Genomic DNA, 230686 nt, shown 5'->3' with positions numbered 1-230686 from the left:
CACCTCCGCGGTCCCGTGTGACGCCCACGGGCGCGACGGACCGGTGACGGCCGCCGCGCGACCGTAGCATGTGAGCTCGAGCGGAACCGGGTCCGTAGGTACCGACGTCCGAGCGCCCGATCGTCAGACCACGGCAGCCCCGGCGGTGGACCGGCACCGGGCGGGCGCCACCCAGTCTGCGATGTCGCGGCTGCTCGCCGGCGTGTCGTCCGCCGCCGTCGTCGCGCCCGCTCACGACGCGGCAGAGGGGCGCGCCGAGAGGACCGCGGCCACGGCGGCCGCCACCGTCGGCGAGCCGGGCTCCCGGCTCGGGCGGGCCCTGGGGGCCGCGCGTCTGCACACCGGGCCTCAGGCCGCGGCTGCGGCGGACCGGCTCCAGGCACGGGCCTTCACGGTGGGCAACGACATCGCGTTCGGGGCGGGACAGTACGCGCCGTCGACCCCGGCCGGCCGGCGGCTCCTGGCGCACGAGCTCGCGCACACCATCGAGCCGGCCGGCGACCAGGGACGACCGGTCGTCCGGCGCCAACCCTTGAGCAACCCCCCGTACGCGTTCGACCCGCTCGGGCTGATGGGGCCCCCGATCGCCCTGCCCGCATGGTTCGGCCAGCTCGACGCTCCGCCGCAAGCCGAGGTTCCGGTCGAGACCCGCACGGTGCTCGGGCCGTCGCTGGCACGCACGAAGATCTCCCGGGAACGCGATGCCGAGTTGCTGACCTTCACATTCCCGACCACCATCGTCGACGAGCTGCACTACTTCGCGATCCCCACGACGCATGTGTTCCCGACCCCGGAGGCCGCGGCCGCCAGCGGCCTGCCGGTTCCTCCGGCACCGACGGCTCAGACGCGCACGACGACGCCGACCGTCCCGCCGCCCGGGACCCCGCCGCCCGTGGCACCGCCGCCTGTGACGCCCCCGGTCACGCCCCTCGTGGCGCCGGCGGTGAAGCTCCCGGCGATCGGGTCGACCGTGTACACCCCCGACGGGGTCGGGCATGTGGTGCTCGGCGCCACACCGGAAGCCGTCGTGACCAGGACGTTCACCAAGTACGCGGTCGGGGCCGGCAGCACAGGCCTGCTCGAGGGAGGTGGCACGTTCATCCTCGTCGACGCCGGCACGTTCGGGCGCGTGCCCTCCGTCGTCCGCACCACCACGCTGCAGGCACTCGAGGCCCGCATCGGTCGCGGCGGCGTGATCGCACAGGTGCTCATCACGCACGCGCACGCCGACCACATGAACCTTCTGCCCGAGCTGGCCGAGCGGTTCCAGATCCGAGCGATCAGGGTCAACGATCTGCAGGCCGACCGGGCCGACTTCCAGACCCTGATGAACGAAGTCCGGGCTGCCAACAATCGCCGGATCGTCGCCGAGACGGAGCGCGTCCGCGCCGCGGTCGAGGCCGGCCGCGACGCGTGGATGAAGGCCGACAAGGGCGACCCCCTCGACCGCGCGGCGCGCTTCGACAAGGTGCGCGAGGACCGGGTCGCCGAGGCCCGCGCGCGGATGGCCGACATCCAGCTCGAGCGCCTCGTCCCGGGCGTCCGCGGGCGGCTGACGATCACGTCGCAGCCGGTCGGGTCGACCGGACCGGCCCGGCTGCAGACCGTCCCGGCCGAGACCCTCGCTCCCGGGGTGCGCGCGCCCGCCGTCCACGACCCGCAGTTCTCGTTCGTCGACGAACTGGGGAAGCGGACGGTGCTGACCGCTCAGAACATCGACAAGCTCTCGTCCGCTTGGGTCATAGACGTCAAGGGGCAGACGCGGTTCATCGTGATGCCGGACATCCGCGGGCAGGACTTCGCGGACATCCTTCACGGGTTCCGCCGGGCGACGGCCGCACTCGGCATGGAGGCGCGCTTCCAGGTGTGGGACGTCAGCCACCACATGCAGATCGGGTGGAGCGACCCCAAGGGGGTGGAGGCCCGGCCCGGTGTGTCGGTGCGCGCGACGCAGCTGGGCAACATCACCCGGTTCCTCAACACCTTCCGTGCCGGGTCGGTGAGCCGCCCGGGCACCGACGTCGTGGTCGTTTCGGCATACGAGGGCTTTCCCAAGGGACAGACCGGAACAACCGCCCGCAGTTACGTCGACCCGGCGAACGTGTTCATCCTGCGCAGCCTCGGGTTCGAGGTCTTCCTGGCGACCTCTGGGCAGGACGTTCAGGTGCTCGAGGTGCTCACCTCCAAGGGCCGCAAGGTCACCGGGGTGGTGGGTGCGGAGCGCGGCGGGGAACGGCCCGCGAAGCAGCTGCTCCGCACGACCGAAGCGGCGCTGGCCGAGCTGCGCGACCAGGCCCGGCTGGCCCGCAACGAGCTGCGACGGATGCGGACCGAATCGCCCGACTCGCCGCGCCGGGCCGAGGCGCAGAGCCGGATCGACCACGCCGACCGGCTGGTCAGAGAGCTCGAGCAGCTCAAGCACGACTACCTGCAGGGCATCCACGACGAACTCAGCCGCAGCCCGAAAAAGCCCGCAGGGAACGTCGCAGACCGCTCCCCGGTCGCGCCCGAGGCCAACCTGCCCGAGCCGGCGGCGGCGCAGGCCCGAGCGCTGGAGGCCAAGCTCCAGGCGGAGGGACTCAACCGGCTGGTGCCGACGACGGGCAGCCCACGCTTCACGGAGGCGGCTCTGGCCATCGTGCGTCCCGGCGCGCTCAACCCGAACGCCGCGGCCGGCACGCCGGCAGCCCGCGCTTATGAGCTGGTTCAGATCCGCGAGCGGATCAGGGGCCTCGAACAGGGCCGGGCGACCGTGGCCGACGCCGCGCGGGTGCGCGGCGAACTGCTGTCCGAGCTGCACCGGTACCGGATCGCGCTCGAGGCGCAGGTCCGCGCACCCGAATCGACGGGGTCGAGCCGAGCGGTCCTGGACGACATGCTGCGCAGCACGCGGGAACGGATCAAAGCGCTCACACCGGGGCCGGAGACAACGGGCACCAAGCAGCGCATTCCCGGCACGGGAGCGCTCGTCGACACGAAGGTGCTGTCCTCTCAGCGGCTCGCGCCGGGTGACAAGGTGCCGGTCGGCGGGGAGGCACCGCCCGCCCGGCCGAGCCTCGGTGAACGGTCCGGGAAGCTGATCGAGGGCGTGACCAGCCGTGGCTTCGGTGCGCTGATGATCTACCAGACGATCACCGCCGAGTCCGACGTCCTCGCGCGCGCCGGCGCCGGGCAGGCCTCGGCGGAAGAGGTCGCAGCAACCACGGCACGCAGCGCGCTCGGGGTCACGGTCGGCTACCGGATGCTGCGCGGGCTTCCCGTCTCGAACGGCGTGTTCGTGGTGCTCTCGCTCCTCGAGGTGGCGGAGGCGGCATCCAAGGACTACGCGTCCGGAGACCAGCGCCGCACCGAGATCGCATACGCCGCCCTGCGGGGCGGTGTGAACTTCGGCCTGATGTACATCGGCGGGGTACTGATGGCGGCCGTCCCGCCACCACTGGGCGTGCTCGCGGGGCTCGGCGTCATGCTGCTCGGCGACACGATCCTCGACGCGCTCGGCGCGCACGACTGGATCGAGCAGCTGATGTCCTTCCAGCCGCGGGCTGTCACCGCGGTCGAGCAGCAGATGCGGTCGCTCATCGCGGAGTACGAGGTGATCGTCGGCGCGATCGAGCTCGCCGAGCGCTCGGACACGTCGCTCCGCCAGGTCGGCGCGCCCGACCCCGCGGCCCTTCGCGCAGCGGGCGGCAAAGTCGCGGACCAGCACCGCCTGCGGGCGCTGCCGCTGGAGGAGAAGATCCTCGGCGCCTTCGCCGACGCCTACGAGCGGGCCCAGGGCGCCTACGCCGGGTTGGCCGAGCTCGACGAGATGCGCCGCAAGTTCTATCAGCTGATGCAGCGGGCGCACCCGAACGACGAGGAGATCACAGCCTTCAGGCGGGTGAAGCAGGCGATGCTCGACACCCTCGGCGGTGTGGTCAGCACGCCGTCGTTCGGCATCATCAAGGCCATGCTTCCGCTGGACCAGCGGCGATACCTCGAGGAGGACCCCGCGCCGGTCCGCACCCAGGCGCGCGACGCGTTCGAAGCGATCGAGAAGAAGCTGTCGCTCGCCGAGGTCAGCCAGGATGCCGTCATGAAGATGGAGCAGTGGCGGGACATCGACGACAAGCTCGACCAGATCAGCGCCTACATCCACCACGCCTACTTCGGGGTCGAGATCGACTTCGCCGGCTTCTCCGAAGCCGACGACCACGCCCGAAAGATGCTCAGCAACGCGCGCTACCGCATCGATCCGCCGCCCGGGTCTTATCGCACCACCCCGCTGCTGCCGAGCGCCGCGCCGGGCTACAACACCTACATCGGACAGCTGGAAACCAGGGAGCGGCGCTACTGGTGGCTCAACAACCGGCTCTCCGAGACGCTGGCGGGCCGCGCACCCAAGCCGATCAAGCAGATCTACATGGCCGGCGAGCCGTGGGAGAAGCGTGAGGAGGCCCCGACGTTCGCGCAGCGCCACGACGCCGGCCTCGCCCTCGACGTCGCGTCCCGCGCCCAACGCGCATATGACGAGCTCGTCGCGGGCACCACGGCACCACCGGCGAGCCTTGTGAACGCCATGTTCACGAACTCGGCGGACGCGCTGACCGGCTACAAGACCTACCTCCGCCAGCACGAGACGTACCGGAACCGGCTCGGCCCCCTGGAGCTCCAGCAGCGAGCGATGCTGCAGCTGCTCGGCCGGGCTCGCACGGTGGTCGATCCTGCGAGTACCGTGCAACTGGACACGCCTCAGACCGAACCCACCCGAGAGAGGCTGCGGATGGTGATGCTCGCCGTACGGGCCTCGATCAGCCACCGGTACGACGAGCTTGGCATGGTCTTCCCGTCGGAGACCGACGCGCTGGCCGCGAAAGTCCGGGAAAGCGAGGTCGGCATCCTCACCGCCGCCCTCGGCGGCACACCTGCCGGGTACGTGCCCTTGAGCCCGGCCGAGCGGAGAGCGGGGCGCGAGGAGGCGATCCGTGACGTCGCACCACGACTCGGATCGACGGTCGACCGCATCTCCCAGATCCCCGAGCTCCGGGGCCTCGGCACCGGCGGCCCCCTGACCGGCGTCTACCGGCTGGTCGGCATCCCGGACGGGTACGACCTGCCCGACGCCCTGACGTCTCAGGACGTGTCGGCCTCGAAGAACGCCCTGGTCGGCGACCTCGGCGAGGGCGAGAGCTTCGACCGCGGCTTCCGCCACCTGCGCCACACCGTGCACACGCGGCGGTGCCTGCCGCTCAACGACGCCGCGATCGAGGTCATGGGCGGGACCGGCACGCGGGACCTCACCAGGTACGTGCTGAAGACCGTCACCCTGGCCGAACTGAATCCCGGCGCCCCCATCCCGAACGTCCCGAAGGTCGCGCCGCCATGATCATGCCGAGCCCGCCGCCCACCCTCGTCGTCGTCGTCGACGGCACCCCCCACCGCGTAAGGCTGCGGATGCCGACCGCCGGGGATGCGCAGGTGCTGCTCGTCGACGCGTCCCTGCACCGCTCGGCGTCGGCGCTGGCCTCGGCGCGGCGCATCGAGCTGTACGACCTGCTCGCGACGGTCAACGACGAACCGGCCACGTGGGCATTCGCGGCTGAGATCGCCGACGAGTCCGACGCGGTGCAGGCCCTGCGCACGGCGCGCGATGGGTGGCTCGCCGCGGAAGTACGACGCGGCCAGGTCGTCGAGGGGCCGGACCCGACCCCGATCGACCCGGGTCCGTCGCTCGCCCCGCCGGCCCTCGCCCAGCTTCCCGACCCCGCGCACCGGTTGAGTCGCCCGGACACGGCGCAGCCCATGGAGGTCGTACTACCCTCCGGCGCCACGGGAACGCTGGACTGGCTGGACCCCCTGGTCGAGGCACAGGCATGGGACCGGTGGGCGCCGGTCGGCCTCGACCCGCTCCCCGAGCATGAGGACTGGACGTTCGAGTCCGCCGGCTTCCGCGCGATCCTGCGCCTCCGGTGCGCGCTCGTCCATCTCGGCGCCCGCGATCGCGACGATCTCGCCCCCGACGACATCGAAGCCCTCCCTCTCGCGGACTTCCTGTTCCTCGACAGGCTGTACGGCGCCGTCTTCAAGGATGATCACGCGTGATCGCCGCCGGCCACGTGCCCACTCGGTCACGTGCTGAGCAGCGACATCACCGGTCGAGCGTGCGGTCGAGCTCCGCGGGTCGCCCCCGCCCCGACCGCGTGTGCTCCCCCGTCGCCTCAAGTCTAGGGAGCATCAATTGGGCGAAAAGTGTCCGGCAGCAGCCGGATGCCCGCGACCGCCTCGTGCAGGTGTCGCAGTTCTCGGATGGTGAAGGGCTGATCCAGGAGACCGGCGGGGTCCGGCATCCGCTCGTAATCCGACCGCAGAGCTCCCACCGCGAACTCGACGATCGTCTCGAGTCCGTACGCCAAAGGAGGCAGCTCATCGATGGGTGCCACCTGGTGCGGTCGGATGCTGCGAGCCGCTCGACGCACACGACGTCGAGGTGTGCGACGCTGAGTACCCATCCGCGGTCGTCGCGCTTCGGGTCGTCGAAGGCGTGCAGCTGACGCGGGGCGAGCCCGACAACCCCGGCCTTATCGCGCAGAGATCGCAGCACGGCGTCGGACAGCGTCTCCCCCTCGTGCAGGAAGGTCCCGGGGAGTCGCCACTCCTCCCCGCCGCCGCGCACGGCGTCGTTCGTCAGCGGAGTTCCCGAACCGTTCCCCGTCGGCCACGTCCCGAGTTACGTCCTCGCGAAGATCGCCGCCGGAATCCGCCTGGTCACTGGAATCTGAACCAAGGCCGGGGAACGCGCACAGTCAGGCGAGCTGCTCGGCGCTACGCCGGGCGCCAACACGCGAGCCGTCGAGCTACTTGAGAGCGAGGTGCGCGATCGCCCGGACGGCGTCGGTCGGCGGGATGTCGCGGCGGCGGCCGTCGAGACGCCACAGCCCGAGCTGCTCGAGCACCTCGAGGACCGGTTCGGTCAGGGACCGGAACCAGCGCTGGTCGAGCTCTCGACCCTGCGCGTCGACGTATCCGAGCTCGTTGACGAGGTCGAGCACCTGTCGCTCAGCGTCTCGTCGCGACGAGATGCTCTCATCGGCCAGGCCGATCACCAACGCGGTGGAAGCGACCCGCTGGCTGTCCGTCATCCGCTGGCGCAGCAGCATCCGCCCGATCTGCTCGGCGAGCACCCCCGCCTTATCGATCGCCGCGCGTGTCCGGCTGACGAGTTCGAGCCGGCCATTCACCTTGCGGATCAGACGCAGGCGTTCGGCCGATGCGCGCAGCTCGCGCATGGGATACGTGAGGTCTTCCCGGTTCGCCTCGCCGATCCAGTCGTCACGCCAGCCGAGCGTCGTCATGCCCTCGAGCACGGCCGCGGGCGGCATCCATCCCGCTTTCGTGAGTGTCATGCCTTCCACTCCTACGCGGCCGATCAGCCAGGCGAAGGGCGTCACGGCGTCGGTGACCTCCGCGTCGCTGAGCTGCCGCGGAGCGAGTAGACCGACCCGCCGCGCGTGTCGGCGGAGGTTCGACCGCAGCGGCTCGGTGAGGCCCGCCGCGAACCTAACGATGGGTGAGTCCGGCGTGACGCCGGTGGCGGCATCCGCCAGTCCCGACGGATCGCTGTCTGCGGGCGCGAAGAGCAGGGCGAGCTCGCCGCGTGCGCCGTCGAGGTCAGGGTCTTCGAGGTCGTCCGAGCCCCACGGCCCTACCGCGGTAGCGACCCACGCTTTCGTGGAGCGGTGTTCGGGATGCGACGGGTCCGCGAGGATGTCTGCGATCTCTGCATAGCCGGTGCAGCCGCCGGAGTCCTCGAACGGGGCGCGCCGCTCCCCCACGATCAGGGTCGCGAGTGGTTCATCGACGCGCGCGGCGTCTCGGTCGATGAGCTCGATCCGGTGCAGCCAGTTGTCACCCAGGTCATAGACGTACCAGAGCGGGCCGTCCTGCTGCATCGCCTCGCCGACGGTCGTTCCGGCTTCGTCCTCCTCTCCCTCGATCTCGGCCTCGTCGAGCGACCATGCGTCCACCCACATGCGGGACTTCCGGCCGATACGCGGGATGCCGTTGCTCCGCGCCCACGGATCCTCGTCGGAGAAGCGGTGCAGGTGCGAGTCGAACCAGTTGAACGCGATCTGCAGCACCGTGTGCAGCTGGCCGAGTGTGAGGTTCTCGTCGACGTCGATTGTGCGCCAGATCTCGGGTTCGATCCCGACGATGGAAACACGCAGGCGGAGGATGCGTCGAGGGCGACGGGCAGGCACCCCTCAACGCTAGCGATCTAGGCGTAGGCGGGCGGCAACGCTCGGACGAGAAGCGCGTTCACCCATGGTCGGAGAAATGGACCGCACCGCGATCCCAGAGGTGTCAGCGACCGATCGAAGGCCCCGATGAACCCGGTGCGACGTAGGGTCCGGTGAACTGCTCGCGGAGCTGCTGCTTGCGAGCCTGGACAAGCATTTCGCGACCGGTGGCCTCGTCGACAAGGCCGGCAATGCGAGCCCGATTCATCATGCGCGTCGCAGTGCTGACACTGACGCCAAGCTGTTCCGAAACGAGCTTGAGCGGACCGTCGTTGATGACCGAGGCGAGCCGGTAGAGCCTGACTGCCTCGCGCAGGTTCTGTTCCTCGGAGCGCGACTTGTCCGCCTGCAGTCGCGCCAGGTACTGTCCGTACGTCTCGGGCTCGGACAGATCACCGTCGATGCGGACAACGTGGACGGCAGTCCACTTGACGATGGCCTGCACTCGGAGGTCGCGCAGCAGCGTGGTGGTCACCTCATCGCCCTCGCCTCGGCGATCCACTCGAACCGACTCGGCCGCTGCCCGCCGCAGCGTCGGGTCGTACACGACGTGCGCGCGTACGGCACCCGGAATGCCGGGAAGGCCCGTAGCGACAGCGACCCACGAGCGTGGGATGTGAATGCCATCGCCGACGTCGAGGATCTCATCGTCGATCAGTTCGATCGAAAGTTCAGGCATGCTGCGAGTTTCTCAGTTTCGATTACCGCGAGCAAGTGATGACATCGACCACTCACGGGTGTACAGTGCGTGAGCAAGTGATGACATTTGCCAACCAGCGAAGGAGAAGGTCATGAACTCATCGCCGAATTCGCTCGCCCTAACGATGAAGGATGCCGCGAAGCTCGTCGGCGTCGACTACCGCACCATCAAGCTCGGCATCGAGAGCGGGACCATCCCCACGGTCCAGCTGGGCCCGCGGCGGATGATTCCACGTGTTCCGCTGCTGCGCGCCTTCGGCGTCGACGTCTGACGACCACGGCGGTGGCTTCCGGGCGGGCCCGAGAAGAGCGTCGAGCGGCTACTTCGCACCGTTCTTCACGCGCAAGCCTCCTGCAGGGTTCGCCGCAACGGTGAAGAGTCCGATCTCCCGGACCAGATCGGACAGCTTGGCGTAACCCCAGTTGCGCGAGTCGAAATCGGGGTGCTTCATTCTCACGAGCGAACCGACCGCACTCAGATTCGCCCAGCCCTCCTCGTCCGACGCCGCCGCCACACTCGCACGGAGGTTGGAGAGCAGCTTCGTGTCGCCGCGCAGCTGGACGGATGGCACCCTCGCCTTCGTCGGGGCAGCCGATGCTGCGACATCCGTGTCAGTCGGCTCCAGCACGTCCAGGTAGGTGAACCGATCGCAGGCATTGCGGAACGCCTCGGGTGTCTTCCGCTCGCCGAACCCGTACACCGTCACGCCGTCTTCCCGGATGCGCGAGGCGAGCCGAGTGAAGTCGCTGTCGGAGGACACGATGCAGAAGCCCTGAAAGCGACGCGTGTAGAGCAGGTCCATCGCGTCGATGATGAGTGCGCTGTCCGTGGCGTTCTTGCCGATGGTGTTGTCGAACTGCTGCATCGGCTGAATGACGTGCTCGCTCGCGGCATCCTTCCACCCGCGCAGATTCGGCTTGGTCCAGTCACCGTAGACACGTTTGACGGATGCCGTGCCGTATTTCGTGATCTCGGCGAGCACCGCTCCGATCCGGGCGGAGGAGACGTTGTCAGCATCGATCAGGACGGCGAGGAGATCGTTCGAATGCGGCACGCGACCAGCATGGCAGGCGGCGACGAGGCCATGGATGCTCCTCTCCGTCGCGGACCTCAGCTGTTTGCGATCCACATTTCGTCTGCCGACCTCACGCACGACATCGCCAGGCCTGATTCGGCGTCCGCCACTGTCACGAACGCGCTGTCGAGCGGCGCGTCGGGGGTATAGCTCAGGCGCACGTATGCCGGCACGACGGCCGAGAAGGTGACATCGTCGGTCGTCAGTCTCCCGTCGTCCGCAACGGACAGAGACGTGGGCAGACCTCCGTACTTCGACCGGTACTCGTCGATCCCGATGCAGATCTCGTAGGCGAGAGCGACGAGGTTCGCCTGCAGCTGGTACTGCGGCTCCACTTGACGTGCGTTCGAGGCCGCGGGCACCGCTCGTCCGGCGCGCAACTCGTAGGAATGATCCTCCGCCTGTACCTGCTGCACAGCCGGACTCGGGGTGACCGGCTGAGGGACGGTGGGAATCTGGGCCGCAAACGCCTGGGTGATGACCACCTGCGGCGGTGCGACCAGATTGGTGTCGGCAGCCCACGCCATCCCCCACACCGAGAGAACCGTTGCGAAGGTGAGTATTCGACCCCTTGAGCACCGCTGATTATTGCGGTTGAGCACCGCCGGATATCGGGGTTTAGCACCAGGCGGTATTGCCGGTGAGCACCACCCCGGTGGGAGCGGCGCTCACCGGCGTCGACTCAGTTGGCTGCGGCTGTGTGTTCGCGCATGTTCACCTCACCGGTCTCGATCCAGATGGTGTTGTGGACGATGCGGTCCATGATCGCGTCGGCGTGGACTCCGCCGCCGAGGCGCTGGTGCCAGTCCTTCTTCGCGTACTGGGTGCAGAACACCGTCGACGTCGCGTCGTAGCGTCTCTCGAGCAGCTCGAGGAGCATGGTTCTCGTGTCGTCGGTCGGGGTGTCGAGCAGCCACTCATCGATCACGAGCAGGGTGAACGCGGCGTACTTGCGCAGCCACTTCTCTCTCCCTGCCGGCCGGTCCTTCGCGGCCGCCCAACTCTCTTCGAGGTCAGGCATGCGAATGTAGTGGGCTCGGTAGCGGTGCTGACAGGCCTGCTTGGCCAACGCTGATCCGAGGTAGGACTTCCCGGAGCCGGTGAACCCTTGGAGTACGACGTTCTGCTGCCTCGTGATGAACTGGCAGGTCCCGAGCTGTGCGATCACGCCGCGATCGAGGCCGCGCTGCTCGAGCATGTCGAGGCGGCGGAGGTCCGCGTTCGGGTAGCGGAGCCCAGCCCGCCGGATGAGGCCTTCGACCTTGGAGTGGGTGAACGCAGCGTGGGCGTCGTCGACAGCGATCTTGATCCGCTCCTCGAACACCACCCCGATCGAGAGGGCATCGTCCTGAGCCTCGAACGCGTCGACCAGCGACGTGACGCCCATCTCGCGCAGCTTCCGCTTCGTTTCCGAATCGAGCCGGCTCATCGGGCATCTCCTGCGTAGTAGTCCGCGCCGCGGACATACCCCGCCGGTTCTGGGACGGACGCGGGTGTCGACCAGGCGGCGTGGGTGCCGGGGTCGTCCTGTCTGGTCTCGAGGATGGGTCGCAGGTGCGCGTAGCGCGGCGACCTCACCTTCGACGCGAGAGCGACCCCGGCGGCGGCTTCGACGCGGGCTGCGGAGTAGCGGCGCGTCATGCGGAGCACCGCGAGGGCGGCGCCCAGGCCTTGCTCGTCGACGGGCACCGACTCGAAGATCCGGTTGATCACGGTCGTGGTGTTCTCCCCGATCCTCGCCGCCCATTCCCGGACCCTTGGGGCGTCCCATTGCCGATACTGCGGACCATCGGGCAGATCACTGTCATGGGTGCGGTACTCGTTCACCGTCCCGACCGGAGCGAGAAGATGACTGGTCAGCCGATCCTGCCCAGCGAACACCTCCAGCATCCTGTCGGTGACCCGCAGGTCGACGGCGCGGCCGATGTGGACGTAGGGGACGGAGTAGAAGTTCTTCTCAAACGCCACATGCCCGTTGCGCTGGACCCGACGCCCGTAGACCCATCGGCTGATCTCGAACGGGACGGCTGGCAGCGGCCGCAGCAGCGGCTTCTCCTCACCCTCGAACACGCCCAGGCGGGACCCGGCGCGTTTCTGAAACGGCTCCGCGTTGAACGCGGTCACCCGCTCACGGATCACCGCCCGCAACTCTGGCAGGCTCGCGAATGTCTGGTCGCGGAGCGCCGCGATCACCCAGGTCGCGATGTTGCCGACGGTGTTCTCGACGCTCGCTTTGTCCTTCGGCTTCTTCACCCGCCCCGGCAGCACCGCCGCCGAGTAATGCGCCGCGAGCTCCCGATACGCGTCGTTGAGAACCACCTCACCCTCCGCCGGGTGGGAGATCACCCCGGTCTTCAGGTTGTCTGGGACGATCCGGGGAACACTCCCGCCGAACCAGTCGAACATCGCGACGTGGGCGCGCAGCCAGGTGTCCTGCTTCATGTCCAGCGTCGGCTCGACGAACGCGAACCGCGAGAACGGCAACGCCGCGACGAACAAGTAGACCCGCGTCGTCTGCCCGGTGACCGGGTCCGTGAGCTGCATCGTCTTGCCTGACCAGTCGACCTCGACCGACTGGCCCGCCTTGTGACCGGACCCGCGACGCCGCCCCCGTGATCAGGACGTGGTGCCCGTAGGACTTACAGAACCGGTCGTAACCCATCGCCGGCTCACCCCCGGCCTGGCAGGTATCGACGTACTCGCCGTGGAGCAACTTGAGCGTGACCCCGACCTTCGCGAGCTCCTTGTGAACCTGGCCCCAGTCCGGCTGCGCGTGAACACTGTCATGCTCACCTCGCCCGGGGAACAACCGCGCATACACCTCCGCGTCATCGAGACCGGCAACAGCGTCATAATCGATGCCCTCCCTGTCGGCGGCCTCGAACACCGCGATCACCGAGTGCCGCGACATGCCCTGCGCCTCGATCTGCCGCTTCGAGAACCCCTCCGCGCGAAGCCTCAGCACCAGCTTCGCCTTGATCCTGCGTACCATCCGAACTACTCCTTCTGCCGCGTGATTGGCCACGCGGCAGAAGGAGCCTAAGAAGGTGGTGCTGAAGCCGAATATCCGGTGGTGCTCAACGACGAGAACACGTCGCTCAGCGAGCGGTGCTCAACCGCAATACCGATGGTGCTCAGAGGACCAAATACTCACGAAGGCACCGAAGACGATCCCGAGCATCGCGAGCACTCCACCCCGAGCGCAGCCGCGCCGGCGTCGGTCGAGGTGCGCAACACCGAATCCGATCGCGGTCAGACCGACCGTGGTCCAGACCAGGCCGACCCGCGACGTCGAGGAAAGAGGCAGCAGGACGAGCGCCAATGCGCCTATGCCGAACAGGAGTGAGAGAATCCCCATCCACCCTCGCGGAGCACGCCTCACGGTCAGCGTCCTTGAAGGAGGCGACGACCACCCGGCGTATGAAGCTTTCGGCCTCTCGTCCCAGTATCCAGGCGGACTCCAGTCGCGCGGGCCTTCACCCATCCGTACCCCAACCCCAGTGAGCGGCAATCCCCAGTGATGCCGTCGTCGCCGTGAGCTTATCGGCTCATCGGGTTGGCGCCCGGACCATTCGGTTGGCTCACCACTCGTGGCGGATCGCAAGCCGTCAGCTTCAGGGCCCGGGCAACTTGGGCGGCCCGCCGTCCGAAACGATCTCAATCAGAGCCATGTCAGGAATAGCTGCAGTGTGTGCGGGAACCCAGCGCCTGATCCCAGGGCGGCATTTTCCAAGCTGGTCACGGTCACCGCAACCCCCGCCCGATCCACGTGGCGGCATCAGTCTTGCGAGAGTCTGGGAAGAGTCATACAAGACTGATAGGCTCAGGTCCTAGTTAGCGAGTCAGGGAGCGAACGTGCCCGAGTTTGTAAACGTTCCGGTGCCAGCGGATCTAGTCACCGCAGTAATGCGCTTCATCGCAGACCAGACCACGCCCGGCGGGTCTGGCGCGGATGCATCGGCCCGAGTGGATGCACAGTCGCGTGACTGGTCTGAAGACCAGCTGCGCCAACTCCGCGATAGCGACGCGCCGTCAGTGAAAGTGTTCGCCCAGGTGCTCACGATCCTCGCGGACGCTTCTCCGGAGGCGATCCCGGTCGGCAAGCTGGCAGAACTGACCGGCGTAGAAGACGGCCTCACGCTCCAGAAGAAGTTCGGCGCGGTGACACGCTGGATGCGCAACCGTCTTGGCGGGGACACCCGGTGGCCGATTCATTTCCCAGCCGATGGGTGGGCCATGAACTCTCACAACGCGTCGCTCTGGAAGAGCATCACGCAATGAGCGGCGGGGACAGCGGCAAGATGCTGATTTTGCCTTCTGACATGCTCGTTGAAGTGGCATACCCAGACGACGAGGTCAGCCACGGCGCCGGCCGGGCGACCGCGAAGTGCACCTATTGCATCCGCAACGGCGATGAGACGGAGTACCCGGCCCACGACGTGATGATGATTCGACACTGGAAGGCGAATACCCCGAAAGAGCCAGACGCCGGATGGTGGGGCTGGTACTGCCCCGAGCACTACGCATGCACCGCCCCGTGGGCATCGAGCCTTCTGGCTCCGGAGCATCTGATCCCAGCCGATTTGGAAGCACGGATCGCCGCCGATCGTGAAGCCGCCGCCTGGGCAGAGGCTCACGAGTTTGGTAAGGCCGAGCAGGCCATCACGCTGGCTCGCCTGATTCCGGCCGGTCACTGGACGACGTTCGGCGACATCGGCAGGGTCGTCTACGGAAACACCCGATCGAGCGGCTCGGTGAGTGCCGCGCTGACCTCTCTCGCAACATCCGAGCGATGCCACAGTCGAGTGCGCGATGCCGATGGCAGATGCGCAACCAAGAGCCGTCGCCTTGCCCAGGCGGATGAGGTCGCCCTCTTTCAAGCGTGGAATGAGATGGCACGCGAAGACGGCTTGCCGGTGGTCACGCGGACCGGTGTCGCCTTCGCTGCATACCGCCTTTCCATCGCGGACCTCGAGGGCCTGCACCAACCGGCCGAGTACCCGTCGTTATAGCCGGGGCAGTCGCGGATCGCCCCGATCTTGCCGGACCGACGTCGATCCACATACGGGCGTCGCGCGTTCGGCGGTCCGATTCGTGCGAGCGGATCCCAGGAGTCACGCAACCTAGAGTTAGATCATGATCGACGGTGCGATCAAATCGCTATGCGTCCACGTCACGATCCCACTTGCCGTGCACGTCAGAGATACCGGTTCGTGTTCGCGAGTCGGTAACCGGTCACTACCGGGCAAGAACTTCTTGCGGCGCTACTGATGCGCGGCGCTGCGGTTTGCTGGAGTGCGGACTTGACTCGGGCCTTGGCGCGGCCGCGGACGAACATCACCGACCGGTCCTCGACATCAGCTTCCGGGCGCTGGCCAGTGCAGCGCGACGATCCACCGAACGCGCCGCGGGAGGGTCGGTGATTCGTGTTGTGCTTTGATGTCATCGGATCACTGCGAATTGGGACGTGGGTATGGCGGAAAGTTGGACGCGAATGGGGCGGCCGGTTGTGCGGCGTTTGACGTCGTGGGGGGTACGCAATTTCAAAGCGATCGAGTTCGCTGAGACGCCTCTTGGCGGCCTCGTCGTGCTTGCTGGCGCCAACAGTTCCGGGAAGTCCAGCCTCCTGCAGAGCCTCCTATTGGTGGCGCAGTCAGGCGGTCAGGAGGTGACGCTCAACGGAAATCTCGTGCGGCTCGGAATGCCCCGCGACGTCATTAGAAGCACTGCGAACACCGTGTCAATAACGTGCGCAGCGGTAGTCGAAACTGAGCGAGCCGAAGAGCATTGGGTCGTCGAACTGTCCCTTCGAACGACCCTTGACGGACTGCGTGTCTCTGAGTGCATCGTTTCGAAGGGAGACCACGTAGTCCTGGTCGCGAGCGATTCGCGCGTAACGGAACGGTCCCACGACGAAGTCGATCCCGACCGAAGCGCTGGAGACACTCTTCTCCGTGTCCGCGAAATCAACGGCGTCGCCGCGCCGTCGCGAACGTACGTCAGCTTCATCGGCCTTACGCCCGTCGCCCTCCATCCGCGGGTCGACAGGTCGTCTGTATTGAGCCAGCTACGGAGGACCTTCACTCCCGGAGCGCTTGCATCCGACGTCGAGATCGCCGAGCAATTCACGGATCTGGTGTTCTCGGGCTTCTATCGCCAACAGGGTGAGAAGGGGCGAGCACGCATAAACGACACCATCCGGGGGATCATGGGTGGTGGTCTGCTAGTGGAAGGGAACCGCCCGAACGTTTCCAAGGCCGAACTGAACTTCGTTCTGGGCGCAATCTCCGAGCAGGGTGCCGAAACAGGCTGGCAGGCGATCCCGCTCCGGGTCGGGTTCGCGGCGATCGGGAGGCGGTTGACGCCGAGGTTTCTCTCCCTTTCGATCCCATCGCTCGCATCCAGCTTTCAGTCGGTCCTTACCGCGAGCGAGATATTGGGAAAGGTCGGAGAAGCGATCCGGTATCTCGGGCCTCTACGTGAGGAACCGCAAGTCGTATCGAAAAGTGGTGCTCGGTCGCGCCTAAGCCCCGTTGGTCTCCGCGGAGAGTTGACCGCCGAGCTGCTGGCGACGAAAGCAACGAGTGTGCGGTATGCCGACTGGGATGGAAACGATCGCGAGACTTCACTGACGTCGGCAGTAGGCCTATGGTCTGCTTACCTCGGGATTGGAGACGATGTCACGGTCGAGGATCAGGGCAAGCTCGGGCGCGGAATCCGCGTGAGTGTTAATGGTGTGCGGCGGGACCTTACGACTATTGGAGTGGGTGCGAGCCAGCTCTTGCCGGTTGTCGCAATCGTCCTCGATGCCCCGCCGCAGTCAATCGTCCTGCTCGAGCAGCCAGAACTACACCTACACCCGTCGGTCCAGTCGCGACTTGCCGATTTTCTTTGTTTCGCGCGTCCCGATATTGGAATAATTGTTGAGACTCACAGCGAGTACATTGTCACTCGGCTTCGACGGCGCGTCGCTGAAGGACGGGCGAATCCGAGCCAAGTACACATCTTGTTCGCAGAGCCCCGAGAGGAAGGTACGGAGGTTCGCGAACTCCGGATGAGCGATCTCGGCAACTTGGATGACTGGCCGAGTGGGTTCTTCGATTCTCAGGACAAGGAGGCCCGCGCAATCGTGCGGGCGATCGCAGGCCGTCGGGGCAACAAGTGACGGTGCTCGTCGACCCACACCTGATCGTTAGGCGCGAGGGCATTTCGTCATTGCCAGAGGACGAATTCTGGCGCAGAGTTGTCGAAGTCGCCGCGAGAGACGATTTCGCCGTGGGCCACGAAACCTTCCACTGGATCATTCAAAGGCTGATGGTCCTGGGCTATCCCGACCAGAATGTCGAGATTGGCGAATCGTCCTTTCGTCGCGAGTCGCGGGTAGCCCTGGATAGGTTGCTCGCGCGAGTTTCCCGTGGCTCCTCGCCACCCGATGATGCGGCGCTCCGGCCGGAGTACCTGGGCGATTCTGACGCAGAGCTCAGCTTGATCATGGACGCGACCGAGCACGCGCCTGAACTAGATGCGGTGATGAGCTGTACCAGCCAATGGAACCCAGCGGAAGCTCATCTAGTCTTCGGCAACCTTCGCGTCGAGGCACTCTACGACGCCGATCGGGAACCTGCATCGAGCGCTCGCGAGCATGTGGCGTCCGTCTTTTCTGATCGACGGATCCACATCCTTGGGGGCGCGCCGACCCCATCCGCACTCCGCGACATCGAAACTGAACTGGGTGTAAGACCGGATCGAGTGCTTTGGATCGCGAGCGAGAAGTCCAAGCCTCCACGCAATCTTGATGAACGCTGGGGCAGCCTGAACCCTACCGTCGACATCGCGCTTTGTGTTACCGGCAGGGTGGCTCATTCGTCGTGGGAAGCCGGCGAGAGCGCCGCGCGCAGTTGCGGTGTCGAGATGCTCGAGTGCGCAAGCCAGGGGCGGATCGTTGCAACCCTGCACGAGTGGGCGCGTCGTCAAAGCCGAGCCTGATGGGGCTCGAGATCCCGCGTAAACGATGTTGCCGAGCTAGGCGTCGTGCTCGGCGAGTCGCGGACGCCTGCTCATTGGCAACACTTGGAGTCACTAAATCCGCAAGCTCGCGCACCTGAGGTGATTGGGTAGTCAGGCGGACGGCCCATCGCACCCCGGTGTCGTCCGCAATCTGCGGTCGGGGTCCTGGAGGCAACACATGGATCGAGTGGACGAAGAGGTCTACCCGGCGGAGCGCTTCTGGCTTCCAGCGGGCATGGCGCCACCACCAATGAAGGACGGGTGGCTGCCGGACGGACGGCGAAACTCCTGGTTGCAGTCGGACTTGTCTGTCCTTCCGACAAACTCTCTGCGGTCAGAGCAATGCCTGGTGTTACTTGGTAGTCCCGGGATGGGGAAGTCCGTTGCGCTCAACGACAAGTTGCTACTCGCCCCTGACGTCGCCGACAGCATCATTGCCAAGTTTGACCTCGGGATGTACACAACCGACGCGTTCTTGTACCAGCAGGTGTTTCGGGATCCACGGGTCCTTGAGTGGCAGCGCGGTGACACTACTCTCGTCCTCGCGTTGGATGGGTTCGACGAAGGCTCAGCTCGTGTCCCGACGTTGTGGCGAATGCTCGCGGACTGGCTCGGCGGGGTCGATCGCAGCCGACTTGTCTTGCGAGTAGCGTGTCGGACGGCCGATTGGCCCGCGTCACTAGGAAATGCACTCTCCCGACTGTTTTCGAGTCCTGCGATCGTGGAGCTTCTCCCCTTTCGTCGGAGCGATGTCGTCCAGATTGCGGAGGCGCTGAGTTTGGACGCCGAGAGGTTCGTCAGCGAGGTGGAACAGCACGGCGCTTCGGTCCTTGCCGCGCGACCACTTACGCTTCGCCTGCTACTCGCTACATTCGCATCTAAAGGGGAGATCTCCGGCGGGGGTGCGATTGTGTACGCCCGAGGGTGTGCTGCCCTAGTTGGAGAGGCGAACCAGATGCGGCGCGACTCCGGGTCGCAGTTGGAGAGCGAAGCTGCCCTTCTGGAAGCCGCAGAGCAGATCGCCGCCTGCACAATATTCTCTGGACGCGTCGCAGTCTCGACCGCCGCGAGCGCCGCCACGCAAGCCGGCGACATCACTCTTGACGATTGCTTCCGTGTAGGCGACGACATTGGCCGCCGTGCTGGCGGCGCCGTGTTGCAATCGGCACTCTTTGCGGGCGCCGGCGAAAGCCGACTGAGGTGGTCACACGCGACCTTCGCTGACTACTTGGCAGCCCGATGGGTGATTCGAATGGACCTCAGCGACGATGACGTACGCACCCTGTGCGTGACGCACGGTGGGCGAGTCTTCGGCCCAACCCAGCAACTGGCCGCCTGGCTCGTCGCCCTGGACTCGTCGAGATTCGAGTGGCTGATCGACGGCGATCCGACATCGTTCCTCACGAACATCGACCTCCCCAGCGAGTCACTCCGGGCACGACTAGTCGCCCACATGCTGAGAGACCTTAGAGCCGGGCGAACCTACGACGACTGGTCCTGGGCCCTCAACGGGCTGGTGCACGCACAACTGGCCGCGCAATTGCTCCCCACGCTGGAGTCAGCGGAATGGTCGCTCGTCGACTTCGCCATCGGGTTGGCCAGAGCCTGCAAGGTGGATCAGCTGGCCGACGCTTTGATCGCGATCATCCAGAACAGTGACGCACCGCGATCGATCCGGACCTCCGCGGCCGTCGCCGTGCGGGATATCGGCCCCCCAGCGGACGGGTCTCAAACGCTCTCACTACTCACGGACGGTTCGCTAGAGAGCCTTGAAGATGGCGCGGAACTCTGGGCCGCTATAGCCCGGATGCTCTGGCCAGAAGTCCTGGACACGAGCTCCATCCTCCGGCTCAGCGCCCCGCGCCCACGCGCGAACCTGCTAGGGATGTACTCGATCTTTATGCACGAACTCGCTGCAGGGCTGCAAGAGGAAGATCTCCCCGCAGCACTCGACTGGGTCCGCGCGCACACGTCGACCGTGCTCACGACCCACGAAAGAGTGCTCGACACTGCAATCGTCAAGCTCTGCATCGCGCATCTCGACAACCCGCAAGCCGAGAATGAGCTAAAACGCCGGTCAGCCGAGCGCGCTCGAATCTTCGAGCCAATACTCGGCGACGACATCGAAGCTGGCTCACTCGCCGCAGATATCAGGCACCGCCTGGCGCAGATCCTCTCCGAAGACGCCGATGAAGATCTCGCATACGCACTCGTATCCGAGCATCACTCAAGCCGAGGATCGCTGCTGAGACCGGACGACTTCGGCTGGCTGCTTGAAGAACTCGATCGCGGCCCAGAAACGCGCGCTGCGGCCTTGGGTCGCGCAGCTCGCTACCTCTTCAGGGAGTCGGACCCGATGCATATCGACAAGGTACTGTCGCTGGCTGAAGACAGTCATGCACGACCCTACTTCGCCGATCTATTGGGGGCCTGGCGACTCGACTCCCCGCAGGCTACTTCTGCACGTCAGTATTGGCTCGATGCAAAGTCCCGAATGGCCAAGATTGAGAAAAAGCGCGGCAAAGCGCGCGGGAAGTGGGTGGATGGGCACATTCGCGAGGCGCTCGACGAGTTCGAGGCGGGTGACCTGACTGCGTATTGGCAGGCGTCACGCCTACTGACGGTACGCCCGGGCACCGATCGATACTTCGACTACTTCGAACCAGATCTCGCGAAGCACGCCCGCTGGGAGTCGCTCCCACAAGCGACACATGAGCGGTTCTTGCAGCAGTCACTCGAGTTTCTCGTCCGTGGCGAGTGCGAACCGAGCAACTGGCTCGGTCAGCCGAAACGTCACTTTCCGTCTGAGGCCGCCTACCGGGCCCTGACGCTCGTGCTTCATCTCGCGCCGGAGCGGCTCGATACGCTCCCCTCCACTGCCTGGGCCGAGTGGGCGCCCATCATTGTCGCTTGGCCAGTGATGGCAAATGGCGCCGATGCCGCCGACAAGTCCGCATTGATATCACTCGCGGCACCCTACGCGCGAGAACAAATGGAGGATACCGTTCTCGTGATCATTGACAAGGCAATCGAGGACGAAGAATCGATCAATCTGCGCACTGAGTTAGCGGCACTCCAGAGCCGTCGGCTATCGGAGGCCCTTCACTCCCGTATCGACCAGCCCGGCGCTGCGAAGGCTGTCGATGTCCTACTGGACTACCTGATTCAGGCCGCGCCCGATCTCGCACAGCTCACGCTTGAAGCCTGGGTTGCTGACGCAGCGCTGCGCGACACGCCGACACGCGCGGCTGATGCAACCCTGCGATTGGTTCAGGACTTCGGCGAGGGTGCGTGGCCCAGGATCGGCGAGCTACTCGCCACCAACCCTCAGTTCATGCGTGACGTCTTCCTGCTCCCTCGCCTGGGATATGACCGCCGCATCCCGGCAATCAATGAGGTCGAACTCGCTCAGCTCTGGTTGTGGCTAGAAGAGACTTTCCCTGAGTCTGGCGACCCGGACTTCGACGACGTACACACCGTAGGCCCCCGCGAGACAGTGGGACGGTTCCGCGACGACGTGCTAGGGCGACTCCGCAACACGCCAACCGACGCCGCCGTCGATGCCGTCCGGGGCCTAGTTACCCGCTTCCCCGAACGAGCGAGCCTCAGACGCGCCCTGGTGGACGTCGAGCGCAGGGCGGGCGACGCAGTGTGGAGGCCAATCCCAAGCGAGGCGCTCCTAACCCTCGCTCTAGAGGGTCGGCGAACCTTCGTTCGGAACGAGCGTGATCTCTGGCAGCAGACGCAAGCAGCGATGGACGCTGTTGCCGTGAAACTTCAGACAGACTCACCAGTCGCGCACCTACTGTGGGACACCCACTCACGTCGCCCAAAAGCCGAGGACGAGTTGTCGGACTTCCTCCTCCACGAACTCCGCGAGCGGCTTTCGCGGTCCGGAGCGACGGTGAATCGTGAAGTTCCCAGTCGAAGGGGCTCGCCGAGTGGACTAGCGAACAGGCCGGACATCCGCGTCGAGGCAGTCCCGGTCTCGGCCACCCAGAACCCGCCGCCAATCACGTTGCCGATCGAAGTCAAGGGATCCTGGCACGCCGATGTATTGACGGCTGCTAGTGACCAACTCGCCAACGGCTACATGCCCGATCTCGGAGTCAGGCATGGTATCTACGTTGCGTTTTGGTTCGACGCCGACTCCTGGGATCCCGCGGACAGCCGTCGACGGCGAGGCAAACAGTTCCCGTCCGCGCAATTCCTGAATGATGCGATTGAGTCCGCCCTCGTATCCCGGGGCGGCGCCGAGGGAGTTGCCATCCGAGTCCTAGACGCTTCGATCCAATGGCAACGGTCCTAGGCCACATTCGCCGCGCGCAAGCGGGTCGTTCACTGAGACGGTCCGCCGACTTTCCCTTAGGTAGCGGACCGGGAGCATCTGAGCCATCTCCCCTGCCCGCGGGACCGGCTCGATCACATGCCCGCTGGGCGGTGCGCTCTAAGAAGTGCCCTACATACCCAAACCGCGCCCGACACTCGGCGACCCGACAACCGGCCCCGTCGCCACGGCCGCCTCCCGGCTCCGCGCCGCGCGCCGCACCTCGGCCTCCGCCGCCCTCACAGCCTCCTGTATCGTGAGCTCCGGCGTGCCGCGCTCCATGGACTCGGCAAGACGCTCCCTCGCCGCAGCATCCGTCCGCGCCACCACGATCGAAAGGTTGTGGAGCCGTCCCCGGGTGAGCCCCACATAGAGGCCAGCGGCATCCACATCCGGTCCGACGACCGACGCGTCGGCAGTGTCGCCCTGAACTCCGTGGTGACGTCCCGCTGAATGGTGGAGTTTCTCGACACCGTGCGGGTCAGTTGTTCTGATTATGCCGCGGTGAGTTCGGGGATGCTCACCTCCTCGGGTTCGGCGAGCAGGAGTGCCATGGAGTGCTCGCTGAAGTAGCGGCGGTCGGCGCCGTCCCATTCATCGTGCTGCTCGATGAGGACGTGCCCGGCCAGGCGCAGCAGCGCGGCGGGGTTCGGGAACGTGCCGACGACGTCGGTGCGGCGTTTGAAGCTCTCATGTCAAGAGCGGCGGCTGATTCGCATCACGGATCATGGTCCGGTGGATCGTGTTCGAGAGGTGTCGCTTCAGGATGCGCATGGCTTCGCGGCGCGTGTGTCCCCGGCTCAGCGCCGCCTCATAGAGTTCGCGAGCACGCGGTTCGCATCGGAGCTGAGTTGTTGCCGCTCGGTGGATCGCGGCATTGAGTCGGCGGTTTCCGCCGCGGCTGAGCCGATAGCGGCGTGGGCGTCCGCCGGCTTCTCCTGAGCTCACCGGGATCGGCGCGGTGCCATTGAATCGCGCGAAGCCGGCCTCGGTGAATCGCCGCGGGTCGCCCACCTCGAGCAGGATCTCAGCCGCAGACCGCGCGGCAATCCCGGGGATCGACGGCAGGGTGGATCCCGTTGCGCCGACCAGCTTGGCGAGCTCCGCGGCGGCAGCCTTGTCCTGATCGAGCACGTCTTTGAGCATTGCGACCCGATGCCGGATGAGGGTCAGGCGCAGCTGTTGAACAGGGTCCGTGATCCGCACTCGCCTGAGCTTGGCGATCGCCGTGATCCGAGCGCGCGCCGTGACCCGCTCCGGGAGCCTGGCCCGCACCAGCTCGGGGAGGTCGTGGATGAGGGCGTCGAGTTCCCCGATCAGTTGGACGCGGATCTTGCGCAGCGAGATGCGAGCGTTATGCCAGAGCGCGAGCTGGTCCCTGAGGGCGTCCGGGGCAGCGGTGGAGCTCTTGAAGGCGTGGGCGAGCCGGTCGTTGGTCTGCGTCTCCACCGCAACGCGGTGCGCGTCGAGCCGATCCGTCTTCCCTTCGTATCGTCCTCGTTGCTGTTGGGCGGTCTTGTGGGGCGGCACGTCTCTGACATCCAGTCCTTGCTCGATGAGGAATTCCGCCAGTGGGCGCCCGAGCCCGCTGGCGCCTTCGATTCCCACTCGGCGGATCGACCCGATCGTCAGCGCCCAGGCCAGCGCGTCCTCGTGTCCTCGCCGACTGTTCGCGAAGTGCTGGTGGTCGAGGTCGCGCCCGCTCTCGTCGAGAACGGCGGCGGTGAGCACCTTCCTGTGAGGATCGACGCCGATGATGATGCTGGCCATAGTGGGCTCCCTTGCGCTTGCCTAATCTGGAGGCGGGAGCCAGCGCGACAACATCCCAGTCGAGTAATCGACGCTCTCATCAAGTCAGCGCGGTTCCCTTGTGACCGCGGCGGGCCGACACTTCAAACGGAAGACAGGCCCAGCGCCGTTCGAGCGATGTGGGTCGTCGAGATCTCTTTCGAGTCAGACCCGCCACGGTCACAACCTAGGCGGCCGCCGAAACAGCCGGAAGGCGCCTCCAGCTCAACACTGGGATCTCCTTGTTCACCCGCTCCAGCGGATTCGTGGACCAGATCTGACGCCAGTGCTGGAACGGGAACTGGCAGAACGCGAGCAGGTCGTCCTTCGCGTCTTCGAGCATCTCGGCAACCTTCGGGTGCGACCGGGTCAGCATGCGGGTGACTTCGTGGAACTGGGTGAACACGTGCTCGGTGTCGGGTTGGGCGAAGATCGTGCGGATGATCGACGCGACCATCGGGCCGGCCGCTTTCGGGACGGCGGTGAGCACGTTCCTCATGAAATGGACCCTGCATCGTTGCCAGCTCGCGCCGGTGAACACGGTGTCGATCGCGGCGATCAGCCCGGTATGCGCGTCGGAGATGACGAGCCTCACCCCGCCCAGCCCGCGCGCTTTCAGGGAGCGCAGGAACGTGGTCCAGAACGGCTGCGACTCGGTCTCCCCGACCTCGAACCCGAGCACTTCCCGGCGCCCGTCCGCAGCGACTCCGATCGCGACGACCACCGCCTGGGACACGACCCGGCGGCCGACGCGGGCTTTGCAGTAGGTCGCGTCGAGGAACACGTACGGGTAGGTGGTGTCCGCGAGCGGCCGGTCCCGGAACGCGGCGACGTCCTCGTCGAGATTCGCGCAGATGCGTGACACTTCCGACTTGGAGATCCCGGTGTCCACGCCGAGTGCTTTCACGAGGTCGTCGACCTTGCGGGTAGAGACGCCGTGCACGTACGCCTCCATCACCACCGCGAACAGGGCCTGATCGACTCGACGGCGACGTTCCAGCAGCGACGGGAAGAACGACCCCTGCCGCAGCTTCGGGATCCGCAACTCCAGGTCCCCGGCCGTGGTCGACACGGTCTTCGGGCGGGTGCCGTTGCGGACCGCGATCCGGTCGGTGGTGCGTTCGTACGGGGCGGCGCCGATGAACGCGGCAGCCTCCGCGTCGATCAACTCCTGGAAGAGCGTTTCGGTCGCGACCCGGATCCGGTCGCTGACGTCGGTGAGTTTCAGTTCCCCGAGGAGCTCGAGGAGGGCAGACTGGTCAAGAGCCATCGTGCGTTGTGTCCTTCTGTGAGTAGCTTTAGCCGGTTCTCACTGACCATCGCACGATGGCTCACCAACGTCTACGACGCCGGCAACCCGGTCGGAATCTCCACCACCACAGGGGACGTCACCGAACTCCGTGCACCGTCGACGCGTAGGCGAGCTGTAGATGCTCGCGCGCATAGTCGTGGGGAATGTGCCGCAGCTCGCCGCTGTCGCTGACGGACGCGAGCATCACGAACTCGTCGTGGATGCCACGGACGATCCACTGCGCGCGGTTGTCGACGCCGGTGAGCCGGTCATTGCGGCGGGTTTGCACGGTGTCGCCGACGAGGATGCGCTGCTCCCCCATCCCCCAGGCGACGATGCTGGCATCGAGCTCGCCCTGGTCGACACGGCGCTGCTGGATGGCATCGTTGATGGCGTCCGCCTCGGCGTTGGTTCCAGACACGAGCGTGACCCGCTTGCCGCGCGCGTGCCAGTCGAAGTAGGCGTCGATCATTCGCTCACGCGCCGCGTCGTGGTGATCGACCCGTTCGAGGTGGCCGCGCTGCGCCAGCTCGCCGGCAACAGCCAGCGCGTGCTCACGGTCTCCCGCGTCGCGCAGCCGCAGTGTGAGCGCCGCATACTCGGGGTCCCGGAACCGGTGCACGGTGTCGAGCTCGACGGATGCGTTGGCGTGCCGGATCGCGGATGCCATCGCCCCCGCATGCCCGACCGGCAACGCCTGATACGGATCGCCGACGAACGCGAGACCGACCCGGTGCTCGAGCGCGAGTTCGATGAGGACGTTCGCGGTCTGCAAGTCGACCATGCCGGCCTCGTCGACGACGATCCGGTCGCGGCCACGCAACAACCAATGCGCTGGACCGCCATACTTGCCGCCCATCATCGGGTCGGCATCGCCGACGGCGAGACGCATCCACACCTTCGCGCCGGCCTCGTCGGTACTCCAGCGGTAGCCATGATCGGCAAGCAGGGCATGGATGCTGGCCGCCGCGGTCCGGATCTCTTGGGCCGCCACCGACGCCGCCTTCCGGGTCGGCGCGACCACCAGCATCCGCCGTCGCTGCGCCGTGAGGGCGTGGAACGCGGTTCGCAGCATCGTGGTCTTCCCTGTGCCCGCCGGACCCGTCACCGTCACGAGCCCATCCGTTCCGGCAATGGCGCACGCTGCAACGTTCTGCGAGGCATCCAGGATCGACACATCCTCGTTCGATGCAAGCCGTCGCAACTCCCCGGGCAAGAGGGAACGTCCGGGCGCAGCGAGTGCGTCCAGGCGACCCGCGAGACGCATCTTCGCGCGCACCGTCTCAGTCGCCATGAACGCCTTGACGTGCGGAGGAGCGCCCGCTGCAACCAGCCGTACGACGGACTTGGCAGCCCGCGCGCCGATCTCTGCAATGACGTCATCGAGCTGATCACGCGGCGCAACGATGCCCGTGCGCGAGAGCGCGCGCGTTGCACCGGCACGGATGTCGAAGCGACTGAACCGTCCGCCGGACGACGTCGAGCGCTCGTCCGCGTCGACGAGTGCCATGGCTGCGAGCAGGTCGAGATCGAGAGTGTCGATGTCTGCTGCGTCGATGACGATGGGTGCTCGCGCGGCGACCAGGCCCGGATCGATCGCGGCGATCTCGTCGCGGACTCGCGCCTCCCACGACACCTCGTCGAGATCGGCCGGCTTGTTCGGCCGCGACACCGCCCAGGCGCGCCGGTCGATCTGATGCAACACCTCGAGGCTCGGACCCGCTCCCCCGTGTGCCGTCGACCATTCCGCGATGAGGCGCGCGCGATTGGCCTCGATCTGAGCCGACCGCCGCGACAGCGGACGGATGGCCCCGGTAAGTTCGGCGATCCCCCCCCGCGGGGTCGAGCGTGTACCCGTGGCGCGCGAGTGCGGCGATCCAGGCCGGGTCGGTACGCGCGGCGAGTTCGCCCTCGGCGTTGACGACGGTGTGCAGCTTCATCGCGACGCGCGAGTCGAGGTTCGACCACTTGCCGTCCGCGCCGAGCACCTTGATGTTCAGCCACAGGTGCCGGTGGATGTGCGGGTCGAGCGCGCGCGAGCGGCGATGCTGCAGCTCGACGACCTCGATGCGGACGATGTCCTCGCGGATGAGGCCGCCGTGCCCGCGCCGTGCGTTGAGCTCGGTCTGCCAGGTGAGCAGGATGCGGGCGCGCAGCCGATCCTGGAGCGCTTCGAACTCGGCAGCGAGTTCGGGATGCAGCAGCGCGGCGATGCTGTACGTCTTCGGGTGATTGAGCGTCCCGTCGAGCAGCAGGTCGGCGTCCGGCGTCAGTCGCTGGTGGCCGCGCTCCTCCCCCGTGATCGGGTCGTGCCCCGTGAGCCAGACGCGAAGGCCGCCGAGCGTGAGCTCGTCGGAGGTGATGACGCCGTTCTCGACGATGAACCGCGAGACGGTTGAATCGGATGCCGCGCTGTACGCCTCCAGCGCTTCAACGCCGATCGGATGCTGGAGATGGGCGTCGCACGTGCCCTCGAGCGCGTAGGCGATCGCCTGTCGCACCCCGCGAGATTCGACACCCCGCTTCCAGCGTTCGAGACCTCCTCGCATGCCGCCAGGGTAGGGCCGGTTTAGCAGGTTATCCAGGGATTTTTCTGCGTTGCAGGCACTTGTAGCGAGGTGCTTCTAGATGGCGCCGCTCACCCAGGGTGCCTGCGTGCATCACATGGTGTGGCGCAGAGGGAGGATCTGGCCTTGGAGTCGCGCTTCGATTCCACCTGGCGGTGCGCGAGCCCGCCATCGCCTCGACGCGACACGCCGCTCGCACGAGAGTCTCCATGCCTGGACCCTGGGCTGAGACTTCATCTTGACGATGGCCGCGCTCAGCGTACGCAACGGTCCAGCCGTGGTCGGCCTTCCGAACAATCACCAAGAGGAGCGGCTCCGGCAACGTCACCGTACCCCACAGCTCCATCGAGTTACCGACGCCATACTGGTGGGGAGATTCGAGTCGAGAAATGCGAGGCGCAGGGTGGGCTTCCAAACGCCGCTATACGAACTGAGTGACTTCCTCAAGTGGACGACCACCGGGAAGATCCAGCTTCCGGACTTCCAGCGCGGGTACAAGTGGGAAGACGAACGTATTCGCGCGCTCTTGGTGACGATTCTTCGCGGGCATCCGCTAGGCGTAGTGATGCTCCTGAAGACAGGCAGCGACCAAATCCGGTTCAAGCCCCGCCCTGTGGAGGGCACGAATCCGCCGAGCTCTGCCCACGCGGAATGGCTTCTTCTCGACGGTCAGCAGCGACTGACATCACTCACCCAGGCCCTTACAGGGGATGGCATCGTTCATACGATGGATGCTCGTGGCAAGCTCATGGACCGGCGTTACTACGTCGACATGGAGCTCGCGCTCCAAGGCGAAGATCGCGTGGATGAGGCCGTCATCTCAGTGCCAGCGGACGGACTGATCCGAACCGACTTCGGGCGAGTCATTGAGAAGGATTACTCGACGCCGGACAAGGAGCGCGGAGCCCGGGTCTTTCCAGTCAACCTCCTCTTCGGCGACGCTATGTCGTGGCTGTTCGAGTTGGACGATCGCGATCTGGTCCGCAACTTCAATCGGGAGTTCATTCAGCCCTGCGGCACGTACAACATTCCGGCGATCGAGCTCGACAAGGAGACGAGCAAGGCTGCGGTGGCTACCGTGTTCGAAAAGGTCAACACCGGCGGCCTCGCACTCAACGTGTTCGAACTACTTACGGCAACCTTTGCCGGCGACCCGGCGTACTTCGAGAAGCACGGCACGGATTTTCGACTCAACGATGACTGGAAGGAGACGCAGGCGAGGTTCGCGCCTCACCCTGTGCTCGCCGGGCTGGAGAACACTGACCTTCTGCAAGCGGTAACTCTGCTTGCCACTCGCAAGCGAAACCTCGCCGACACGAGCCCCCGGCCACCAGCGGTGTCGGCGAAGCGCGAAGACGTATTGAAGCTAACGCTCGATGACTATCTCGAATGGATTGAGCCGTTGCGAGAAGCGTTTACTTGGGCATCTACTTTCTTGGCCGACCTTCACATCTTCGACACCAAGTTCCTCCCGTACCCCAAACAGCTTGTTCCGCTTGCTGTCATCCGAGTCGTTATGGGTAGAGACGCGGACTTGCTCGGGCCGCGCGAGAGGGTGGTTCGATGGTTCTGGTGCGGCATCCTTGGCGAGCTCTACGGTGCAGCAATCGAGACGCGTTTTGTGCGGGATCTGGAGCAGGTGCCGGCGTGGGCGTTGGGGCTACCAGGCGCCTCGACGCCGAACACCGTCAACGACGCCACCTTCGTTGAATCGAGACTCCATTCCCTGCGCACCCGGAACGCTGCCGCCTATAAGGGTATTTATGCTCTGCTGCTCGGAAACGGCGCGCGCGATTGGATGTTCGACCAGGCGCTCGACATGGTGCAATATGCAAACCTCGCCATGGACATCCATCACATCTTCCCGCAGAAGTGGTGCAATGACCACGGCATCGACGACGAGCGCCGCGAGAGCATTGTCAACAAGACAGCAATCTCCGCCAGCACCAACCGAACAATCCTCGGGGGTGCCCCCTCTCTCTACACGCAAACAATCGAGAAGAAGGCCCAGATCAGTCCGGAAACGCTCGATGGCCTGATCGAGGCGCATCTTGTGCCGTCGAACCTGCTTCGGGCCGACGCCTTCGACGCATTCTTCATGGAGCGTCGCGAACGGCTATGTGCTCTTGTCGAAAAGGCCATGGGCAAGGCGGTCCCGCGCGATATAGATCAGGGCATTGCCGGCGAGGACTCGGCTCGATTCGAGATCACAGAGATTGAAGAGCTCCCCGACGAGACTAAGTGATCTGCCTACCTCGCGTCGGCGTTGGCTGACACCGGCCTGTCCCGCGCGATCGGGGGCAGACGCGCCACGCCACTTTTGGTAAATGCCCCGGACGATCCACTCGCGAGTCTTACCCGCCGCGCGGAGCGGGCGGGGCGCGGGTCGATGCCGCGGAACCGCGGCTCCGAGTCTGGGCTTCGAGTCCCTTCGAATCGGATCCCAGCACGGCTCGAGACCGAGGCGCAATCGAATTGGCTCAGCGCCGACTCACCTCATGTCGGCGCGCGCCGATAGTCTGCAAAGCTTTGCTCAATCGGGGCTCAGCTCCGTGGAGATTTGGGGTAGTGGGGACATGGATGTCGAACAGTTCAGGGAGCAGGATCGAGAGTGGCGGAGGCGCCTTCAAGGTCTCTCGCTGGTGACCGAAGCGAACATCGACATCGCTGAAGCAACCTCAGCGCTCCGGGACCTGTCCGACCGCGCGCTGCGCAGTGCCGCTGGCGGGGGAAACCGAGCCGCGGTTCTGAAGCGATACGCGCCGACCCTGCTCGTCGGTCTCACGGCGGTTGCGTCATCGAAATACGACGAAGGTACCTTCTGGCCACGAGTCGGCGAGGTAGTCGGATCGCCGATGACGCAGCAAGTTCAGGGGCTTTTCTCCGACACCTTCCGCTATGGGCTCGATCTTCTCGGCCTCTCCCGGTTCGACACTCCCCTTCGCAATCTGGGCGAGATTCTCATGCATGCCGGCATCCCCGTTGCCAGCGTGGCCGACTTAGTCACAGTCCTCCAGAAGCGCGACGCGTCGAGCTTCGAGCTGACGGGCGCCGGTATGTGTTCGTGGGCCTCGAGCCTCACCCGTGGCGCGGCGGCAGCAAAGGGCCTCGATGCGCCGACGTGGCGGTTCCTCACCAGCGGCGGGGAAGTTGCTGCAGACCTCATCGACCGATTCCTGGACGCTCTGGATCTCGCCAAGTCAGCAGCGCCGGATGCCCTCTCGCTCGAGTCCCTCCCCACGCACCTCGGGGATGAGCTGCGTCGCCTCCTGACGAGCGGTCGCGTCCGAGCAACCGCTCGCCGGAGTCGACGTCGGGTTTCGCGCTCTGTTCCGCGGCTCGCCTTCGTCAGCGGCGAGATCCAACTCGACCTGCCCCCGCTCGAGCAGCACCTCAATCGTGACGTCGCCTGGCAGATCACGGTTGCGGGCGAGTCTCGCTTCCGTCGCGTTCGCGCTCCGTGGCCGGGCGACACCCCGGATCGGACGCGAGAAGCCATCAGCCGCCCGGCAGTCTCCGCGGTTGTCGCGCTCATGGGAGAAGAGATGGAGTGGACCGTCCCCATTGTGGATACCTCCTGTCCCGTGCTCGCGTTCGACGCGACCAGCCGATTGGCGATAACGCCCGGGACGCAGTTGCCGAAGGGTCGGGTGTGGGTCGCGTTTCCCAACGAGACCGATTCGTCGGTCGCCGATGCGCTCGAGTACGACGGCAGCATCGCGCTCATTGAGCAGTTGGATGCGCCGTTCGGCTGGGATGGCTGGTCGTTCGCGTTGGTGGATGTGAGTGGAATCACTCGCCTTCGACCGCGGGCGGGCGACGACTATCGGTGGAGGTACGTTTCGTCGATTACGCGACCCGCACTAGCGGACGTCGACGTGCTTCCCTACCTTCGCTCAGCGTCAGGCTCCTACATCCTCGCGGAGCGACCGATGATCACCCTGCCGGCCGCGCGGGTCGATGTCGAGTCGGGCGTCGGGACCACCGTGTGGACCATCACCGTGCTTTCGTCAGATGGTGAGGTTCTAAGCACACGTCAGTGCGCGTCCGACGTCACTCCAGTGATCGTCGACCCCTGGCCCGATGTAGAGACATTCATCGGGGAGTTCGAGGTCCGCGTTCAGGGCCCACTCGGCCGCGGCTCCGTTCACAGCATCGCGATCGCCGAACGCGTTACCGTGTCATCGTCGACCGACTTCCGCTGGTTCACTCCCCGAGACGGCCTCGAACCGTGTTCGCTCGAGATCACGACGCCGGGCGAATCGGTTCGAGTGGAGCTCGACAACGCGACAAGCGCCAACACGGCGGAAATCGCAGGCGCTGCGGGAACGCGTCCGCTCACGGTGGTGACCGATGTTGACTTCATGTGGGTTTCTGCGAGCAAAGTCGCAAAGCCGGGCACCGGTCCCGCGCCGCTCGAGCGTGAGAGCCTGCCTGAGACGGTACTGCGGCTGAACACGATCCCCAAACAGCGCGGCGCGGTCCACGTCGTCGCCGCAGGGTCTACGGTGCAGACGATTCCCCTTGACGCAAATGCGACCGGGATCGCCGTGCTCAACCTGGCGATGATCGCAGACACCGCGGAGCGCCACGGGGTCGTCTCCCTGCGCTACGAAGCGGGCGACAAGTCGACTGTGATCGGGCTCGTTCGCCCGCGGCAGCTGGTGTCGTCAATCGAGGTCCAGGAGGACACGCTTCGGCTCAGCATCAACGGCGATTCGGTATCGCTGGAATTGGGTGTCTACCTCGACTTTGCACCGTGGCGCCGTCCGGAAATCATCCGGGTCGGCGCAGGGGAGGTCGCCATTCCGCTGCCTGCATGCCTCAACGGCCGTGGGCCCGCCGTCATTGTCGCCCGCGTCGAAGACCCGTGGAGCGAGTCGGTCTGGCCTGACCGCCTGCCGCGTCGGGACGACAACACCCATCATCTCGACCTCCCCGCCGTTACAGCCGACGATCTCGACGATCAGTTCCTGTGCTGGGTGGGCGGCGACCTGCCGTTGCCCGCCACGCCCGCATCGCTCGCATTCGCAATCGACGTCTACGCCTCCCTGCGCGCGGCACGCTCGACACGACCGAAGCCATTACTCCTCGCGGAAGTAGCCGCTCTGTCGCGCGCTCAGGGCGACTCGTTTTTGGATGCCGCTCGCGCGGGATCATGGTCTCGCCTCTCGCACACGCGCCTCCTGGCTGAAGGCTGGGCCGCGACGGCGCCAGGGAGCAAAGAGCCAATACGCAACGCGACATGGATGCTGTCGCCGTTTCTGGGTGTTCTGGAATCGATCAACCTCGTTCATGAATCGCCGAGCGATCTGCTAGAAATCGCCGATGCCGTGCTGGGTGACTCCGCGCGTTCGATCCTCGACGACGGAGTCGATCCGCACGCCGCCGTGGGGGCCTTCCGGCACGAAGCAGAGATCCTCGCCACCTGGCCGGCCGAGAGAATTGAGGAGGTCTGGCGTGCTGCGGCGCCCATCCCCGGGGCGCTGCTGAACGCCGACCAGCGCATGTTGCACGCACGCGAGCTGTTCGACAGCCGAGTCTTGCCCCTCACTCGCGAAGCTGCAGCATCGTCGCGTGTGGTTCTCCGCGCGACGCACGAAGTTCTACAGGACGCGCTGGGCGACCGCGTCCGCGGTCCAATTCGCGCTCGGAGCGGCAGCGAGGGCTGGCCGTCATTGCCGTGCGTGTCTCTCTCTCTGAGCTTGCTCGCTCGGCTTGCCGCACGCGGTCATGATGCAGCGATGCAGACCTTCACCCGCTACCGCTCGCGATTCGCGGACCTCGCCGAGGCTGCACCGAGCTTCATCGAGCAGGATCTCGTGCTCGCCGAACTGTGGATGACTCGTTGGGAGGACGAATGACCACCGCCATCGATCCGATTGCCGTCAGCGAGTCGCTGACCGATGCATACCGCCGATACCTCGGGAGTCTGATCACTCCCAACGACCCTCGCATCGCCCGAGCGCTCACTACTGAGATCGACCGCATGGCGGACTCGAGACAGGGACTGGCCAAAGGTCCGTACCTCGAGCTGACGCCCGCCTATGAACAGGCCGAGTCGGCGCGGCAGCTCATTAGGGCGGGCAGGCTGAGTGAGGCTTTCGCCAAGCTGGAGTCTTCCGAGTTCTCGCTGGATCGACCTTGGTATTCACACCAGGTGCGATCGCTGACGCAGATCCGTGATGGCCGAAATGCAGTCGTCGCGACGGGAACGGGATCGGGCAAGACGGAGAGCTTCCTCCTGCCGATCCTCGATCGGATTCTCAGCGACCTCGAGGCTGGCCATACCCAAGCGGGGGTTCGGGCTCTCCTCTTGTACCCCATGAACGCCCTCGCTAATGACCAGCTGAAGCGTCTCCGCCAGGTGCTCGCAGCAACCCCAGAAGTCACCTTCGGTCGGTACACAGGCGAGACTCTCGAGAAACGCTCGGATGCCGAGGCGAAGTTCGAGCAGCAGCATCCGCTTGACGAAATCCTCCCAAACGAGCTGCTAAGTCGCGAAGAAATGCGTCGGCGACCTCCCCACTTGCTGCTCACCAACTACGCAATGCTCGAGTACCTCCTTCTTCGCCCTGAGGACTCCGAGTTGTTCGGCTCCGGCTCGAGCACCTGGCAATTCATCGTGGTCGATGAGGCTCACGTGTATGACGGTGCGAATGGTGCAGAGATCGGCTATCTTCTGCGGCGTCTGCGTGAACGCGTTGCACCCGAACGACGTCTTCAGAGCATCGCAACGAGTGCCACCGTCGGCACCGATCTGGCCAGAGCCGCTAAGTTCGCATCCGATCTCTTCGGTGCGGAATTCTCCGCAGACGCCGGCGACATCATCACCTCGACACACAAGCAGCTCTTCGTTCAGTCCTCCTGGGGCCAGTTTCCCGCCGAGGCGCTCACTCCGGGCCAGACTCTCGACGGCCTTCTCGAAGCAGCACGAGCCGCGGGCGCGGTCGGCGACAACCCGTTCGAGGTCTTCACCGGCGAGGAGACGATCCGAACACTCCACCAGATCGGACGCGGAACTCCTCGCACCGTGCCCGACGTGCTAGAGAGACTCGGCCGCCCAGACTTCACGCGCGACAACGTCACGACCCTGGTCGAACTGGCCGCGCAAGCACGAGACATCGACGGCACCCCAGCACTCTCGGGCAAGTACCATCTCTTCGCCCGCGCAACCGAAGGGGCCTTCACCTGTCTTTCTCCGGACGGTCCCCACCTCTCCCTCTCACGAAGGGAGTATTGCGACTGCGGGTGGCGTGTGTTCGAGATTGCTGCGTGCCGGCGGTGCGGCGGGGTGCACCTGGTCGGCTCCGAAGTGATCACCGAAGGACGCCATGTCTTCATCCCGAAGGAGTCGTTCGCAGGCAACACAGTCTGGCTCTGCCTCGCACGCGCCGACGACTCAGACATCGATGAGGACGACGCAGTCCTTGAGGATGCCGCAGCAACCGCAAATGCAAACGCTGTCGGGCTCTGCGCGCGGTGCGGCACGATCTCACCCAAGGCACAAGGTGCGTGCTCGAACACCTCCTGCGGTGCACCGCTCGTCGCGGTATCGCGAGCGGCGGGTGGAGGTGAATCCCTCAAGCGCTGCATGCAGTGCGGGGCATCCAGCCCCCGAATCATCCGCCGGTTTGAGAGCGGCAACGACGCTTCGGTGAGTGTCCTCACCACCGCGCTGTACCAGTCGCTCCCTCCGGCTATCGGTGAGCGCGGCGCACACCTTCCCGGTCAGGGACGAAAGCTTCTGGTATTCAGCGATAGTCGCCAGCAGGCGGCGTTCTTCGCACCATACCTCGAGCAGTCATACGAGCGACTGATGCAGCGGCGGATGCTGTTCCGAGCCGTGTCTGGCGCCCAGTTCGAGGACGAGGCCGCTGCTGTCACGGACATCGCCACGAAGGCGCGTCAGCTGGCGACGAAAGCCGAGTACCTCCCCGAATCCACGACCCCGCTCCAACGGCAGAGCGCGGCGGAGACGTGGACGCAGGCAGAGCTCGTCACGATCGATGACAGGCAATCGCTGGAGGGCGTGGGGTTGATCAAATGGCGCATGCGTGAGCCGCGCTCAGCAGCGCAATTGGCCCCACTCGTGCGAATGGGCATGTCGGAGCGAGAGTCGCTCGACCTCTTGCAGGCACTCGTTCGCACGGTTCGGCTGCAGGGAGCGGTCGCTCCGCTGGAGAACGTCGATGTCAAGGACTCGATCTTCGAGCCGCGGCTGGGTCCTATTTACGTTCGCAAGAATGGCTCGGATGCCCAGCGCAAGGTGATCAGCTGGACGCCGACATCGACCGGATCGACGATCCGAAAGAACACTCGATCGGACTACCTGCATCGCGTGCTCGAAGCGGTCGGCGCCGACACGTCAAGGGTCGCCGAGACCCTCGAGGGCCTGTGGAAGGTTCTCGCCAACCCTGCGGGCGACTTCGCACCTTGGCTGATCCATCCGAACGCGGGAAGTCTGGGGGCAGTCGCGCAGATCAACCCCGAAGCGATCGAGGCGATGGTCCTCACCGACGATGACAGCATTTGGCGTTGCGATAGATGCGGTGGGATGTCGACCCTCAACGTGCGTGACGTCTGCCCTCGTTTCCGTTGCACCGGATCCCTGCACCCGTTGGAGCGATCCGGCGATACCGGGCACTACGGGCACCTGTACCGCACCTTGAGCGCGGTACCCCTGTCTGCCAGCGAGCACACCGCCCAGTGGACGAGCGAAGAAGCCGCGCGGATCCAGCAGCAGTTCATCGACGGCAAGATCAACGTGCTCTCCTGCTCGACGACATTCGAGCTCGGCGTGGATGTTGGCGAGCTACAGACCGTCGTGCTGCGCAACGTGCCGCCAACGGTGTCGAACTACATTCAGCGTGCAGGTCGGGCAGGGCGGCGCAGCGACAGCGCGGCGCTCGTGCTGACGTACGCACAGCGTCGGTCGCACGACCTCACCGTATTCGCTGATCCCGCCAAACAGATTGCTGGGGCGGTACGAACACCTGTCGTGCCCACGACGAATCCGCGACTGGCGGAGCGCCACTTTTTCTCCGTGGCGTTCGCTGGATTCTGGCGGTCCGAGTACCAAACGTTCGGACGGCAGTTCCGGACCGCAGGGGATTTCTTCCGTGCTGATCAGCAGGGGGAATCAGCGGCCGACCGCGTCGGCCCATGGCTTCACGCTCATCGCGATGATCTGCAGGCCACGATCACCCGCCTCGTCCAGGGAACCGGTCTCTCGTCCATCGATTGGGCGTGGGATTCGTGGGCGGACCACCTGGTTGACCTCCTCAAGGAGGTCCAAACGGGATACCGAGATGAGGTCGAGGTCTACGAGAAGCTCATGGCTGACGCCTTCAGCGCTCAGAAGGGCTACAAGGGCGACTACTTCAAGAAGGTGCTCAACACCTTAGAGAAGCGGAACCTTCTTGGCTTCCTCGCGAATCGCAACCTCATCCCCAAGTATGGGTTCCCGGTCGACACGGTCGAGATGAAGATTCCGGGCGGGGTCGCGGATGCTGGCAGGCTCGATCTCGCGCGTGATCTGTCGCAGGCCATTTTCGAGTACGCGCCTGGTTCTCGACTCGTGGCGGGCGGAAAGATCTGGACATCGGCAGGCGTCGCCCGCCAGCGCGAGCGCGAGAACCCGCCCGTGTACTACCGCGTGTGCAAGACCTGTGACGCTTACTCGGAGTCTGCCGAACCAGACGATACCCCCTGCATGACCTGCGGGTCGGCGCCGACAGGAGTGCCGCAGAAATACATCGAACCACGCTTCGGCTTCCTCGCCTCGAAGGAGACAGAGCGCACCGGCGATGCGGCACCGCGCGCTAGCTGGCGCGGCCTCACCCGCGTCGCCAAGGACGGCACCGTGGTCGACTCCGGCATCATCCCCGCGCCCCATGGTGCCCTCTCATTCGAGGTCATGGAGCGGGCATCGATGGTACGAATCAACGCGGGGAGCACCGACCGCGGCTACAAGATCTGCAGTTTCTGCGGATTCAGCGTTGTCGGCTACCAGGATTGGCCGACAAGCCACGAGGACCCCCTACGGAGCAAGTACTGTCCGGGCGGCGCGTCCACATTCTCGCTCGCGCACAAGTACGAGACCGATGTGCTTCGCGTGACGTTCCCTAAGGCGTGGAGCGGCGAGGACACACAGAAGACAGCGCAGTCCGTTCTTCATGCCGTTCTCCAAGCGGCGGCGAGTGTGCTTCAGATCGCGGATACCAATATCGACGGCGCCGTTTCGAGCTATCACACCGCGGCGCCAACGATCGATATCGTCGACACCGTGCCGGGTGGCGCGGGATACGCAAGGATCATCGCGCAAGCGCTACCGGCTGTGCTGGACGGCGCACTCAGACTCGCGCGTAGCTGCGAGTGTGGGCCCGAAACCAGCTGCTATATGTGCCTTCGCACGTACCGCAATCAGCGCGTTCACGACCAGCTCTCCCGCGGCACCGCGGCCGAGTACCTGGCCGCAATCCTCCTCGATCGCGGCGTCGCGCCAGCGGTGATCGCTGACTCGACGGTGGATACGCCGGCGGTGGATGCTGCCGGGCTCGACGGCTGGGATGCCGCCGTTTTGATTGCGGACTCGCGACTTGGTGTGTTGTTCTCCGCCCTGCGCGAGCTCGGCGTCGCACCGCCGATCATCGGGCTGGAAGTTGGGCCGGAGAACTGGCCGGTCGAGTGCGCCTGGGATGACAAGCGCGTGGCGGTCGTAACCGACGAGGATCCTGAACGCGACACCTGGATGGCGGCCAACGGTTGGCATACGGTCGACGCTCGAGGTGACTTCTCCGTTGAGGCCGCGATCAACCAGATCGTCGGTCGTTAGGTTGCGCTGAGCGTGGCGAGCGACTCGTTGACGGTCTCCGCTCGCAGTATGCGCGTCGCGGTCGCAAGTGAACCGGCGTGTCGCGCTCGCCGTCGAGCCCCCTCCTCGAGGTAGAGGCGGCTGTCCTGGCTCGGCGCACCCGCAGACTTCAGCTCCGCAACAGTCCGGATGGGCTCCCCGCCCAGGTCACCACTAACTCGTCCCGCGCACGAGACGCAGCCACATACAGAAGCGACCGCTCGCGGAGCATCGCGTCCTCGAGGTCGGTACCCGTGAGCCCGTGCAGAGCCAACGGTAACGGCACCGATCCCTCCGATACGTCGAAGAGAACAACTCGAGAGAACTCGAGCCCCTTGGCGCTGTGCATCGTCACGAGCAGGGGCGTCCCCGGCTTGATGGCTTCGCCATACAACGCCGTCGCGATGCCGCGGTCGTCCAGCTGGCGCTGCAGTCGCTTGAGCGCCACCGTCGTGCGGCCGAGAATCGCGATTGAATCTCCCACGCCGGCCGCCTGCCAGTCAGCAATCGTGCGGGCGACGGCATCCGTCTGCTCCCAGACGTGATCGCTGCCGATCACCCGTGGCACGGGCCCGCGACGAGCGGAGCGGTACCCGTGGCTCGTCTCCGTCTCCTCGGCGGTGTCGATGTACTCCGCGTCTTCGAGCACGCCGAGCGCGTACAGCAGGTTCTCGTGCGTCGTCCGGTAGTTCAGCGTCAGTCGCCGCGACCGCCCCACGACCTTGATCCCGTATCTCGCCAGCACGATCCGGTGCCCGTAGATGCGCTGGTGCACGTCCTCGGCAATGAAGACGTCGTTCGTCGCGGCCGGAGCGAGCGCACGGACGAGCTGCCAGTGCAGCGGGCTGAGATCCTGCCCCTCGTCGATGAGCACGTGATCGGCTGGCGCCTCGCCCGCGCGAGATTCGAGGAACGCGGATGCCATCGCAGACAGCTCGGCCCACGTCAGTCGCCGCGCCTTCGCGGCATTCGTGCGGTACGCCTCGACGGCCGCCCAGACCGCCGCGCGTCGAGCGCGATCCAGCGCGACGCCGCGGCCCGGTCGCCGAGCGGCAAGGTACTCCGAAAGGGTCCGCACGCGCTGCGGCAGGATCACCTGCACGTACTCGGCTTCGAGGAAGGCGGGGTTCGTGATCTCTGCAGGAGCGTCGCCGAGAACGGATGCCGCGGCATCCCATCCCTGACTGTTCGACACCATCGACGTGCGCTCGGTGATCGCAGCTCCGAACACCGCCTCCCCACCGACCGACCAGAAGTCGTTGCCCGCGCGATCGCGAACGGCCGCTGCGAGCGCATCGATTCCTGTGACGTACACACCGGGTCCACCCAGAGACGAGGTTTGCGGGATGCCTTCGTCAAGCCGTGCGAGGTCGCGCCGAAGCATCCCGGCGAGCGCCTTCGTGAACGTGGTCAGCACGACACGCGCCCCGGACTCGGCCAGCGCGAGCCGCCGGGCGCGGTGCAGCAGCACTACTGTCTTGCCCGTTCCCGCACCGCCGGTGAGCCGGAACGGCCCGTTGAAGTCGCGTTCGACGTACCTGACCTGCTCGGGATGGAGGAAGACGCGCCACGCGCCGAAGTCGCCTTCCTCAAGGATGCGGCGCAGCTCTTCGTCGTCGCCGACGAGCGTGAATTGCATCTGGCTCGCGGGGCTCTTGAGCGCATCGAGGAGTTCGGCGTCACCGCGCTCCTCGTCGGCGGCGGTCTCCCCGCCCTCGTCGGCCATCTCGGAGTCGGGCACTTCGAGGCCGAGGTCGCCGCGGATCTTCGCGATGGTGTCGCCCACTGCCATGCCGAGGATGGCCAGTCGCTGCCACTCATTCTCGAATCCGTCCGCGAGCGCCGCCAGAGCATCCTCCGATTCGGCTTCGTAGAGGCGCGCGGCGTCGGCCTTCTCGAACCCTAGCCCGCTGATCAGGTCTGCGACCGGATAGCCGTGTTCGCCGAGGTACGAAGGCTTCTTCGCCGGTGCCGCAACGTGAGCAGGTTCCGTCGCCGCGTCGACCGCCGGTGCCGATGCGTCGATGATCTCCGCGATGTGGGTGACCGGATTCGTTCGCAGCACACGCGTGCGCGCACGCTCGATCGCCTCGTCGTGCTCGTATGTACCGGTGTACACATATGTGCGTTCACCGTCGTGGTCGAGTCGGAACAGCACAGCCCGCCACGACTTGTTGACGCGACCGGTTCGCGCACGAGGGTCCTTCTGGTCCTCCATCTTCTCGATGTGAAGACCGACGGAGGAGTCGTCCTCCCGCAGCTTCATGAGGAACGTGAGCACCTTCGACTGCACCGTGCTGTCGAGCTTGTGGTCGTCAGTCTTGGAGAGCGTTACTTCGGGCACTGGGCGATGGTCCTCGGAGGTGGCGGGCTAAGAGGTGTGCCCGTTCCAGAGCTGCTTCAGGCGGGCGTTCACGGGTGCGGGGACTCGATTTCCGCTGGTGAACTGATGCCGCCACTTGACCTCGGGGATGAGGTGCTCGAGCTGGTCACGAGGCAGGAGGTCGCTCTCGGGGAGAAGCACATCGAACTCGACGTTCACGTAGCGAGAGGTCTCACCGTCGTTTGCGAAATGGGCATCGACGAACGTGTTAGACGTCACGATGCCGTGCCCGATGAGGCCGAACGGCCCACCCTGTCGCAACAGCCAGGCCTCCGTCTTTGGAGGCACGTCGAGTCGCTTTCCCACTGACCACCGCGTCGTGTACCGGTCGCCTGCCATCAGCCGATTCACCATGCCCTCGTAGGTGTCGGGCCAATCGTCCCAGACGTCGCGATTCCAGCCGAGCAGGATGCCGTCGCTTTCCTGGGCCATGGACTTGACGACCACACCCCGCGATGCCCGCGAACCGGTTACTCCCGAACCGCTACTCGAGCCCGTCGCACCGAGGCGCCGCGCCACGTCGATGCCGCTGGAGGTCAATTCCCAGACACCGCGCTCGTGCCAAGTACCCTCGCCCGGCTTGAAGATCAGCCCCCGCTTGACGAGTCGGTTCCTGGCGAACCGCACGCGGTTCTCCCAATGGTTATCTCCCGATTGCACGCGGGCCCGGAGATCGGCATCGGTGATTTGGGGGAAGCGCTTTGCCAATGGTCCGTAGCACTGCCCAGGCGTCCCTCGATACCCGGGCCGCTCCGCTAGGAGCCGCAGGAGTTCGTCGGCGGTCTCGTCTTCGCTCGGAAGCATGTCTCATTTCCCTTCAATCGATCGCGGCGTGCGCCCGAGCGATCGCGCTGCGAATAGAGTCCAGCATCTCGCTCGGGGACAACGACAGGTCGAGCGGCCATTCGCGGATCGTCACCGGTGAGTTCAACACTCGCCGGTCGACGGGCTGACCGCCTTGTGCGTACACCAGCACCGCCCTGTCGAGGCCCGTTGTCGTGCAGTAGGCGAGCATCTGGTAGAAATCGGCGTTGGGGTAGCGGCCGTCGGGTGATGCGGCCTTGTACTTCGCGTCGTAGACCATCACCGGGAGTGCCCCGTCGTACTCGAGCAGGTCGATCGCCATCGGAACGCGGCTCACGCCGTCGGTGCGCGGCTCGTCGAAGTGCCACCGTTTCTGGGCGACTGCCCGGCGACCGCGCTCTGTGATCGCCTCGCGGAGCGCGACGGTGACGAAGTCCTCGAAGACCTTCCACATCGACACGACGAACGCGGCGATCTCGACACCGTCGTCGCCCGCCTGTGCCGACGTATTCCGAAGGACGAGCTCAGCCAAACGGAGCGCCGGCACGTACCGCGCGTTGAGACGCGTGGGCCGCCACGAAGGAAGCGGCTCGCCGTGCCGGAGGACGGCGACTCCGTCGAGCCGATTGTCGAGGTGCGACAGCTGAGAGGCGACGCCTGACCGCAGCCGCGGCACGGCTCGCATGCGGCGCAGCGCCGTGCGCAGGATACGGTTCTCCACGATGTCGGTCATGTACTCGTCATAGGCGATCTCGGTGCGGGAGATCTGTCCTGGCTGCCGCCGGAGCTGGTCTGCGACGCGGATGCGGCCGCGCACGACGATCGACGACTCCTCGACCGTGCGATAGCCCTGCAGCACTCCCGCGCGCAGCGCCCGATCGCACACTCGTGCGAGCGACTCGGCCAGCGCGGGCCACAGCTCGTCGTACCCTTCGGCGTTGACCTCCTCGGGCCGGAACCCGGGGTCGGCCGCGTACCCGAGCATGAAGATGAGGTGGGCGAGCTTCACCTTCTCCTTCGGCCACACCTCGACCTGCAGGTCACCGATCCGCACAGCGCCGACCCGCCCGCTCGGTTGCAGCACGGCGGTCCCCGCACCCGCCCGCACGACATTCACGAGGCGACTGCCGTGAAGAGCGCGTGCCTTAGCCTCCGAGAGCTCGGCCGCGAACGGCTCGAACGACTCGGCAAGCGCCAGCCGTCGCACCTCACTCATGCGTCAGGCGACTCCTCACCCACGCCGAGTTCATCCACCTCGATGACGTTCTCCTGGTCGAGAACGACGTCGACCGGGCCGACCGGCGCGGCCGACAGTCTCGCGAGCAGCGGGTCGAGCCCGAACTGCGCGCGGACCTGCTCGGGGGTCTGCATGCCGTAGAAGTGGTCGTCGAGCAGCGGCAGGATGTCGTACTTCCAGATGCGCTCAAGCCCAGAGTCGTGTCGCGCGGATTCCTTCATGAGGTACGACGGGCCGATCTGCAGGTCCCGCTCATCGATCCGCTCGTTGAGCGCCTCGAGCAGACGAGCGCGCCGGTCGTCCGATTTCTGCGCCGACAGATAGTTGCGGAGCACATTCGACACCGGCTCGACCGCGGGATGCAGCTCGACGAACGGGAAGCGGCGGCGGATGGCGGCATCCACCATCGAGATCGACCGGTCGAGCGTGTTCATGGTGCCGATGATGAACAGGTTCTTCGGCAGCCGGAAGTCGCCGTCTCTGCTGTACTGCAGGCTGATCGACTGGTCGCGGTACTCGAGCAGGTAGTACAGCTCACCGAAAACCTTGGCGAGGTTCGCGCGGTTCATCTCGTCGATGACGAGCACGTACGGCGTGGACTCGTTTCCAGGGCTCGTCGCCTCGGCGACGAGGGTGCGGAGCGGGCCGGGCACGACCTGGTAGGTGACGTTTCCGTCTTCGACGGTCGGGCGCAGGCCCTCGAAGAAGTCCTCGTAGGCGTACGAGGGATGGAACTGCACCGTGCGCAAGTGGTTGCTGTCGGCCCCCACGATGTGCCGCCCTAGCGCTTCTGCCACGAACGTCTTGCCTGTCCCGGGCGGACCGTAGAGCACGATCTGACGGCGGTCGGCGAGGACGTCGAGCCACTCCTGCAGCGTCTCGGCCGGCATGTGCAGGCTTGCGGCGAGGTCGGCGGTCACGAGCGGGATGCTGGCGAGAACCGGCCCGCGTGCGGTCGGTGCCGCCTCTTCCACGTCGTCTTCGTCCGCGACGTCGGTCAGTCTGTCAGCGAGCGCCGCGAGCGGCTCGAGCGCGGTCGTCAGCTCGACGACGTCGCCCTGCTTATCGAGCATGCCGGGCACTGGCTCGGGCAGCTTCGCCTTGTCGATCGGCTCCTGGAGCCAGTCGACCGGGCGTCGCAGGCGCGATCCGTCGAGCTCGGCCCACAGCGGATCGCCGGCGACGGAGCCGATCCACGCCTTGTCGCCCGAGACAGTGAGGATGATGTCGTCAGGCGCCATGCGGAGGATGAACGCCTGGTCGGCCTGCGTGAGCTGCAGCCGCTGCGCGTAGTCGAGATGCGTGTAGCCCGACTCGACGGCCTCGCGGATCGAGGTCTCGGTGGCGTGCTCGAGATCGACGCGGAGATTCGTCGCCGGGAGCGACACGAACGACTCGTCACGCCACCGCTCGGCGAGCGGAGCACCGCCCTGGCCCGACCGAACGAGCCACGCCCGCCTGCCTTCCGCTGCCTTGCGCGGCGGAAGAACGCCACCCCACGCGTCGACGTACGGGCTCGCGTACCAATCGACCCGGGGCTGGTCGGGCTCCTGCACGTCTTGCCGGATGCGCCACAGGTCGTAGTCGACGTCGGCATCCGCGTCGCCTTCGCCGAGGCTCAGGTGATGGGCGAAGGCATCGCGAATACGTCGGCGATGGTCCTGCTTCACGACGTTGTCGAAGTAGCCGGGCCACACGAGCTCCTGAAAGGAGAGGCGGAGCGCGGTCTCGTCGTTCCCGGGGGTCGCGAGGGCAACATCGCGGAAGGCCCACGGGTTGCGCAGCGCCTGCTCTCGGGTCGCGGCATCCAGCGTCGTCCAATGCTCCACGAAACGGCACAGCCACGGAACGTGCTGCCAGATGCGGATGTTGAACCCCGCCCCGCCGTGGAAAGTACCCTCGGCCTCGAGACCCGCGAGCAGGCCGACATCGAGGCGGGCGCCGCTCGCCGTCCACGCGAGCACCGTCCCAACGCGCTCGATCTTGGTCTTCGCGCCCACGTTCACAAGCGGCAGTACCTGCAGGTAGAGCAGTTCGGCGGCGAGGACGATGACACCGTCGGATGCCCCCTCGAGTTCGCCCCGAAGTTTTTCGAGGAAGCTCGCGGGACTCACGTTGTTCTGCGAGACCCGGTGGCGCAGGTCAACCGCGTTGGACGCGGTCCACGTCGGCTGCGACGGCAGCAGCGGAGACGGCTCACCCCGCAGACCCGGCCCGATGATCCTCCAGGCCGCCGCATCGATCGTGGGGTTCGCGCCGACTCCGCGCTCGTACGTCGTGTCGCGATCAGGCATCGATGGTCCTTTCCGGATGCCGCGGCCCGAAGCCCGGCGGGGGATTGAGCGTCGACACGAACTCGGTGCCGTTGTCCATGCACTCCTGCATGCGGTCGTAGTTCTCGAGGATCAGCCGCTTCGTGCGGTACTCGCCGTACTGGGCCTCGTCCTTGCGCTTGACGATCGGGAACGTGTCCATGATGTAGTCGACGTCTCCGCGCTCCACGCCGTAGACGTGAAAGAGGGCCGCGTCGATCTCCGCGAGTACAACCGCACGGCGCGATTCGCTCCAGACAAACGGATTCGGGGTATCTCCGCGAGTGGCCGGCAGGTCCCAGGAAGTGGCGACGAGCTCCTCGGCGCGCGACTCCAACCAATCGCGTAGCGCGTCCTGTGCATCCCAAGGTGTTGAGCGGTCGAAGACACGCGGGGGCGGGACTGGAAGCTGTCGCAGGTACATATAGCTGAAGTTCACGCCGGCGACCTTCTGCCGCGCGACGTAATCAAACACGAAGGAGTTAAGGATGGCGCACAACAGGAGCGTGTTCGAGGCGAATATCAGAGGAAGACTATGCCCAGCACCCACTCGCGGCAGCTGAGCAGCGATCATCGTGCGCTGGTTGGTGGGGCTAGTGACGTTCGAGAATCCTAGGAGGCGCGACGGGAGGCTGCCGGGAACTGAATGCTCGGCTACCCAGTAGCCGGGCACGGGATTGAGCCACGGATCTTGGTGGTCAGCTTCGGATAAGTAGCTCGGCTGATTTTGGCGCTTAGCGGCCGTTTGGCTCTTCACCACCCCTGCATCCCGGTGGTCGAACTTTGCGATCATCTTGGCTTCGTAGAGCGGAAGCATACGATCGACCGCGGCGCTCATGCCTTCTCACCCGTTGAGAGTGCTTTTGTTCGATAAGGGACTCCCGTTGAGACGGCTTCCCGAAGGTTTGCAAGTGTGCCAAGAACTTGCTCCTTCGTCAGAAAGGAGCCGTGTGCCGCCTCCTCTTGGCGGCGAACAATCGGAAAGGCATCGAGGATGTGTTCCGCATCTCCGTCCGAAACGCCAAACAGGAAGAGGAAAGCCGCGTCCAAGTCGTTCCTCGCCCGCTCCCTAGCGTCGTCGTGCCATCCTGTGATCGGTATGGATGCACACGAGGCGACGTCGCTGCCTGATGAGATGAGTCTCATGACTCGGTGCTCTATCCACTCCCCCAGGTGCAATCGGTGGTCCCAGGGTGCGGGCCGCGAAAGCAACTCGATCGGGAGTACCGGCAGCTGCTTAACGATGAAGTACGTCATGCTGGTTCCGCCGACCTTCTGGCGAGCGATGTAATCAAGCACGTAGCTACTCAAGATCGCCAAGGTAACAAGAGGCCGACTGGATCTAATGAGCGGCGCCTTATGTCCGACGGCGGTTCGCGGGATCGCGGACGGGATCATCGTCCGAACATCAGTCGCTCGTGCGATATCGCGGAAGCATAGGAGCCAGGGCTGGTTCCATTCACCCGTCAGCCGCTGATTTACCTGCTCGTCCGCAACCCAGTACCGAGGCAGCACAACGAAGTCGACGTCTTGCTTCTCCTGCGCAGTCACGTCGCGGGTGTCCAGGCCGTCGTAGGTCGCCCAGCGGTGGTCGTACTGGTGGAACATCTTCGCCTCGTAGAGCGGGAGCATTCGATCAGCTCCCGCCTGGGCTTTTGGGCGTTCGAAGATGTTGCCCTTCAGGGTCCAGCCGTCGGCCTCGAGCTGTTCGCGGGTGTGGAAGAGGTGCGAGTCATTGGACATGTGGAACATCGTCATGAATGACACGCCCCAGGGGTTGCCGTTGACGGGGTCGTTCTCGTTGATGAGAACGGGCACGCGTCGGTAAATACCGAGGGTGATCTCGGCGTCGCGGCGTGTGCGGAAGATCGGCACTGTGCCCGTGTTGGGGTTGAGGAGCGTGATCTCTTCAGGCGTCAGAGTGAAACGGGATGCCTCGATCTGCAGCGGATCGTTCAGGAAGAACGCGAACTGCGCCGCCGGAGTCGCGACCGCCCGTCCGCTTGTGCTGAGGATGCAGAACTTGGTGCGTGAGTCGACGTCGGCGAACAGCTTCTTCGTGTTGTCGAAGTCGTAGAGCGCGACGAGCGACTTGTTCTCGACGAGGTCCTTGAAGAAATACTGGGTCGTGGCATCGGTCGCGATGCCGGTCGGCACGATCACCCCAGATCGACCTTCTGGCGCCGTCATGCTGCGGAACAACTCCGCGAACACCGCGTACGTGTTCACATCGCCACGGCCGTTGAGCGGGTAGCGCCCGGACAGCCGGAGGAATGCACTCACGCCTTCGGCCCGACGCCGCTCGGCGAGGAACTCCTCGTACAAGAGCACATCGGCCTCGCCGCCCTGCTGGAGCTTGTCGATCAGCCGCTTGCGCGCCGCCGCGTTCGGCGCCTTCGCAATGTCTTCGTCGCGCGCCGCGAAGAACTCCTGCTCTTGCAGCTTCACGCGCTCCCACGGCGGGTTGCCCAGCATGCAGGTGAAGCCGCCAGCCCAGCCCTCTGGGCCGCGGCCCTCGCCGGTCGTCGCGCCGAACACCTCGGGGAACTCCAGATGCCAGTGGAAGAACCGGTACTCGTCTGCGAGGCGGGCGACGGCATCGACCGTCTCGGGGTATTGCACTTCAGCGTCATCGTCGAGCATGGCGCGCATCACACCCGAGGTGGGCTCCAAGGGGCCACCCTTCTGCAGCGGCCACACGAACGCTGCTCCCCAGGCATCCGCTTGCCGCTTGAGCGCCAGGCGGGCGCGCGAGGCAAGGTAGGACTCCCACGAGTCTCCCCGGGAGCGGATGTCGTCCACATCGTCGCTCGGCGCCAGAAGAAGCTCGCGCTCGCGTTGACTCTCGGCCGCGAGCGAATTCGGGTCAGCCCAGGAAAGCAGGCCTTGCCCCGTCGCCTCGTTCTTGTTGCGTTTACGTACGTCGGCAGCGTGCTTCTTGTCGTCGCCCTCGAGCTCCTTGAACGCGGCCTCGGGCACGCCCTCGGCGATGAGCGTCGGCGTGGCGCCGAACAGGCTATTGCCGACGCGGATGCGCGCGTCGAGGAAGCCGAGCGGCTTGCCCGGCTCGAGCGCTTCAAGCCACAGCGACACCTTCGCGAGCTCGGCGGCGAGGTCGTTCATGTCGACGCCGTAGACGCAGCGAGCGACCACGTCGTGCAGGGCGTGCTGCACCGCCTCGGGAGTAGGCTCGTCTTCGTCGGATCGCACCTGCGCGAGCCGGCGCGCGATGCGGCGAGCGGCCGCGACGAGGAAGCCGCCCGACCCGCTCGCGGGGTCGCACACTGTGACCGCAAGCAGATTGGCCTCGCGCTCCTGCGGGGTGCTGCCCAACGCGACGGCCTCGTCGAGCACTGGGTCGAGCGACGCGTCGAGTAGCGCCGATACGAGCGACGGCGGCGTGTAGTACGAGCCCGTCGTCTTGCGCTCGTTGCCAGAGAGGTGCTCGAGCGAGAACCGCTTGGTCGCGAGGTCGACGCGCGGCACCAGCTCGAGGAGCGACTCGTACACACCGCCGAGTTCCTCCGCCCCGAGGTGCCGGTAGTCGATGGGCTGCGCGCGCTGACCGGGCACAAGGATCCACGCAAGGCGCCGGATCGCGCTCAGCACGTTCTTGTTCGTGATCTCGGCGCCGAGCAGCAGGTCGCGGGCGGGCGCTCCTTCGACCTCGGGCGCGCGACGGTCGGGATCGAACAGGCCTCCCAGAGCGGGAATGCCGAGCTGCGGCATCCCTCGACCGCCGAGCGCTGCGAGCACCATGCGCTGGCTGCGCCACATGTCGGGGTGCGCGCCGCCCGAGCGCAGGCGGGACAGCCGGCGAAGGCGGGCCGTCGAGAAGTACTCGCCGTACCGCTCGCGCGCCTCGCGCGGCGCGGCGGGATCGAGCAGCGCGCCCCGATCCTCGGCCACGAACAGGAAGAGCAGCCGATAGATGAGCCGCAGGAGAGCCTTGTGGTACTCGCGGTCGGTGAGCGACCCGTTCTGAAGGGCATCGCGCAACCAGCCGTTGGCGGGATGGCCGAGGAATCCCGAGCCGAACGTCGTGATTGCCGACTCGACGCCCTCGCGCAGGCGATTGAGCGCGCGGGTGCCGGCTTCGGCAGCCTCTGCCCGCCACTCTTCGAGCCAGCAGTCGCCCGCGCCGGCATCCTGACCGCTGCGCTTCTCGACGCGCGACACGTGGCACAGCAGCCACATCAGCTGGAACTCGGAGTAAAGCTCGCCGTCGAAGATCGCCTCGAGGTCGAACTCGACGTACGCCGACCCCGCGAACGCGGTGGAGTCGCGCAGCAGCCGCAGCCGCAGGCCATTACTCAGGATGCCCCACAGGTCGGCGTCGGTGCGGTTGAGGTACTCCTGCAGCATCGCCTGCGGCGCGCGGGCCGCGCCGGGCACGCCGGGATTGCGCTTATCGAGGTCAACGCCCGGCCCGAGCAGGTGGATCGGCACGTGGTGCCAGCGATGAGAGATGGGGTATTCGACGCCGTCGATCACCTCATGGCGGGTGGCGGGAAGCCGCCCGTAGCCGAGCTCGTCGAGCAGCACGAGCAACCACTTCTCGCGGGCCGTGCCCGTGCCCGGCGTGCCGGGGTCCTTCGCGACCGCGTCGCGCCAAGCCGTCCACGCGCCGCGCAGGTACGACCAGGCGCGCGCAGCGGCATCCTTCGGCTTCTCGTTGCCGACGAGGTGGTACGAGGCACCCGAGATGCTCTGGGCGTTCGACAGCTCGTTGGCGTGGATGCGCCCGAGCAGCGCCGCCGGCAGCACCCCGCCAATGAGATGAATGCCTTGCAGGTCGCCGTTCATGCCGCGCCTCCCGCCGGGCGGTATACGTACACGCCGAGCACGTCGGGCGGTAGCTGCGCGCGCACCGCGAGCCCCCGCACAGAGAGCGCACCCGCACGCTCGCCGCGCGCCGCGACGCGCACCGACACGTGGTCGGCCTCGAGCTGCGCGGCGAGCTGCTCGGCGCGCTCGGAGAGCTGCTCCCGAATCACGGGGAGCGCGCGGATGACTGCCGCGAGCGTGTTCTCGGCGACGTCGGCGGGCGTGTTCGCACTGGGCTCCGCCGCCAACAGGTGCTCCACCTCGGCATCCGTCAGCCACTCGGGAGCCGAGGGCTTGCCGCGGAACGCCACGACGCGCGCCTCCTCGGCGAGCGTCGTGCGGGGGCCATCTTTCGACGGCAGCACAAGATGCGTGCGGAACCGCATGAGAAGCGCGACCGTGAGGTTGGAGACGGCGTTCGTCGTGAGGATGCCCGCGCGCTTGGCCGGACGATCCCTCGCGTCGAGCGTCGAGTCGAGTGCGCTGTTGAGCACATAGTTCGCGAGGGCCGCGACCGTCGGATCGGTGCGCTGCAGCACCGCCGACCCGCGCGGTGCTGGCAGGTCTCGATGGAAGGCGGTGACCCGGCGTCCGTCGGCCGACGTCAGCGCCTCGGAGACCTGCACCGGCACCTGCGAGAGGTCGGCGTCGAAGCCAAACTCCGCCGGCGAGACGAGCGCGCGCAGCTCGCTGAGTGCGTCGCGCACGAAGCGCTCGACATCGCCCGGAGCGCCGAGGCTGCGGCGCGCGGCATCCATCGCCTCTTTGACCTCGTCGGGCCGGATCGTGCGTTGCGCGAACATCGTCTGGCTCTGCTTCTCCTTCTCGGCGCTCGACTCCCATTCGGCGTCGAAGTCCTTGACCGCCCCGTCGTCGAGTTCGAAATCGAACGCGAGCTGCTCATAGCCGCTGCCGCGCATGACGGAGCCCTCGAGCAGGGCGCTGAGAACCTCGTCGCTCCGAGCGGGCACGGGCACGCTGATGCCGAGATCGCGACGGATCTTCTCGTGCTTGCGGATCAGGACGTCGAGCACGATGCCGTCGATGCCGTTGTCGGCGCCGTAGATCGTCTGCGCCCGCACGATGTCGCGCGGCTGGCCGAAGCGATCGACGCGCCCTTCCCGCTGCTCGTGGCGCGTGGGGTTCCACGCGAGGTCGTAGTGCACGACGGCCTGGAAGTCCGCCTGCAGGTTCACGCCCTCGGACAGGCAGTCCGTCGCGACCAACACACGGCTCGCGCCCTCCGACCGGCTCGCGAGTGCGGCGATTCGGGCGGCGCGCTCTTCGGAGGGGAGTTCACCCGTCACGACCTCGACCGCGACCCCGCGCAGAGCCCCGACCAGGTGCTCGTGCACGTACTTCGCCGTCTGGATGAACCGGCAGAACACGATCGGGCTGAATCCGTCTTTGAGCAGGGCCTTGACCTGCTTGATCAGGAGCGCGAGCTTCGCGTCGTCGGCGGGGCTCGCGACGAGCGCGTCCGCGCGATCGGCGTATGCGCGCAGCAGGGATGCCTCGGATGCCTCGTGCTCGGCGCCCGGCACGAGGTCGGCGGCATCCGCGCCCTCGTCTTCGAACTGGTCGAGCACCTCGGCGGCGCCGACCAGGTCGGCCTCGGCATCCGTCTCCGCCTCTTTTGTTGCGGCGCGTGTGCGCAGCGTCATCGCGGCGGCCGCGGGCGACGAGGCCATCGCGCGCAGGAGCGCGAGCGCCGACCACCACCGCACGCGCTGCTGGAGCTTCGTGCCGGACCTGTCCTGCACCTGTCCGCGGATGTACTGCAGGACGTCGTCGAAGAACTCCCGGTGTGCGGCCGACAGCTGGTACGCGACCTCGCTTGTCTGGCGGTCTTTCGGGAACTGCGTTTCGGCACCGAGATAGTCGCGGATGTCGCCGCGGCGGCGCTGCACCATGTGCTGCGCGAGCAGGCGCCGACCGCCCTCGCTCGAGAGGTCGACTGTCTTGAGGTCGTCGTCGAGCAGGCCGATCAGGTTGCGGAAGGCGCCGTCGTTTCCGCTGTGCGGAGTGGCGGTCGTGAGCACGAGGTGACGCGACCTGTCGTCCGCGAGAGACCGGATGAGGTGGTACCGCTGCGTGCGCCCAGCCGACCCCTTGCCGCTGTCGTCGGCCGCGACGGTGTGCGCTTCGTCGACGATGATCAGCTCTGGCGCGGTGCGCTGGAACTCGTAGCGATGACGCTCGGACTTGATGAAGTCGAGGGAAACGACAGTGACGGGGTAGCGGGTGAAGAGCTCCTCACCGACCGCGAGGGAGCGCTCGAGGCGCGTGATCGTCGAGGGAAGCACGAGCTGGGCGTCGAGTCCGAACTTCTCCGACAGCTCGGCGCGCCACTGCTCGGCGAGGCTCGGCGGGCAGAGCACCGCGAGGCGCTGCACAGTGCCCTGCGCCAGGAGCTCGCTCGCGACGAGGCCCGCCTCGACGGTCTTTCCGATGCCGACGTCGTCGGCGATCAGGAGCCGCACGGTATCTTGGCGGAGCCCGAGCAGAAGCGGCACGAGCTGGTAGGGGCGAGGATCGACGTTGAGGCTCGCGAGCGACCGGAAGGGACCGCCCGACGAGCGGAACCCGATGCGCAGCGCTTCGCGCAGCATCCGCCCGCTTCGGTCATCGCCACGGTCCGTCGCCGACGGCGGCGCGAAGCTCGCGGCGGTGACCTCTTCGACCGCCGGGATGAGGCCCGTGATCTCGGCGTCGGAGCCGCCGAGGGGCTTGGCCAGGAGGAAGTCCTCGACCGACTCAGGGAGCACGACCCAGTCGCGCCCGCGCGCCGTCACGAGGGAGCCGATGGCGAAATCAGTCGCGGTCACTGCGATGCCTCTCCGAACACACTCGTGTTCTCGTCGATCACGTCGTCGAAGTCTCGGTCGACGCCCACAGTCACCACCTGATAGCCGGCGAAGACAAGGTCGTTCGCATCGACCTGAGCCACCTCGTCGTGCACGACGACCACCGCCTTGGGGCTGTCGTACACGAAGTCGACGATAAGGCCGTCCACCTCATCCCCGCCGTGCGTCGGCAGCCTGAGGCCGCGGCGCTCAAGGTGGTGGAGGAAGGCGGCCGCGCGAGCGGACTCCGGAGCAGGCACTCGGAAGCGTTCGGCCTTCGGCGCCTCGTCGGCCTCCGGCGCCGGGGGCGGTGTCACCTGCACGACATCGTCGGGATTCACCTTCGCGCGGGACAGGTCGAGGAGCAGGGGCACGACGGTGCGCCGATCGATGCGCTCGTGATCCAGTTGATTCGAGTACGACAGCAGACATCGGTAACAGCCCGCACCGCAGGCGCCCTCGACGTCGCCTCCCGTCTCAGGGTCGACGTGGATGATGCGCAGCGCCTCACGAGCGGCATCCGCCAGTGCCGTCGCGTCGGACTGCAGACGGCGCAGCACCCCCGCCCCTCCCTCGGCCGCCTCCGTGAGCAGCAGGCGACCGCGGCCCTCGGCGTCCGGAAGCTGCTCGCTCATGAGCTCGGAGTCTTCGAGCTGGAACCGCGCCTCGATCCCGCGCTCGAGCGCGCAGCGAGCCGTAACGGCCTGCGCGTCGTCGACAGTGGTGACCCAGCGGAGCACCGCGATATTGCGGCGGTCTTCGACGTACGGCGTGACGAACGCCTTCGTGTGCACGTCCGCAGGGAGCGGTGCGTCGTCGTCGGTCTCCTCCGCGTCGCTGTCGCCCGTCCCCTCCTTCTCGCTTAGCCAGCGGCCCTTGACCGTGTCGAGCCAGAACCCGTGGAGATCGGCCTTCTTCCGCGTCCGTCGGCCGAGGTTCGTGACACGCACATCGGCGGAGTCGCCGTAGACCACGTCGAGCACGTTTGCGCCGGCATCCGTCACGGCCTTCGCCGTGGCCTTGCCCGGGTGACCCGCGCGCGGAACGAACCGGTACGTCGTGCGCAGCTCGTACCCGACGCGGTTGCGCTCTTCTTCGTCAGCGCTGATGCGCTCGCGGCGTCGCGTCAGCACCGTCTGCAGCTGCAGCAGGTTCTTCCACTCGCTCGGCAGGGGGGTCTGACAGCTGACGCACACGTCGACGTTCTGAGTGTCGAGGTGGTGCGTGCCGCACGACTCGCAGATCTTCGCGGTCGTGAGCGTGACGTCGCCGCCCGCCTCGCCGCCTTCTCGCGGCAGGCTGATGCGGACCACCTGGTACCGAGCTCCCTCGTGATAGATCAGTGACTGCGGCCCGAACTCCGAGATCGCGAGGAAGCGCGGACGCTGCAGCCAGCTGCTCGGACGGTTACCCCAACCAGGGATGAAGGCCGCCAGCGGGAGGCGGGGGAAGGAATACCCCGGAAGGAACCCTTCGGATGCGAGATACCGGTACGTGTAGAAGTCGGACTGGCTGAACCCCGAGTCGCCCGCGTCGTTGAGAAGCAGGTCGATCCGCTGCCGCGCCTCGCGCTGGCGACGCTCGGCATCATCGCGGTCGCGCTTGGTCGCCGAGATGTTCTTGGTCTGCTCGAACGCGGCCTGCTGCTCCGCGCGAGCCGAGGCGTACAGGTCGCGCCAGCGGTCGCACGCGCGGTCGAAAGAGGCCGCGGCGCCGCCGATCACGGTGTCGATCCAGGCATTCGACCACCAGCTCGCGGCCTGCAGCACATCACGCAGCGGTGCGAGCACGTTGGCGGCGGAACGAGCCGCACGGGATGCCGCGCCCCCGTCTTCGAGCTTGGAGCGCAGCGACGGTGCGATCGGATACCGGTGGTCGGGGTCGTCGAGCACGAGCACATCCTTCATCGAGCTGCCGAGCCCCCTCGAGCTCACCGCCAGCACCTCGGCGAGGAAGATCGCCTGCACGTGTGACCGGACGAGGTCTTCGTTCGCCAGATCGAGGCGAGGCGGCACGACCTGCCCGGCCACCATGAGCTCGGACCGGTCGAAGTAGTACGTGTCGTGCGCATTGCCGGTCGCGCAATACGTCATGACGATCGCGGGCTGCCCCGAGCGACCCGCGCGCCCGCTGCGCTGCGCGTAGTTGGCGGGCGTCGGCGGAACGTTGCGCATGCCCACCGCGTTCAGCTCGGCGATGTCGACGCCGAGCTCCATCGTGGGCGAGCAGAAGAGGAGCGGCAGCTCGGCATCCGTGAAAGCCTTCTCGCGCTCCATGCGGATATCCGCCGGCACCTGAGCGGTGTGCTCCGCCGCGCGAAGCCCCGCGAGATCGCGGCTGTGGTCGCGATACAGGTCGCGGAAGTACTCGACCACTCGCGGCTTCTGCTCGTTCTGGAAGCGCCGGCGCACCGGGTCGGGAGCACCGTGCTCGCCCTTGCCGGGCTTGAGCACGATCGCAGAGGATCGCAGCCGATAGCCCGAGCTCTTCTCGTCGACGACCTTCGTGATGATCCCGGCACGCTCGAGAACCGCGATGAGCGAGGCGATGACCTCGTCGCCCTCGGGGACGCTCAGGTTATGAGGCGTGTTGAACCGATCCTTGTCGCGCAGCCACCGACCGTACGCCCCGCGACCGGTCAGCGTGAGCACATTGCGGGCGCCCCCCTTGACGCCGGCCGCCGGGATCGCGAGCCCGACGCTCGCGGGCGGCTCGAGATCGCCGATCGCCCAGAGACCCGTCAAATATTCGCGGCTCTGGCGCTGGAGTCGTTCGAACGTCTCGATCGCGAGGGCTTCGGAGTCGATCGCGAGCACGCGCCGGAACTCATCGAGGAGCACCGTGGTGACCTCCTCGCGCTGTTTAGGCTCGGCGCCGGCCAGGCGGAAGTCGGCGCCTTCCCAAAGGTCCTGGCGCTCGGCCAGGTCTCGAGACATCGGGTAGTCGACGATCACGAGACCGGTCTGCTCGAGGTTGGGGAGCGTAACGCGCCAGCCGCGTTGAAGGTCGGTGACCGCCCGATACTCGAGCACCTTCTTCAGGGCGGATCGTCCTGCTCGGGTCGCAAGCCCTTCGGGGTCGGCAAGATAGTCGGCCGGGGCGAGCGCGAGGGCGTCGGCCAGCCGGTCGCCGACGTCGATCAGCTCGAGGCCCGCGTCGCCCGCGTCTGCGACGGCGTTGTGCAGCGCTCCGCGAAGCTGCGCGACCTGGACGAAGTCGTTGAGGTGCCCGGCCTGGAGCGAAGCATCCTGCCGATTGTCGACGAAAGTGAGGAGTTTGCGTGCCCGGGGCGGCAGCTCGTCGTCGGGAATCGACTTCAGCGACGTGAGGAGCGACGTCGCGAGCACCGTCATCGCGCTGCTACGCCCCTCGCGATCGAGGGTCGCGAGCTTGGTGTACTCGGAGGTGCGGGCGGCTTCGTACGAGACGCCGCAGGCGAGGCAGAAGCGGAACGTTCCGGGGATCCACGCGGCGAGCGTGTTCTGCGCCTGTTCATCGGCGCCGAGGGGCGTGAGCAGGCCGTCCGGCGTGACGTCGGCGCGCTCAGGAATGTCGGCCGCCCGAAGCTTCGTGACCCCCGTGCCCGAGGCGGTCGTCGAGAGCCACGACCCGGGAAGACGCCCCTCCTCCACGGGATCGACGGGCCAGGGCTGGTCGTCCGAAATGAACAAGTACCCGTCGGAGCGATCCGTCGTGCGGATCTGGTGTCGCGCGTGCGCGACGCCGGCGCCCTTGGGATCGCTCCGGCGCGCAACGAGATACTCCTGTCCGCATTCCCGGCAGAACGCGAGCGGATAAAGCCGGCGCTCGGGGGGACCGGGCATCGTGACCTGGAAGTTCGTCTCGATCGCGCGATCCGCCGGCGATTCCGGGGTTGCGTAGACGTTCCCGCCCTTCGAGAGGAACTGATGAAGCCGGAACGCGAAGAAGGAGCGGCCGATGGAGTTCTTCGCATTGGCACCCGCGAGGAGGGTGGCACGGATCGCATTCGCTGCGATGTCATGGGGGGTGTTTGTCAGGGTGGCGAGATCGGTCGCCGCCGCGGCGACGGTCGTCGGCTTCTGCCGGACGAGCAAACCGCTGTCGGCTTCGGTGTCGAGTCCGAACTCCTGCTCGATCCACCCCGCGAGCGGGTCGGTCGCCAGTTCATCCGCGGTGAGCTGGACCTTGGGCGACTCGGTCTGCCCCCGCTGTTCGATCAGAGGACGAAGCTGATCAGCGCCGACCTCGTCTCCCCTGCCGGCGCGTACGAGAGTCTCGGTGATCACGGCGTCGGCCTCGACAGCGGTGCCGAAGATCTGCGTCGCGACGCGTGCGACCTCGGCCCGCTGCTCGGCGAGCGTGCCGCCGCTCGACATCGTCGCCGACGTGCCGACGCACTGCAGTGTCTCGGCCGCGTCACACGCCTCGCGCACTCGTCGCACCAGCATCCCGACATCCGCGCCCTGGCGGCCCCGGTATGTGTGGAGCTCGTCGAGAACCAGGAACTGCAGCCCCTTGGCGGCAGCGATGAGCGACCGGCGTTCGTCGGGCCGCGTCATGACCAGATCGAGCATGACGTAGTTGGTCAGCAGAATGTCCGGCGGAGACGCGAGGATCTCCTCTCGCTCATCGTGCGACTCCTGGCCGGTGTACCGGCGGAATGTCACAGGCGGCTTCCCGTCGAATCCGAAATGCAGGAATTTCTTCAGCTCTTCGAGCTGGCTATTGGCGAGAGCGTTCATCGGGTAGACGATGATCGCCTTCGTGCCCTTGCCCGTTCCCTCGCGAAGGACGCGGTCGACAATCGGCACGATATAGGCAAGAGACTTACCCGAGCCGGTTCCCGTTGTGAGGACATAGCTTTCGCGAGTGGCCGCCGTCTCGATTGCGTCGCGCTGGTGCTTGTGGAAAACGATCGGTGACCCCTCGCCGGCGTCGGTGAGCGACTTCTTCACGCGGAACACGCGCCCGGCATCGGGATGGAGCGTGCCGCTGCTGACGAGCTCGTCGACAGACCCACCCGGCGCGAAGGAGGGGTTGAGCGACAACCACGGGTCCGGCCATTGGCGGCCCTCGACGCTTTGCTTCTCGAGATAGTGGCGGATCCGGGGGTCGGCCGCCCCCACAAAGCCTTCAGTGAATCGACGGTAATCGTCGATCAGGTCTCGATGAACCTTGAACGCATCCAACGCTGGACTCTCCCCATCAATGCTCTACCCGGCCGAAAGCGCATCCCCGCTCGCGAGCCTATCCAAGAGCATCGACGTGTGACGTCACCGCCGGACCGTTCGACCATCCATGGCGGCCTATAGACCGGCGCGAGTGACCGGAAGCCGTCACCGTCATCCACCATGCGAAGTTGGTCGGAATCGAGGATCACGCCAGCTTGTATCGCTGGTGACCGTTGAGGCCTCGCACGAGGAAGCGACCCTCGAGCCGGTACGGTTCTCACTCCAACGGTTACCAAGGGGAGACTCGAGCGGCTGCGTGTAGGAGGCGTCGCGCCGAGCAACTAGCTTTGGAGCGTGCCACGCTACTCCGCTCTAACCGACCGCTCCGCTGTCGAACAGGCGCTGGCCGAGTTCGACCGGATCGGCCGAGACGCCTTCCTTCACAAGTATGGTTTCGGGGCGGCTCGTGAATACATGTTGGTGACAGACGGCGGCTTCTACGACTCGAAGGCCATCTTCGGCGTGGCGTACGGATACCAGCACGGCCGTTGCCTGGGCGCCGACGAGTTCAGCGGCGGTCGAGCCGGCGCCGCGGGCCGGCTTGCCGAGCTGGGTTACTCGATTACGGGGATCAATTAGCCGAAGCGTGGTGACGGGACGCGGGGGTTGAGGTTGTCGACTGATTGCCGCGGTGACATCGATATGCTGCTCGCGTGGCGGGACGAGATGAGTTCAGAGCTTTTGTCGTGGAGGCCCTGCGGTCACTTGGCGGCTCAGGCACGGTCCTCGACGTGACAAAGCGGGTGTGGCAGGTGCACGAGCATGACCTCCGCGCGTCAGGCGACCTCTTCTACACCTGGCAGTACGACGTCCGGTGGGCAGCCCAGTATCTGCGAAACAACGGGTACATGAAGGCGGTCGACGGTGATCGCAGGGCACCCTGGCAGCTGACCGAGCTGGGACGCACGGCAGATCTCACAGAAATCGCAGTCAGCCCCAAGCTCAAGGCGAAGCACTAACACCCCGCCTCTGAGGCATTCGGGATTTGCTCACATTGCGCCTTGGCTCCGACAACCAGCGACCCCAGCGATCGGGCGCGGCGCAGTGCTCGACGGCGAGCGGTTGATAAGCGGAGCGCGGAGCGCGGAGTCTGCAAATAGCGAGCGGCGAGAACGGAGCCGCGCACGATCGCTACACTCTCGCCGTCGGAGGGAGGCGTCCCTCTTCCCGCCACCGACACTTTGTGACGTGCGCAAGCATCGCCCGGCATATCGCTTCGGCGACGTTGACGCGGTCGTTGCGATGTCCGACACTGGCCCGATACCGACCGTCGAGCCGGGCACGAGCGGAGGGCGCCATGGGCACGATCGCCCCATACGAGACGGCGAAGGGTCGCCGCTACCGCGTGCGCTATCGCAAACCTGATCGCACTCCGGCGGAGAAGCGTGGCTTCGAGACGATGCGCGAAGCGAAGCTGTACCTCTCCATGGTCACGGTGTCGAAGTCGAAGGGCGAGTACATCGACCCGGCGTCGTCGCGGGTTCCTGTGAGGATGTTCGCCGACAGCTGGTTGCGATCGAAGCAGCCGCCGATGTCGAAGCCGTCCTACTACATGACGCTCGAGCAGGCGTGGAAGAACCACGTCGCTCCGGTGTGGGCGGACCGGGAGGTCTGGTCTATCCGACGCTCCGAGGTTCAGGATTGGGTGTCCGATCTCGCGACGCGCAAGTCGCGCACCGTGGTCCTTCGCTCGCTGGGGATTCTCGCCGGCATCCTCGATGTCGCCATCGACGATCGCCGTCTCGCGAGCAATCCGGCCCGCCATGTGCGCAACCTTCCTCGGCACGGGCCGGGCAAGCGTCGCGTCTACCTCTCGCATGACCAGGTGGCGACGCTGGCGGCGTGCTCGGCGCATCCGACGCTCGTGCTGACGCTTGCGTATACGGGGCTGCGCTGGGGCGAGGCGACGGGGCTGCGCGTGCGAAGCGTGAACCGGCTGCGTCGGCGCTTCGTCATCGAAGAGAACGCGGTGATGATCGCCTACGAGATCCACGTCGGCACACCCAAGACGCACGAGCGGCGCTCCGTCCCCTACCCCGAGCGCCTCGCTCCGATGATCGAGCAGGCGTGCGCCGGCAAGGGACCGGAGGGGCTGCTGTTCGGTGACGGGATCAACCACATGCGCAACTCGGGCGCGCAGGGGTGGTTCGCGAACGCGGTCCGGCGCGCGCAGGCGGTCGATCCGTCGATCCCGCGGCTGACCCCGCACGACCTCCGTCACACCGCAGCATCGCTCGCGATCAGCTCGGGTGCGAACGTGAAGGCCGTGCAGCGGATGCTCGGGCACGCGTCGGCCGCGATGACGCTCGACACGTACGCCGACCTCTTCGACGACGATCTGGATGCCGTGGCGGCGAGACTGAACGACGCGATGCCGCTCGTTGCCCTGCCGTCGGGTCCGCAGACCCGGTACGCCCGTCCTCAGTGACCCCAAGAGCAGATTGCTCAGTTTTCCGACGAGGCGCGCGACGCCAGAAATGGTCGATTTCGACGTCCTGAGACGTCGGATGAAGCTCCGTGAAGGGCTTCGTTTCTGCCCCGAATCTGTCCTCAGAGTTTTCAGAATGTGGGCAAAAAGTGGGCAAAAACGCGATTTCCGTGATCTGACCTCAGAAGGAATCCCTGGTCAGAAGCAAAAAAAGACTGTGCCCCTGGAGGGACTCGAACCCCCAACCGTTTCCTTAGGACGGAACTGCTCTTCCATTGAGCTACAGAGGCTGGCGGCATCCAGTCTAGGGCTCGTCGCGATCTCGCTCCGCCGCTTCGCGCGCCTCCCGGGCCTCGCGCCTCGATTGCGGCGCCCCCGCGCCCACAACCGCCAGCTCCTCGGTCTTCGACGGGATCGGCTCGATGAGCGCGCCCATCTCGTTCGCCGCGCGCTGCGCCTCGAGCGCGGCCGCGTCGTCGACAGCCTCCTGCAGCGCGGACTTGTCGCGCAGCGGCGGGGTGCGGAAGAACAGCGACAGCACGAACGCGATGATGACGACCCACATCGCGACCCAGTACACGGTGACCGCCGAGGCGTTGAACGCAACGAGCATCGGCTTGGCCAGGCGCGGGTCGGCGCCGACGAGGAACGACGTGTCGTTGATCGCCGACTCGTCGTTCGCGTTGTCGCCGGATCCCTTCGCGAACTGGTCCTGGAGCGTCGGCACGACGGTCGCGACGAAGTCGGCGCGCTGGGTCGGATCGGAGAAGTCGAGAGACACCGTGCCGTCGTCGGCGACACGGGCGACCGGGATCTGCTCCTGGATCTTCTGCGTCGCCGCCGTCTGCGCGGCAGCGACCGCCTGCGCCGTCGCCGCGGCCTGGGCTTCGGGCGGGATGGTGCCGGCGGCGACCTGGGCTGCGACGGCCGCGGTCGCGGCATCCGTCGCCTTCTTCAGGCCTGCCTGGACCTGCGCCGTCGTCGCATCGGTGACGCCCGTGACGATGGGGCTGTAGATCTGGCTCATGATCTCGGTGTTGGCAGGATCAGAAGCGACATCGGGATCGAACGCGGCGTCGAGCGCACTCGTGAGCGTGTCTTCGTTCGCGAACGACGTCTGGATGTTCGCGGGCATGACGGCGAACATGAGCGACAGGAGCACGGCGGTGCCGAGCGTTCCGCCGATCTGCCGGAAGAACGTCGACGCGCTCGTCGCAACACCCATGTCGCGCAGGCCGACCGAGTTCTGGCTCGCGATCGTGAGCGTCTGCATGAGCTGACCGAGGCCGAGCCCGAGGAGCAGCATCGCCCCCGCCATGAACCAGTACGAGGTGTCGTACTGCAGGTGCGTGAGCCAGTAGAAGGCAAGCGACATGAACGCCGTGCCCAGGATCGGGAAGATGCGGTAGCGCCCCGTGCGGGCGATGATCTGGCCGCTTCCGATCGACGCGATCATGAGCCCGAGGATCATCGGGAGCATCTGGAAGCCGCTCTCGGTGGGCGTCGAGCCCATGACGAGCTGCAGGTAGAGCGGGATCGTCAGCATCGCGCCGAACATGCCGAAGCCGACGAACACGCCGATGACGGTCGCCATCGAGAAGGTCGGCGAGCGGAAGAGCTTGAGCGGGATGAGCGCGTCGTCCTTCATGATCACCTCGGTGATGACGAAGGCGACGATGCCGATGGCACCGATCACGTAGCAGAGGATCGAGATCGGCGAGCCCCAGCCCCACGTGCGCCCCTGCTCGGCCACGAGCAGCAGCGGCACGAGCGCCATGATCACGAAGGCGGCGCCGAACCAGTCGATGCGCACCGAATGGCGGGGATGCCGCGGGATGTGCAGGAAGCGCAGCACGATCGCGAGGGCGAAGATGCCGATCGGGACGTTGATGAGGAAGACCCAGCGCCACCCGGCGATGCCGAGGATCTCCTCGGTGCCCGCGAACAGGCCGCCGATGAGGGGCCCGAGCAGACTCGATATGCCGAAGACGGCGAGGAAGTAGCCCTGGTATTTGGCGCGTTCTCGTGGCGCGAGGATGTCGCCCATGATCGCGAGCGGCATCGACATGAGACCGCCGGCGCCGAGACCCTGCACGGCGCGGAACGCGGCGAGCTCGAGCATCGAGGTCGAGAACGAGGCCAGGATCGAGCCGATGATGAAGACGACGATCGCGAAGATGAACAGCGGCCGCCGGCCGAAGATGTCGGAGAGCTTGCCGTAGATCGGCGTCGAGATCGTCGAGGTGATCAGGTACGCCGTCGTCACCCACGCCTGCTGACTGAGGCCGTGCAGGTCGTCGCCGATCGTGCGGATCGCCGTGCCGACGATCGTCTGGTCGAGCGCCGACAGGAACATGCCGGCCATGAGACCGAAGATCACGAACAGGATCATCCGGTGCGTCATCACCGGGTCGGTGCCCGGTGCGGCACCCGTGCGCGAGGCTGCGACGTCCGACATGAAATCTCCCGAGGTCAGTTGCTCGATGATCGGCGACTCCGGCGTCGTCAGTCTCGGCTCATCGTAGCCCCGCGCGACAAGGATGGGATCGGGGTTGCGCCGTATGCTCCGGGGTCGCGGTGTCGGTGTCAGGACTCGCGGACGGCGACGACGACCTTGCCCAGCGCGCGGCCCTCGCCGTGGTGGACGAGTGCGGCGGGGACCTCCTCGAGCGGGAAGACGCTGTCGATGTGCGCGCGGACCTCGCCGGCCGCGACGAGCTCGGCGAGCGGTGCGAAGTGCGCCGGACCTTCGCGGACCACCATGACGCCGAGCCGCGTGCGCGAGACGGCGCCGACGAGGGTCCCGAGCGTGAGGAGCCGCAGCAGCGCCCGGAGGGTGCCGCCGACCATGAGGAACCGTCCGCCGGGAGCCAGGCTGCGCCGGTACGCGAACACCGACCTGCTCGCGACGAGGTCGACGACGAGGTCGTACGGCCCCGTGCGGGTGAAGTCCTGCGCGCGGTAGTCGATGACCTCATCGGCGCCGAGGGCGCGGAGGAAGTCGAGCTTCGCGGCGTTGTCGACGCCCGTGACGTGCAAACCGGCGCGCGTGGCCAGCTGCACCGCGAAGGCGCCGGCACCGCCGCCCGCGCCGTTGAGCAGCATCCGCTCCCCCGCCTTCCCGCGCGCGACGGCCTGCAGCGCGATCGCCCCCGATTGCGGGATCGTGGATGCCTCGGCGAAGGTCAGCGCGGAGGGCTTCAGCGCGAGAGCCGAGGCCGGTGCGACGGCGTACTCGGCGAAGCCGCCGAGCCGCTGGAGGTTGTCGCCGAACACCTCGTCGCCGACACTGAAGGCGGTGACTTCCGGCCCTGTGGCAGCGACTCGACCTGCTATGTCGGAGCCGAGGATGTGCCGACGCGGCGTGAAGAGTCCTCCGAAGCGCGCGTATCCCGGGCTCCCGTGGAGAGCCTCCCAGTCGCTCAGGTTGATCGAGGTCGCGACGACCTCGACGAGCACCTCGCCCCGGGCGGGAACGGGCGTCGGGACGTCTTCGAGCCGCAGCACGTCGGGCGACCCGTAACGGTCGTAGACGACTGCGCGCACGAGTCAAGTGTGGGTCACGGAGCCTCCTCCGTGGAACATGTGAATCCGCTCCGAAGCGGCCGGTCGGGTTGAATCCCGCTCGGATTCTCGGAAGCGTGGCTGATCCGATGCCCCAACCGAAGCAAACGGAAGGACGATCATGCTCACGATGACGAACACGGCAGCCGAGGCTGTCAAGACGATCGTGGCCCGGATTCCCGACGCCGCCGACGGCGGAGTGCGCATCAGCGACGACGGCGAGACCGCCGGCTTCGCTCTGACGGTCGCCCCCTCGCCGGAGGCCACCGATACCGTCGTCGACACCGACGGCGCTCGGGTGTTCCTCGACACCACGGCCGCGGCGGCGCTCGACGACCAGGTGCTCGACGCTCAGTTCACGCAGGACGGCAAGGTGAGCTTCGAGCTCGCCCCGCAGAGCTGACGAGCGATCCCCACGGGCTCCGGCGCAGCCGCGTCGGAGCCCGTGCTCGTTCTGTCGGGCCCTCTGGCGCGTCTCCTCGCGGTCGCGGCGGCGTGTCGGTGGGCGCGGTCGACGATCTGCACCGCCACGATGAAGCATCGCTTCGACCGACAGGGAGGCCCGTGCATCCGACTCTGCTCGAGACGCTTTCGGCGTGGCTGCTGATCATCGCATTCGCGATCTCGCTGATCTACGAGCTGTGGCGCGCGACCGCCAAGGCGGGAGCCTCGCGACACGACTCCATGCGGGCGTTCCTCGTCACCAATCTGTGGCTCTACGTCGTCGCCGTGATCGTGATCGTGCTCCTTCTGATGGGGGTGCCGGTCGCCGCATGGGTCGGTCTGATCTTCGCCGCGCTCATCGTCATCGTCTCGGTGTTCTACTACAACCCCGTGATCATGATCGAGCGCAAGCCGGGACTGGTCGATTGGATAGAAGATCTCGTCTACACGGGCCTCCTCTTCGTGGTGGTCGCCTTCCTGTGGCTGGAGGTCGCAGGCTTCGCGCTCAGCTCGCGGCCGTGATTATCGGAAGTCCCGCGAGCGGTGGTCGACCCCGACGCGGAGATCTTCGAACCTGTCGGCGAGGAGGTTGGTGACGCCCTCGACCGAGCGCTCCAGCATCCCGCGCACGATCAGTGCCGGCGAGTCGCGCACGACCCGGCGATAGCGGTTCCAGACCCCGACCGAGCACACGACGTTGACGAGGCCGTGCTCGTCTTCGAGATTGAGGAAGGTGACACCGGATGCCGTCGCCGGCCGCTGCCGGTGGGTGACGAGCCCCGCGACCTCGACACGCCTGCCGGACTCGTGCGATCGCAGCTCACTCGAGGTGAGGACGCCGCGGGCGTCGAGCCCCGAGCGGTAGTGGGTCATGGGGTGGTCGTCGGTCGAAACCCCCGTCGCCCACAGGTCGGCGGCGAGCCGTTCGTAGCTCGTCGGGTCGGGGAACAGCGGCGGCTGCACTGCGACGAGGGAGTCCGGCAGGTATTCGGCACGGTCCTCCGCGGCGGATCCGGCGAGCCAGATCGCCTCGCGCCGCGTGAGCCCGAGGCATTCGAACGCACCCGCGGTCGCGAGCGATTCGAGCTGCACGGCCGTCACCCCCGTGCGCCGCACGAGGTCGCGCAGGTCGCGGTAGGCGCCCGCGCTCTCGCGCTCGGCGACGATGCGCTCGGCGACGGCCGAGCCGATGCCCTTGACCCCCGCGAGGCCGAGGCGCACGGCGAAGGCGCCGTCGCGCCGATGCGCGGCGTACTCGTCAGGCGTGGACGGATCGAAGTCGCCGACGGGCGGCTGGCGGCGGTCGAGGCAGGAGTCGAGGCCGGTGGGCGACGCGATCCCGTGCGCTTCGGGAGGAGATGACCGTTGTGGAGGAGCCTCGAGGGCTCCAGCATCCTCCCGAGCCGTCATCTCCTCCCGAGCTGACCGCGGTTCGAGGGTGGCCTCGGCGCCCGAGCGCAGCAGATCGGGGCGCAGCACCTCTACCCCGTGCCGGCGCGCGTCGGCGGTGAGCGTCGCGGGCGAGTAGAAGCCCATCGGCTGCGCGCGCAGCAGCCCCGCGAGGAACGCGCCGGGATAGTGCAGCTTGATCCACGAGCTCGCGTAGACGAGCAGTGCGAACGACAGCGAGTGCGACTCCGCGAATCCGAAGTTCGCGAACGCCTGGATCTTCTGGTAGATCGCGTCGGCCTCGTCGCCGACGAGGCCGTTGCGCGCCATCCCCTCGTAGAGCTTCGTGCGCAACGAGTCGATGCGCTCGACGCCGCGCTTCGAGCCCATCGCGCGGCGCAGCAGATCGGCGTCCTCGCCGCTGACCTCGCCGACGGCGACCGCCATCTGCATGAGCTGTTCCTGGAACACCGGGATGCCGAGCGTGCGCTCGAGCACGGGCTCGAGCTTCGGGTGGGCGTACGTGATGGGCTCGCGCCCGAGCTTGCGCCGCACGAACGGGTGCACGGCGCCGCCCTGGATGGGACCGGGGCGGATGAGCGCGATCTGCACGACGAGGTCGTAGAACCGCCGCGGCTGCAGGCGCGGCAGCAGCCCCATCTGCGCCCGGGACTCGACCTGGAACACCCCGATCGAGTCGGCCCGGCACAGCATGTCGTAGACGGCCTTCTCCTCCTTGGGGATGGTCGCAAGCTCCCAGTCCTCCCCCGTCGAGGCGCGGACCATGTCGAAGCAGTACTGCAGGGCCGCGAGCATCCCGAGCCCCAGGAGGTCGAACTTCACCAGCCCCATCCAGGCCGCGTCGTCCTTGTCCCACTGGATGACCGTGCGGTTCTCCATGCGGGCGTGCTCGATCGGCACGACCTCGCCGACGGGCCGGTCGGTCAGCACCATGCCGCCGGAGTGGATGCCGAGGTGCCGCGGCGCCTTCAGCAGCTCGGACGCGTATTCGATGACCTGATCGGGGATGTCATGGTCGGCGCTCGACTCGAGCATCGCGCCCCAGCGCTCGACCTGCTTCGACCAGGCATCCTGCTGTCCCGGCGAATGCCCGAGGGCCTTCGCCATGTCGCGCACGGCGTTCTTGGGACGGTACTGGATGACGTTCGCGACCTGCGCCGCCCGCTCGCGCCCGTACTTGCGGTACACCCACTGGATGATCTCCTCGCGACGGTCCGAGTCGAAGTCGACGTCGATGTCGGGCTCCTCGTCGCGCAGCGACGACAGGAAACGCTCGAACGGCAGGCCGTACGCGATCGAGTCGACGGCCGTGATGTCGAGCAGATAGCAGACGGCGCTGTTGGCCGCCGAACCACGCCCTTGGCACAGGATGCCGCGCCGCCGCGCCTCCTGCACGATGCCGTAGACGATGAGGAAGTAGCCCGGGAAGTCCTTCATCTCGATGACGGCGAGCTCGTTCTCGATGCGTTTGCCTTCGGCCTCGGTGAGATCGGGATACTTGCGCGGCACCGCCTCCCACACGAGCTGCCGCAGGTACGACATCGGCGTGTGCCCCTCCGGGACCTCCTGCTTGGGCAGCGCGGGCTTGGCCCGCCTCAGGGGGAACGCCAGTTCGTCGGCGAGGGCGACCGTGCGCGCCACGGCACCGGGGTAGCGCGCGAAGCGCTCGGCCATCTCGGCCCCCGAGCGCAGATACGCTCCGGCGTGCGCGGGGAGCCAGCCGTCGAGTTCGTCGAGGCCGCGGTTCGCGCGCACGGCGGCGACGGCCGCCGCGAGGTGCTCGCGCTGCGGCACGGCGTAGTGCACGTTGTTCGACGTGAGGATCGGCAGCCCGCGGTCCGCCGCGAGCGCCGCGAGGAGGTCGTTGTCGCGCGAGTCGAGCGGATTGCCGTGGTCGATGAGCTCGACGTTGACGGCATCCTTCCCGAACAGGGCGATGAGCCGATCGAGCTCGCGCTCGGCACCCGCCGTCCCCTCGGCGGCGAGCGCGTGGCGCACGGTGCCCTTGCGGCATCCGGTCAGCACGGCCCAGTGCCCTTCTGCCTGCATCGCGAGCTCGTCGAGGTCGTACTGCGGCCGGCCCTTCTCGGCACCGCGCAGCTGCGCGTGGGTCAGGGCGGCGGCGAGGCGGTGGTAACCCTCCATGCCCCGTGCGAGCACGAGCAGATGCGCCCCGACGGGGTCGGGCTCCCCGCCCCTCGACGGGCTCGGGGACCGATCAAGATGCCCGAGGGAGAGCTCGGCGCCGAAGACGGTCTTGACCTGCAGCGTCTCGGCCGCCTCGGCGAAGCGGACGATGCCGTAGAACCCGTCGTGATCGGTCACGGCGAGAGCGTGCAGGCCGAGGCGTTCCGCCTCCTCGGCGAGCTCCTCGGGCGAGGACGCCCCGTCGAGGAACGAGTACGTCGAGTGCGCGTGCAGCTCGGCGTACGGCACGGCATCGGCGGGACGCTCGATCTCGGGCGCCACGTAGGGTCCGCGCTTGTGCGACCAGGCCGGACTGTCGCCGCCGTCGGCTCCTGCGGGGATGTTCTGCGGGCGCCGCCGATCGCTGAGCAGCCGCTCCATCTCGGACCACGGCACCGAGGGGTTGTTGAAGCCCATCAGCGATCACCCCGCGTTCCTCGGAGCGTCGGCGTCGGCCCCTCGACAAGCTCGGGAACCGGGGTGGGGGGCACGTGGACCGGGGTGGGAGGCACGTGGACCGGGGTGGGAGGCACGTGGACCGGGGTGGGGCGCTTGGAGATCGGAGCCGGGGACGGGCGGGGGTCAGTCATAGCGGGCCTCCGCGGTCCAGGAGCCCGACTCGCACACGAGCAGCCACGCGACTCCGTCGGCGTCGACGACCTGGAAGCGATGCGCACGACGGGCGCGCGCGGCATCCCACCCCCGCTCGCTGATCGGCCACGGCCCCGCCCACTGCTCGATCGCGCGGCGGCGTCCGCCCTCGATCAGCACGGCCGGATGCGCCGTCACACGGCCGCGCTCGTCGACCGAGACGGCTCCGCCCATCGACGACGACACCTCGACGGGAGGCGGCGCGGCGAACACCGACGCCGGCAGCGGATCGGGAAGGCTCCCCGGCCATGGCCGCGACCGCTCTTTGGCGAGCACGACGCGGTCGCCCCACGGCACGAGCACCTGGCGCTCGGCGAGCCAGCGACCTCCGCCGATGACGGGCGTTAGCACGGCGCGATGCCCGAGCATCGCCTGCACCCGCGACAGCGCGTGGTGCACGCGCTCCTCGGGCGCCGCCCCGAAGATCGCCGCGACGTGATGGGATGCCGCGTCGACGGCTTCAGGCGAGATGCGAACGAGCGCGACGCCGCTGCGGAGGTCGGCGGCGTCTTCGCCCAGCTGCCAGCGCACGCGGTCGACGACCCCCGCCGCGTCGAACGAGCCGGGATGCAGCCACACCCGCTCGCTGCGCTCACCGCGGTCTCCCGTGAGCTCGACGCGCAGCTCGGTGCAGACGAGGTCGACGGCGCCGAGCTTCGCGACGAACTCGTCGGCGGCGACGCGCACGCCGAACGCGACCTGGTCGGCGAGCTCGAGCGGGGGCTCGAACGCGACCTCGCGGTGCAGCTCGGGCGGGGGCGTGCGCGGATCGACGGCGCGCGGGTCGCGCCCCGAGGCGAGGGCATGGAGGCGGATGCCGCGCTCGGCGAACCGCTCGCGCACGCGGTCCTGCTCGAGCGCCGCGAACTCGCCGAGCGTCTGCACCCCGAGCCGCGCGAGGAGCCCGGTGAACTCGGGACCGCCACCGAGCGAGACGTCGTCGAGGAGCCCGATCGGCAGGGGCGCCAGGAATCCCGCCGATCCGCCCGTCGGCACGACGCACACCGGATCATCGGGGCCCGTGCCGACGCGTGCCGCCTGCTCGGCCGTGAACGGACCGTCGGCGACACCCGCCCGCGCGCTCTCGACGCCGAGCTCGCTCAGCGATTCGAGCAGCACGCACGCGGCCTCGACCTCGCCACCGTAGTAACGGGCCGGTCCGCGGGCCTTGAGCGCACACAGGCCCGCGCGCACGATCTGCACTCCGGGTGCGTGCTCCTCGATGCGCGCGACGAGCGGCGCGAAGACGCGGTGGTCGCGCATCGCGTCGGCGGGGATGACGGTCAGCCGCGGGCACCGCGCCTGGGCGTCGCGGCGACGCTGCCCGCGCCGCACGCCGTCGGCCCGAGCCGCCGGCGAGCACGCGACGACCTCGTTGTGCTCGAACACCGCGACCGGCGCCGTCGGATGGACGGCGCCCTCGCGCACGAGGGCCGTGACCGGCCAGTCGGGGAACCACAGCACGATGCTGCGCACGGGCACGCCTGGCCCCGCGGGTGCGCGTGAGAGACCGGACCGCATGTCAGCCCACCGCCTCCAGCACACGCATCGCCCTGCGCAGCCGCTCCTCGAACTCCTCACGCCCGTCCGACACGGGCGCCCAATCCAGCGCCGGCGCGACCGGCACCGTATCCAGCGCCGGCGCCACCTCCTGAACCGGCGCCACCTCCCGCACCGGCGCCACCGGTGCCAAATCCAGCGCAGGCGCGACCAGCGAGACCTCGCCGTTCGGACCGGGAAGCAGCATCCGCTCCCGCCGCTCGCGCGGCCACCGCCTGCTCGAGGCCGTCACCGTGACGGCGCGCCCCGAGAGGTACCCGTGGCCGCGCCCCACCCCCGACCACTCCGGATCGCTCACCTCGAGCGCCGCTTCGGCCTGCGGCCACGCCCCCTCCACGAGCAGCACCGTGCCACGATCGCGCAGCCGGGCAGCGAGACGCGACACCTCTGCGCCTGTGACGCGCCCCGGCGGACGCAGCGCGACGACGGGCGCGATCTCGGCGATCGTCGCCGTCACGGCGAGCCACCGCGGACCGGGGTCGGGCACGAACACGAGCCGCGCGAGGTCGACCCCGAGCGACTCGGCCGCCTCGGCGCCGAGCTCGGGCATGCCGATCGCAGCGCACCACGATCCGTCTTGCGACGGCCGCGCCATGAGGGCGAGCAGCAGCGACGCGGAGCGGGTGAGCGAGTACGCCGACCCTGCGCGCAGACCGCCGCCGGGCAGCAGCGACGAGAACGCGGGGAGCGTCGGCAGCACCGCGGCATCCATCTTGCGGCCCTGCACGCGCTCGAGCTGCGCCTTCAGCCGCAGCACCTCGCCGCCCTGCTCCTGCCGGAGCGCTTCGTTCTGCACGATCGCCCTCACCTCCACAGAATAGAACATCTGTTCTATCCGTTCAATGATGCGATCGAAGATACCTCCACCCTCCGACATTCACGATGCCGGCCGAGGGTGGAGGCGGATTCAGCCGACGACCTCCGCCGTCGTCGCGATGCGCGCGAATCCCCCGCCCTGCAGCACGAGCGCCGTCGTGGCCATGAGCTCTCCGGCGGTGCGCGTCACGGTGCCCAGGCCCGCGGCATCCCCCGTCAGATCGAACGTGCGGGTCGCGTCGAGCACGACCGTCACGTCGTATCCGAGGTTTCCGGCCATGCGGGCGGTGGTCTCGACGCACATGTTGGTCTGGATGCCGCATATCACGAGCTCGCCGATCCCCTGCGCGACGAGCCACGCGTGCAGATCCGGGTCGCCGTAGAACGCCGAGTTCACGTTCTTCGTGACGAACAGCGCCGGTGAGACCTCGGCGACGACGTCGACGAGCGCGTTGCCGGGCTTGCCGGGGTGCAGCGGCGACTCGGGCGACACGGAGTCGTGGCGCACGACGACGACAGGTTCAGCGGAGGCCGACCATGCCGCGACGAGGGCGGCGACGTTCGCCTCGCAGTCGGGGTTCGCGGTCGGACCCCAGAAGTCGAGGTCGTCGAAGCCGCGCTGCATGTCGATGACGATGAGAGCTCGGGTCATGCCCCCATGACATCACGCCCGGAACCAGGAACGGGATGCCGCGACCGCCGTCTGGCGTCGCTTTGCTGCCGTTCCCTCGGGGCTCAGTGGACGCATCCTGTCGCGTCGGCATCACATGGCGACGGAATTCGCCCCCTGAAACGCGACACCCTCGCGCCCGGATTCAGTGGGCGCATCCTGTCGCGTCCCCCGCCCGACACGACGGAATCGGCCCTCTGAAACCGCGACGTGCCCCGCACCCCGCAACTCGTGGGGCGCATCCTGTCGCGTCCCCCGCCGGACGCGACGGATTGCGCCCAGCGAACCCCGAGCCGAGCCCGCGGCGATCCCCGCGAGCACGAGCAGCACGCCGATCACCTGCGCGAGGCCGAACGCCTCCCCCGCGATCGCGACGCCCAGCACGACGCCCGTCACGGGGTTGAGCAGGCCCACGACGCCGACCGTCTCGGCGGGCAGCCGGCGCAGCCCCGTGAACCAGGCGACGTAGGCGAGCGCCGTGCCGATGACGGCCACGTACGCGAAGCCGGCGAGCGAGGACGGCGTGAGCGTGGGCGGTGCGCCTTCGACGAGCGCGGCGACCGGGAGCAACACGAGCGAGCCGGCGAGCAGCTGCCACGCCGTCATCGACAGCGCCGGCACATCCGACCCCCACCTGGCCGTCAGCACGAACCCGATCGACGACGAGATCATCGCGCCGAGGGATGCCGCGACCCCCCACGCGTCGACACCGGCCGGATCGAATCCCAGCAGGATCGCGACGCCCACCAGCCCGACGGCGGCGCCGGCGACCGCCGCGAGCCTGGGACGTCGGCGAAGGAGCAGCCAGGCGAACAGCATGATCGAGATCGCCGAGGTCGACATGACGGTCGCGGCGAGGCTCGAGGGAAGCCGCTGCCCCGCGATGTAGACGAGCACGAAGAACCCGCCGACATTGAGCACGCCCAGGATGACCGACCGCCACCACCACGATCCGCGCGGCAGCCGGCGGGCGAGGAGGAGCACGAGCAGCCCCGCGGGCAGCGCGCGCAGCACACCGCCCCAGAGCGGGTACTCCGCGGGCAGCAGGTGACGCGTCACGACGTAGGTGCTCCCCCACGCGATCGGCGCCATGGCCGTGATGAGCACCCATCGGGCGAGAGATTTGTCTTCCATGGAAGATACTTTATCTTACCGGGAAGATAATTGGCACTACGATCGGAGCATGACGGATGACGGAGACCGCATCGCCCAGCTACAGGCCGAGTGGCGTCGAGAGAGGCCCGACCTCGATCCGTCGCCGCAGGGCGTGATCGGCCGCCTCCACCGCGTCGCCCTCCTGCTGACGGACCGGCTCACCGACGTCTATGCCGACTTCGACCTGACCGAGGGCGACTTCGACGTGCTCGCGACCCTCCGCCGTGCCGGCGCACCCTACGAAAGGCTCGCCGGCGAGCTCGCCGACCACACCCTCGTGACGTCCGGCGGTCTCACGAAGCGGGTCGACCGGCTCGTGGCCCGCGGGCTCGTCGAGCGCCGGGCGGAGGCATCCGATGCCCGACGACGACTCGTGCGGCTCACGCCTCAGGGCAGGCGGCTCATCGACGAGGCCTTCACGGCCCATCTCGCCAATGAGCACCGCCTGCTCGACGCGCTCGGCCCCGAGGACACCGCGGCCATCGAGCCGATCCTCACGCGCTGGCTCGCGGTGCTCGAGCGGTAACGGGCCACCCGACACCGGCGCTCACCGGGCGCACATCGTCGCATCGGCGCCCTGACTCGACGGAATGGGCCCACTGACCCCACACGCTGGAGCGCTAAGCCGCGAGGGCGAGGTACGGCTCCCACCGCGGATCGGTGCGATCCGTGCCGCGCACCGTCCACTGCGCGCCGTGCGGCGGGCGCGGCAGGATGCGCAGCTCCCAGTGCATCTCCTGCGGCGTGCGGTCGCCCTTCAGGTTGTTGCAGCGCAGGCAGCACGCGACGAGGTTCTCCCACGAGTCCGCTCCCCCGCGCGAGCGCGGCAGGACGTGGTCGATCGTCGACGCCGCCTTGCCGCAGTATCCGCAGCGGTGCGCGTCGCGTCGCAGCACTCCGCGTCTCGTCACGGGAACCTGCCGTCCGCCCGGCACCCGCACGTAGCGGGTCAGAAGGATCACGGCTGGTCGGTCGTACGACTGCGTGGTCCCCCACACGGGCTCGTCGTCGATGTGCTCGACGACGGTGGCCTTCTCGTTCATCACGAGCACGAGCGCCCGCTTGAACGACACGACGGCGAGCGGTTCGTAGCCCGCGTTGAGCACGAGTGTGCGCATTCCTCATCCTCTCGAACGGCCGGGACGGCTTCTCGGATTGTTCGATTCGCGACGATGAGAGCGGCGGAGGGCATGAAAAAAGGCGCTGTCTACAGACAGCGCCTCGGCGCCACGGTCGTGCCGTGGCATCCACTCACGTGATGCCGAAGGACGAGCAGGCCAAGCGCATCCATGGTTCGGATGCGTGGCATGGCGTCCATCGAGTTCCCTCCGCCTCTTTCAGCGTCGGGATTCAGACTAAGGCACGCACGAGCGCCGAGGGCCGGCGGACATGCTGAACGCCCGGTGGCGTGTCGAGGAACTTCTCTGTCGACACGCCCACCGGGCGTTCATTTGCAGGGTTCGAAGGGCTCAGCCCGCGTTGGCCTTCAGCCAGGAGAACGGGTCGACGAGGCCACCGTTGATGCGCACCTCGAAGTGCAGGTGGTTCGCGGTCGAGCTGCCCGTGCTGCCCACGGCGCCGATCAGCTGGCCGGCCTGGACCGTCTGACCCGAGACGACCTGACGGCTGCCGTAGGTCATGTGGCCGTACAGGGTGTTGACCTGCTGACCTCCCACGACCGAGTCGATCGTGACGGCCACGCCGTAGCCGGCGTAGCTCTCCTGCGAGATGCGCACGACGCCCGCCGCGGCGGCGAAGATCGGCGTGCCCGCGGGAGCCACCATGTCGAACCCGTCGTGGTTCGGCCGGTTCGGCGGACGGAAGAGGTTGTAGCTGGCATAGGTGAAGTTCGTGACGGGCCACCGCACTTCGCCGGAACCGGGTGCCGTCATCGACAGGTTCATGCTGTAGTACGAGCCCGACTTCTTCGCCGACGCGGCCGCGGCGGCGATGGCACGCGCGCGCTCGGCGGCAGCCTCCTCCGCCTTCTTCTTGGCGATCTCGTCGGGAGTCGTCGCGGAGTAGCTGCCGCGGTCGAGCGTCTCGGAGGTGGCGTCGGAGGCGACGACGAGCGACTGCGCGTTGTCGAGGGCGACCTGCTGGACGGTGGAGGTCTCCTCCGTCTGACGCCAGGCGCCGTAGGCCGGGAGGGCCACGGTCGCGACGAGGCCGCCGACCATGGCGAAGATCACGAGGTTGCGCACGGGACGCGCCTTGCCGCGCGGCGGCCGGGGGGTCGCCGAAGAGCGGGCGGGTGCGCTCGCCTTCTTGCGTCGCACCGACACTCCACGGGCACGTCCACGACGGGTCAAGCTCGTCGCGTCGTGCTGTGGCAACTCCTCAGCAGACGAATCGTTCTGTTCAGCCAAACTGTCCTCCGGCGCCTCTGCGCCGGGGCGCTGGCTCGTCAGCACTGGGTGTTCGGGGCACTTGATGCAGGCTTCACCGTGCGGACGACGAGCCGGGGAGGCAATCCGAACGGGGTCCGTCGGCGGGCTTCTCGCCGGGTGGACTTTTCGAGGCTACCGGAAGGTAACGAATATGTCACGCTGACGAGGCTGTCAACCACCTGGACGAACTCCCGCTGACCGGGAAGCCTTCCGGCGAGCCGCCGGGGACCGCTCAGACCCGCTCGTCGACGAGGAAGATGTGCGCCGCGACCTCGACGGGCAGTTCGAGCGCCTCGTCGTTGCCGTCCATCTCGACGAGGACGTAGCCCTCGCTGTACCGGAAGCCGCCGGAGGCGCCGGGCAGGACGCCGGCGGCCTTGAGCTGCTGCAGCAGTTCGGGATCGACCTGCGCGGGCTCCGCAAGGCGGCGGATCGTGCCGGCGACGGGCTGCCCGGCCTCGTTGAGGCGGCGGACGAGACCCACCACCCCCTTGTCGAACTTCTGCGACGGGACGTCGCCGAGCTGATCGAGACCGGGGATCGGATTGCCGTAGGGCGATTCGGTGGGATGCCCCAGCAGCTCGACGAGGCGACGCTCGACCTGCTCGCTCATGACGTGCTCCCAACGGCACGCCTCTTCGTGGACGTACGCCCAGTCGAGGCCGATGACGTCGGAGAGCAGACGCTCGGCAAGACGGTGCTTGCGCATGACGTCGACGGCCTTCTGGCGGCCGGCGTCGGTCAGCTCGAGGGTGCGGTCGTCGGAGACCACGACGAGTCCGTCGCGCTCCATGCGGCCGACCGTCTGCGAGACGGTGGGGCCGGAGTGCCCGAGGCGCTCCGAGATGCGCGCGCGCAGGGGCGTGATGCCCTCTTCCTCGAGCTCGAGGATGGTGCGCAGGTACATCTCGGTCGTGTCGATCAAGTCGGCCATGTGGGGATCCTCGGGAGCGTGGACGAGCCCAGCAAGCCTACCAACGGGCAGGGACACCGGGCGTCACACCGACAGGGCCGCACCGGGGCCGACTCTAGAATCGAGCCATGCCCCACGTGTTGCTGCCTCGTGAGATCCTGCCCGCCGACGGACGCTTCGGATGCGGACCCTCCAAGGTCCGTGTCGAGCAGCTCGAGAAGCTGCGCTCGCACGTGGGACTCCTCGGCACCTCGCACCGGCAGGCGCCCGTGAAGGACCTCGTAGGCCGCACCCGCGGGCACCTGGCCGACCTGTTCCGTCTCCCGCACGGCTACGAGATCATCCTCGGCAACGGCGGGTCGACGGCGTTCTGGGATGCCGCGGCGTTCGGCCTGATCGAGAAGCGCAGCCAGAACCTCGTCTTCGGCGAGTTCGGCGGCAAGTTCGCGTCCGCCGCGAACTTGCCGTGGCTCGAGGCGCCCGACGTGCGCGACGTGCCCGCCGGCACGCGCACCGTCGCCGAGGCCGTCGAAGGCGTCGACGTCTACGCCTGGCCGCACAACGAGACCTCGACGGGCGTCGCCGCGCCGATCCGTCGCGTCTCCGGCGACGAGGGCGCACTGACCGTCATCGACGCGACGAGCGCCGCCGGCGGCATCGACTTCTCGATCACCGAGGCCGACGTCTACTACTTCGCCCCGCAGAAGAACCTCGGCTCCGACGGCGGCCTGTGGTTCGCCGCGGTCTCGCCGGCCGCGATCGAGCGCATCGAGCGCATCGCGGCGTCGGGCCGCTACATCCCGGAGTTCCTGAGCCTCAAGAACGCCGTCGACAACTCGCGGCTCAACCAGACCCTCAACACCCCCGCGATCGCGACGCTCGTGCTGCTCGAGTCGCAGCTCGAGTGGATCAACTCCAACGGTGGCCTGCAGTGGGCCGACGCCCGCACGCACGAGTCGTCGAACGCCCTCTACGAATGGGCCGAGGCGTCGTCGTTCGCGACGCCGTTCGTCGCCGACCCGGCCGACCGCTCCCCCGTCGTCGTCACGATCGACTTCGACGAGTCGGTGGATGCCGCGGCCGTCGCCAAGAGCCTGCGTTCGAACGGCATCGTCGACACCGAGCCGTACCGCAAGCTGGGCCGCAACCAGCTGCGCGTCGCGACGTTCGTCTCGATCGACCCCGACGACGTGCGCCAGCTCATCCGGGCGATCGACTACACGGTCGAACACCTCGGCTGACGCTCCCCGTCGGTTCGAGCTCGACCCCTCGACAAGCTCGGGGACCGTTCGGTCGCTGAGCTTGTCGAAGCGTGGTCCAGCGCCGGCGAGGAGCGCCGCGTCAGCGGGCGAGCTCGACCCCTCGACAACCTCGGGGACCGTTCGGTCGCTGAGCTCGTCGAAGCGTGGTCCAGCGCCGGCGAGGAGCGCCGCGTCAGCGGGCGAGCTCGCCGGGGACCGGCAGGGGCTCGAAGCCCGCGGCGCGCACGCGCGCGGGATCGTGGCGCAGGCACCGCACCGACCGCGAGGGAGCGTCGGCCTCCACGCGGGGCACGGTGAGCTCGGGCGCGACGGCGCGGCAGGCCTCCCATGCGAACGCACACCGCGCCGCGAAGGGGCAACCTGCCGGAAGACGCGAGAGGTCGGGCGGCGAGCCCGGGATCCCCATGAGCTCGCGGCGGGCGCCGCGCAGCGGCGGGAACGAGTGCAGCAGCGCATCGGAATAGGGATGCCGCGGCTGCCGGTACACCTCGCCGGCGGCGGCATCCTCCACGATCTCTCCCGCGTACATGATCGCGATGCGGTCGGCGATCTCGATGAGCAGCGACACGTCGTGCGTGATGAAGATGACCGAGAACCCGAGACGCTCGCGCAGGTCGGCGATCTGCTCGACGATCTGACGCTGCATGACGACGTCGAGCGCCGTCGTCGGTTCGTCCATGATGAGCACCTGCGGGTCGAGGGCGAGCGCCATCGCGATCATGACGCGCTGGCGCATGCCGCCCGACAGCTGGTGCGGGTACGACCTCATCCGGTCGGGCGAGATGCCGACGAGCTCGAACATCTCGGCCGCGCGCTCCTGCGCCCGCGCCGCCGACCACTCCCGGCGGTGCGCGAGGATGCCGTCGACGATCTGCTTCCCGACGCGCGCGACGGGGTTGAGCGAGTTCATGGCGCCCTGGAACACGATCGCGACGTCTTCCCAGCGCGTCTCGCGCAGGCCCTGGTCGTCGAGGGTCAGGATGTCGCGGCGCGACCCGTCGCGGTCGGTGAACCACACGCTCCCGCCCGTGATGAGCCCGGGAGGCGCGAGCAGCCGCGTCGCGGCGTACGCGAGCGTCGACTTGCCGCAGCCCGACTCTCCGGCCAAGCCCAGCACCTCGCCGCGGTGCAGCGTGAGCGACACCTCGCGCAGCACGTGGGTCGGATCGTCGTCGAAGCCGTACGAGACGGAGAGGTCCTCGATCTCGAGGATCGGCTCGCGGCCGCCCGAGCGGGAGGCCATGAGAGGCGAGCTGGTCGCGGTGCCGCTCACGGGCGGTCCTCCTTCTTGCGTGCCGGCGCCTCGCGCACGACGGGGGTGAAGCCGACGCGGGGGCGGATGCCGCGCCTGCGGAGCGCCTTCGCGTTGGCGCCCGTCGAGCGCAGGCGCGGGTTGACGAACTCGTCGATGCCGAAGTTGATGAACGTGAGCGCCATGCCGAGCAGGGCGATGCACAGGCCCGCCGGCACGAACCACCACCACGCGCCGCGCTGCAACGCGAGGTTGTTCTGCGCCCAGAAGAGGATCGTGCCCCAGTTCCACTCGCTCACGGGCAGGATGCCGATGAACGACAGCGTGATGAGCGAGAGCACCGCGAACGTCACCGTGCCGATGAAGCCCGCCGCGAGGATCGCCGTGAGGTTCGGCAGGATCTCGACGAACACGAGCCGCCACGTGCGCTCGCCGCTCGCCCGCGCGGCCTCCACGAAATCGCGCCGGCGGAGGGAGAGAGTCTGCGCGCGGAGCACGCGCGCTCCCCACGCCCAGCCCGTGATGCCGATCACGAGGGCGACGATGAGCCCGCCGGTCGTCGGCAGCTGGCCGGCCACGATGATGATGAGGGGCAGCTGCGGGATGACGAGGAACACGTTCGACAGCGCCGACAGGGTCTCGTCGCCCGCTCCCCCGAGATAGCCGGCGGTGATGCCGACGACGGCGCCGATGAGAGTCGCCGCGAACGCCGCGACGAAGCTGACGACGAGGACGTTGCGCGTGCCCACGATGATCTGCGACAGGATGTCGCGACCCAGGTGGTCGGTGCCCAGCCAGTGCTCCCACGACGGGGGCTGCAGCAGGTCGGGGCTCGAGGCGCTCGGGTCATAGGGCGCGATCCACGGCCCGATGATCGCGAGCACGACGAAGAAGCCCAGGATCACGAGGCCCGTGATGGCCTTGCCGTTGCGCAGGAAGAGGAGCCGCTTGCGCTTGCGCGGACGGCCGGGCGCGGCATCCGTCTCCTCCACCGCGATGAGCACGGTGTCCTCGTCGTCGAGGGTCCAGTCCACCATCGGCATGGGTCAGCCCTCCTGTCGGGTGCGGGGATCGAGGAACGCGTAGACGACGTCGGCGAGCAGGTTCGCCAGCAGCACGGCGAGCGTGATGACCAGGAAGCATCCCTGCATGAGCGGGTAGTCGTGCGTGTTGACGGCTTGATAGAGCGTGTAGCCGATGCCCTGGTAGGAGAAGACCATCTCCATGATGAGCGTGCCGCCGACGATGAAGCCGAGCGACAGCGCGAAGCTCGAGATCTGCGGCAGGATCGCGTTGCGCGCCGCGTAGCCGAACATGACGGCCCGGCCGGAGAGGCCCTTCGCGTGCGCGACGGTGACGTAGTCGTCGGACGACACCGTCACCATCATGTTGCGCATGCCGAGGATCCAGCCCGAGATCGACGCGATGATGATCGTCATCGCGGGCAGGGTGCCGTACCAGATGACCGACGAGATGAACTCCCAGCTGAAGCTCGGCACGAGCGACCGGTCGTACGACCCGTTCGAGGGGAACCAGCCGAGCGTGACGGAGAAGATCCAGATCGCGATGAGCGCGAGCCAGAAGTACGGCACCGACGAGAAGAACGTCGAGATGGGCACGAGCGAGTCCGCCCACGTGCCCCGGCGCCAGCCGATCGCGACGCCGACGAGCGTGCCCACGATGAAGGCGATGATCGTCGCGATGCCGACGAGGCCGATCGTCCACGGCAGCGTCTGCGCGACGATGTCGGCGACGGGGGTGAGGAACTTGAAGGAGACCCCGAGGTTGCCCTGCAGGAGCAGCTTCCAGTAGATGACGTACTGGTCCCACAGGCTCAAGTGCTCGTCGAGGCCCAGCAGCACGCGCAGCGACTGCTCCGCCTCGGCGGGAATCCGGCCCTGCATCTGGGCCATGATCGCCTTGACCGGGTCGCCGGGCATGAGGCGCGGGATGATGAAGTTGAGCGTGATCGCGGCCCACGCCGTGATGAGGTAGAAGACGCCGCGGCGCAGGACGAACCTCACGAGGCCACCTCCGTCGCGCTCGCATCGGCCGACTCGGCGATGAGCACGGCGTCGTCGGGACGCTCGCCGTACTGCTCGAGCACGCTCGTGACGACGGGCCGGTCGGGGCGGTCGGAGTAGCCCCAGCACGCCGCCTCGCGACCCTCGCCCACGGGCAGGAGCGGCGGGGTCTGCGCCTTGCAGAGCTCGGTCGCGAAGGGGCAGCGCGGGTGGAAGCGGCATCCCGATGGCGGATTGACGAGACTGGGCGCCTCACCCCGCGCGCCGTGCGCACGCGCCTCGAGGTCGTCCGGGTCGGGCGCCGACGCGATCAGCAGCTGCGTGTACGGATGCTTGGGGTCCTGCGTCACCGACTCGGAGTCGCCCGACTCGACGATGCGGCCCGCGTACATGACGCTCGTGCGATCGGCGAAGTAGCGCGCCGAGGCGATGTCGTGCGTGATGTAGAGGATGCCGATGTCCAGGCGATCCCGGAGGTCGCGGAGCAGATTCAGGATGCCGAGGCGGATCGACACGTCGAGCATCGAGATGGGCTCGTCGGCCAGGAGCACGTCGGGGTCGGCGGCGAGCGCGCGGGCGATCGCGACGCGCTGCCGCTGACCGCCGGACAGCTCGTGCGGGTACGAGTCGATGTACCGCTCGGGCGGCGTGAGCTGCACGCGGGTGAGGAGCTCCTGCAGTGCGGCTTCGAGTGCCTTGCCGCGGAGGTTGCCCTTGTGCAGGCGGATGCTGCGGCTGAGCACGTACCGCACGGTGTGCACGGGGTTCAGCGACCCGAACGGGTCCTGGAAGATCATCTGCACGCGGTGGACGTAGCGCCGGAAGGCTTTGCGGCCCTTGACGGTGGCATCCCTCCCCTCCAGGAGGATGCGCCCGCCCGTCGCCGGCATGAGCTGGGCCAGGAGCCGGGCGATCGTCGACTTGCCGGAGCCCGACTCGCCGACCAGGGCCAGGACGCGGCCGCGGTGCAGCTCGATCGTGACGCCGTCGACGGCGTGCACGACCTTGCCCCGGCCCGCGCCGCGGGCCTTGAAGTGCTTCGTGAGGTCGACCGCCTGAAGGACGGGAACGGATGCCGCGGAGGCTGCTCCGGTGGGAGCGTCGGCGTGGGGGTCGGTCTGCGTCATCGCATTCACCAGTCGTCGATTCCCTCGCGCGGCGATTCCACCGCGGGACGGGGTGTGGACAGGGGGCGAGGTGCGCGGCGACGGGAAGGGGCCGCCGCGCACCCCGGCGGGTCGTCAGCTGCTCGGCTTGAGCTTCATGACGATCTCGGCCGCGTTCTGGTGGGTCGGCTGAGGCGAGTTGTACGGGTCGTCCTCGGACGGCCAGCCGACGTAGTTCTTCGTCGAGTACTGGGCCGTCGACGGGCGCGCCCAGATCGCGATCGCCGGGACCTCGTCGACGAAGACGCGCTGGATCGTGTCCATCGCCGCCGTGCGCTCGGCGTCGTCGGAGGTCGACGCGTACGTCGCGAAGGCCGCCGTGGACTCCTCGTTCTGGAAGCGTCCGAAGTTCCAGTTCGCCGCGTCGCCGAGCGGGACGTACTGGGAGCCGTTGAAGATGTCCGAGTACATGTCGTACGGGGTCGATCCGCTGTCGGTCCAGTGCAGCGACGCCTGGAAGTCTCCCGGCGGGATGATGTCGGCGAACCAGCCGTCGACGTTCGCGGGCTGCACCTCGGCGACAGCCCCGATCGTGGCGGCGGCCGTCTTGATGATGTCGAGCGCCGTCAGGTAGTCGTTCCACCCGGCGGGATTCGTCAGCGTGAACGCCACGGGCGTGCCGTCGGGGTCGACGAGCTTGTCGCCGTCGTACGTGTAGCCCGCGTCGGTGAGGAGCTTCTTCGCCCCGGCGACGTCGACCTTGTAGTCCTTGCTCTTGTACTCAGACGAGAGGTACGCCTCGCCCGCCGGAAGCGGGAGCCCCGTCACGTTCGTCAGCGCGGGGTTGACGCCGCTCGTGGCGACGTCGACGAGCTGCTGGCGGTCGATCACCATGTTGAGCGCCTGCCGGAACGCGAGGTCGTCGAACGGCTTCGTCTCGTTGTTGAGGAACAGCGCGTCGATGCCGAGACCGGCGGCCGCGTACTGGTGGTGGTTCTCGGGATCCTTCGCGATGTAGACGTTCTCGTAGTCGGCGATGAACGTCCACCCCCACTGCGCCTCACCCGTCGTGAGCGCCGTCGTGAGCGCGTTGTTGTCGTTGTACGACGAGTAGCGGATCTCGGGGGCCGCGGGCTTGCCGCCCCAGTAGTCCGGGTTCGCCACGACCGTCGCGGCTTGCGGCGTCCACGACTCGAGCGTGTACGGACCCGTGCCGACGGGCTTCTTGTTGGGGTCGGTCGCCGGGTCCTTGATGTCCTTCCAGATGTGCTCGGGGACCATGAGCAGGTCGTCGAGCTTCGCCTGGTTGACGAACTGAGGAGCGGTGAAGGCCACGGTGACCGTCGAGCCGTCCGACGTGATGTCGCCGTACGGCAGCGCCTCGGTGTTGATCGCCTCGTTGTCCTTGCGCAGCTGGATCGAGAACGCGATGTCGTCGGCGGTGAAGTCCTCGCCGTCCGACCACTTCACACCCGATCGCGGCGTGATGACCGCCTGCGTGTAGTCCGAGTTCCACTCGACCTTCTCGGCGAGCCAGGGCTTGGGCGCCTCGGAGGGCATCGCCCGGTTCACCATCATGAGCGGCTCGTAGATGACGAACGCGTAGCCGAGCGACAGGGCCGAGGAGCCCGTCGCGAAGGGCGACTGGTTGTCGGTCTGCGTGCCGTTGGGCATGCCGACCGTCAGCACGGCGCCGTCGCCGGCCGCGTTGTCATCACCGCCGCCTGCCGCACAGCCGCTGACGAGCAGCGCTGCCACGGCGGCCCCCGCGACGAGCGGGGCGATCCGACGGAACTTCATGAGTTGCCTCCTTGCATTCTCTGGGTGAGGGGGTGGAAATGAGTCAGGGGATGCTGTGGGTCGCCGTCAGCGGCAGATCGCGGCTCGAGCGGCCGGCGTGCACCGTGTAGGCGCCCGCGGGCAGGCTCCAATCGCCGGTGGCCGTCGACCAGATCTCGAACCGGCGGCGCGCGAGCGGGATCTCGACGGTCGTGGATGCTCCGGCGGCGACGTCGACGACCGCGAAGCCCGCCAGCCATCGCACGGGACGCAGCGGATCGCGGCCGTCGGCCGACAGGTACACCTGCATGACCTCGCGCCCGTCACGCCCGCTCGTGTTCGTGAGCGTCACTCGTGCGACGACCTCGGCATCATCGGAGACCTCGAGCGCGTCGTAGCGCCACTGCGCGTAGCCGAGGCCGAAGCCGAATTCGCGCGCCGGGGTGCGGCCGAGACGATCCCAGCCGCGGTGCCCGACGTCGAGGCGCTCGGCATAGTCGACAGAGCCCTCCAGGGGCAGCCCGTCGGGCACGGGCACGTCGGCCTCGGACGCCGGGAGCGTCCACGGCAGCCGCCCCGAAGGCTCGGTCGCACCGACGAGGGCATCGGCGAGCGCGTCGCCCGCCTCCTGGCCGGGAAGCCACCACCACAGCACGGCGGCTACCTCGTCGAGCCACGGGAGGATGACGGGGGCGCCGGCGTTGACGACGACCACCGTGCGCGGGTTGACCGCGGCGACGCGGCGGACGAGCTCGTCCTGGCGGCCCGGGAGGGCGAGGCTCGGGCGATCCCACCCCTCGGACTCGGTCTCGGGGTTGGTGCCGACGACGACGATCGCGACATCGGCCGCGGCCGCGGCATCCACGGCCTCCGCGAGCTCCTCGTCGATCGTGGCTCCAGGCGCGCGATAACGCAGGTGCACCCGGACGAAGCGACCGTAGGCGTCGGCATCGATGACCTGGGCGTCGAGCGCGAACCGCACGCTGCCCTCGCCCGCGACATCGACGGGCTGCTCGGTCGTCGCGGGGTCGGAGTAGGAGGAGTCCAGCACGACCTCCGATCCGACGATGTGCGACGACGTCGAGACGACGACGTCGTCGAAGCGCAGCTCGTGCGCGCCGACGGGCCCGACCTCGACGACATGTGTGCCGTCTCCGTTCAGCGCGACATCGGCGGTGAACCGCACGCGATCGACCGCGGCGTCTTCGATGGGGAACCAGACCTCGGCCGGGTCGGCGATCACGCGCTCCTCGCGGACGTCGCCGTCGGCGTCGAGGAACTCGGCGAGGATCCCGCGGCTCCCGCGCGGCGTCGAGACGAGCGCGGCGGGAAGCACCGGAGCACGCCGCTCCGTGACGCCGCCGCGCACGAGCGCGATCTCGGCGTCGGGGAGCACACGGCGCAGCCCTTCGAGCGGCGGCACGACGTGCGGCGGACGCACGAACGCGCTCCCGCCGCCCTGCACGAACGGGTCGACCGCGTTGGCGCCGATGAGGGCCACGCTCGTGACGCCCTCGGGGGCGAGGGGCAGCAGTCCGTCGTTGCCGAGCACGACGATCGACCGCGCCGTCGCCTCGCGCACGAGTTCGCGCACATCGGCGTCGCCGGGCTCGGGCGTCGCGACGTCGACGGGGTCGGCGGCGAAAGCGCCGACGCGGTGCGCGAGCAGGAGGATGCGGGCGACCTTGTCGTCGATCACCGATTCGTCGACGTCGCCGCGCTCGACGGCTGCGACGAGTGCGGCGTCCCACGGTCCTCCCGGACCCGGCATGACCAGATCCAGGCCGCCGTTCGCCGATTCGACCGTGTCCTTCGTCGCGAGCCAGTCGCTCACGACGACGCCGTCGAAGCCCCACTCGTCTTTCAGCACGCCGTTCAGAAGCGGTCCATGCGCCGTCGCCGTCGCCTCGACGCCGTCGAGCGCGACGCCGTTGTAGGCGGCCATGATCGACCACGCGCCCGCTTCGACGAGGGCTTCGAACGGCGCGAGGTAGACCTCGCGCAGCGTGCGCTCGTCGATGCGCGAGACGTACGTCGTGCGCTCGGTCTCCTGCTCGTTGCCGACGAAGTGCTTGACGGATGCGCCGACCCCGGCCTGCTGCAGAGCGGAGACGAAGGACGCCGCGAGCTCGGCCGTCAGGTGCGGGTCCTCCGCGAGGCACTCGAAGTGCCGGCCTCCCGCCGGGGTGCGCTGCAGGTTCACGACGGGGGCGAGGACGACGTCGACGCCCTTGCGCCGCGCCTCCCCCGCGATGAGCCGGCCGAGCCGGGCGAGCAGGCCGACGTCCCACGTGGCGGCGGTCGCGGAGGGCGCGGGAAGCTGGACGGAAGGGCGCTCGTCGTCCGAGACGCCGCGCACGCCGATGGGTCCGTCGGACAGGGTGACGGGCTTCAGTCCGATGCGCTCGATCGCGTGGAGGCTCCAGGTCGAGGCCCCCGTGAGGAGCCTGACCTTCTCGACGAGGGTCAGCTCGCCGAGGGCCGTCTGGATCTGCGCCGCTGCTGCCGCGCGGCTGTCCGACGCGGTCGGGGTGGCCATCGTGGTCACGCCTATACTCCATTCACGCACCTCAACCCCGAGGCGCAGGAGCCATCGTTGCATACTTACTTACAAGTCAGTAAGTTCCTCATGTAACGAACACATAACGGCGCGAGGAGACCCGGATGACTTCCGACACGAGCACGCCCGCTCCCCCGGAGCACGGCGCCGCGCGCACTCCCAAGCCGCAGGCGCGCACCCTCGAACGGCGGGAAGCCGTGCTGCGAGCAGCCATGAGCGTGTTCGGCCAGCGCGGCTACAACAAGGGCGCGCTCGTCGAGGTCGCCGAGCAGGCCGGCATGACGCACGCGGGCGTGCTGCATCACTTCGGCAGCAAAGAGGGCCTTCTGGTCGCGATGCTCCAGTACCGCGACGGTGAGGAAGCCGCCGGCATCCCCGGTCGCGCCCAGACCGAGGGCCCGGCCTTCCTCGGGCACATGCTCGACACCGTGACCGAGAACACCGACCGGCCCGGCGTCGTGCAGACCTACGCCGTGCTGGCCGCCGAATCGGTCACCGAGGGGCATCCCGCCCAGGACTACTTCCGCAACCGATTCACGGGGCTGCGCGACAAGATCGCGGGGGTGCTCGCCGAGGTCTCGGGACGGGATGCCGCAGACCCCGAGGTGCGCGACGACGCGACGGCCCTCATCGCGCTCATGGACGGCCTGCAGGTGCAGTGGCTGCTCGACCCGGATGCCGTCGACATGCCGCGGATCGTGGAGAAGGTGCTCGACGAACTCGTCGACCGCCTCAGCACGAAGAACGCGGCGCCGCCGTTCCCCCGCCCGAAGGACTGAAATCGCGCTCAGGCGCGGGTGTCGTCGTCCTCGTCGCCCGCGTCTTCGTCTTCGTCGAAGTCGTCTGACTCGTCGTCGTCCTCGAACTCCGTGTCGTCGGCGTCGGAGTCGTCGTCTTCGTCGAAGCCCTCGTCGTCGTCAGCAGACTCGTCGTCGTCTTCGTCGAAGCCGTCGTCGTCATCATCAGCGGACTCGTCGTCTTCGTCTTCGTCTTCGTCTTCGTCTTCGTCGAAGCCGTCGTCGTCGTCAGTGTCTTGGTCGAAGTCGTCCTCGTCGGACTCGTCGTCGTCCTCGTCGGACTCGTCGTCGTCCTCGTCGGACTCGACGTCGTCCTCGTCGGACTCGTCGTCGTCCTCGTCGGACTCGTCGTCGTCCTCGTCGGACTCGTCGTCGTCCTCGTCGGACTCGTCGTCGTCCTCGTCGGACTCGTCGTCGTCCTCGTCGGACTCGTCGTCGTCCTCGTCGGACTCGTCGTCGTCCTCGTCGGACTCGTCGTCGTCCTCGTCGGACTCGTCGTCGTCCTCGTCGGACTCGTCGTCGTCCTCGTCGGACTCGTCGTCGTCCTCGTCGGACTCGTCGTCGTCCTCGTCGGACTCGTCGTCGTCCTCGTCGGACTCGTCGTCGTCCTCGTCGGACTCGTCGTCGTCCTCGTCGGACTCGTCGTCGTCCTCGTCGGACTCGTCGTCGTCCTCGTCGGACTCGTCGTCGTCCTCGTCGGACTCGTCGTCGTCCTCGTCGGACTCGTCGTCGTCCTCGTCGGACTCGTCGTCGTCCTCGTCGGACTCGTCGTCGTCCTCGTCGGACTCGTCGTCGTCCTCGTCGGACTCGTCGTCGTCCTCGTCGGACTCGTCGTCGTCCTCGTCGGACTCGTCGTCGTCCTCGTCGGACTCGTCGTCGTCCTCGTCGGACTCGTCGTCGTCCTCGTCGGACTCGTCGTCGTCCTCGTCGGACTCGTCGTCGTCCTCGTCGGACTCGTCGTCGTCCTCGTCGGACTCGTCGTCGTCCTCGTCGGACTCGTCGTCGTCCTCGTCGGACTCGTCGTCGTCCTCGTCGGACTCGTCGTCGTCCTCGTCGGACTCGTCATCCTCGTCGTCGAACACGCCGTCTGCGGCCAGGTCACCCGCATCGGCGAGCTCGTCGATGTCGACGCCGTCGACATCTCCGGCGTGGAGGATGCGCGAGCCGTCTTCGTCGAAGTCGGAGGCGTCGAGGTCTTCGACGTCGTCGAGCTCGGCATCCTCGAGGTCTTCGGACTCCTCGTCGTCGAGCTCCTCGACGGCCCCCTCGGCTTCGGCGAGCGCCGCCTGGGCGGCCTGGTACTCCGCGAGTCGCACCGCCCACGGCACCCACTCAGGCGCGAGCAGCGCGGTCTCGCCGGGCAGCAGCTCGACCTCGAGCACGGTCGGCTCGGCGTCCGGGACACTCGCGACGCTGACGGTCCAGAACCATCCGGGGTACCCCGGCATACGGTTCTCGAACCGGAGCGACACGACCCCGCCGTTCTCGATGCTGTAGCCGGCGGGCGGGCCGATCGTCGCTTCGGGCGTGATCTCGCGCAGCGCGGCGAGCGCGAGGTCGTGCGCCTCGAACAGTCGCTCGTCGACGATGGTCTCTTCGACCAGGATCTCGACCATTTCACCGTCGTCGACGACGACCTCGACGATCTCGATCACCTCTACGACCGGCTCGTCGTCGGAAGGGTCCTGCACGACCGAATCGTCGGCGACGGCCTCATCGACCGGCTCCGCATGGGCAGCATCGGCATCGGCAGGCGCTTGGTCGGCGGCCGCCTCGTCGGCAGGGACCTCGTCGGCAGGGACATCGTCGGCAGGGACCTCGTCGGCGGGGACCTCGTCGGCAGACGCCTCGTCGGCAGACGCCTCGTCGGCAGAAGCCTCGTCGGCAGGGACCTCGGCGACAGCCTCGTCGGCGGGCGCCTCGAAATCGACGTCGAAGAGCGCCTCAGCGGACGCACCCTCGACGGGCGACTCGTCGCCGGTCACGGCATCTCTCGTCGCATCCACGATCTCGGCGGCCGGCTCGGCGGCAGCCGTCTCGTCGGTCGGATCAGGCGTCGAGCTCATCCGCGACCTTGCGGAGCACAGCGGCGACCTTCTTGGCGTGCGCACCGCTCGGGTAGCGGCCGCGACGCAGGTCGCCGCCGATGCCGTCGAGCAGCTTCACGAGGTCTTCCACGATGATCGCCATGTCGTCGGCGGGCTTGCGGGCACGCTTGGCGAGGCTCACGGGAGCCTCGAGCACGCGCACCGAGAGCGCCTGCGGCCCGCGCTTGCCGTCGGCGATGCCGAACTCCAGTCGCGTGCCGGCCTTGGGCGCCGGAGTGCCGGCGGGAAGGGCAGTGGCGTGCAGGAAGACGTCCGTGCCGTCATCGCTCGCGATGAAGCCGAACCCCTTCTCCTCGTCGTAGAACCTGACCTTGCCGGTGGGCATGGGAAGACCTCGCTATGGAAAAGCCCGCGCTCGGCGGGCACGTGGAAACGGGACCGGTGGGCCCTCCGCCAAGCCTACGGCACCACCGCCACCCGGTAGGCTGGGCCGGATGAGCACGCGCAGCAGCGGCCCCGAACTTCCTGTTCGCCGCATCGACCGCATCCTCGCCTACATGGCGCTGGGACTCACGATCCTGTCGATCGTGTGCTTCTTCGCGGTCATCCTGGCGCGTCCGCTCGGGGTGACCGACTTCACCGTCGGCCTGTGGCCGCTCGTCGTCGTGATGCCGCTGATCGCCCTGCCGATCGCGTTCATCATGATCATCGTGCTCCTCGTCATGAGCTTCGTGCGTCGCTCGCGGGCCAACAAGGGGGCGTAGGCGGCGCCCATGACCACCGACGAGCGCTCGCTCGCGACGTGGCTGGCGACCCGCGACGACGCGGAGCTGGCCGAGACGTTCGCGGTGCGCGCCGTGTCGCCCGCCGCGCCCTGGCACGACTTCTTCGACGCCGCGGCCGCGCTGCTGGATGCGGCATCCATCGACCGCGCACTCGTGACGCTCCCCCGCCCCGCCCTCGCGGCGCTCGCCGCGGCCGGCCCGGACGCCCGTGACGTGCTCGCACAGGCCGCCCTCGTCGGCACGTCGGGCGCGCCGTACGCGGCGGTCGCCGACCGGGTCGCGGCGATCGTCACGTCCCGCCCCGAGGCCTTCACCCCCGTCGGACCCGTCCTCGACCCCGTCCCCGCGGACGACGCCGCCGCGGCCGCCGCCGCCGAACGCGCCTTCAGCACGACGGGCGCTCTCGCCGACCTCCTCGTCGCGACCGAGCACGCGCCCCTCTCCCGCACGGGCACCGGTGCCGTGAGCGCCGTCGACCGCCGCCGGCTGACCGACGCGGGCGCGGTCGAGTCGCCGGAAGAGCTCGACGACCTCGTGCGGGTCGCCGCCGCGGCGCGCCTGCTCGTCGCCGTCGACCGCGAGTGGATGGTGAGCGAGGCCGCCGACCGCTGGCTCGAGTCCTCGACCGCCGAGCGCTGGTCGATCCTCGCGGAGGGCCTCCGCGACAGCCTGCCGGCAGGTCTTCGCACCGCCGCGGGCGGCTACCTCTCGCCTGCCGCCTGGCCCGGCGCCTACCCCCTCGACCCCGAATGGCCTGCGACCGCGGAGCAGTTGGACCGCATCGCGCTGCGGTGGGGCCTCATCACCCCCGACGGCGCGGAGCCCGAGTGGGCGCGCAGTCTGCGCACGGGAGGGGCCGCGGATGCGGCATCCCTTGCGGCCCTCCTGCCCGCCGAGATCGACCGCATCTACCTTCAGGCGGACCTCACCGCGATCGCGCCGGGTCCCCTCGCGCCCGCGCTGGACCTCCGGCTGCGCGGCATCGCGCTGCGCGAGTCGCGCGCCCAGGCGTCGACCTACCGCTTCACGGCCGACTCGATCGTCGCAGGTATGAACGACGGCGAGACGGCCGATTCGATCCGCGACTTCCTCGCGCGCCTGTCGCTCACCGGCATCCCGCAGCCCCTCGACTATCTCGTCGCGACGACGGCTTCCCGGCATGGGCTCGTGCGCGTCGGCGTCGACGCGACCGGGCTGAACACGGCGGTCTCCAGCACCGACCCGAGCGTGCTCGACGCCGTCGCCGTCGACCAGGCGCTGCGACCCCTCGGGCTCGTGCACGACGGTGGCAGGCTCCTCACGCGGGTCGGCCGCGACATCGTCTACTGGTCGCTCGCCGACGCGCGGTATCCCGTCGTGGCGGTCGATGCGGAGGGCCGGGTCGAGCCCGTCGTGCGCCGCCGCACGCGCAACGGGTCGGCGCCCGAACCGGTCGAGCGGTCGTACGCGAGCCTCGTCGCGCGACTGCGGGAGAGCCACGAGACGGATTCGGATGCCGCGTGGCTCGGCCGCGAGCTCGAGCAGGCCGTGCGGGCGCGGTCGATCATCGCCGTCGCGGTGCGCCTGCCCGACGGATCCGAGCGGTCGTTCACGCTCGAGGCGACGGGGCTCGGCGGAGGGCGGCTGCGAGGCCGCGACCGCGGCGCCGACATCGAGCGCACGCTCCCCGTCTCGAGCATCGTCTCGGTCAAGCCGGTCTGAGCCCGGCCCCGACGCTGAGCCTCCACCTGACTGCCGAGAGCGCGGGGGCCGACCACGTTCTCGGCAGTCAGGTGGAGGCTCACGGTCAGCGGGACCCCGGGGGCCGCGGGTCGCGGGACCGCGAGGGCCGCGGGTCGCGGGACCCCGGCGGCCGCGAGCCCCGCGGGAGAACCGCCGGTAGACTTGTCCGTTATGGCTGACGGCCCCCTCATCGTGCAGAGCGACCGGACGGTGCTGCTCGAAGTGGCCCATCCCGACGCGGAGAGCGCGCGCCACGAGCTCGCGATCTTCGCCGAGCTGGAGCGGGCGCCCGAGCACATCCACACCTACCGCATCACCCGGCTCGGACTCTGGAACGCCCGCGCGGCGGGCCACGACGCCGAGGACATGCTCACGACCCTCGACCGCTGGTCGCGCTTCCCCGTGCCGCCGTCGGTATCGATCGACATCCGCGAGACGGTGGGCCGCTACGGCCGGCTCGTCATCGAGCGCGACGACGAGGGCGCGCTCATCCTGCGGTCGACGGATGCCGCGGTGCTCGCTGAGGTGTCGAAGAACAAGCGCATCTCGCCCCTCCTGATCGGCCGGCCCTCCGCCGATGCGTTCCTCGTCGACGCGTGGGCGCGAGGGCACATCAAGCAGGAGCTCCTCAAGATCGGCTGGCCTGCAGAGGACCTCGCGGGCTACACGCCGGGGACGCCGCATCCCATCGACCTCGCCGAGAACGGGTGGCATCTGCGGCCCTATCAGCGCCTGGCCGTCGACAAGTTCACCGACGGCGGCTCGGGCGTCGTCGTGCTGCCCTGTGGCGCGGGCAAGACGCTCGTCGGGGCCGCCGCGATGGCCGACACGAAGACGACGACGCTCATCCTCGTGACCAACACCGTGAGCGCCCGCCAGTGGCGCGACGAGCTGCTCAAGCGCACGTCGCTCACACCGGAGGAGATCGGCGAGTACTCGGGCCAGGTCAAGGAGATCAAGCCCGTCACGATCGCGACCTACCAGATCCTCACCGCCAAGCGCGCCGGCCAGTACGCGCACCTCGCGCTCCTCGACGCCCTCGACTGGGGTCTCATCGTCTACGACGAGGTGCACCTGCTGCCGGCGCCCGTGTTCAAGCTCACCGCCGACCTGCAGGCCCGCCGCCGCCTGGGCCTCACGGCGACCCTCGTGCGCGAGGACGGCCGCGAGGGCGACGTCTTCAGCCTCATCGGACCCAAGCGGTTCGACGCGCCGTGGAAGGAGATCGAGGCGCAGGGCTTCATCTCCCCCGCCGCCTGCTACGAGGTGCGCGTCGACCTGCCCGCGGGCGAGCGGCTCGAGTACGCGGCGGCCGCCGACGACGAGCGCTACCGGCTGGCCGCGACGGCTCCCGCCAAGATCGGCGTCGTCCGCGACCTCGTCGAGCGGCACCGCGGCGAGCGCATCCTCGTGATCGGCCAGTACCTCGATCAGATCGACGTGCTCTCCGAGGCGCTCAACGCGCCGAAGATCACGGGCGCGACGCCGGTCGACGAGCGGGAAGTGCTCTACCAGGAGTTCCGCGAGGGCACGATCGACGTGCTCGTCGTGTCGAAGGTCGCGAACTTCTCGATCGACCTGCCCGAGGCATCCGTCGCCATCCAGGTGTCTGGCTCGTTCGGCTCGCGCCAGGAGGAGGCCCAGCGCCTCGGACGCCTGCTGCGCCCCAAGCAGTCAGGCAACACGGCGAGCTTCTACACCCTCATCGCCCGCGACACGGTCGACCAGGACTTCGCGCAGAACCGCCAGCGCTTCCTCGCCGAGCAGGGCTACGCGTACACGATCTTGGACGCCGACCAGGTCGCGGCCTGATCTCGAGCCACACCTCCTGGACGCCGACCAGGTCGCGGCCTGATCTCGAGCCACACCGTCGGATTCGGGATGCCGCACCCCGGCCCCCAGCGCCGGGCGCGGCATCCCTCATCCCGCGGCGATCGTCGCGGTGATGCAGACGGCGACGCACGGCAGCAGCACGACCGGGGCCATGAGGGCGTGGACGATGACGCGCCACCCGAGCCTGCCCGACAGCGCAACGCGCACCGCCGGCCAGTAGTCGCCCATTCCTGACGTCGTGACACCGGTCACCGCGCGCGAGCGACGCACCATCGTCGCATCGCCGAAGCCGATGAACGACACGAGGATGAGGAACCCCAGCCAGGCCCACACCGGCGCGCCCGTGGCCAGGAACACCGACCACGGCACGAGGAATCCGACCATCATCAGGATGTGAGGGAGCACGAGGCCCGCGTCGCGCCCGCGTGCACGCCGAGCCCACGAGACGAGCAGCGAAACACCGAATGCCGCCTGAATCACCCAGGCCGCCACCACCAGATATCCCATGCCGCAGAGGTTACTACGATCATAGTAGATTGTCACTACGAACGTAGTATAGGGTCGAGGCATGGCCACCACACGAGACCGCGCGCTCGATGCCGCCGTGCGCCTCGTCGGCGAACAGGGCGTGCGCGCCCTGACGCACGCCCGAGTGGATGCCGCGGCCGGCCTGCCGAAGGGTTCGACGTCGAACTGGTTCCGCACGCGCGATGCGCTGGTTGCCGGAGTGCTGGTGCGCATCGCCGAGCAGGAGCGCGCCGATCTGCTCGCGGCGATGGCGCCCGCCCGCACCGCCGACGAGGTCGTCGACGTGCTGACAGACCTCCTCGAGGACGCGACGGGTCGCCACGCCGCCCGCACGCGCGCACGCTACGCGCTCTTCCTGGAGACGACCGCCGCCGCGGCGCCCTCGTCGGTCCGGGACCAGCGCTCCCAGTTCGAGGAGTGGACGACAGGCCTCCTCGCCGGGCTCGGGGCCGAGCATCCCGAAATCGCCGCGCGCACGCTCCTCGCCGTGAGCGCGGGGATCATCGTGAACCGGCTCACGGTCGCGCCCGACACCCCGATCCGTCCGATCGTCGCGGTCGCGGTGCGCGGCTGCCTGCCGGCCTGACCCGCCGAGCGCGCCGGGTGCGCACACCGTTCCTTGCAGGTACGGGCTCGACCCCTCGACAAGCTCGGGGACCGAAACAGGCCTCCTCGTCGGTGCGGACTCGACCCCTCGACAAGCTCGGGGACCGAAACAGGCTTCCTCGCCGGTGCGGGCTCGACCCCTCGACAAGCTCGGGGACCGAAACAGGCCTCCTCGTCGGTGCGGGCTCGACCCCGCGGGGCGAATCAGCGCACGTAGCGCAGGAACGCGAAGCCCTCGTCGTCGGTGAGCACTCCCCCGAGCCTGAACCGGCGGTCGGCTTCGGAGGCGCCGGCGACGATGCGCCCCGCGTCTCCGCCGACGAAGCGCGGCGCGATCGTGACGCAGACCTCGTCGACCAGTCCGGCATCCAGCAGGGCTCCGAACAGGTGCGGCCCGCCCTCGCACAGCACCTGGGCGAGGCCGCGCTCCGCGAACGCCTCGAGCATCGACGACAGATCGACGGCCGACGAGCCGCACGAGACGACCTCGGCCACCTCCTCGAGCGCATGGCGCTTGGCGGCGGGCGCCGCTTCGTGCGTCACGACGATCGTCCCGCCGCCCGCGAACACGTCGTCACCCGGCTCGAGACCGAGGTCGTTCGACACGACGGCGAGCCGCGGCTGGTCGGGCAGTCCGTGGGAACGGCGCCACGCGGCATCCTCATCCGACACGTCGATGCCGCCGTACCCCTCGATGCGCACCGTCCCGGCGCCGACCACGACGACGTCGCACAGCGTGCGCAGCACGGCCATGACGGCACGGTCGGTCTCGCCGCCCAGGGCGCCGCTCTGCCCGCCCAGCGTCACCGCTCCGTCGGCGCTCTCGATGAAGTTCATCCGCACCCGCGGGGTCGAGCGGTCGGGCAGCGCGTACGCCGCGAACAGCTCGTCGCGCGACGGCGTCACGAGTTGCCCTCGGGCCGCGTGTTGTGCAGGAGGTAGGCGGGCTCGCGCCATCCCTCGATCGCCTCGATCATGCGCATCGCGTCCACGGTCTCGCGCACGTTGTGCGCGCGGACGATGCGCGCGCCCTGCGTCACGCACCACACGGCGGCCGCGAGCGATCCGGGGAGCCGCTCGCCGCGCTCGCGGTCGAGGGTCTCGCCGATGAAGTCCTTGTTCGACAGCGCGACCAGGAGCACGCTGCCCAGCGCGGCGAGCTCGCCGAATCGGCGCGTGAGGTCGAGCGAGTGGCGGGTGTTCTTGTTGAGGTCGTGCCCGGGGTCGAGGATGATCCGCTCCGGCGGCACGCCGCGCGAGAGAGCCAGATCCCGACGTTCGCGCAGGAAGCCGGCGACCTCGCACACGACGTCGCCGTATTGCGGGAGGGGATGCTGCGTCCGCGGCGCCGCGAGGCTGTGCGCGACGACGATCGTGGCGTCGCTGTCGGCGACGACGTCGGCCATGCGCGGGTCGCGCAAACCCGTCGTGTCGTTGACGATGCTCGCCCCCGCGTCGATCGCGGCGCGGGCGACCTCGGGATGGAAGGTGTCGACGCTCACGGCGACGACCGGCGCGAGGGCCTGCACGACGGGCACGACGCGCGTGATCTCGTCCTCGATCGCCAACGCCGGCCCCGGCGCGAAGGGGACGCCGCCGACGTCGACGATCTCGGCGCCCGCCGCCGCGGCATCCCGGCCCTTCTCGATCGCCGCGTCGAGGGCGTAGGTAGCCCCGCGGTCGTAGAACGAGTCGGGCGTGCGGTTCACGATCGCCATGACGGCGACGCGGCGCGAGAAGTCGATCGGGCGCCCACCGAGGCAGCGGATCGGATGCTCCATCACGAGGCGAGATCGTCCAGCGAGGTCGACTCGTCGCGCAGCCTGTCGGCGGACACCGGGGTCGCCTGCCGGATGAGCTTCTTGAACTTGTCCTGCACGTCCCACACGTTGACGTTCATGGCGCCGACGACGCGGGTGCCGTCGTGCCAGAACGCGATGAACTCCCGCGACCCGACGTCGCCGCGCGTCACGACCTGGGCGTCCTTCATGAGCGGAGCGTAGCCCGACAGCTCCATGCCGAGATCGAACTGGTCGGTGTAGAAGTACGGGATCGAGTCGTGGGATGCCGCGATGCCGAGCATCGATCGGGCGGCGACCGAGCCGGCCTTCAGGGCGTTGTCCCAGTGCTCGCTGCGCAGGTGCCGTTCGATGACGGGGTGGTACGCGTTCGCGACGTCGCCGGCGGCGTAGACGTCGGCCGCGTCGGTGCGCAGCGTCTGGTCGACGACGATGCCGTTGCTCACATCGATGCCCGCCTCGTCGGCGAGCGATGTGTTGGGAACGGCGCCGACGCCGATCACGACGAGGTCGGCGGGCACCTCCTCGCCGTCGACCACGACGGCCGTGGCGCGCGCCGAGCCGGCGATGCGCTCGACGTTCACCGACGCGCGGAGGTCGACGCCGTGTTCCAGATGCAGATCGCGGAACACGGCGCCCATCTCGGAGCCCACGGCCGCGGCCAGCGGCACGGGATCGCGCTCGAGCACCGTGACCTCGTTGCCGAGCGTCCTGGCGGTGGCGGCGACCTCCATGCCGATCCACCCCGATCCGATGAGCACGAGCCTGCGTCCGCCGCCGGACAGCTCGGCCTTGAGCGCATCGGAGTCGTCGAGGGTGCGCAGCATCCTGACCCCCTCGAGGTCGGCGCCCTCGAGCGGCAGGCGGCGCGGCGACGACCCCGTCGCGAGCAGCACGGCGTCGTACGCGAGGCTCGATCCGTCGTCGAGCGAGAGCCGGTGGCCCGCGACGTCGAGCGCGGTGGCTTTCACGCCGGTGCGCAGCTCGACCCGCTGCTCGCCGTACCACTCCGCGGGATGCAGGATGACGGCATCCAGTCCCTCCTCGCCCTGCAGGTACCCCTTCGACAGCGGCGGCCGCTGATACGGGGGATGCTGCTCCCCCGCGACGACCGTCACGTCGCCGTCGAAGCCCTCCTTGCGCAGGCGCTCGACGGCCTTGCCGGCCGCGAGCCCTCCTCCGACGATCACGAAATGCGCCATGACTCCTCCTCGTGTGCTGAGTGGATGAAGCGTGCCCGCAGGCCGGGGTCGTGGGCGACCGCGCCCGTGAACGCGCTCGTCACGGTCGCCGCCCCCTGTGCGCGGATCCCGCGCGCCGACATGCACAGATGCTCGGCGGACAGCACGACTCCGACGCCGCGCGGTGAGAGCGCCGCCTCGAGGTGCTCGGCGATCTGCATCGTGAGCCGCTCCTGCACCTGCAGGTCTCGTGCGAACCAGTCGACGACCCGCGCGAGCTTCGACAGGCCCACGATGCGCTCCCCCGGCAGGTACCCGACGTGGGCGACGCCGCGGAACGGCAGCAGATGGTGGCGGCACAGCGACGTGAACGGGATGCCGCGCACCAGCACGAGCTCGTGATAGCCCTCGTCGTTCGGGAAGGTCGTCATCGTGAACGGCCGCGGCTCGAGGAGCTCGACCAGACTCTCGACGACACGGCGCGGCGTGTCGAGAAGATGCTCGTCGTCGACGTCGCGGCCGAAGGCCCGCAGCAGCTCCTCGACCGCCGAGGCGGCGCGCACGGTGTCGATCTCGGAGTCCACCGGAACGAGCCGGACTGGGCTGGACGGGGTCATCGACGGTCCTTTCGCCTGCGTATGCCGAGGCTAGATCGCGCAATTTCTTTTGTCAACCACTTTTGCTTTTAGAGAGCTATACTCGGCGCATGGTCAGCGAGAATCGTCTCGACGGGGTCGCCGCGCTCGGCGATCCGGTGCGCCGGCGGCTGTACCGGCTCACGCTCGAGCGGCCGGTCGGCCGCGACGAGGCCGCCGACGCCGTCGGCATCCCGCGCAGTACGGCGGCGTTCCACCTCGACCGGCTCGCCGACGCCGGACTCGTGGCGGTCTCGTACCGGCGGCTGTCGGGACGCACGGGGCCCGGGGCGGGTCGCCCGTCGAAGCTGTACGCCGCGACCTCCGCGGATGTCGTGGCCAGCGTGCCGGAACGTCACTACGACCTCGCGGGAGGGCTGCTCGCGTCGGCGATCGAGCGCGCCGAGGAGCACGGGATGCCTGTGCGCGAGGCGCTCGAGCACGAGGCGCGCGCGACGGGCGCCGACCTCGGGGCGCGGGACGCCGATCTCGAGGGAGCACTCGTGCGCTGCGGCTTCGAGCCCCGAGACGACGGCGAAGGCGGCATCCTGCTCGAGAACTGCCCCTTCCATGCGCTCGCGACGGCGCACACCGACCTCGTGTGCACCGCGAACGTCTCCTTCGTCCGCGGCCTCGCCGAGGGCACCGGCGATGAGCGCGAGGCCGTGCTCGCGCCACGCGCAGGGCACTGCTGCGTCCACGTGCGGGTCGCCCCGTGACGCGCGATTGTCGCGACTGGGGCCGATATCCAGCGGCGTCGTGTCTTCCCTCGACATAATGAGGGCATGACCGCACCGCGCATCCTGGTCGTCGACGACGAACCGAACATCCGCGACCTGCTCATCACGAGCCTCCGCTTCGCGGGGTATCAGGTGAGGGCCGTGTCGAACGGCGCCCAGACGATCTCGGCCGTGCTCGAGGAGGAACCCGACCTCATCATCCTCGACGTCATGCTCCCCGACATGAACGGATTCAGCGTCACGAAGCGCCTCCGCGGCGCCGGCTACACCGCGCCGATCCTCTTCCTCACGGCGAAGGACGAGACCGAGGACAAGATCACGGGCCTCAATGCGGGCGGCGACGACTACGTCACCAAGCCCTTCTCGCTCGACGAGATCGTGGCGCGCATCCAGGCCATCCTCCGCCGCACGATGCAGGCCGACGAGGAGTCCGTCATCCGCGCCGGCGAGCTCACGATGGATCAGGACACGCACGACGTGGTCGTCGGCGACGTCTCGATCGACCTGAGCCCCACCGAGTTCAAGCTCCTGCGCTACCTCATGCTCAACCCCAATCGGGTGCTGTCGAAGGCGCAGATCCTCGACCACGTCTGGGAGTACGACTTCAACGGCGACGCCGGCATCGTGGAGAGCTACATCTCGTACCTCCGCCGCAAGATCGATCCGCACTCGACCGAGCCCCTCATCCAGACCAAGCGCGGCTTCGGCTACATGCTGAAGGCCGGCAAGACCGCCTGAGGTCACGACGGGAGGCGGGGTCCGGGTGGCCCCGCCCGACGGCGACGAAGGGAGGCGGTCGCCCTGGCGACGAAATCCGATGCGGTCACCACGTGGTGGCGCGGCATCAGCCTGCGCGCGAAGGTCACGGGAGTCACCGTCGCGCTGCTCGTCGTGGGTCTGGCGGCCGCCGGGATCGGCACGATGGCGTTCCTGCGCAACGCCCTCATCATCAACCTCAACGATCAGCTCCAGCAGCTGACCTCGACCGACGTCGCAGTCAACAGCCTCATCGACACGACCGTCGAGGGCGGCCAGGCGACGTTCACGGCCAAGCCCGACGCCGCGACCGACTACTTCGTCGCGATCTACGGTCCCGACGGTGCGCTCCAGATCACGGCGGGCGGCGACGACAACGCGCCGAAGCCGCAGTTCCCGGCGACGCTGACCCTGCAGCACACGCAGGAGCGCGGGCTCTCCCCCACCGAGCTGTCCAGCGTCGACGGCAACCAGGTCTTCCACGCGAGCACCGACGTGTACCAGCCCGCTGGCGCGGCCGCTCTATACCCCCAGATGGTCGCGATGCCGCTCGCGCCGATCAATCGCGTCGTCACGACGTACCTCGGCATCTACGGCGTGCTCGCGCTCATCACGATCGTCGCGGGCGCCCTGCTGACCCGCTGGCTCGTCACGCTGACCTTCCGCAGCCTCGGCCAGGTCGAGTCGACGGCCATGACGATCGCGGCGGGCGACTTCAGCCTGCGCATGACCGACATCGAGCCGACGACGACCGAGGTCGGCCGTCTCAAGACCGCCATCAACGCGATGCTCGACAGAGTGGATGCCGCGCTCTCGCAGCGCGATTCGACGGTTCGCCAGATGCGCCGCTTCATCGGCGATGCGAGCCATGAGCTGCGCACCCCCCTCGTGACCGTGCGCGGCTATGCGGAGCTGTACCGCATGGGGGCGATCGACGGCGACGATGACGTCGCGCAGGCCATGGACCGCATCGAGAGCGAGGCCAAGCGCATGGGCCTGCTCGTGGAGGATCTGCTCGCCCTGGCTCGTCTGGACGAGCGCCGCGACGTCGTCATCGCGCCCGTGGATCTCCGACCCGTCGCGCGCGACGCGGCGATGGACGTGCGCGCGGCCTCACCGCTGCGCCACGTCACGGTCGTCGACACGACGGTCATCCAGCCCGAAGTGCCCGTCGCCCTGGAGCCCGAACCCGCCGAAGCGCCCGAGACGGCGGCGCCGAGGGGTCGACGCGGCACGAGCGGCCGCCCGGCGAACGCGCGGGCGGGCTCACCGCTCTCGCTGCTGCGGCGTCGACCGAAGCCCGTGCCGGCCACGCAGGCTCCCGGTGTCGGCGAAGCGCCGCCCGCCGTCGCCCCCGTCGATCTCGGCGAGTCCGATGCGCCGTCAGGCACGCCGCCGATCGTGTGGGGCGACGAGAACCGCATCCGCCAGGTCGTCGCGAACCTCCTCGGCAACGCCCGGCGGTTCACGACCGAGGACTCCCCCATCGAGCTGCACATCGGGGTGGATGCCGCGGCCGGTATGGGCTGGATCGAGGTCGCCGACCACGGCGAAGGCGTGCCCGACCAGATCAAGGACAAGATCTTCCAGCGGTTCTGGCGCGCCGACACCTCCCGCGCCCGGGAGACGGGCGGAACCGGCTTGGGCCTGTCGATCGTCGCGTCGATCGTCGACGCGCTGCACGGCACCGTCGACGTCGTGGACACGCCGGGCGGCGGGGCGACCTTCCGCGTCGCGCTCCCGCTCGTGCGCGAGCGCGGCGAGCACCTCGACATCCTGACGCAGCCCATCCAGCGCGTCCGCGACGAGCGCTGACGCCTCTCCTCCCCAGCCGGGGGGCGCGGTCGGCTGTGCACATCCTGCGCAGGCGGAGGGGGATGCCTCCCCCGCCGTCCGTAGCGTGAGCGGCACGACATCCCAACCCCGAGGAGCACACCATGGCCACCTTCGCCGTCGATTCCGACGCCGTCTTCGCCGCGACCGGCTCGGTCCGCGCCACGATCGACCGCATCCAGGGCGAGACCCAGTCGATGCTGTCGCAGCTCACGCATCTGCAGTCGACCTGGTCGGGCGGCGCCGCCGTCGCCTTCCAGGGCGTCGTCGACCAGTGGCGCGCGACGCAGCGCCAGGTGGAGGACGCCCTCGCGGGCATCAACTCGGCGCTCGGCGTCGCGGCTCGGCAGTACGCCGACGCCGAGCAGGCCTCGCTCGCGCTGTTCCGCTGAGGCGCGGCATCCCGAACCCGCGCACGAACACGAAGCAGGCCCCCTCCCGGAGGAGGGGGCCTGCTGGCGTTCAGCTATCGCTGGGCGGGACTCAGAAGTCCATGCCACCCGTCGGGTCGCCGGCGGGAGCCGAGACCTTCTCGGGCTTGTCGGCGACGACGGCCTCGGTCGTGAGGAAGAGACCGGCGATCGACGCGGCGTTCTGCAGCGCGGAGCGCGTCACCTTGGCGGGGTCGATGATGCCCTGCGCGAACAGGTCGCCGTACTCGCCGGTCGCGGCGTTGAGGCCGTGACCCACGGGCAGCTCCGAGACCTTGTTCGCGACGACGCCCGGCTCGAGGCCTGCGTTGAGGGCGATCTGCTTGAGCGGCGCCTCGATGGCGACCTTGACGATGTTCGCACCGGTGGCCTCGTCACCGACGAGGTCGAGGTTCTCGAACGCGACCTTGCCGGCCTGGATGAGCGCGACGCCACCACCGGGGACGATGCCCTCCTCGACGGCCGCCTTCGCGTTGCGGACGGCGTCCTCGATGCGGTGCTTGCGCTCCTTGAGCTCGACCTCGGTGGCCGCGCCCGCCTTGATGACGGCGACGCCGCCGGCGAGCTTGGCGAGGCGCTCCTGGAGCTTCTCGCGGTCGTAGTCGCTGTCGGTGTTCTCGATCTCGCGGCGGATCTGGGTCACGCGACCCTCGATCTGCGCAGCGTCACCGGCACCCTCGACGATGGTCGTCTCGTCCTTGGTGATGATGACCTTGCGCGCGCGGCCGAGCAGGTCGAGGGTGGCGTTCTCGAGCTTGAGACCGACCTCCTCGGTGATGACCTGGCCACCCGTGAGGATCGCGATGTCCTGCAGCTGGGCCTTGCGACGGTCGCCGAAGCCGGGAGCCTTGACGGCGGCCGACTTGAAGATGCCGCGGATCTTGTTGAGCACGAGAGTCGCAAGCGCCTCGCCCTCGACGTCCTCGGCGATGATGACGAGCTCCTTGCCGTCCTGGATCACCTTGTCGACGACGGGCAGAAGGTCCTTGATGTTCGAGATCTTCTGGTTCGCGATGAGGATGTACGGGTCTTCGAAGACCGCCTCCTGGCGCTCCGGGTCGGTGACGAAGTAGGGGTTGATGAAGCCCTTGTCGAAGCGCATGCCCTCGGTGAGCTCGAGCTCCGTGCCGAAGGTCTGCGACTCCTCGACGGTGACGACGCCCTCCTTGCCGACCTTGTCGATCGCCTCGGCGATCAGGTCGCCGATCGTGGTGTCGGCGGCGGAGATCGACGCGGTCGCGGCGATCTGCTCCTTCGACTCGACCTCCTTGGCCGAGGCGAGCAGCTCGTCGGTGACAGCCTTGACAGCCTTCTCGATGCCCTTCTTGAGCGAGATCGGGTCGGCACCGGCTGCGACGTTGCGCAGGCCCTCGCGGACGAGCGCCTGGGCGAGGACGGTGGCCGTCGTCGTGCCGTCACCGGCGACGTCGTCGGTCTTCTTGGCGACCTCCTTGACCAGCTCGGCGCCGATCTTCTCGTACGGGTCGTCGAGCTCGATCTCCTTGGCGATCGAGACACCGTCGTTCGTGATCGTGGGGGCGCCCCACTTCTTCTCGAGCACGACGTTGCGACCGCGCGGGCCCAGGGTCACCTTGACGGCGTCGGCCAGCGTGTTGAGGCCGCGCTCGAGGCCGCGGCGGGCCTCCTCATCGAAAGCGATGATCTTTGCCATGTGTGTGTCGTCCCTCCCGGACGTTGGGCGTTGGTCTTAGCACTCGCAGATACGGAGTGCTAACCCATTCTGGCACTCGCCCCTAGGGAGTGCAAGCCACTCGGCATCCCCCGACACATGACGACACCCCGGCGGCGAGAAGCCACCGGGGTGTCGGAAGACGCGTGTCGTCAGGCGACGATGCGCACCGATTCGGCCTGGGGGCCCTTCTGTCCCGTGCCGACGGTGAACTCGACCTTCTGGCCCTCTTCGAGCACGCGGAACCCGCTCATGTCGATGTTCGAGTAGTGCACGAAGACGTCCTGACCGTCCGAGACCGTGATGAAGCCGAAGCCCTTCTCGGCGTTGAACCACTTGACAGTGCCCTGGGTCATTCGAATCACTCCTGTTGCCGTGTAGATGGGCCCATCGTATGGTTCGCTCTTGCGGCGAAATCGCCCAGATGTCATCTGTTGACACCCGCGCCGCGAAGTGTTTACCGCGCCGAAACACCGGGCGCGCGCAGGCTAGGGAGTCGGCGTCGGGCTGGGCGGATTGCTCGTGCGATCGAGGCCGATCACGACGACGAGCTGCTTCGCCTGACTCTCGTCGACATCGGTCGTGTTGGGGTCGTCCTGCGGCTGGTACATCTGGCTGTACACGTCGCTCTGCGCGACCTTGGCACCGCCGAGCACCTGTTCTGCGAGTCCGCGCGCCGCCGCCTCGTCCTCCGGGAGGGAGTAGTAGACGGTCGTCTCGGGGAAGTCGGTCGCGCCGGACCCGCTCGCCGTGACGGAGTCGGCCGGCCAGCCCGCGGCGATGATCTGGTCGCGCATCTGGGTGGCGAGCCCGTCTTCCGGCGTCGCGTTGAGCACGATCACCTGATAGCCCGTGTCGACGACGGGCGCGATCGTGGCCACGGGGGTGGGCGTCGGCGACGGGGTCGGGAAGAGCACGACGCGTCCGGAGACGAGCAGCGTGCCGAAGATGCCGACGGCGACGAGCACGATCGTCGCGAGGACGGCCCACAGGAAGACGACCCATCCGCGCATGTGCGGGTTCTCGGCGCGGTGGGCGCCGACTCGACCGCTGTCCGCCGGAAGTTCGTCGAAGCGATCCCGGGCGAAGGTCGATTTCGGCACCACAGAATGCTACCGGTCGCCGTCTGAGCAGCCGCTCAGCGCGGCTCGGCGGCGGTCGCGCGTCGGCCCTGCGACTGGCGCGATGCCTCGCGCAGCCGGCGGAGCCGCTTCACGAGCATCGGGTCCTGCTGCTGTGCCTCGGCGGTGTCGATCAGCCGCCCGAGGAGCTGGTAGTACCGTGCGGGCGAGAGTCCGAGGTCGGCCCGGATCGCCTCCTCCTTGGCCCCCGCGTGGCGTCGCCACTCCGCCTCGAACTGGAGGATGGCGCGGTCGCGGTCGGTGAGGGGCACGAACCTCACGGTAGCCCGCCGCCGATCAGACGCCGGCGCGCCACTCCACGAAGGCCCCGAGCGGATCGACGGCGGCGAGCGGCACGGCGTCCTTGGCGAGGACGAAGCCTCCCCACGACTCCGGGTCGAGGGGTGGATGCCACACGTCGTGCAGTCCGGGCGGGTCGATCGTGATCCACACGGCGTCCATCGTGCGCAGCATCCCGAGAAGGCGCTCCCGCCCCGCGCGCGGAATGTGCGGAAGCACGCCCGGTGTCGTGACGACGAGCGTCGCGTCCGCCGGCGCCTCCGCGGCGAGCGCCGCGAGCACGCCGCGCGCGGTCGCATCACCCGCCACGATGCGGGGCGGATCGGCCGCGGCGACGTCGAGCGCCGCCTCGATGCGCTCCGCGCGACCCTCCTCGCCCGGCCAGACGAGGGTCGTGAGGAAGGTGCGGTCGGAGGCATCGCGCGGATCGAGCGGAGCGACGTCGATGCCCGCGCGCCAGACGACATCGGGCATTCGCAGCGGCGCCGCGCCGCGCAGGGCGGCGTGCAGCACGACCGGCGACAGGCCGTCCGCGGGGTCGAGCGCGACGGTTCGGTCGCCGTCGTAGCGGTAGGAGTAGCGATCGGGGTAGAGGCACAGCCCGGCGCTGGCGCCGATCTCGAGCAGCGCGACGGGTCCGTCGACGGTCGCGAGTGCCGGAAGGAGGGCCGCGCAGCGCAGCGGCTCGTTCGTCTGCAGTCCGCGCCGCGTGCTCTCCGCGACGACGTCGTCGATGTGCGCCGCCACCCAGTCCGCCCATTCGGGGTAGGGTCCGAGCGGCGCACCCAGCAGGCGAGTCAGCGCGAAGACGAGCGGCGGCTGACGGCGCGTCGCGGCGATGCGGGCGAGGAGCCCCGCGGTCGCGGCATCCCCCGCGATCCCCGACGCCCATTCCCCGTACAGCGCCGATCGGCCCGGAGCCTCGTCGCGGGCGAACCGCGCGAACCGCTCCTGCACCCCGTCGACGGCGGCCTGGGCATCCCGTTCGCTCGTCACGGGTCCATTGTGGGCGAACCGGGAGGAACAGTCGGAACACGCGCCCGCCGCCTCGGGTTGAATGGAGGGGCAGGAGGAGAACCCATGAGCTATGCAGTGAACAAGTCGGATGAGCAGTGGCGTGAGGAGCTCGGCACCGAGCAGTATGCGGTGCTGCGCGAGGCTGCGACGGAGCGGCCGTGGACGGGCGAGCTGCTCGACGAGCATCGCGCCGGCCTCTACACGTGTGCCGCGTGCGGCGCCGAGCTCTTCCAGAGCGGAACGAAGTTCGACTCGCACTGCGGATGGCCGAGCTTCTACGAGTCGATCCGCCCGGAGGCCGTCGAGCTCATCGAAGACCGCAGCTACGGCATGGACCGCACAGAGGTGCGCTGCGCGAACTGCGGCTCGCACCTCGGACATGTCTTCCCCGACGGGTTCGGCACCCCCACGGGCGACCGCTACTGCATGAACTCGATCGCCCTCGACTTCGCGCCCGAGTCATGAGCAGCGCCTACGACGCGGTGCGCGACCGGCGCTCGCTGTCGAAGGTGACCGACGCCGCGCCGACGCACGGCGAGCTGCTGCGGCTCGTCGCCGCGGCCGGCCGCGTCGCCGACCATTCGTCGCTGCGCCCCTGGCGGCTCATCGAGCTGCGGGGCCTCGACCGCGAGGTGCTCGGCCGCGCGATCAACAAGGCGGATGGGCACAAGGGGGCGTCGACCAAACCGCTGCGCGCGCCGCTGCTCATCGCCGTCGTGGCGAGCTACCGCAAGAGCTCGAAGGTGCCGCGGTGGGAGCAGGAGGCCGTCGCGTCGGGCGTCGCGCACATGCTGAGCCTGCTGCTCGACGACGAGGGCTGGGGCGTCTTCTGGCGCACGGGCCACTACACGCGCAGCAAGGCGGTCGCGAAGGCGCACGGCCTCGACAAGAACGAGGAGCTCCTCGGCTGGCTCTACGTGGGGGGCAAGCCGCCCCGCAGCCGCGGCGGACACCGCAAGCCCGTGGACGCGTCGCGCTTCCTCTCGCGCATGCCCCAGAAGAAGGCCGAGCACTAGAACCTCGCTCGGGGCCGGGTCTACTCTCGAGTCAACGTCCACGTCCCTCTGCGGGGAGGCGAAATCGTGGCCGACGAACTTGATCCGCGCCAGGTGCTCGAACTTCGCGAGCGCGCCCGGGATCGACTCATCCCGATCCCGGGTGTGCTCGCGGTGGGCTTCGGGCGCAAGCAGGTCGGCGAGCAGCTGACCGATCGCCGCGCGCTGCGCGTCTACGTCGAAGAGAAGAAACCGCTCGATCAGGTGGCCGCCGGCGAGGTCATCCCGGCCGAGATCGAGGGCGTGCCCACCGATGTGCTGCCGATCCCCCGCGGTAGGGCGTTCGGCACGCAGGACACGCAGCGGCACAGCCCCCTGCTCGGCGGCATCACGATCACCAACTTGAAGCTCGACGCGGCAGGCACCTTCGGGGCCGGCACCCTGGGGTGCTTCGCGACGATCGACGGTCAAGCACCGCGCGAGAACATCGTGCTGCTGACGAACAACCACGTTCTGGCGACGAACGGCGGACAGCTCGATGACACGGTGTACCAGCCGCCCCTCGTCGGCGGGCTGATCGACAAGGCGAACGCCGGCGCCATCGCCAAGGTCCACAGCCTGGGGGTCAACGGCACGCACGGCTACACCTATCCCGGTGAGAAGCCGGTGGACTACTACGTCGACTGCGCCACGGCGAAGCTCGCCATCGACATCTCCAGCTGGTGCGACTGCAACTGCGGAGTCTCGTACAAGAACGCGCTCCGCGACCTCACTGTCGGCGGGAGGATCTGGCTGGAAGGCGTCGCGCGCGCGGTCGACGGCGAGACGGTCTACAAGTCGGGATGCACGACCGGCGGGACCCGCGGCACGATCGCCGACCCCCTCGGATCGGCGATGATCGGCACGCCGGCCGTTCAGGTCGACAACATCATCCTGATCGACCGCACGAATCCCCCCGATCCCCTCTTCGCGGCGGAAGGCGACTCCGGCTCCGCCCTCGTGAACGACCAGAGCCGGCTCATCGGGCTCGTGTTCGGGGGGCAGGATGCCACCGAGCCGAACCCTCAGGCGTTCGCGTGCCACATCGCCCCCGCGCTGGACGCATTGAAGGTCACGCCGATCAGCACGCAGAACCCTCCCGTCGCCCCGGCCGGCAAGGCGAGCACCGCGACCTTCGCCCCGGCGGCCGCGACCCTCGCCGACGAGGAGGATCAGACCCTCCGGCTGCAGGAGCGGGCACGCGAGACTGCCGAGGGGCGCCGGCTCTACGGCGACTTCCTCCAGCACCGGTCCGAGATCGTGGCCCTCGTCAATCGCCGCCGCAGGGTCACGATCGCGTGGCACCGCGTCAGGGGGCCCGCCTACTTCGCGCACTTCGCGGAGAGCGCCCGCCACCCGGAGCACCGGATCCCGTCCGAGATCGACGGGGTGTCGCGCCGCGAACTGCTGGAGCGCATGGCCGACGCCCTCACGGCCGAGGGAAGCGAGCCGCTGCGCGCGGCGATCACGCGCCACCGCGATGAGCTGATGGCACTGGTCGACCGCTTCGACGACCTCCACTCGCTCGTCGACGGCTTCGGGGAGCATCCCGCGACGGCGTGAAGCGCGCGTTCCCGTCACGGGATGCCGCACCCGGTGGCCGCGCCCGTCGCTCCGGGCAATCGGAGACGAGCCGCGGCCTGCGCTCAGCCGCGCACGACCGCCCGTCGGCGCCGCCACGGCACGACCGCGACCACGACCCCGACCAGCGCGAGGAACACCGCTGCGAGCGCGATGCCGAGCGGCGGCCCCGACAGCGGCGGCCAGATCGCATCGAGCACGATCGACGTCGCGAGCAGTCCCACGACCGACCCCAGGCCGAGCAGCAGCACCCCCGTGTGACGGACGAGCGCGGCCGACAGGAAGATGTAGAAGACGCCGATCGCGCCGCCCACGTACAGCAGCGGATCGGTCGCGGATCCGGTCGGTCCGCCCGCGACCAGCGTGTGCACGAGGGCCGCGATCGACAGGGCGATCGTGCCGCCGACGAAGTTGACGAGGGTCGCGACGAGCGGGCTGCCGACTGCCTCGCGCAGTCGTCCGTTCGTCGCCTGCTGCCACGCGATTCCCGCGCCGGCGACGAACGGCAGGAGCAGCATCCACCACGGCGCGCTCGCCGTCCCCTCCCCCGCGAGGCACAGCACGACGGCGGCCAGCACGACGCCGCCGCCCGCGACACGACCGAGGGTCATCGCGACGACGCCCGCGGGCCCGTAGCCCGCACGGTCGAGGACGAGCCCGTTCACGGTCTGACCAGCGACGACCCCGACGGTGAACAGCGCGACGCCGATCGTCGCGACGGTCAGGCCTTGCGTCGCGACGGTGAGGGCTCCGGCGAGTCCGCCGATCAGCATCCACCAGGGGATGTTGCGGCCGACGCCCTTGACGAGCCGGGCCACTCCCGCACGGCCGCCGGGCAGGATCGCGCAGAGCACGACGAGGATCACGAGGCCCGACCCGAATGAGATGACGGCCGCAGTGAAGCCGTCGCCGAGGGCGAGGCCGAGCGCCCCGTTGAACCGGGCCTGCACGGCGGTGAGCACCCCTACGAGCACGGCCCCGCCGAGGGCGATCCAGGCGGGCAGGCGCGGGCGGGTCACCGATCCATCATGCCGGTATGCGCTGCGGCGACCGAGCCGACGGGTTGCGACGAGTTGCGCTACCCCCGCGCAACCGCAGGCTCCACGACGAGGCGACCGTCCACGAGAGTGGCGAGCACTTCGGCGCGTGCGAGGGTTTCGGCATCCACTGTCCGTGGATCGCGATCGAGCACCGTGACGTCGGCGACGGCGCCCACCTCGAGCACTCCCCCGTGCTTCCCGATCGTCGCATAGGGCTGCGTCGTGAAGCCGCGAAGGGCGTCCATCGCATCGAGCGCCTGCTCGGGGTTGATCGCAGCGGCGTCGGGGTCGTCGTGGGGACGTCGCAGCTGCGCGTCGGCGAGGATTCCGACGGCGTCGCTCGGGGCGACGGGCCAGTCGGAGCCGAGTGCGAGCGGTATTCCCGCACGGACGAGGTCGCGCGTGCGGAAGCCCCGCGCGGCCCGCGTGCGCCCGAGCCGCCTCGACCAGTTGTCGCTGCCGTCGGCCCTCGTGAAGAGCGTGCAGTGCGTCGGCTGCATGCTGGCGGTCGCGCCGGATGACGCGAACACCGCGAGCGAGGCATCGGTCATCGTCTCGATGTGCTCGACACGGTGGGTCGCGTTGCGGGTCGCGAGGCCATCGATCGCCCGGAGCACGAAGTCGATGCCGGCGTCGCCGATGGCGTGGGTGGTGGTCGGGATGCCACGCTCGTCCAGCGCGGTGAGTGCGGCGCGGTACTCCTCGGGCTCCAGCCACAGCGACGCGGTGGACTCGCCGAGGCAGTCGGGCTCGTGCAGCCACGCGGTCCCGTTGTCGATCGTGCCGTCGATCATGAGCTTGACGCCCTCGACCGTCCAGCGGCGTCCGTGCCGGCCCTGCAGGTCCGCCAGGCGTTCGACGTCGGCGAGGGAGGTGCCGGGCTCGAACCACGGCGACATCCGCAGGCGGATGGGCAGGTCGCGCGTGGATTCGATGCTCTCGAGCAGCTCGATGGTGCCCGGGGCGAGATCCTGCACCTGACCGGACGTGAATCCGGCGCGGGCCATCATCCGCAGGATCTCGTAGAGCGCGTCGATGCGCTCGTCGAAGGTCAGCTCGGGCACGAGCCGCTCGACGAGTGCCATCGCCTGCACCTCGAGCAGGTAACCCGTGGGGTGACCGGCGTCATCGGTCACGACCCGCGAGCCATCCGTGAACACCTCCGCGCCATCGACTGCCGCGAGTTCGAGCGCCCGCGACGAGGCCAGCGCCGCGTGGGCGTCGAACAGCCGCACGAACGCCGGACGTGCACCGGCCACGGCGTCGAGGACGGCGTTCGTCACCTCGTCGCCGTCGAACGTGTTGGGATCCAGGCCCCAGCCCAGGAGCCACTCCCCTTCGCCGAGGGTGTCCCGGTGCGCCCCGAGCTGCTGAGCGACCTCGGCGAGGGTCCGGCAGCGCGTGAGATCGGCGCCGCGGGTCAGAGCGAGACCGAACACGGGATGGATGTGGCTGTCGACGAACCCCGGCAGGATGACCGCGCCGTCGAGTTCCACCACGCGCGTGTCGTCACCGATGAGCGGAGTCAGGCCGGCGCGGTCGCCGAGCGCCAGGATGCGCCCGTCGGCGATCGCGATGCCCTTCGCAGTGGCGGTCTCGTCGTCGGCCATCGTGATCACGGACTCGCCCAGGATGACGAGGTCGGCCGTGCGCACCGCGGTCATGCCTGCTCGACCTCCTGCTCGACCTCCTGGCCGCCGATGCGGGCGAAGACCTCCGGCTTTCGAGAGCGCAGCACGACCGCGTAGACGGCTCCCGCGATGAGCACGAGGGGTACGACTGCGAGGATGACCGCATTGATGGCAGCCCCGGCCGACGTCAGGTAGTCGATGGTGATGACGAGCACCGCCAACAGCACCCCCATGGCGACGATCGAGAAGATCGACGCGGGAAGGATGTACCACTTCCGCGCCAGGTGCCGGTTCTTGACGATGAAGACGAGCACCGAGATCGAGGCGAGAAGCTGCAGCGTGATGATGCCGTAGACGCCGGGCGAGTTCACCAGGATGACGAGCTGCGTGAGCGGATCGAGCCCCGCGACGCCGAACGCGATCACGACCGCGATCGCCACGATGCTCTGAATGAGTCCGGCGAGCCACGGCGCCCCGGTGCGGTTCGTGCGGGTGAACAGCGCGGGCAGGATGCCGTCGCGCGAGAGCGCGAAGCTGTACCGGTTGATCGCGTTGTGGAACGCGAGCTGGCCGGCGAAGATGCTCGACACGATCAGGATGAACATCGCCGACACGCCCCACGGCCCGACGTACTGCCCCATCGCGGTGAAGAAGAAGGCGGCGGGATCCTCCGCGATGACGGCCTGCACCTGAGCGTCGCCGAAGGCCTGGATGACCAGCCACAGCGTCCCTGTGTAGAAGATCGCGAGGAACGCGACGGCGATGTAGGTCGCACGCGGGATGGAGCGATCCGGGTTCCGCGTCTCGTTGCGGTAGAGCACCGTCGACTCGAAGCCCATGAACGCCGCGAATCCGAAGCCCAGGATCGCGAACATGCTCGGGGTGAAGACGTTGCCCGGCGCGAACGTGCCGAATTCGAGCTCACCCGCGCGCTGGGTCAGGATGCTGACGGCCAGCACGACGAGCAGGGCGGTCTCGAGCACGAGCAGCACACCGAGCACCTTGGCGCCGACGTCGACCCCGGCGGCCGCGAGCCCGAAGACGAGGATCGCGCCGATCACGGCGAGCACCCACCACTGCACGTCGACGCCGAAGACGTTCGCGAGCATCCCCTGCGCCATGACACCGAACAGCCCCCAGAGGCCGATCTGCAGGAGGTTGTAGGAGACCCAGGCCAGGAAGCCCGCGGCGAGGCCGACGACCTTGCCCAGCCCCACCGAGATGTACGTGTAGAAGCCGCCCATCGGCTTGAGGTTTCGGGCCATGAAGAGGAATCCGACGGCGAAGATCGCGAGCACGACGCCCGCGATCGCGTAGACGAGCGGCGCCGAGACGCCGCCGATCAGCACCGCCAGCGGTCCGATGCCGGCGAGCACGCTCAGCGGTGCGGCGGCGGAGACGACGAGGAAGACGACGCCCCAGGTTCCGAGTGCGGCCTTCTTGAGATGTCCGGTCTTCGGCTCCTCGTCGAGGAGGGTCGAGTCGAGGGTCACAGGCAACTCCTTTGTTGGATCTGGGCGCTTCGGCGGTCGGGTGCCGCCGAAGCCACTCAGCGAGTCTGCACCAGAATCGCCAAATGCACAATCGATTGTGCAAAACTCGTTCCGATGGACCGATGACCTAGGATCGCTCGCGAGGAAGGGGACCCATGACGATGGCGCGTCCGGCGACGCTGCAGGACGTCGCCGATCTCAGCGGCGTCTCACGAGGCACGGCCTCGCGCGCGCTGACCGGCGGCGGACGCGTTTCGGCGGAGACCCGGGCTCGCGTGATGGCGGTCGCGGAGCGACTCAACTACACGACCAACAGCGGCGCGAGGAACCTCCGTCGCGCACGAGCGGGCTCCATCGGGCTGTGGCTCCCCCGGGGCCTGCACTTCATGGAGTACTACATGAACTTCGCGTTCGGGGTCGCCGAGAGCGTGCGGGACCGGGAGCTCACGGTGTCGCTGATCTCGGGCGACTTCCCCGCCGCCCGCGCGCACAGCCTGCACGTGGACGGATTCGTGATGGCCGATGTGGACGGGCAGGACCCACTCGCGCGGGCGATTCTCGAGACCGGCCGACCGATCGTCGCCTCGGAACTCGTGCCCCCGGGGATGCCGCAGCCCACCGCGACCGTCGCGGCGGACCACGCGACGGCGACGCGACTCGTGCTCGACCGCTTGCGCCGAGGCGGCGCCACCTCGATCGCGATCCTCACTCCCGAGATCGATCAGACCTGGGTGACCGGCGTCGACCGCACAGCCGTGGAGTGGTCGGCGGAGAGCGGGATCGACGTGACGTTCGTCAGACTCGAGGGCGTGCCGGAGGCGACCGCGCTGCACGACACCGTGTGCGACCTGTTCGAGACCGCACCCGGGATCGATGCGATCGTGTGCGTGCCGGAGGGCCTCGGGGTGGGTGTCCTGTCCGCACTGCGCGAGCTCGGACACACCGTGCCGGACGAGATCCAGGTCGTGTCGTACGTCGACAGCCCGACGCTGCCGATCGTCCAGCCGCCCATCTCCGCGCTCGACCTGCGGCCACGCGAGGCCGGCCTCCGCGCCGGCGAACTGCTCATCTCGATCATCGAAGAGGGGCGGACCGCCCCGGCGGTCGAGCTGTTCGATCTCATCTACCGGGAACGGGGCTCCACCCGCTGATCGCCTGAGCCGGTGACGGTCGGTCCGCCGCGGTGACGGGGTCGGGCAGGACTGCTCGTGCACCCGAGCGGGAGCGCACAAGCGCGGGTCGCTGTATCACCCGACGATCGCGCGCCTCCTCTCTTGTGGATCGGCCGCTCCCGCCGGAGCGGCGAGGGCCTGCCGTCGGTGGGCGCCGTCCTGGAGGAGGAACGATGGGTGCGGAGCATCTGGTGCTCGCCGCGTACGTCGCGTGCCTCGTCGCCATCCTCGTGTACTCGCTCTCGACAGCCCATCTCGCGTGGGCCGCGCTGACCGCGAGGCGTTCGGGCGCCGCGGGCGCGTCCTCCGGTCCGCCGACCTCCCGCGTGACCGTCCAGCTCCCGGTCTACAACGAGCTCCATGTCGCGCGGCGCGTGATCGAGGCCGCCGGGCGGCTCGAGCACCCGCACGGAGCGCTTCGCATTCAGGTGCTCGACGACTCGACCGATCAGACGCGTGAGATCGTCGACGACGCAGTCGCACGCCAGCGTCTGCGGGGTGTCGACATCGAGGTCGTCCGCAGGGCCGCGCGCGAGGGGTACAAGGCGGGTGCGCTTCGCGACGGCCTGGCCGGCGACGACTCCCCTTTCGTCCTCGTGCTGGATGCGGATTTCGTGCCCCCGCCCGACCTCGTCGTGCGTCTCCTCGAGGGATTCGACACCCCGCAGGTCGCGGTCGTGCAGGCTCGATGGGGGTACCTGAACAAGGACGAATCGCTCATGACGCGGGTGCAGGCGTTCCTCCTCGATCTGCATTTCCGCGTCGAGCAGCCCGGCCGGGCCGCGACGCGCGGGTTCCTCAACTTCAACGGCACCGCGGGGATGTGGCGGCGCACCGCGATCGAGGATGCCGGCGGATGGCTGGCGCGCACCGTGACGGAGGACATCGACCTGTCGTACCGCGCGCAGCTGCGCGGCTGGCGCATCGTCTACCTCGACGACGTCGTCGTTCCCAGTGAGCTTCCCGCCGACATGGGGGCCCTCCGCACTCAGCAGCATCGCTGGATCAAGGGCGGCGCCCAGAACGCGCGCCTCCACCTCGGCGCGGTGCTGCGGCATCCATCGCCCACACACGTGCGCTGGCACGCCGCGATGCACCTCCTGTCGGGCTCGGTGTACGGCGTGATCCTCGCGATGCTGGCTCTGAGCGTTCCCCTCGCGATGCTCAAGAACACCGCGATCAGCGTCGAGTACGTCGACTGGGGGATGCCGTTCATCGTCGCCACCCTCGCGCTCGGTGGCGCTCTGGCCGTTGCGAACGAACCGAAGGGCTGGCGCGGGTGGCTGCGGTTCGGCGCCCTGCTCCCCGCCTTCCTGGTCTTCACGATGGGACTCGCGGTTCACAACGGCCTCGCGGCGGTCGCGGGTTGGATCGGCGCACCGGGCGGGGAGTTCGTCCGCACGGCGAAGGCCGGTGGCGGCCGGTGGCAGACCACCGCGTACGCCGCCCGATCCGTGGATCATCGCGTCGTGCGTGAGCTGCTGTTCGCCGCGTGGCTCGCCGTCGGGCTCGCCGTCGCGGTGTGGCGCCGCGAAGGCGCCTTCGTCCCGCTCCAGCTCATGGCCCTCGGCGGTATCGCGTGGGTCGTCGTCTCGTCGATCCGCCACCCCTGGCAGGCGCGCCGCGCCTCGACCGCGACCGCATCGGCCGCGGCGAGCATGTCGACCGCGGCGAGCGCTCAGCCGTTCGGACATCCACAGGAGGTCACCACATGATCAGCGCACCCGGCCCGTCGATGCTCGACGAGAAGCTCTTCGTCGGCCGCTTCGACAACCCTTTCCCCGATCTCTACGAACGCTGGTGGGACGGCGTGGAGTGGATCTGGGTCGACCACGGTCGCCCGAGCGGGGAGAAGATCGTGCAGCCCCCGGGCGCCGCGATGTCGAACAGCAAGCTGTTCGTCGTCACGGAGACGGGCAAGGTGTGGGAGCGCCATTGGCGATCCGACCTCGGCCGGTGGGCGTGGGAAGACCACGGCCGCCCCGGCAACCAGAAGGTCATCGCCGCACCCGGCGCCGCCATGCTCAACGAGAAGTTCTTCGTCACCACCAAACCCGGCAACGTCTGGGAACGCCACTGGCGCTCCGACCTCGGCCGGTGGGCGTGGGAAGACCACGGCCGCCCCGGCAACCAGAAGGTCATCGCCGCACCCGGCGCCGCCATGCTCAACGAGAAGTTCTTCGTCACCACCGAGACCGGCAACGTCTGGGAACGCCACTGGCGATCCGACCTCGGCCGGTGGGCGTGGGAAGACCACGGCCGCCCCGGCAACCAGAAGGTCATCGCCGCACCCGGCGCCGCCATGCTCAACGAGAAGTTCTTCGTCACCACCAAACCCGGCAACGTCTGGGAACGCCACTGGCGCTCCGACCTCGGCCGGTGGGCGTGGGAAGACCACGGCCGCCCCGGCAACCAGAAGGTCATCGCCGCACCCGGCGCCGCCATGCTCAACGAGAAGTTCTTCGTCACCACCGACAACGGCAACGTCTGGGAACGCCACTTCCGATCCGACCTCGGCCGGTGGGCGTGGGAAGACCACGGCCGACCGACCGACACGCGCGCCGCGACGGAACCCGGCGCCGCCATGATGGACTCGAAGTTCTTCGTCGGCGCACAGAACTCGCACCTCTTCGAACGGGTCTGGACCGGCGAGGAGTGGAAGTGGGTGGATCACGGGACGGCGTTCCACGACACCAGCCAGCACGTCATCGGGTCGCCCGATACGGAACCGGCGATCGTGATCGCGATCATGGGCGACGGCTTCGATGAGAGCTCCATGGACGAGTACCGGCGGATCGTCGACGACCAGGTCGCCGCGGCGTTCCGCCTCGACCAGTTCGGCGATCACGCCGATCGGCTGCAGGTCATCCGGATCGATGTCGCGAGCCCCGTGACGGGAGTGTGGGAGCAGACCTGGGACGAAGCCGGCACCATCGCGACGACGGCCGACGACACCGTGCTGAGCGAGACCTTCCGCCCCTCCCGCCTCGGCATGATCAGCACCGAGGTCTGGGCGCGGTGCTGGATCGTGCCGAGCACGTTCACGACCCCGCGGATCGACAGCATCCGGAACCGCTTCGCGCCGGCCGCGACGAACACCGTCGTGGTCGTCAACAGCGGGAAGTTCGGAGGCTGCAACCGTGGGGCGATGGCGGCGTTCACGAAGACCTCGAGCAGGTTCGTCATCGCCCACGAGATGGGTCACAACCTGTTCGGCCTGGGCGACGAGTACCACAACGGAACGGCCGCATTCACCGGGACGACCGGGCAGCCGAACCTCAGCGAGATGCCTGCGACGTGGACGGCGCTCAAGTGGCACGACCTCGTCGAGGCGGCGACGCCGCTTCCGACGGACGCCGGCGCACCGCCGGCCGGATGGAACAACCGCACGAGCGTCGGAGCGTTCGAGGGCGGCGGTGGCAACTTCGCGACCGGCATCTTCCGGCCGGTCCTCGAATGCCGTATGAATCAGAATGATCCGCCCTGGTGCCCCGTGTGCGCCCGGGAGATCGACCGAGTGTTCGGAGCGCTGTGATGATCGACCCCGCTGACACGACACCGTCCCCCCGCAAGCCGATGCGCGAAGGTCCACGCCACCTCCGGGTGGGGCTCATCGTGCGCCCGCGCTCGCTCCTCGTCCAGTCGGTCGCCCTCGCGCCGGGGCGGCCCGCCCGCAATGTGGCAGCCGGACTCCCCTGGCTGGCGGCCGTCACGCGCGGCGACGACGTCTCGTACGTCACCCGGCTCCCCGACCCGTTCACGAGGCGGAGCGTCCGGCTCGACGTGACGGGGCCGCATCACGTCGACGAGTCCGACGAGGGCTATGCCGTCGTGGCGCTGCCCTTCGACACGCTCACCGACCTCCTGCGGTCGCAGATCTCGCTCGTGCAGCTCGGCGACGTCGGCGCTCTCGATCCCGAGGGCCTGGCGAAGGTGTACCGCGAGCGGTCTGCCCGCGGCGACTTCGCCCGATCCGTCGGCTACGCCGAGATCGCGGCGACCCGCCACTGGGCGCAGATCGGACCCATGCTGGGCATCGACGTGCCGCCCGGGCGATTCGAGATCTACCGGGACCGCGCCGAGCTCTGGCGCTGGCGACTCCGGGCCGCCGGCGGAGCGATCGTTGCCGCTTCGAGCGACAGCTTCGGTTCGCGAGCGGATGCCGAGGCCGAGGTCACGTGGCTGCGCCGCCATACCGCGGACTCGCCGTCAACGCTCGCCGACGAGTAGTTAGATGTTGCGACATACATGTCGTGACACGTATTATTCGGATATGACCAATCCTGTGAAGCACGTTTCGGTCGTCAGCACCGGGACCGTCCGCATCCGACCCGAGCACGTGGAGACGAACGGCACTCCGTTGTTCTGGTGGCTGAACACCTCCCGCCGCTGGACTGCTCCGCGGCCGATCAACGTGTATGTGATCGAGCATGACGAAGGGCTCGTGCTCTTCGACACCGGTCAAGACCGGCGTTCGATCACCGACCCGTCCTATTTCCCCCGCGGCGTCGTCGGCTACAGCTACCGCCGCCTGGCCCGGTTCGACATCCCGCGCGGCGCCACCCTCACCGACCAGCTCGAAGCCCGGGGGTACGACATCGGAGACGTGCGCGTCGCGATCCTCTCGCACCTGCACCAGGACCACATCGGCGGCCTGCGAGAACTCCCCGCCTCGACGAAGGTCCTGGTGAGCGGCGCCGACCTCGCCGCCGCGGACCGGCGGTTCGCCGTGCTCGACGGCCTCCTGCGGGAGCACATCCGGGTTCCCGGCATCGATTGGACCCCGATCTCGCCGCAGCCCGTGCGGGATGATTCGATCGCCCCGTTCACGCATGCCCATGACGTGATGGGCGACGGATCGCTTCTGCTCCTGCCGACGCCGGGCCACACCCCCGGTTCGATGTCGCTGCTGTTGCGATCGGAAGGCCTCCCGCCCATGCTCTTCGTCGGTGATCTCACCTACGACGCGGAACTGCTGGCCGCCGATCGCGTCCCAGGGGTCGGCAAGCGGACGGCTCTGCACGAGACGACACGGCGGGTGAACCAACTGGTCGCGCAGCATCCCGGCATGCTTGTTCTCGCAGCCCACGATCCAGCAGGCGCTCGCCTGCTGCAGGCAGCCCTGTCCTCATCCAAGGAGTGACCCGTTGAGAACTGCCGAGCATCTCCGCTACCTGATCCTCGCCGCGCAGCGCGAGGGAAACCGTCAGCTCACGGCGGCTCTGACCCGCATCGACCTCACCCCCGCGCAGTCGGAGGCGCTGCGCATCATCGCCGACCACGGTCCCCTCTCGTTGAAGGAACTCGGCGACATGCTCGTCTGCGACAGTGGCACCAACCCGAGTCGAATCGTCGACCGACTCGTCACCGCCGATCTCGTACGGCGCGACGCCGACGAACTCGACAGGAGACAGATCCGGCTCACCGTCACCGCGCGAGGCGCGGACAGATCCGACGAAGTGCGAGCAATCGAAGAACAGCTCTACGATGCCATCGACGACGCGCTTGACGCCGATGGATCAGAACTCCTCGTCCGGAGCCTTCAAGCCCTTGCGGCCGACTCTCCCGCCGGCATCGCTCTGAACAAGCGACTCGCCGCAGAGCCGCCGACCTGACCGGGTGCACGCACAGCTCGCTGTTTCCCGAGTTCGCGCAACGCTGCCCAGAAGAGATTTCTTGAGCCGACTACGGGACTTGAACCCGTAACCCCCGTATTACAAGTACGGTGCGCTACCAATTGCGCCAAGTCGGCAGAGCGCCCAGTCTAGTCGGGCGTCGCAGCCCGCCGAACGCGCGTCAGCCCGCGGGCGTCGCCGTCGGAGTGGGGCTCGCCGTCTTGTTGTAGCTGTCGCTCGCGAGCGTCAGCACGAACTGCGAGAACTCGGCCGGGTCGTCGAGGGCGCCGACGTAGGGGGTGCCGTTGACGAGCACCATCGGGGCCTTCGTGAGCGACACTCCGTCGGTGCCGGGGATGCCCTCCAGCGCGCGGTCGGTCGCCGACTTCGCCCATGCGGCGAAGTCCTCGTCTTCGATGCAGGAACGCACGATCTTGGCCGGGGCACCCTTGGCGATCGCGATGTCGGCCAGGGCCGAGTCGGAGAAGCCGTCGGAGTCGATCGCGGGCTGCTGCTCCAGGAGTGCGTGCGTGAAGGCGAAGAACTTGTCGGGCGCGTGCGTCGCGACGCAGGCCGCCGCGCTCGCGGCCCGGAGCGAGTACTTCGTGCCGTTCGACTTCGCCGTCAGCATCGCGACCGGGTAGTACGTGAGCGTGGCGGCGCCCTGCGACACCCAGGCCGACAGCTGCGGCGCGTTCGCGAGCTGGAAGTCGCGCGATCCGGAGGAGAGGTAGTCGACGTAGACGCGGATCTCGACGGCCGCCGCGCGGGTCGGCGTGGCGCTCGGCGTGGGGGTTTCGGTCGGCGCGGCGGTCTCGGTGGAGGCGCCCGCGCCCGGCGAACCCAGGGTGCCCGCCTGGTCGTCGACGGTGGCGCCCGAGACGCTCGACACCACGATTCCGTCGTCGGTCACGTTGGCGGGGTCGAGCAGGGGCTTGGATGCCGCCGACCCGACGGTCCAGGTCACGACGATGGCGACGACGGCGACGACGGCGGCGACGGCCACTGCGATCGACGTCGTGCGGATCACCCGGGCGCGCGACTGCTTCGCCTGCACCTGGAGCGCCTTCTCGCGCACCGCTTCACGGCGGTCGCTCGGGGCTGGCGCGTTCTGTGACTCGTCGCTCGACATGAAACCTTCTGGGAATTCGGATGGCTCAGGGCCCGATCGCACCGGGGAGGCGACCGCTGACGATGCTAGTCAGGCACCCTGGGAAAAACCCAGACGGGCGGTCGTGTCATACTGGGAGGTACGCCCAACGGTGGGCGCGCGGGAAAAGCCCCCGCACATTCCATTCACTACGGATCGTCCGGCACGTACCTGCCGGTGAAGGAGAACAAAATGGCGTCCGTCACGTTCGACAACGCAACCCGCCTGTACCCCGGGGGCACGCGCCCCGCTGTGGACAAGCTCAACCTCGAGGTCGGAGATGGCGAGTTCCTCGTCCTCGTCGGCCCCTCCGGCTGTGGCAAGTCCACGTCGTTGCGCATGCTGGCCGGCCTCGAAGAGGTCAACTCCGGCCGCATTCTCATCGGCGAGCGCGACGTCACCGACGTCCCGCCGAAGGACCGCGACATCGCGATGGTCTTCCAGAACTACGCGCTGTACCCGCACATGACCGTCGCCGAGAACATGGGCTTCGCCCTGAAGATCGCCGGTGTCGGCAAGGACGAGCGCGCCGCCCGCGTCCTGGAGGCCGCCAAGCTCCTCGACCTCGAGCAGTACCTCACGCGCAAGCCGAAGGCCCTCTCGGGTGGTCAGCGTCAGCGTGTCGCGATGGGCCGCGCGATCGTGCGTCAGCCCCAGGTGTTCCTCATGGACGAGCCGCTGTCGAACCTCGACGCCAAGCTCCGCGTGCAGACCCGCACCCAGATCGCCTCGCTGCAGCGCCGCCTCGGCGTCACGACGGTCTACGTCACCCACGACCAGACCGAGGCGCTCACGATGGGCGACCGCATCGCGGTGCTCAAGGACGGCCTGCTCCAGCAGGTCGGCTCGCCCCGCGACCTGTACGAGAAGCCGAACAACGTGTTCGTCGCCGGCTTCATCGGCTCGCCGGCCATGAACCTGTTCCCCGTGCACCTCGCCGAGGGCGGCGTGCAGTTCGGCGACAGCACCGTGGGCGTCGAGGCCGACACGCTCAACAAGGCGCACGGCACCGAGGTCACCATCGGCGTCCGCCCCGAGGACATCCAGGTCGCCCCGGCCGACGGCAAGGGCCTCTCGGTCGTCGTCGACCTCGTCGAGGAGCTCGGCGCAGACGGCTACCTCTACGGCCACGCCGACGTCAACGGCAAGCGCACCGACCTCGTCGCACGCGTCGACGGCCGTCGTCACCCGAACGCGGGCGAGACGGTCGTTCTCGCGCCGGTTCCCGGCCACGTGCACGTCTTCGACGTCGAGTCGGGCGAGCGCCTCACCGACAAGGCGATCGCTTCCGCGTAATCGATCAGGACACAGCGCGGGCGGCTCTTCACAGGCCGCCCGCGCTGTGCCGTTTCCAGGAGAAGAATGCCCGCAGCTCTCAGCATCACCGCCAGCTCCGTCGACCCCGGACTGCTCTCGCTGCCCTGGTCGACACCGCTCGCCGAGTGGCCGAGCAGCCACATCGTCTTCCTTCCCAAGGGCATCTCGCGCCACCTCGTGCGCTTCGCCAACCTCTCCGGCCGCGTCGTGGCGATCAAGGAGACGACGGAGGAGATGGCGCGCCGTGAGTACGACATGCTGGGCAACCTGACGCGACTCGACGCCCCGTGCGTCGAGCGGGTCGCCGTCATCGCGGGACGGACGGATGCCGCGGGCGAGCCGCTGCCCGCCGCGCTCGTGACGGCGCATCTGAAGTTCTCGCTCCCCTACCGCGCCCTGTTCACCCAGGTTCTGCGCCCCGACACGGCGAACCGCCTCGTCGACGCGCTCGCGGTGCTCCTGGTGCGCCTGCACAACGTGGGGTTCTTCTGGGGCGACGTGTCGCTGTCGAACACGCTGTTCCGTCGCGACGCGGGCGCCTTCGCCGCGTATCTGGTGGATGCCGAGACCGGCGAGCTCCACGAGAGCGGCCTCACGGCGGGGCAGCGCGCGCACGACCTCGACGTCGCGCGCACCAACATCGCCGGCGAGATCATGGACCTCGAAGCCGGCGGGCGCCTGGAGGGTGGAGTCGACGCCCTCGCGATCGCCGACGGCATCATGTCGTCGTACCACTCGCTGTGGGGTGCCCTCACCGACAAGGAGAGCTTCGGCTCCGACGAGGCATGGCGCATCACGGAGCGCGTGCAGCGGCTCAACGACCTCGGATTCGACATCGGCGAGATGTCGATCCAGGCGACGACCGACGGCACGCGCGTCTCGATCCAGCCGAAGGTCGTCGACGCGGGGCACCACCAGCGGCGACTCCTCCGCCTGACCGGTCTCGACGTCGAGGAGAACCAGGCTCGCCGCCTGCTCAACGACCTCGACGAGTTCCGCGCCCGCGTCTCGCGCCTCGGCGACGACGAGGAGATGGTGGCGCACGAGTGGCTCACGCGCGTCTTCGAGCCTGTCGTCAAAGCGATCCCGTTCGACCTGCGGGCCAAGCTCGAGCCGGCCGAGGTGTACCACCAGGTGCTCGAGCACCGCTGGTACATGGCGCAGGCGCGCGGCAAGGCGGTGCCGCTCGCCGAAGTGCTCACGAGCTACATGGACGGCGTGCTCCGCCACCGCCGCGACGAGGCGACGGTCATGGGCCCGCCGACCGAGACGATGGCGCTGCCGATCGTCGAGACGGGTGCCATCGACACGATCGACGACGAGGACGACGAGATCGACTGGCGCGACCTCGTCTGACTAGACGAGGATCCGCGCCGGATTCTCGACGAGCGACACGAACGCGGCGAGCCACTGCGCCGCGAGCGCGCCGTCCAGCACGCGGTGATCGGCGGACAGCGTCACGGTCATGACGCTTGCCACCACGATCGCGCCATCCGACACCACGGGACGCGACTGGGCTGCACCGACGGAGAGGATGCCGGCGTGCGGCGGATTGATGACGGCAGCGAACTCCCTGGTCCCGTACATGCCGAGGTTGCTCACGGCGAAGGATCCGCCCTCGAGGTCCTGCTGGCGCAGTCTGCCGTGGCGCGCGCGGTCCACGAGATCGCGAAGCGCATCGCTGAGCTCACCGAGCGGCATCCGATCCACGGCGCGCACGACCGGAGTCACCAGGCCGCCCTCGATCGCGACGGCGATCGCGAGGTCGACGTGCGAGAAGCGGCGGGTGGCGGCATCCGTCCAGATGGCGTTGGCGGCGGGAACCGCGACGAAGGCAGCCGAAACAGCCTTGACGACCAGATCGTTGACGCTGATGGGATGCGCACGTCCCTCGTTGATCGAGCGGCGGAGCGCGAGGAGCGCGTCGACGCGGCAATCGGCGCTCAGGTAGAAGTGCGGGATCGTGGCCTTGCTCTCGGCGAGCCGACGCGCGATGGCGCGGCGCATCGGCGTGTGGGGCACATCGGTGTACCCCTCGCTCTCGACCGCCGGCGCCCGCTCCCCCGTCGACGGGATCCCGTCCAGATCGCGCCGCACGATCCGACCTGCCGGCCCCGATCCGCGGATCGCCGCGAGGTCGATCCCGCGCTCCCGCGCGAGCCGCCGCACGAGCGGGCTCGCGAACAGCCGCTCGCCGACGGGCTCGGCCGGGTTCGACCCGAGCGACCGATTCGCGGATGCCGCCGCGTCGGCGGGCCGAGACGAGGTGGGCTCGCGGGAATCCGGGTTCACTCCCGCCGCGGCGAGCGCGGCATCCGTCGATTCGCCTTCTTCGGCAAGGACGGCGATCGGGGTTCCGATGGCGACCGACTGTCCAGGCTCGACGAACAGCGCCGCGACGGTTCCGGACGCCTCGGCCTCCTGTTCGAAGACCGCCTTCTCGGTCTCGATCTCGGCGATGGACTGCCCCGCCTGCACGGTGTCGCCGACCGCCACGAGCCAGCTCTGCAGCGCGGCCTCGGTCGCTCCTGCCATAACGGACGGCATCCGCACGATGCTCGCCATCACGCGCCTCCCCATGCGGATCGCATGCGTTCGAGCGCCGCGACGACCTCGTCGGTGCGCGCGATCGCGGCCCGCTCGAGCACCTTCGAGATCGAGGGCGCCGCCTCGCCGCCCGTGACGCGTTCGACGGGCTGGTCGAGCCAGTCGAAGAATCGCCGCTGCAGCTCGTCGGCGAGCCAGCCGCCGTACGATGTGCCGCGCGCACCCTGCTCCACGATCAGGACGGCGTTGGTCTTGCGGATGCTGGCACCCACCGTCTCCCAGTCGAGCGACGCCCGATCGAGCCAGCGCAGGTCGATGAGCTCGGCATCGATGCCCGTCTGCTCGATCGCCTCGGCGCATGGCGACACCATCGACAGGTAGCTCAGCACCGTGACGTCGGATCCTTCGCGTCGGATCGCCGCGGTGCCCGGTGGGATGACGTAGTCGAGCGCACCGTCGGGCACCTGCTGCGGGGTGCCGTAGAGATCGACGTGCTCGATGACGAGCACGGGGTCATCGAGTGCCAGCGCGGCGTTCATGAGGCCGATGTAGTCCGCCGCCGTTGACGGAGCGACGATCCGCCATCCCGGGCTCGTCGCGAAGATGCCGGCCGGGTCCATGAGGTGCTGCGAACCGTATCCGGAGCCCATCGCGACCTTCGTGCGCAGCACGATCGGAACGGGATGCGTGCCGCCGAACATGTGCCGCGCCTTGCCGACCTGGTTGAACACCTGGTCGGCGGCCACCCACATGAAGTCGGGGTACATGAACTCGACGACGGGACGGTAGCGACCGTCCAGCGCCATGCCGCCGCCCAGCCCGAAGAAGGCGCTCTCGCTGATCGGCGTGCCGATGACGCGGTCGGGCCCGTACTTCGCCGCGAGCCCCTTCGTCGCCCCATTGGTCCCTCCGGCCAGCCGGTGCACGTCTTCGCCGAGTACGACGATCCGCTCGTCCTGCGACATCCGCCGGTCCATGACCTCCGCGACGATCTCGACGAACTTCTTCTCGACGACGGGTCCGCCCTGCGGCGGGGAGGCGGCACCGGCGAGCTCGGTCAGATCGCCCCGGATGCCGACGTCGACGAATCCGGGATCGGGCCACAGGCCAGGACGGATACGACGCTTGCCCTCGTGCTCGGGGTCGTCTTCGAGGAGCGCGGTCGTCGCCTCGGACATCGCCTGCTGCGCCCGCTCGCGCAGGGCCCCGACTCCGTCCTCGTCGATGAGTCCGAGGGCGATCATCTCGGCAGCCGTACGGTCGAGCGGATCACGCGTACGCCACTGCGCCTCCTCGTCCTTCGTGCGGTAGCCGAATGCGCTGCCCGGGAACGGCCCGTTCTGGTGGAAGAACCGGTACACCTGGGCCTCGATGATGGCAGGCCCGTCCCCCGACCTCAGACGCTCCGAGGCCTGCTGCATCGCGAGATGCACCGCGAGCGGATCCATCCCGTCGACTCGCCAGGAGGGGATGCCGAAGCCCTGCCCGCGCACGGAGAAGCGCGTGTCGGCCGTCACCTCGTCGGCACGGGTCGAGACCGCGTACAGGTTGTTCTCGATGAAGAAGCAGACGGGGAGCTTCCATGCCGCCGCGAGGTTCATCGACTCCAGCACCGAGCCGATCTGACTCGCCCCGTCACCGAAGCAGTTGATCGTGAGATCCGTCGTGCCGGCATGCTTCTGCGCCCACGCGTTCCCGGCCGCCATCGGCGTGCCGCCGCCCACGATGGCGTTCGTGCCGAGCGCGCCGGCCTCGAGCCATTGCAGGTGCATCGAGCCGCCGCGACCGCCGCAGTAGCCCTGCGCGAGCCCGAGGATCTCGGCGAGGGTGCGCTGGAGCACGTCCTGCACGGCGGGCGGCGCAGGGGACGCGGCATCCGATCTCCCGCCCGTGACGTGGGTGAACGCCTTTGCGAGGAATTGGTGGTGGCCACGGTGCGAGCCGTTGACGCCGTCGGTCGAGCGGAGCCCTGCGATCGAGCCGACCGCGCCGCCCTCCTGGCCGATGCTCGAATGGGCGGGCCCGTGCACGAGACCCTCGGCCGCGAGCTCGAGGACGGTCTCCTCGAACGCGCGGATCAGATGCAGCTGCACGAGCATCGTGGTCAGCAGGGCCGGGTCGGCATCGCGCCAGTCTTCCGGCGTCGTCTCGAGCTCGATCCACTCGACGCCCGTCTCGAGCTTGCGTGTGCGCGGCATCCTTGCCTCCCGATCAGTTGGAGGCTAGTCCGGATTGCATCCAATCTCAAGAATCAGCCGGGTCGGATGCTGGACACGGCGGGCTCGTGGAGCCAGGATGGATCCAATAGTCGAAGGAGACACCATGGCCATCCCCGGCCTCCGCGGCATCGACCACGTCGGCTTCACGGTGCCCGATCTCGACGAGGCCGAGAGCTTCCTCGTCGATGTCCTCGGTGCGGTGCACGTCTACACGCTCGGCGCCAAGCGCTCGGACGACGACGACTGGATGACGGTGCAGCTCGGCGTCCATCCGCGCACGGTCATCCGCGAGATCCGCTTCTATCGGCTCGGGCACGGCAGCAACATCGAGCTCTTCCAGTACGACAGCGCCGACGGCCAGGCGCCGCAGCCGCGCAACAGCGACATCGGCGGACATCACCTCGCCCTGTACGTCGACGACATGGACGCCGCCGTCGGGCATCTGCGGGCACACGGCGTCGAGGTGATGGGCGAGCCGGTCGCGAGCGCAGGCGCCTCCGCAGGCCAGCGCTGGCTGTACTTCCGCAGCCCGTGGGGCATGCAGTTCGAGCTCGTGAGCTTTCCGGACGGCAAGGCCTACGAGCAGGAGGCATCGGTGCGGCTGTGGCATCCCGCGAGGCCCGCGGAGTGAACGAGCGGATGCCGGCACCGGCCCGCGCGGTGCGATCCACGCCCGACGGACACGGCGCGGCGGGGCTCCGCGTGGCGGATGCCCTGCGCGACGCGATCCTCGACGGGGCCTTCGCGCCCGGCGAGCGCATCCGTCAGGAAGTGCTCGCGCAGCGCTACGGCGCGAGCAGGGTGCCCGTGCGCGAAGCGCTGCGCACGCTCGAGGCGGAAGGGCTCGTGACCCTCGTCGCCAACACCGGTGCGTGGGTGTCGCGGATCAGTCTCGCCGAGTGCGAGGAGATGTATCAGATCCGCGAGCGCATCGAGCCGCTGCTCCTCCGCTTCAACCTGCCGCTGCTGACCGGCGAGGACGTCGCGGAGCTCGACCGCCTTGCGACGGCGATGGAGGCCGCCGATGTCGAGGAGTTCCTCGCGCTCGATCGCGCATTCCATCTCTCGTGCTACGACCTCGTGCCGACGTCGGTGCTCGGCGACATGGTGCGGCAGCTCTGGAACCGCACGCAGCATTACCGACGCGCCTTCACACGCGTGTTCCACGCCGATGGCGAGCGCAGCGTGCATCACGAACACCACCTGCTCGTCGCCGCGATCCGGCGCCAGGACGCCGACGAGGCCGAGCGCGTGCTCGCCGGTCACATCCGCCGCACGCGCCTCGAGCTCGCCCGTCATCCCGAGGTCTTCGCCGACGCGTGAGCCGATGCCGACGGGTGAGCACAGCTGCGGACATCCTCGGCGACACGCCGGGCCGCGGCATCCCTCCCCCGGCGTGTCGCCCGCGCGACCCGCGGTCGTGCACGGACCTCGAGACGAGGGATGCCGCAAGCGGGGGTCAGGTGAGGCGCCAGCCCCGATCGAGGTCGAGGTTCAGCGCCGAGACGCCGCGATTGCGCAGCAGGAACTGCACGGCGTCGACGGCGTCGGCCATCGTGGCGAGCTCGCCGCCCGGCGTCCGCGAGGCGTAACCCTCGATGGCGGCGGTCTTGCCCGCCCAGAACGGGCTGTCGCCGATGATCCCGGGATGGATCGCGTTCACCCGGATGGGCGCGAGCTCGAGGGCGAGCGCGTTCATGAGGCCCATCACTCCGCCGTTGATCGTCGCGACCGTCGTCGAGCCGGGGTAGGGGGCATCCTTCGCGCGCCCGCCGAACAGGACGATGCCGGTGGCGTTGCTGGGCTCCAGGCGGTCCAGCAGCGCATGGATGACCTCGGTGTAGCCGATGAGCTTGAGCGTCACGAGCCGGCGGGCCCGGGAGATGTCGTAGTCGCGCACGGTGTTCGCGTCGCGCTCGATCGCGGCGAGGACGAGCCCGTGCACGGCACCGATGCCGGCGAGCTGCCCCGCGATCGTCTCGGGCTCGGAGATGTCCAGCGAGACGCCGGTCGCGGCATCCCCGATCGACGCGGCGATCTGGTCGACGCGTTCCCGGCCGCGCCCCGTGATCACGACGGAGTCGCCGCGGGCGACGATGTCCTTGGCGAGCTCCAGCCCGATGCCGGATGTGCCTCCGATCACGACGATCGTGCGGTCGGTCATGGTGTCTCCTCCTGAGGCGTGGGGAACAGATCGCGGCGCGTGACCTCGGCGGCCCCGCCCCAGTCGAAGCGGCGGAGCTCGTCGTCGGCGAGCGCGATCTCGTAGACGCGGTGCAGCGCCGGGGCCGTGGGCAGTGCGAGTCCCGCCTCGGCGGCGACCTCTTCGGCGAGCCGCAGATCCTTGAAGCCGAGCGCCATGAGGAAGCCGGGCGGCACATAGGACCCGTCGACGATCTGTCTGCCGTAGCCGCGGTAGACGACGCCGTCGAAGAGCGTGCTGACGAGCAGCTCGTGGAACTCGGAGGGGTCGATGCCGTGCCGTTCGGTCATCGCGATCGACTCGCCGAGCGCCTGGATCGCGTGGATGATGTTGTAGTTGACCGCGACTTTGACCACGTTCGCCTGCCTCGGCCGCGCGCCGAGGCGCCAGACCCGGGCCCCGAGTTCCTCGAGGAAGGGCATCACCGCATCGATCGCGGCATCCTCCCCCGCCGTGAGGATGTTGAGCTTGCCCGCCGCTGCCACGGCCGGGCGGCCGAGCACGGGCGCCGCGAGGTACCCGACGCCGATCTCCGCGAAGCGCGACTCGAGGAGGTCGGCCTCTGCGGGGCTGATCGAGGCCATGCAGACGTGGATGCCGCGGGCCTGCGCGACCCCGTCCTTCGTGAGCACCGCCTCGACGGCATCGTCGTCGGCGAGCATCGAGAAGGAGAGACCTGTCGCGAGCGCTTCGCCCGGGGACCCGGCCGCGACGGCGCCCACCGCGACGAGCTCGGCCACGGCATCCGGCGAGCGGTTCCACACGTGCACATCGTGACCCGCATCGACGAGCCGCCGCGCCATGGCAGAGCCCATCGTGCCGAGCCCGATGAAGCCGATCCTCGCCATGTCAGGCTTCTCCGCGGCCCCACCGCGTGTTGAGGTGCGATTGGCTGTCGCGCTCGAGGTTGAGCGGGCCGCCGACGGCGATGTAGCGGGTTCCCGCGACGAGCAGCTCCTCCGCCGGGAACTTGGTGATGACCTCGCACCCGTCCGCCGTCACGACGACCTCCTCCTCGATGCGCGCCGCGCCCCAGCCGTCGGCCGACGGCCAATACGTCTCGAGGGCGAAGACCATGCCCTCTTGCAGCACCTCGGGATGATCGAGCGAGACGAGCCGCGAGAAGATCGGCTTCTCCCAGATCGACAGGCCCACCCCGTGGCCGTACTGGAGGGCGAAGGCCGCCTCCTCGTCAGGGAACCCGAACTCCTGCGCCGTGGGCCACACCTTCACGATGTCGGCCGTCGTGGCGCCGGGCTTCACGAGGGCGATCGCGCGGTCCATGTATTCACGGGCCCGGGCGTACGCATCGCGCTGGGCGATGGATGCCGAGCCGACCGCGAAGCAGCGGTAGTAGCACGTGCGATACCCGTTGAAGGAATGCAGGATGTCGAAGAAGGCCGGGTCGCCGGGCCGGATCAGCCGGTCGGAGAAGACGTGCGGATGCGGCGCGCACCGCTCCCCCGAGATCGCGTTCACGCCTTCGACGTACTCCGAGCCGAGGTCGTAGAGCGTCTTCGCGACGAGCCCGACGGTCTCGTTCTCGCGGACACCGGGACGCAGGAACCGGTACAGCTCCTCATATGCGGCATCCACCATCGAGGCCGCCTGCGTGAGCAGCCGGATCTCGTCGCCCGTCTTGATGCGCCGCGCCTCCATGAAGACCTGCTGGCCGTCGACGACGCGGATCCCCTCTGCCTGCAGTGCGAAGAGGATCGGCAGCTCGATGACGTCGACGCCGAGCGGCTCGTCCGCGAGGCCGAACTTCTCCAGCTCGCGCTTGATCTTGCGCGCCACCTCCTCCGCGATGCCCGCATCCGGCGTGAAGGCGCCGCGCAGCGTCGAGATGCCGGCCCGGGCACCGCGCTCGAGCCGCGGCCGCTTGGCACCCTCGTGCGGGGCGTGCGGGTCGGCATCCATCTCGGCCGTCGTGGAATCGAGCCACGGATTGTAGAGCGCGTGATGCTTGGCGGCCGAGCCGAAGTCCCACGAGATCGGGTCGCTGTTGCGCGTGAGCAGGCTGAAGCGGATGAGCTTGTCCATCGCCCACGTGCCGATGTGGGTCGCGGTCATGTACCGGATGTTGGAGAAGTCGAAGGCGAGCACCGCGCCGAGGTCGGAGCGCTCGAGCTCGGCTTTCAGACGGGCGAGGCGATCGTCGCGCAGACGGTCGAAGTCGACGCGCGCCTCCCAGTCGACGGCATTCATGCCCGTCGTTCCCGTGCTCTTCATCGAGACCTCCTGCTCGCCGGATGTGGAACAGACTAGAACAGCTGTAAAGGTACAGTGAACACTCGCGAGGTGTAATGTCGCGACCTGTATTCCGCTCACGACCATCCCGCACAAGGACGGAGGCGACATGGCGACCGAGCTCATCGGGGTGAGGCTGCGCGACGCGCGTCTCGCTCGCGGGCTGAGTGTGCGCGGGCTCGCCCAGTCGCTCGGAGTGTCGGCGAGCCTCATCTCACAGATCGAGACGGGCAAGACGCAGCCGTCGGTCTCGACGCTCTACTCGATCGTCTCGGCCCTCGGCATCTCCATCGACGAGCTCCTCGGCGTCGTGACCGCGCCCGAGCCGGCCGCCCCGCCCGCCGTCAGCGCCGTCGTGCAGAGGTCTCATGAGAATCCCGTGATCGAGATGCAGAACGGCGTCCGTTGGGAGCGACTGGCCGTGGGCGACGGCTCCGCCGACGCGCTGCTCGTGACCTACGAACCGGGCGCGTCGAGTTCGGTGGAGGGCCGGCTCATGCGCCACGCGGGTGTCGAGTACGCCTACCTGCTCGAGGGTGAGCTGACCCTCGAGCTCGACTTCGACACGCACGTCCTGCATCCCGGGGACTCGCTGCACTTCGACTCCGTGCGGCCGCACCTGTACACGAATCGCGGGGATGCCGTGGCTCGCGGCATCTGGTTCGTCATGGGCCGCCGCGAGCAGAATCAGGCGATGCCCGTCGCACGCGGGACCGGCGTGCCCGCCGAGGACGCCCCGATCTCGTCGGCCGTCGAGGTGCTTCAGGCGATGGACCGGCTGCGCGGAAGCTGACGCGCGCGACGAGCCCTCTCGTCAGCGCGTGTGCACGGCGGGTCGCGGTTCGACGATCCAGGGATCCACGAGCGTCTTGATCTGCGTCGCGCCGCCGTCGAGCAGCGGACGCAGGCCGCGCTCGAGCAGGAGGTCGAGCGGAAGCACCTCGCTCGCGACATCCGACCAGTCCGGCCGCGTGCCGAGCAGCCGCACCGCCTCGGGCAGATCGTCGGCCAGCACGTGGGCGACGCTGCCGACGACGGAGTACTCCCGCAGCGTCCAATCGCGCAGGGTCACGACCGTCGGCTCCTTCTGCACGCCGACGGGCACGATGACGGCTCCTCGCGGCGCGGCCGCGAGCACCTCTGCGAGTGCTTCGGGCGATGCGCTCACCTCGAACAGCACGTCGGCCTCGACGCCGCGCTCACGAAGCTCGTCGGCGAGCGGCATCCGTCCCGCGAGGATCCCGTCGGCCGCGCCGAGTCGCTCCGCGAGCGCGAGGCGGTGCGCGTCGCGGGCGACGACCGTGACGCGCGCTCCGGTCGCCGCCGCGGCGAGCACGATGAACGAGCCGATGCCGCCGACTCCGACGATCACCGCCTCATCGCCCGCGCGCAGGCCGCTGCGCCGCACGACGTGGACCGCGATCGACATCGGCTGCGCGAGTGCGAGCGTGTCGGCGGTGAGGCCCGAGTCCGTGACGTCGAGCAGCGTCGCGGCGGGCACGGCGACGTAGCCCGCGAGACCGCCGTCGACCTGGAGACCCGCCGTCCGGTACGTCCGGCACAGATTCGTGCGACCCCGCAGGCATTGCCTGCACGTGCCGCACGAGATGCCCGCACCGCAGACGACGACGGCGCCGACGGGAGGCTCCGTCACGCCGTCGCCGAGCCGCTCGACGACGCCGGCGAACTCGTGCCCGAGCACGACGGGCGGCGTCGACAGCAGCCCGCGGTCGTATTCGACGGCGTCCGTGCCGCACACTCCGCACACCGTCACCCGCACGAGCGCCTCGCCCGGGCCGGGCACCGGGATCGGCCGCTCCTCGATCCGCAGGTCGCCGAGGGCGTGCAGGACGGCGGCACGCATCGCGGTCAACCGGCCGCGCCGATGTCGAGCTGCGCGGCCTGGCGGATCGCGACCATGCGGCCGAGGATGCGGTCGTACACGGCCTTGTGCGCATCCGAGTCGAGGTACGCGGTGAGGCCGTCCGCATCGTCGACGATCGCCGCGACGGCGTAGTCGGCCTCGCTCGGCCGGAGGCGCAGATTCTCGCCGCAGTGGTACTGCCGAAGGGCCGGGATGCCCGCGGCCATCTCGGTGAGCTGGCGGGTGAGCTCCGCGACGTCGTCGGGCGTGACGTCGTCCTGCCACGTGAACCAGGCCAGATGAAGGATCATGTCGCTCCTCGTCTCGACGTGCGGACGCGCCGCAGTGTTCAGGATTACTTTACGCACGTGCAGTCCAGCGAATACACTGCGGGCGACGGCGGAACCCCTCCGCAGCGTCTGCTGATCGAAGGAGATGAGCGATGACGGACAAGCCGACCCCGCAGAAAGGCCAGCCGATCCTCTTCAAGGACGGGATCGTCCTCACGATGGACGACGCCCGCACCGTGCTGGACCGCGGCGACGTCCTCGTCAAGGACGGCAGGATCGCCGAAGTCGGCGTCGATGTCGCGGCCCCCGACGACGCCTTCGTGATCGATGCTGCGGGCGGCATCGTGATGCCGGGCATGGTCGACACGCACCGGCACATGTGGCAGACGGCGATGCGCGCGTACGGGGCCGACTGGACGCTCACGCAGTACTTCGTCTGGTACTACCTGCAGCACGGTGCGAAGTTCCGCCCCCAGGACTACGCCGCCGGCAACCTCATCTCGGCGCTCGACGCCGTCGAGTCCGGAGTCACGACGAGCGTCGACTGGTCGCACGGGCTGCGCACGATCGAGCACGGCGAGGCCGCGTTCGAGGCGCTCGTCTCGTCGCCCGGACGATTCGTCTTCGCCTACGGCAACATCCATCAGTCGCCCTGGGAGTGGACGGCGGACGCCGACATCCAGGCGCTCCTGACCCGCTCGCGCGACGACTCGCGCATGTTCGGCACGCAGATCGCCTTCGACGTGCCGAACCAGGACGAGAACTTCCCCGAGCTGGCCGCCTACCGGGTCGCCGAGGAGCTGGGCCTGCGGGTCACGACGCACGCCGGCGTGTGGGGCGCGACGAACGACTGGGGCATCAAGAACGCCTACGACGCGGGTGTCATGAAGGAGGGCTACACGTACGTGCACGCCGCGTCGCTCACCGCCGAGTCGTACCAGAAGATCGCCGCGACCGGCGGGAACGTGTCTCTCGCGACGGAGTCCGAGGACACATGCGGTCAGGGCTACCCGCCCTTGCATCAGCTGCGCCGCTACGGCATCCCGACGTCGCTCTCCGTCGACACGAGCGTGTGGTTCAGCGCCGACCTGTTCTCGGCGATGCGGGCGACCGTCGGCTCCGATCGCGCGCTCGAGCACTACCTCGCCCACCAGCTCGAACCCGCCGAGACCATCACGCACGTCAAGCTCCGGGTCGAGGATGTCGTCGGCATGGCGACCCGCGGCGGCGCGCAGGCGCTCGGCAAGGACGACCAGATCGGATCTCTCGAGGTCGGCAAGCTCGGCGACGTCGTGCTGCTCAAGAACGAGGACTCGCCGACCTGGGCGCCGCTCATCAACGCGTACGGCCAGGTCGTCTACCAGGCCCAGCGCGGCGACGTGCACACGGTCGTCGTCGGCGGCGAGATCGTGAAGTCCGAGGGCAAGCTCGTCGCGGGAGACCTCGCCGGTGTCAAGGCGAAGCTCGACGAGACCGTCTCGTACCTGCAGAGCGAGGTCGGCGATGACTGGCTCGCGGGGCAGAACCCCGAGATCCCCGAGACCGAGGTGCTCTACAACCCGTACCAGTACAAGAAGTGACGGCCTCGGGCGAGCGGATCGCCATCCTCGGCGCGGGCGCCAACGGCGCCTCGATCGGGGCCGACCTCATCGCGGCCGGCCTCGACGTGACGCTCATCGAGCAGTGGCCCGCCCACGTCGAGGCGATGCGCAGCCACAGGCTGCTGATCCGGATGCCGGACCGGGAGGTCACCGTCGAGCCGTACGTGGTGCACCTCTGCGAAGTGGCCGAGCTCCGGCATCCGTTCGATGTCGTCCTCGTCGTGATGAAGGCGTACGACACGCGCTGGGCCGCCGAGCTCATCGCGCCCCACATCGCCGACGACGGAATCGTCGCCGCCGTGCAGAACGGCATGACGACGGATGCCGTGGCCGCCGCCGTCGGAGAGCATCGGGCGACGGGCACCGTCATCGAGGTGTCCGCGACGATGACCGAGCCGGGTCGCGTGGATCGGCACACGCCTCCCGAGCGCTCGTGGTTCGCGGTCGACGACGACCCGCGCGGCGAGCGTGTCGGCGAACTCCTCCGCCACGCCGGCCGCGTCGACATGTTCGCCGACATCGGCTCGGCGAAGTGGATGAAGCTCGTGAGCAACGCCTCGGTGCTCGTGCCGACGGCCGCCCTGGGGCTCCCCATGCTCGACGCGATCCGCGTGGCGGGCATGCGCGAGCTCATGCTGGCGGCCGGTCGCGAGGCGCTCGCGGTCGGTCGCGCCCGAGGCCACGGCATCCCGCCGATCTTCGGGCTCACTCCGGCCGACGTCGCCGACGAATCCGGTGTCGTGGAGACGATGCTCGACGCGCTCTACGAACGGTTCGTCGTGGCGGGCGCGACCACGACGGTGCTGCAGGACTGGACCAAGGGCAGGCACAGCGAGGTCGACGACCTCAACGGCCTGGTCGTCAACGAGGGCGCGCGGCTCGGCATCCCGACTCCGGCCAATGCCGCCGTCGTCGAGGTCGCCCACCGGATCGAGCGCGGCGTTCTCGACCCGAGACCCGAGAACGCCGCGCTCCTCACCTCATCGGTTCAGTAGCCGACCGTGAAGCGCTCGCGGTGGTGCTTCGGGGTCTCGATCTCGTCGATGAACGCGACGGCGAGGTCTTCGGCGGAGATGTAGGAGACGCCCTCGCTGTCGCGCACGACGACCTCGCCGCCCGTGCGGTAGTCGCCGGTGCGCTCACCCGGGTTGTAGGCGCCGAAGGTCTCGGCGGGGTGGATGAAGAACCAGTCGAGCGACTCGGGGGTGGCGCGGAGGCCCTCGAGGATGTCGATGCCCGTCTGCGCCTCGGCCTTGAAGGCCTCCGGGAAGTCCAGGTCGAACAGGCGCGGACCGTCGGGTGCCGACAGCGAACCGCCCGCACCGCCCACGACACCCAGTCGCGTGCCGGTGTCGGACAGCTCGCGGGCCAGCTCGAGCACCGCGGGAACGGCCGTGTCGGTCATATCGCCGCGCGGCGAGACGGCGACGATGACGGCATCCGCCCCCTGCAGCTCTGCGACGAGGCCGGGAGCGTCGATGATCGTGCCTTCGACGTACGTCGCGCCCGGCACGCGCTCGACGGGGACCGACCGCGAGACGGCGACGACGTCGTGACCGCGGCGCACCCCCTCGGCGACGATCCGGCTGCCGGCGTAACCGGTTCCTCCGATGACGGCGATACGGGCCATGGTGTTCCTTTCGTCAGGTCCTGGTGAGCCCAGCGCACTGCGAACGCGGTTCATTCCCGCGAATGCATCACTCGGGCGCGACGGCTCGCATCGTGGAGACCTGATACAGGGCGACGGATGCCGCGATACCGGCGTTGAGCGACTCCGTCGCGGCCGAGATCGGGATCGACACGATCTGGTCGCAGGTCTCGGTCACGAGGCGCGAGAGGCCCTTGCCCTCCGACCCCACGACGATGACGACGGGGCGGTCGGCGAGCTCGAGGCTCGGCAGCGAGACGTCTCCCCCGCCGTCGAGGCCGAGCACGAAGACGCCCTGCTTCTTGAGCTCTTTGAGCGTCGTCGTGAGATTGGGGGCGATCGCGACCGGGATGCGCGCCGCGGCACCCGCGCTCGTCTTCCACGCCGCCGAGTTGACGCCCGCCGAGCGGCGCTGCGGGATCAGCACGCCCTGGCCGCCGAAGGCCGCCGTCGAGCGGATGATCGCGCCGAGGTTGCGGGGGTCGGTCACGCCGTCGAGCGCCACGAGCAACGGGGTCTGGCCTCTGTCGATGATCTGCTCGAGGAGGTCCTGCGGGTGCGCGTACTCGTACGGCGGCACCTTGAGCGCGACGCCCTGATGCACGCCGTCGAAGCCGGCCATGCGGTCCAGCTCGGGCCGCGTGACCTCGAGCACGGGGATCTCGCGGTGCGTCGCGATCGACAGCATCTCCTTGACGCGATCGTCCATCTCGACGCGCTGCGCGATGTACATCGCCGTCGCCGGGATCTTCGCCCGCAGCGCTTCGAGCACCGAGTTGCGGCCGGTCACCGTCTCGGTGTCGTCGCCGGCCTTGGCCTTCGGCGCGCGATTCGGGTTCCCCCCCTGCGAGCCGCCGGGACGTCCCTTGCCGCCCGCCGCGGCGTAGCGCTCGGCCGCGGCCTTGCGCTTGCCGGCGGGGTGCCAGGCGCGATCCTCCGCCTTCGGGGTCGGTCCGCGGCCCTCGAGGGAACGCTTGTTCTTGCCGCCCGAGCCCTTCGTGGGGCCCTTGCCGCCTTTGCTCGCGCCGGGGCGCCCTGGCTTAGCCATCGATACTCCAATGTGTCCCGTCGGGGGTGTCTTCCAGAGCGATGCCGGCCGCCGCCAGCGCGTCGCGGATGCGGTCGGCGGACGCCCAGTCCTTCGCGCCCCGCGCGTCGGCGCGCTGGGCGATCATCGTCTGCAGGAGCGCGTCGAGGGCGGATGCCTCGGGCCCGGCCGTGTTCGCGGCCCACTTCGGGTCTTCGGGGTCGATGCCCAGGATCCCGGTCATGATCGCGACCTCGGCGAAGGCCCGCACGATGCCGTCGCGGTCGCCCGCGTCGAGGGCGGTGTTGCCGTCGCGCACCGTCTCGTGCACGACGGCGAGCGCCTGCGGCACGCCGAGATCGTCGTCCATCGCCGCCGCGAACCGTGCCGGCACGGTCCCCTCGACGCGCTGATCGCCGTCGGTCGCGAGCGCGCGGGCCGCGCGGTGCAGGAACGTGCGGATGCGCTCGATCGCGGCCTCGGCCTCGTCGAACGACGTGCCGGTGATGTCGAGGCTCGACCGGTAGTGCGCCGCGGCGAGCGCGTAGCGCACGACGAGCGGGTCGCGCTCGCGCAGGACGTCCTCGGCGAGGACGAAGTTGAACAGCGACTTCGACATCTTCTGTCCGCCGACGGTCACGAGGCCGTTGTGCACCCAGTAGCGCGCGAACGGGTCGCCCGCCGCCGTGGACTGCGCGAGCTCGTTCTCGTGGTGCGGGAAGCGCAGGTCGAGGCCGCCGCCGTGGATGTCGAACTCCGGCCCGAGGTAGCGCCGCGACATCGCGGAGCACTCGATGTGCCAGCCGGGCCGGCCCGGCCCCCACGGGGAGTCCCACGTCGCGGACGTGGGCTCGTCCGGCTTCGCGCCCTTCCAGAGTGCGAAGTCGCGGGGGTCGCGCTTGCCGCTTGGCCCTTCGACAGGCTCAGGAGGCACCTCCGCTGGCTCCATGGCGTCGAGCGACTGGTTGGTCAGCGACCCGTATGACGCCCACGACCGCACGTCGAAGTAGACGTCGCCGGCCGCGCCCTCCGACGTCGCGGCATACGCGTGGCCCGCAGCGATGAGGCGCTGGATGAGCTCCTGCATCTGCGGGATCGACGCGGTCGCCCGGGGCTCGTAGGTGGGCGGCAGGATGCCGATCGCCGTGTAGGCGTGGGTGAATTCGAGCTCCATGCGGTAGGCCAGCGCCCACCACGGCTCGGCGTCGGTCGCGTTGACGAGCACCTTGTCGTCGATGTCGGTGACGTTGCGCACGAACGTCACGCGGTCGTAGCGGTGCGCGAGCCAGCGGCGCAGGATGTCGAAGCTCAGCGCCCCGCGCAGGTGCCCGATGTGGGGACCGGACTGCACCGTCGGACCGCAGACGTAGATCGTGACGTTTCCGGGGTCGAGCGGCACGAAGTCGCGCAGCTGCTGCGCCTTGGTGTCATAGAACCGGACTGTCACCGTGCCAGCCTACCGGCGGCGCTCGCGCGGGCCGGGTTGTGACGGCACGGGATACTGGAGCGTGCTCCATGTCCTCGCCGTCTTCGCCGCGGCCGTGCTGTTCGGCACGACGGGCACGTCGCAGGCGCTCGGCCCCGAGGGCACGACTCCGCTCGCGGTCGGTGCTGTGCGTCTCGCGATCGGCGGCACGGGGCTCGCGATCATCGCTTTCGCCCTCGCGCGCCGGCATCGCGTGCGGGCCGAGCGGAGGGGGGATGCCGCTCCCGTCGCCCTGCGGTCGCTGACCAGGCCGCAGCGCATCCGCACGCTCGCCCTCATGGCTCTCACCGGCGTGTGCCTCGCGCTCTATCAACCCCTCTTCTTCATGGGCACGGCGCGCAACGGCGTCGCCGTCGGCACGGTCATCGCCCTGGGCTCCGCCCCGATCATGGCGGGCCTGCTGGAGTGGCTGCTCACCCGCAAGGCGCCGAGCGGCGCGTGGATGGGCGCGACGGCCCTCGCGACGGTCGGCGTCGTGCTGCTCGGGTTCGGCGGCGAGGCCGCAGGCGCCGGCACGGGCGGCACCGATCCGATCGGCCTGCTGGGCTCGCTCGGCGCGGGCGCGTCGTTCGCGATCTTCGCGAATGCGCAGCGTCGGCTCCTGGACGCGGGCTGGGACCCGTTCACGGTGGTCGGCGCGATGGGCGCGAGCTCTGCGGTCATCGGGATCGTCGCGCTCCCCTTCCTCGACCTGTCGTGGCTCGCGACCCCCGCCGGACTCACGATGGGCCTCTGGCTCGGCTTCGCGACGGTCTCCATCGCCTACGTGCTGTTCACGTGGGGCCTCAGCGGCCTCACGGCCGCGACCGCTGCGACGCTGACGCTCGGAGAGCCGCTGACCGCCGGCATCCTGGGCATCGTCGTGCTCGACGAACGCCTCAGCCCCCTCGCGATCGCGGGTCTCGCCGTGCTGACGGCGGGGCTCGGCCTCCTCGCGTGGGGCTCGCGCTCCCGCGATCCGCGTCCGTTCGCCGTCGAGGGCTGACCGCCCCCGCGAGACTTCACGTATGTCCCCCGACTTGCCGCGAATCGCGTACATTCGTGAAGTCTCGCGAGAAGGGAAGCACGAAGTGGCGATCGAGATACGCACCGACGACCTCACCGGCGCCGCGACGCTCACCCTCATCGCAAGTCATCTCGACGGCATGCACGACAGTTCGCCGCCGGAGAGCGTGCACGCGCTCGACGTGTCGGCGCTGCGGCATCCCTCGATCACGTTCTGGTCGGCGTGGATCGACGGCGAGCTCGCGGGCATCGGCGCGCTCAAGGTCCTGGGCGCCGAGCGCGGCGAGCTGAAGTCGATGCGGGTCGACGACCGCTTCCGCGGCACGGGCGTCGGGCGGGCGCTCCTCCGCCACATCGTCGCGGAGGCGCGCGAGCGGGGCATGACGAGCCTGTGGCTGGAGACCGGGTCGACCCCCGACTTCACGCCTGCGCAGCGGCTCTATGCGAGCGAGGGTTTCGTCGAGTGCGAGCCGTTCGAGGGCTACACCCACGACCCGTACTCGGTCTTCATGACGCGCGCGCTGGACTGAGGTCGGGCTCGCGCGGTGCCGGTTCGCCGAGCCGATCGGCGAGGTACTCCGCGTCCGCGCCCATGCCCATGAGCGTCGACGACGCCATCGAGTACTGGAACGGCATGCCGAGGAACGCGAGGCCCGGCACCTTCCGCGCCAGGCCGCGGTACTGGTCGGGCGCGCCGGTCTCGTCGAATGCGTCGTCGATCCGGATCCACGAGAGATCCGGCACGGACCCCGTGCACCAGACGATCGTCGCGGGCTCCAGCACGACGCCCTCCGCGGTGACGGGGCGGCCCGTGGGGACGACGTCCACGATGCGCGAGGTGCGTGCGATCCCCGCCCGGTCGAGATCCTTCAGCTTGTTCCGCACGAGATTGATCCCGTGGCCGCGCATCATGTCGCGGATGGCCCGGCCCTTCGCCGAGTCGACGGTGGTCCGCCGCAGGCGGCGGATGAAGACCCCGCTGAGGAGGTTCCCGATGGGCGTGTCGATGTCGACCGGGATCTGCCCGGGGTGGCGTCCGGCCAGGGTCACAGCGTGACCGGCCGCAGCCGCTTCGAGGGCGATGTCGGTGCCCGAGTTGCCGGCACCCACGACGAGCACGGGGCCGGGCGCCAGATCTTCGGGCCCCGCATACTCGAGGGAGTGGAGCTGACGGATGCCGGGGTCCAGCCTCGCGGCGAGGTCGGGCGTGACGGGCACGCGGTGCTCACCCGTGGCGACGATCACACGCTGCGCGGCGAAGGTCTCACCCGCTGCCGTTTCGAGGCGGAATCCCGTTCCGGCACGGGTCAGCGCTGTGACCCTCGTGCTCCCGCGCACGGGCAGCGCGAAACGCTCCGCGTAGCGCTCGAGGTAGTCCGCGAACTGCGCGCCCGTCGGGAAGTCGTACCGGCCGATGCCCAGGCGCAGCCCTGGCAGCTCGGCCAGGCCGCGCGGCGTGAAGAGCTTGAGCGACCGATAGCGTTCCCGCCACGTGTCGCCGACGCGCGGACGGTCGTCGAGGATCACGACGTCGATGCCGCGGTCGCGCAGCCGCTTGGCGGCACCCAGCCCCGCGGCGCCGGCGCCGATCACGATCGTGTCGATCCGAGTGTCCATGATGTCCTCCATTCACGGGTTCGATCGAACGATAGGCGCGCGCATGCGGTGCCCTCATCGGCAGAAATGACCAATCCTGAGCGAGACGGCGTCAGGCGGCGGCGACGAGCCCCTTCTCGAATGCGAACGCCGTCGCGGCCGAGCGGCTCGCCAGCCCGAGCTTGGCGAGGATGTTGCTGACGTGGCGGGCGACGGTCCGCTCGCTGAGGAACAGCCGCCCCGCGATCTCGCGGTTCGACGAGCCCGTCGCGACGAGCCGCAGCACCTCGAGCTCCCGTCGGCTCAGGCCCGCCGCAGCGGCCGCCGCCGGTGCCGACGCCGCGAGGCGCTCGAGGCGAGCGAGGTCGGGCAGCGCGCCGAGGCCCGTCAGCGCCGTGCGCGCGGCGTCGAACTCGAGCTGCGCGGCATCCTCGTCTCCCAGCGCCCGAGCCGTGCAGGCGAGCAGCACGCGCGTGAGGGCGCCGTCGTAGGGATCGTCGAGCTCCCGCCAGCCCATCCACGCGCGCCGGAGGACGGAGAGGGCGAGGTCGGGCTCGCCGCGAGCGAGGAGCACGGCGCCGCTCGCGCGGTCGGCGAGGGCGGTGAGGTAGGTCGTGCCGATCGCGTCGGCGAGGCGGCGGAGCTCGCCGTCGGCGCTCTCCGCGACGGCGAGGTCGCCGCCGTCGGTCTCGAACTCGACCTGGGCGGCGAGGAGGTCGGCGCGTCTGCCCGGCGGAGGCGCGGCGGCGAGCGCCCGGGCGACGCCGGTTCGGGCGGTGGCGGCACGCCCGGCATCCCTGCGCAGCCGACCGAGTCCGGGCTGCACCTCGCGCCCGAGCGCCGCGGCGCGGCGGAAGCCGTCGTCGGCGGGCACGGCACGACCTGCGCGCCGGTGCAGCTCGGCCAGCTCGTAGACCGCGTTCTCGAGCGTCGCGGGGCGGCGTTCGCGTTCTGCGACGTCGGCGAGCACGCTCGCGGCCTCGTCCCACTCGCCGCCGATCCCGAGCACCGTCGCACGGTGCACAGAGCACTCGCCGCGGAACGGCTCGAGCCCGCGCTGCGCATCGCACCACGCGTTCAGGTCGCGGGTCCAGGCGCTCGCGCGGGCGATGTCCCATCGCTCCAGGCATGACGCGATGACCGCGCAGTACACGGGGCCCGCGACCCGGTCGCTCACGCCGCCCGTGGAGATCGACAGCATGAGGGCGTCCATGAGGTCGAAGCCGCGCTCGAACGCCCCCGCGTGCACGAGCGCACGCGCGAGACCCATCGTCGCGAAGACCTCGATGTCGACCGCGCGGGCCTCGCGCGCCAGGGTCATCGCCCGCTCGCCGAGCTCGATGGCATCGTCCACCCGCCCCATGCCCCAGGCGGCCGCCGCCTCGCACGTGACCGCGGTCGCGGCGGCCTCGAGGCCGCCCTCCGCGCTGCGCGCACGGCACAGCTCCAGGAGCCGCGCCATCCAGGCGTGGCCCTTCACCGCGGCACCGTTCTCCTCGAGGGTGTACCCGACCCAGAACGCGCAGCGGATCGCCGCGTCGGTGCTGCCTTCGCCGAGATACCGCTCGTAGGCCGCCGTCCATGCGCGTTCGCACTCATCCATGCGGCCGAGGAACCACGCCGCTGTGCCGAGCTCGTCGAGCTCGGGGGCCGTGGGCGCATCGGCGGCGCGAAGCTCGTCGAAGCGCGCGACCCAGTCGGTCGCGACGGCGCCGCCGCCCGCCGCGGAGCGCCCTCCATCCGTCGGCATGCCGACAGTATGGTTCCGCTCAGACCGGGCGGCAAGGCCGCCGCTCCGCCGGCAGAGCTCGACGGCGGCCGATCGGCGAGGCTACAGCGGGTGGACGAGGCGCCAGTCGCGGGGGGCGGCGTGCTGGGCGTGCCCGAAGCGTTACGCCGGGAGGAGCAGGGCGACGGCGAAGGCCGAGACGCCCTCCCCCGCGCCCGTGAAGCCGAGCCCGTCGGTCGTGGTGGCCGAGACGGACACGGATGCCCCGCCCAGCGCCGCCGACAGCGCGGCCTCCGCCTCGGCACGGCGCGATGCGAACCGCGGCCGGTTGGCCTGCACCTGCACGGCGACGTTCCCGATGCGCCAACCCGCCTCGCCGACGAGGGCCAGCGTGCGGGCGAGGAACGCGTCGGCGTGTGCTCCCGCGTACTCCGGATGATCGGTGCCGAAATGCGTGCCGATGTCGCCGAGGCCCGCGGCCGAGAGCAGGGCGTCGACGATCGCGTGGGCGACGGCGTCGCCGTCGGAGTGGCCCGCGAGCGCGCCCTCGCCCTGCCATTCCAGGCCGGCGAGCCAGAGATCGCCCTCGCCGCCGAAGGCGTGCACGTCGGTGCCGACGCCGACACGCGGCGCGGGCGGCACGCGATCGAGCGTCGCCGTGACAGGGGCGACGGGTGCCACGAGCCCCCGTGCGCGCTCGAGATCGGCGGGCGTCGTGATCTTGAAGGCGAGGGGGTCGCCCGCGACGGCGGCGACGGGATGCCCCGCGCTCGCCACGACTGCCGCGTCGTCGGTGAAGTCCTCGTCGGCCGCCGCATACGCAGCGTCGAGCACGTCGCGGCGGAAGCCCTGCGGCGTCTGGGCTGCGGCGAGCTCGGCACGGTCGACGGCGGCCACGATGGCGGGGCCGTCGACGCGCTTGATCGTGTCGATCACGGGCAGCACGGGGATGGCGCCCGCCGCGCCCGCCTCGATCGCCCCGATGACGCGCTCGAACACCGCGGGCGGCGTGAGCGCGCGCGCCGCGTCGTGCACGAGCACGATCTCGACGTCGGGCCAGACCGCGTGCAGACCGGCCTGCACGGACTCCTGACGCGTCGAGCCGCCCGTCGCGATCGACACGAGGTCGCGGCGGTCGCCGGCAGTCTCGAGGGCCTCGGTCAGCGCGTCGCCCTCGCGCCCCGCGGGCGCGACGACGACCACCTGCGCCGCGGGCGCCGCGAAGACGCCGCGCAGCGCGTGGCGCAGGATCGTGTGCGCGTCGAGGCCTACGAAGGCCTTGGGCGCACGCCCGCCGAGGCGGGTGCCGGACCCTGCGGCGACGACGATGACGGCAACGCGTGGGACAGGGATCAGGCCCGGTCCCCGAGCAAGGTCGAGGGGCACACGATCACGCTACCGCCCCGCGAAACGTCAGGAGGCGAGGACCTCGTCGAGGACGACGCTCGCCTGCTCCTCGTCGGTCTTCTCGGCGAGCGCGAGCTCGGAGATGAGGATCTGGCGGGCCTTCGCGAGCATGCGCTTCTCGCCCGCCGACAGGCCGCGGTCCTGGTCGCGGCGCCACAGGTCGCGCACGACCTCGCTCACCTTGATGACGTCGCCCGAGGCGAGCTTCTCGAGGTTGGCCTTGTACCGGCGCGACCAGTTGGTCGGCTCCTCCGTGAAGGGGGCGCGCAGCACCTCGAAGACGCGCTCGAGGCCCTCCTTGCCGATCACGTCGCGCACACCGACGAGGTCGACGTTGTCGGCCGGAACCTCGATCGTCAGGTCGCCTTGGGTGACGCGGAGCTTGAGGTAGACCTTTTCCTCGCCTTTGATGATTCGGGTCTTGACTTCTGCGATTGTCGCCGCCCCGTGGTGCGGGTAAACAACGGTCTCGCCAACCTCAAAAAGCATGCAGTTATGTCCTTTCGGCAACCTCCAGAATACCACAGGCGACATACGCTAAGGTTCGCGCCCCACCCCCGCCGCTCTGCTCCGCGCGCGCGAGCGCAACCCCCTAGAATGCAAAGGATGCCGTCGTCCGTTCCAGGAGGATCTGTGAAATCGCGCTTCATCGCGTCGCTCGCCCTCGGTGCCGCCGTCCTCATGGGGACGACGGGCTGTGCCATGTTGGCGACCCAGGCGACGACGATCCCCTACTCGCCGGCCGATGGCCGCAACGTGCCGGAGTCCGGCCCGATCCTCATCCGCAACGCGCTGTTCGTCGCGGACGAGAGCGGCCAGGACGCCAACTTCCTTGCCGCGCTGATCAACCAGACCGACAAGTCGCAGACGCTGCACCTCGAGATCGGCGACGAGAAGAAGATCTCCAAGACGGTGCGCGTGCCCGCCGGCGAGACCGTGAGCCTCGGCGTCACGGAAGACCCGCTGCTCGTCGAGGGACTCGACGTGAAGCCCGGCGCCGACGTGCTGGTCTACTTCCAGTCGGGAGACGCGGAGGGCATCGCCGTGTCGATCCCCGTGCTCGACGGCGCGCTCGACTACCTGTCGCCCTTCGTCCCGTAAGGCCCCCGACTTCGACGAAACGGCCCCTCCCCGCCGGGAGGGGCCGTTTCGCGTGTCAGGCGGGCGCTCAGCCCTCGAAGCGGTAGCCCAGGCCGCGCACCGTCACGAGCATCGACGGCTCGCCGGGGTTCTCCTCGATGCGCGAGCGGATGCGCTTGATGTGCACGTCGAGCGTCTTGGTGTCGCCGAAGTAGTCGGTCCCCCACACGCGGTCGATGAGCTGTCCGCGGGTGAGGACGCGACCGGCGTTGCGCATGAGCACCTCGAGCAGCTCGAATTCCTTGAGCGGCATGCTGATCTCCGAGCCCTCGACGGCGACCGTGTGGCGGTCGATGTCGAGGGTCACGCGGCCGCCGTTGAGCACGCGCTCGTCGAGGTCGGCATCCGCCGACGACAGGCGGCGCAGCACGGCGCGCATGCGGGCGAGTAGCTCGCGCGCGGAGTAGGGCTTGGTCACGTAGTCGTCGGCGCCGAGCTCGAGGCCCACCACGATGTCGACCTCGGAGTCCTTGGCGGTCAGCATGATGATGGGCACGGCCGACGAGACCCGCAGCTGGCGGCACACCTCGGTGCCGGGCATCCCGGGCAGCATGAGGTCGAGGAGCACGATGTCGGCGCCGCGCTCGCGGAACGCGGTGAGGGCCGTCGGCCCGTCTTCGGCGATCTCGACCTCGTAGCCTTCGCGGCGCAGGAGGTAGGCGAGCGGGTCGGCGAGGTCCGGCTCATCCTCGACGATCAGGACGCGGGTCATGGGGTGTCTCCGTTCAGCGGGGTGGGAACTGCGGGCGCGGGCTGCTTGGGCGCGGCCTTCGTGCGCTTCTTGCGCTTCTTGCGGGGCTCGTCGACCATGGGCCCGTCGACGAGCGGGAGCCGGATGGTGAACGTCGAGCCGCGGCCCGGGCGTGACCACACCGTGACCTCGCCGCCGTGGCGCTGCACGGCGTGCTTGACGATCGCGAGGCCCAGGCCCGTGCCGCCCGTGCGCCGAGAGCGCGCCTGGTCGGCGCGGTAGAACCGCTCGAACACGCGCTCCTGCTCGCCCTCGTTGATGCCGATGCCGCGATCCGTCACGGCGATCTCGGCGATCCGGTCGACGGCCCGCACGCCGACGCCGACGGCCGAGCCGCTCGGCGAGTAGGCGATCGCGTTGGCGACGAGGTTGCCGAGGGCCTCGCTCAGCACCTGCGGATCTCCGCGCACGTAGAGTCCGCGCTCGCCGCCGCGCACCACCGTGACGCCCGCCGAGTCCGCCTGGATCGCGTGCGCTTCGACGGCAGAGGCGACGACCTCGTCGACCGAGACGTCGCGGTCGTCGTTGAGCTCGTCGGCGGCCTGCAGGCGCGACAGACTCATGATGCGCGAGGTCAGCAGGGCCAGACGGGATGCCTCGGCGGTCAGGCGCGATGCGAAGGCCCGCACCTGATCGGGGTCGTCGGCGGCCGACTCGATGGCCTCGGCGAGCAGGCTCACGGCGCCGACGGGCGTCTTGAGCTCGTGGCTCGTGTTGGCGACGAAGTCGCGGCGCATCTCCTCGACGCGCTCCTTCTCGGTGATGTCGCGCAGGATGAGGAACATCGACCGCGCAGAGATGGGCGTCGCCCGCACGACCACGAGGCGGGACTCGGCGGGCGGTGCCCCGCGCCGCAGGCGCAGCGTCTCGGTCGCCGCGGACTCGCCGGAGCGCGCGCGGCGCGCGACGGCTTTGAGCTCTTCGGCGGGAATGGCGACGCCTTCCACCATGCCGAAGGGGGCGGCGGACCCGGAGGCGGCGAGCACGGTGAAGGAGGCGTCGATGACGGCGGCGGGGTCGTCCATCGCGTGCAGCACCGCCGAGACGCCCTCGGGCACGGCGGAGCTGGTCTCGGCGCGGAAGCGGTCGCGTGCCCGCAGCGACCCGAGGATGACGGTCGACACCAAGCCCCCGATAGCCACCCCGAGAATCAGGGCGAGCAGCGCGAGCTGCGTCGAATCCATAACGACAGGGTACGGGGCGGCTCAGAGCCCGTCCGGCCACGGGGCGTCCCCGCTCGGCAGGCGGCGGTTAGTATTCACTGGCGCGGCACCGTCCGTTAACCTTCGCTGACGACAATCGCGGGGGTCGCGGTGTGCCCGCGTGCCCGCGGAGAGGAAAGGTGTCGCGCATGCGCGAAGTGTTCCATCAGTCACTGGAGGACGTCCAGTCTCGTCTGGTCGAGATCTCGGAGCTCGTGACGACCGCGATCGAGAAGGCCACGACCGCCTTCGGGACGAGCGACGTCACCCTGGCCGAAGAGGTCATCGACGCGGACGCGATCATCGACGAGAAGGCCATCGAGCTCGACGAGCTCGCGATCGAGATCCTGGCCCGCCAGTCGCCCGTCGCGCGCGACCTCCGGGTCGTCGTCAGCGCGCTGCGCATCAGCGCGTCGCTCGAGCGCATGGGCGACATCGCCGAGCACATCGCGCAGCTGACGCGCATGCGCTTCCCCGAGCGCGCCATCCCGAAGGGTCTCAAGAGCACCTTCACGCAGATGGGTCAGCTCGACGTGGAGGTCGCACGCAAGCTCACGGAGCTTCTGCGCACTCAGGACCTCGAGATCGCCGAAGAGCTCCGCAACACCGACGACAAGATCGACGACCTGCACGTGTCGGTGTTCGAGAAGGTGCTGTCCGACTCGTGGCAGGGCGAGACGGCCGCCACGGTCGACGCGACGCTCGCGAGCCGCTACCACGAGCGCTTCGCCGACCACGCCGTGTCGATCTCGAAGAAGGTCGCCTACCTCGCGACCGGCGACTGGACCACCGACAGCGACGACACGTTCGTCGCGCACGGGGTGACGTCGACGTCGTAGTCGCCGCCTGCGCACAGACCAGAAGAGCGGATGCCCCCGGGGGGAGGCATCCGCTCTTCTCATCTCGTACGGGCGGCTACTTCTTGCCCTGCGCGGCGACCGCCGCGGCGCCGGCGGCGGCGGCCTCGGGGTCGAGGTACTCGCCCGGGCCGGCGGGCGTGAAGTCCTCGTTGAGGCGGTACACGAGCGGGATGCCGGTGGGGATGTTGAGCTCGGCGATGTCGGCGTCGCTGATGCCGTCGAGGTGCTTCACGAGGCCGCGCAGCGAGTTGCCGTGGGCCGTGACGAGCACCGTCTTGCCCGACGCGAGGTCGGGCTTGATGTCGCTCTCCCAGTACGGCAGGAAACGGTCGATGACGAGCTTGAGCGACTCCGTGCGCGGGAGATCGCCGTCGAGGTCGGCGTAGCGCGGGTCGCCGACCTGGCTCCACTCGGAGTCGTCGGCGAGCACGGGCGGCGGCACGTCGAACGAGCGGCGCCACAGCATGAACTGCTCCTGGCCGAACTCCTCGAGGGTCTGCGCCTTGTCCTTGCCCTGCAGGGCGCCGTAGTGCCGCTCGTTGAGGCGCCACGTGCGCTTGACCGGGATCCACGCGCGGTCGGCGGCGTCGAGGGCGATGTTCGCGGTCTGGATGGCCCGCGTGAGGACGGACGTGTGCAGGACGTCGGGCAGGAGGCCGGACTCCTTGATCAGCTCGCCGCCGCGCTGGGCTTCGGCCTTCCCCTGGTCGGAGAGCCGGACGTCGACCCATCCGGTGAAGAGATTGAGCTTGTTCCATTCGGACTGGCCGTGGCGAAGCAGGATGAGCGTGTAGGGCGCGGTCATGCTCGCCATGATACCGAGGGCGGATGACCCGCATCGGCCTGGCATCATGGGGTTCATGGCGACCGGCCGCTCCCCCGTCGGGCAGGTGACTCGAGGCACCACGGGGACCAACCGCCTGAGGCGCGTGGACCGGTGGATCGCCCGGCATCACGCCCTCCGCCGGGCCGCCGATCCGCTGGTGGTCGACCTCGGCTACGGCGCGAGCGGCGTCACGGCCCTCGAGCTGCACGCACGGCTCGCACGCTCGCGCCCCGACGTCGAGGTGCTGGGCCTCGAGATCGAGCCCGCGCGCGTCGCGCGCGCTCGCGAGCAGCTCACCGCCGTGCGCGCCGGCGCGACGGGATTCTCCCCCGACGCGCGCGTGTCGTTCGCGCTCGGCGGCTTCGAGGTGCCCGTGCCGGGCGGGCGGCGACCCGCCGTCATCCGCGCCATGAACGTCCTGCGGCAGTATCAGGAGGCCGAGGTCGCGGACGCGTGGCGGCGCATGTGCGCGCGGCTCGCCCCGGCGGGGCTCCTCGTGGAGGGCACGTGCGACGAGCTGGGCCGCATCACGACGTGGGTCGCGCTCGGCGCGGACGCCGAGCCGCGCTCGCTCACGGTCTCGCTGCGCCTCGCGGGGCTGGAGCATCCCTCCATCGCCGCCGAACGGCTGCCCAAGGCGCTCATCCACCGCAACGTGCCGGGAGAGCGCGTGCACGCGTTCCTCGCGGCGCTCGACGCCGAGTGGGACCGAGCGGCCGGGGTCGCCCCGTTCGGCCCCGTGCATCGGTGGCAGACGGCGCTGGGCGCGATGGCCTCGGCGGGATGGCCGCTCGAGGCGCGCGCGCGGTGGCGCCTCGGCGAGGTGACGGTGCCGTGGAGCGCGGTCGCCCCCGCGGACTGACGCGGGTCAGATCCGCGGGATCTCCTTGCGCGCCTGGGCGGAATCGAGTCCCGTGGCGGTGAGCAGGTCGACCACGAGCGGGCGCAGCGCCGCAACGAGGTTGTGATCGCCCAGCGACGCGTCGGGGAGCACTGCCGCCGGATCGAGCCGGCCCGCGACGGCGCGGAGCGCCTCCCGCGCCGCCGGCTCGAGCGAGATGTCGTCGAGGGATGCCGCGACCACGCCGGCCGCGCGGGCGATCTCGCCGAGCAGGTCGGCCGGCACGGGGCGGGGCGTGCCGTCGTCGCACACGTACACGACGCGTCGCCCGATGACGCGGAGGTTGCGCACGGCGAGGTCCATCGCCGTGCGCACGCGATCGTGGCGCTGCAGCTCCGAGCGACGGCGCTGCAGGAACGGCGAGATGCGCGCGACGGCGACGCCGGACTCCACAGACGAGCGCCAGTTCTCGACGAGCGGTGTGAGGGCGCGTGCCTTCTCGAGGCCGCGCTCGGCGCGGAATCGGTCGCCGCGGCGAAGAGCCTGCACGAGCGCCGTCGTGGTCGCGTCGAACGCCGCGAAGAGCGCGCGCGCGTCGCGCAGCTCCGCCTTGAGGGGATTGCGCGGGATGAGCGCCGTCACGAGGAGGGCGGCGACACCGCCGACCAGGCCGTCGTACAGCCGGACGAACGGCACGGGCGACGGGACCACCATGACGATGAGCGACTGGATGGCCGCGGCGATCGCGAAGCCGGCCTTGTCGGAGACGAACCGCGCGATGACGAGCGTCACGGCGAGCGCGAGCGCGATCTGCCACCAGCCGCTGCCGGTCGCAAGGAACAGCAGCTCGGCGACGACGATGCCCAGGAGCATCCCGAGCACCGTCTCGAGCACGCCGCGAGGCCTCGCGTCGCGCACCAGCCCGAGACTTCCCACGGTCACGGTCGCGGTGAGGAGGGGTGCGGGATGCCCGAGCACGTAGTGGCTGAACGAGTACGCCGCCGTCGCCGCGACGACGATCTGCAGGATCGCGATCGATGATGCCTGCACACGCGCGAGCGCGGGGCGCGGGTCGACGCGGCGCCGCCAGCCCGTCGGGATCGCCTGTGTCGAGGGCGCTCCGGACGAGCCGCCGGTCATCGCGCCTGAGTGCGGCGCGACAGTCGCGGAAGGCGGGGAACGGATGCCGTCGCACCGGCCTCCGGCGGGACGACGACCTCCTGCGACGCCGACACGGGCGCCTCGGCGGTCTCGACGAGCAGGCCCGCGTCGACGGGCGTCGAGCGCCGGACGACGGCGAGCGCGATCGGCCCGTCTTCGTAGTGCAGCGCGACCGATGTCACGACCCCGACCGCGTCGTCGCCCACGCGGACGACCGAGCCGTGTGCGGGCAGGACGCTCTCGCTCCCGTCGAGGTCGAGCGCGACGAGCCGTCGCGGCGGATGCCCGAGGTTGTGCACCTTGGCGATCGTCTCCTGGCCGCGGTAGCAGCCCTTGCTCAGGTGCACCGCGGTGCGCAGCCAGTCGACCTCGTGCGGGAGCGTGCGCTCGTCGACCTCGGCCGACCACCGCGGGCGCCACGCCGCGACGCGCAGGGCGTCCGCCGCGACGAGACCCGCCAGGGCGAGGTCGCCGCGAGCGGCGGCATCCGCGATCCGCTCCTCCTCCGCGCGCGTGACGATGGCCTCGGCCCAATCGCGATCGGCGCCGGGGTGGGGCTCGACGGCCGCGTACGCGTGGCCGCCCGCCGTGACGCCGGGCCACGGGTCGCGCCATACGAGCGGCACGCCGTGCGGATCGGCCGGCGAGGCGACCGCCAGCCCGTCGGCGGTGCCGCCCACGACGGCGTACTCGTCGCTCGCGTCGCGCGGCGCGACGCGCAGGCGGAACCGCATGCGCAGCAGCCAGGCCAGGAGCGCGTCGGCGTCGCCGGCGTCGGCGATGAGCCACGTCGTCTCGCCGTCGTCGACGACGGCGGCGGCGTGCTCGACATGTCCGTGCGGATCGAGGATGAGCAGCTCGGTGCTCTCTCCCGGCGCGAGCGTCGTGAGGGCCTGCGAGGTGAGCGAGTCGAGCCACGACAGCCGGTCCTCGCCGGGTACCGCGATGACGCGGCGATCGCCGAGCGGGGCGACGGCGCGGCCTGCCGCGAGCGCGCGCTGCTCGGTGAGCGGGTTGCCGAGGTGCAGGAGTCCCGTCTCATCGAGGACGGCGCCCGGGACGAGGGCGAAGCGCGCGCTCATCATTCCGCCCGCGCGAGCCGGGCCGAGGCGTGCGAAGCCAGCTCGCCGCCGAGGGCCGCGATGTCCCACGCCCACAGCAGGTGCCCCTCGACGAGGCCGTACATGCGGGATGCCGCGGCATAGGCCTTCGCGCCGGCCGTGCGCACGACGGCGTCGGTCGCGATGTCGATGCGCGGGCCGCGCACCTGGCCGAGGTACAGCTCGCTCACGCCGTCCGAGTGCACGATCGTCGCCTCGATGTCGAAGCCGCCCCCGCTGTTGCGCAGCTCCTCGACGTCGTCGGCCGCGCGCGGTGCGGCGACCGTCGTCGCGGGCAGCAGGCCGGGCCCGGCGTCCGCGGCGGTCGCGGCGCGCGACAGCCGCCAGAAGCCCATCTCGGCGACGAGCGGCGTGCGCTCCTCGCCCAGGAGCCACGCGGACGCCGCGTAGTTGAGGTAGTCGCCGCCGTCATGGCTGAAGCTCACGCGATGCGCGAACTCGCCGTCGAAGCGGTGATCGCCCGCCTCGTAGTCGATGACGCCCGTGCCCTCCCACACGCCGATCAGCCACGAGAGCGGCACGAGATCGGCGGGGAGGTCGGTCGGCAGTTCGAGCACGACGCGCCCGATCAGCGCTGGCCGCGATACAGGTTCTTCAGCACGACGCCCGACACGAAGACGATCGACAGCGACGCAAGGGCGAGAAGCCCGACGAAGAAGAGTTCGAGCGCGACGAGATCCATGCGCCCAGCCTACCCGGGAATGATCGACGCGAGACCGAACCCCAGGCTTATGACGCCGAGGACGACGAACGCGCCCAGGATGCTGATCGCGACGCGCTGGATGTAGCCCTGCGAGCGCCCGTACCCGAGCTGCACCGCGAAGGCGAGGATGAGGCATCCGCCCAGCCCGACGACGAGCCAGGCCGCCCGCCAGTCGGACGGCACGAAAAGCCCGATCGAGAGGCCGATCACGGCCGCCGCGACCCACACGGCGACGATGCCGCCGGTGGAGCGGCGCGGGGTGAGGGCGGGTGCAGCCATGCACCCCATTGTGACGCAGCACGATGGTCGCCGCACGGCGCAGCGGCGCCGAGTTGCGCCTACACCCTAAACTGGGGTTCCACGCCGCGACCCCTGCGTCGGGAGGTTCACCTTTGGCACAGCTCCTCGTACTGAGTTCCGCACACGGAGGAGGCCCGGTTCTGCCCTCTCTCGAGCTTCTCAGCCACCGAGTGCGCCAGATCCCGGCAGAGCCCGCATCGCTCGTCAACGCTCCGAGCGCCGACGTCATCTTCGTCGACGCGCGCGTCGACCTCGTCGGCGCCAAGTCGCTCTGCAAGATCCTCAACACGACGGGTCTGGACGCTCCGCTCGTGCTCGTGGTGACGGAGGGCGGTCTCACGGCGGTCTCCACGGACTGGGGCATCGACGACGTCATCCTCGTGACGGCGGGGCCTGCCGAGGTCGACGCGCGCGTGCGCCTCGCCGTCGGACGCATGTCGAAGGAGCAGGTCTCGACCCGCATCCAGACGTCGGGCATCACGATCGACGAGTCGTCGTATTCCGCCAAGGTGCACGGCAAGCCCCTCGACCTCACCTACAAGGAGTTCCAGCTCCTGCACTTCTTCGCGACGCACCCGTCGCGCGTCTTCACGCGCGAGCAGCTGCTCAGCGAGGTGTGGGGCTACGACTACTTCGGCGGCACGCGCACCGTGGACGTGCACGTGCGACGCCTCCGGGCGAAGCTCGGCGACCTCGAGCAGCTCATCGGCACCGTGCGCAACGTGGGCTACCGCTTCAACGTGTACGACGACGACCAGCTGCCCGCGCCGACGCACACCTCCGCGTAGCGCGGACACCTCTGCGCCGCATCCGATTCATCCCCGGTTCACTTAGTTCACTCACTCGTCACGTGGCCCTGCAATGATGAGGGGATGATCGAACACGAGGTGCTCGACGCCGGTCTCGGCGATGCCGACGACGACGACTTCGAGCTTTCCGAGACCTTCGACTCGCAGCTGCCCGACGGCCGCTATCTCGATCGCGAGCTCAGCTGGCTCGCGTTCAACCAGCGCGTCCTCGAGCTCGCCGAAGACCCTCACCTCCCCGTGCTCGAGCGGGCGAACTTCCTCGCGATCTTCGCGAGCAACCTCGACGAGTTCTTCATGGTGCGCGTCGCGGGTCTCAAGCGCCGCATCATCACGGGCCTCGCCGTCCCGACGAATGTCGGCCGCGCCCCGCTGGACGTGCTCGCCGACATCTCTGCCGAGGCCCATCGACTGCAGCTGCGGCACGCGGATGCCTGGACCTCGGCCGTGAAGCCGGCGCTCGCCGAGGCGGGCATCGAGGTCGTGACGTGGGACGCCCTCACCGGCGATGAGCGCGAACGGCTGTACGAGTACTTCCAGGCACAGGTCTTCCCCGTGCTCATGCCGCTTGCCGTCGACCCGGCCCACCCTTTCCCGTACATCTCGGGCCTGTCGCTGAACCTCGCGATCCGCATCCGCAACGCCCGCACGGGACGTCAGGAGTTCGCGCGTCTCAAGGTGCCGCCGATGCTCCCCCGGTTCGTCGAGGTGACCCGCGACGGCGAGACCGCGCGCTACCTGCCGCTCGAGTACCTCATCTCCAACAACCTGGGAGACCTGTTCCCCGGCATGGAGATCCTCGACCACCACACGTTCCGCCTGACGCGCAACGAGGACGTCGTGATCGAGGAGGACGAGACCGAGAACCTCATCCAGGCGCTCGAGGCCGAGCTGCTGCGCCGCCGGTTCGGCCCGCCCATCCGCCTCGAGGTCACCGAGGACATGGACGACCTGACGCTCGACCTCCTCATCAAGGAGCTCGACATCACCGACCAGGAGGTGCACCGCCTCCCCGGGCCCCTCGACCTCCGCGGCCTGTTCGATCTCGGCCGCATCGACCGGCCCGACCTGCGCTACCCGCCGCACGTGCCGACGACCGCACTCGCCTTCCAGCCCGGCGAGCAGTCGAGTCGCGCCGACCTGTTCGGGGCGATCCGCAAGGGTGACGTGCTCGTGCACCACCCGTACGAGTCGTTCGCGACGAGCGTGCAGGCGTTCCTCGAGCAGGCGGCGAAAGACCCGCACGTGCTCGCCATCAAGCAGACGCTGTACCGCACGTCGGGCGACAGCCCCATCGTGCAGGCGCTCATCGACGCCGCAGAAGCCGGCAAGCAGGTGCTCGCGCTCGTCGAGGTGAAGGCGCGCTTCGACGAGGCGGCCAACATCGTGTGGGCGCGCAAGCTCGAGAAGGCCGGCGTCCACGTCGTCTACGGCCTCGTGGGCCTGAAGACCCACTGCAAGCTCGCGCTCGTCATCCGCGAGGAAGACGGCGTGCTCAAGCACTACAGCCACATCGGCACGGGCAACTACAACCCCAAGACGAGCCGCATCTACGAGGACTTCGGCCTCTTCACGATCGACGACCAGGTGGGTCGCGACCTGACGCGCCTGTTCAACGAGCTGAGCGGCTACGCGATCGAGAAGAAGTTCAAGCGCCTCCTGGTCGCCCCCCTGCACTTGCGCAAGGGGCTGCTGCGCCAGATCGACGCCGAGCGCCGCAACGCGCTCGACGGCAAGCCCGCGCGCATCCGCATCAAGGTCAACTCGATGGTCGACGAGCAGATCATCGATGCGCTCTACCGCGCGAGCCAGGCGGGCGTCCCCGTCGAGGTGTGGGTGCGCGGCATCTGCTCGCTCAAACCGGGTGTCGAGGGCATGAGCGAGAACATCACGGTGCGCAGCATCCTCGGCCGCTATCTCGAGCACTCGCGCATCTTCGCGTTCCACAACGACGGCGATCCGCAGGTGTACATCGGCAGCGCCGACATGATGCACCGCAACCTCGACCGCCGCGTCGAAGCGCTCGTGCGCGTCGTCGCGCCCGCACACCTGAAGGAGCTGCTCGACCTGTTCGCGCTCGCGATGGCCGACACCACGAGCTCGTGGTGGCTGGGCCCCGACGGCGAGTGGACGCGCCACAGCCGCGACGCCGACGGCAAGGCGCTCGTCGACATCCAGGACCGCACGATGAGCAACGTCCAGCGTCGTCGGCGGGCCCGGGCGGTGCGATGACGAACGCCGACACCGCGGTCTACGCGGCGGGAGGTGTCGTCTGGCGCCTCGTGGAGGGCAAGCTCTCCGTGCTGCTGATCCACCGGACCGCCTATCGCGATGTCACCCTGCCCAAGGGCAAGGTCGACCCCGGCGAGACGCTCGCCGAGACCGCGGCCCGCGAGATCCACGAGGAGACCGGCATCCGGGTGAGCCTCGGCGTGCCCATCGGCGTCTCGCGCTACCGCATGCCGAACAAGCGGCAGAAGATCGTGCACTACTGGTCGGCCGAAGCGACGGATGCCGCGATCCGGGCGTCGGCGTTCGTGCCCAACCGCGAGATCGCGGCGATCGAGTGGGTCTCCCCCAAGAAGGCGCTCAAGCGGCTGAGCTATCCCGTCGATGTCGAGATCCTGGAGAACTTCCTCAAGTTCGTCGACGACGGCGTTCTCGCGACGTTCCCCCTCATCGTGCTGCGCCACGCGAAGGCCGTGCCGCGCGAGGAATGGAAGGGCGAGGACGACGTGCGTCCGCTCTCGCACCGCGGGCGCAAGCAGGCCAATGCCGCCGTCGGCCAGCTCATCGCGTTCGGTCCGCGAAAGATCGTGTCGTCGCCGGCCGTCCGCTGCATGAAGACCGTGGCACCGCTGTCGTCGACGCTGGGCCGGCGCATCGAGCAGACCCCCCTCATCAGCCAGGATGCCTGGGAGGAGGGCGAGTCCGACGCCCGCCGCATCGTGGGCGAGCGCGTGCGCGCGCGCAAGGCCGCCGTGCTGTGCAGCCACGGCCCCGTGCTGCCCGACATCCTGAGCGAGATCGCCCTGGCGACCGGGACGCTCCGCGGCTCGTACCTCGGCAGCGCGTCGGCGCTCGACACCGGCGCGTTCTCCGTCGTGCACCTCTCGGCGACGAACCCGGGGTCGGGCATCGTCGCCATCGAGACGCACGAGCCCAAGGTCTGACGCGAGCCGGAAGCGTGGCCGTACGGCTCGCGTGGCGCGTCATTCCGGACGGGATGCCGCGCCGCACCGTCGCGTGGGAGCTCCTTGCATCCCTTCTTCCCGACACCGCACGCCTGTCCAACCCGTGCCCGCGCTGCGGCGGCCCGCACGGCCCCGTGCGCATCGAGGGCGCGGCATCCGTCGCGAGCGTCTCCTACGCCGGCGACGTCGCCGTCGTCGCGGTCGCAGACGCCTCGGAGTTCGAGCGGGTGGGCGTCGACGCCGAGCCCGAGTCGCATCCGCAGCGGGACGCCGCGGGTCTGCAGGGCGTCCTGGGGGCGGGCGAGGCATCCCTCCGCTCCTGGACCAGGGTCGAGGCGGCCCTCAAGGCCGACGGACGCGGACTGCGTGTCGATCCGGCCTCCGTCATCGTGCGCGGGACGTCCGCGGGCTGGATCGCCGAGGTGCCCGACGGCGGCGCCTTCGAAGGCTTCGACGCCGACGGGCCGGAGGGCGTGCTCGTGAGCGTCGCGGTGCGACGGATCAGTACGACGGCGGGAGTGGCGGCAGCGGCTTCGCGTACAGCCACGACGTGAGCAGTGCCGTGTGCGCGTCGCCGGTGACCTCTTCGACGCAGTGCGCGAAGTCGTCGGTCGTGACGAGGGCGTGGCGGTGATGCTCGACCCAGCGACGGAGGACGGCGAAGAACGCCTCCTCGCCGATCGCGAGGCGCAGGGCGTGCAGCGTGAGCGCGCCGCGCTTGTAGACGATGTCGTCGAACATGCGATCGGGACCGGGGTCTGAGAGCAGGAGGTCCTGCGGCAGCAGCTTCAGCCGCGCATGGTGGCGGCGCGCGAGTTCGTCGGCCGTCGCGCCGCCCGAGGCCTCCGACCACAGCCACTCGGCATAGCAGGCGAAGCCCTCGTTGAGCCAGATGTCGCGCCAGTGCGCGATGCCGACGCTGTTGCCGAACCACTGGTGCGCGAGCTCGTGCGCGATGAGGCGCTCCGACGCGGGCTCGAGGTGGTTGGCGCCGAACACCGCGAGCCCCTGGGCCTCGAGCGGGATCTCGAGATCGTCCCGCGTGACGACGATCGTGCAGTGGTCCTGCGGGTAGGGGCCGAAGGCGTCTTCGAAGAGCGTCAGCATGCGCGGCACGTCACGGAACGCGTGCAGCACGCGCTGCGTGAGGGCCGGAGGATGCACGAGCCGCGCGCGGCCCAGGACGCTCTCGCGGTAGCGGCCGATGTGCACGGCGGCGAGGTACGTCGCGACGGGCAGCTCGGTCGCGAACTCCCACCGCGTGCGCCCGCGCGCGGGCTCGACGCCCACCGTCAGGCCCGTGGCGGCGACGCGGTACCCGTCGTCGGTCGTCACCGCGATGCGATAGCGCGCCCGGTCGTCGGGCCGGTCGTTGCACGGGAACCACGTCGGCCCGCCGATCGGCTGGCCCGCGACGAGCGAGCCGTCGTCGAGCTCCTCCCAGCCGATCAGGCCCCACCGCGAGCGGCGCGGCGCCGGCGCACCGCCGTAGACGATCTCGATCGAGAACGCCTCCCCCGCCTCGAGAATGCGCGGAGAGGTCACCCGCAGCTTGCGCGGACCCGGCTGCATCGTCGTGCGGGGGTCGCCGTCGATGCGGGCGCGCGTCGCGCGCAGGCCCACGAGGTCGAGCGAGATCGAGCGGGTGCTCACCGCCGCGACCGCCATGATGACGGCACGCCCCTCGAGGCGGTTCGTGCGCACGCGGTAGCTGAGGTCGAGGTCGTACGACTCGACGTCGTAGCCGAGGTCCCCGCTCTGCGGCGCGTACTCGTCGTGCCGCCTCACGATGTCGTCTGATAGGCGCGCACCTTGACGGCGCGCCAGGGTCCGATGGGGTTGCCGCTCCAGCGCGAGCCGATCGGCACGCTCTCGCCCCGCATGACGAGCGACGCCGGGCCGACCGTCGCGTGGGCGCCGATGGCCGCGGCGGGCAGGATGACGCTGTGCGGTCCGAGCGTCGCGCCGTCCTCGAGCTCGACCGTGTCCATGCTCATGATCCGATCATGGAACAGGTGCGTCTGCACGACGCACCCGCGGTTCACGGTCGATCCGTCGCCGAGGGTCACGAGATCGGGCTCGGGCAGCCAGTAGCTGTCGCACCACACGCCGCGCCCGATGCGCGCCCCGAGGGCGCGCAGCCAGACCGCGAGCGCGGGCGTTCCCGACGCGCTGCGGGCGAACCACGGTGCCGCGACCATCTCCGTGAAGGTGTCGGACACCTCCGTGCGCCACACGAAGCTCGACCACAGCGGCTGCTCGCCGGCGTGGATGACGCCGACGAAGAGCCACTTGGCGAACACCGAGACGAAGGCGGCAACGGCGCCCGCGGCGAGCATGACGATGCCCGAGAGGAGCAGGGTCCAGACGGGTCCCGTGACGGAGAGGAGTCCCGCGAACGCGAAGAGCACCAGCACGCCGAGGCCGCACGTCACGAAGACGGGGATGATCCGGCACAGCTCCCACAGCGCGCGGGCGAGCCGCAGGCGCAGTGGCGGGGCGTACGTGCGGCTCTCGTCGCCCGTCGCCGACTGGCGGCGCAGGCGCACGGCCGGCGAGCCAAGCCACGAAGAGCCCGCCTTGGCCTTGACCGGCGCCGACGACAGCACCGCGACGAGGCCGTCGCGCGGCACGCGGTGGCCCGGCGCGGCCATCCCCGAATTGCCGAGGAACGCGCGCTTGCCGATGCGCACGGCGCCGAGCCGAAGCCATCCCGCGTGCAGCTCGTACGAGGCGACCATCGTGTCGTCGGCGAGGAACGCGCCATCCTCGATCTTCGTCATCGAGGGGATGAGCAGCACCGTCGACGCCTCGACGTCCTTGCCCACTTCGGCGCCGAGCAGGCGCAGCCACACGGGGGTGAAGAGGCTCGAGTAGAGCGGGAAGAGGATCGTGCGCGCCGAGTCGAGGAGGCGCTCGATCGTCCACGCCTGCCAGCCCATGCGGCTGCGCACGGGATACGTGCCCTCCCTGAGCCCGATGGACAGGAGGCGGACCAGGAGGATGACGGCGAGGGCGAAGACGAGCCCGACCGTGAGCGTCGCGGGGATGAGCCAGACGAAGGCCGCGCCGAGCGCGGTACCGAGTGTCGGCGCGCCCTGCATGCCCTGCGCGAGCACGAGGGCGCCCACGGCGAACGAGGCGATCGGCAGGAGGGCGAGCACGAGAGCGGATGCCGCGTACGCCCACAGCCACCGGTGGCGCACCGGCGGCCGCGTGTCGGGCCAGTCGCTCTCGACGCCGCCCACGCGCACGGCGGGCGACCCCGCCCACGACTGGTCGGCGCGGACCCGGCCGAAGACGGCGGAGCCGGGGGCGATGTAGGCGCGCTGCCCGATGCGTGTACCGGGCGCGAGGGTGCTGCGCGCCCCCACGGTCGCGTCGGCGCCGACCCGCACACGCCCGATGCGCACGAGGTCGCCGTCGATCCAGTAGCCGGCGAGGTCGACCTCGGGCTCGATCGAGGCGCCGTCGCCGATCTCCAGCATCCCGGTGATGGGCGGCAGGGTGTGCATGTCGACGTCGCGGCCGATCTTGGCGCCCAGTGCGCGGGCGTAATAGGTCACCCACGGCGCGCCGGCCAGGCCGACGGCGTCGATCTGGTCGGCGATCTGCTCCGCGAGCCACAGGCGCAGATGCACGGTGCCGCCGCGCGGGTAGTCACCGGGGCGGAGCCCGGCGAGCAGGATCCGAGCGGATGCCGCGGCGATCGACATGCGGCCGAACGGCGTCGCGAAGATGAGGAGGCCCACGATGAGCACCCACCACGGCGCCGACGGCAGCGCCTCGAAGCCGGGGAAGAGGTTGAGGATCGTGCCGGCCGTGACGAGATACAGCAGCCAGCGGACGCCGCTGAGGATGAACAGCGGCGCCGCGACGAGCGTCTGCGTCCACTGCGTCGAGCGCGGCGTCGGCTCGGGCCGGCGGAAGTTCGTCGCGTCGTCGTCGGACAGAAAGGGCCCGAGGGCCTTCGCCATGGCGCCGAGCCGCGGCACGTCGTAGATGTCGGCGACCGAGAACTCGGGCACGCGGGCGCGGATGCGCGAGACGAGCTGAGCGGCCGAGAGCGACCCGCCGCCGAGGTCGAAGAAGTCGGCCTTGCGGTCGGGCACCGGCAGTCCCAGCACCGCCTGCCACTGCTCGGCGAGCCACGCCTCGGCGGGGCTGAGGCCCGCGATCGGCTGCTCGACGCCGGGGAGCGGCCACGGCAGCGCGTTGCGGTCGACCTTGCCCGACGTGCGGACGGGAAGCTCGTCGACGACCGCGAGGAGCGGCACGACGGCCGCAGGCAGGACTTCGGCGAGCTCGGCGCGCGCGGCGGCGCGGTCGAACTCGCCCTCCACGACGAGGTAGCCGACGAGCACCGGCACACCCGCCTCGGTCGTCCGTACAGCGGCGGCCGCGGCGGTGACCGAGTCGAGGTCCTGCAGCGCCGACTCGACCTCGCCCAGCTCGATGCGCCGGCCGCCGACCTTGACCTGATCGTCGGCGCGGCCCTGGAAGACGAGCCCCTCGCTCTCGAAGCGCACGAGGTCGCCCGAGCGGTAGGCGCGATCCCAGCCGAGCGTCGGCATGGGCGCATACTTCTCGAGGTCCTTCGCGGCGTCGAGGTAGCGTGCGAGACCGACCCCGCCGATGATGAGCTCGCCTACGCCGCCCTCGGGCACGCGCTCGCCCTCCGCGTCGACGACCGCGAGCGACCAGCCGTCGAGGGGCAGTCCGATGCGCACCGGCACCGAGCCGTCGAGCGGCGCGGCGCACGCGACGACCGTCGCCTCCGTCGGGCCGTAGGTGTTCCACACCTCCCGGCCGTCCGACGCGAGGCGCGCGGCGAGCTCGGGCGGGCACGCCTCCCCGCCGAAGATGAGCAGGCGCACGTTCTCGATCGCGTCGGCGGGCCACATCGCGGCCAGCGTCGGCACCGTTGACACGACGGTGATCGACTGGCGGATGAGCCACGGCGCGAGGTCTTCACCGGAGCGCACGAGTGACCGCGGCGCCGGGACGAGGCATCCACCGTGCCGCCACGCGAGCCACATCTCCTCGCACGAGGCGTCGAACGCGACGGAGAGGCCCGCCAGGACGCGGTCGCCCGGGCCGATGGGGGCGTCCTGCAGGAAGATCCGCGCCTCGGCGTCGACGAACGCCGCGGCCGACAGGTGCGACACTGCGACGCCCTTCGGGACGCCGGTCGATCCCGACGTGAAGATGATCCACGCATCGTCGTCGAGCATCGGCGGCGGCACGACCTCGAGCGCGTGCGTCGACGGATGCGGATCGCTGCCGTGGAAGAGGGGGCTGGATGCCTCACCCCCGCCCTCGTGCGCGGCAGGGGTGTACTCCCCCGCCCCCGAGATGACGCCGACGACCTTCGCCTCGCCGAAGACGAGCCGTGCGCGCTCGTCTGGATCGTCGGCGTCGACCGGCACGTACGCGGCACCGACGGCGAGGGCGCCGAGGATGGAGAGGTACAGCTCCTTCGACCCGGAGGCGACGCGGACGCCGACGCGGTCCCCGCGCCGCACTCCGGCCTCGTGCAGGCGGGCCGCGGTGCGGCCGACGCGCGCCATGAGCTCGCGATAGCTGAGCGCCCCCGACCCGTCGTCGATGGCCGAGGCCTCGGGGTGCCGCGCCGTGGTGTCGCGGAGGATGTCGATGAGCGTGCGAGGCGGCGGTGCCTGCGACGTACGATCAAGCGCGCCCTGCGCGACCGCCACGGTCACGTCAGGACAGCAGCTCGACGAGCTGCGCCTTGCTCAGGCGCGAATAGCCGGTCTTGCCGGCGGCCCGTGCGCGGTCGCGGAGGGCCGCGACCGTGAGCGTGTCGAGGTCTTCGGCGGGCGCGGCCTTGGCGCGCGAGCGCCGAGCGGGCTTCGCGGCGGGCGCGGGCTCGACGACGACGGAGTCCTCCTCCGAGGCTTCGTCGTCGGGCTCGATCTCGAGGACGGCCTCGACGAGCTCGAGGTCGTCGGCGGATCCCTCGAGGGCCTCTTCGATGATCTCGTAGACCTCGTCGTCGATGACGACGACCGTATCGTCCCCGCGCGCAGCCTGTTTCGCGGCCTTCTTCGCGACCTTGTCGGCCGCCTTCTTCGCAGCCTTCTCGGCGGCCTTGCGCTCGGCAGCCTTCGCAGCCGCCTTCTTCTCGGCCTTGGCGGCGGCCTTCTTCTGCTCCTTCGCGAGGGCGACCTCGGTGAGCGTCAGGGCACGGTCGGCGGCCTTGTCGGCGCGCTTGGCGACCCTCTTGGGGTGCTTGCGGACGGCCTTCTTCGAGACGTCCGAGGCGTCCTTCGCGTCCTCCGCCGCCTCGCGCAGCTTCTTGGCGGGCTTGCCCGGCAGGGTCTTCGACACCTGCTTCGCGAACTTGGCCGCGGCGGCGGCATCCTCCAGCGCTGCGTAGGCCTTGCGCTCGGGCTTGGTGGTCTTGGACATGCGAAACACCTTACTGATGCGACGGTTGGCGGCTCCATTCGGGCACATGGAAGCCGGGGCCCGTTAACCTCTCGTTCACCTTCGATGCGCCGTTGCTTAAGAGTCGCTGTCTACCGTCAGGGAGAACCCTGCACCGGGTTCGACAATCCCGAAACCCGGAGGATCACACAGTGAAGATCTCTCGCATCGCCCAGGTGGGCGCTGTCGTCGCGGTCGCCGCTCTCGCCCTCGCCGGCTGCGCGTCCAACTCGGACACCAGCAGCGGCGGCAGCACCAGCGGCTCGACCCCGACCCCCACGGACGCCGCGGTCACCTTCAAGGTCGACCCCAGCCTCACGGGCACGATCACCGCCGGCGGCTCGAGCGCCCAGGCCAACGCGCAGGCCGCCTGGACGGCCGCATACAACGCCCAGGTCGCGGGCGTCACGATCAACTACGACAAGTCGCAGGGCTCCGGCGGCGGTGTCACCAACTTCCTGAGCGGCGCGTACGACTTCGCCGGCTCCGACGCCCCCCTCAACGCCGACCAGACGACCCAGTCCGCGGCGCTGTGCACCGAGGGCGGCGTGAACATCCCCGTCTACCTCGACGGTGTCGCGATCATCTTCAACATCCCGGGTGTCACGAGCCTCAAGCTCAGCGGCCCGACGATCGCGAAGATCTTCAACCTGCAGATCACCGACTGGTCGGACCCCGCGATCACCGAGGACAACGGCACGGCGCTGCCCGCCGGCGCGATCACGACGGTTGCGCGTTCGGACGGTTCGGGCACGACCCAGAACTTCACGAACTACCTCGCCGCGACGCAGTCGGCTGACTGGCCCTACCCGGCCGGCAAGGACTGGCCTGTCCAGGGCAACGTGTCGAAGCAGAAGGGCGGCTCGGGCGTCGTCCAGACCGTCCAGGCAGGCGCCGGCACGATCGGCTACGCCGACCACTCGGCCATCGGCACGCTCAACGCCGCCGAGATCATCCAGGACGGCACCGCGATCGCCTTCAGCCCCGAGGCCGTCTCGGCGACCTTCGAGGCCGCGGCCGTCCCCGCCCCCAACGGCGTCACGGGCGACCTGTCGCAGAGCTTCGACTACTCGAAGCTGACGCCTGACACCTACCCGATCCCGCTGGTCTCGTACGCCGTGCTCTGCACGACGTTCAAGGACGCGGCGCAGGCGAAGCTCGCGACCAACTACCTCGGCTTCGTGACGAGCACGATCGGCCAGGAGGTCGCCGTGAAGAACGCCGGTTCGGCCGCCCTGCCCAGCTCGATCCTCGAGCAGGCGCAGGAGACCCTCGCGTCGATCAAGTAACTCCATAGGGCCACCGCCCCGCATCCGGTCTGCCCCGCTCGAGGACGCTCCTCGGGCGGGGCAGTCCCGGGCCCACGACACGTCGGCCCACCCGCGGTTCCGAGCCGAGCCGCGACAACTGCACCAGCATCCCGCCCATGTCTCATCGCCCGAGTGAGGAATCCGTGCCGATGCGAAACCCCGAGGAACGCAAATGACCAGCGCGACAGCGGCCCCGACGCCGCCGACGACCAAGAAGCGCACAAAGCGCCGGGCCGGAGACTCCGTCTTCCTCGGCCTGTCGACCGCCTCCGCGGTCTCGATCCTCGTGATCCTCGCCGGCGTCGCGATCTTCCTCATCATCCGCGGCATCCCCGCCATCACGGCGAACTGGGCCGACAACACGTCGCTCAGCGCCATCCAGAACCCCGCGCAGGTGCCGTGGACGAGCTTCTGGGAGTACGTCGGCCCGCTCCTGTGGGGCAGCATCTGGGCCGCGCTCATCGCGATGGTCCTCGGCACCCCGGTCGCGATCGGCGTCGCGCTGTTCATCTCGCACTATGCGCCCCGGCGCCTCGCGAGCGCGCTCGGGTACGTCATCGATCTCCTCGCCGCCGTGCCGTCGATCGTCTTCGGCCTCTGGGGCATCATCGTGATCCGCCCTCTCCTGCTCCCCCTGTCGGACTTCCTCAACCAGTACTTCGGCTGGATCCCGCTCTTCTCGGGCCCCGTCTCCTCGACGGGTTCGACGATGCTCGCGGGTGGCGTCGTGCTGGCCATCATGATCCTTCCGATCGTCACCTCGATCACGCGTGAGATCTTTCTTCAGACGCCGCGCCTCAACGAGGAAGCCGCCCTCGCGCTCGGCGCGACGCGCTGGGAGATGATCCGCCTCGCCGTTCTGCCCTACGCACGAAGCGGCATGGTGTCGGCGACGCTCCTCGGCCTCGGCCGCGCCCTCGGCGAGACGATGGCCATCGCCCTCATCATCTCGCCCTCGATCATCTACTCCGTCAAGCTCCTCACCGACGGCTACAACTCGCAGACGATCGCGGCGAACATCGCCCTGAACTTCCCGATCTCCGACGACATGCAGCGCTCCGCCCTCATCGGCACGGGCCTCATGCTCTTCGTCATCTCGTTCGGCGTGAACATGATCGCCCGGTGGATCGTCGGGCGCTCCGGCTCCTCGGCGACCCGAAAGCCGAAGCGTCGCAGGGAAGGAAAGGCAGCGTGACCAGCACCCAGCGCGTGCGCACCCCCGAGACCACCATGGCCAAGTCCCCGTCCTCGTCGCTCGTGAGCGGCCGGCTGCCGCGCTTCGTCGAGCCCGCCTTCGCCCTCGGCGCCGCTGCGCTCGTGGCCGCCGTCATCTTCCTCCTCACGCAGAGCTTCCCGGTCGGCGTGTGGCTGTTCCTCACGGCCGTCCTGTACCTGATCGTCATCGCGGTCGCGTCGTCGATCGTCGAGAACCGGCGCAAGGCGATGGACCGCGTCGTGCGCGGCCTCGTCATCTGCGCCTTCGTGCTCGCCGTCGTGCCGCTCGTCTCGGCGCTCGTCACCGTCATCGTGCAGGGCGCGGCCGTCGTGAACTGGCAGTTCATCACGAGCGTCGGCGGCACGGCGTTCAACCCCGAGACGCTCGAGGTCACCTACCAGCCGGGCGCCCTGCAGGCGATCGTCGGCACGCTCATCATCACGGGCATCGCGACGCTCATCTCGGTGCCGATCGGAATCATGACGGCCGTCTACCTCGTCGAGTACGCGCAGCCGAACAACCCGCTCCGCCGTGCCATCACGTTCCTCGTCGACGTCATGACGGGCATCCCGTCGATCGTCGCGGGTCTGTTCGCGTTCTCGCTGTTCTCGATCATCGTCGGGCCCAAGGCGTTCAGCGGGTTCTCGGCATCCATCGCCCTGTGCGTGCTCATGATCCCGATCGTCGTGCGCTCGACGGAGGAGATGCTGCGCCTCGTGCCCAACGAGCTGCGCGAGGCCTCGTTCGCGCTCGGCGTGCCGCGGTCGCGCACCATCATCCGGATCGTGCTGCGCACGGCGGCGAGCGGCATCGTGACCGGCGTCGTCCTGGCCATCGCGCGCATCGTCGGCGAGACCGCCCCGATCTTCATCGCGGCGAGCTACACCGACGCGCTCAACCTCAACCCCTTCGAGGGTCCGATGCAGACGCTCGCCGTCATGGCGTACACGAACTACAGCTTCCCGACGACCGACATCGCCGCCTCGCAGGCCCAGGCGTGGGGCGCGGCGCTGCTGCTCGTCATCCTCATCGTGATCTTCAACTTCATCGCCCGAATCATCGCGACCGTCTTCGCACCGAAGACCCGCTAGAAAGGCACCTCCCGTGTCCAAGAGCATCGACGTCAACGACCTGAACGTCTACTACGGCGACTTCCTCGCTGTGGAAGGCGTGTCGATGGAGATCGCCCCCCGATCCGTCACCGCCTTCATCGGCCCCTCCGGCTGCGGCAAGTCCACGTTCCTGCGCACCCTCAACCGCATGCACGAAGTCATCCCCGGCGCTCGCGTCAAGGGCGAGGTCTACGTCGACGGCGAGAACCTCTACGCCCCGGGCGTCGACCCCGTGCTCGTGCGCCGCCAGGTGGGCATGGTGTTCCAGCGCCCCAACCCGTTCCCCACGATGTCGATCAAGGAGAACGTGCTCGCGGGCGTCAAGCTCAACAACAAGCGGATCTCGAAGTCCGACGCCGACGCGCTGGTCGAGAAGTCGCTGCGCGGCGCGAACCTCTGGAACGAGGTCAAGGACCGCCTCGACAAGCCCGGCGCCGGCCTCTCGGGCGGTCAGCAGCAGCGTCTGTGCATCGCGCGCGCGATCGCCGTGTCGCCGGACGTGCTCCTCATGGACGAGCCCTGCTCGGCACTCGACCCCATCTCGACGCTCGCGATCGAAGACCTCATCGACGAGCTCAAGAACGAGTACACGATCGTCATCGTGACGCACAACATGCAGCAGGCCTCGCGGGTGAGCGACAAGACGGCGTTCTTCAACATCGCCGGCACGGGCAAGCCCGGCAAGCTCATCGAGTACGCCGACACCCCGACGATCTTCACGGCGCCGTCCGTGCAGGCCACGGAGGATTACGTCTCCGGGCGCTTCGGGTAAGCCCCTTCGTTCGTGTGTTCGGCCCGCCGCGCATCGCGGCGGGCCGTTCGCGTTCCAGCCGGGCTGTCCCGGGGCACAGCTGCGGAGATTTTCTCCGACGCGCCGGGCCGCGGCGGCGCGCCGCGCACAATCCCCGCGGTTGTGCACCGGCCGTCGGCCTGCGCACGCCAGGGTCGCGGCATCCCCACCTCCCGGGGCACAGCTGCGGGGATTTCGCCCGACGCGCCGCGCCGCAGCGGCGCGTCGCGCAACATCCCCGCGGTTGTGCACCGGCCGTCGGCCTGCGCACGCCAGGGTCGCGGCATCCCCACCTCCCGGGGCACAGCTGCGGGGATTTCGCCCGACGCGCCGCGCCGCAGCGGCGCGTCGCGCACCATCCCCGCGGTTGTGCACCAGCCGTCGGCCTGCGGGCCGCGGCATCCCTCCCCCACCTCCCCGGGGCACAGCTGCGGGGATTTCACCCGACGCACCGGGCCGCGGCAGCGCGCCGCGACCAATCCCCGCGGTTGTGCACGAGCGGTCTCCTCCCCCGACGGACTCCGGCCGGATGATTCCACGGATGCCCCTTCCCGGGGCTGCAGCGGATGAGCGCGCACCGACGATGGGCGAGTGTGCAGCGGGTCAGAGGTCCACGAATTCCGCGAGCTGAGGAAGCAAGGCCGCAGCCGGCGCTGGATCGACGCCGCCGTCCGTTCGGGCGCGCTGACGCGTGTCTACCGCGGGGTCTATTCAACGCCTGACGCATGCGACGCTGCGCGAACCGCGGCCTCGCACGGCGGTTCGCTGGCGTGTCTCTCCGCGGCGCGGCACCTGGGATTGTGGGTGCTCGCAGATGACACCGCCGTGCACGTCTGGCTCCGCGGCGACGGCCACGCTCGCCCGCACGGTGAGGATCCGGAATGTGGATGCGTCGCACACTGGGACGACGGCCCCACGGGTCTGGCATTCGGGATTCCACCCGTCACCCGTGTGCTCCATCAGGTCCTGCTCTGCTTCGGGATCGAGGAGTTCTTCGTCTGCGTCGAGTCGGCGCTGCGCAGGGGCCTGCTCACCGCTCAAGACCTTGATTGGCTCCGGGAGAATACGAATCGCGACGCGCGCCGAGCGCTCGATCTGGTGCGATGGGATGCGGACAGCGGCCTCGAATCCCTACTCCGCTGGCGGCTGCGGCGGCACGGCCTGCGGGTTCGCACTCAGGTGTCGATCCCGTCGACCGGGCGCGTCGACCTGCTGATCGGCGACCAGCTGATCATCGAAGCCGACGGCGACGGCAACCACGACGGCGAGAGTCACCGGCATCGGGATCTCGTACGCGACGCCAACGCCGCGATGTGGGGGTATTCGAGCCTCAGGTTCGACTACGCGATGATCGTGCACGACTGGGACCTCGTCGAGCGCGCCATCCTGGCCACCCTCATCACCTTGCGTTGATCCCCGTCCCGTGCACAGCTGCGGGGGAATCGTCCGACGCGCCGCGGTCAGTCGGCGCGCCCCGCAGAATCCCCGCAGCTGTGCACACCGCCGGACACACCCTGTCGCGGCATCCATGCCCGCGGTCCCGTGCACAGCTGCGGGGGAATCGACCGACGCGCCGCGGTCAGTCGGCGCGCCCCGCAGAATCCCCGCAGCTGTGCACACCGCCGGACACACCCTGTCGCGGCATCCATGCCCGCGGTCCCGTGCACAGCTGCGGGGGAATCGACCGACGCGCCGCGGTCAGTCGGCGCGCCCCGCGAAATCCCCGCGGTTGTGCACGGCGGAGGGAGGGTCAGTCGCGGGGGCTCAGCAGGTAGTCGTTGAAGGATGCCGTCAGGGCGGCGTCGACGACGATCTCCGCGCCGTCGATGGCGGTCACGGGCGCGGCGAGACGCACGCTCGACAGGAGCCACACGGCGTCGGCCTTCACCAGGTCGGCGGCCGGGATGGCCTCGTACGCGACGTCGCGGCCCTCCGCGCGGAGGTGGTCGAAGAGGCTCACCTGCGTCGTCCCCTGAAGGATCGCGCCGGTCGGCTCGGGCGTGACGAACCGGTCTCCGAAGCGGAGCACGACGGATGCCGTCGGGGCCTCGAGCACGACGCCGTCGGACGAGACGAAGATCGCGTCGTCGGCGCCGCGGCGCTTCGCCTCGCGGATCGCCGCCATGTTGACGGCGTACGACAGGGTCTTGGCGCCGAGCAGCAGCCAGGGGGCGCGTGCGGGCGCACCGCTGTCGTAGCCCCGGTCGAGCGTGACCACGCGGATGCCGCGGGTGCGGGCCGCCGTGTTGTCGGCCGCCTGCGCCGCCGTGACCCATGCCGTGGGCGCGGGACCGTGCTCGACGCCGCGGCTCAGGATGAGCTTGATGACCCCCTCCCCCTCGGCCGGGCCCTCGGCCAGCGCCCGGGCGATCGCCTGGCGCCACTGCTCGGCGTGCGGCGCGGGAAGGTCGCACAGCTGCGCGGAGTGGGCGAGCCGGGCGAGGTGCGGCTCGACCTCCTGCGGATGCCCGTCGACGACGCCGATCGATTCGAAGATCCCGTCGCCGCGCTGCGTGCTGAGCTCGCCCACGCTCAGCGCGGGGGTCGCCGGGTCGATGACGGTGAACGTCTCGGAGAAGTCGGTGCGGGGATCGTCGGATGCCGCGGGATCGATCATGAGGGCGTATCGCCAAGCCATGATCCGAGCCTAGAGAAAGAAGTTGCCGGGCCGCAGAACGCCTCTCGGCGCAAGGCCGCTCGCAGCGGCAGAAGATGGAGCCCGGGGTTACTGCGGCCCGGCCATCACAGTCTAACGGACCCTGGGCCGAGAGTATTCCGGGCGCACCCGTCGGAGTTCAGGTCAGGGCGTCGCGGCGCCACAGCGCCGCGCAGGCGGCGAGATCGGCTGCATAGTCCGAGAGCCGCAGCGCCCGCGTTGTGAACGCCGACGCGCGCTCGGTCTCGCTGCGCTCGTAGTCATCGGCGAGATGCGTCGCGCCCGACGCCTGCACCCGGCAGAACGCCGCCGCGCGGTCGAGGGCGACGGCGAAGTCGCCCTCGAACAAGCCGCGCAGGATCGTGTCGACGAGCGTCACGAGCTCGTCGGGTCCGGCCGGGACGGGAGCTCCGGCGACGACGGGATCCGCCGACTCCAGCTCGGTGCGCCCCCGCTCGTAGAGCAGCGCCGCCGTCTGCGGATCGTCGTGGATCATGAGCTGCAGCAGATACAGCCGCCACAGCGCACCGGGCAGGGTCTTGGCCGGCGAGCGCGACCACAGCTCGGCGATGTCGTCGATCCCGTGCCGGTCGGTGAACGCCACGAGACGGTCGACGACCTCGCCGTCCGGGTTCTCGCGTACGCGTGTCAGGAGCGCCTGGGCCGTCGAATGCGCGACACGCGAGACCTCGGCGGGATCGTCCGCCGCGAACAGCCGGTCGAAGAGCTCCGCAGGACGCTTGACCGGCTTGTGGAAGTCCCTGGAGTCGCTCACTCGCTCCAGGCTACCGGCCCGACCAGCACGGGGGCTTCGGCGCCGACCGGCGCCGGCTCGCCGGCCGAGACCGCGACCGAGGCCCCGGCTCCGACCGGCACCGCCTCACCCGCGCCCGAAGCCCGGGCCTGGTCGCGAGCGGGCACCATCCATGGCAGGCACATCGTGCGGTGCCTGGTCAGGCCTGGTTGAGCCGGATGTGGTTGCCGGCGGGGTCGCGGAAGGCGGCATCCCGCGGGCCCCAGGCCTGCTCGATGGGCTCCTGCAGCACCTCGGCGCCGGAGGCGCGCAGGCGTTCGAAGGTCGCGTCGAGGTCGTCGGTCGCGAAGACGTAGGGGCCGGGGCCCGAGCCCTTCACGACGAGACGCTGCAGCTGGTCGCCGTCGTCGGGCGAGCGCCCCGCCGTGGGGTCGGACACGACGAGCGAAAGGCCGGGCTGTCCGGGGAATCCGAACGACACCCAGCGGTGGCCGTCGTACGCGACGTCGTTGACGATCTCGAGACCGAGGCCGTCGCGGTAGAAGGGGATCGCGGCGTCGACGTCGTCGACGGTGATGGGGCTGTAAGCGAGTGAAATGGTCATGGATGCCACGCTAGGGCGCGCGCCGCGCGCACGCTTCTCCGATCCTGCTCGGTTCGGAACGCCCCGTCACGCGTAGCGCGTGGGGCGCGTCAGGATCTTCGCGACGCACAGGGGCATCGCCTCGGCGGCGTCGTGCGGGCGCGAGCGATAGGACGACGGCGTCTCGCCGACGATCTCGGTGAACGTCGAGCTGAACGAGCCCAGCGACGTGGCCCCGACGGCGGTGCAGGCATCGGTCACCGACGCGCCCGCCCGCATGAGCGCCATCGCGCGCTCGATGCGGCGGGTCATGAGGTACGCGTACGGCGTCTCGCCGTAGGCGGCCTTGAACTCGCGGGAGAAGTGCGCGGGCGACATGAGCGCCTTCGCCGCCATCGTCGGCACGTCGAGCGGCAGCGCGTAGTCGCGATCCATGAGGTCGCGCGCGCGTCGAAGATGCGCGAGCGTCTGCGCGGACTGCGACTGCCGGACGGATGCCACGTCTGAAGGCTACCCGGCCCTACGACGTGGGGATCGTCAGGATCGGCGTCGACGACGGCTGTCCCGTCGGCGACCCGCCCTGGGGCTCGACCGTGACGGCGATGGTGTCGCCGCTCTGGACGGCGCCCTGGAGGAGCGCCGTCGCGTCGCCCGCCTTGTCGGTGTCGAACAGCCCCGCCGACACGGCGCCGTCAGCGCGCACGAACCACATCTGGTAGGTCTCGTCGGCTCCCGCCTCGTCGAGGCCATCGGCCACGAGCACGGCCTTGCCGACCGACGGCGACCAGTGCGCCGTCGCCGTACCGCCGCCCTCGACCTCCACGGTCGCCGTCTCTCCGTCGGCGGCGCCGTCGATCTGGTTCAGCGCGCGGATCTCGGCAGGCTCGCGCAGGCGGTCGCCGAGGTACGCGACGCCGGTTCCGATCGCGATGAGGAGGACGAAGGATGCCGCGGCCGCGAGCAGCCCGCGCGTCCAGTTGCGGCGCGCCACCGTCTGGATCGCCTCGGTCGACGGCGGGGGCTCGTTCACGGCCCGGAACGTCGGCGGAACCTCATCGGGCTGGGCGATGGCGTCGACATCGGCTGTGAGCGACGGCGCCTCAGCCGCTTCGTCCGCGGGCGGCGCCGGCTCGGCCGGCCGGAAGTACACCTCTGGAGGCAGCAGCGGGAGCGGCGGCGCCTCGATGTCCGGGTAGAGCGGAGGCGCATGGAACACGCCATCCTCGGCCGGCTCATCGGCGGCTTCGGCACCCGTGATGCGCGCGAGAAGCGCGGCCCGCACCTGCGCGGGCGGCTCGACCTCGGCGACGCCGTCGGCGAGCGCCGCAGCGGTCGCGGCATCCGCATCGACGATCCCTGCCCACTCGGGATGCTCGGCGAGAGCCTCCTGGAACGCGCGCTCGTCGTAGATGGTCAGCGATCCGAGCACATGCCCGGCGGCGAGCTCGGCGAACTGGTGCACGTTCACGACGCCACCCCCAGCTCCGTGCGCAGTCGCGACAGGCCGTCGCGTGTTCTCGTCTTGATGGTTCCCAGGGGCGCACCCACGAGCACCGCGATCTCGCTCTGGCTGTAGCCGCCGTAATAGGCGAGCGTGATCACGTCGCGCTGCGCGTCGGGCAGCGCTGCCACTGCCCGGGCGATGCGGCGCCCTTCGATGCGCAGCTCGGCCTGCTCGGCCACACCGTCGAACGGCACGTCGAGATCACGCCGTCCGATGCGTGCGTCCCGGTCGACGCTCGCCTGCGCCGACCGCACTCGATCCACGGCCCGGCGATGCGCGATCGTGAGCACCCACGCCCTCCCCTGACCTTTGTTCGGAGCGAAGCGATCGGCGGATTGCCACACCTCGAGGAAGACCTCCTGCAGCACCTCCTCGCTCTGCGCCCGGTCGACGAGCACGCGGAGGATGAGGCCGAACACGCGGGGGGCCAGCATGTCGTACAGACGGGCGAAGGCCGACTGCCCGCCCGCCGCGATCTCGATGAGCAGATCGCCGGCATGATCGACGACGGCGCCCTCATCGGGAACGTCCATGCCGTCGATGACCACAGAACCAGCATGCCCTAGCCCGCTGTGTGACCGCACAACCGCGCGTCGAACCGCAAACCGACGAGGATGGTCGACGTGCCGATCGCCGTCATCGGAGCCGTCCTGCTCCTCCTGAGCGCCGGCGCGGTCGCGCTCGGCATCCTGCCGGTCTCCGAGGTGCTCGTCATCTCCGACCGGGTGTGGCCGATCCTGCTCTTCGTCGTCGCGATCACCGTCGTCGCCGAACTCGCGGCGCTGGCGGGCGTCTTCGATCTCGCGTCCGCGTTTCTGGCACGACTCGCACGCGGCCGTGTCTGGGCGCTGTGGCTGCTGGTCGTCGCACTCGCGGTCGTCGCGACGGCATTCCTGTCCCTCGACACGACGGCCGTGCTGCTCACCCCCGTCGTCATCGCGGTCGCGCGGGCGCACCGCCTCGATCCGCTTCCCTTCGCCTTCACGACGGTCTGGCTCGCCAACACCGCGTCACTCGCGCTGCCGGTCTCGAACCTCACGAACCTCCTCGCCGTCGAGCGGCTCGACGTGGATGCCCGCACGTTCATCGCCCTCCTGGGACCGTCGGCTGTCATCGCGATCGGGGTCACGGTCGCGCTGCTGTGGATCGTCTTCCGCCGACGCCTGCGCGGCCGATTCCCTCAGGCGCCAGACCCCGCCATCGGCGACCGGCTGCTGACCTGGTGCGCCGGCGGCGTCGTCGTCGTGCTGCTGCCCCTCCTCGTCTCGGGGATTCCCCCGTGGATGCCGGCATCGGTCGCCGCCGTCGCGCTCGTGCTGCTGTACGCGTGGCGATTCCCCCGGGCCCTGCGCTTCTGGCTCCTGCCGTGGCAGTTGGTCGTCTTCGCGAGCGGGCTCTTCCTCGCCGTCGGGGTGCTGGAATCGATCGGCGCCGAGGTCGTGCTGGACGCCCTCGCGGGCACGGGAGACGACCTGTTCGCCCTCTGGCGTCTGTCCGGAATCGGGATGCTGGGCGCCAACGCCGTCAACAACCTCCCCGCCTATCTCGCGCTCGAGGGCGTCGCCTCCTCCCCCGCCCGTCTCGGGGCCCTGCTCATCGGCGTGAACGCGGGGCCGCTCATCACGCCGTGGGCGTCGCTCGCGACGCTGCTCTGGCATGAGAGGCTCCGCCCCGAAGGCGTGAGCGTGTCGTGGCGGTGCTTCGCGCTCCTCGGCCTGGTGGCGGCGCCGCTCACCGTCGCGCTCAGCGTTCTGCCGCTGGCATGGCGATGAGCGGGCCGATGCGAAACGGGCGCCCTCTTTCGGTGAGCGCCCGTGGCCCCCGTGGGGCCCGCCCACAAGTGCGTTCTCGACGACACGGGGTCAACGCGAGAAATCGGCGCCCCTTCGGGACGCCGATTTCTCGCGTGGGCCCCGTGGGGCTCGAACCCACGACCCGCGGATTAAAAGTCCGATGCTCTACCGACTGAGCTAGAGGCCCGCGACCCCCAAGCCTACTTCGCCCGGCCGAGCATCGAAGCCGCGTCGAGGCAGGGGGTTTCGCCGAGGCAGGGGGACGGGACGCCCCGGCTCGGCGGAATCCCCTGCCTCGCCGGAAGACGGTCCGCGCGGCCCACACGGTGAACCCCCGGCATCCCGCATCTCGTGCCACTAAGTGGAAGCCAAGTCAAGCGGGTCCAGGACTGTCAGGCTGGGAAGGTAGGTTGCTGGCATGAACCCCACCGCCGGAGCCCGACCGGTTCACCGCATGCCAGGCGGCGTGTCGTGACCGATCTGCGACCCCGCATGGACATCGGGACGGGCGATATCCTCGGCGGCAGGTACCGACTCGACGAGGCGATCGGCGAGGGCGGTATGGCGCGCGTCTATCGCGCAGAGGATCTCGCCCTCGAGCGACCCGTCGCCATCAAGGTCATGCGCGGACCCGCCGAAGGCACCCCCGCACGCGAGCGCGTCCGTTCGGAGACGACGCTTCTCGCCGGCCTCAGCCATCCGTCGCTCGTGACCCTCTTCGACGCGCACATCTCCTCGGTCGAGCCGAGCTACCTCGTCATGGAGTACGTCGAGGGCAAGACCCTGCGCGACCGGCTCGACGCCGGCGGTCCCCTTCCCCCCGACGAGGTGGCGGCCCTCGCGGTCGACCTCTCCGAGGCGCTCCACGTCGTGCACGAGAAGGGCATCGTGCACCGCGACATCAAGCCCTCCAATGTGCTGCTGTGGCCGTCGCCCCTGCCCGACCGCGAGTTCCGGGCGAAGCTCACCGACTTCGGCATCGCCTACCTGCTCGACGCGACGCGCGTCACCTCCCCCGGCACGGTCATCGGCACCGCGGCCTACCTCGCGCCCGAACAGCTCCGCGGCGAGAAGCCCGCGCCCGCCGCCGACATCTACGGGCTGGGGCTCGTCCTGCTCGAGGCGCTGACGGGCCGGCGCCCCTTCCCGAACGCCGTCGGCCACGAGGCCGTGCTCGCGCGGCTCTCGGTCGCGCCCGAGATCCCGGACGATCTGCCCGGCACATGGCGCGCGATGCTGGCCGCGATGACGGCCGCCAACCCCGCGCGTCGCCCGACGGCCCTGCAGGTCGCCCTTGCGGGCACCGCTCTGAGGGAGCGGCATCCCTCGACCGGCGAAGTGCTGGCCGCCTTCATGGATCCCGCCGCCACGGCGCCCGAGGCGCTTCCGGCCCCGCCGGCCCCCGAATTCGACACACGCACGCTCGTCTTCGCGCCTCCGCCACCTCCGCTCCCGCCCGCGGCCGCGCACCACGCCACGCCGCGCAGCCGCGTCGTCCTGATCCTCGCGGGCGTCGTCGCGCTCGTGATCGCGGTCGCCTTCGCGATCGGCATCGCTGCAGCCGTGAACTCGGCCAGCCCCGAGCCGCTGCCGAGCCTGCCCGCGAACGAGGAGCCCCTCGGCACGCACCTGCACGACCTCCTCGAGTCGGTGACCCCGTGATCGGGCAGCGCTTCGCCGCCGCGTGCGCGGGTGCCGCCCTGGCCGTGGCGCTGGCGGGCTGCGCGCCGCAGTCATCCCTCGATTCCGCCGCGGGCGCGCAGATGCAGGATGCCGTGGTCAGCGTCGCTCAGGCCGCCGCCTCCGGCGACCCCGCCGGCGCGTCGACGCAGCTCGACGGACTCCAGGCCCAGCTCGACGCCGCCATACACAACGACAAGGTGACCGCCGCGCGGGCCGCACGCATCCAGACCGCGATCGACGCCGTGCGCGCCGACCTGCAGGCGCTCCTCGCCCCACCACCCGCTCCTGAGCCGAGCGCGACGCCCGCGGTGACCCAGCCGAGCGGCACAGATGACGGCGGCGGAGATAAGGGCGGAGGCAGCGACAACAGCGGCCCCGGCAACAACAACGGCAACGGCAACGGCAGCAACGGGAAGGGCAAGTCGGGCAAGGACTGACGACTCCGACACGCCTGCAGCGCTCTGGCGCGTCGCGAGTGGCCTCGCTAGTGTCCGAGGCATGACGCCCCGCATCGGTGTGGATGGTCCGGCTTCAGACGCGCTCCTCGCCACGGGGCGCTATTTCACTCGGTGGGAGCAGACCGACGACCACCGCGCGGCGTTCCTGAAGGGCGGCCGCGACGGCGACGTGTTCTACCGCGATCGCTGGAGCCACGACAAGGTCGTCCGGTCGACGCACGGCGTGAACTGCACGGGTTCGTGCTCGTGGAAGGTGTACGTCAAGGACGGCATCATCACGTGGGAGGCGCAGGAGACCGACTACCCCACCGTCGGCCCCGACCGGCCCGAATACGAGCCCCGCGGATGCCCCCGCGGGGCCGCGTTCTCCTGGTACACCTACTCCCCCACCCGCGTGCGGTATCCGTACGTTCGGGGCGTGCTGCTCGACGCGTATCGCGCCGCCCGATCCCAGGGCAAGGACCCGGTCGAGGCCTTCCACGCCGTGAGCACCGACCCCGACACGAGGAGGCGCTACCAGCAGGCGCGCGGCAAGGGCGGCCTCGTCCGCGCAACATGGGCCGAGGCGGTCGAGCTGGTCGCCGCCGGCTACGTCCACACGATCAAGGAGTACGGCCCCGACCGCGTCGCGGGGTTCTCCCCCATCCCGGCGATGTCGATGGTGTCGCACTGCATCGGCACGCGGTTCACGCAGCTCGTCGGCGGCGTCATGACGTCGTTCTACGACTGGTACGCCGACCTTCCCGTCGCGAGCCCGCAGGTTTTCGGCGATCAGACCGACGTGCCCGAGTCGGGCGACTGGTGGGATGCAACCTACCTCATGATGTGGGGCTCGAACGTGCCCGTCACGCGCACGCCCGACGCGCACTGGATGGCCGAGGTGCGCTACCGCGGCACGAAGGTCGTGACGGTGAGCCCCGACTACGCCGACAACACGAAGTTCGCCGACGAGTGGCTGCCGTGCCAGGCGGGCACGGATGCCGCGCTCGCGATGGCGATGGGCCACGTCGTGCTGACCGAGAACTACGTCGGGCGCCGCGTGCCGTTCTTCGTCGACTTCGCCCGCCAGTACACCGATCTCCCCCACCTCGTGCGGCTCGTCGAGCGCGACGGCGCGTACGTCCCCGCGACGTTCCTCACGTCGAAGGACCTCGGCGCCGCGGCGCCCGAGGAGGAATGGAAGACGGTGGTGCTGGATGCCGCGACCGGCGCGCCGCGCGTGCCGAACGGCTCGATGGGCTTCCGCTACGCCGAATCGGGCGAGGGCCGCTGGAACCTCGACCTCGAGGGCGTGCTCCCCGCCCTGTCGACGCGCGATGCGAAGGTGCTGCGGGAGGACGTCGAGGTGCTCCTCCCCCGCTTCGACTCTCCGGACGGCGAGGGCGGCGTGCTGCGCCGCGGCGTGCCGGCGACGCGAGTGGGAGGCATCCTCGTCACGACCGTCCTCGATCTGATGCTCGCGCAGTACGGCGTCGCACGCGAGGGCCTTCCCGGCGAGTGGCCGTCGGGCTACGACGACGCCGAGACGCCCTACACGCCCGCGTGGCAGGAGGACATCACGGGCGTCCCGGCCGCCGCGTGCACCCGCATCGCCCGCGAGTTCGCCGCCAACGCCGTCGAGTCGAACGGCCGCTCCATGATCATCATGGGCGCCGGGATCTGCCAGTGGTTCCACGGGGATGCCACATACCGGGCGATCCTCGCGCTGCTGATCCTCACGGGCTCGATGGGCCGCAACGGCGGCGGCTGGGCGCACTACGTCGGCCAGGAGAAATGCCGGCCGATCACGGGCTGGCTCTCGCTCGCGAACGCCCTCGACTGGGCGCGGCCGCCGCGCACGATGATCGGCACGGCGTACTGGTACATGCACACCGACCAGTGGCGGTTCGACGGCTACGCCGCCGACGCGCTCGCCTCGCCGCTCGCCGAGGGGCACCTCGCGGGCATGCACACCGCCGACACGATCGCGCAATCGGCCCGGCTCGGGTGGATGCCGTTCTACCCGCAGTTCGACGTCAACCCGCTCGATCTCGCCGACCGGGCTGCGCAAGCCGTCGCGAAGGGCGAGGCGACGGATGCGGCATCCTTCGTCTCCGATGCCCTCGTCAAGGGCGACCTGCAACCGGCGATCGCCGATGTCGACGCCCCGGAGAACTGGCCACGCCTGCTGACGCTGTGGCGCTCGAACCTCATGGGATCGAGCGCCAAGGGCAACGAGTACTTCCTCAAGCACCTCCTCGGCACGCACAGCAACGTGATGGCGTCGGACGAGGCATCCGTCCGCCCGAACGACGTCGTGTGGCGCGACGAGATCCCCGAAGGCAAGCTCGACCTGCTCGTGTCGGCCGACTTCCGCATGACGTCGACGACGCTCCTGTCGGACGTCGTGTTCCCCGCGGCGACCTGGTACGAGAAGCACGACCTCTCATCGACCGACATGCACCCGTTCGTGCACGCCTTCACGCCGGCGATCGACCCGCCGTGGGAGGCCAAGAGCGACTTCGACCTCTTCCACGCGATCGCGGAGCGCTTCTCGGCGCTCGCCCGCACCCACCTGGGCACGCGCCACGACCTCGTATCGGTGCCGATGCAGCACGACACGCCGGGCGAGACGACACAGCCCGGCGGCGCCGTGCGCGACTGGTCGCGCGGCGGCGGCCCCGCGATCCCCGGCAGGACGATGCCACAGTTCGTCGTCGTCGAACGCGACTACACCGCGATCGCCGACAAGCTCGCGGCCGTCGGGCCGCTGGCCGACAAGCTCGGCTTCACGATCAAGAACGTCACCTACGACGTCTCCCACGAAGTTCAGCGGCTCGCACAGAAGACGGGCGTCATGCTCGGCGGCGCCGCCGACGGACGGCCCGCGATGGACACCGACGTCAAGATGGCCGAGGCGATCCTCGCCTTCTCGGGCACGACCAACGGCGAGCTCGCGGCGCAGGGCTTCCGCACGCTCGAGAAGCGCGTCGGCAAGCCGCTCGCCGACCTCGCCGAGGGGTCGGAGGAGAAGCGCATCACGTTCGCCATGACGCAGGCGGCCCCGGTGCCGGTCATCACCTCGCCGGAGTGGTCGGGATCGGAGACGGGCGGGCGGCGCTACGCCCCGTTCACCGTCAACATCGAGCGGCTCAAGCCCTTCCACACGCTCACGGGCCGCATGCACTTCTATCTCGACCACGACTGGATGCGCGACCTCGGCGAGGCCCTGCCGATCTACCGCCCGCCGCTGGACGTGCACCGGCTGTTCGGCGAGCCGCGGCTCGGGCCCGACGGCGCCCAGCAGGTCGTCGTGCGGTACCTCACCCCGCACTCGAAGTGGTCGATCCACTCCGAGTACCAGGACAACCTCTTCATGCTGTCGCTCTCGCGCGGCGGGCCGACGGTCTGGATGAGCCCGCAGGACGCCGCGGCGATCGGCGCCGCCGACAACGACTGGGTCGAGTGCGTCAACTCGAACGGCGTCCTCGTCGCCCGCGCGATCGTGTCGCACCGGATGCCCGCCGGCGTCGTCTACGTGCACCACGCGCAGGAGCGCACGATCGACGTGCCGAAGTCGGAGGCGACCGGCCGGCGCGGCGGCATCCACAATTCGGTCACGAGGCTCCTCGTCAAGCCGACCCATCTCATCGGCGCGTACGCGCAGCTGTCGTACACGTTCAACTACCTCGGTCCCACGGGGAATCAGCGCGACATGGTCGCGACGATCCGCCGCCGCTCGCAGGAGGTGACCTACTGATGCGCGTCATGGCTCAGATGGGCATGGTGATGAACCTCGACAAGTGCATCGGATGCCACACGTGCTCCGTCACGTGCAAGCAGGCGTGGACCAACCGCGCCGGCACCGAGTACGTGTGGTTCAACAACGTCGAGACCCGGCCAGGCCAGGGCTATCCGCGCCGCTACGAGGATCAGGAGCAGTGGCGGGGCGGCTGGACGCTGAACCGGCGCGGCCGCCTGTCGCTGCGCACCGGCGGCCGGCTCAAGCGGCTCATCACGATCTTCTCCTCGCCGGTGCAGCCCAAGCTCGAGGACTACTACGAGCCCTGGACATACGACTATGAGACGCTCATCGACGCGCCGCTCGGCGACGACTTCCCCGTCGCGAGGCCGAAGTCGCTCATCACAGGCGAAGACACCAAGATCACGTGGTCGGCGAACTGGGACGACGACCTCGGCGGCGCGTCGGAGATGGGCCACCTCGACCCGATCGTCGAGAAGGTGCGCCGCGAGTCCGAGGACAAGATCAAACTCCAGTTCGAGCAGACGTTCATGTTCTACCTGCCGCGCATCTGCGAGCACTGCCTCAACCCGTCCTGCATGGCCTCGTGCCCGTCCGGCGCCATCTACAAACGCGCCGAGGACGGCATCGTGCTCGTCGACCAGGACCGCTGCCGCGGCTGGCGCCAGTGCATCACGGGATGCCCCTACAAGAAGATCTACTTCAACCACAAGACCGGCAAGGCCGAGAAGTGCACGCTGTGCTACCCGCGCCTCGAGGTCGGCATCCCGACGGTCTGCTCCGAGACGTGCGTCGGGCGCCTGCGGTACCTGGGCCTGTTCCTCTACGACGCCGACCGCGTCACCGAGGCCGCGTCGACGCCCGACGAGAAGGACCTCTACGAGGCCCAGCTCGACCTCATGCTCGACCCGAACGATCCCGAGGTCATCGCGGCCGTGCGGGCGCAGGGCGACATCCCGGAGGACTGGATGGATGCCGCGCGACGCTCACCCGTGTACGCCCTGGCGAAGACCTACCGCGTCGCGCTGCCGCTGCATCCGGAGTACCGCACGATGCCGATGGTCTGGTACATCCCGCCGCTGTCGCCGATCGTCGACCTGCTGCGCGACCAGGGACACGACGCCGAGTCGGCGGGCACGCTGTTCGGCGCGATCGAGGCGCTGCGCATCCCCGTCGAGTACCTCGCGGAGCTGTTCACGGCGGGCGACACCGACATCGTGACGAGCGTGCTGTGGCGGCTCGCAGCGATGCGTTCGTACCTGCGCGACATCACGCTCGACCGCGAGCGCGACGAGTCGATCCCGCAGTCGGTAGGGATGACGGGCGAGGCCGTCTACGCGATGTACCGGCTGCTCGCGATCGCGAAGTACGAGGATCGGTACGTCATCCCGACGGCGCACTACGAGCAGGCGCACGAGCTCGAGGAGCTCGGCTGCTCGCTCGACTTCGACGGCGGGCCCTACGAGTCGGGGCCGTTCGGCGAGGCGAGCGGCAAGCCGCAGCCCGTCGCGGTCGAGACGTTCCAGGCGCTGCGCGACCGGCAGACGTCGGACACGGCGGCATCCAGCGAGTCGTTGCGGGGTCGCGTGAACCTCTTGAACTGGGACGGCAACGGCGCGCCGCCGGGACTGTTCCCGCCTCGATCCGGGGGCGAGTCGTGAACGTCCGAGTGATCTACCAGGCGGCGTCGATCTGCCTGAGCTATCCCGACGACGCCGTGCTCGGCTCGGCGACCCTCATCGCGGCCGCGCTGCGCGAAGAGGCGCCGCAGGCTGCGGCATCCTTCTCCCCTCTGCTGGAGTGGTGGGCGACGACGCCGGCGTCGCTCGTGCGCACGACCTACGTCGACACCTTCGACATGTCCAAGCGGCACGCCCTGTACCTGAGCTACTGGACCGACGGCGACACGCGCCGCCGCGGACCCGTGCTCGCCGACCTCAAACGCCGCTATCGCGAGGCCGGCCTGACTCTCGCCGACACGGGCGAACTGCCCGACTACGTGCCGCTCGTACTCGAGTTCGCGCGGCACCACCCGCGCGACGGCGCGGCGCTCCTGCAGGAGTACCGCGCGAGCATGGAGCTCATCCGGCTCGCCCTCGCCGAGCGCGGATCGCCGTACGCGGGCGTCGTCGCGGCGGTGTGCGACACGCTCCCCGGCCGGTCGCCCGCGGATCGCCAGCAGGCGATGGCCCTCGCGGCGGCCGGACCGCCGACCGAGACCGTGGGGCTCGAGGCATCCGATCCGCGGCTCCTGCCGCTGCACCCGGTGGGGAGCCGCTGATGGAGCTGTTCCTCTGGGGCATCCTCCCCTACGTCATGGTCGCGGTGCTCGTCGGCGGCTCGATCTGGCGCTACCGCTACGACCAGTTCGGCTGGACGACGCGCTCGTCGCAGCTCTACGAATCGCGGCTCCTGCGGATCGGATCGCCGCTCTTCCATTTCGGCATCCTCGTCGTGATCATCGGGCATTTCGCGGGACTCGTCATCCCCAAGGCATGGACCGATGCGCTGGGCGTCTCGGAGGAGATGTACCACTTCGCCGCCCTCGCGTTGGGCACGGTGGCGGGGATCGCGACGCTGGTCGGCGTCGGCATCCTGATCTACCGCCGCCGCACGACGGGTCCCGTCTTCATGGCGACCACGAACAACGACAAGACGATGTACGTCGTGCTCGTCGCGGCGATCGTCGCGGGGCTCGCGACGACGGTGATCGGCGTCATCGGCCCGCACGAGGAGGTCACCTACCGCGACACCGTCGCGCCGTGGTTCCGGTCGCTGTTCGTCTTCCAGCCCGACATCCAGGCGATGAGCGAGGCATCCCTCGACTTCCAGATCCACACGCTCATCGGCATGGCCCTGTTCATGATCTGGCCGTTCACACGGCTCGTGCACGCCTTCACCGCGCCGATCCACTACCTGTTCCGCCCCTACGTCATCTACCGCTCGAGAGACGGCCGGCCCACGGCGGGGCGGGGCATCCGCCGCGGCTGGGCACCCGTCGGCACCCCCGACCGCTCGTCCGACAAGGCGGCCGGTCGCACGACAGGAAGGACACGCCGATGACGTCGACCGACGCGAGTGCCGTGCAGCCGGCGATTCTGCCGGGACGCACCCGCAATCTCCTGCTCGCCCTCCTCGCCTTCACGGTGACGTTCTGGGCGTGGAACATCATCGGGCCTCTCGCCGTCCAGTACACGGCCGACCTCGACCTCAACGCGACGCAGGCGTCGCTGCTGGTCGCGACGCCGGTGCTCGTCGGGTCGCTCGGCCGCATCCTGACGGGCGCGCTGACCGATCGCTTCGGCGGCCGGCTCATGTTCACGGTGCTCACGGCGGTCTCGGCGATCCCCGTCGTGCTCGTCGCGATCGCGGGCGCCGTCGGCTCGTACGGACTCCTGCTCGCGTTCGGGTTCCTGCTCGGCATCGCCGGCACGACGTTCGCCATCGGCATCCCGTTCGTCAACGCCTGGTACGAGCCCGCCCGCCGCGGCTTCGCGACGGGGCTCTTCGGCGCCGGCATGGGCGGCACGGCGCTGTCGTCGTTCTTCACGCCCCGCATGGTCGCGGCGTTCGGCTACGTGACGGCGCACCTCATCATCGCGGGCGCGCTGCTCGTCGTCGCGGTCGTCGTGTGGCTGTTCATGCGGGACTCGCCCGTGTGGAAGCCCAACACGACCCCCGTCATGCCCAAGCTCCGAGCGGCGTCGAAGCTCGCCGTGACCTGGCAGATGGCGTTCCTCTACGCCGTGACGTTCGGCGGGTTCGTCGCGTTCTCGACCTACCTGCCGACGTACCTGCACACGATCTACGGCTACGACCTCCCCGACGCCGGAGCGCGCACGGCGGGCTTCGCGATCGCCGCCGTCATCGCACGCCCTGTCGGCGGATGGCTCTCCGACCGCGTCGGACCGGCCGTCGTGCTGTCGATCTCGCTCGCGGGCGCGGCGATCATGGCCGTCGTCATCGCGCTGCAGCCGCCGCCCGAGCTCGCGGCGGGAGCATCCTTCGTCGTCATGGCCGTCTTCCTCGGCCTCGGCACGGGAGCCGTCTTCACGTGGGTCGCGCAGCGAGCGCCTGCGGAGAAGGTGGGCACCGTGACGGGCATCGTCGGCGCCGCGGGCGGCCTGGGCGGCTACTTCCCGCCGCTCGTCATGGGCGCGACGTACAACGCCGAGGCGAACAGCTACGGCATCGGCCTCGCGCTGCTGTGCCTCACGGCGCTCGTGGCGCTCGGGTTCACGATCTTCCTCGCCCGGCGGTACCGAGCCCAAGGCTGACTGCGGTCCGGGTTCCGCAGGTTCGGGATGCCGCGAACCTGCGCTACCCGGATCTCGAGCCCGCGCCCGAGCGCTGCGGGGAAATCGCACGGCGCACCGGCAGCGCCCGGCGCGCCATGCACTATCCCCGCGGATATGCACGGGATGCCTCGCACCGCGGCATCCACTTCCCCTCCCCGCGTGCACAGCTGCGGGGAAATCAGCCGACACGCCGGTGGCGCCCGGCGCGCCCTGCACCATCCCCGCGGATATGCACGGGATGCCGCGAACCTGCGCTTCCCGGCGCTCAGACGCCGGAAGGCACCAGCTCTGCGCCCGCATGCGCGAGTTCGGCGAGCGCCGCGTCGCTCGTCTCCGCCGCGACGCCGGCGACGAGGTCGGTGAGGATGCGCACGTGCCGGCCGTGCTCGATCGCGTCGAGTGCCGAGGCGCGCACGCAGTAGTCCGTCGCAAGGCCCGCGACGTCGACGTCGACGACGCCGGCCGACTCGAGCAGGTCGGACACCCGCTCGCCCTCGTCGGTCGTCCCCTCGAAGAGGGAGTACGCGGGGCGCCCCTGTCCCTTCTTCACGTGGTGGGTCACGGCCGACGTGTCGAGCCCCGCGTCGTACTCGGCGCCCTCCGTGCCGCTCACGCAGTGCACGGGCCAGGAATCGACGAAGTCGGGCTCGGGGTGGAAGTGCCCGCCGTTGTCGTTGTCGCCGTCGTGCCAGTCGCGGGACGCGACGATGACGGCGTACTCCCCCGCATGCCCCTCGAGGTACCGGGTGATGCGCTCGGCGACGGCATCGCCGCCCGCGACGCCGAGGGCGCCGCCCTCCGTGAAGTCGTTCTGGACGTCGACGATGAACAGGGCTTTGCTCATGATCCGAGCGTACGCGCCTCGCTTTCGACGAGGGCCGGAGGGGATGCCTCGACCGGGGTCGCGGCATCCTTCCGCCACAGTCGCGAGGGCCACCAGATCGCCCGTCCGATGTCGTAGGTCGCGGCGGGGACCAGCAGCGAGCGCACGACGAACGTGTCGAGCAGCACACCGAAGGCGACGATGAACGCGATCTGCGCGAGGAACAGGATCGGGATGACGCCGAGCGCCGCGAACGTCGCCGCGAGTACGAGCCCCGCCGACGTGATGACGCCGCCCGTCGCCACGAGGCCGCGCAGGATGCCGGGTCTCGTGCCGTGCAGGAGCGACTCCTCGCGCACCCGCGACATGAGGAAGATGTTGTAGTCGACGCCGAGCGCGACGAGGAACACGAAGCCGTACAGCGGCACGGCGGGGTCCGCGCCCGGGAATCCGAACACGAGGTTGAACACGATCGCGCTGACGCCGAGCGCCGCGGCGAACGAGATGATCACACTCAGGATCAGCAGGACGGGCGCGAGGATCGCGCGCAGCAGCAGCATGAGGATCAGCAGGATCACGCCCAGCACGACGGGGATGATGAGCGTGCGGTCGCGGATCGACGTGTCGTTCGAGTCGATGTCGGTCGCCGTGACGCCGCCGACGATCGCGGTCCCCTCGCCGAGCGCCGTGTCGAGGTCGTCGCGCAGCTGCGTGACGGTCTCCTCCGCCGCGACGGAGTCCGCCGCGTCGGTCAGGGTGCCGACGAGGAGCACGTCGCCGTCGGACACGGTCGGCTCGGGCGCCGGGGTTCCGGGCGGCCCCTGCGCCGTCAGCACGGCCTCGCCGTCCTTCACCTCGACGGACGCCTGTCCGGTCGGAGAGTCGGCGGACGCCACGGCCACTGTGTCGATGCCGTCGCTGTCGTCGAGCACGGTCGCCGCCTCGACAAGCTGCTCCCGCGGCACGATGACGTACACGGGGCTGCCCGAACCGGCCGGGAAGTGGTCGGCGAGCACGTCCTGGCCGTCGCGCGCCTCGGAGTAGCCGAGGACGAGATCGCTCGACGGCACGCCGTCGGCCTTGAGCTGCAGCATCCCGGCCGAGGCCACGAGGAGCACGATCGTGCTGATGATCCAGACGGGCCGCGCGCGGCGTGCGATGAGGCGCGCCTGCCGAGGCCAGAATCCCTTGACGGGCTGCGTGAGGTCGTCGGGCAGGGGCTTGATCGGCTCCTTCGGGATGAACGGCCAGAACGCGGACCGGCCGACGACGGCCAGGAGCGCCGGAAGGAACGTCAGGGCCGAGAGCACGGCGAACGCGATGCCGATCGCGGCGATGGGCCCGAGCGCGCGGTTCGTCGCGAGGTCGGAGAGCAGGAGGCACAGCAAGCCCGCGATCACGGTGCCGCCCGAGGCGAGGATCGGCTCGAACGCTCCGCGCCAGGCGCGGGTCGTGGCATCCCATCTCCCGAGACCGTCGGCCACCGCCTCGCGGAACCTCGCCACATAGAGCAGCGCGTAGTCGGTCGCCGCGCCGATCACGAGGATGAACAGGATGCCCTGCACCTGGCCGTTGAGCACGACGACACCGGCCTTGGCGAGCCACCACACGGTGAGCAGGGCCACGCACAGCGCGAACGTCGACGTCAGCAGCACGAGGACCGGGAGCAGCGGCGAGCGGTAGACGATCACGAGGATGACGAAGACGGCGATCAACGCGACCAGGAGCAGCAGCCCGTCGATGCCGAGGAAGCCCTCGACGAGGTCGGCCGTGAAGCCGGCGGGTCCCGTGACCCACGCCTGGAGGCCGTCGGGCAGCTGCTCGTCGAGCAGCGTGCGGACCGACTCGACCGTCTCGCCGACCTCGCCCGTCGAGTCGATCGGCACGAAGATCTGCGCCGCTTCGCCGTCTTCGGAGACGATCGGCGGTGAGACGTCCTCCGTGACTCCGTCGAGCGCGGCGATGTCGTCGGCGATCGACTGCAGGTCGGCGAGCTGCGCCTCGGTGAGCGCCTGATCGCCCTCCACCACGACGACGGCGGGGATCGTGTCGTTGCCGAGGAAGTCGGGCAGCCGCTGGCTCACCTCGGTCGCGTCCGCACTCTGCGGCAGGTAGGTCGACTGGTCGTTCGTCGAGACCTCGTCGACCTTCCCGAAGTACGGGCCGCCGATCGAGCCGCCGACCAGCCACACCAGGATGAGCAGCACCGGGATGCCGATCCGCAGCCACCTCGTCGGCTGCCGGGCTGCGTGGTGGGCGGTGCGGAGCTCACGGCGAGTCGACATATCGCTAGCTTATCTAGCAATCGCCGCTCTCGTGCGAACGTATGCTGAGTCGGATGCTCGCCGCCGCCGTCGCCCTCGCCGGAGCCCTCGTCTACGGGTCGGCGGACTTCCTCGGCGGGCTCGCGGCGAAGCGGCTCCGCTCCATCGTCGTGACGGCCGTGGCCGCGGCGACGGGCCTCGTGCTGCTGCTCCTCGCGGCCTACCCGGTCGTCGGGGGCGAGTGGATCCCGGCCGACATCGCGTGGGGGGTGCTGTCGGGCTTCACGGGCGCCATCGCCATCGTGCTGCTCTACGCGTGCCTCGCGATCGGGCCGATGAGCATCCTCTCGCCCCTCACCGCCGTCGTCTCGGCGATCGCGCCCGTGCTGTGGGCCCTGCTCGTGGAGGGCGAGACGCTGTCGTGGATCGGCTGCGCGGGGCTCGCCGTCGCCCTGGTCGCCGTCGTGCTCGTGGGCTTCATCCCCGGCGAGAAGGTCGTGCGCCCGAGCGCGCGGGGACTCCTCCTCGCGATCGGCGCGGGTCTCGCGATCGGCGCCTTCCTCATCGTGATCGACCGCACGAGCGACGAGAGCGGCGTCGTGCCGCTGATCGTCAACCGCTCGGTCAGCACGCTCATCACGTCCGCCGTCGTCGGCGTGCTCGCCCTCGTGGCCGTCCGCGCCGGGCGCCGGGCCGCATCGGTGTTCGCGGCCACGGGCGCTCGCCTCGGCGCGACGCCCACGGGGCACGCCGACCTCGAGCATGCGACGGAGTCGCCCGAACCCGAGGTCCGCCCGGGCATCGCGTCGGCGTGGTGGCTCGCGGCGGGCTGCGGCGCCCTGGACGCCACCGCGAACCTCGTCATCGTCTTCGCACTGCGACTCGGCGACCTCGCGATCGTGTCGGCCCTGACCGCGATGTATCCCGCGGGCACGATCCTGCTGGCCGCCGTCGTTCTGCGCGAGCGCATCGCCGGCGTGCAATGGCTCGGTCTCGGCCTCGCGCTCGCCGCCGGGGCGATGCTCGCGCTCGCCTGAAGCCGTCAAGGTCGATTCGAGGTCCGGGAAACGCCGATTCCCGGCATCCCGAACCTGCGGAACCCGGACCGCAGACGTGCCCGCACCCACGGGCGGCGCGGCTCCGATCCGGGCGGTCAGCCCCGGACGAAGAGCAGCACCCACGACACGATCATCGCGATGATGCCGAGGGCGAGGAGGCCGCCCGCGAGCAGCGCGACGGCGCGGACGGCCGGGGAGCCGTGGGTGAGGCGCATGCGGTTGCTGCGGCCGCGGCGGTAGAAGATGTCGGCCATGTCGTGGTCGCCGATCTGGTGCGCCTGATCCGCCGTCAACACCGCGCCGTTGACGCCGCCGTCCTCATCGAACCAGCGCACGACCGTGCTGTCGTCGCCGTGCTCCACGACGGCGCGCGCCGTGAGCCACGTGCCGTCGGCGAGTTTGAGGATGAGCGCCAGCAAGCCGAGCAGGAGTCCTGCGCCGATGCCTACCCACGTGAAGATCTCGATCACGGCGTCGATCGCGTGCTCCATCGGCTCCTCACGGGGTTCGGCGGGTCAAATCTAACCGATCCCGCGGCACGCTCCCGTCCATGGGGAGCGAGCCGGAGCGGCCCGCTCCCCCGTCACGGGATATCGTGAGCACGCGGTCAGGCCCGATCGAGCAGCCCGAGCCGCGACGAATCCCCATGGACAGCAGAACCAAGAACCGTCAGCCGGCTGCCGTCATCGAGGCCATGATCGCGGCGGCCTACGGCGACAGCGAGGTTCCCGCACGGGCGGACTCGATCGCCGAACTGGAGCGCGGCTGGTTCAACGCCGTCTACGCGGTCCGGCTGCGCAGCGCCAGGCGCGTCGTGCTGAAGATCGGCCCGTCGCCGCGCACGCCGGTGCTCACCTACGAGCGCCGGATGCTTTCGAACGAGCTCGCCGCCCTGGACGTCATCGCGCGCTCGACCGACGTTCCCGTGCCGGCGGTCGAGTTCGCCGACACCTCGGGGGCCGTCATCGACGCGCCGTGGTTCTTCATGACGCGCATCGAGGGCGAGAACCTCGGCGCGCTCCTGGACGGCGGCGCGGTGCCGGAGCCCGAGGCCGAGGCGCTCCTGCGGGAGATCGGCGCGACGAACCGGGCCCTCAATGCCATCGAAGGGCCCGCGTTCGGCTACCTGACAGGACCGGCGTTCCCGACGTGGCGCGAAGCGTTTTCCGCCATGATCGCCGACCTGCTCGCCGACGCCGATGGCGCTCGCGTCGACCTCGGCCTGAGCGGCGAGCGCATCCAAGGCGTGGTCGCCGCGCACGCGGGGTCGCTCGACGCGGTGAGGCGCCCCCGCCTCGTGGAGTGGGACCTCTGGCCGGGGAATGCCATCGTCGACGGCGGCCGGATCACGGGCATCGTCGACCACGAGCGCGCCCTCTGGGGCGATCCACTCATGGAGGCCGGTTTCCTCGGGAGCGCAGTGCCCATCTATCCCGGCGGCGGCGCGTTCCTGCGCGGCTACGGAGACGCAGGCTTCGGAGTGGATGCCTCGACCCGGCGCCTGCTCTATTCGCTCCACCTCGTGCTCATCATGATCATCGAGCCCGCCTTCCGCGGGCTGCAGGACGTCGGGCAGGCCCCGTGGAGCCGGGGGCGCCTCGCGGCGATCGTCGAGCGCCTCGAGAACAGCGGCCGGCAGTGAGGACCGAGACGTTCGACTTCGTCGTCGTGGGTTCGGGCGCGGCCGGCTCGGTGCTCGCGCACCGGCTCTCGGAGGGTGGGCGCCATTCCGTCCTCGTGATTGAGAGCGGCTCCTCCGACCGCAATCCCCTCCACCGCGTGCCGAAGGGCTTCTTCTTCACCCTCCGCGGCACCCGCTACTCGCACCACTATCCGACCGAGCCGATCGAGGGCACCGACACGCGGGAGCTGTGGATCCGGGGGAACGTCGTCGGCGGCTCCACGACGGTCAACGGGCTCATGTACCTGCGCGGGTCGAAGGCCGACTACGACCTTCTCGAGGCACGCACGGGTTCGCCGCGGTGGGGATGGGTCGGCTTCCTGGCCGCGTACCGCGCGATGGAGGACCACGCCCTGGGCGGCTCACCCCTGCGCGGTGCCGGAGGGGAGCTGCCCGTGTCGATCCGCGGCGCCGACGACGAGCTGACGCGCCGCGTGTGCGCCTCGGCGGCAGAGCTGGGCTGGGGATTCGTCGACGACGTCAACGCGCACGACGCCGAGCGCATCGGCTTCGCCCCCGAGACATCCCGCCACGGAGTGCGCGCGAGCGCGGCATCCGCGTTTCTGCGCCCGGCGCTCCGCCGCACGAACGTGAGCCTCGTCACCGACACGACGGCGACCCGGATCGTCCTCCGCCGCGGGCGCGCCGTCGCCGTCCACGGCATGCAGCGCGGTGCGCCCGTCGAGTTCGCGGCGCGACGCGAGGTGATCGTCGCAGCCGGCACCGTGGAGTCGGCCCTGCTGCTCGAGCGATCCGGGGTCGGCCGCGCCGACGTGCTTCACGGCATCGGGGTCGACCTCGCCGTCGAGTCGCCGAACGTCGGCGAGCGCGTGATCGAGCATCACGGCGCCGCCAATGTGCAGGTCGCGCTCACGAAGCGCCTCGGCGCCACCGAACGCCTGAACACCGTCCTGAAGCAGGGCGCATCGGGCGCCGGCTACGTGCTGAGCCGCCGCGGCCCCGTCAGCACGGGGTTCGCCGACTTCGCATTCCTGTCGAAGTCCGATCCGGGCCTGGACCGCCCCGACCTCATGGGGACGATCAGCTCCATCGCGATCGACCCCGGCGCGCCCCGCCTGGAACCCGCATCGCACTCCGGGATCTCGATCTCGATGTGGCAGATCCGGCCCGACACGACCAGCTCCGTCCACGCGACGAGCGCCCATCCCGCGCGGCCGATCGTGCGGCCGCGGTACTTCGAGACGGATCGCGACCGACGCGCCGCCGGCAACGCGCTCGCGGTGGCGCGGCGGCTTCTCGCGCAGACGCCCCTCGCCGAGGTGTCCGGCGGCGAGGACTTCCCGACGAAGGCCGTGGCGTCCGACCCGGCCGCGGCGATCGACTACGCCCGCAGGCACGGGTCGACGATCTACCACGCCGTCGGCTCATGCGCGATGGGACCGGGCGACGCCGACGTCGTCGACGCCGACCTCCGCGTGCGCGGAGTCGACGGGCTGCGCGTGGTCGACGCATCCGTGCTCCCCCTCCACGTGTCGGGCAACACGGCGGCGCCCGTCATGGCGCTCGCCTGGATCGCGGGCGGGATGATCGCCGACTCCGCCTGACCGGACGCGGCGAGACGCGACACGGCGCGACCCGTCGCGGCGTGACGCGGCGCTAAGGCGCGGAGTCGCCGAAGACGGCGCGCGACTGCGCGAACGCCGTCTCGAGGACTGTCAGCAGGTCGAGATCGTCGTCGGTGAGCCAGTGCTCGTACCCCGCCACGCACAGCCCGAGACACGCCCATGCGATCGCCTGCGGTTCGAGAGCGGATGCCTGCGTCCCGAGGCGCGCCGCGGCGTAGTCGGCGATCGCCTGGCGCCACGCGGCGTACCGCAGCGTGGAGTGCGCGGCGAGGCTCGGCACGTGGAGCAGAAGTCGCATCCGCTCTCGGTGCAGCGGCACCTCGTGCGCGGGGAAGCGGTTGAAGTCGATGATCGCGCCGACGATCGCCTCGATCAGCGACTGGTCGGGCGGCGAGGCGGCGAGGCGCACGCGCATCGCGGCGATGAGGGCGTCGAAGTCTCCCCACGGCAGGTCGTTCTTCGAGGGGAAATAGCGGAACAGTGTGCGACGTCCGATGCCCGCGGCGAGCGCGACATCGTCCATCGTCGTCTCGTCGAAGCCTTTCGCGAGGAAGAGCTCGAGCGCGATCCTGCTCAGCTCGCCATGCGTCGTGACGGGCGCGCGCCCCGGTCGTCGAGGCCCTGCGACGGGCTCGCCCTGCGCGGAGAGGTCCACGACGAGGACGATAGCGGATCCGCTCGCCTTCCATTCGGCACTGAGTGCCATTGCTCTTCCATTTGGCACTTGGTGTCATTAAAGTACCGAGCACGAGGGTGCGTCGAGGTCGACCGCCCGCCCCGACGAAGGAGCATCCGTGAACGAGAAGACGCCGGCGACGCAGACGTCCACCCCCTCCGAAGACGTCGTCGAGGTCGAATCGCTCGTCGAAGAGGTCTCGATCGACGGCATGTGCGGCGTCTACTGAGCCCCCGCATGACCCCTGAGTCGGCCTGGAACCTGCATCCGCAGGTCTCCGTGAGGCCCGAGCCGTTCGGCGCCCTGCTGTATCACTTCGGCACGCGGAAGCTGTCGTTCCTGAAGGACCGCACGCTGCTCGCGATCGTCGAGGCGCTCACCGACGCACCGGATGTGCGCACGGCGTGCGAACGCGCAGGCGTGCCGGAGCGCGAGCAGGCCCGCTACCTCCACGCTCTCGACACGCTCGCCGCGTCCGCCATGATCACGGAGCGTGCCGCATGACGATCGCGCCTCCGGCCCCGGCATCCACCCGTCCCGCGCGCCTCGTCGACCACTTCGAACTCGGGTTGGACGCCCCGATCTGCCTCACGTGGGAGCTCACGTATGCGTGCAACCTCTCGTGCGTGCACTGCCTCTCCAGCTCGGGGCGGCGCGACCCCCGCGAGCTCACGACCGAGGAATGCAAGGCCGTCATCGACGAGCTCGAGCGCATGCAGGTGTTCTACGTCAACATCGGCGGCGGCGAGCCCACGGTCCGCCCCGACTTCTGGGAGCTCCTCCAATACGCCACCGAGCATCACGTGGGCGTGAAGTTCTCGACGAACGGCGTCAAGATCACGCCGGAGGTCGCGTCGATGCTCGCCGCGAACGACTACGTCGACGTGCAGATCTCGCTCGACGGCGCGACCGCCGACGTCAACGACGAGATCCGCGGCCCCCGCTCGTACGAGACCGCGCTGCGCGCGATGCAGAACCTCAGTGACGCCGGCATGCGCAACTTCAAGCTGTCGGTGGTGTGCACCCGCACCAACATCCCGCAGCTCGACGAGTTCAAGGCGATCGCCGACCGGTACGGCGCACAGCTCCGCCTCACGCGACTGCGTCCCTCGGGGCGCGGCGCCGACGTGTGGGACGAGCTGCACCCCACCCGCGAGCAGCAGCGCGAACTCTACGACTGGCTCGTCGCCAACGGTGAGAACGTCCTCACCGGTGACTCCTTCTTCCACCTCTCCGCCTACGGCGAGGCTCTTCCGGGTCTGAACCTCTGCGGGGCGGGGCGGGTCGTCTGCCTCATCGACCCCATCGGCGATGTCTACGCGTGCCCGTTCGCGATCCACGACGAATTCCTCGCCGGCACCGTCCGGGCTCCTGGCGGCTTCGCGGGCGTGTGGCGCGAGTCCGAGCTCTTCCTGCGGCTGCGCCGGCCGCAGTCCGGCGGGGCGTGCTCGTCATGCCAGTTCTTCGACTCCTGCAAGGGCGGCTGCATGGCCGCGAAGTTCTTCACGGGACTGCCGCTCGACGGCCCCGACCCGGAGTGCGTGCGCGGCTTCGGCGAGGAGGCCCTCGCCAAGCGCAAGGATGAGGGCGGCGGCATCCCGAAGCCGTCGGGCGACCACTCCCACCTCACCTCGCCGCCGCGGCCCCGGTCCGGATTGGGTCCCGTGCGCGTGACCATCCAGCGCACGAAGGAGCCCGCTCGCCCGCCCGTCAGCGCGTGCGAGGAGGATCCGCTCGCGGGCTTCAGCCGCCCGCCCGTCACCGACTGCGATGAGAACCCGCTCGCAGGCGTCGTCATGAGAACCACCGGCGCCGACCGGCGCCACCAGGAGGGCAACCGCTCCGACCCCGCGTAGACCGCGCACTCCCGACGCTCGCGAGGAGGCGAGCGCCGAAGTGGTGCGCGTCCCACGCCCGGCCGTTCCGGCGCGCCCTCGAAACAGAGGGAGGAACGAGATGGGACTGCTCGACGGCAAGGTCGTGCTCATCACCGGCGGCTCACGCGGACAGGGTCGCGCCCACGCCGTGACCAGCGCCCGCGAGGGCGCGGATGTCGTGATCGTCGACACGCTCCAGCAGATCGGATCGGTCGCCTATCCGATGGCGCAGCAGACGGACTTCGACGAGACCGTCAGGCAGGTCGAGGCGCTCGACCGCCGAGCCGTCGCGGTCGAGGGCGACGTCCGCAGCCAGGCCGATCTCGATCGCGCCGTCGCCGAGGGCATCGCGCAGCTGGGAAGGATCGATGCGCTCGTCGCCAACGCCGGCATCTTCTCGCTCGCGCCCGCACATGAGCTCACCGAGGAGATGTGGGACGACATGATCGCCGTCAACCTGACGGGGGTCTGGAAGTCGGCGAAGGCGGTGCTGCCGCACATGATGGAGCGCGGCAGCGGCTCGATCGTGATGACGTCGTCGATCAACGGACTCGAACCCGGCGCGAACTACGTCCACTACTGCGCCGCGAAGTTCGGGGTGGTGGGCGTGATGAAGACCCTCGCCCTCGAGTACGCCAGGCACGGCATCCGCGTCAACGCCGTGCACCCGGGCGCGATCCTCACTCCCATGACGAGCTGGCAGGGCGCGTGGGACATGATGTCGGGCAAGCCGGCCGGCGAGGGCACCGAGGCCGACATGCTCGAGGCGGGTTACTCGTTCCACGCCCTCAAGGGCGCGGGGTTCCTCGCACCGGAGCGGATCGCGGACGCCGCCCTATGGCTCAACTCGGATCTCGCATCGGCGGTGACGGGCATCTCGGTGCCCGTCGACGCGGGTCACCTGCTTCAGCCGGGCTACAACCCCGACCCGGTCAAGTAGTCCGGCCAGCGCCGGGCGTCAAAGGAGGAAACACATGGGAGTTCTCGAGGGCAAGGTCGCCTTCATCACGGGCGCCGCGCGCGGGCAGGGACGCTCGCACGCCATCCGTCTGGCGCAGGAGGGCGCCAGCATCATCGCCGTCGACATCTGCGAGCAGATCTCGACCGTCGGCTACCCGATGTCGACGCCGGACGACATGCAGGAGACGGTGGCGGCGGTCGAGGCACTGGATCGCCGCATCCACGCCGTCCAGGCCGACGTGCGGGACCGTGCGGCGCTTCAGGCCGCGTTCGATGCCGGCACGGCGGCGCTCGGTCCGGTCGACATCGTGCTCGCCAACGCCGGCATCGCACCGCTGTCGCTCGAGCCGTCGCCCGACGAATGGGGCGACGTCATCGCGGTGAACCTCACCGGCGTCTACAACACCGTCGAGGTCGCGAAGCCGTCGATGATCGAGGGCGGCCGGGGCGGCGCGATCGTCATCACGAGCTCGACCGCGGGCATCAACGGCATCGGCGGCGATACGCCGGGCGGTCTCGGCTACACGGCGTCGAAGCACGGCGTCGTGGGCCTCATGCGGTCGTACGCCAACACCCTCGCGCAGCACAGCATCCGGGTGAACACGGTGCACCCGACCGGCGTGAACACGCCGATGGTCGTGAACGAGGTGATGCAGCAGTTCCTCGAGCAGGACCCGCAGATGGGTCAGGCCATGTCGAACGCGCTGCCCGTCCCGATGATCGAGGCCGTCGACATCTCGAACGCGATCCTGTTCCTCGTCTCGGACGCCGGCCGCTATGTGACCGGCGTCACGCTGCCCGTCGACGCGGGCTTCACCAACAAGCGCTGAGGCGCGGCCTCCATCGTCCATTTCCACCCGAAGGAAGGAACACACATGGCAGGAAGAGTCGAAGGCAAGGTCGCCTTCATCACGGGAGCTGCACGCGGGCAGGGCCGGTCGCATGCGATCCGGCTCGCGCAGGAGGGCGCCGACATCATCGCCGTCGACCTGTGCGACGACATCCCGAACGTCGCCTACCCGTCGGCCACGCCCGAGGACCTCGCGGAGACGGTGCGCGAGGTCGAGGCGCTCGACCGTCGCATCGTCTCGAGACAGGTCGACGTGCGCGACGGCGCCGCCGTGAAGGCTGCGGTCGATGAGGGTGTCGCGCAGCTCGGCAAGCTCGACATCGTCGTCGCGAACGCGGGCATCTGCGTGATGACCCCGTGGGACGAGACCACCGAGGACGTCTGGGACCAGACGATCGACACGAACCTCAAGGGCGTGTGGAACACCATCCGCTTCGGCGCACCACACCTCGTCCAGGCGGGCGGCGGATCGATCATCCTCACCAGCTCGGCAGCGGGCCTCAAGGGACTCCCGTTCTTGACCGCCTACGTCGCCGCGAAGCACGGCGTCGTGGGGCTCATGCGGGCCTTCGCCACGGAGCTGTCCGAGAACAACATCCGCGTGAACTCGGTCCACCCGACCGGCGTCGACACCCCCATGGGTCAGCTCGCCGATCCCGAGGTCGGTGCGAAGCTGCAGGAGATCATGGGCGCCCACCCGCGGCTCATGCCGATGCTGTCGAACCTGCTGCCCATCGAGATCACGCAGCCGGTCGACATCTCCAACGCCGTGCTGTTCCTCGCCTCGGACGAGGCGCGGTACGTCACGAGCCTCGCGATGACGGTGGACGCCGGCAACACGCAGTACTGAACGACGGGTGGATGCCGGGGCCCCGCCGGGCCGCGGCATCCACCCGATCCACGACCAGGACACGAAGCGAAGGATCATGACGAGAAGAGTCGACGTCGACCCCGCGCGCCTGCGCGACAGCCGCGAGCGGATCGGTGCGCGCATCGTCGGCCGAGAGCGGGAGCTGGAGCTGACTCTCGCCGCCGTGGCGGCCGGGCGCGACATCGTGCTCGAAGGTCCTCCGGGCACCAGCAAGACGACGATGCTCACGGCGATCACCGAGGAGTGGGGCATCCCGCTGCTGTTCGTCGAGGGGAACGCCGACCTGACACCCGCCAAGCTGGTCGGGCACCACAACCCCGCGCGGGTGCTCCGCGAAGACTACTCCGCCGAGAACTTCGTACCGGGGCCGCTCGTGGAGGCGATGCAGCAGGGCGGCTTCCTGTACATCGAAGAGTTCAACCGCGCGCCGGAGGACACGCTCAACACGCTGTTGACGGCGATGGCGGACCGCTCGATCGCCGTGCCGCGCGTCGGCCGCATCAAGGCCCTGCCGACATTCCGCGTCATCGCGTCGATGAACCCGTACGACAACGTGGGCACCACACGACTGTCGACGAGCGTGCACGACCGCCTCAACCGGCTCGCGGTCGACTACCAGAGCGCGCACGCCGAGGAGCAGATCACGGCGCTTCGCACCGGAGCCTCGGGCCCGCTGGGTGATCGACTCGTCCCCGACGCGGTGGCGGTGACGCGCGCGACGCGAGAGCACGAGGACGTGCGCCAGGGCTCCAGTGTGCGAGGAGCGATCGACACGGTGCTCGTGGCGTCGCGGCTGGCCGACCTGCGAGGGCTGGACGATCCCGACGACGACGGCTACGCCGAACTGGTGTTCGACGCGATGATCGTGGCGCTGTCCGGGCGGATCCACCTCGATGAGGCGGCGGAGACGACGCCCGAGCGCGTGCTGCGCGAGCTGTGGGAGGACCGTTTCATCCTGCACCCGCATGAGGCCGCGCCGGGATGAAGAGAGATCGCCGCCGACTCGCCGATCCGCCGGCGTGACCGGCGGTCGCCCCCGACGCGCGGAGCACCGCTGCGCCGAAAGCCCAAAGAGCTCGACGCCCCGCCGCAGGCGTTCGACATGTCACGGGGCGCTGCCGGAGCGATCGTGCTCGGCGCCGGCGGTCGTCGGCACGCCGGGGGCGGTGCTCCGGGCGGTCAGGCGCGGGCGACGACGGTCGAGCGGGGATGCATCGTCCCCGTGCCCGACGAGTCGTCCGACCTCGACCCCGAGGTTCGCGCGCGGTCGCGGCAGATCGCGGCGCGGCTCGCCGTGCCCCGCGCCCGGCGGGACGCGACCTCTCGCCGCGGGGTCGGCGACCTTGCGAGCGTGCCGTACCGCGGAGCATCCGACGACATCGACCTCGATCGCACGATCGAGGTGCTCGCCGAGCGCCCGATGCCTGAGGACGAGGACATCATCGTGCGCGAGCGGGTGCGCACCAAGCGCTCGGTCGTGCTGCTTGTGGACGTGTCGGGATCGATGCGCGGCGAGCGCATCCGCACCGCCGCGGCCACCGTCGGAGCGCTCGCGGGCGAGCTGCACCGTGATGCACTGGGTGTGATCGCGTTCTGGTCGGACGCGGCGATGCTGCTCGGCCTCGGCAGCGAGGTGTCTCCCGACCGGGTGCTCGACGCGCTCCTTCGACTGCCGGCGCGGGGGCTCACGAACGTCGCGTTCCCGCTCGAGCTCGCGGCTCAGCAGCTGTCGCATGCGCCGGTGCGCGATGCCCGCGCGATCCTGCTCTCCGACTGCGTGCACAACGCGGGTCCCGACCCGCGACCACTGGCCGCGCGCCTGCCGCGACTCGATGTGCTGCTCGACGTCACGGGCGAGAACGATCTCGAGCTCGGTCGTGAGCTCGCCGCTCGCGGCCGAGGGCTGTGCCGCGTCATCCGGAGCCACCGCGATGTCGCGCCCGCGCTGAGCGCCATCTTCGCGTGACGGGTCGCGCGCCGCCGCGAGCGGAGTCCGCTCGAGTCCGTCATCGGCGGAAGATTCCTACAATTTGGCACTCAGTGCCATTACACTGGCGGAAGTCGACGAGGAGGTCACGATGGCAAACGCTTGGTTCGAGACTGTGGCCGAGGCGCAGCGGCGCGCGAAGAAGCGGCTGCCCGCATCGGTGTACAGCGCGCTGCTCGCGGGTTCGGAGCGCGGAGTGACGTACGAGGACAACCTCGCGGCGTTCGCGGAGCTCGGGTTCGCACCGCACGTCGCAGGGCTCTCCGGCGAGCGGTCGCTCAAGACGACGGTCATGGGCATCGACATCTCGTTCCCCGTGCTCATCTCGCCCACCGGCGTGCAGGCCGTGCACCCCGAGGGCGAGGTCGCCGTCGCGCGGGCGGCGGCGAACCGCGGCACGATCATGGGCCTCAGCTCGTTCGCGAGCAAGCCCATCGAGGAGGTCGTGGAGGCGAACCCGAACACGTTCTACCAGGTGTACTGGATGGGCACGCGCGACGTCATGCTGCAGCGCCTCGAGCGCGCCCGCGCCGCCGGGGCGAAGGGCATCATCGCGACGCTCGACTGGTCGTTCTCGAACGGCCGCGACTGGGGCAGCCCCTGGATCCCCGAGCGCCTGACGGTCAAGGCCGCCGCGCGCTTCGCCCCGCAGGCGATCGTGAAGCCGACGTGGCTGTGGAGCTTCGCGAAGACCGGGCGCGTGCCCGACCTCACGACGCCCAACCTGACGGTTCCCGGCGGTGAGGCGCCGACGTTCTTCGGTGCGTACGGCGAATGGATGCAGACGCCGCTGCCCACGTGGGACGACGTCGCGTGGCTGCGCGCACAGTGGGACGGCCCGTTCTTGCTGAAAGGCGTGTCGCGCATCGATGACGCCCTGCGCGCCGTCGACGCGGGCGTCACCGCGATCTCGGTGTCCAACCACGGCGGCAACAACCTCGACTCGACACCCGCTGCGATCCGCATGCTCCCGGGCATCGCCGACGCCGTCGGCCGCCAGATCGACGTGCTGCTCGACGGCGGAATCCGCCGCGGCGGCGATGTCGCCAAGGCGCTCGCGCTCGGCGCCAAGGCCGTCATGATCGGCCGCGCCTACCTGTGGGGCCTCGCCGCGAACGGTCAGGGCGGCGTGGAGAACGTGCTCGACCTCCTCCGCGGCGGTCTCGACTCCGCCGTGCTCGGGCTCGGGCGATCGTCGGTGCAGGAGCTGCGCCGCGAGGACCTCTGGGTGCCGCCCGGGTTCACGCGCGAGCTCGGCGTCCCGGCCGACGCGCTCCAGGCCACTGCTTGACGCCGGATGACCGGAACGCCGCTCCTCGCCCTGCGCACGTGGCCTGATGTCGTGCGCGCCGTCGTGCTCGTGCCGGTCGGCTCGACCGAGCAGCACGGCCCGCACCTGCCGCTGTCGACCGACACCGTCATCGCAGCCGCCGTCGCCGACGACCTCGCGGCGCGCTGCCGATCCGCGGGGCTCGAGGCGGTCGTCGCGCCGCCGATCGCGTACGGCGCGAGCGGCGAGCACCAGGACTTCCCGGGCACGGTCTCGATCGGCACTCCCGCGCTCGCGTTCACGCTCCTCGAGCTGGGGCGCTCGGCCTCGGCGTGGGCGGACCGGATCGTCTTCGTCAACGGGCATGGGGGCAACCTCGAGGCCCTCGCCGAGGCCGTGCCGACGCTCCGCTCGGAGGGGCGCGACGCCGCGTGGCTCCCGTGCGCTCCCCCGCGCGCGACGGATGCCCACGCCGGCTTCGACGAGACCTCCCTCATGCTCCATCTCCGCCCGCAGGACGTGCGGACCGAGCTCGCCGAGCCTGGTGCGAGGGCGCCGATGAGCGAACTCCTGCCGCGCCTGCGCGACGCGGGCGTGCGCGCCACCTCCCCGAACGGCGTGCTCGGCGACCCGACCGGCGCCTCCGCAGCGCACGGGACGGCTCTGTTCGCCGGAATGTGCGACGGCGCATGGGCGCGTCTGCGGCACGGCACTCCAGGGGCGGATGGATGCCTCCTCCCGCCGTCCGCGGAGCCGGCCGCCGCGCCCGCCCCGCAACGCGCCGACCAGCCCGCCACCGGGCCCGCCCCGCAGCGCGCCGACCAGCCCGCCCCGCAGTCCGCCGCGATCGAGCCCTCCGTGGAGTCCGCCCCGTGAGCGCCCTGCCCGACGGCTTCACGGTGCGCCTCGACCGCCGCACGCGCGTGGTCGACGGCGGACGCGTGCTGATCGGCGGCGCTCCGACCCGCGTCGCCCGGCTCAAGCCCGCCGCCGCGCGCGTCCTGCGGGACCGCGAGCTCGTCGTCCGCGACCCCGTCACGCGCGGCCTGGCCGAGCACCTCCTCGCGACGGGGCTCGGCGACCCCGTCGTCGCGACCCTGCCCGCCATCCCGCTCACCGAGCTCACGGTCGTCATCCCCGTCCGCGATCGGCCGACGCAGCTCGCGCGCCTCCTCGCGAGCGTCCCGCCGCAGGTCGCCGCCGTGCTCGTCGTCGACGACGCGTCGCGCCGGCCGCAGGCGGTGGCATCCGTCGTCTCCTGGCACGGTGCGCGACTCATCCCGCTCGAGGTCAACGTCGGAGCCGCGGCGGCGCGCAACGCGGGCCTCGCACAAGCCGCAACGCCGTTCGTCGCGTTCATCGACTCCGACGTCGTGCTTCAGGACGGATGCCTCGACCTCCTGCTGCGGCACTTCGCCGACCCCCGCCTCGCGATGGCGGCACCGCGCGTCCTGGGTCTCGACGCCGACGAGCCGAACTGGATCACCCGCTACGAGAACGCCCGGTCGTCGCTCGACCTGGGCGGCGATGCCGCGAGCGTCCGGCCGCGCAGCCCCGTCACGTGGGTCTCGAGCACGTGCCTTGTCGCGCGCATCGCCCACCTCGGCGCCGGGTTCGACGCCTCGATGCGCGTCGGGGAAGACGTCGATCTCGTCTGGCGGCTCGTCGACGACGGCTTCCGCGTGCGGTTCGAGCCCGCCGCGACCGTCCTGCACGAGCACCGCACGCGCCTGCGCACGTGGCTCGGCCGCAAGTTCTTCTACGGCACCGGGGCGCACCTGCTCTCGGTGCGGCACCCCGACGACGTCGCGCCTGTCGTGCTGCCGCCGTGGGGCGCACTTGTCCTCGCCCTGCTGCTCGCACAGCGGCGGTGGTCGATCCCGGCCGTCGCGCTCACGGGCGTCGTGGTGGCGGGGCGCATCGCGAAGCGGCTGGGGCACACGCGCCGGCCGTGGCCGATCGCGGGGCGCCTCACCGGCGAGGGCATGATCGCCGCGCTCGGGCAGGGGTTCGCGCTGCTGCTGCGGCACTGGTGGCCCGCGACGCTCGCAGTGGGGCTGTTCTCCCCACGCGTGCGCCGGGCCGCCGCGATCGCGGCGGTCGCTGACGTCGTGTGGGAGTACCTGCGCCTGCGTCCCCGCCTCGACCCGGTGCGGTTCGGCGCGGCGCGCCGGCTCGACGACCTCGCCTACGGCGCCGGCGTGTGGTGGGGCGCGTTGCGCGGCCGGTCGCCGAAGGCGCTCCTGCCCGCGATCGTCCGCAGCGGCCGCGCGCGTCGGTCCGCCGAATAGCCCGCCGCTCCGACGATCCGCCGAGAAGCGCCGGCGCCGGCCCGCGGCATCCCTCGCCTCACAGACCGCACGACACGGCGGTGCCCGCCCGGAGAACCGGGCGGGCACCGCCGTGGTCGGCGTCAGAAGCCGGGGCCTCGTCCGTCCGGCGCGACGTACTTGGTCGCACGCGCCTTGAGGCTGCCCGGCGCCGCCGGGTCGTAGGAGAAGATCGACGACGTGTCGGGCTGCAGGCGCTTCTCGACCGGGCCGTACGTCATGTCGCCGTTGAGGTCGAGGTAGCTGACCTTGTCGAGCTGGTCCATCGCGTTCATGAGCCCCGTGCCCGACAGGTCGCCGAGCTCGACGGCCTTCTCGAGGATCGTCGACGCCGTGATCGCCTGCATGAAGCCGTAGACGTTCTGCATCGTCGGCGTCGCACCCAGCTGCTTCGTGAGCATCTTGATGCCTTCGATCGAGTCGTCGTCGAGGTCGCCGCCGATGCCGGTGACGACGAAGTGGTCCTTCAGGTAGCCGGCGATGTCGGTGTCCTTGAACGACTGCGCGATCGCGAAGAACTCCGCGATCCACTTCGGCGAGTAGTCGAGCTGCGTCGCGGCCGCCACGAGGTTCGGCACGTTGTTGGTCGCGCCGCCGAACACGACGACGTCGCAGTCCGCGTTCTTGAGGGTCTGCACCTGCGCCGTGAAGGCCGCGTCGGTCGGTGCGAACTCCGCCTTCGGCCCGACGGTGAAGCCGAGCTCCTTGCCGGCGTAGTCGAGCGCGTCCTGCCGGGCCTGGCCCGACTGGTCGGCCTGGATCATCGAGCAGACCGTGGAGTCCTTCGTGATCTCCTTCTGCTCGAACATGTACGACAGCGCGTTCCAGACGTTCGACTGGTACGACGTGAACGTCATGCCGAGGTTCTCCTGCTTGGTGAACCGCGAGCTCTGCGTCGAGGGCAGCGCGACGGCTTCGTCCTGCTGGAGGATCGGCAGCAGCGCCTCGGTCGAGGCGTCTCCGAGGATGCCCGACAGCATGACGACCTGGTCCTTGACGCGCTGGTACTCCTGCACCGCCAGCTGCGGGTTGTACTGGTTGTCGGCCGTCGTGACCTCGACCTTGTACTTGCCGTCGATGCCGCCCTTGGCGTTGACGATGTCGTAGTAGGCCTGCTGACCGGCGACCTGCTCGTTCGACGACGGCGCGAGCGGGCCGCTGAGCGCCGTCATCTGCCCGACGTGGATCACGCCGTCGGCGAGGTCGAAGCCGGGCACCGAGGCCAGCTCCTTACCCGAAGCGGCATTCGTGGCGTCGCCACTGGGAGCTGTCTGGACGGCGCACGACGTCAGCAGCAGCGCTGCTGCGGCCATGCTGAGGACGCCGAGAGTGCGGATTCTCACGAACTGAGTCCTTCCTTCTGTGTGGGGGTTTCCCTTGATGCGGGTCGGGATGCCGCGTCCGTCGTCGTCGCAGAGGCCTTCGGCCGGCGACGCGTGGGGGCGCGGAAGAACGAGATGAGGCCTCCGCGGCGGAAGAGCAGGAAGAGCACGATGAGCACGCCGTAGACGACGAGGCCGAAGCCCGAGACGCTCACGCCGCCCTGCTCCCCCGGCTTGGAGATGAAGGGCAGGTAATCGGCCAGCCAGATCGCGAGCACGGGCACGAGCCCGATGAACAGGGCGCCCAGCACAGGACCCCAGATGCTCGCGAGCCCCCCGATGACGATGATGGCGACGTACTGGATCGACAGGTCGAGACCGAAGTTCTCCGGCCGGATGTACTGCAGGAGCACCCCGAGCAGTCCGCCCGCGATGCCGGCGAGCACCGACGAGACGACGAACGCGTTCATCATCGTGGGGAGGCGCCGCACGCCGAGCACCTCGGCGGCGAGGTCGTGGTCGCGGATCGCCTGCATCGCGCGGCCCGAGCGGGAGCGCACGATGTTCGCGGTCGCCAGCAGCACGAGCGCGAGGACCACCCAGCACAGGATGAACATGCCCTGCTCGCGGGTCAGGAGGAATGGGCCCACCTGGAGCCGCGCGAAGTCGACGGGTCCGATCGAGACGGGTGCCGTGACGACCGTGCCGTTGAGGCCGCCCGTGAGCGCGGGGAGGTTCCGCGCCGCGTAGATGCCGATGTAGACGAGTCCGAGCGAGACGATCGCGAGGTACGGTCCGCGCAGCCGCAGTGCGAACGGCGCGACGAGCGAGCCGAGCGCGCCCGCGAACAGCCCCGCGAGCGGCAGCCACACCAGGAACGGCAGGCCGAGCTGGCCGCCCAGCACCTGGCCGGCGAAGGCGCCCGCGCCGACGAAGAACGCGTGGCCGAGAGAGATCTGCCCCGCGTATCCCGTGAGCAGGTTCAGTCCCGTCGCGGCGATCGCCGCGACGGCCGCCGTCGCGAGGACGGTGAGCACGTAGCTGTCGGCGACGTTGAGCGGGATGGCGAAGATCGCGACGACGAACAGGGTCACGAGGATCTTCTTGGTCAGGGTGTCGAACAGGCGCGGAGCGCGCGCCTGCGCGCTGCGGGCGAGGACGGCGTCGGGGGTCGTGGTCGTGGCAGTCATGCGCGTCGGATCTCCTTGCGTCCGAAGAGGCCCGCGGGGCGGATGAGCAGGATCACGAGCATCACGAGGTAGGGCACGACGTCGGAGAAGCCCGACCCCCAGCTCTCGGGCACGAGCGACACCGAGAACTGCTGCACGATGCCGATGATGAGTCCGCCGACGACGGCGCCGAGCGGCGACTCCAGGCCGCCGAGGATGATGACCGGCAGGGCCAGGAACGCATAGACCTCGAGGCCGGGGCGCACACCGCCGCCCACTGTGGTGGACAGGACGATGCCGCCGAAGGCGCCGAGCGCACCCGCGATGCCCCACGAGATGCCGAACACGAGACGCGTGCTCACCCCCTGCGCCATCGCGGCCTCGCTGTCGATCGCGGTCGCGCGCAGGCTCAGGCCGATGCGCGTGTACCGGAAGAAGACGAAGAACCCGAGCAGCAGCACGGCGGTGATCGGGATGAGCGTCGCATCGCGCGACGTGATGCCGATGCCGCCGACGCGGATCACCTCGAGCGCCCACGGGTCGTCGAGATTGAGCGAGTCGCCCGGCCAGAGGCCGGTCACGATGGGCGCGACGGCGATCGTGACGCCGAATGTGACGAGCAGCGCCGCGAAGTGGTCGGTGACGCGGTGGAGCACGAACGCCTCGAGCAGCACGGCGAACAGGGCGACGGCCGCCATCGCGATGACGACTCCGATCCAGAACGGGAGGCCCATCTGGTGGATCAGCGCGAACGCGAGGTAGGCGCCGAGCACGACGAAGCTGCCCTGCGCGAGATTCAGGATGCCGGAGGCCCGGGCGACGATCACGAAGCCCAGCGCGAGCACCGCGTAGAGGCATCCGAGCGCGATGCCCGAGACGAGGGTCTGCAGAACATCGGTCATCGCCGTGCTCCCTTCGCGACGCGCTTGGGGATCTTCAGCGCGATGTTCCCGGTGAGTGTGGGGTCGTCCGCCTCTTCGGAGTCGTCACCGAGGTAGGCGGCGATGACCCGGGGGTCGGAGATCGCGGCGCGGGGCGACTCGATCGTGATGGTCGTGCCGAAGTCGAGCACGAGCGACCGGTCGCCGAGGCGCGTGACCAGGCCCATGTCGTGCTCGATCATCACGATCGTGAGTCCCAGTTCGCGCTTGGCGACGAGGATCCACTCGGCGAGCTCGTCGGTCTCCTCGTCGTTCATGCCCGCCGCGGGCTCGTCGAGGAGCAGGAGGCGCGGCTCGACCGCGAGGGCCCGGGCGAGCTCGATGCGCTTCTTGATGCCGTACGGCAGGTCCCGGATCGGACGCGCGAGGTAGTCGCCCAGACCCATGAGGTCGATGAGCGGCTCGCACGCCTGGCGCGCGATCGTCTCCTCGCGGCGGGCGCGGCCGAACCACACCGATCCGCTGAGCACGCCCGACTTCATGAGCCGCTGGCGGCCCAGCACGACGTTGTCCATGACGTCCATGTGCTCGAACAGCGCGAGGTTCTGGAAGGTGCGCGCGATCCCGAGGGTCGCGAGGGAGGAGCGCTTGGCTTCCAGCAGCGGCGTGCCGTCGAACATGACGGAGCCGCCTGTCGGACGGTAGATGCGGCTGATGACGTTCAGCAGCGAGGTCTTGCCGGCGCCGTTGGGGCCGATGACGGTGAAGAACTCACCCTCGCGCACATCGAACGTGATGCCGCGGAGGATGTGCAGACCGCCGATCGACAGGGCGATGTCGCGCACATCGAGCAGCGGCGTGGTGTCGCGGGTGCTCATGCGACGTCCTCCGCTCCGAGGCCGAGCAGCAGGCGCTGCAGGCCCTCGTCGGCGCGCAGGTTCGCGGCCGTGTCCTCGTGGATGATCCGGCCGTGCTCGATGACGTAGCCGCGGTCGGCGACCGAGAGGGCCATCGTGGCGTTCTGCTCGATGAGCAGGACGCTCGTGCCGGCCTCCTGGATGGCCCGGATCGTGTCGCCGACGAACGTCACGAGCTTCGGCGACAGGCCGAGCGTCGGCTCGTCGAGCACGAGCAGGCGAGGCGACGACATCAGCGCGCGGGCGACGGCCAGCATCTGCTGCTCGCCGCCCGACAGCAGGCCGGCGGCCTGGTCGCGACGCTCGTCGAGGCGCGGGAAGAGCTGGTACACCTGGTCGCGGTTCTCGCGAAGCTCGGCCCCGCGCACCGTCGTGCCGCCCATCTCGAGGTTCTCGGCGACCGTCATGGCGCCGAAGATGCGCCGGCCCTCGAGGGTCTGCGCGACGCCGTGCCGCACGATCGCGCGGGGCGAGCGCCGGGTGACGTCCTCGCCGAAGCTGCGGATCGTCCCCGACGCGATCGACCCGCCCTGCACGGGCAGCAGACCCGTCACGGCGCGGGCGAGCGTCGACTTCCCCGCGCCGTTGAGGCCCATGATCGTCACGACCTCGCCGGCGCGGACCGTGAGGCTCACCTCGCGCAGTGCCGTGATCGAGCGGCCGTACCGCACGCTCAGGCCTGCGACATCCAGTGCGTCCGCGCTCTGCGCGTCTCGCTCTTGCATCGTCACCGCGTAGGTCCTCCTCGACCTTCGGATGATCCGCGTCGCCGCGGATTCGGGTTCCTTCATTCTCAGGTAACCTGAGATTCAAATCAAGTGTCAGTTGGACTGAAATTCAGCCCGTGAAGGCGCTCCGCCCCGTCAGCGCACGCCCCACGATGAGGGTGTTGACCTCCCGCGTGCCTTCGAACGTGTACATCGCCTCGGCGTCGGCGAAGAAGCGCACGGCGTCGTTGTCCAGCAGGATCCCGTTGCCGCCCATGGTCTCCCTCGCCAGCGCCACGGTCTCCCGCAGGCGGTCGGCCGCGACGAGCTTGATGAGGCTGGGCGACACGTCGTCGGCGATCGGATGCGTCGTCGTGCGGACGGCGAGCGCGAGCGTCTGCGCGATGTTCGCGACGATCTGCACGAGTTTCTGCTGGACGAGCTGGAACCCCGCGATGGGCCTTCCGAACTGCTCGCGACGCTGCGCATAGTCGAGCGCGGCCGCGTACGCGCCCAGCTGCATCCCCGCCGAGCTCCACGCGATATCGGCGCGCAGGCTCCGGAACGCCCGGTTGATGTCGCGGAACGACTCGATCCGCGGCAGGCGCCGCTCCTCGGCGACGACGACGCCGTCGAGCACGATGTCGGCGTTGTGGACCATGCGCGCGGCGGCCTTGCGGGGGATGACGCTGCGCCGCACCCCCGGGGCGTCGGACGGCACGACGAAGGCGAGGACACGCGCGCCGTCGTGCTCCCGTGCCACGACGACGAGGTTGTCCGAGATCGTCGCATTGCCGATCCAGCGTTTCGCCCCGTTGAGCACCCAGCGGTCGCCCTCGCGACGCGCCGTCGTCGACATCCCGCCGGCCACGTCCGAGCCGTGCTCCGGCTCGTTGAGCGCGAAGCATCCCGTGAACGAGAAGTCCAGGATGCCGGGATCCCACGCCGCGATCTGCTCGGGGCTGCCGCCCTCGTGCACGAGCGTGCGGAACATGCCCACCTGGCCGCCGTAGGTGATCGAGATGGCGAGGTCGAGGCGGCACAGCTCGAGCGTCACGAAGCCCCGGTAGAGGGGCCTCGGCGAGCCGTCGACGCCGAGCACTTCGGGGTCGTCGAGCAGGTGCAGATCGGCGAGGGGCCGGCGGAAGTCGGCGAGCGACTCCCCCCGCTCCCAGCGGTCGGGCAGCACGGGCCGCACGTGCTCGTCGAGGTAGGCGCGCAGGCCCGCGAGCTTCGCGCGCTCGGCAGCGGTGAGGTCGCCCGCGAAGCCCAGCAGATCGCCGGGGTAGTCGAGCTCGGTCATTGCGCCGCTCCGTCGTCGAGGCCGAGCAGGCGCACGGCGTTGTCCTTGAGGACGAGCTGCTGCACCTCGTCGGGCAGCTCGAGCGCGGCGAAGTCGCGCAGCCAGCGGTCGGGCGTGATCGCGGGGAAGTCCGACCCGAAGAGCATCTTGTGCCGAAGGTATGTGCGCGTCGCGCGCACGAGCTCGGGGCTGAAGTACTTCGGCGACCACCCGGACAGGTCGATCCAGACGTTGGCCTTGTGCGTCGCGATCGACAGGGCCTCGTCCTGCCACGGGACGCTCGGGTGCGCGAGGATGATGCGGAGCCCGGGATGCCGCGCCGCGACGTCGTCGAGCAGCATGGGGTTCGACAGCCGCAGGCGCAACCCCAGTCCGCCGGGCACACCCGCCCCGACCCCGGTCTGGCCCGTGTGCACGACGATCGGCAGGTCGAGGTCCTCGATCGCCGCGAAGAGCGGCACGAATTCGGGTGCGGAGGGGTCGAACCCCTGCACCGTGGGGTGGAACTTGAACCCCTTCACGCCGAGCTCGCGCGCCTGCCGGTGCATCTCCTCGATCGCGGCGTCGCCCTGCAGGGGATCCACCGAGCCGAACGCGATGAGGGTGTCGGCGTGCCGTGCGGCGCCCGCGGCGATGTCGTCGATGCTGTTCGGCGCGTGCCCCGTGTTGGTCGTGGCATCCACCGTGAACACGACCGCCATGAGATCGCGCTCGCGGTAGTAGTCGGCGGTCTCGTCGATCGTGCGCACCGGCTCGCTGCTGCCGAAGTAGCGGTCCATCGCCTCGCGCTGCTCCGGCGACGCGCCGAACCGGCCGCTGTCGTCGATCTGGATGTGCACGTGGGTGTCGACCGCCTTGATCCGCTCGAGCATCATGCCGCGTCTCCCTTGTTGCGCGCGATCTCGTCGCGCAGCCGGGCGACGTCGACCTTGCCGGTCGGCGTACGGTCCATCGAGGCGCGGAAGACGATCTGCCGAGGCTTCTTGTAGCCCGCGAGCAGGGCGTCGACGTGCGCGATGAGCTCGTCGGGCGTGACGTCGCCGGCGCGCTCGACGACAGCGGTCACGACCTCGCCGAACCGGGGGTCGGGCGTGCCGAGCACGACGGCGTCGGCGACGGCGGGGTGCGACAGGAGCGCCTCCTCGACCTCGAGGGGGTACACCTTCTCGCCGCCCGTGTTGATGACGCCGCTCCCCCGGCCGAGGAACTCGATGTGCCGGTCGTCCTCCACGCGCACCCAGTCGCCCGGGATGACGTGGCGGATCCCGTCGATGACGGGGAACGTGGCATCCGTCTTCTCTTGATCGCCGTAGTACCCGAGCGGAAGTGCGCCGCGCTGGGCGAGCACTCCGAGCCGACCGGGCCGGTCCTGGATCTCGTTGCGCTGCTCGTCGAGCACGACCGCGGTGGGGAACAGCTTGGGTCGGCCGGGCAGGTCGTCTTCGCCCGTCGTCGTCGTGACGGCGAACCCGCCGCCCTCGGTCGAGGCGAGCATGTCGAAGATCGTCAGGTCGCCGAGCCGATGCAGCCCGCGCTTGGTCTCGGGGCTGAACCTCATGCCCGAGCTCATGATCGAGGTGACCGTCGACAGCGTCAGGCCGCCCCGCTCGGCGGCCTCGACGAGCGGCACCGCGACGGCGTCGCCCGCCACGATGACGCGGGTCGCCTTCGCGTCGTTCGCGAAGCGCAGCGCCGCATCGGCGTCGAGCCGCGCCGACGACGTCACGAGCACTGTGCCGCCGAGGGTGAGCGTGTTCATCGACGTCGTGAGGGCCGTCCCGTGCATGAACGGGGCGAGCGGCAGGTTGACCATGTGGGTCGTGGCGGGGTCGCACGCGATCGCGACGGCCTCGTCGGTCGTCCGCGGCCAATCCAGTCGCGACATCGAGTAGGTCGCGAACATCTGGACCTCGAACATGTCCTGCTCGTCCCAGCGCACCGCTTTGGGCCGGCCGGTGGTTCCGCCGGTGTAGATCCACAGCTCGGCACCGTCGGGCGCCGCCTCGGGCAGCGGGGCGTCGCCCGCGACGGCGTCGTCCCACGCGAGCCCGGGAGCGTCGGCGGCGCCGTCGTCGGCGACCGCGAGGAGGAGCACCTCGTGGTCGGCCTGTTCCGCCGCATCCCGTGCCACGTCCGTCAGCGACGTGGGGAAGATGAGCGCGGCTGCTCCCGAGTCGTCGAGGAGAGCCGCCGCCTCCCCCGCACGCAGCCGGAAGTTGAGCGGCACGGGCGTGATGCCGGCCGCGAGGCACGCGAACTGCGTGATGAGGAACTCGGGCCGGTTGTAGAGCAGCATGGCGACCCGGTCGCCGCGCCGCACGCCGTGGCGGGCGAGCGTCTCGAGCAGCGCGCCCGCTTCGCGCGCGAAGCGCGCATAGGTCCATTCCTGCCCGTCGGCCGTGATGATCGCCGGCCGGTCGGGCAGGGCGCGGGCGACGCCCTGCCAGATGTCGGCGTAGTGTGCCCGCACGTCAGTTCACCGGAGGGCCGGAGTGCTGGGCGTCCGACACGAGCTCGGCCCGCCAGGCCTCGTCGATCTGGTCGGGCGACCAGCCGCCGTCCTGATTCAGCGTGCGCAGCACGGCGGGGTGGGCGTACAGCGTGAGCCGGTCGCCGCCGATGCCGATGGCCTGGCCAGTGACGCCGGCGGAGGCATCCGACGCGAGCCACACGATGAGGGATGCCACGTCCTCGGGAGTGCCCAGCGCGTGGTCGCGCCGGTACTCGGCCGGGATGCCCTTGCCGTCGACGTAGTCCTCGTACACCTGCGTGTAGGCGGGGATCGTCGCCGTCATGGCCGACAGCGCCGTGGGGATGACGGCGTTCGCCGTGATGCCCGCGCGGGCGAGCTCGAGCGACCACGTGCGCGCCATCGCCACGAGACCCGCCTTGGCCGTGGCGTAGTTCGTCTGGCCGAAGCTGCCGAACTGGCCGGCGGGCGACCCGATGAGGATGATGCGGCCGCCCTCGCCCTGCTCGCGCATGCGGGCCGCTGCGGCGCGGCCGGTCGTGAACGAGCCGCGCAGATGCGTCTCGACGACGAGGTCGAAGTCGTCGTCGCCCATCTTCCAGAGCACGCGGTCGCGCAGCACGCCGGCGTTCGCGACGAGCACGTCGAGGCGGCCGAACGTGTCGACGGCTGCCGCGACGAGCGCGTCGGCCGTCTCGGTCGGCCCGACCGGACCGACGACGGCGGTCGCACGGCCGCCGGAGGCCTCGATGTCGGCCACCGTCCGGGCGGCGGTCTCGGCGTCGACGTCGTTGACGACGACGGCGGCGCCCGCCTCGGCGAGCGCGAGCGCGTACGCGCGGCCGAGACTGCGGCCGGCACCCGTGACGACGGCGACGCGGCCGTCGAGGCGGACCGTCTCCGCCGCGCTCACTTGTAGTACCTCAGCACGAGCTCGGCGACGCACGCCGGCTTCTCGGAGCCCTCGACGTCGAACGTGACGGGAACCTCGATCTGCCAGCCGCCGCCGACGTCGGTGACCTTCGCGACCGTGCCGTGGGCCCGGATGCGCGCCCCCGCCGGCACCGGCGCGGGGAAGCGCACCTTGTTCATGCCGTAGTTGATGCCCATGCTCGCGCCGTTGATCTGGAAGATCTCGCGCATGAGCGGCACGACGAGGCTCAGCGTGAGCAGGCCGTGCACGATCCGCGTGCCGAAGGGGCTCGCCGCGGCATAGTCCTCGTCGAGATGGATCGGGTTGTCGTCGCCCGAGAGCCGGGCGTAGAGGTTCACCTCCTCCTGGGTCACAGGACGCCAGCTGGAAGGACCGAACTCGGTCCCCTCCAGATCGGGCAGCTCATCGACGGTCGCAGACACGATGTTCTCGGCCATCACACCTCTCTCGCTTCATTGCGGCGCGCGGCACAGGGCCTCGCGGATCTTCCCGGGTACGAATATCAGGTTACCTGAAATTGCGATCGCGCGCCATGTGCGGGAGCGAGATCAGAACAGGATGCCGCCACGGATGTTGCGACCCTCGACCATGTCGCGGTAGCCCTCGTTGATCTCGTCGAGCGAGTACATGCGCGTGATGAGCTCGTCGAGCTTCAGCTGGCCCGAGTCGTACATCTGCAGCTGCTTGAGCACGTCGGCGCGCGGGTTGGCGTGGCCGTAGATCGTGCCCTGGATGCGCTTCTGGTAGCGGGTGAGCTCCAGCGGGCTGATCGGGATGCTCGACTCGCTGTCGGGGGCGATGCCCGCGATGACGGCGACACCGGCCTTTCGGATCGCCGAGACGGCCTGCGCCACGTGCTCACCCGACACGACGCCCACCGAGACGATGACGCGGTCGGCGCCCTGCCAGTTCGTGATCGACCGGGCGAAGTCGGCGGCCTCGTCGATGGTCGCGAAAGCGTGCGTCGCGCCCAGCTCGAGGGCCGCTTCGCGCTTGAACTCGACGGGATCGACGGCGATGACGGCGACCGCTCCCGCGTGGCGGGCGCCCTGCACCGCGTTGATGCCGATGCCCCCGATGCCCATCACGATGACGACGTCGCCGGGCTGGGTCTCGGCCGCGTAGACGGCGCTCCCCCAGCCGGTGCCGACGCCGCAGCCGAGCAGCCAGAGCTTTTCGAGGTCGCCGTTCTTCGGCAGCTTGATCGCGGAGTCGACCGACACGAGCGTGTACTCCGAGAACGAGCCGACCTGGCACATCTGGCCGACCTCGGTGCCGTCGGGCAGCGCGAAGCGGTAGCTGTCCTCGTCGTCGAAGCGGTGGCCGGCGAGCAGGTAGCGCCCGCGGTCGCAGAGGTTCGTCATGCCCGTCGTGCACCAGCGGCACTTGCCGCAGCTGGGGATCCAGGTGAACACGACGGCATCGCCGACCTCCCAGCCGGGCGTGTTCGGCCCGACCGACTCGACGACGCCGGTGCCCTCGTGCCCGCAGACCATCGGCAGGTACCCCGCGACGCTGTCCCCGGTCATCATGTGGTAGTCGGAGTGGCACATCCCGGCGGCCACCATCTTGACGCGGATCTCGTTCTGTCGCGGGTCGCCGACCTCGACGTCGGCGATCTCGAACTCTCCGGGTGCTTCGCGGACGATCGCGGCGCGGGACGTGATGGGCATGGCTCTCCTTCGGGCCGGTGCTGAGCGGCGTCGCTCAGCGTCAGGGAATCGATACGGGCGTGGGGGCGGGATGCCGCGCCCCGGTGCTCAGTGGAAGATCGAGGTGCTCTCGCGGTAGTTCTCGACCGCGTCGGGGCCGAACTCCCGGCCGAGGCCGGACGTCTTGACGCCGCCGAACGGCGAGCCGAGGTCGGGCCGATAGCCGTTGAGGCCGATCGTGCCCGTGCGCACGCGACGCGCGACGGCGAGCGCCCTCTCCTCGTCGGCGCCGAAGACCGCGCCGCCCAGGCCGTAGTCGGTGGCGTTCGCGATGCGCACGGCGTCGTCGACGTCCGCGTACGGGTGGACCGTGATGGCGGGGCCGAAGATCTCCTGCTGGGCGATCTCGGTGCCGGGCGCGGCATCCGTGATGACCCGGGGGGCGAAGAAGTACCCGTCCGCCGGGGTCGGGGTGTCGCCGGCCAGCACCGTCGCGCCCTCGGCCCGCGCGCGGTCGACCATCGCCGTGACCCGGGCGAGCGCCCTCGCCGAGACGAGCGGTCCGACCTCGGTCGCCTGGTCCCTGGGGTCGCCGACGCGCAGGTCGCGGGCGAGGGCGACGAGGGCGTCGACGACCTCCTCGTAGCGGTGAGCGGGAGCGAGGATGCGGCTCAGGGCGACGCAGTTCTGCCCCGTGTTGCCGAACGAGGCGTACCGGAGGCTTGCGAGCACGGTGTCCAGGTCGGCGTCCTCGAGCAGGATGCCGGCCGACTTGCCGCCGAGCTCGAGGGTCGCGGGGATGAGCCGCTGGCCGGCGACCGACGCGATGTGGCGTCCCGCGGCGGTCGAGCCGGTGAAGGCGACCTTGTCGACGCCCGGGTGGGCGACGAGCGCCTGGCCGGTCTCGCGGCCGCCCGTCACGATGTTGATGACACCGGGCGGGAGCCCGATCGCGCGGCTCGCCTCGGCGAGGTTGAAGATGTCGAGCGGCGATTCGGCGGCCGGCTTGATGACGACGGTGCAGCCCGCGGCGAGGGCCGGCCCGAGCTTGAGCGTCGTCGAGGACTGCGGGTGGTTCCACGGCACGATGAGCGCCGCGACCCCGAGCGGCCGGCGCAGGTGCAGCGTGCTGCCGTCGCGGTCGACGTTGGCGCGCTCCTGCTCGACGAAGAGCTCGCGCGTCACCTTGGCGTAGTAGCGCAGGTGCTGTACAGGGCGGATGCCGTTCATGGCTCGTGCGATGGAGATCGGCTGGCCGATCTCGTCGGTCACGAGGTCCGCGGTTCCGGCGCCGCGCGCCTCGACCTCGTCGGCGAGGCGATCGATCCAGTCCGCGCGGTCGGCAGGGCTCATCGTCGACCACGGCCCGTGGTCGAACGCCTCCCGGGCGGCCCCGACGGCTCGATCGACGTCGGCGGGCGACGCATCGGGCGCCTGCCCCACGACGGAGCGGTCGAACGGGTTCTCGACGGTGATCACGTTCTCGGCGTCGGCCTGGACGAACTCGCCGCCGGCGAAAACGCCTTCTTGGATCTTCGTTGCTTCGGGCACATCGGGAGGCTAACACCGCCTGGCGTCAAAGTGCACGCATTGCGACTCTTTGACCGCTATGCGTACACTATTGAGGCATATGGCGCTCCTGCGGTTCGGCGAGACGGGCGCTAGCCTGATCGGGCTGGACGAAGGGGCCGGATGGAAGACACCAACTTCACCTATGTCATCAAGCAGGTGGAGCTCGCCCTCCGCCCCTACATCGAGGAGGCGTGCGCGGCCGCCGGCATGACCACGGCTCAGTACACCGCGCTCACGGTGCTCGAGAGGCGGCCGGGCATCACGAGCTCCGAGCTGGCGCGCCGATCGTTCGTGCGCGCGCAGACGATGGCGCAGACGATGGACCCCATGCTCGAGGCCGGCCTCGTGCGGCGCGAACGCGACCCCCTGCACGCGCGACGGCTGCTGCTCTACCTCACCGACAAGGGCGCGGCGGCCATCTCGCAGGCCCGTCCGGGGGTCGCCGAGCTCGAGCGGCTCATCACGACGGGATTCACGGACGAGGAGGGCGCGGCCTTCGCCGACTACCTCCGACGAGTCCGCAACACCCTGACCGACGGAAGGATCCCCGCGCCGGCAGATTGAGCCAAGGCATCGGGATGTACGCATTGCGTTCACCCGATCGCGATGCGTACGATGAGTCCGCGCGTCGGTCCGCCGTGCGCGACGACGATTCGAGCGAGACGAGACGACGATGCCCGCGCTGCGCAGCAACCTGCCCCCCACCTCCGCCCTCGGCATCGCGCGGCGCGCGCAATGGCGCTCGCTCGGCATCGCGGCCGAGGACCTCACCAAGCCGAAGATCGCGATCGTCAACACGTCGTCGGAGCTCGCCGCGTGCTACGCGCATCTCGACGAGATCGCGGACGTCCTGAAGGACGAGCTCCGCGCGCTCGGCGTGCTCCCGTTCGAGATCCGCACGACCGCGCCGAGCGATTTCGTGACGAGCGCCGGCCGAGCGGGCCGCTACATCCTGCCCAGCCGCGACCTCATCGTCGACGACATCGAGGCGGCTGTCGAGGGCGCTCAGCTCGACGCGATGATCTGCCTGAGCTCCTGCGACAAAACGACCCCCGCCCACCTCATGGCCGCGGGCCGGCTCAACCTCCCCACCGTCGTCGTGCCGTGCGGCTACCAGCACAGCGGACTGGCGGAGGGCCGTGAAGCCGACGTCGAGGAGGTCTTCCTCCTCGCTGCCAAGGCCGCCGTGACGGGCGAGCCCGTCGACGACCTCGAGGAGCTCGCCGACGACGCGATCCTGGGTCCCGGCGTCTGCGCGGGCATGGCGACCGCCAACTCGATGCACGTCCTGGCCGAGGCGCTCGGCATGGCCGTGGCGGGCGCGGCTCCCGTGCGGGCGAACAGCCCGCGCATGTGGGATTCGGTGCGCCGCTCGGCCGCCGCGATCGTGGCGCTCGTCGAACGCGACGTGCGGCCCCGCGACATCATCACCGACGGCTCGGTCCGCAACGCCGTGCGCGCCATGCTCGCGGTCGGCGGATCGATCAACACGATCAAGCACCTGCAGGCGATCGCCGTCGAGTCGGGACTCGACATCGACGTCTGGGACGAGTTCCGCACGCTCGGCGCGTCGACGCCGCTGCTCGCCTCCGTCCGCCCCAACGGCCCACGGCTCGTCGAGGAGTTCGAGGACGCCGGCGGCGCCGCGACGATGCTCCGGTCTCTCCTGCCCATCCTCGACGGCACGCGGCTCACGGTGAACGGCGGGACGCTCGCCGACGACCTCCTGGCCGCCCGCAAGCCCGACGGCGACGTCATCCGCACGCTCGACGCCCCGTTCGGGACCGACCCCGCCATCGCGGTGCTGCGCGGCAGCCTCGCCCCCGGGGGCGCGGTCGCCAAACGCCCCGTGCCCGACCCCGGTCCGCGGCGCTTCACGGGCCCGGCGCGCGTCTTCGGCAACCGCGAGGAGGCGATCGCCGGGATCTCCAGCGGGCGCCTCCGCGAGGGCGACGTCGCCGTCATCCGCGGCATCGGTGTCACGGGTGCCCCGGGACTCGGGCTCACGAGCGCGTTCATCTTCGCCCTGCACGCGCGGGGCCTCGCGCACAGCGTCGCGCTCGTGACCGACGGGCAGTTCAGCGGCCTCGTGAATCAGGGCATGACGGTCGGCGAGGTCTCACCCGAGGCAGCCGCCGACGGCCCGCTCGGACGCATCCGCGACGACGACGTCGTCGACATCGACCTGGAGACTGGGCGCCTCGACCTCCTCGTCGACCCCGCCGAGCTCGCCGCGCGCCCGCGTTTCGTGCCACCGGCCGACCGCGACACGGGCGGTGGCATGCTCGACCAGTACGAGCAGCTCGTCCAGCCGCTGGGCTGCGGCGCCGTGCTGTGCGCCCGCTCGGCGGGCCCGTGCCAGCGGGTCGCCGACGACGCGTCCCTCGAGGCATCGGCGGCGGGGCGATGAACTCCGCCACGATCCACCTGCCCGCGCGCGACGTGCCGGTCTACGGCGAGTACGACGTCGTCGTCATCGGTGGCGGCCCCTCCGGCATCATGGCCGCGACCGCCGCCTCGCGCGCCGGCCGCTCGACGCTGCTCATCGAGCGCTACGGCTTCCTCGGCGGCGCCGGCACGATGGGCGGGCTCAGCACGTTCTGCGGCCTGCACGCGCGCGTGCACGGCGAGCACCGCCTCGTCGTGCACGGCTACGCCGACGAGCTCTACGACCGTCTGGCCGCACTCGACGGGCTCAACGAGCCGCACCTGTCCGTCGAGGACCGCATCCAGGCGCAGGCCTTCGACATCTCGGCCTACAAGATCGCAGCGGACGAGCTCGTGCTCGCCGGCGGCGGCGAGATCCTGTTCCACGCATCGGTCGTCGACGTCGTGCTGGCCGACGACGCGACCATCGACGCCGTGGTCGTCGAGTCGAAGTCCGGCCGCGCGGCCGTCCGCGGGCGCTTCTTCATCGACGGCTCGGGCGACGCCGACGTCGCCGCGTGGGCCGGCGCGCCGTTCGAGCTCGCCGAGCACCTGCTGTACCCGTCGCTCATGTTCCGCATCAACGGGGTCGACCATCAGAAGGCCGGCGAAGCGTGGCGCACGATCCGCCGCGCCATGGAGGCGGCCGAGGCCGCCGGCACCCACCGGTTCCCGCGGAAGAAGCCGATCGTGCGGCCCCAGCGCAATCCGCTCGAGTGGCGCTCCAACCTCACGCAGCTCAGCAACGAGGACGGCTCCGCGATCGACGGCACCGACGTCCGCCAGCTCACGCGCGGCGAGCTGCAGGGCCGGCAGCAGGTGAAGGACACATTCGCCTTCATCCGCGAGAACACGCCCGGATTCGAGGACGCGTACGTCGTCGACATCGCCCCGCAGATCGGCATACGCGAGACGCGCCGGGTCGTCGGGCCCTACCAGCTGACCGAGGACGACGTGCTCGACGGCGTCGACTTCGACGACACGATCGGCGTCAACGGGTGGATGGTCGAGGCGCACGTCGCCGGAGACGTCGAGTTCCGCTTCCCGCGCGCTGCCGACTCGCGAGGCTTCAACCAACTCCCCTACCGCATCCTCCTGCCGCAGGGGGTCGACAACCTCCTCGTCGCGGGACGCTGCGCCTCGATGACGCAGCTCGGCCAGTCCGCGGGCCGTGTCACGGGCCCGTGCTTCGTCATGGGGCAGGCCGCGGGCATCGCCGCCGACCTCGCCCTCTCCGCCGGCACCACGGCGGCTGACGTCGACGTGACGCTGCTGCAGGCGCGCCTCGTGGCCGCGGGTGCCTACCTCGGCAACGACCTCGCGCCCGACGTGGTCACGGCGCCCCGCGCGGCCGCCGTCAGCTGACGTCCGCCGCGCGGTACAGCTGCGGATTGACCGACCGGTAGGTCTGCCCGATGCGCTGCGCCGCCTCCCGCAGAACGGGGATGATGCGCGAGACGAGGGATGCCTCGTCCTCCCGCACCGTCGTCGACGAGACCGTGAGGCCACCGACGGCGACCTTGCCCATCATGATCGGCACCGCGGCGGCGACCATCCCCGGCACGAGCTCCTCGATCGACACGTCGTAGCCGCGCGCGCGGACGATGTCGAGCCGCGCCCGCAGGGCGGGCTCGGTCGTGATCGTGCGCGGCGTGTACTCCTCGAGCTTCGCGTCGTGGAAGTACGCCGCGAGCGCGGCATCCGTCTCCACCGCCAGCAGTGCCTTCCCGATCGCCGTCGCGTGCGCGGGGAGCCTCGTCCCGACGCGCACGGCGTCGGGCACGAGGGGGCGGCTCTCCTCGACCCGGGCGACGTGGATGATCTCGCCTGCGTCGAGCACTCCGACGCTGCAGGTCTCGCCCGTCCGCTCGACCACTTCGCTCATGATCGGATACGCGACCTCGGGCAGCGATGCGGAGGCGAAGTAGCCGGCGCTCAGCTCGAGGATGCGCGGGGTGAGGCTCCACAGGCCGTTGCGGAACTGGACGTAGCCGATGTGCTCGAACGTGAGCAGGATGCGTCGCACGACCGGCCGCGGCAGCGCGACGCGCGCCGCGATGTCGGAAGCGCGCAGGGCCGCATCGCGGCCTTCGAACGCGCGCAGTACGGCGACGCCGCGCTCGATGCTCTGAACGCGGTCGCGCGATCGGTCTTCGTCCAACGATCCACCTGCCGTCCTCGTGTACGCGATGCGTCCACGCTAGCGGAGCGCGCACGCGGAAACGCGCCAGTTCAGCTGAGCGGTGTCTTCACGAAGCCGGGAACGAGCACGTTCACCGTGACTGCGCGGGCTCTCGCATGCGATCGGAAGGCGGCTGGGCTCAGTCCGCGGGGTGACCCGGGCGCAGGCGGTCCGCCTGGCGCAGAAGGTGCTGTTGTTCGAGGACGCTGGTCGCGCGCCGTGCGGCCTCCGCGTACTCGGTGGCCGCGGCATCCGTTTCCCCTGCCCGTTCGTGAAGGTAGGCGAGTGCGGCGTGGTACCGCGGCACGTCGTCGCCCACGGCGTCGAGGGCGGCGAGACCCGCGCGCGGACCGTCTGCCTCGCCGATCGCGACCGCTCGATTCAGCCGGATGACCGGCGAATCCCCGAAGCCGAGTAGCTCGTCGTACCATTCGACGATCTGCAGCCAGTCCGTCTCGGCGGCTGTCGGCGCATCGGCATGCAGGGCTGCGATCGCAGCCTGCGCCTGGTACTGCCCCAGCTGATCGCGCGCGAGCGCCGACTGCAGGATGGCGACTCCCTCCGCGATCGCATCGACATCCCAGAGGGTGCGTTCCTGCTCGATGAGCGGCACGAGTCGCCCGCCGATCACGCGGGCCGGCTGTCGCGCATGGTGCAGCAGCATGAGCGCGAGCAGCCCGGCGACCTCGGGCTCGTCGGTGAGAGCGGCGAGCTGACGCGTCACCCGGATCGCCTCGGCGGCGATGTCGATTTCGCCGGAGTAGCCCTCGTTGAACAGCAGATAGAGCACCCGCATCACGCGGGACAGGTCACCCGGCTGGTCGAGCGGGATGCCGACGAGCCGCTGCTTCGCGCGACCGATGCGCTGCGCCATCGTCGCCTCCGGCACCAGGAAGGCGTCCGCGATCTGCCGCGTCGTCAGGCCGGCGACCGCCCGCAGCGTGAGCGCGATCGCCGACGTCGAGGTGAGGACCGGATGCGTGCACAGGAAGTAGAGCCCGAGCGTGTCGTCATGCTGCGGGACGAGGCCGGGTTCGGGCTCCTCCGCGAGCCGCTCCTCCCTGGCGGCGCGCGCCGTATCGCTGCGCATCTGGTCGAGGAACGCACGCCATGCGACCGTGACGAGCCACGCTCGAATGTCGCGCACTCCGTCGATGACCGAGCGCTCGAGCGCGCGCACCAGGGCGGTCTGGACCGCATCCTCGGCCGACGCGAAGTCCGCGCCGCGCCGGACGAGGATGCCGACGACCTCGGGGATCGCGCGGCGGAGCGCCGTCGCATCCGTCGCCGTCATCCGGCGTCGGCGGGCGGCGCGCTCATGACCTCACGCAGCTCGAGCCACTCGCCCAGAGGCGTGCCACCCGCCCACGGCGCCGCCGACAGCTCGGAGGCGAGGTCGAGGGCCCGCTGGTAGGAGTCGACTTCGATGAGCATCCACCCCGCGATGAGATCCTTCGTCTCGGCGAACGGACCGTCGACGACCGGCGGGCGCCCTTCGCCATCGAAGCGGACCCAGGCGCCTCCCATCGAGAGACCCTCCGAGGAGACCAATTCGCCCGACGCGAGGAGTCGCTGCTCCATGTCCTGCATGTACTGGATGTGCGCGGCCCACTCGTCCGGCGTGAGCTGGTCCATCGGGACCTCGTTCACCGCGGGACGTCCGCCTCGATAGTGCTTGAGCATCAGATACTTGGCCATCACAGCCTCCGTTCGGTGCGGCCCATTCTGACCGCTTCGGATAGGAGACGGAACCGACCCCGGCGATCTCTACATCGGGCGGCGAAAATCTCCCGGAACGGTGACGTTGCCCACTTCCGGGCGCGCGTGGGCTGACCTCGATCGGCGCGGTACCGGTTCACCCGCCGGGGCTAGCATCGGCGGTACACCTCAGGATTGGAAGCGAGCCCGCCATGATCAACCGTCCCCTCGGCGTCACCATCGTCGCGATCATCGCCTGGCTGTCAGGCTTCTTCCAGATCATCGCGTCGATCTTCGACATCCTCGGCGGCCTCTTCATCACCTGGCCTGCGATCGTGGGCTGGATCTCGCTCGTCGTCGGCATCATCACACTCGCCGTCGGTGTCGGCCTCTGGAAGGGCAACCCGGCCGCACGGACCCTCGCGGCGCTCGTCTTCGGCCTCACGATCGTGCTCGAGATCATCTCGATCCTCGGCGCCGGAACGATCTGGAGCGCGCTGGGCGGCAGCATCCTGCCCCTCATCGGCCTCGCGATGCTCTACACCAACTCAGCGAACCGCTACTTCGCCTCGATCCGCTGACGGTCTTCGGAGCCACCTCACGCAATCCGCGTGGGGCGGGACGACTCCGCCCGCCGCCCGATTGCGGGTCGTCTTCGGACGGCGCTGCGCGCCGGGTGTTGTATGGTTTCGGATATCCACACGGGGGCCCTCGCAAGGGCTGAGATCAGGCTGACGCGGCCTGTGACCGTTCGAACCTGTCCGGGTAATGCCGGCGAAGGAAGTCGGAGTCTCTCCATGGAATCTGTCCATTCTGCGCGCCCTCTTGCACACCTGCACGACGCGGATCACGACATCCACGTGCCGGTCAGCCGGATCGATCTCCAGCCGTCGCCGGACGGCTCGGCGAACGCGCAGGTCACCGTATATCGCACCGAGGGTCCGGGCAGCGACCCGGTCCGCGGCCTCCCCCCGCTGCGCGAGCAGTGGATCACGGCCCGTGGCGACACGGAGACCTATGTCGGTCGGGAGCGGAACCTCGAGGACGACGGGCGTTCCGCGATGCGTCGCGGCGAGGCATCCGCCGATTGGCAGGGCGCGAAACGGCCCCCACGCCGCGCCCTTCCCGGTCGCACTGTCACGCAGATGCGCTACGCCCGCGACGGGGTCATCACCCCGGAGATGCGGTTCGTCGCGCTGCGCGAGAACTGCGACGTCGAGCTCGTGCGCTCGGAGGTCGCGGCGGGGCGGGCGATCATCCCGAACAACGTGAACCACCCCGAGTCCGAGCCGATGATCATCGGCAAGGCCTTCCTGGTGAAGATCAACGCCAACATCGGCAACTCCGCCGTGACGAGCTCGATCGCCGAGGAGGTCTCGAAGCTGCAGTGGGCCACCACGTGGGGTGCCGACACCGTGATGGACCTCTCGACGGGCGACGACATCCACACCACTCGTGAGTGGATCGTGCGCAACTCCCCCGTCCCGATCGGGACGGTGCCGATCTACCAGGCGCTGGAGAAAGTGAACGGGGATGCCTCCGCGCTGACCTGGGACGTGTACCGCGACACCGTCATCGAGCAGTGCGAGCAGGGCGTGGACTACATGACCGTGCATGCGGGCGTGCTGCTTCGCTACGTGCCGCTGACGGCGGAGCGGGTCACGGGGATCGTCTCCCGGGGCGGGTCGATCATGGCCGGCTGGTGTCTCGCCCATCATCGGGAGAACTTCCTCTACACGCACTTCGACGAGCTCTGCGAGATCTTCGCGCAATACGACGTCGCGTTCTCGCTGGGCGACGGGCTGCGCCCCGGGTCGATCGCCGACGCCAACGACGCGGCGCAGTTCGCAGAGCTCGACACGCTCGCCGAGCTGACCAAGCGGGCGTGGGAGTACGACGTGCAGGTCATGGTCGAGGGGCCCGGCCACGTGCCGTTCCACCTCGTGCGCGAGAACGTCGAGCGCCAGCAGGAGCTGTGCGAAGGCGCCCCGTTCTACACGCTCGGCCCCCTCGTGACCGATGTCGCACCCGGATACGACCACATCACCTCCGCCATCGGGGCGACCGAGATCGCCCGCTACGGCACGGCCATGCTCTGCTACGTGACCCCGAAGGAGCACCTCGGACTGCCGAACCGCGACGACGTCAAGACGGGCGTGATCACCTACAAGATCGCCGCACACGCCGCCGACCTCGCCAAGGGGCATCCCGGCGCGCGCCTGCGGGATGACGCGCTGTCGAAAGCGCGGTTCGAGTTCCGCTGGCGCGACCAGTTCGCATTGTCGCTCGACCCGATCACGGCGGAGGAGTTCCACGACGAGACACTGCCGGCAGAGCCGGCGAAGACGGCGCATTTCTGCTCGATGTGCGGGCCGAAGTTCTGCTCGATGCGCATCTCGCAGGACATCCGCGACCAGTTCGGCGCCACCGCCGAGCAGCAGCGCACCGCCGGCATGGCGCAGAAATCCGCGGAGTTCACCGCGTCAGGCGGGCAGGTCTACCTGCCCATGCCGACCCTCGGCCGCAGCTAGGCGCCTGCGATGGTCATGCCGCGCGGCCGCTCCGAGAGGTCGGCCGATGTCGTCGTGGTCGGGGGCGGGATCGTCGGGCTCAGCATCGCGTGGCGTGCGGCGCAGACCGGCCGGTCGGCGCTCGTGATCGACCCCTCCCCTGCACAGGGTGCGACGTTCGCCGCCGCGGGGATGCTCGCGCCGGTGAGCGAGTTCCACGCTCAGGAGGCACATCTCCTGCCGCTCATGCTCGCCTCGGCGGCACGCTATCCCGCGTTCGTGAAGGACCTCACGATGAGGGAAGCGGATGCCGGGTACCTCCGCAGCGAGACGATGCTCGTCGGCGTCGACCACGGCGACCGGCAGGCGCTCGCCGACCTGCACGCCGCGCACCGCCGGGCGGGCCTCGACACGGAACCGATCACGACCGGAGCGGCGCGCACCCGCGAACCGCTGCTGGGCCCGCGGATGACGTGCGCCTATCGCGTGGGCGGTGACCACCAGGTCGATCCCCGGATGCTGTCGGCGCGACTCGTCGAAGGGCTCGGGAGAGGAGGGTTCATCCGCGAACGCGCGATCCGGCTTCTGCACGGCGATCCCTCCGACCGGCAGTCGCGGGTCGTCGGCGTAGGACTGTCCGATGGGACGAGCATCGCCGCCGGCGAGGTCGTGCTCGCGAACGGCCTCGGTGCGGCGACGATCGGAGCACTTCCGGAACGGCTCGCACTGCCCCTGCGAGCGGTGCACGGCGACATCCTCCGGCTGAGCGTGCCCGATGCCCTGCGCCCCCTGCTCTGCACGACGGTGCGCGCACTGGTCCACGGGGAGAGCGTCTACCTCGTGCCGCGCACCGACGGCACCCTCGTCATCGGTGCGACCCAGCGCGAGGACGGCCGGGCGGCCGTCTCGGCAGGCGCCGTGCAGCGCCTCCTCCGCGACGCGCAGGAGGTGCTGCCCGCCGTCGCCGAGCTCGACCTCCTCGAGGCGATCGCGCGGGCCCGTCCCGCGACACCCGACAACGCTCCCCTCCTCGGCAGAGTGCGCGGCCGGGACGACGCCGACATCGCAGGGCTCCTCGTGGCCACCGGATTCTTCCGCCACGGCGTGCTCCTCGCCCCCATCGCCGCGGACATCGCCGTCGGCCTCATCGACGGGCATGCAGACGACCGCGGGGACGCGTTCCGCCCCGACCGATTCGCACCAGAACACGCCGCCGTGCGCGCGGCAGAGAGGACGTGGTGATGACCACGATCATCGTGAACGGCGAACCCCGCGTCGCCCGCCCAGCCGAGACCGTCGCCGACCTCATCGCGGAGCGCCTGGGCGTCCGCGTCGCGACGGACGGGACACTCCCCCGCGGAGTCACGCTGGGCATCGCGGTGGCCGTCAACGCCGTCGTCGTCCCGCGCGCCGGCTGGGACGCCGAAGAATTCGCGGACGGCGACGTGGTCGAAGTCGTCAGCGCCACTCAGGGAGGATGACGATGGACACCGACATCCTGCGCATCGACGGCGTCGACCTCACGTCGCGGCTCATCATGGGCACCGGCGGCGCCCCCAGCCACACGCTGCTCGGCGCCGCCCTCGCGGCATCCGGAACCCAGCTGACGACCGTCGCGATGCGCCGCCACACTCCGTCGACCGAAGGCTCGCTCTTCCGGCTGATCGACGACGCCGGCATCCGGCTGCTGCCCAACACAGCCGGATGCCTCACCGCCCGCGAGGCCGTGCTCACGGCGGAATTGGCGCGTGAGGCCCTCGGCACGAACTGGATCAAGCTCGAGGTGATCGCCGATGAGGAGACCCTGCTGCCCGACGGCGCTGAACTCGCCGCCGCCACCGAACAGCTCGTCGCCCGGGGATTCGTGGTCTTCGCCTATACGAACGACGACCCCGCCCTCGCCCTGCGACTCGAAGAGCTCGGAGCGGCCGCCGTCATGCCGCTCGGCGCTCCCATCGGCACCGGCCTCGGCATCCTCAACCCGTACAACATCGCGATGATCGTCGAGCGAGCCGGCGTCCCCGTCGTCCTCGACGCGGGGATCGGGACCGCGTCCGACGCCGCGTTCGCGATGGAGCTCGGCTGCGACGCCGTGCTGCTGGCGACTGCCGTGACACGCGCACAGGACCCCGTCGGCATGGCCGAGGCGTTCCGGCACGCCGTCATCGGTGGGCGCCTCGCCCACCGGTCGGGGCGCATCCCGCGGCGCTCGGGAGCGCTCGCCTCATCGAGCATGGAAGGCCGGCCCGACCTGTGACCACCACCCTGCAGCCGCTCGTCCGGCCCGGTCCCCCGCTGGATCCCGACGAGGTCGAGCGATACTCGCGGCACCTCCTGCTGCCGGAGATCGGCATCATGGGGCAGCGACGGCTGAAGAACGCGCGCGTGCTGGTGATCGGCGCCGGCGGCCTCGGCTCGCCCGTGCTCCTCTATCTCGCCGCGGCCGGCGTCGGCACGATCGGTGTCGTCGACGACGACCGGGTCGAGCCGAGCAATCTGCAGCGGCAGATCGTCCACGGCGTCGAGGACATCTGGCGGCTCAAAGTCGACTCGGCTCGCGACTCCCTGGCGTCGATCAACCCGCTCGTCCACGTCGAGACCCATCCGATCCGGCTCACCGTCGACAACGCGATCGCCCTCTTCGGGCAGTACGACCTCGTCATCGACGGCGCCGACAACTTCGCCACCCGCTACCTCGTCTCCGACACGGCCGCCGTGACCGGCAAGCCCTGCGTGTGGGGCTCCATCCTCCGATTCGGCGCGCAGGTCAGCGTCTTCTGGAGCGGCCACGGACCGACTTATCGCGACCTCTACCCCGACGCGCCACCGCCCGAGTCGGCCCCATCCTGCGGGGAGGCGGGAGTGCTCGGGATGCTGTGCGGCGTCGCCGGATCGATGATGGCCGCCGAAGCCGTCAAGCTCATCACGGGAGCAGGCCGGTCGCTGCTCGGACGGCTCTCGATCTTCGATCTCGCCGACGCCACCTGGCGGGAACTGACCGTCTTGCCCGACCCCGCGCGACGCCTCGTCGCCCCTTCGGATGGACAGGAGGATTCGTGCGTCGTCGCCCCTCACGATCCCGACGAGATCAGCGTGCCGGAACTGTGCGAGGCGCTCCACGACCGCAGTGCCGGGTCGAGGTCGTTCGCGCTCATCGATGTCCGAGAGCCCTACGAGCATGCGAGTGCGCGCATTCCGGGCTCGCTGTCCGAGCCGCTCAGCCGACTTCGTACCGCCGGAATCGCCCTCGACACCCCGCGGGAGAGGCTTCTCGTCGTCTATTGCAAGGTCGGGCCGCGCGCCCGCGCCGCCGCGGAGATCCTCCGCGCGGCGGGGCATCCCGACGTCCGAGTGCTCACCGGCGGATTCGACGAGTGGCAAGCCCGGACAGGCGACCCGTCGGTCTGAATGCTTGCGGGCGGCACGGATGCTCGGTCATGCTCCTGGGGTGGCGTATGTCGATGGGTGCCAGGCGACCGGGCATGGGGCCGCGGTCGTCGCCGGCTTGAATCGGGCGCTCTGATGCTGACTCGGATCGCGGACGGCGTGAGCGTGCATACCAGCGAATGTCTCGAGACCAACTCGATCGTCGTGGATGACGGGGCGGCTGCGCTGGTCATCGACCCCGGCCTCACCAATGCCGAGCTGATCGATCTTGCGGCGAATGTGCGCGCGCTGGGCCTCGAAGTCGTCGCCGGATTCGCGACGCATCCGGACTGGGACCACGCGCTCTGGCACCCGAGCCTCGGCGAGGCGCCCCGCTACGGCACCGCTCGGGCCGCCGCCGTCCTTGACGCTCTGCGAGGCGACCCCGACTGGCGGGCACACGTAACGGAAGGCCTGCCGCCCGAGATCGCGCACGATGTGCCGTTGGACCTGTTCGGCATGTTGATCGGCCTGCCCGCGGGCGCGAGCACGGTGCCCTGGGATGGTCCGCTCACCCGAATCCTCGAGCACCAGGGCCACGCGCAGGGCCACGCGGCCCTGCTCATCGAGGAGCGTCGCGTGCTCGTAGCGGGCGACATGCTGTCCGATGTGCTCGTGCCGAT

The 230686-nt window shown here is 69.5% G+C and carries 187 protein-coding genes, 3 tRNA genes, 5 pseudogenes and 1 riboswitch (1 of these 196 only partly in view); of the genes and pseudogenes, 90 read left to right on the top strand and 105 right to left on the bottom strand.

The features are described 5' to 3' along the window. Positions 1-181: 181 nt before the first annotated feature. Together ACH3VR_RS03960 and ACH3VR_RS03955 are read left to right on the top strand one after the other, a co-directional pair. Positions 182-5365, top strand: coding sequence for an eCIS core domain-containing protein (locus tag ACH3VR_RS03960; RefSeq protein WP_396639439.1), 5184 nt, complete (start codon positions 182-184; stop codon positions 5363-5365). Further along, complete coding sequence (locus tag ACH3VR_RS03955) at positions 5362-6081, top strand: hypothetical protein (RefSeq protein ID WP_396639438.1); 720 nt, start codon at positions 5362-5364, stop codon at positions 6079-6081. Before ACH3VR_RS03960 ends, ACH3VR_RS03955 begins: the two co-directional genes overlap by 4 nt. A 122-nt stretch (positions 6082-6203) precedes the next feature. On the opposite strand, the gene ACH3VR_RS03950 is transcribed toward ACH3VR_RS03955, so the two are convergent. From ACH3VR_RS03950 to ACH3VR_RS03935, 4 genes and pseudogenes are all read right to left on the bottom strand, one after another. Next, complete coding sequence (locus ACH3VR_RS03950) at positions 6204-6419, bottom strand: hypothetical protein (RefSeq protein WP_396639658.1); 216 nt, start codon at positions 6417-6419, stop codon at positions 6204-6206. A 107-nt stretch (positions 6420-6526) separates the two neighbouring features. Further along, positions 6527-6580 (bottom strand): annotated as a pseudogene (locus ACH3VR_RS03945) (hypothetical protein); the annotation flags it as partial. A gap of 253 nt (positions 6581-6833) precedes the next feature. After that, positions 6834-8237, bottom strand: a complete 1404-nt coding sequence (locus ACH3VR_RS03940; RefSeq protein WP_396639437.1) for a plasmid pRiA4b ORF-3 family protein — start codon at positions 8235-8237, stop codon at positions 6834-6836. A gap of 103 nt (positions 8238-8340) precedes the next feature. Beyond that, the gene (locus ACH3VR_RS03935) at positions 8341-8955 is read right to left on the bottom strand and encodes a hypothetical protein (protein WP_396639436.1); all 615 of its coding nucleotides are present in this window, start codon (positions 8953-8955) and stop codon (positions 8341-8343) included. A gap of 112 nt (positions 8956-9067) precedes the next feature. Here ACH3VR_RS03935 and ACH3VR_RS03930 point away from each other — a divergent pair, with 112 nt between their 5' ends. After that, positions 9068-9247 carry a helix-turn-helix domain-containing protein gene (locus tag ACH3VR_RS03930; RefSeq protein WP_396639435.1) on the top strand — a complete coding sequence of 60 codons (180 nt, stop codon included), beginning with the start codon at positions 9068-9070 and terminating at the stop codon, positions 9245-9247. Positions 9248-9295: 48 nt separating this feature from the next. On the opposite strand, the gene ACH3VR_RS03925 is transcribed toward ACH3VR_RS03930, so the two are convergent. The 4 genes and pseudogenes from ACH3VR_RS03925 to istA form a co-directional block, all read right to left on the bottom strand. After that, the gene (locus tag ACH3VR_RS03925; protein ID WP_396639434.1) at positions 9296-10129 is read right to left on the bottom strand and encodes an NYN domain-containing protein; all 834 of its coding nucleotides are present in this window, start codon (positions 10127-10129) and stop codon (positions 9296-9298) included. Beyond that, positions 10087-10578, bottom strand: coding sequence for a hypothetical protein (locus tag ACH3VR_RS03920; protein WP_396639433.1), 492 nt, complete (start codon positions 10576-10578; stop codon positions 10087-10089). Before ACH3VR_RS03920 ends, ACH3VR_RS03925 begins: the two co-directional genes overlap by 43 nt. 155 nt (positions 10579-10733) lie before the next feature. Then, positions 10734-11480 (bottom strand): ATP-binding protein, encoded by a 747-nt coding sequence (locus tag ACH3VR_RS03915; RefSeq protein WP_396639432.1) that lies wholly within the window; start codon positions 11478-11480, stop codon positions 10734-10736. Then, a pseudogene (gene istA, locus ACH3VR_RS03910) lies at positions 11477-13043 on the bottom strand (IS21 family transposase). The gene ACH3VR_RS03915 and the pseudogene istA overlap by 4 nt, the downstream one beginning before the upstream one ends. Positions 13044-13124: 81 nt before the next feature. Here istA and ACH3VR_RS03905 point away from each other — a divergent pair. The 6 genes from ACH3VR_RS03905 to ACH3VR_RS03880 all read left to right on the top strand — a co-directional run bounded on the left by ACH3VR_RS03905 (position 13125) and on the right by ACH3VR_RS03880 (position 22367). Next, positions 13125-13397, top strand: a complete 273-nt coding sequence (locus tag ACH3VR_RS03905) for a hypothetical protein (protein WP_396639431.1) — start codon at positions 13125-13127, stop codon at positions 13395-13397. Positions 13398-13906: 509 nt separating this feature from the next. Then, positions 13907-14332: a hypothetical protein gene (locus tag ACH3VR_RS03900; protein WP_396639430.1), complete on the top strand. Its 426-nt coding sequence runs from the start codon at positions 13907-13909 to the stop codon at positions 14330-14332. Then, positions 14329-15063: an MGMT family protein gene (locus ACH3VR_RS03895; RefSeq protein ID WP_396639429.1), complete on the top strand. Its 735-nt coding sequence runs from the start codon at positions 14329-14331 to the stop codon at positions 15061-15063. The genes ACH3VR_RS03900 and ACH3VR_RS03895 overlap by 4 nt, the downstream gene beginning before the upstream one ends. Before the next feature lie 656 nt (positions 15064-15719). Beyond that, positions 15720-17216: an AAA family ATPase gene (locus tag ACH3VR_RS03890; RefSeq protein WP_396639428.1), complete on the top strand. Its 1497-nt coding sequence runs from the start codon at positions 15720-15722 to the stop codon at positions 17214-17216. Beyond that, a complete protein-coding gene (locus ACH3VR_RS03885; protein WP_396639427.1) occupies positions 17213-18037 on the top strand; it encodes a hypothetical protein in 825 nt (274 codons plus the stop codon). The genes ACH3VR_RS03890 and ACH3VR_RS03885 overlap by 4 nt, the downstream gene beginning before the upstream one ends. A gap of 391 nt (positions 18038-18428) precedes the next feature. After that, positions 18429-22367: a hypothetical protein gene (locus ACH3VR_RS03880; RefSeq protein ID WP_396639426.1), complete on the top strand. Its 3939-nt coding sequence runs from the start codon at positions 18429-18431 to the stop codon at positions 22365-22367. Positions 22368-22879: 512 nt separating this feature from the next. Here ACH3VR_RS03880 and ACH3VR_RS03875 read toward each other — a convergent pair. The 5 genes and pseudogenes from ACH3VR_RS03875 to ACH3VR_RS03855 form a co-directional block, all read right to left on the bottom strand. After that, positions 22880-23080: pseudogene (locus ACH3VR_RS03875) on the bottom strand (transposase); the annotation flags it as partial. Continuing rightward, positions 23076-24155, bottom strand: a complete 1080-nt coding sequence (locus ACH3VR_RS03870; protein ID WP_396639425.1) for an IS110 family transposase — start codon at positions 24153-24155, stop codon at positions 23076-23078. The pseudogene ACH3VR_RS03875 and the gene ACH3VR_RS03870, both read right to left, overlap by 5 nt. Before the next feature lie 253 nt (positions 24156-24408). Then, positions 24409-25443, bottom strand: a pseudogene (locus ACH3VR_RS03865) (IS256 family transposase); the annotation flags it as partial. 118 nt (positions 25444-25561) lie between these two features. After that, on the bottom strand, positions 25562-27166 hold the full coding sequence (locus ACH3VR_RS03860) for an ATP-dependent DNA helicase (protein ID WP_396639424.1): 1605 nt from the start codon (positions 27164-27166) through the stop codon (positions 25562-25564). Positions 27167-27281: 115 nt separating this feature from the next. Further along, a pseudogene (locus ACH3VR_RS03855) lies at positions 27282-28013 on the bottom strand (relaxase domain-containing protein); the annotation flags it as partial. Positions 28014-28434: 421 nt separating this feature from the next. Between ACH3VR_RS03855 and ACH3VR_RS03850 the strand changes: the two are divergent. The 3 genes from ACH3VR_RS03850 (at position 28435) to ACH3VR_RS03840 (ending at position 38868) form a co-directional block, all read left to right on the top strand. Further along, positions 28435-30276: a GmrSD restriction endonuclease domain-containing protein gene (locus ACH3VR_RS03850; RefSeq protein WP_396639423.1), complete on the top strand. Its 1842-nt coding sequence runs from the start codon at positions 28435-28437 to the stop codon at positions 30274-30276. A 331-nt stretch (positions 30277-30607) separates the two neighbouring features. Further along, complete coding sequence (locus ACH3VR_RS03845; RefSeq protein ID WP_396639422.1) at positions 30608-33895, top strand: hypothetical protein; 3288 nt, start codon at positions 30608-30610, stop codon at positions 33893-33895. Continuing rightward, positions 33892-38868 (top strand): DEAD/DEAH box helicase, encoded by a 4977-nt coding sequence (locus tag ACH3VR_RS03840; RefSeq protein ID WP_396639421.1) that lies wholly within the window; start codon positions 33892-33894, stop codon positions 38866-38868. The genes ACH3VR_RS03845 and ACH3VR_RS03840 overlap by 4 nt, the downstream gene beginning before the upstream one ends. A 148-nt stretch (positions 38869-39016) precedes the next feature. On the opposite strand, the gene ACH3VR_RS03835 is transcribed toward ACH3VR_RS03840, so the two are convergent. From ACH3VR_RS03835 to ACH3VR_RS03800, 8 genes are read right to left on the bottom strand one after another with little or no spacing between them, the layout of a single operon-like run. Then, positions 39017-41230, bottom strand: coding sequence for a 3'-5' exonuclease (locus tag ACH3VR_RS03835; protein WP_396639420.1), 2214 nt, complete (start codon positions 41228-41230; stop codon positions 39017-39019). A gap of 27 nt (positions 41231-41257) precedes the next feature. Further along, the gene (locus tag ACH3VR_RS03830; protein WP_396639419.1) at positions 41258-42073 is read right to left on the bottom strand and encodes a winged helix-turn-helix domain-containing protein; all 816 of its coding nucleotides are present in this window, start codon (positions 42071-42073) and stop codon (positions 41258-41260) included. A 13-nt stretch (positions 42074-42086) separates the two neighbouring features. Continuing rightward, complete coding sequence (locus tag ACH3VR_RS03825) at positions 42087-43289, bottom strand: McrC family protein (RefSeq protein ID WP_396639418.1); 1203 nt, start codon at positions 43287-43289, stop codon at positions 42087-42089. Next, on the bottom strand, positions 43286-45604 hold the full coding sequence (locus ACH3VR_RS03820; RefSeq protein ID WP_396639417.1) for an McrB family protein: 2319 nt from the start codon (positions 45602-45604) through the stop codon (positions 43286-43288). The genes ACH3VR_RS03825 and ACH3VR_RS03820 overlap by 4 nt, the downstream gene beginning before the upstream one ends. Beyond that, the gene (locus tag ACH3VR_RS03815; RefSeq protein WP_396639416.1) at positions 45597-46460 is read right to left on the bottom strand and encodes a hypothetical protein; all 864 of its coding nucleotides are present in this window, start codon (positions 46458-46460) and stop codon (positions 45597-45599) included. The genes ACH3VR_RS03820 and ACH3VR_RS03815 overlap by 8 nt, the downstream gene beginning before the upstream one ends. Further along, complete coding sequence (locus tag ACH3VR_RS03810; RefSeq protein WP_396639415.1) at positions 46457-50428, bottom strand: Eco57I restriction-modification methylase domain-containing protein; 3972 nt, start codon at positions 50426-50428, stop codon at positions 46457-46459. The genes ACH3VR_RS03815 and ACH3VR_RS03810 overlap by 4 nt, the downstream gene beginning before the upstream one ends. Then, the gene (locus ACH3VR_RS03805) at positions 50425-53277 is read right to left on the bottom strand and encodes a helicase-related protein (protein ID WP_396639414.1); all 2853 of its coding nucleotides are present in this window, start codon (positions 53275-53277) and stop codon (positions 50425-50427) included. The genes ACH3VR_RS03810 and ACH3VR_RS03805 overlap by 4 nt, the downstream gene beginning before the upstream one ends. Then, the gene (locus tag ACH3VR_RS03800; protein ID WP_396639413.1) at positions 53274-58466 is read right to left on the bottom strand and encodes a DEAD/DEAH box helicase; all 5193 of its coding nucleotides are present in this window, start codon (positions 58464-58466) and stop codon (positions 53274-53276) included. Before ACH3VR_RS03800 ends, ACH3VR_RS03805 begins: the two co-directional genes overlap by 4 nt. A 336-nt stretch (positions 58467-58802) precedes the next feature. On the opposite strand from ACH3VR_RS03800, the gene ACH3VR_RS03795 reads away from it, so the two are divergent. The 3 genes from ACH3VR_RS03795 to ACH3VR_RS03785 all read left to right on the top strand — a co-directional run bounded on the left by ACH3VR_RS03795 (position 58803) and on the right by ACH3VR_RS03785 (position 60936). Continuing rightward, complete coding sequence (locus ACH3VR_RS03795; RefSeq protein WP_396639412.1) at positions 58803-59087, top strand: hypothetical protein; 285 nt, start codon at positions 58803-58805, stop codon at positions 59085-59087. A 152-nt stretch (positions 59088-59239) separates the two neighbouring features. Then, positions 59240-59467: a hypothetical protein gene (locus ACH3VR_RS03790; RefSeq protein WP_396639411.1), complete on the top strand. Its 228-nt coding sequence runs from the start codon at positions 59240-59242 to the stop codon at positions 59465-59467. 338 nt (positions 59468-59805) lie between these two features. After that, a complete protein-coding gene (locus ACH3VR_RS03785) occupies positions 59806-60936 on the top strand; it encodes a tyrosine-type recombinase/integrase (protein ID WP_396639410.1) in 1131 nt (376 codons plus the stop codon). Positions 60937-61154: 218 nt separating this feature from the next. Here the strand turns inward: ACH3VR_RS03785 and ACH3VR_RS03780 are convergent. The 3 genes from ACH3VR_RS03780 to ACH3VR_RS03770 all read right to left on the bottom strand — a co-directional run bounded on the left by ACH3VR_RS03780 (position 61155) and on the right by ACH3VR_RS03770 (position 64482). Continuing rightward, positions 61155-61226, bottom strand: a tRNA-Arg gene (locus tag ACH3VR_RS03780). 14 nt (positions 61227-61240) lie between these two features. Next, the gene (locus tag ACH3VR_RS03775) at positions 61241-63394 is read right to left on the bottom strand and encodes an MDR family MFS transporter (RefSeq protein WP_396639409.1); all 2154 of its coding nucleotides are present in this window, start codon (positions 63392-63394) and stop codon (positions 61241-61243) included. A 128-nt stretch (positions 63395-63522) separates the two neighbouring features. Then, the gene (locus ACH3VR_RS03770) at positions 63523-64482 is read right to left on the bottom strand and encodes an NAD(P)-dependent alcohol dehydrogenase (protein WP_396639408.1); all 960 of its coding nucleotides are present in this window, start codon (positions 64480-64482) and stop codon (positions 63523-63525) included. Between the two features lie 148 nt (positions 64483-64630). On the opposite strand from ACH3VR_RS03770, the gene ACH3VR_RS03765 reads away from it, so the two are divergent. Both ACH3VR_RS03765 and ACH3VR_RS03760 read left to right on the top strand, forming a co-directional pair. Then, positions 64631-64903: a Fe-S cluster assembly protein HesB gene (locus ACH3VR_RS03765; protein ID WP_396639407.1), complete on the top strand. Its 273-nt coding sequence runs from the start codon at positions 64631-64633 to the stop codon at positions 64901-64903. A 161-nt stretch (positions 64904-65064) separates the two neighbouring features. Beyond that, complete coding sequence (locus tag ACH3VR_RS03760) at positions 65065-65466, top strand: hypothetical protein (RefSeq protein ID WP_396639406.1); 402 nt, start codon at positions 65065-65067, stop codon at positions 65464-65466. On the opposite strand, the gene ACH3VR_RS03755 is transcribed toward ACH3VR_RS03760, so the two are convergent. The 5 genes from ACH3VR_RS03755 to ACH3VR_RS03735 all read right to left on the bottom strand — a co-directional run bounded on the left by ACH3VR_RS03755 (position 65467) and on the right by ACH3VR_RS03735 (position 73372). Next, positions 65467-68958 (bottom strand): error-prone DNA polymerase, encoded by a 3492-nt coding sequence (locus tag ACH3VR_RS03755; RefSeq protein WP_396639405.1) that lies wholly within the window; start codon positions 68956-68958, stop codon positions 65467-65469. A 165-nt stretch (positions 68959-69123) separates the two neighbouring features. After that, entirely contained in the window at positions 69124-70713 is a 1590-nt protein-coding gene (locus ACH3VR_RS03750) for a DNA polymerase Y family protein (protein ID WP_396639404.1), read from the bottom strand. Between the two features lies 1 nt (position 70714). Beyond that, positions 70715-71578, bottom strand: coding sequence for a hypothetical protein (locus ACH3VR_RS03745; protein ID WP_396639403.1), 864 nt, complete (start codon positions 71576-71578; stop codon positions 70715-70717). 81 nt (positions 71579-71659) lie between these two features. Beyond that, complete coding sequence (locus ACH3VR_RS03740) at positions 71660-72220, bottom strand: cysteine hydrolase family protein (protein WP_396639402.1); 561 nt, start codon at positions 72218-72220, stop codon at positions 71660-71662. A gap of 111 nt (positions 72221-72331) precedes the next feature. Next, positions 72332-73372, bottom strand: a complete 1041-nt coding sequence (locus ACH3VR_RS03735; protein WP_396639401.1) for an EamA family transporter — start codon at positions 73370-73372, stop codon at positions 72332-72334. A gap of 49 nt (positions 73373-73421) precedes the next feature. Between ACH3VR_RS03735 and ACH3VR_RS03730 the strand changes: the two genes are divergently transcribed. Then, a complete protein-coding gene (locus ACH3VR_RS03730; protein WP_396639400.1) occupies positions 73422-73919 on the top strand; it encodes a MarR family winged helix-turn-helix transcriptional regulator in 498 nt (165 codons plus the stop codon). A 94-nt stretch (positions 73920-74013) separates the two neighbouring features. Here ACH3VR_RS03730 and ACH3VR_RS03725 read toward each other — a convergent pair whose 3' ends face one another. The 3 genes from ACH3VR_RS03725 to ACH3VR_RS03715 all read right to left on the bottom strand — a co-directional run bounded on the left by ACH3VR_RS03725 (position 74014) and on the right by ACH3VR_RS03715 (position 76717). Next, the gene (locus tag ACH3VR_RS03725; protein ID WP_396639399.1) at positions 74014-74511 is read right to left on the bottom strand and encodes an HNH endonuclease; all 498 of its coding nucleotides are present in this window, start codon (positions 74509-74511) and stop codon (positions 74014-74016) included. Positions 74512-74862: 351 nt separating this feature from the next. Next, positions 74863-75597: a M23 family metallopeptidase gene (locus tag ACH3VR_RS03720; protein ID WP_396639398.1), complete on the bottom strand. Its 735-nt coding sequence runs from the start codon at positions 75595-75597 to the stop codon at positions 74863-74865. A 418-nt stretch (positions 75598-76015) separates the two neighbouring features. After that, on the bottom strand, positions 76016-76717 hold the full coding sequence (locus tag ACH3VR_RS03715; protein WP_396639397.1) for a metal-dependent transcriptional regulator: 702 nt from the start codon (positions 76715-76717) through the stop codon (positions 76016-76018). Positions 76718-76824: 107 nt separating this feature from the next. Here ACH3VR_RS03715 and serC point away from each other — a divergent pair, with 107 nt between their 5' ends. Then, positions 76825-77937 (top strand): phosphoserine transaminase, encoded by a 1113-nt coding sequence (serC, locus tag ACH3VR_RS03710; RefSeq protein ID WP_396639396.1) that lies wholly within the window; start codon positions 76825-76827, stop codon positions 77935-77937. A gap of 193 nt (positions 77938-78130) precedes the next feature. Here serC and ACH3VR_RS03705 read toward each other — a convergent pair whose 3' ends face one another. The 6 genes from ACH3VR_RS03705 to ACH3VR_RS03680 all read right to left on the bottom strand — a co-directional run bounded on the left by ACH3VR_RS03705 (position 78131) and on the right by ACH3VR_RS03680 (position 86658). Next, positions 78131-79231 carry an ABC transporter ATP-binding protein gene (locus ACH3VR_RS03705; protein WP_396639395.1) on the bottom strand — a complete coding sequence of 367 codons (1101 nt, stop codon included), beginning with the start codon at positions 79229-79231 and terminating at the stop codon, positions 78131-78133. Then, a complete protein-coding gene (locus ACH3VR_RS03700) occupies positions 79228-80253 on the bottom strand; it encodes an ABC transporter permease (protein WP_396639394.1) in 1026 nt (341 codons plus the stop codon). The genes ACH3VR_RS03705 and ACH3VR_RS03700 overlap by 4 nt, the downstream gene beginning before the upstream one ends. Positions 80254-80256: 3 nt before the next feature. Then, a complete protein-coding gene (locus ACH3VR_RS03695; protein ID WP_396639393.1) occupies positions 80257-81234 on the bottom strand; it encodes an ABC transporter permease in 978 nt (325 codons plus the stop codon). Continuing rightward, the gene (locus ACH3VR_RS03690; RefSeq protein WP_396639392.1) at positions 81231-82361 is read right to left on the bottom strand and encodes an ABC transporter ATP-binding protein; all 1131 of its coding nucleotides are present in this window, start codon (positions 82359-82361) and stop codon (positions 81231-81233) included. The genes ACH3VR_RS03695 and ACH3VR_RS03690 overlap by 4 nt, the downstream gene beginning before the upstream one ends. Positions 82362-82475: 114 nt before the next feature. Beyond that, positions 82476-84140, bottom strand: a complete 1665-nt coding sequence (locus ACH3VR_RS03685) for an ABC transporter substrate-binding protein (protein WP_396639391.1) — start codon at positions 84138-84140, stop codon at positions 82476-82478. A 43-nt stretch (positions 84141-84183) separates the two neighbouring features. After that, a complete protein-coding gene (locus ACH3VR_RS03680; RefSeq protein WP_396639652.1) occupies positions 84184-86658 on the bottom strand; it encodes a beta-glucosidase family protein in 2475 nt (824 codons plus the stop codon). Positions 86659-86783: 125 nt separating this feature from the next. Here ACH3VR_RS03680 and ACH3VR_RS03675 point away from each other — a divergent pair, with 125 nt between their 5' ends. Then, positions 86784-87458, top strand: coding sequence for a TetR/AcrR family transcriptional regulator (locus ACH3VR_RS03675; RefSeq protein WP_396639390.1), 675 nt, complete (start codon positions 86784-86786; stop codon positions 87456-87458). 8 nt (positions 87459-87466) lie between these two features. Here ACH3VR_RS03675 and ACH3VR_RS03670 read toward each other — a convergent pair whose 3' ends face one another. Continuing rightward, positions 87467-89542 carry a DUF3027 domain-containing protein gene (locus ACH3VR_RS03670; RefSeq protein WP_396639389.1) on the bottom strand — a complete coding sequence of 692 codons (2076 nt, stop codon included), beginning with the start codon at positions 89540-89542 and terminating at the stop codon, positions 87467-87469. Next, positions 89526-89909, bottom strand: a complete 384-nt coding sequence (locus ACH3VR_RS03665) for a cold-shock protein (protein WP_396639388.1) — start codon at positions 89907-89909, stop codon at positions 89526-89528. The genes ACH3VR_RS03670 and ACH3VR_RS03665 overlap by 17 nt, the downstream gene beginning before the upstream one ends. A gap of 109 nt (positions 89910-90018) precedes the next feature. Between ACH3VR_RS03665 and ACH3VR_RS03660 the strand changes: the two genes are divergently transcribed. The 3 genes from ACH3VR_RS03660 to ACH3VR_RS03650 all read left to right on the top strand — a co-directional run bounded on the left by ACH3VR_RS03660 (position 90019) and on the right by ACH3VR_RS03650 (position 93843). After that, a complete protein-coding gene (locus ACH3VR_RS03660) occupies positions 90019-90288 on the top strand; it encodes a multidrug ABC transporter ATPase (protein WP_396639387.1) in 270 nt (89 codons plus the stop codon). A 9-nt stretch (positions 90289-90297) separates the two neighbouring features. Next, positions 90298-92010: a helicase-associated domain-containing protein gene (locus ACH3VR_RS03655; protein ID WP_396639386.1), complete on the top strand. Its 1713-nt coding sequence runs from the start codon at positions 90298-90300 to the stop codon at positions 92008-92010. Between the two features lie 192 nt (positions 92011-92202). Continuing rightward, on the top strand, positions 92203-93843 hold the full coding sequence (locus tag ACH3VR_RS03650) for a DNA repair helicase XPB (RefSeq protein WP_396639385.1): 1641 nt from the start codon (positions 92203-92205) through the stop codon (positions 93841-93843). A gap of 108 nt (positions 93844-93951) precedes the next feature. Here ACH3VR_RS03650 and ACH3VR_RS03645 read toward each other — a convergent pair whose 3' ends face one another. Then, positions 93952-94371: a hypothetical protein gene (locus ACH3VR_RS03645; RefSeq protein ID WP_396639384.1), complete on the bottom strand. Its 420-nt coding sequence runs from the start codon at positions 94369-94371 to the stop codon at positions 93952-93954. A gap of 61 nt (positions 94372-94432) precedes the next feature. Between ACH3VR_RS03645 and ACH3VR_RS03640 the strand changes: the two genes are divergently transcribed. Continuing rightward, a complete protein-coding gene (locus ACH3VR_RS03640; RefSeq protein WP_396639383.1) occupies positions 94433-94978 on the top strand; it encodes a TetR/AcrR family transcriptional regulator in 546 nt (181 codons plus the stop codon). 224 nt (positions 94979-95202) lie between these two features. Here ACH3VR_RS03640 and ACH3VR_RS03635 read toward each other — a convergent pair whose 3' ends face one another. Genes ACH3VR_RS03635 through folE form a run of 4 tightly spaced genes read right to left on the bottom strand, consistent with a single transcriptional unit; the run spans position 95203 to position 98595 of the window. Beyond that, the gene (locus ACH3VR_RS03635) at positions 95203-95904 is read right to left on the bottom strand and encodes a pyrimidine reductase family protein (protein WP_396639382.1); all 702 of its coding nucleotides are present in this window, start codon (positions 95902-95904) and stop codon (positions 95203-95205) included. Then, entirely contained in the window at positions 95901-96779 is an 879-nt protein-coding gene (gene folP, locus ACH3VR_RS03630) for a dihydropteroate synthase (protein ID WP_396639381.1), read from the bottom strand. The genes ACH3VR_RS03635 and folP overlap by 4 nt, the downstream gene beginning before the upstream one ends. Next, positions 96779-97999: an NAD(P)/FAD-dependent oxidoreductase gene (locus ACH3VR_RS03625; protein WP_396639380.1), complete on the bottom strand. Its 1221-nt coding sequence runs from the start codon at positions 97997-97999 to the stop codon at positions 96779-96781. The genes folP and ACH3VR_RS03625 overlap by 1 nt, the downstream gene beginning before the upstream one ends. Beyond that, positions 97984-98595 carry a GTP cyclohydrolase I gene (folE, locus tag ACH3VR_RS03620; protein ID WP_396639379.1) on the bottom strand — a complete coding sequence of 204 codons (612 nt, stop codon included), beginning with the start codon at positions 98593-98595 and terminating at the stop codon, positions 97984-97986. Before folE ends, ACH3VR_RS03625 begins: the two co-directional genes overlap by 16 nt. 89 nt (positions 98596-98684) lie before the next feature. Here folE and ACH3VR_RS03615 point away from each other — a divergent pair, with 89 nt between their 5' ends. The 4 genes from ACH3VR_RS03615 to ACH3VR_RS03600 all read left to right on the top strand — a co-directional run bounded on the left by ACH3VR_RS03615 (position 98685) and on the right by ACH3VR_RS03600 (position 102334). Continuing rightward, the gene (locus ACH3VR_RS03615) at positions 98685-99332 is read left to right on the top strand and encodes a helix-turn-helix transcriptional regulator (RefSeq protein WP_396639378.1); all 648 of its coding nucleotides are present in this window, start codon (positions 98685-98687) and stop codon (positions 99330-99332) included. Positions 99333-99398: 66 nt separating this feature from the next. Beyond that, on the top strand, positions 99399-100091 hold the full coding sequence (locus tag ACH3VR_RS03610; protein ID WP_360134489.1) for a response regulator transcription factor: 693 nt from the start codon (positions 99399-99401) through the stop codon (positions 100089-100091). A 183-nt stretch (positions 100092-100274) separates the two neighbouring features. Continuing rightward, a complete protein-coding gene (locus tag ACH3VR_RS03605) occupies positions 100275-101924 on the top strand; it encodes a sensor histidine kinase (RefSeq protein WP_396639377.1) in 1650 nt (549 codons plus the stop codon). Positions 101925-102046: 122 nt separating this feature from the next. Then, complete coding sequence (locus ACH3VR_RS03600) at positions 102047-102334, top strand: WXG100 family type VII secretion target (RefSeq protein WP_396639376.1); 288 nt, start codon at positions 102047-102049, stop codon at positions 102332-102334. Positions 102335-102425: 91 nt separating this feature from the next. Here ACH3VR_RS03600 and groL read toward each other — a convergent pair whose 3' ends face one another. The 5 genes from groL to ACH3VR_RS03575 all read right to left on the bottom strand — a co-directional run bounded on the left by groL (position 102426) and on the right by ACH3VR_RS03575 (position 106480). Beyond that, positions 102426-104045, bottom strand: coding sequence for a chaperonin GroEL (gene groL, locus ACH3VR_RS03595; protein WP_396639375.1), 1620 nt, complete (start codon positions 104043-104045; stop codon positions 102426-102428). Positions 104046-104215: 170 nt separating this feature from the next. Continuing rightward, positions 104216-104419 (bottom strand): cold-shock protein, encoded by a 204-nt coding sequence (locus tag ACH3VR_RS03590; protein WP_396639374.1) that lies wholly within the window; start codon positions 104417-104419, stop codon positions 104216-104218. 132 nt (positions 104420-104551) lie between these two features. After that, positions 104552-105166 (bottom strand): LytR C-terminal domain-containing protein, encoded by a 615-nt coding sequence (locus tag ACH3VR_RS03585; protein WP_396639373.1) that lies wholly within the window; start codon positions 105164-105166, stop codon positions 104552-104554. 35 nt (positions 105167-105201) lie between these two features. Further along, positions 105202-105456, bottom strand: coding sequence for a DUF3263 domain-containing protein (locus ACH3VR_RS03580; protein ID WP_396639372.1), 255 nt, complete (start codon positions 105454-105456; stop codon positions 105202-105204). Between the two features lie 25 nt (positions 105457-105481). Further along, complete coding sequence (locus ACH3VR_RS03575; protein WP_396639371.1) at positions 105482-106480, bottom strand: DUF2332 domain-containing protein; 999 nt, start codon at positions 106478-106480, stop codon at positions 105482-105484. Between the two features lie 84 nt (positions 106481-106564). On the opposite strand from ACH3VR_RS03575, the gene msrB reads away from it, so the two are divergent. From msrB to ACH3VR_RS03560, 3 genes are all read left to right on the top strand, one after another. Then, on the top strand, positions 106565-106966 hold the full coding sequence (msrB, locus tag ACH3VR_RS03570) for a peptide-methionine (R)-S-oxide reductase MsrB (RefSeq protein WP_396639370.1): 402 nt from the start codon (positions 106565-106567) through the stop codon (positions 106964-106966). Beyond that, a complete protein-coding gene (locus ACH3VR_RS03565; protein ID WP_396639369.1) occupies positions 106963-107517 on the top strand; it encodes a nitroreductase family protein in 555 nt (184 codons plus the stop codon). Before msrB ends, ACH3VR_RS03565 begins: the two co-directional genes overlap by 4 nt. Before the next feature lie 66 nt (positions 107518-107583). Beyond that, positions 107584-109098: a hypothetical protein gene (locus ACH3VR_RS03560; RefSeq protein ID WP_396639368.1), complete on the top strand. Its 1515-nt coding sequence runs from the start codon at positions 107584-107586 to the stop codon at positions 109096-109098. A gap of 83 nt (positions 109099-109181) precedes the next feature. Here ACH3VR_RS03560 and ACH3VR_RS03555 read toward each other — a convergent pair whose 3' ends face one another. The 3 genes from ACH3VR_RS03555 to ACH3VR_RS03545 are packed head-to-tail and all read right to left on the bottom strand — an operon-like array spanning position 109182 to position 113280. Continuing rightward, entirely contained in the window at positions 109182-110135 is a 954-nt protein-coding gene (locus ACH3VR_RS03555; protein WP_396639367.1) for a DMT family transporter, read from the bottom strand. Between the two features lie 59 nt (positions 110136-110194). Then, positions 110195-111820 (bottom strand): amidohydrolase, encoded by a 1626-nt coding sequence (locus tag ACH3VR_RS03550; RefSeq protein WP_396639366.1) that lies wholly within the window; start codon positions 111818-111820, stop codon positions 110195-110197. Next, on the bottom strand, positions 111817-113280 hold the full coding sequence (locus ACH3VR_RS03545; protein WP_396639365.1) for an APC family permease: 1464 nt from the start codon (positions 113278-113280) through the stop codon (positions 111817-111819). The genes ACH3VR_RS03550 and ACH3VR_RS03545 overlap by 4 nt, the downstream gene beginning before the upstream one ends. A 155-nt stretch (positions 113281-113435) precedes the next feature. On the opposite strand from ACH3VR_RS03545, the gene ACH3VR_RS03540 reads away from it, so the two are divergent. The 6 genes from ACH3VR_RS03540 (at position 113436) to ACH3VR_RS03515 (ending at position 120067) form a co-directional block, all read left to right on the top strand. Next, positions 113436-114431: a LacI family DNA-binding transcriptional regulator gene (locus ACH3VR_RS03540; RefSeq protein WP_396639364.1), complete on the top strand. Its 996-nt coding sequence runs from the start codon at positions 113436-113438 to the stop codon at positions 114429-114431. A 194-nt stretch (positions 114432-114625) separates the two neighbouring features. Continuing rightward, the gene (locus tag ACH3VR_RS03535) at positions 114626-116167 is read left to right on the top strand and encodes a glycosyltransferase (RefSeq protein ID WP_396639363.1); all 1542 of its coding nucleotides are present in this window, start codon (positions 114626-114628) and stop codon (positions 116165-116167) included. Next, entirely contained in the window at positions 116164-117987 is a 1824-nt protein-coding gene (locus tag ACH3VR_RS03530; protein WP_396639362.1) for a M64 family metallopeptidase, read from the top strand. Before ACH3VR_RS03535 ends, ACH3VR_RS03530 begins: the two co-directional genes overlap by 4 nt. Next, complete coding sequence (locus ACH3VR_RS03525; protein ID WP_396639361.1) at positions 117987-118682, top strand: YegP family protein; 696 nt, start codon at positions 117987-117989, stop codon at positions 118680-118682. The genes ACH3VR_RS03530 and ACH3VR_RS03525 overlap by 1 nt, the downstream gene beginning before the upstream one ends. 43 nt (positions 118683-118725) lie before the next feature. Further along, positions 118726-119595 (top strand): MBL fold metallo-hydrolase, encoded by an 870-nt coding sequence (locus ACH3VR_RS03520; RefSeq protein ID WP_396639360.1) that lies wholly within the window; start codon positions 118726-118728, stop codon positions 119593-119595. After that, complete coding sequence (locus ACH3VR_RS03515; protein ID WP_396639359.1) at positions 119525-120067, top strand: MarR family winged helix-turn-helix transcriptional regulator; 543 nt, start codon at positions 119525-119527, stop codon at positions 120065-120067. The genes ACH3VR_RS03520 and ACH3VR_RS03515 overlap by 71 nt, the downstream gene beginning before the upstream one ends. 64 nt (positions 120068-120131) lie before the next feature. On the opposite strand, the gene ACH3VR_RS03510 is transcribed toward ACH3VR_RS03515, so the two are convergent. Together ACH3VR_RS03510 and ACH3VR_RS03505 are read right to left on the bottom strand one after the other, a co-directional pair. After that, positions 120132-120204, bottom strand: a tRNA-Thr gene (locus ACH3VR_RS03510). A gap of 44 nt (positions 120205-120248) precedes the next feature. Continuing rightward, complete coding sequence (locus ACH3VR_RS03505; protein WP_396639358.1) at positions 120249-121199, bottom strand: DsbA family protein; 951 nt, start codon at positions 121197-121199, stop codon at positions 120249-120251. A 210-nt stretch (positions 121200-121409) separates the two neighbouring features. On the opposite strand from ACH3VR_RS03505, the gene ACH3VR_RS03500 reads away from it, so the two are divergent. Continuing rightward, positions 121410-122513 carry an ABC transporter ATP-binding protein gene (locus tag ACH3VR_RS03500; protein ID WP_396639357.1) on the top strand — a complete coding sequence of 368 codons (1104 nt, stop codon included), beginning with the start codon at positions 121410-121412 and terminating at the stop codon, positions 122511-122513. 66 nt (positions 122514-122579) lie between these two features. Beyond that, positions 122580-123890 carry a DUF4032 domain-containing protein gene (locus tag ACH3VR_RS03495; RefSeq protein WP_396639356.1) on the top strand — a complete coding sequence of 437 codons (1311 nt, stop codon included), beginning with the start codon at positions 122580-122582 and terminating at the stop codon, positions 123888-123890. Here the strand turns inward: ACH3VR_RS03495 and ACH3VR_RS03490 are convergent, their stop codons facing one another. Together ACH3VR_RS03490 and ACH3VR_RS03485 are read right to left on the bottom strand one after the other, a co-directional pair. Beyond that, positions 123891-125099, bottom strand: coding sequence for a dihydrolipoamide acetyltransferase family protein (locus ACH3VR_RS03490; protein ID WP_396639355.1), 1209 nt, complete (start codon positions 125097-125099; stop codon positions 123891-123893). Further along, on the bottom strand, positions 125099-127279 hold the full coding sequence (locus ACH3VR_RS03485) for an alpha-ketoacid dehydrogenase subunit alpha/beta (RefSeq protein WP_396639354.1): 2181 nt from the start codon (positions 127277-127279) through the stop codon (positions 125099-125101). Before ACH3VR_RS03485 ends, ACH3VR_RS03490 begins: the two co-directional genes overlap by 1 nt. Positions 127280-127403: 124 nt before the next feature. Here ACH3VR_RS03485 and ACH3VR_RS03480 point away from each other — a divergent pair, with 124 nt between their 5' ends. Together ACH3VR_RS03480 and ACH3VR_RS03475 are read left to right on the top strand one after the other, a co-directional pair. After that, positions 127404-127931, top strand: coding sequence for a VOC family protein (locus tag ACH3VR_RS03480; protein WP_396639353.1), 528 nt, complete (start codon positions 127404-127406; stop codon positions 127929-127931). After that, positions 127904-128623: a GntR family transcriptional regulator gene (locus ACH3VR_RS03475; RefSeq protein WP_396639352.1), complete on the top strand. Its 720-nt coding sequence runs from the start codon at positions 127904-127906 to the stop codon at positions 128621-128623. Before ACH3VR_RS03480 ends, ACH3VR_RS03475 begins: the two co-directional genes overlap by 28 nt. 136 nt (positions 128624-128759) lie before the next feature. Here the strand turns inward: ACH3VR_RS03475 and ACH3VR_RS03470 are convergent, their stop codons facing one another. The 3 genes from ACH3VR_RS03470 to ACH3VR_RS03460 are packed head-to-tail and all read right to left on the bottom strand — an operon-like array spanning position 128760 to position 131735. Further along, positions 128760-129464: an SDR family NAD(P)-dependent oxidoreductase gene (locus tag ACH3VR_RS03470; RefSeq protein ID WP_396639351.1), complete on the bottom strand. Its 705-nt coding sequence runs from the start codon at positions 129462-129464 to the stop codon at positions 128760-128762. Next, a complete protein-coding gene (locus tag ACH3VR_RS03465) occupies positions 129461-130351 on the bottom strand; it encodes an NAD(P)-dependent oxidoreductase (RefSeq protein ID WP_396639350.1) in 891 nt (296 codons plus the stop codon). Before ACH3VR_RS03465 ends, ACH3VR_RS03470 begins: the two co-directional genes overlap by 4 nt. Before the next feature lies 1 nt (position 130352). Continuing rightward, the gene (locus tag ACH3VR_RS03460; RefSeq protein WP_396639349.1) at positions 130353-131735 is read right to left on the bottom strand and encodes a M24 family metallopeptidase; all 1383 of its coding nucleotides are present in this window, start codon (positions 131733-131735) and stop codon (positions 130353-130355) included. A 127-nt stretch (positions 131736-131862) separates the two neighbouring features. Here ACH3VR_RS03460 and ACH3VR_RS03455 point away from each other — a divergent pair, with 127 nt between their 5' ends. Beyond that, the gene (locus ACH3VR_RS03455) at positions 131863-132546 is read left to right on the top strand and encodes a helix-turn-helix domain-containing protein (RefSeq protein ID WP_396639348.1); all 684 of its coding nucleotides are present in this window, start codon (positions 131863-131865) and stop codon (positions 132544-132546) included. A gap of 21 nt (positions 132547-132567) precedes the next feature. Here the strand turns inward: ACH3VR_RS03455 and ACH3VR_RS03450 are convergent, their stop codons facing one another. Both ACH3VR_RS03450 and ACH3VR_RS03445 read right to left on the bottom strand, forming a co-directional pair. After that, a complete protein-coding gene (locus ACH3VR_RS03450) occupies positions 132568-133617 on the bottom strand; it encodes a zinc-dependent alcohol dehydrogenase (protein WP_396639651.1) in 1050 nt (349 codons plus the stop codon). Positions 133618-133622: 5 nt separating this feature from the next. Then, complete coding sequence (locus ACH3VR_RS03445) at positions 133623-133928, bottom strand: Dabb family protein (RefSeq protein WP_396639347.1); 306 nt, start codon at positions 133926-133928, stop codon at positions 133623-133625. 131 nt (positions 133929-134059) lie between these two features. On the opposite strand from ACH3VR_RS03445, the gene ACH3VR_RS03440 reads away from it, so the two are divergent. Together ACH3VR_RS03440 and ACH3VR_RS03435 are read left to right on the top strand one after the other, a co-directional pair. Beyond that, a complete protein-coding gene (locus tag ACH3VR_RS03440) occupies positions 134060-135487 on the top strand; it encodes an amidohydrolase family protein (RefSeq protein ID WP_396639346.1) in 1428 nt (475 codons plus the stop codon). Then, positions 135484-136503: a ketopantoate reductase family protein gene (locus tag ACH3VR_RS03435; protein WP_396639345.1), complete on the top strand. Its 1020-nt coding sequence runs from the start codon at positions 135484-135486 to the stop codon at positions 136501-136503. Before ACH3VR_RS03440 ends, ACH3VR_RS03435 begins: the two co-directional genes overlap by 4 nt. On the opposite strand, the gene ACH3VR_RS03430 is transcribed toward ACH3VR_RS03435, so the two are convergent. The 3 genes from ACH3VR_RS03430 to cysS all read right to left on the bottom strand — a co-directional run bounded on the left by ACH3VR_RS03430 (position 136497) and on the right by cysS (position 139630). Beyond that, a complete protein-coding gene (locus ACH3VR_RS03430) occupies positions 136497-137138 on the bottom strand; it encodes an NAD(P)-dependent oxidoreductase (RefSeq protein WP_396639344.1) in 642 nt (213 codons plus the stop codon). The two genes, ACH3VR_RS03435 and ACH3VR_RS03430, sit on opposite strands and share 7 nt — an antisense overlap. A 67-nt stretch (positions 137139-137205) precedes the next feature. After that, the gene (gene rlmB / locus ACH3VR_RS03425) at positions 137206-138204 is read right to left on the bottom strand and encodes a 23S rRNA (guanosine(2251)-2'-O)-methyltransferase RlmB (RefSeq protein WP_396639343.1); all 999 of its coding nucleotides are present in this window, start codon (positions 138202-138204) and stop codon (positions 137206-137208) included. Further along, positions 138197-139630: a cysteine--tRNA ligase gene (gene cysS, locus ACH3VR_RS03420; RefSeq protein WP_396639342.1), complete on the bottom strand. Its 1434-nt coding sequence runs from the start codon at positions 139628-139630 to the stop codon at positions 138197-138199. The genes rlmB and cysS overlap by 8 nt, the downstream gene beginning before the upstream one ends. A 61-nt stretch (positions 139631-139691) precedes the next feature. On the opposite strand from cysS, the gene ACH3VR_RS03415 reads away from it, so the two are divergent. After that, entirely contained in the window at positions 139692-140654 is a 963-nt protein-coding gene (locus ACH3VR_RS03415) for a DMT family transporter (protein ID WP_396639341.1), read from the top strand. 85 nt (positions 140655-140739) lie between these two features. Beyond that, positions 140740-141204 carry a GNAT family N-acetyltransferase gene (locus ACH3VR_RS03410; RefSeq protein WP_396639340.1) on the top strand — a complete coding sequence of 155 codons (465 nt, stop codon included), beginning with the start codon at positions 140740-140742 and terminating at the stop codon, positions 141202-141204. On the opposite strand, the gene ACH3VR_RS03405 is transcribed toward ACH3VR_RS03410, so the two are convergent. The 4 genes from ACH3VR_RS03405 to ACH3VR_RS03390 form a co-directional block, all read right to left on the bottom strand. Continuing rightward, positions 141182-142291 carry a flavin-containing monooxygenase gene (locus tag ACH3VR_RS03405; RefSeq protein WP_396639339.1) on the bottom strand — a complete coding sequence of 370 codons (1110 nt, stop codon included), beginning with the start codon at positions 142289-142291 and terminating at the stop codon, positions 141182-141184. The two genes, ACH3VR_RS03410 and ACH3VR_RS03405, sit on opposite strands and share 23 nt — an antisense overlap. A gap of 91 nt (positions 142292-142382) precedes the next feature. Beyond that, positions 142383-144020: a LuxR C-terminal-related transcriptional regulator gene (locus tag ACH3VR_RS03400; RefSeq protein ID WP_396639338.1), complete on the bottom strand. Its 1638-nt coding sequence runs from the start codon at positions 144018-144020 to the stop codon at positions 142383-142385. Positions 144021-144161: 141 nt separating this feature from the next. Then, on the bottom strand, positions 144162-145385 hold the full coding sequence (gene ispD / locus ACH3VR_RS03395; protein WP_396639337.1) for a 2-C-methyl-D-erythritol 4-phosphate cytidylyltransferase: 1224 nt from the start codon (positions 145383-145385) through the stop codon (positions 144162-144164). Positions 145386-145412: 27 nt separating this feature from the next. After that, positions 145413-145895 (bottom strand): CarD family transcriptional regulator, encoded by a 483-nt coding sequence (locus ACH3VR_RS03390; RefSeq protein ID WP_345799861.1) that lies wholly within the window; start codon positions 145893-145895, stop codon positions 145413-145415. Positions 145896-146039: 144 nt separating this feature from the next. Here ACH3VR_RS03390 and ACH3VR_RS03385 point away from each other — a divergent pair, with 144 nt between their 5' ends. After that, entirely contained in the window at positions 146040-146507 is a 468-nt protein-coding gene (locus tag ACH3VR_RS03385) for a DNA modification methylase (protein ID WP_396639336.1), read from the top strand. Between the two features lie 67 nt (positions 146508-146574). On the opposite strand, the gene ACH3VR_RS03380 is transcribed toward ACH3VR_RS03385, so the two are convergent. Next, complete coding sequence (locus ACH3VR_RS03380; RefSeq protein ID WP_396639335.1) at positions 146575-147258, bottom strand: response regulator; 684 nt, start codon at positions 147256-147258, stop codon at positions 146575-146577. Then, positions 147255-148481 (bottom strand): sensor histidine kinase, encoded by a 1227-nt coding sequence (locus tag ACH3VR_RS03375; RefSeq protein WP_396639334.1) that lies wholly within the window; start codon positions 148479-148481, stop codon positions 147255-147257. The genes ACH3VR_RS03380 and ACH3VR_RS03375 overlap by 4 nt, the downstream gene beginning before the upstream one ends. Before the next feature lie 167 nt (positions 148482-148648). On the opposite strand from ACH3VR_RS03375, the gene phoU reads away from it, so the two are divergent. After that, positions 148649-149338 carry a phosphate signaling complex protein PhoU gene (phoU, locus tag ACH3VR_RS03370; RefSeq protein WP_396639333.1) on the top strand — a complete coding sequence of 230 codons (690 nt, stop codon included), beginning with the start codon at positions 148649-148651 and terminating at the stop codon, positions 149336-149338. Between the two features lie 76 nt (positions 149339-149414). Here phoU and ACH3VR_RS03365 read toward each other — a convergent pair whose 3' ends face one another. Continuing rightward, positions 149415-150164: a phosphoglyceromutase gene (locus tag ACH3VR_RS03365; protein ID WP_396639332.1), complete on the bottom strand. Its 750-nt coding sequence runs from the start codon at positions 150162-150164 to the stop codon at positions 149415-149417. Positions 150165-150219: 55 nt separating this feature from the next. Between ACH3VR_RS03365 and ACH3VR_RS03360 the strand changes: the two genes are divergently transcribed. Further along, positions 150220-151047 (top strand): methyltransferase domain-containing protein, encoded by an 828-nt coding sequence (locus ACH3VR_RS03360; RefSeq protein ID WP_396639331.1) that lies wholly within the window; start codon positions 150220-150222, stop codon positions 151045-151047. 6 nt (positions 151048-151053) lie between these two features. Here ACH3VR_RS03360 and ACH3VR_RS03355 read toward each other — a convergent pair whose 3' ends face one another. The 4 genes from ACH3VR_RS03355 to ACH3VR_RS03340 form a co-directional block, all read right to left on the bottom strand. Continuing rightward, positions 151054-152166 (bottom strand): FUSC family protein, encoded by a 1113-nt coding sequence (locus tag ACH3VR_RS03355; protein ID WP_396639330.1) that lies wholly within the window; start codon positions 152164-152166, stop codon positions 151054-151056. Beyond that, positions 152163-153269, bottom strand: coding sequence for a CAF17-like 4Fe-4S cluster assembly/insertion protein YgfZ (gene ygfZ, locus ACH3VR_RS03350; RefSeq protein ID WP_396639329.1), 1107 nt, complete (start codon positions 153267-153269; stop codon positions 152163-152165). The genes ACH3VR_RS03355 and ygfZ overlap by 4 nt, the downstream gene beginning before the upstream one ends. Beyond that, entirely contained in the window at positions 153269-153865 is a 597-nt protein-coding gene (locus ACH3VR_RS03345; RefSeq protein ID WP_396639328.1) for a nitrobindin family protein, read from the bottom strand. The genes ygfZ and ACH3VR_RS03345 overlap by 1 nt, the downstream gene beginning before the upstream one ends. Positions 153866-153999: 134 nt before the next feature. Further along, on the bottom strand, positions 154000-154290 hold the full coding sequence (locus ACH3VR_RS03340) for a hypothetical protein (protein ID WP_396639327.1): 291 nt from the start codon (positions 154288-154290) through the stop codon (positions 154000-154002). A 113-nt stretch (positions 154291-154403) separates the two neighbouring features. Here ACH3VR_RS03340 and ACH3VR_RS03335 point away from each other — a divergent pair, with 113 nt between their 5' ends. From ACH3VR_RS03335 to ACH3VR_RS03320, 4 genes are all read left to right on the top strand, one after another. Further along, a complete protein-coding gene (locus ACH3VR_RS03335) occupies positions 154404-155099 on the top strand; it encodes a winged helix-turn-helix domain-containing protein (RefSeq protein ID WP_396639326.1) in 696 nt (231 codons plus the stop codon). Positions 155100-155183: 84 nt separating this feature from the next. After that, positions 155184-157349 (top strand): RNA degradosome polyphosphate kinase, encoded by a 2166-nt coding sequence (locus ACH3VR_RS03330; RefSeq protein WP_396639325.1) that lies wholly within the window; start codon positions 155184-155186, stop codon positions 157347-157349. Beyond that, positions 157346-158290 (top strand): NUDIX hydrolase, encoded by a 945-nt coding sequence (locus ACH3VR_RS03325; RefSeq protein ID WP_396639324.1) that lies wholly within the window; start codon positions 157346-157348, stop codon positions 158288-158290. The genes ACH3VR_RS03330 and ACH3VR_RS03325 overlap by 4 nt, the downstream gene beginning before the upstream one ends. A 14-nt stretch (positions 158291-158304) precedes the next feature. Continuing rightward, positions 158305-158865, top strand: a complete 561-nt coding sequence (locus ACH3VR_RS03320) for a 4'-phosphopantetheinyl transferase family protein (RefSeq protein ID WP_396639323.1) — start codon at positions 158305-158307, stop codon at positions 158863-158865. Here the strand turns inward: ACH3VR_RS03320 and ACH3VR_RS03315 are convergent. Genes ACH3VR_RS03315 through ACH3VR_RS03305 form a run of 3 tightly spaced genes read right to left on the bottom strand, consistent with a single transcriptional unit; the run spans position 158813 to position 164743 of the window. Continuing rightward, positions 158813-160099, bottom strand: coding sequence for a M1 family metallopeptidase (locus tag ACH3VR_RS03315; protein ID WP_396639322.1), 1287 nt, complete (start codon positions 160097-160099; stop codon positions 158813-158815). The genes ACH3VR_RS03320 and ACH3VR_RS03315 overlap by 53 nt on opposite strands. Further along, positions 160096-164034, bottom strand: coding sequence for a Pls/PosA family non-ribosomal peptide synthetase (locus ACH3VR_RS03310; RefSeq protein ID WP_396639321.1), 3939 nt, complete (start codon positions 164032-164034; stop codon positions 160096-160098). The genes ACH3VR_RS03315 and ACH3VR_RS03310 overlap by 4 nt, the downstream gene beginning before the upstream one ends. A 1-nt stretch (position 164035) precedes the next feature. Further along, positions 164036-164743, bottom strand: coding sequence for a hypothetical protein (locus ACH3VR_RS03305; protein ID WP_396639320.1), 708 nt, complete (start codon positions 164741-164743; stop codon positions 164036-164038). A 170-nt stretch (positions 164744-164913) separates the two neighbouring features. Here ACH3VR_RS03305 and ACH3VR_RS03300 point away from each other — a divergent pair, with 170 nt between their 5' ends. The 5 genes from ACH3VR_RS03300 (at position 164914) to ACH3VR_RS03280 (ending at position 170602) form a co-directional block, all read left to right on the top strand. Continuing rightward, positions 164914-166050, top strand: a complete 1137-nt coding sequence (locus tag ACH3VR_RS03300; RefSeq protein WP_396639319.1) for a substrate-binding domain-containing protein — start codon at positions 164914-164916, stop codon at positions 166048-166050. Between the two features lie 193 nt (positions 166051-166243). Next, on the top strand, positions 166244-167266 hold the full coding sequence (gene pstC / locus ACH3VR_RS03295; protein WP_396639318.1) for a phosphate ABC transporter permease subunit PstC: 1023 nt from the start codon (positions 166244-166246) through the stop codon (positions 167264-167266). A 35-nt stretch (positions 167267-167301) separates the two neighbouring features. Beyond that, positions 167302-168378 (top strand): phosphate ABC transporter permease PstA, encoded by a 1077-nt coding sequence (gene pstA / locus ACH3VR_RS03290; protein WP_396639650.1) that lies wholly within the window; start codon positions 167302-167304, stop codon positions 168376-168378. Between the two features lie 13 nt (positions 168379-168391). Further along, the gene (gene pstB, locus ACH3VR_RS03285; RefSeq protein ID WP_396639317.1) at positions 168392-169171 is read left to right on the top strand and encodes a phosphate ABC transporter ATP-binding protein PstB; all 780 of its coding nucleotides are present in this window, start codon (positions 168392-168394) and stop codon (positions 169169-169171) included. Between the two features lie 822 nt (positions 169172-169993). Further along, a complete protein-coding gene (locus ACH3VR_RS03280; protein ID WP_396639316.1) occupies positions 169994-170602 on the top strand; it encodes a DUF559 domain-containing protein in 609 nt (202 codons plus the stop codon). 337 nt (positions 170603-170939) lie between these two features. On the opposite strand, the gene ACH3VR_RS03275 is transcribed toward ACH3VR_RS03280, so the two are convergent. The 6 genes from ACH3VR_RS03275 to sigK form a co-directional block, all read right to left on the bottom strand. Next, positions 170940-171827 (bottom strand): aminodeoxychorismate lyase, encoded by an 888-nt coding sequence (locus ACH3VR_RS03275; RefSeq protein ID WP_396639315.1) that lies wholly within the window; start codon positions 171825-171827, stop codon positions 170940-170942. 157 nt (positions 171828-171984) lie between these two features. Continuing rightward, on the bottom strand, positions 171985-172620 hold the full coding sequence (locus ACH3VR_RS03270; RefSeq protein WP_396639314.1) for a DNA-directed RNA polymerase subunit beta: 636 nt from the start codon (positions 172618-172620) through the stop codon (positions 171985-171987). A gap of 178 nt (positions 172621-172798) precedes the next feature. Continuing rightward, entirely contained in the window at positions 172799-173203 is a 405-nt protein-coding gene (locus ACH3VR_RS03265; RefSeq protein WP_396639313.1) for a VOC family protein, read from the bottom strand. A 66-nt stretch (positions 173204-173269) separates the two neighbouring features. Next, positions 173270-173617 (bottom strand): helix-turn-helix transcriptional regulator, encoded by a 348-nt coding sequence (locus ACH3VR_RS03260; protein ID WP_396639649.1) that lies wholly within the window; start codon positions 173615-173617, stop codon positions 173270-173272. Between the two features lie 85 nt (positions 173618-173702). Continuing rightward, positions 173703-174650, bottom strand: coding sequence for an anti-sigma factor (locus ACH3VR_RS03255; RefSeq protein ID WP_396639312.1), 948 nt, complete (start codon positions 174648-174650; stop codon positions 173703-173705). Next, positions 174647-175234, bottom strand: a complete 588-nt coding sequence (gene sigK, locus ACH3VR_RS03250; protein WP_396639311.1) for an ECF RNA polymerase sigma factor SigK — start codon at positions 175232-175234, stop codon at positions 174647-174649. The genes ACH3VR_RS03255 and sigK overlap by 4 nt, the downstream gene beginning before the upstream one ends. A gap of 66 nt (positions 175235-175300) precedes the next feature. On the opposite strand from sigK, the gene ACH3VR_RS03245 reads away from it, so the two are divergent. Continuing rightward, complete coding sequence (locus ACH3VR_RS03245; protein ID WP_396639310.1) at positions 175301-176458, top strand: SLC13 family permease; 1158 nt, start codon at positions 175301-175303, stop codon at positions 176456-176458. 135 nt (positions 176459-176593) lie between these two features. Here ACH3VR_RS03245 and ACH3VR_RS03240 read toward each other — a convergent pair. Next, positions 176594-176666: transfer RNA gene (locus ACH3VR_RS03240), tRNA-Lys, on the bottom strand. A 284-nt stretch (positions 176667-176950) separates the two neighbouring features. Between ACH3VR_RS03240 and ACH3VR_RS03235 the strand changes: the two genes are divergently transcribed. From ACH3VR_RS03235 to ACH3VR_RS03205, 7 genes are all read left to right on the top strand, one after another. Then, positions 176951-178141 (top strand): serine/threonine-protein kinase, encoded by a 1191-nt coding sequence (locus ACH3VR_RS03235; protein WP_396639309.1) that lies wholly within the window; start codon positions 176951-176953, stop codon positions 178139-178141. Beyond that, the gene (locus ACH3VR_RS03230) at positions 178138-178599 is read left to right on the top strand and encodes a hypothetical protein (protein WP_396639308.1); all 462 of its coding nucleotides are present in this window, start codon (positions 178138-178140) and stop codon (positions 178597-178599) included. Before ACH3VR_RS03235 ends, ACH3VR_RS03230 begins: the two co-directional genes overlap by 4 nt. Positions 178600-178660: 61 nt before the next feature. Next, the gene (locus tag ACH3VR_RS03225; protein WP_396639307.1) at positions 178661-182359 is read left to right on the top strand and encodes a nitrate reductase subunit alpha; all 3699 of its coding nucleotides are present in this window, start codon (positions 178661-178663) and stop codon (positions 182357-182359) included. Further along, positions 182359-184023 carry a nitrate reductase subunit beta gene (narH, locus tag ACH3VR_RS03220; RefSeq protein WP_396639306.1) on the top strand — a complete coding sequence of 555 codons (1665 nt, stop codon included), beginning with the start codon at positions 182359-182361 and terminating at the stop codon, positions 184021-184023. Before ACH3VR_RS03225 ends, narH begins: the two co-directional genes overlap by 1 nt. Then, entirely contained in the window at positions 184020-184643 is a 624-nt protein-coding gene (narJ, locus tag ACH3VR_RS03215; RefSeq protein WP_396639305.1) for a nitrate reductase molybdenum cofactor assembly chaperone, read from the top strand. Before narH ends, narJ begins: the two co-directional genes overlap by 4 nt. Continuing rightward, a complete protein-coding gene (narI, locus tag ACH3VR_RS03210) occupies positions 184643-185425 on the top strand; it encodes a respiratory nitrate reductase subunit gamma (RefSeq protein WP_396639304.1) in 783 nt (260 codons plus the stop codon). Before narJ ends, narI begins: the two co-directional genes overlap by 1 nt. After that, a complete protein-coding gene (locus tag ACH3VR_RS03205) occupies positions 185422-186639 on the top strand; it encodes a nitrate/nitrite transporter (RefSeq protein ID WP_396639303.1) in 1218 nt (405 codons plus the stop codon). The genes narI and ACH3VR_RS03205 overlap by 4 nt, the downstream gene beginning before the upstream one ends. A 286-nt stretch (positions 186640-186925) precedes the next feature. On the opposite strand, the gene ACH3VR_RS03200 is transcribed toward ACH3VR_RS03205, so the two are convergent. Both ACH3VR_RS03200 and ACH3VR_RS03195 read right to left on the bottom strand, forming a co-directional pair. Beyond that, positions 186926-187504 (bottom strand): isochorismatase family protein, encoded by a 579-nt coding sequence (locus ACH3VR_RS03200; RefSeq protein ID WP_396639302.1) that lies wholly within the window; start codon positions 187502-187504, stop codon positions 186926-186928. After that, on the bottom strand, positions 187501-189768 hold the full coding sequence (locus tag ACH3VR_RS03195) for an MMPL family transporter (RefSeq protein ID WP_396639301.1): 2268 nt from the start codon (positions 189766-189768) through the stop codon (positions 187501-187503). Before ACH3VR_RS03195 ends, ACH3VR_RS03200 begins: the two co-directional genes overlap by 4 nt. 53 nt (positions 189769-189821) lie before the next feature. On the opposite strand from ACH3VR_RS03195, the gene ACH3VR_RS03190 reads away from it, so the two are divergent. Beyond that, positions 189822-190784 (top strand): EamA family transporter, encoded by a 963-nt coding sequence (locus ACH3VR_RS03190; RefSeq protein WP_396639300.1) that lies wholly within the window; start codon positions 189822-189824, stop codon positions 190782-190784. Positions 190785-190900: 116 nt separating this feature from the next. Here the strand turns inward: ACH3VR_RS03190 and ACH3VR_RS03185 are convergent, their stop codons facing one another. Beyond that, complete coding sequence (locus tag ACH3VR_RS03185) at positions 190901-191296, bottom strand: hypothetical protein (protein ID WP_396639299.1); 396 nt, start codon at positions 191294-191296, stop codon at positions 190901-190903. A 155-nt stretch (positions 191297-191451) separates the two neighbouring features. Between ACH3VR_RS03185 and ACH3VR_RS03180 the strand changes: the two genes are divergently transcribed. Continuing rightward, on the top strand, positions 191452-192447 hold the full coding sequence (locus ACH3VR_RS03180) for a phosphotransferase family protein (RefSeq protein ID WP_396639298.1): 996 nt from the start codon (positions 191452-191454) through the stop codon (positions 192445-192447). Beyond that, the gene (locus tag ACH3VR_RS03175; RefSeq protein ID WP_396639297.1) at positions 192444-194051 is read left to right on the top strand and encodes a GMC family oxidoreductase; all 1608 of its coding nucleotides are present in this window, start codon (positions 192444-192446) and stop codon (positions 194049-194051) included. Before ACH3VR_RS03180 ends, ACH3VR_RS03175 begins: the two co-directional genes overlap by 4 nt. 52 nt (positions 194052-194103) lie before the next feature. Here ACH3VR_RS03175 and mftR read toward each other — a convergent pair whose 3' ends face one another. Beyond that, positions 194104-194778 (bottom strand): mycofactocin system transcriptional regulator, encoded by a 675-nt coding sequence (mftR, locus tag ACH3VR_RS03170; protein ID WP_396639296.1) that lies wholly within the window; start codon positions 194776-194778, stop codon positions 194104-194106. 88 nt (positions 194779-194866) lie between these two features. Between mftR and mftA the strand changes: the two genes are divergently transcribed. From mftA to mftF, 11 genes are all read left to right on the top strand, one after another. After that, on the top strand, positions 194867-194977 hold the full coding sequence (mftA, locus tag ACH3VR_RS03165; RefSeq protein WP_396639295.1) for a mycofactocin precursor MftA: 111 nt from the start codon (positions 194867-194869) through the stop codon (positions 194975-194977). Positions 194978-194985: 8 nt separating this feature from the next. Then, positions 194986-195252 carry a mycofactocin biosynthesis chaperone MftB gene (mftB, locus tag ACH3VR_RS03160; protein WP_396639294.1) on the top strand — a complete coding sequence of 89 codons (267 nt, stop codon included), beginning with the start codon at positions 194986-194988 and terminating at the stop codon, positions 195250-195252. Continuing rightward, entirely contained in the window at positions 195249-196604 is a 1356-nt protein-coding gene (gene mftC / locus ACH3VR_RS03155) for a mycofactocin radical SAM maturase (RefSeq protein ID WP_396639293.1), read from the top strand. The genes mftB and mftC overlap by 4 nt, the downstream gene beginning before the upstream one ends. 100 nt (positions 196605-196704) lie before the next feature. Further along, entirely contained in the window at positions 196705-197565 is an 861-nt protein-coding gene (locus ACH3VR_RS03150) for a mycofactocin-coupled SDR family oxidoreductase (RefSeq protein ID WP_396639292.1), read from the top strand. 34 nt (positions 197566-197599) lie between these two features. After that, the gene (locus ACH3VR_RS03145) at positions 197600-198415 is read left to right on the top strand and encodes a mycofactocin-coupled SDR family oxidoreductase (protein ID WP_396639291.1); all 816 of its coding nucleotides are present in this window, start codon (positions 197600-197602) and stop codon (positions 198413-198415) included. A 45-nt stretch (positions 198416-198460) separates the two neighbouring features. Beyond that, the gene (locus ACH3VR_RS03140) at positions 198461-199285 is read left to right on the top strand and encodes a mycofactocin-coupled SDR family oxidoreductase (protein WP_396639290.1); all 825 of its coding nucleotides are present in this window, start codon (positions 198461-198463) and stop codon (positions 199283-199285) included. 76 nt (positions 199286-199361) lie between these two features. Then, positions 199362-200291 carry an AAA family ATPase gene (locus ACH3VR_RS03135; protein WP_396639289.1) on the top strand — a complete coding sequence of 310 codons (930 nt, stop codon included), beginning with the start codon at positions 199362-199364 and terminating at the stop codon, positions 200289-200291. A gap of 117 nt (positions 200292-200408) precedes the next feature. Next, positions 200409-201272: a vWA domain-containing protein gene (locus ACH3VR_RS03130; RefSeq protein WP_396639288.1), complete on the top strand. Its 864-nt coding sequence runs from the start codon at positions 200409-200411 to the stop codon at positions 201270-201272. Between the two features lie 112 nt (positions 201273-201384). Next, positions 201385-202584: a pre-mycofactocin synthase MftD gene (gene mftD / locus ACH3VR_RS03125; RefSeq protein ID WP_396639287.1), complete on the top strand. Its 1200-nt coding sequence runs from the start codon at positions 201385-201387 to the stop codon at positions 202582-202584. A 6-nt stretch (positions 202585-202590) separates the two neighbouring features. Then, on the top strand, positions 202591-203439 hold the full coding sequence (mftE, locus tag ACH3VR_RS03120; protein WP_396639286.1) for a mycofactocin biosynthesis peptidyl-dipeptidase MftE: 849 nt from the start codon (positions 202591-202593) through the stop codon (positions 203437-203439). Then, positions 203436-204854, top strand: coding sequence for a mycofactocin biosynthesis glycosyltransferase MftF (gene mftF / locus ACH3VR_RS03115; protein ID WP_396639285.1), 1419 nt, complete (start codon positions 203436-203438; stop codon positions 204852-204854). The genes mftE and mftF overlap by 4 nt, the downstream gene beginning before the upstream one ends. A 122-nt stretch (positions 204855-204976) precedes the next feature. Here the strand turns inward: mftF and ACH3VR_RS03110 are convergent, their stop codons facing one another. From ACH3VR_RS03110 to ACH3VR_RS03055, 12 genes are all read right to left on the bottom strand, one after another. After that, on the bottom strand, positions 204977-206236 hold the full coding sequence (locus tag ACH3VR_RS03110; protein WP_396639284.1) for an ABC transporter substrate-binding protein: 1260 nt from the start codon (positions 206234-206236) through the stop codon (positions 204977-204979). Continuing rightward, positions 206233-207405 carry a branched-chain amino acid ABC transporter permease gene (locus ACH3VR_RS03105; RefSeq protein ID WP_396639283.1) on the bottom strand — a complete coding sequence of 391 codons (1173 nt, stop codon included), beginning with the start codon at positions 207403-207405 and terminating at the stop codon, positions 206233-206235. The genes ACH3VR_RS03110 and ACH3VR_RS03105 overlap by 4 nt, the downstream gene beginning before the upstream one ends. Next, positions 207402-208286, bottom strand: coding sequence for a branched-chain amino acid ABC transporter permease (locus ACH3VR_RS03100; protein ID WP_396639282.1), 885 nt, complete (start codon positions 208284-208286; stop codon positions 207402-207404). Before ACH3VR_RS03100 ends, ACH3VR_RS03105 begins: the two co-directional genes overlap by 4 nt. Further along, complete coding sequence (locus ACH3VR_RS03095) at positions 208283-209143, bottom strand: ABC transporter ATP-binding protein (protein WP_396639281.1); 861 nt, start codon at positions 209141-209143, stop codon at positions 208283-208285. Before ACH3VR_RS03095 ends, ACH3VR_RS03100 begins: the two co-directional genes overlap by 4 nt. Beyond that, positions 209140-209907 (bottom strand): ABC transporter ATP-binding protein, encoded by a 768-nt coding sequence (locus tag ACH3VR_RS03090; RefSeq protein WP_396639648.1) that lies wholly within the window; start codon positions 209905-209907, stop codon positions 209140-209142. The genes ACH3VR_RS03095 and ACH3VR_RS03090 overlap by 4 nt, the downstream gene beginning before the upstream one ends. 112 nt (positions 209908-210019) lie before the next feature. Beyond that, a complete protein-coding gene (locus ACH3VR_RS03085) occupies positions 210020-211192 on the bottom strand; it encodes an acyl-CoA dehydrogenase family protein (RefSeq protein WP_396639280.1) in 1173 nt (390 codons plus the stop codon). Beyond that, a complete protein-coding gene (locus ACH3VR_RS03080; RefSeq protein ID WP_396639279.1) occupies positions 211189-212067 on the bottom strand; it encodes an amidohydrolase family protein in 879 nt (292 codons plus the stop codon). The genes ACH3VR_RS03085 and ACH3VR_RS03080 overlap by 4 nt, the downstream gene beginning before the upstream one ends. Beyond that, entirely contained in the window at positions 212064-213662 is a 1599-nt protein-coding gene (locus tag ACH3VR_RS03075; RefSeq protein ID WP_396639278.1) for an AMP-binding protein, read from the bottom strand. The genes ACH3VR_RS03080 and ACH3VR_RS03075 overlap by 4 nt, the downstream gene beginning before the upstream one ends. 1 nt (position 213663) lies before the next feature. Then, on the bottom strand, positions 213664-214575 hold the full coding sequence (locus ACH3VR_RS03070; RefSeq protein ID WP_396639277.1) for an SDR family NAD(P)-dependent oxidoreductase: 912 nt from the start codon (positions 214573-214575) through the stop codon (positions 213664-213666). Then, positions 214572-215033: a MaoC family dehydratase gene (locus ACH3VR_RS03065; protein WP_396639276.1), complete on the bottom strand. Its 462-nt coding sequence runs from the start codon at positions 215031-215033 to the stop codon at positions 214572-214574. The genes ACH3VR_RS03070 and ACH3VR_RS03065 overlap by 4 nt, the downstream gene beginning before the upstream one ends. Positions 215034-215144: 111 nt before the next feature. Beyond that, positions 215145-216269 (bottom strand): NDMA-dependent alcohol dehydrogenase, encoded by a 1125-nt coding sequence (locus ACH3VR_RS03060; RefSeq protein ID WP_396639275.1) that lies wholly within the window; start codon positions 216267-216269, stop codon positions 215145-215147. Positions 216270-216356: 87 nt separating this feature from the next. Then, on the bottom strand, positions 216357-217799 hold the full coding sequence (locus ACH3VR_RS03055; RefSeq protein WP_396639274.1) for an aldehyde dehydrogenase: 1443 nt from the start codon (positions 217797-217799) through the stop codon (positions 216357-216359). 141 nt (positions 217800-217940) lie between these two features. Between ACH3VR_RS03055 and ACH3VR_RS03050 the strand changes: the two genes are divergently transcribed. From ACH3VR_RS03050 to ACH3VR_RS03040, 3 genes are all read left to right on the top strand, one after another. After that, a complete protein-coding gene (locus tag ACH3VR_RS03050) occupies positions 217941-218384 on the top strand; it encodes a MarR family winged helix-turn-helix transcriptional regulator (RefSeq protein WP_396639273.1) in 444 nt (147 codons plus the stop codon). Between the two features lie 109 nt (positions 218385-218493). Beyond that, positions 218494-220230: a dihydroxy-acid dehydratase domain-containing protein gene (locus ACH3VR_RS03045; RefSeq protein ID WP_396639272.1), complete on the top strand. Its 1737-nt coding sequence runs from the start codon at positions 218494-218496 to the stop codon at positions 220228-220230. After that, positions 220227-221612, top strand: coding sequence for an FAD-dependent oxidoreductase (locus ACH3VR_RS03040; RefSeq protein WP_396639271.1), 1386 nt, complete (start codon positions 220227-220229; stop codon positions 221610-221612). Before ACH3VR_RS03045 ends, ACH3VR_RS03040 begins: the two co-directional genes overlap by 4 nt. Here the strand turns inward: ACH3VR_RS03040 and ACH3VR_RS03035 are convergent. The 3 genes from ACH3VR_RS03035 to ACH3VR_RS03025 form a co-directional block, all read right to left on the bottom strand. Beyond that, the gene (locus ACH3VR_RS03035) at positions 221605-222408 is read right to left on the bottom strand and encodes an IclR family transcriptional regulator domain-containing protein (RefSeq protein WP_396639270.1); all 804 of its coding nucleotides are present in this window, start codon (positions 222406-222408) and stop codon (positions 221605-221607) included. The two genes, ACH3VR_RS03040 and ACH3VR_RS03035, sit on opposite strands and share 8 nt — an antisense overlap. A 160-nt stretch (positions 222409-222568) precedes the next feature. After that, a complete protein-coding gene (locus ACH3VR_RS03030; RefSeq protein ID WP_396639269.1) occupies positions 222569-223723 on the bottom strand; it encodes an RNA polymerase sigma factor in 1155 nt (384 codons plus the stop codon). After that, on the bottom strand, positions 223720-224127 hold the full coding sequence (locus ACH3VR_RS03025; protein WP_396639268.1) for a YciI family protein: 408 nt from the start codon (positions 224125-224127) through the stop codon (positions 223720-223722). The genes ACH3VR_RS03030 and ACH3VR_RS03025 overlap by 4 nt, the downstream gene beginning before the upstream one ends. Positions 224128-224339: 212 nt before the next feature. Between ACH3VR_RS03025 and ACH3VR_RS03020 the strand changes: the two genes are divergently transcribed. The 7 genes from ACH3VR_RS03020 to ACH3VR_RS02990 all read left to right on the top strand — a co-directional run. After that, positions 224340-224708 (top strand): hypothetical protein, encoded by a 369-nt coding sequence (locus tag ACH3VR_RS03020; protein ID WP_396639267.1) that lies wholly within the window; start codon positions 224340-224342, stop codon positions 224706-224708. A 110-nt stretch (positions 224709-224818) separates the two neighbouring features. Beyond that, a riboswitch (TPP riboswitch) is annotated at positions 224819-224927 on the top strand. Further along, positions 224925-226658 (top strand): phosphomethylpyrimidine synthase ThiC, encoded by a 1734-nt coding sequence (thiC, locus tag ACH3VR_RS03015; RefSeq protein WP_396639266.1) that lies wholly within the window; start codon positions 224925-224927, stop codon positions 226656-226658. Its footprint overlaps the riboswitch before it by 3 nt. 9 nt (positions 226659-226667) lie before the next feature. After that, positions 226668-227879 (top strand): glycine oxidase ThiO, encoded by a 1212-nt coding sequence (thiO, locus tag ACH3VR_RS03010; protein ID WP_396639265.1) that lies wholly within the window; start codon positions 226668-226670, stop codon positions 227877-227879. Beyond that, positions 227879-228118, top strand: a complete 240-nt coding sequence (thiS, locus tag ACH3VR_RS03005) for a sulfur carrier protein ThiS (RefSeq protein WP_396639264.1) — start codon at positions 227879-227881, stop codon at positions 228116-228118. Before thiO ends, thiS begins: the two co-directional genes overlap by 1 nt. A gap of 2 nt (positions 228119-228120) precedes the next feature. Next, complete coding sequence (locus ACH3VR_RS03000; RefSeq protein ID WP_396639263.1) at positions 228121-228894, top strand: thiazole synthase; 774 nt, start codon at positions 228121-228123, stop codon at positions 228892-228894. Then, entirely contained in the window at positions 228891-230045 is a 1155-nt protein-coding gene (locus tag ACH3VR_RS02995) for a ThiF family adenylyltransferase (protein WP_396639262.1), read from the top strand. Before ACH3VR_RS03000 ends, ACH3VR_RS02995 begins: the two co-directional genes overlap by 4 nt. A 114-nt stretch (positions 230046-230159) precedes the next feature. Beyond that, on the top strand, positions 230160-230686 hold the 5' portion of the coding sequence (locus ACH3VR_RS02990) for an MBL fold metallo-hydrolase (RefSeq protein WP_396639261.1). The gene runs 334 nt beyond the window's last position; the window shows 527 of its 861 coding nt (coding positions 1-527); it begins with the start codon at positions 230160-230162; its stop codon lies off the right edge, out of view.

This window comes from Microbacterium alkaliflavum, assembly GCF_044325405.1.
In the GTDB taxonomy this organism is placed as follows: domain Bacteria; phylum Actinomycetota; class Actinomycetes; order Actinomycetales; family Microbacteriaceae; genus Microbacterium; species Microbacterium alkaliflavum.
The sequence above is the reverse complement of the archived record's forward strand: the minus strand, read 5'-3'. Positions and strand labels throughout refer to the sequence as shown.

Coding starts and splice junctions, on each gene's coding strand:
- ACH3VR_RS03960 (WP_396639439.1), top strand. CDS start 182: ATGTCGCGGCTGCTCGCCGGCGTGTCGTCCGCCGCCGTCGTCGCGCCC.
- ACH3VR_RS03955 (WP_396639438.1), top strand. CDS start 5,362: ATGATCATGCCGAGCCCGCCGCCCACCCTCGTCGTCGTCGTCGACGGC.
- ACH3VR_RS03935 (WP_396639436.1), bottom strand. CDS start 8,955: ATGCCTGAACTTTCGATCGAACTGATCGACGATGAGATCCTCGACGTC.
- ACH3VR_RS03930 (WP_396639435.1), top strand. CDS start 9,068: ATGAACTCATCGCCGAATTCGCTCGCCCTAACGATGAAGGATGCCGCG.
- ACH3VR_RS03920 (WP_396639433.1), bottom strand. CDS start 10,578: ATGGCGTGGGCTGCCGACACCAATCTGGTCGCACCGCCGCAGGTGGTC.
- ACH3VR_RS03915 (WP_396639432.1), bottom strand. CDS start 11,480: ATGAGCCGGCTCGATTCGGAAACGAAGCGGAAGCTGCGCGAGATGGGC.
- ACH3VR_RS03895 (WP_396639429.1), top strand. CDS start 14,329: ATGAGCGGCGGGGACAGCGGCAAGATGCTGATTTTGCCTTCTGACATG.
- ACH3VR_RS03880 (WP_396639426.1), top strand. CDS start 18,429: ATGGGGAAGTCCGTTGCGCTCAACGACAAGTTGCTACTCGCCCCTGAC.
- ACH3VR_RS03870 (WP_396639425.1), bottom strand. CDS start 24,155: ATGGCCAGCATCATCATCGGCGTCGATCCTCACAGGAAGGTGCTCACC.
- ACH3VR_RS03845 (WP_396639422.1), top strand. CDS start 30,608: ATGGATGTCGAACAGTTCAGGGAGCAGGATCGAGAGTGGCGGAGGCGC.
- ACH3VR_RS03840 (WP_396639421.1), top strand. CDS start 33,892: ATGACCACCGCCATCGATCCGATTGCCGTCAGCGAGTCGCTGACCGAT.
- ACH3VR_RS03830 (WP_396639419.1), bottom strand. CDS start 42,073: ATGCTTCCGAGCGAAGACGAGACCGCCGACGAACTCCTGCGGCTCCTA.
- ACH3VR_RS03825 (WP_396639418.1), bottom strand. CDS start 43,289: ATGAGTGAGGTGCGACGGCTGGCGCTTGCCGAGTCGTTCGAGCCGTTC.
- ACH3VR_RS03820 (WP_396639417.1), bottom strand. CDS start 45,604: ATGCCTGATCGCGACACGACGTACGAGCGCGGAGTCGGCGCGAACCCC.
- ACH3VR_RS03815 (WP_396639416.1), bottom strand. CDS start 46,460: ATGAGCGCCGCGGTCGATCGTATGCTTCCGCTCTACGAAGCCAAGATG.
- ACH3VR_RS03810 (WP_396639415.1), bottom strand. CDS start 50,428: ATGAACGGCGACCTGCAAGGCATTCATCTCATTGGCGGGGTGCTGCCG.
- ACH3VR_RS03785 (WP_396639410.1), top strand. CDS start 59,806: ATGGGCACGATCGCCCCATACGAGACGGCGAAGGGTCGCCGCTACCGC.
- ACH3VR_RS03775 (WP_396639409.1), bottom strand. CDS start 63,394: ATGTCGGACGTCGCAGCCTCGCGCACGGGTGCCGCACCGGGCACCGAC.
- ACH3VR_RS03765 (WP_396639407.1), top strand. CDS start 64,631: ATGACGAACACGGCAGCCGAGGCTGTCAAGACGATCGTGGCCCGGATT.
- ACH3VR_RS03755 (WP_396639405.1), bottom strand. CDS start 68,958: ATGGGCTTCAACAACCCCTCGGTGCCGTGGTCCGAGATGGAGCGGCTG.
- ACH3VR_RS03750 (WP_396639404.1), bottom strand. CDS start 70,713: ATGCGGTCCGGTCTCTCACGCGCACCCGCGGGGCCAGGCGTGCCCGTG.
- ACH3VR_RS03745 (WP_396639403.1), bottom strand. CDS start 71,578: ATGTTCTATTCTGTGGAGGTGAGGGCGATCGTGCAGAACGAAGCGCTC.
- ACH3VR_RS03740 (WP_396639402.1), bottom strand. CDS start 72,220: ATGACCCGAGCTCTCATCGTCATCGACATGCAGCGCGGCTTCGACGAC.
- ACH3VR_RS03735 (WP_396639401.1), bottom strand. CDS start 73,372: ATGGAAGACAAATCTCTCGCCCGATGGGTGCTCATCACGGCCATGGCG.
- ACH3VR_RS03730 (WP_396639400.1), top strand. CDS start 73,422: ATGACGGATGACGGAGACCGCATCGCCCAGCTACAGGCCGAGTGGCGT.
- ACH3VR_RS03725 (WP_396639399.1), bottom strand. CDS start 74,511: ATGCGCACACTCGTGCTCAACGCGGGCTACGAACCGCTCGCCGTCGTG.
- ACH3VR_RS03715 (WP_396639397.1), bottom strand. CDS start 76,717: ATGGCCGACTTGATCGACACGACCGAGATGTACCTGCGCACCATCCTC.
- serC (WP_396639396.1), top strand. CDS start 76,825: ATGCCCCACGTGTTGCTGCCTCGTGAGATCCTGCCCGCCGACGGACGC.
- ACH3VR_RS03700 (WP_396639394.1), bottom strand. CDS start 80,253: ATGCCGATGGTGGACTGGACCCTCGACGACGAGGACACCGTGCTCATC.
- ACH3VR_RS03690 (WP_396639392.1), bottom strand. CDS start 82,361: ATGACGCAGACCGACCCCCACGCCGACGCTCCCACCGGAGCAGCCTCC.
- ACH3VR_RS03685 (WP_396639391.1), bottom strand. CDS start 84,140: ATGAAGTTCCGTCGGATCGCCCCGCTCGTCGCGGGGGCCGCCGTGGCA.
- ACH3VR_RS03680 (WP_396639652.1), bottom strand. CDS start 86,658: ATGGCCACCCCGACCGCGTCGGACAGCCGCGCGGCAGCAGCGGCGCAG.
- ACH3VR_RS03675 (WP_396639390.1), top strand. CDS start 86,784: ATGACTTCCGACACGAGCACGCCCGCTCCCCCGGAGCACGGCGCCGCG.
- ACH3VR_RS03670 (WP_396639389.1), bottom strand. CDS start 89,542: ATGAGCTCGACGCCTGATCCGACCGACGAGACGGCTGCCGCCGAGCCG.
- ACH3VR_RS03665 (WP_396639388.1), bottom strand. CDS start 89,909: ATGCCCACCGGCAAGGTCAGGTTCTACGACGAGGAGAAGGGGTTCGGC.
- ACH3VR_RS03660 (WP_396639387.1), top strand. CDS start 90,019: ATGAGCACGCGCAGCAGCGGCCCCGAACTTCCTGTTCGCCGCATCGAC.
- ACH3VR_RS03655 (WP_396639386.1), top strand. CDS start 90,298: ATGACCACCGACGAGCGCTCGCTCGCGACGTGGCTGGCGACCCGCGAC.
- ACH3VR_RS03650 (WP_396639385.1), top strand. CDS start 92,203: ATGGCTGACGGCCCCCTCATCGTGCAGAGCGACCGGACGGTGCTGCTC.
- ACH3VR_RS03645 (WP_396639384.1), bottom strand. CDS start 94,371: ATGGGATATCTGGTGGTGGCGGCCTGGGTGATTCAGGCGGCATTCGGT.
- ACH3VR_RS03640 (WP_396639383.1), top strand. CDS start 94,433: ATGGCCACCACACGAGACCGCGCGCTCGATGCCGCCGTGCGCCTCGTC.
- folP (WP_396639381.1), bottom strand. CDS start 96,779: ATGGAGCATCCGATCCGCTGCCTCGGTGGGCGCCCGATCGACTTCTCG.
- ACH3VR_RS03625 (WP_396639380.1), bottom strand. CDS start 97,999: ATGGCGCATTTCGTGATCGTCGGAGGAGGGCTCGCGGCCGGCAAGGCC.
- folE (WP_396639379.1), bottom strand. CDS start 98,595: ATGACCCCGTCCAGCCCAGTCCGGCTCGTTCCGGTGGACTCCGAGATC.
- ACH3VR_RS03615 (WP_396639378.1), top strand. CDS start 98,685: ATGGTCAGCGAGAATCGTCTCGACGGGGTCGCCGCGCTCGGCGATCCG.
- ACH3VR_RS03610 (WP_360134489.1), top strand. CDS start 99,399: ATGACCGCACCGCGCATCCTGGTCGTCGACGACGAACCGAACATCCGC.
- ACH3VR_RS03605 (WP_396639377.1), top strand. CDS start 100,275: ATGGCGTTCCTGCGCAACGCCCTCATCATCAACCTCAACGATCAGCTC.
- ACH3VR_RS03600 (WP_396639376.1), top strand. CDS start 102,047: ATGGCCACCTTCGCCGTCGATTCCGACGCCGTCTTCGCCGCGACCGGC.
- groL (WP_396639375.1), bottom strand. CDS start 104,045: ATGGCAAAGATCATCGCTTTCGATGAGGAGGCCCGCCGCGGCCTCGAG.
- ACH3VR_RS03590 (WP_396639374.1), bottom strand. CDS start 104,419: ATGACCCAGGGCACTGTCAAGTGGTTCAACGCCGAGAAGGGCTTCGGC.
- msrB (WP_396639370.1), top strand. CDS start 106,565: ATGAGCTATGCAGTGAACAAGTCGGATGAGCAGTGGCGTGAGGAGCTC.
- ACH3VR_RS03565 (WP_396639369.1), top strand. CDS start 106,963: ATGAGCAGCGCCTACGACGCGGTGCGCGACCGGCGCTCGCTGTCGAAG.
- ACH3VR_RS03550 (WP_396639366.1), bottom strand. CDS start 111,820: ATGACCGCGGTGCGCACGGCCGACCTCGTCATCCTGGGCGAGTCCGTG.
- ACH3VR_RS03540 (WP_396639364.1), top strand. CDS start 113,436: ATGACGATGGCGCGTCCGGCGACGCTGCAGGACGTCGCCGATCTCAGC.
- ACH3VR_RS03535 (WP_396639363.1), top strand. CDS start 114,626: ATGGGTGCGGAGCATCTGGTGCTCGCCGCGTACGTCGCGTGCCTCGTC.
- ACH3VR_RS03530 (WP_396639362.1), top strand. CDS start 116,164: ATGATCAGCGCACCCGGCCCGTCGATGCTCGACGAGAAGCTCTTCGTC.
- ACH3VR_RS03525 (WP_396639361.1), top strand. CDS start 117,987: ATGATCGACCCCGCTGACACGACACCGTCCCCCCGCAAGCCGATGCGC.
- ACH3VR_RS03520 (WP_396639360.1), top strand. CDS start 118,726: ATGACCAATCCTGTGAAGCACGTTTCGGTCGTCAGCACCGGGACCGTC.
- ACH3VR_RS03505 (WP_396639358.1), bottom strand. CDS start 121,199: ATGTCGAGCGACGAGTCACAGAACGCGCCAGCCCCGAGCGACCGCCGT.
- ACH3VR_RS03500 (WP_396639357.1), top strand. CDS start 121,410: ATGGCGTCCGTCACGTTCGACAACGCAACCCGCCTGTACCCCGGGGGC.
- ACH3VR_RS03495 (WP_396639356.1), top strand. CDS start 122,580: ATGCCCGCAGCTCTCAGCATCACCGCCAGCTCCGTCGACCCCGGACTG.
- ACH3VR_RS03490 (WP_396639355.1), bottom strand. CDS start 125,099: ATGGCGAGCATCGTGCGGATGCCGTCCGTTATGGCAGGAGCGACCGAG.
- ACH3VR_RS03485 (WP_396639354.1), bottom strand. CDS start 127,279: ATGCCGCGCACACGCAAGCTCGAGACGGGCGTCGAGTGGATCGAGCTC.
- ACH3VR_RS03480 (WP_396639353.1), top strand. CDS start 127,404: ATGGCCATCCCCGGCCTCCGCGGCATCGACCACGTCGGCTTCACGGTG.
- ACH3VR_RS03470 (WP_396639351.1), bottom strand. CDS start 129,464: ATGACCGACCGCACGATCGTCGTGATCGGAGGCACATCCGGCATCGGG.
- ACH3VR_RS03465 (WP_396639350.1), bottom strand. CDS start 130,351: ATGGCGAGGATCGGCTTCATCGGGCTCGGCACGATGGGCTCTGCCATG.
- ACH3VR_RS03460 (WP_396639349.1), bottom strand. CDS start 131,735: ATGAAGAGCACGGGAACGACGGGCATGAATGCCGTCGACTGGGAGGCG.
- ACH3VR_RS03455 (WP_396639348.1), top strand. CDS start 131,863: ATGGCGACCGAGCTCATCGGGGTGAGGCTGCGCGACGCGCGTCTCGCT.
- ACH3VR_RS03450 (WP_396639651.1), bottom strand. CDS start 133,617: ATGCGTGCCGCCGTCCTGCACGCCCTCGGCGACCTGCGGATCGAGGAG.
- ACH3VR_RS03445 (WP_396639347.1), bottom strand. CDS start 133,928: ATGATCCTTCATCTGGCCTGGTTCACGTGGCAGGACGACGTCACGCCC.
- ACH3VR_RS03440 (WP_396639346.1), top strand. CDS start 134,060: ATGACGGACAAGCCGACCCCGCAGAAAGGCCAGCCGATCCTCTTCAAG.
- ACH3VR_RS03430 (WP_396639344.1), bottom strand. CDS start 137,138: ATGGCCCGTATCGCCGTCATCGGAGGAACCGGTTACGCCGGCAGCCGG.
- rlmB (WP_396639343.1), bottom strand. CDS start 138,204: ATGGCTAAGCCAGGGCGCCCCGGCGCGAGCAAAGGCGGCAAGGGCCCC.
- ACH3VR_RS03405 (WP_396639339.1), bottom strand. CDS start 142,291: ATGGACACTCGGATCGACACGATCGTGATCGGCGCCGGCGCCGCGGGG.
- ACH3VR_RS03400 (WP_396639338.1), bottom strand. CDS start 144,020: ATGCCGACGGATGGAGGGCGCTCCGCGGCGGGCGGCGGCGCCGTCGCG.
- ACH3VR_RS03390 (WP_345799861.1), bottom strand. CDS start 145,895: ATGCTTTTTGAGGTTGGCGAGACCGTTGTTTACCCGCACCACGGGGCG.
- ACH3VR_RS03380 (WP_396639335.1), bottom strand. CDS start 147,258: ATGACCCGCGTCCTGATCGTCGAGGATGAGCCGGACCTCGCCGACCCG.
- ACH3VR_RS03375 (WP_396639334.1), bottom strand. CDS start 148,481: ATGGATTCGACGCAGCTCGCGCTGCTCGCCCTGATTCTCGGGGTGGCT.
- phoU (WP_396639333.1), top strand. CDS start 148,649: ATGCGCGAAGTGTTCCATCAGTCACTGGAGGACGTCCAGTCTCGTCTG.
- ACH3VR_RS03365 (WP_396639332.1), bottom strand. CDS start 150,164: ATGACCGCGCCCTACACGCTCATCCTGCTTCGCCACGGCCAGTCCGAA.
- ACH3VR_RS03360 (WP_396639331.1), top strand. CDS start 150,220: ATGGCGACCGGCCGCTCCCCCGTCGGGCAGGTGACTCGAGGCACCACG.
- ACH3VR_RS03355 (WP_396639330.1), bottom strand. CDS start 152,166: ATGACCGGCGGCTCGTCCGGAGCGCCCTCGACACAGGCGATCCCGACG.
- ygfZ (WP_396639329.1), bottom strand. CDS start 153,269: ATGAGCGCGCGCTTCGCCCTCGTCCCGGGCGCCGTCCTCGATGAGACG.
- ACH3VR_RS03340 (WP_396639327.1), bottom strand. CDS start 154,290: ATGGCTGCACCCGCCCTCACCCCGCGCCGCTCCACCGGCGGCATCGTC.
- ACH3VR_RS03330 (WP_396639325.1), top strand. CDS start 155,184: ATGATCGAACACGAGGTGCTCGACGCCGGTCTCGGCGATGCCGACGAC.
- ACH3VR_RS03325 (WP_396639324.1), top strand. CDS start 157,346: ATGACGAACGCCGACACCGCGGTCTACGCGGCGGGAGGTGTCGTCTGG.
- ACH3VR_RS03305 (WP_396639320.1), bottom strand. CDS start 164,743: ATGTCCAAGACCACCAAGCCCGAGCGCAAGGCCTACGCAGCGCTGGAG.
- pstC (WP_396639318.1), top strand. CDS start 166,244: ATGACCAGCGCGACAGCGGCCCCGACGCCGCCGACGACCAAGAAGCGC.
- pstA (WP_396639650.1), top strand. CDS start 167,302: ATGGCCAAGTCCCCGTCCTCGTCGCTCGTGAGCGGCCGGCTGCCGCGC.
- ACH3VR_RS03275 (WP_396639315.1), bottom strand. CDS start 171,827: ATGGCTTGGCGATACGCCCTCATGATCGATCCCGCGGCATCCGACGAT.
- ACH3VR_RS03265 (WP_396639313.1), bottom strand. CDS start 173,203: ATGACCATTTCACTCGCTTACAGCCCCATCACCGTCGACGACGTCGAC.
- ACH3VR_RS03260 (WP_396639649.1), bottom strand. CDS start 173,617: ATGGATCGCGACTACGCGCTGCCGCTCGACGTGCCGACGATGGCGGCG.
- ACH3VR_RS03245 (WP_396639310.1), top strand. CDS start 175,301: ATGGTCGACGTGCCGATCGCCGTCATCGGAGCCGTCCTGCTCCTCCTG.
- ACH3VR_RS03225 (WP_396639307.1), top strand. CDS start 178,661: ATGACGCCCCGCATCGGTGTGGATGGTCCGGCTTCAGACGCGCTCCTC.
- narH (WP_396639306.1), top strand. CDS start 182,359: ATGCGCGTCATGGCTCAGATGGGCATGGTGATGAACCTCGACAAGTGC.
- narI (WP_396639304.1), top strand. CDS start 184,643: ATGGAGCTGTTCCTCTGGGGCATCCTCCCCTACGTCATGGTCGCGGTG.
- ACH3VR_RS03205 (WP_396639303.1), top strand. CDS start 185,422: ATGACGTCGACCGACGCGAGTGCCGTGCAGCCGGCGATTCTGCCGGGA.
- ACH3VR_RS03200 (WP_396639302.1), bottom strand. CDS start 187,504: ATGAGCAAAGCCCTGTTCATCGTCGACGTCCAGAACGACTTCACGGAG.
- ACH3VR_RS03195 (WP_396639301.1), bottom strand. CDS start 189,768: ATGTCGACTCGCCGTGAGCTCCGCACCGCCCACCACGCAGCCCGGCAG.
- ACH3VR_RS03190 (WP_396639300.1), top strand. CDS start 189,822: ATGCTCGCCGCCGCCGTCGCCCTCGCCGGAGCCCTCGTCTACGGGTCG.
- ACH3VR_RS03185 (WP_396639299.1), bottom strand. CDS start 191,296: ATGGAGCACGCGATCGACGCCGTGATCGAGATCTTCACGTGGGTAGGC.
- ACH3VR_RS03180 (WP_396639298.1), top strand. CDS start 191,452: ATGGACAGCAGAACCAAGAACCGTCAGCCGGCTGCCGTCATCGAGGCC.
- mftR (WP_396639296.1), bottom strand. CDS start 194,778: ATGGCACTCAGTGCCGAATGGAAGGCGAGCGGATCCGCTATCGTCCTC.
- mftB (WP_396639294.1), top strand. CDS start 194,986: ATGACCCCTGAGTCGGCCTGGAACCTGCATCCGCAGGTCTCCGTGAGG.
- mftC (WP_396639293.1), top strand. CDS start 195,249: ATGACGATCGCGCCTCCGGCCCCGGCATCCACCCGTCCCGCGCGCCTC.
- ACH3VR_RS03150 (WP_396639292.1), top strand. CDS start 196,705: ATGGGACTGCTCGACGGCAAGGTCGTGCTCATCACCGGCGGCTCACGC.
- ACH3VR_RS03145 (WP_396639291.1), top strand. CDS start 197,600: ATGGGAGTTCTCGAGGGCAAGGTCGCCTTCATCACGGGCGCCGCGCGC.
- ACH3VR_RS03140 (WP_396639290.1), top strand. CDS start 198,461: ATGGCAGGAAGAGTCGAAGGCAAGGTCGCCTTCATCACGGGAGCTGCA.
- ACH3VR_RS03135 (WP_396639289.1), top strand. CDS start 199,362: ATGACGAGAAGAGTCGACGTCGACCCCGCGCGCCTGCGCGACAGCCGC.
- ACH3VR_RS03130 (WP_396639288.1), top strand. CDS start 200,409: ATGTCACGGGGCGCTGCCGGAGCGATCGTGCTCGGCGCCGGCGGTCGT.
- mftD (WP_396639287.1), top strand. CDS start 201,385: ATGGCAAACGCTTGGTTCGAGACTGTGGCCGAGGCGCAGCGGCGCGCG.
- mftE (WP_396639286.1), top strand. CDS start 202,591: ATGACCGGAACGCCGCTCCTCGCCCTGCGCACGTGGCCTGATGTCGTG.
- ACH3VR_RS03105 (WP_396639283.1), bottom strand. CDS start 207,405: ATGACTGCCACGACCACGACCCCCGACGCCGTCCTCGCCCGCAGCGCG.
- ACH3VR_RS03100 (WP_396639282.1), bottom strand. CDS start 208,286: ATGACCGATGTTCTGCAGACCCTCGTCTCGGGCATCGCGCTCGGATGC.
- ACH3VR_RS03095 (WP_396639281.1), bottom strand. CDS start 209,143: ATGAGCACCCGCGACACCACGCCGCTGCTCGATGTGCGCGACATCGCC.
- ACH3VR_RS03090 (WP_396639648.1), bottom strand. CDS start 209,907: ATGCAAGAGCGAGACGCGCAGAGCGCGGACGCACTGGATGTCGCAGGC.
- ACH3VR_RS03085 (WP_396639280.1), bottom strand. CDS start 211,192: ATGACCGAGCTCGACTACCCCGGCGATCTGCTGGGCTTCGCGGGCGAC.
- ACH3VR_RS03080 (WP_396639279.1), bottom strand. CDS start 212,067: ATGATGCTCGAGCGGATCAAGGCGGTCGACACCCACGTGCACATCCAG.
- ACH3VR_RS03065 (WP_396639276.1), bottom strand. CDS start 215,033: ATGGCCGAGAACATCGTGTCTGCGACCGTCGATGAGCTGCCCGATCTG.
- ACH3VR_RS03060 (WP_396639275.1), bottom strand. CDS start 216,269: ATGCCCATCACGTCCCGCGCCGCGATCGTCCGCGAAGCACCCGGAGAG.
- ACH3VR_RS03050 (WP_396639273.1), top strand. CDS start 217,941: ATGGAAGACACCAACTTCACCTATGTCATCAAGCAGGTGGAGCTCGCC.
- ACH3VR_RS03045 (WP_396639272.1), top strand. CDS start 218,494: ATGCCCGCGCTGCGCAGCAACCTGCCCCCCACCTCCGCCCTCGGCATC.
- ACH3VR_RS03040 (WP_396639271.1), top strand. CDS start 220,227: ATGAACTCCGCCACGATCCACCTGCCCGCGCGCGACGTGCCGGTCTAC.
- ACH3VR_RS03030 (WP_396639269.1), bottom strand. CDS start 223,723: ATGACGGCGACGGATGCGACGGCGCTCCGCCGCGCGATCCCCGAGGTC.
- ACH3VR_RS03025 (WP_396639268.1), bottom strand. CDS start 224,127: ATGGCCAAGTATCTGATGCTCAAGCACTATCGAGGCGGACGTCCCGCG.
- ACH3VR_RS03020 (WP_396639267.1), top strand. CDS start 224,340: ATGATCAACCGTCCCCTCGGCGTCACCATCGTCGCGATCATCGCCTGG.
- thiC (WP_396639266.1), top strand. CDS start 224,925: ATGGAATCTGTCCATTCTGCGCGCCCTCTTGCACACCTGCACGACGCG.
- thiO (WP_396639265.1), top strand. CDS start 226,668: ATGGTCATGCCGCGCGGCCGCTCCGAGAGGTCGGCCGATGTCGTCGTG.
- thiS (WP_396639264.1), top strand. CDS start 227,879: ATGACCACGATCATCGTGAACGGCGAACCCCGCGTCGCCCGCCCAGCC.
- ACH3VR_RS03000 (WP_396639263.1), top strand. CDS start 228,121: ATGGACACCGACATCCTGCGCATCGACGGCGTCGACCTCACGTCGCGG.